Below are 230,686 nucleotides of genomic sequence, written 5' to 3' on the forward strand. Positions count from 1 at the left end.
CAGCACGTTGTCTCCCCTGTCCTTATCCTGAGAGGATGTTCCCTCGATTCCGAGGTCAGGGAACCTCCTGCGCAGCAATTGTACGACGGGTTCGATATGCCGGATCCGGGAAACGAAAACAAAAATCTGGGCATCCCTCCGGGCTGATTTTTCAAGTGAAGCAAGAAGGGGCGCAGGGAAAGTCTGCCGGCGGAGGCATACCTCTACCGGCTTCATGCTGATTCGCTTAGGCACCGGAAGCGGGTGGCCATGAAAACGCGCCGGAACTTTGGCATACGGCAATTTGCCGGCCTTTGCTTCGCGCTGCAAGCCGGCCGGCGGCGTGGCGGAGAGAAAAATAAACCGGCCGCCAGGCTTGCAGCAGGATTCCGCGGCAAAGGCCAGCATCGGGTCATTATGATAGGGAAAGGCGTCCAGTTCATCGATGATGACGAGGTCGAAAGCATGATAGAAACGCATTAGCTGATGGGTTGTCGAAAGATAAAGCCGGCCCTCTTCCCAGCGCTGAGGGCTGCCGCCGTACAGGACGACCGGTTGATTTTCCGGGAAGGCCGCACCGATTCTCGGAGCCAACTCCAGCACGACGTCGCGCCTCGGCGTCGCGACCAGCGCTTTGCCTCCGCGATCCAGCACGAATTGAAGCAGCGGAAAGATCATTTCCGTTTTGCCTGCGCCGGTAACGGCCCAGAGCAGGAAGCGCGCCGGGCGGGCATCGGCGCGTTTGGGCTGCGCAGCCTGCGGCAGCGGCTGCGCCAGAAACTGCAGCGCGGCACTCGCCGCCTCGCGCTGCGCGGGGCTGAGCCCCCACCGGTCCGTGAGGGACGCGGTGGGGGCTTGCGCGATGCCGCCCTCCGGGCGCGGCATCGCGGGGGTGGCGCTGCTGCCGCGCAGCAGCAGCGCGCAGGAGCGGCTGCGCCCGAGCGCGAGGCAGGCCTCGCAGTAGGCGCAGCCGCCGGAACCACACGACCCGCAGGGCGTGCGGTGGTGCACCCCGCTGCCGCAGCGGCGGCAGCGGAGCCGGGCGCCCCGCCGCGCGAGCGGGCGGGGCCGCGCCGGGGCGTCGTCCGCAGGACCGACGCCCGCGGTGAGCTGCACGCGCCCTTGCAGGTGCGCGAGCTGAACGGCGGAGCGCCAGGCCGGGCCCAGCTCCGGCAGGCGCTCCGCGAGCAGCTGCTGCAGCTCCGCCTCCAGCAGCGACCTTCCCTCAAGCGCGTCGGCCACTCGCGCTGCCAGCTCCCAAAGCGCCGGCGATTCCATGCCCCCGCCCTCCTTCATCCTCGCATTCGGGTCAACTCTGCAAGGTACCTCTCTCCACGAATTTTCCGCAGCTCCTCCTTGTGCCGACCTTTTTTCATCGTTGAGCTCATCATTTAACACTTCCGCTATGTACTTCATCCAATCCCCGGGCTGCCAATGGTCGATATCCCGTTTACTTCTGAAGCTGTCCCTGACCCGCACCGCCCATCCCAACGGCATCGAACTCGACAACAGTAAAACCTCGATTTTCCGGAATGACCTTGCCTCACCCTCTACACGAATATCTTCCCGCGATAAACTAGCGGATCCTTTGAATCCACCAAGGTCCGGTCCACGGTCGAAGCCGCCATCATGCACTTTTGCTTTCCTTCCCCACCACCATATGTCTACTCCGAAATCCAGACTGACCGTTACCTTCCAATCCCCATCCAGTCTGATCGCGTATAGAGCCGCCTTCAAATTCGCTCCTCCTTTCGTATCCGATTATTGAGTAATCATCCCATCTTTCGTGTTTCAAACTTCCAAGTTCCCACCCAGCCTTTCTCTGCAATAATTCGCCGATTCCCTATCTCCCACTAAACCAACGTCCTCTAACCCTCCAAAGGCCCAATCCCATTATGGTCGACAGCCATCCAAGCATGCCCTGGCCACGCACCGTGCTTCCCATTAGTCACCTATCACCTCCAACTACTCGTTACCTGCTTCATTTTAAATAAGGACCAATTTTGTTCTTATTTCCTCAAAATGATCTTCGTCTCCAAAAATAGCGCCATTTTATGACTTTATTTCAAGCTGGATATCATATTTTCCTTGATATTCCACCCGAAATTAAGGAATAGAGGACTTTTTTGTCGTTATTTTCACGAAATTAACAAATTTTGCTGATATAAGAACCTATTTGGGCCCTATTTCTTTCTTCTCACCTTGCAAGGACATTCTCCATATCCGGTCCCCTGGACAGCGCCTCCCCTCTCCGGACAACAAAAAAAGCACACTCCTGGCCCTCGCCATAAAAGAGTGTGCTTCACACTATATATCTTCGCCGTCTATGAACTTTTTTCCTTCCCGCAGAGGAATTAAACATGTACATATGGAATTTTGGCAGCCTCCTGCGGTATTCGGAGATCGACATGGACTTTGATCTCTTCCTCCGTTAAAGCGTCAGAGTTATGGGCCACTTCATCTTCTGAAGCCGTCATCAGGCCGATCACGGTCAACTCAATGCCCGACTGATTCTGGAGCCGTCTGATAATTTCCAGCGTGTCATCCTGGGATGCTTCGTCCAGCACGGTAACCTTTACGGTTTCCCCTTGCAACCTGGCATACCAGGATAAAGCCCTTAACACCCATTCCATCCGGTTTTCATAGTTATGAGTCACCAAAACATAATGCAATCGCTTGCCGTTCTTCGGTTGCCTCCGCCGGAGTACTCCATGCAGTAAATGCACGAGCATCGCTGCCAATCCGTATCCGAGCAAGACCCAACCCATGTAAGTAACCATGGATCTCCCTCCCTTATAGGGGCTGCTCAAAAGGTCATCTATGGCTCGGCTTCCTTGATATCGCAAGAAAAACTTACGCAAATGCGGCAATTGTTTTTCTGATCACGAAGCAGCTCCGGAGCCTACTCGACATCGAATCTTGTAATTCAGCCGGTCCTTCGGTACTGACGTAGGTTTGGCCTACGCTCCGCCCTTCAGTCCAGCCTTCATCCAATCTTCTCCGTGCCGAAAAGATGACAGATTGATCACCCGCTTATAGCGACAATATATGCCGCCGAAGGGAAGTCGGTTCCTTGGCCGATGATATGTACGCGGCTCGAATGTCCGCCGCAGTCGGATTTATAGGGTAACCCATCCGAATTTGATCGCGTTGATGACCGCCTGGGTCCGGTCGTCCACATCCATTTTTTGCAGGATGCTGCTGACGTGGTTCTTGACCGTCTTCTCGCTGATGAACAAATGCTCGCCGATCATCTTATTGCTGCGGCCTTCAGCCATCAGACGAAGTACTTCCGCTTCGCGCCGGGTCAGAGGATTGTCATCGCCCGCCACAAATTTCACGCCGGCTTCACGGATTGCGCTGTCTTCGGCAATCGCGCCCGTTTCGCTCAAATACTCCATACGACGTAATTGCTGGATCAGCTTCCCTGTCACTTTCGGATGAATAAAAGCGTGTCCTTCCGCAACCGTACGAATAGCGTTAATCAAGGATTCGGCTTCCATATCCTTCAGCAAATAACCTGTCGCCCCTTTGCGAAGCGTCTCGAACACATAACTCTCGTCGTCATGAATCGATAAAATGATAACCTTCACTTCAGGCAACATGTCGCGAAGCTGGGCCGTAGCATCAACCCCGTTCAGAATCGGCATATTGATGTCCATCAGGACGATTTCCGGGTTAAACTGCTGGCAGCACTCCAATACATGGGAGCCGTCGGCGCATTCCCCGACTACATCAATGTCCTCCTCCATATTCAAAATCCGCTTGAGACCCTCGCGGAACAACTGGTGGTCGTCCGCCAGAAGTACTTTAATCGCTTGCTTGTTGTTCGTAATGAGGTTATCCATCCTGGTGCTCCTTTCTCTTTTCTGCGTTTGTCGGAATGTGGATAATAATTTTCGTGCCTATGTTTGCTGCTGATTCGATTTCCATTCTTCCTTCAAGCAATTCCACCCGTTCTCGCATCCCGATCAGTCCGAAATGGGTATGCCCCTTCGACCTCGTGTCCAGTTGGTCCACCTTGAATCCAAGTCCGTTGTCCTGAATAACGATTCTTACCATTTGGGCCTGGTAGGTGATATCTACAGCGACATAAGTAGGGTAGGCGTGCTTGGCTGCATTCGTGAGAGCTTCCTGAACCAGTCTGAATATTGCCGCCTCCATTGCGGAGGACATCCGGTGCTCTTTTCCCCTCGTTTCGAAAGTCGCCCGGATCTTCGTTTTTTCTTCAAAATCATGCACGTATTTGCGCAAGGTTGGAATCAACCCAAGATCATCCAATGCCATCGGACGTAAATTAAAAATTACTTTTCTCATTTCTTCCAGACTGGATCGGACCTGACTCTTCAAGTCTACTATTTCGTTCTGCACCATTGTAAATTCCTGCTTGGCAAGCATTCTTTCAACAATTTCCGTCCTAAGTACTAGATTTGCCAGTAATTGTGCAGGACCATCATGAATTTCCCGCGATATCCGCTTTCGTTCTTCTTCTTGCGCCAAAATGATTTTCAGGCCGATCATCTGCCTGTTTTTCGCGGACTCCAGAATTCGGCTCACTTGGCCCAATTCACCCGACAAATACTCTAGTACAACGCTCATTTGCGAGCTGACGGTTTCGGCGCGTTCCACCGATTGCTCGACATTCCGCGCTCTTTTCTGCAATTCGTCGCGCCGGGCTTTGAGGTACATTTCCTTCTCCCGGTATATCATAAGATCCAGTTGCAGTTGGGTGGCCTTCTCGTATGCCTGTTTGATGTCTTCTTCCTTATAGCGCACAAAATCCCGGCTGACTTCCGTCAGCCGGATACGTGATCGCCGATAATTCACTTCAAGCTGATCGACCTTTTCAACGGTCTCCGCGGTCTCTTTAATGACCTGCTGCAATTCATTGTTCAATGTTTTAAGCTCGTTACGTGCAGCATCCAAAATCTCGATGATCTGCAGCTTGCTGTTCTCCATAACACCGACCGCGTTTTTTATGACGCGATCTATTGCATCAGCTTGATAATCAGCCACTTCAACCTTCTCCATTTCCCAATATGCCTGTATTCAACCTAATCATATCATGATTCGAGAGTAATGGATTTGGTATTCTGTTCCCAATTTACGCGAATGCCCAATTGTTCGGAGACCAAACGTAATGGGACTAAAGTCCTGCCGTCCACAATCAACGGAGAGACCGAGGCCTTTTGAGTCGCCCCGTTCAAACTGAACTCCTTCTTGCCTACGGTCAACTCAAGCACAGTCGTGCCGCGGGTTACGGTAATTTTTTTCGCCGTTTGGTTCCAGCCGGCCTGTCCGCCGAAATTGTCGACTACATACTTGATAGGAATATAGGTCGTTCCGTCTTTGATCAGAGGAGCAACATCCATATTTTGTTTCTTGCCGTTAACGGTAATGCCCTTTTGCCCGGCAACCATCACGACCTTTGCGCTTGGAAGACCCGTATCTCCTCCGGTAGCAGGCGCAGTAAAGCGGATATTATCGAAGGACACGCTGCCCGTCAGAGCCCGCTCGTCCTGTCCATCCTCCAAATTAACGAGGTACAGCCGTTTCAATTTCGCCGGGTGCTTGATGGCACTTCCGGTAAGATCGGCGGTAATGGTTTTCCATCCGGTAAAATCAAGCGGCCGCGCGAGATCGACATAGACGCTCTTACCGTCCGCATCCGTAAACTCGGCCCGCAACCAGTTCAAGCTGGCATCGCCGAGAACGTCGATCGCCATTTGAGTAGCCCCTTCCGGAATGGCTTTTCCGGTCGTTCCGTTCAACTGGGCATACGCGAATTTATTTCCCGTTCCCCCGGTAAGGTCATAATCCAGCTGCAGCACTTTGGAATTCGCCCGTTCGCCGGATCCTTGCACGATCGACGCTTTCCCTACAGCCTCCGTTGGCAGACCGGTAAACGAAACCGGATAGGAGACATTCTCGAAGTTCTCCCATACCTGCTCCGACGAAGCCGAGAAGACGATCGGCGTTCCGCTGAATCCATCGTATTTCGGAGTTGCATAAGCTACCTTCGCGCCGTTATTTACGGACTGAACCGTCAATACGCCGCCCTGCACAGTGGCCTTCATACCGGTGAACTCCCATTTCAGCGATTCATCCGGAACGTTAACCGTACTGCCGTTTTTCAATTTGGCGGTAACCGGTACGGATACGGAAGCTCCCGCCTCCAAGGAAGCGAACGTCGTCACCGGCGTCAGGCTGCTCAGATCGGAGCCTCCCAATACGGTAACGGTCATGCTGCTCTTGGCATCACCGCTGACCGCCGTAACTGTCGCCGTCCCTGCCTTGACGCCTTTAAAGCCAGATCCCGTCCAAGTGACATTGCCATTATCCGATTTCCAGGTTGCCTGGATACCGGACGTGTCGATCGGGTTGAAATACGTATCGTAGCCTTTCATGGCATAGGATTCCGTCTGGCCGATCAGCAGGGTTTCAGGCCCACTCACGATCAAGCCCTTCAGGGATCCCTGAGGTGCCGTGGTATACACGCCAAGGCCGTTGGCCACCGCACGCTGTCCGGCAGAGCCGTTGGAGGTCGTAAACGTGAGCTCCGCTTCGGTTTCCGCCAGCGGTCTTGTCACCATCGTCGTGGAACCGCCGCCGTCCAGGTTGAGTCCTTTCCATACGCCGATCGAAGTCATGAACTTCTGCAATTCGGCTAAGGTCATGCCTGAGCTGGAGTCATTCTTTTCGACGGTTATGATGTACGCCTTCTTCCCGTCCTGGGAATAACCGACCGCCGTCCGAGCTACCGCACTGCTGCCGCTGATCGAGGTCGTGGAACGCGTAAACGAGGAAGCTTTGCCCCCTTCAACCAGCAGCGTATGTCCGCCGATCATCATTTTGAGGTCGGATGGATAGAGTTCCTGCCCGCTCGTTTGGGATACCAAACGGTAGGAGGTATCCACCCGCTGTCCGACCTGCATATGTGTATTAATAAATTCCGCGGCCTGTCCGTGCGCCCGCAAAATATACCCGTCTGCAGGCACGGTTCCCGGAATGGCCGATTTATACGAGATCTGTTGAATGACGCCCCCTTGCACAAGGACCTCCGTCGGTGTCGTACTGCTCGTTTTCGGGCGGTCTTCGGACTTCCATGCGCTCGTGTAAATAAACATGCTGTTGACATGGCTGTTCGACTTATCCGGCTCGGTCGTGTAAGACTCCTGGTTGATCCCGCTTAATGGGAAAGTAGAGCCGTCCTCCGCCAATACGGTCCCGCTGAAATCGAAGCGGTCGATCAGCGGCGTGTTGTCGTTTTTGACAGCAAACGCAAACATACCTTGAAGCTGCGACGGACTTGTAATGAGCTCGCCTTTGGAAACGGCGGCCCCCATCGGAACTCCTTGTCCGGCTGTGGCAAAAAAGTCCCCGTTCACTCCCGCTACCGCCCCGGTTTCATGGGCCATGCCTTCGACGGATTGTCTGGTCGTTACTTGTCCGCCCTTACCCGTCATGACATCCAAATGGACATAAGGATTGCTTAAATCTACTTCAATCACGTCTGCGAGCACGTTTACCTGCTTGCCCGAGCGTGTCGTCGTGTATCGATATTTTACGAGTTTTGCACCTGACGTAATATCTTTATCGCCTAGCCGGACCGTCTGACTCTCCGCTGCATACGCGGTCAAAGCCGAACCTCCAAAAGGCTCCATCAAACCTAGCGGCTGAATCCAAATCAGGCCCGCCAGCGAAACAAGAATCAGTTTTTTTCCGTGTTCTGCCGCCAAACGTACAACTTTTGCCTTTTTCCCGGCTCCCTCTTTTCTAGCAACCATGTTCGTTCGCTACTCTCCCATCTGTAATCTAGTACATAAATAATAGACTACAAAAAGATCGAAAAGTTACGAAAAAAAGCAATTCTCATGAAAAATGGCAAGTTTTTGGGCAGGTTTCCCTAAATATTGCAAAAAGGCCCACCCCTTACGGAGTGGACCTTGTACTCTATTTCACGGCAATCTTATTTAAAGCTCTTACCTTACAAATAATTCAGCTTATCCAATACGCGTTTCAGCATGACCGCAGCTTGGGCGCGCGTGGCGTTACCGGCCGGCTGGAATTGGGTGGTGCTTACGCCTTGAATGATGCCTTCCTTGACGGCCTTGGCAACCGTGTCTTTGGACTGGATTTTGGCACTGTCTTTAAATTTGCCCAGTACCTGAGCCGATGTGCTCCCCAAGGAAATGTTATGGCCCGCATATTCCATCGCCCGTACCATCATCAAAGCCATTTGCTCACGGGTAATGGAATTGCCCGGCTTAAACGTGCCGTCCGTATTCCCGTTAATGATTCCCGCCTTCGCGGCGGCCCCGATATATGCGGCGTTTGCACTTCCGCCCTGTACATCGGAGAACCGGCTTGCGTTGGCCGCATCGCCTTCCAAACCAAGGCCCTTCGCAACAAACACGGCGAACTCGGCACGCGTAATGTTCTTGTTAGGCTCGAATTTGGCGCCTGAACGAGGCTCAACAATCAGCTTGCTCGTCAGCTCCGTAATCTCTTTGTTCGCCCAGTGAGACGACGTGTCCGTCAAATAACTGGTTCCGATAGCCGGCCCAAGCACGGAGTTTCCGTTCACCTGTCCGACAAAAACCAAATTGCTCCCGGTTCCCTGTATATCCGACGGCTGGAACGCAACCGTTCCTGCGCTCAAATTGTAACGGGCCAGGTAAGTCAGATTACTCATTGTCGAATTGGCCAATTTCATATAGATTTGCCCTTTATGTGCCACATCCACCGACGATTGCGGCGTAGCTCCATTGTAAGCATAGACATAAATCTGGACCGGATTCATCAGCGTCGTTGTGGTTACGACATTGCTATTGTTTCGAGTCGGCGCTTGACCCGTCAATAACGGATCCAACTGCACCGTCACATAAGAGTTCGTCAACGATCCGGCATTCAAAGCTCTGGAAATATCGACGAAAGGAATTTTTTCAATCGGGAGATCGTACATGACCTTGTTGTGCTTCACGGCAAAGGACCCGGTTTTCCCCGAACTGTAGAACTCCATAAGGGGAGCCAGCGGGAATGCGACCTCGGCCGCTTTTTCCGTTGCAGGGACTTCAAATACGACTCTCTTCGTTCCCGCATTCGTATCGCTTAAGTATTTGTACGAAGCTTGCAGCTTATCAGTATCGATCGTGTATTTTTTGATAGGCTGACCGGATTTCGATTGGCTTGAAGAAGCTTGCGCGGCACTCGTATCCAGCATGTATCCTACCACGCCAAAATCGATGGCCGACATTACCGTCAGATAGCTTGGTTGAACCCCGTTAGGAGTCTGTGTACCTTGACCGCCTGTCAAATTTTGAACCGCCACGTCATTAAAGCTTTTTAGTTGATTCCCTTGAGTATCATATAGCGGGGATGCACCAACCAAATAAGACAATTTCACGATTTGACCGGCTTTGACCGGCGAAGTCAGCTTCAAGGTTACCGTGTTGCCGCTGATTGTCGCCGACTGAATTCCTGCGCTAACCTTGTCCACCACGACACTGAACTGGTTTACCGGCAAAAAGGACATGCTCTTCAATGTCGTGTTATACGTAATGGTCAATGTATCGCCATTCACGGTCGCGGACTGTACTCCATTTGCCACTGCTCCATAGGTTACCGGCTGCAGATTGATATACCCGGCCAGGTTCCCGTTCAGGTCGGCGATTCCATTGCTGCCTGCGACATAAGATACGGTCACGTTTTGAGACTCGGTAAATGACGATGCCAATGTCAGAATAACCTTGTCCGATACAATTTCCACGGCGTTCACATAGACCGGCGAGTTGTTGACAAGCACGGAGAACTGGCTTTTTAAAGGAGTCACGCTCGTTCTCAGCGGTTCGTTATAAGTCAGAACGATGGTTCTGTCCGATCCTTGGGCCCCCACAAGTACAGGGGGGACATTATCGTTATAGTTGCGCACATAGTAGTCGGTGAACGCCGCAATATCCCATCCACGGTAATCCTGAAGCGGATACGATCCAGGGACGTAGGACACCTTTACGACTTCGCCGTTGGAGATCGAGCTGGTTAAATACAAAGTAACCGTCGACCCGCTTTGCGTCATGCTGCTGATCCCTTTCGACGTACCGTTCGCCGTTACCGTAAATTGCTGGTAAGCATAGCTGGACGGACTTTTCAAAGAGTCTGTAAAATACAATGTGACCTTGTTGCCCGACGCGTATCCGTCTCGTGGTTTCGGACTGACCGAATCGACTCCGTTTGTAACAGCTTTGCCACTGAAAGTAGGAGCCGAGTTTCCAGCCAGATCCTTCACCGTCTGACCCGAATAGCTGATGCTTACATTCTGGCCTACGGCTACACCGAGCTCCAGGTTGACATACACGCTGCTCCCGGAAACACTCACATAACTTACCCGTCTGCTCTCCCCGTTTACGGTCACCGTATAACTCGACGTCGGTACATAAGCCGAATAATCCAAGGTTTCATTATATGTCAGTATAATGGCCGTGTTGTTGTACATCGTTGCACTTTGCAGAACAGGAGCGGTTTTGTCGGAGGATGCCGTCGTGAACGACCAACCGCCGCTTCCGCTCAACCCCGCATAATAAGTGCCGTACTGTTCGTCATAGATTCCGTTGCTTGCAATTTCTACGTAATATTTCGTGCCGGCTTCCAAACTATTTACCGGATCAATCGTCACCTGATTGGAGCTGAAAGCCACCGTGATCGGAACACTCGAGGAATTCGAGGCTTTTCTCAGGACAATTCCTGCATTGGATACGGCATAGTTGTATTTCACATTCCGGTTAAAAGTAATTCTTAAATTGTCGTTGACGCCTACATTCGTGCTCCCGTTCGTCGGATAAAAAGAAGTGGCCGTTAGGGCATTCGAGGAGGAAGTTGTTGTAAACGTCCATTTCAGTTCAGGCGACTTAACGCCACTTGTCTCTCCTACAATAAAAGCTCCGGCCGGGAAAGATATCTCGTAACGCGACCCACTTTGCAAACTGGCTGGTGGCGTCAAAACAAGCGTGCTGACATAAGTCGACTGCGTTACTGTAACATCCATTTTTTCTGTGTAGCTTGATGAAACATTTCTAGCAATTACATAGGTCTGTTTCCCGTTAGTTCTTAATTTCGATCCGGAAAAGCTTACTTGGAGTTTAGTGTTTAACGGTACGTTTACACTCCCGTTGCTTGGACTCACTACTGGAGACAGACTAATTGCCTTCGCTGTTTGTTGGCCTCCAAAGCCAAGTAATGTATTCATTACTAACAGTAAGGCAAAGACCAATGAAACTTTCCTCTTCACTTCAAGTTCCCCTTTCATACTCACTATCTCATCTGTATTATTCAAAACATATTAGAGATTAAGTTTACATACTTATAACTATTAACGGCAAAAAGGGGTGCTAAATTAATAACTGGCAAAAACAAATTTCAAACGCATTTTTTGAAATATTTTATTTTTATGTAGTCAATTGCTTGCTCGCTGGGTAATATCAATTGTGTACTTTATTCTTAGGGGGAGATAATATATGAAAAGAGTCATCGCTTCATTAGCAATTGGTATGCTGATTGGCTCAGCCACCGTAGCTGCTGCTGCGCCAAACACCATTCAAGCAACGATCGCTAAATTTAAAATTTTGGTGGACGGAGAAATAAAAACTGGAACGTCAAACCAGTTGGTCTACAATGGAACTACATATGTACCTATTCGCGAAGTTGCGACAATGTTCGGTTATGATACCAAATATGACGGACCTGGAAAAACTATTGAATTTGCTTCTAAAAGCGAAACCGTTGCAGAATGGATATCTCTAGCAAATTTTGCCGCACTCAATGAAGTCCAAATTGGCCAACCTGAAGATCCGGAAGATATCATTACGATTGCAAGAAGCGGTATTCGACTTTTCGGTATTAATAAAGCCGGTTTAACTGAGGGCTTCGAAACGAAGGTTGTCACAGAAGATGGAAAAACCATCCGCGTACTTAAGCTCAAGGATTCGTTCATGTTAAATAAAGAAGACTTGAAAGCAGCCGGTTTTAAAATTTAAACAAAAAGAAAGTCTCATCATGATTGAATGATGAGACTTTCTTTTTTAGATGCCAGCCTGTGCTTTTAGAGCCTCAGCCTTGTCCACCCGTTCCCAAGGGAGATCGATGTCCGTCCGGCCAAAGTGCCCGTAGGCAGCTGTTTGGCGATAAATCGGGCGACGGAGATCCAGCATACGAATAATACCTGCCGGGCGTAAGTCAAAGTTCTCGCGAACGAGCTCAACTAACTTCTCTTCAGGCACTTTGCCTGTTCCGTAAGTATCCACATTGATGGAGACGGGATTCGCTACACCGATCGCATATGCCAACTGAATTTCTACCTTGTCCGCCAGACCGGCTGCAACAAGGTTCTTGGCCACATAACGTGCCGCGTAAGCTGCGGAACGGTCAACTTTTGTCGGATCCTTACCCGAGAAAGCACCTCCGCCGTGACGAGCATAGCCACCGTAAGTATCGACGATAATTTTACGTCCGGTAAGACCGGCATCCCCTTGAGGGCCGCCAATAACAAAACGGCCAGTAGGGTTAATGAAATATTTGGTTTCTCCATCCAGTAGTTCCTCAGGGACGACTGGAAGAATAACATGTTCCTTAATATCCTTCTGGATTTGCTCCAGTGTAATATCCTCAGCATGCTGCGTGGATACGACAATTGTGTCGACGCGTTTTGGCTTGCCGTCCACATATTCAATCGTAACCTGGGTCTTTCCGTCGGGACGAAGGTAATCCAATGTACCATTCTTACGGACTTCCGACAAACGACGGGCAATCCGGTGGGATAGTGCGATCGGAAGCGGCATTAATTCCGGTGTTTCGTTCGTGGCAAAACCGAACATCAAGCCTTGATCACCTGCACCGATATTTTCCGTTTCCTTATCCATTTGAGCCGGATCGCGGTTTTCCAATGCCGCGTTTACGCCCTGTGCGATGTCCGCGGATTGTTCATTCAGCGAAGTCAGCACTGCGCATGTGTTGGAGTCGAAGCCGTATTTTGCACGGGTATAGCCGATATCTTGTACCGTTTTACGCACGATGGCCGGAATATCGACATATTCCGATTTGGTGCTGATTTCACCGATGACGAGGACAAGTCCTGTCGCCACGGAAACTTCGCAAGCCACCCGAGCGTATGGATCATTTGTTAAAAATGCGTCAAGAACCGCATCAGAAATCTGGTCGCAAATCTTATCCGGGTGCCCTTCGGTTACGGACTCGGAAGTAAACAGGTGTCGCCCTTGAATGGACATGAAAATTCAACCTCCCCTATGGATAGTATGGCAAAAGCCCAAGTATCCAATACTAAAAATAAGATGAGGGCCGCTAATCAAAAAATGAACCTTTCCCTTAGCGGAAAAGGCCTGAGTCGACAATCCTCAAAAGTCATATTATCGTATTTGCCAAGTCATGTCAAAATATTTGGAATATTTTATAATAACAGATTCCGCTGTGCCTCAGCTACCAAGCGTTTGGTAATCTCCCCGCCGACAGAACCGTTTTCCCGGGATGTTAAATGCCCCCAACTTTCGCTTCTTCCAGATCCTCTACCGATTGCCCCTAGTTCACCGGCAAACTCAGTGTCGGCTCCTCCTGACAGACCAGTGTTCACCGGAAGACCGAACTCGGCAGCAATTTCATATTTCCACTGGTTGATGACTTGACGGCTTTCAGGTACGATTTTTCGGTTACTTCTAGCCATACTTGCAGCACCTCCAGAAATTTAATTTCTCGAGAATAGTATGTGCTGCATGACCATGTCTAACCTACAGAATGTTTGTTATTTTTGGAAATTTCTATTTAATCTTATATCCACCGCGAACCATAACGGTCAGATTATACTTATTACCTTCTTGGACCTGGATTCCTCTTCCATCCCTCGGAAAAGAAAGCAAGTGGTTGTTTGCTACCGCCCCACCATTAGTAATGTCCTTACCATCCGTTAAATCAGCAACGCCATTGGCATCTTCACTGTATATAACCGCTTTCCCAGCCCGTACGACAAATTCTGCTCCAGCGGATGCGATCAAAATCTGGCCTGGTTTTACGTCCACTATGGAAATCGTATCGGACGAACTGCTGCCTCCATCACTCGGTTGTGATGTTCCACCGTCGGACGGGGTAGTTACTACTCCACCCTTAATCGCTTGTTGAATTGCCTGATCCACGTAGCTCTTGGTTACTACCGGGTCATCCACTGTACCCGGCTGATTTGTAACACCTGCACCTTTGGCTGTTAAATTCAAAATTGAACCGGCCCAAATTCCTCCACCGAGCAATACCGTGGCTGCCGCAATTTTCCATGCTGTCTTCATCATGTTCCTCCTCTATCGACTCTATTACTTTCATGATAGTTGTTTTAATAGATACGGACAAGCAAAAATCCCCGCAAGGGGGATTTTTGTCGGTATTTACTGCAATTCAGTTGAAGTATAATAGAAACCTTGACTTCCCAGCTTTAATTTCTGACCTTGGAACAAATCATACACATTTAACTGGAGAGAACCAGCCTTTCTACCTTCGAAAATAGAATCGTCAAAGCTAAAGCTTATGCTACCGCCGCTTGTGATTTTCAAATCTGTTTCTGGCGCCAATTCCTTCTCGAATACTCGGCCGGAAGAGTCCACAATTTCAAATAAAAACTTATGGGAGAACTCTCCAATAGTGTAATCCATATTCCGCTTTAAATTATAGTCAAATGCAATATTCAAGGAAGTGGAACCATTTAATTTCGCTCGGGCATTCTTGACGGTTAGTGTATAAGGGAATACTTCCAAGTCGGTTAGCGTCGTCTTCACTGTGGGTTGAATAACGCTAAGTTCCATTGCGGCTGCATTTACATAACCGGTTGATTCACCTTTTACAGGCGTGAGTTTATTATCAGCGATCCCTTCACCAACTACGAGCTTTAGATCACTTGTAGTTATGCTTTTCGGGATCTTGGCCCAAAGTGCGATAATGCTTTTCTCATCCGGTGCCGACGATGTATCCACTTGGCTGACAGTTGCTTTGTAGGTTTTCCCCCCCGAACTTTGGAAAGCCCCGGCAAATTGGGACAAGTCGATTTGGTGATCTTCCAGATTGGTTGCTTCAAGCTCCGTATAGATCAAATCCGATGATGTTCCGGCGTAAACATAAGATCTAGCCACTTTCAATTCTTCCTGACGGCCTGGAGTTTCAAGCTTGTATGTGTCGCCGTACTTAATTGTTTGAAGGTCCGGTACCTTGCCAGCATTAATAAATTGTACCCATTCAGAGGTTCCCTCTCCAACCTTTTCAAGTAAAGAGATTTGTAATTGGCTAAAATCCAAGTAATTCGGCACTTTAGCAATAACGTATACATCTGTTGACATATTTGCACCTAGTAGCCCAACAGCTTGACTTGTTACCAATTTTGTATCAGTCGTTAATTTTGCCGAATCAACTTTCAATAAACCTGCCATTTCCGGAAGCATGACTGTTTTATATCCTGTGTTGTTTATGTTGATTTTAGCCGACACTAAATCTCCATCGCTCCAAGGCAACCTTTGAATCGACTCTAAGGTAAAACCAAGTATACCGTTCGTCGTTTGGACAAATTGCGATTGGCCGATCATATTTTGAACCGACTGTACCTCCGGTACGGCAAAAATGCCTACAGGGTAACTAAAAGCATCCTTCGAATCTTCCGCTGCCGGGAGATTCATGAATAGTTGTGGCTTCGTTGCGTTCACATTTGCCGGTATCGTAACGCTTAAATTAATAACCCTCTCTTCAAGAGGCTGAAGCGTAACGTTTTCAGTGGCTTGAGTACTTATCGGCAAACGGTATCCGTCCGATGTATGAACCTCAAATTGATATTTCGGTATTGTTATTGTTGAACCACTCGTATTTCTCAGATTAAGCCTCATGGATAAGGCATGCTCTTCAAAACTTTGAAGCATTGTTGCTCCAGTAAAGCTGACTGCTATTTTTCCGCTGCCGATTTGAATATATTTCTCGATATTCGGTTCAATAGCCAATGACTTTTTAGATACATCCGGCATTTGCATCGTCGCAATCGGCAAACTTAATTTCGATGTTTCATCGTCTTGAACTAATTGAAGTTCCATTTTGGATAAATTTATGGATTTTGGAATCGCCGTCATCAAGTTGAGTGTCTTTGAATCTTGAGGTTGAATTTTGTAGTCCACGCTTGTGGAGTCGGCAGACAACGGATAACTTGCACCGTTAGCTGTTTTAATTACAAATTTGATCTTTGGATCTTCGAAAATTTTGTAGCCGATATTTTTCAAATCAAGACTTACGTTAACGTAATTATAATCCCCTGATGCAAAAGTGGCCGCTTGGCTTATTTGGGCTTTTATCGGGGTATCAAATACCTTCAGTGTTTTTGATTGGTTAGACGGTGTAGAAGTTAAATAAGATGCCGGGATTTTAAATTGACCCTTTAAGCTCTCGTATCCAGGTTGACTAAAATCCCATTTAATGATTTGAAATACAAGATCGCTGAACTTTACGTTTTTTCCAATCTTAGCAACATAAGTCAGTGTGGTCGAAGAACCCGCAGAAAGCTTCTTTTTTTCCTTATCCTTCGTAATAAGTGATGTACTGTAGATCGTTCCGCTCGTTGTCTTTACTTTCGACCAGTAATCCAATAAGTCCAATGTTTTTGAATCCCCGTTCTTGATCACAAGCGTATAGGTAAGTATATTTTCTTCATCTAAGGTAAGAATATTAACATCCGTCAATTGGACCGTGCTTTTTGCAGAGATTTTTACCGGCGACAAGTTCGCCAGTGTATGTACTACTGTTTTCGTCTGCTTCGTTGTTGAATTCGTATTAGTGGACTTTGTTTTATTTGCAGCAAAAACAACACCATTCGCACTACTCAATAATAGTGATAGTCCCAATACTGCAGCCGTTACAGGTCTTTTATTCAACGTGTTATCCCCCAGTCAAAAGTGTTCTATATATTTATAACGTATTTGAATGGAAAATGTTTCGCAAATCAAAAGAAAACTCCCTTCTGGATATCCAGAAGGGAGTGAAACATTAACCTAAAATTTAATTAGTCAATGTTTTGGTATACTGCGGAACGAGTTACAGCTGCTGCTGCATTATCGTTAACGTCAGTTACTACTTTGGAGTCAGCGTTTGCTGCCAAGATTTCAACAGTGATTACAGACTCTGGTTGCAGCGCTTTGTTAGTTGTGAAGTTCACCAACAATTGTTTATGATTGTTTTGGTTTCTTTCATAAGTAACGTTGCTGATTTCCAGATTCGATCCTGTCGCAGACAATTTAACAACGTTTGTTCCAGGAACAACTTTGATATCTTCGTTGAATTCAACGATTGCTTGATATTGGTTAGTTCCTGTTGTTACCACGTCAAGTTCTTCACCATTAATCTTAACGGCTTCTGGCTTAATTTCTTCCTTCAGTGTTACAGGGGCGAAGGCAACTTTTACGCCAAATGTGTCTTGAGTGTTAACAGTTTTGCCATTTACCAATTTTGCAGATTTAGTACGGAACACTGCATCAGTTGCGTTAGGAGCCAATTTTTCTCCTGCCTTGATAGTAAAGGTTGCAATGGTATTTCCGCCTTCGTAAACGTAGTTGTCAAGTGTCAAGTCATAAGTCGCATCTGTTGCAGATACGCTGTTGCTGAACACTTCAAATTCACTTGCGTCAACGTTAGTCAATTTACCATCGAATTTAACCTTAACTTTGTCCTTGGCGATTGCAGTAGCATTTCCTGTAGCAACAGCGATATCGTTGGTGTAATCTTCAGCAAATGCATATCCTACAAACCCTGCAGTTTCATAAGCAAATTTGCCGTCTTGGTCAGCTACCAAAGAAACACGCAGATCAACAGCATTTTTATCAACAACTTTGTCAGTATACGGAACAATGACCTTCACTGTTTCCGGAGTCACCAATTCAACATAAGAATCAGCTGGCAAAGCTTCATAGTTAGTTCCAGCGGCATTTGCTCCCTGCCAAGCAACGTTGTATTTAGCAGCTACAGTCGCATCACCAGTACCGCTTGTTGCTACCGGCTTAGTGAATGTTACATAGAAGTAAATATCACGTTTGTTGTTGGAGTTAGTTGTCGGTTGAACTTCAGCCCAGAATCTAGAAACTTTGAATTCAGAAGTATCTCCTACTTCAAAGGATTTGGATACTGGAAGAATTGTGTTCGGTACATAAGCGTTATCTTGAATTCCGGATACTTCCAAAGTATAGGTGCCTTTGTCAAGTGTGCCGGACAATTCGATAGTAGCTTCGTTGTTATCGCTGTTAAATACGATAGCCTTAACAGGGTGACCACTTCCATCCAAACCTTTACCTACAACAACCTTGCCGTCTTTATCCTTGATTGTGTAGTTAGATTTGTTCTTACCAGTAGTATTGTCATCACTGTTTACTGCTTCGCTGAATTTAACCTTGATGATATGATCACCATCAGTTTGAGTATCAACGTTAATTTCAGTTACCTCTGGACGTGTAGTGTCCAAAGTTGGAGTAACTTTTACTTCACGAGTAGCGGAGTTACCGCTGTAATCTGTAGCACCTTCGATAACAATAGTATTCTCGGTTACACTCAAAGCATTTGCTTTGGAGAATTTAACCTTAATTTTATTGCTTGCTCTATCAAAGGAAACAGTACCTGTTTTGGAGGAAATGCCGTTGTAAGCTTTCGAAACAGATTTCAAAGGCTCATTGAATTCCACTTCCACCTCAAACAGATCATCAGCAGTAGCTTTAACAACAGTCGGAGCTTCTGTATCAACTGCTACAGTGAAGTCATTGTCAACAGGAACAACTTTAAGACCGGAGAAGTCTTGAACGTTGCTAACTGTCAATTTGTGATCACCAGTAGCCAGTTCTGTGGACAAAATCACCGAGTTAGGGAATGCATAATCGATGTAGCCCGCAACCGGTTTTCCATCAATTTTATAGTTAGAAGTAGAAATTGCAGACGCGCGATCTACCGGTTCGGAGAACACAACTTTGATCGCTTTAGTACCAAGACCAACAACTTCTTTGATTGCAGGAGTTGTCACGTCAACTGGAGTGAATTTAACTTCTTGCTTGAGAGTTCTAGCCAAGTCAGAGCTCTTCACTCCATCAACCGTAAGTTTTGTTTCTCTTTGGTTTTCCAGTTTGTTTCCGTCTGTGTAGTTTTCGCCTTTCAACGTAAGTACTACGCTTCTCTTATCAGCAGAAAGTACAGCAGAATCAATTTCTCTGGTGATTTTATAATTGGAAACAGTTTCTGCGGATTTCTTATCAACTTCACCGTCAAACTTCACAGTGATTTGTTTCAAGTTATCTGCAGATACGCTATCTACTTTAGTTGCTGCAGTCAGAACATAAGTAACAGTGTACTTCAGGACTTTACCGTCCTTAGTAGTGTACTCAAGTTCAGTAGCTTTGTTAGGCTCAAGAGCTTTTTCCAAAGTTACGTCTACAACTTCGCCAGTGGAAAGAGTCAATTTAACGTGAGTAGCGTCGATTGCTTCCGCTTTAGTCACTTTGAATTGAGCTGCTTCGTAGATTGCATAAGCTGCAACTACAGCCTGGGAACGAGTAGCGTTAGCTTGGTAGTTGATACCTTCTTGCAAGAAACCAGCTTTAACCGCTGCTGCTACATAACCTTTAGCCCATTCGCTAGCAGTGTTGTTAGCGTCAGTTGGAACTTCCAGTTTCAGAGCAGTAACCAGAACTTTTGCAAGCTCTTGTACAGTTACGTTGCCGTTAGGATCAAACAATTTCTTAGTTGCGTCTTTACCATTGAGGATGCCAGCTTGTGTAGCAGCTTCAATGTAAGTACGGCCCCAGTGGTTAGCATAGTTCTTATCTTTGTAAGAAGTAGCGTCAACCGGAGTCAGGTTCAGGGAAAGAACGATGATTTTAGCAAGTTCAGCACGAGTAAGTGCTTTTTCCAAGTGTGCTTGACCGTCTGGGAAGCCGTTAACGATACCAGCTTGTTTCAGAGCGTCAAATTGTTGTTGATCAGTAAGTTTAGCATCTGCACCGAATGCTACGGAAGCAAACATGGAGAATGCCATTGCTGTAGACAGAGCTACGGACAAAATTTTCTTCATAACCTTTTTTTCTCCTCCTTGATTAACTATCACATGAGAATTTTCTTTAAATGAATAGCTCGTGTTACTCATTAGCCATTGCACCCCCTTTCCAGAGTCTGAGCAGATTTCCTATAAATTAGGTCTGCGATTTGACTCGCAGAAACTTGTAAACACTGCCATGCAAATAGAATGTAGAAATAGACTAGTTTCCTAATCCTACCTAAACATTATACAATGAGTCTCTGGTGCCGTAAAGCTAATTTTTCTAATAGATAGACAAGTTTCACCATAACCGGCACGCTAATTGTCTAATCAGGTCATCATTGTCAATGCTCTACATCTTAAACGCATGAGGATTCAAAAAGTTGCGGAGGTTTTAAAAAAAATTTCAAGTTTGTTACCTTGCTATAAACAACCTTTTCTTCAACTTTTTGTAACTTGTTCCGCCTTACGGAAATTAGTATATCACCCCTGAATATGCCAGTCACTAATCAAGATTTTCCAATGCTAATCCCAATATTTATATGACATATAAAAGAAAATAAGACGTCCAAATCGGACGCCTTATCGATTTATTCATGAATATTATCTTACCCGCATGGCCAATTGAATGATTCGGCTACGCATTTGCGGATCCGTATTCAGTTTGGCATACATATCATCAATAGCTTGTTTATTATCTTTATACGTCTTCTCATGTTTCATGGTCATGTGCGACCACTCGATCAGCTCGTTCTCTGCCTCGCGCAAAATATTGAACGCATCGTGGAAACCGGTCTCAATAACCAATTCTTCCATGACCTCTTGAGTCACTTCCTGCAGCTTAGCAGTTTCCTCGATTCGCTTCTCTAGTACTCTTGATTTCTCCTCGAATTTTCTCTTGGCTTTCGAGTAACCGAGCTGCGGTTTCGATAAAATCGGTTTCATCTGTATAATTCACCCTTTTGCGAAAATATCATTACTTTTGCTATTGTATCCTAATCTCCAGCAAATTACAAAAAGATGTATCTGGAAAAAGGCCCCCTTGTCGCAATCACCTCGCGAACAAGGGGGTCCGTTTAGCTATTAGCTAAAGTTTTTAGGGAAGATCCCTGTACTTTGTTTGAGCAGCTCGACCGTGATTTTGGCCGCTTCTGCCCGAGTCATATTGCTGTCCGGATTAAAATTATACGATGCTTTCTTCGCTCCCGGCAAAGTCACCGGGTTCCCGGACATGATTTTTGCTTTGGTCACGGCAGAAATCGAAGGAAGCGCGTAATAATCCATCTTGCCCGAATCGAGGAACGACTTGGCGAGATTATCTTTGAGTTTCTGATCATTCGCCGGTAGTTTCAGCTTGGACTTCATAGCCCGAGCAATCATGACCGCAGCCTCTTCGCGTGTAATCGGCATGTTCGGATAGAAGAAGCCTTCCGTCCGGCCGGTAATAATCCCCGCTCTAGCCGCTGTTTCAAGATGTTCAAAATCCCAGGTTGCCGTTTTCGTTTCAAACTGAACATCGAAGAAGGTTTGTTGGCTTTCATCCGCGTTAATCGGAATATTCAAGCCTTTAACAAGCAACGTGGCAAATTCTCCGCGCGTCGTTTGGTCATCCGCACCAAAAGCGTCGGTACGGAGCGGCTGCATGATCCCTTTCGAATACAGTCCGTTCAGAATGTTTCTGGCCCAAGGATGGTTCGTAATATCCGTATAGCTACGGCTTAACTTCATTACTGTATAATAACCGAACTTATCAAATGGAACCGTGATGGTGTGAGCCTTCGTATTAATTTCGCCCGGCACAGGCTCCCATTTTCCGTAACCGCCCATATCTACGAATCTGAATACGGTCACAAGCGATCCCGCTTCATCTACGACATTCGAATCATAGGTAAGCTTCAGAGTTCCGCGTTGGGAAGGTACAATCTCACGTTCTTTTTCAAAGGCTGTGAAGATCCCCTCCGTGGAGTAAGGAGCCAGACCGTTGGTCGCTGGCTTGTATCCTGATTCACCTTTGTCTCCGAGCTCGCCGACGCCGCCGCTAATCCAATAGATATCGGAAACACGGATAAAGTTATAAGTTTCGTCTTTTGCGGCAAAACGGCTAGGGTAAATCGCCGGAATATGATACCCATTGTTGATATCGGAGTTATTTCCGATCAGGACGCCATAATCGTTACGACGTTCCACGACACCGTCTTTCGGATCCGCAATACCGAACAAAAGTTTAGTATCCGGATAGAACTTAGTGATGCGGTCGTTGTTCATGACTGCCGATTGCATGACCGTTCCTTTCGGGAACGAAAGCTCTACCTTCTTATTAAAGATGGAATATTTCGTTGCAGGCTTTTCTGCCATGAATTGCGAATCCACGGTAACTGTTCCTGTGTAATAGACGCTAATCTCATCATTCAGAGTCGTAGTGCCACGAACGATTTGGATTTTGATTTTGTTGTCCTTATCTGGTTTGAGGCCGACATAGTCCAAAGTAAAGCGATTGCTCATATCCGGTTCGGTACGGCGTACTGCCTCTTCCTTACCGATGATCACCTTGGTGGCCCCTTCAGCTTCAATATCGAAACGAACAAAGTTCTTGTTGACGATGTACTGTCCGCCGACTGTCGGCTGCGGTGCAAGCAAACGGTATGGTGCCACTTCGCGCGTAATTTCGAGACGCTGGTTGGTCCGGGCCCCAGTAGGATTGATCATTTCAAGGTTATAAACATGAGTTCCTGGAGTTTCAAATTTAAAGTTAAGAACTCTGATAATGAAGTCCTTCTCGTTCCCAATAATGTTGTAATAGTACGAGCCGGCTTGAATAAGTCCTTCCGAATAAGCGGGATCCTGAGGAATATTTATAGTAACGATTTTATCGGATCCTTGATACAGGTTTACAATACGGGCACCGTTACCACGGATGACTAGATCATATTCCTGTTCGCTTGTTGTAAATTTCTCATCCTTATAAGTAAACTCCGTAGGGAGCTCCAGAATTTTTCGGATTGTTTCCTCTGTTGCTGCAGTTCTTGGGTTAATATTGAAATCTGTCCAGAGTGGGAAATCCACACGAGATTGGCCCAAAGCCGGTACCTTGCCAGGCTTGAATTCAGTTACTGTCGCAACATTCTCATCAATAATATAGAAGCGAATCATTTTGCTGACAACTTGTCTGTTCCCGGAAGCGTCAAGAGAAACCCCTCTGAATTCAATGCGGTTTTCACCTGTAACCAATGGCCCGCTTGTAGAAATATTCAGTTTCAGGTCAAAACGGGTATTGTTGATGTCCACACCCAATGTCGTATCTGAACCCTGGGCTAATGTCAAAGTTGATCCTTCAATTCCATTGACAAAATATTGGGCGCTCTCAATATTCGTAAAGCCGATGTATTCCCCTGTAATCGGGAATTCCTGAACCGTTTGCTTTGCAGAATTGTACGGATAGGTTTGTCCGTCAACCAAATTATCTACGTTAATATAGCTCTTAGATGCATAAGAAATTTGAACGGTATATGGCGTAGAATTATCGAATTTAAATTGTACGCTTTGCTGACCATTCGCAAAATTCGTGATTTGGTAAATATACGTGTTTGGAATGTCAACTAAAGTTCCAGGGTTTCTGCTATCTTCCTTCTTGGCTTGAATAGGTGTTGTTTTCGAAATTTGCAAATCTGCACTGCCCAATGGCATATAGGTACCTTTAAGAGTATTCCAAAGCGTTGAGGCATTATTCGTTTCAACCATGATGTAGAAATCACTAGTACCTACTTGAGACCCGCTCAAGTTTACCTGACTCACATTTGTGACATTGCCGGCATTGCTGCTCTGATAATCAGGCAAATACTTGATGCTCTTGATCGTCACATCGTTGCTCAGGAAATATTTCCGCTGAATGCTTGCCGTATAAGGTGCCGTGCCTGCCGAAGGGTAGGTGTACTTGATATCGACCTTCGGGTTTTGGGTTTTTGCGGTTACCGCAGGATTGGCAGGATCCATCGTCAAATTATACGGGTCCAATTTTAGTGTAATCAAACGATATGCAGGACCTGTAGCGTCTTCAATGATTACTTCTTCGTTCGAGGTAACTTGCTGGAATACGCCACCTGTCGTATACAAGTTAGGTCCCAGTTGCGTATAGTTAACAACATTTCCGTCTACCGTCACTTCCAGGTTGGAAAGAGAAAACGGATCCGAAGTATAAGGAATCAAAAACTGCGTGGTTAACACAGCCGTGGTTTGAGCGGTATCCTTAATAGATGGAGCGCTGTTCAAAATGTCATACTCCTGATTGGACGCATCCTGAACATACAATCCGATGAACGGATCCTGATCCGTAAAGTAATAAATATCCCGCAACACTTCAATGGAGTCGGATGCGTTTGTGAACGTGATTTTCACCTTGTTCAAACCCGGCGTCAATGTGAGCGGCGGGGTCGCAAGCTGGTTATTGTACACGTTCGTGTGCTGTTCTGTACCGCCGTTTACGGAAACCGTAGCTTTCGTGGTGTTGAATACTTCACCCATCAGGGACACGCGGGAGTTCTTAACGACGACACGAGAGCCTTCATTTAAATTGATATCCCCGAGCAGCCCTGTTCCCGAAACAACCAATTTCGTGACGTAAGGAACCTTATCGTACAACACGTAAAAGGTTTCCAACCCTTCGGCATTACCGAACTTACCTGAGAGGGTAATTCGGTTGAGACCCGGGAACAACGTCAAGTTGTTTGCGTTAAAACGGTTTGTATCGATCGGATCTTTTTGAACCGTACCCGGCGCGGTGTGGAGTTTGTCTTCTTCCCACTTATTTGTCGTTACATTCCACACCAACAAGTCAATCTGTGCTTTAAGCGAATCCCCGGACACTTTGGAGTAGGATCCGCTGATATCCAATACGTTGCTGTTTGTAACATAAACCATATCGCGCAGAGCTTGGCCCGGCTGAGCCAAGGAGTTGATGTCCATATTAGCCGTATTTCGGATCCCCATGATATCCGGGCTAAAATAGGTTGTCCCGTTAGCAGCATTCGCTGTTGGAGCCAAACCAGCTGGAATCAGCGCAATGATTAACGACATGAGTACGAGCCATAGAAACGGCTTCTTTAAACGCTGCATGATTTTAATCTCTCCTTATTGATTTTGTAGTAGTCCCCGCCTACGGAAACCGCTCAAAAAGTCGTATAGTGTAGTTATCGGACGTTGGATGGCGTTATTTTAGAAAAAAGGTAAAATTGATCAGTGATTTTATTTGGAGGTATAGATGGACTACGTAAAAAAAGCCGATCTTCTACCGCAGAGTAGAGGATCGGCTTGAATGTTATTTGGCCAACTTTAGTTCGTGTATATCCGCTTCTTGCTCGATTGAACGAAGCGATAATTTTTCAAGAATTTTTTCGTGACGTTCCTGGCCTTCCTTAATCGAGGCAACTTCACCATGCAGCTTATGAACATCCATGCTGAGTGCATCCAGCTTCGCATCCGTTTCCTCCTGCCGGTCCCGGATCGCCCGAACGATGACATTTGTCTCGTTCAGTTGGATTTGCATCAGGCCTTGGGATTCCTTAAGATCCAAGATGTCCGACTTCACGGTTCCCATGTCTGACTTCATAATTTCTATGTCCGACTTCATGGTCTGCATATCCGTCTTCATGGTCTGCATATCCGTCTTCATGGTCTGCATGTCCGTCTTCATGGATGCCTGTTCAACCTCAATATGATCCAGCTTCTGCAATATCTGATGGAGTAGTTGTTCGCTCATTCGAATAACTCCTTCCACTTTATAAACTTCTGAGTTTATTATAACCGATCTTGTCGGGTGGAGTCGAGAAACATAAAACCCCCGCCGCTCCAAAGAGCCAAGGCGGGGGTTGTCCAACAAACGAACGTATAATTCCGGTTATTCAAGGAATATTATCACTTGTTATTTCGAGCCGCGTTCGGCACCGGCCTTCATGCGGATCCGTGCGAAGAAGTCGAGCACCGGGCGTTTCGTCTTACCGATCAGGCCGATGACTTCGGCACCGATTTGCAGGAAGAACACCATGACGCAGATGACGACGAAGGTGACCCAGTTGGCATTATACATCGCCGCCGACGACTGAATGACGGCCAGTACGCCGAAGAAGGCGGCAATGCCGTAAATGATCAGCACGGTCTGGCGATGGCTGAAGCCGAGCTCGCGCAGGCAATGATGCAGATGCCCTTTGTCCGGCGAGAAGATCGGTTTCTTCTGCATCCAGCGGCGCACGATCGCGAACATCGTATCCGAAAGCGGTACGCCGATCAGAATGAGCGGTGTCAGGAACGACACGATCGCCACCTGTTTAAAACCGAGCAACGACAGGAGCGCCAAACTGAACCCGAGAAATAAAGCGCCGGAGTCGCCCATGAATATTTTGGCCGGATGGAAGTTAAAGTACAGGAATCCGATAATACCGCCAAGCAGCATCAAGCTGATCAAGGCTACGACAACATTGCCCATCAGGAAAGCCATGACGGTAATCGTACCGATCGCGATGGCGGATACTCCTGCAGCGAGGCCATCCAGACCGTCGATCAGGTTGATCGCATTCGTCACCCCGACGATCCACAAGATCGTGAAAGGAATCGCGACCCAGCTTTCGACCGAAGCATACGAATGAAATGGTATATTGGCAAATTCAATCCGAATATCAAAACCGAAAACGACGACGCAAGCCGTGGCAATTTGTACGAGAAATTTCAGCTTGGCCGGCAAATCAAAGCGGTCATCGAACGCGCCTAACAAAATCGTCATCGTTCCGCCGACGAGAAAAGCTTTGACAAAATTCACTTCACGAACCGTAAGGTTATGAGGTATAAACGGAAGAACCAGGAAGAACGTGATTACAAAAGCCAGGAATATAGCCAATCCGCCGAGTCTCGGCATCACTCTCGTATGCACCTTGCGTGCATTCGGAACGTCTATGGCACCCACTTTAAAAGCAAACTTCTTTACCAGCGGCGTTAACCCCAGTGCCAGACCGAGCGATACGATAAACCCGATGGTATAAATCATCCACATGTCTTTTTCAACCCCCATTTGTTCTGCCGGATTGAATTATACTCCGTTTCGAGAGAAACACAAACCCCGTATTTGTGCAATAATACGCCGTTTTGCACTAAATTTCAATGATTTAGCCCATTTTTGTGAGGTTTTCTCCTTCGCGCAGTACACGCATTACGAATTTCGGCAGCACAAGCATTCTTTTGAACCGGGTCGGTTCCGACAGCAGGCGGTAAAGCCATTCCAGCCGCAGCTTTTGGAAGCTTTTTGGCGCACGTTTGGTTTTTCCGGAAATAATATCAAAGCTTCCGCCTACCCCCATCATGATCGGTACGCCAAGCTCTTGTTTGTATTTGCCAATCCACGGCTCCTGGGTATCGGCGCCGCGCGCGACGAACAACAAGTGAGGTTTTGCGGCCTTAATGGCGGCGATCACTTCCTGATCCTGATCGGGTCCGAAGTACCCGTCCCGGAAACCGACAATTTCCGTGCCCGGATATTGCAAGCTTAACCGCTTGGCCGTTTCCTGAATCACTTCGCTCGTTGATCCGAGCAGGTACGCTTTCCATCGGTAGCGCTCCCCTGCCTTCATTAATTCATGCAAAAGTTCGATGCCCGGAACCCTTTCATCGACCGGATCGCCGCCCTTTTGCGCGGCCCAGACAAGGCCGGTGCCGTCGGGAATGACCAGTTCGGCTTCCTGCATGATCTTTTTGTAAGCGGGATCCTCCATCGCGGCCATCAACATGATCGGGTTGGCGGTGATGACTTGGTGAGGCGTCCCCGCATCCTGTTCCACCAGGTCCGTCAGGTAGGCGACCGTGTCCTTCATCCCCCATTTGCAAACCGAAATGCCGAACACGGAAACGGTCGGTATATTCTGATTAAGCTTCTCCAACTTGCTCATCCTTTGCTCCGTAAAATTCAACAATTCGCCGCGCAGGGATGCGGGCTTCGCGCTTCAGCTCCGATATTCTCGAAGCGTGGGCCGAGCGCCAGGCCTCGCCATCAAGGAGCAGGCGCTCGGCTTGCGAGGCGACGATCCGGGGATCGAGCTCCTCGGTCGTGCCGACAGGCACGCCGGCGAGGCGGCCGAGGAACTGGTCGATCTTCGGATCGTACGAAATGCCGAGCAGCGGCACTTCCTGCGAAGCCGCATAGATGAGGCTGTGCAGCCTCATCCCGACAAGCAGGCGGCAGCGGGTTACTTCGCGGAGCATCTCGTAAGGATGCTCCGTCTCCGCCGCGATGCTGACGGCGCTCCCGTGTTCTGCCACATTTCCCAACCGCTCCATGACGAAGCGCGAAGCTTCGTCATCGCCCGGGGTATGGAACGGCAGAAAACGGATGTGCACCGGAACGCGGCGGCTCAGCGAAGCAAGGCCTTCGGCCAGCTTCGCCAGCTCGGTCCGCTCGGGATTCCAGAAGCGGACCGACACCCCGACCACCGGCAGCGTGGATTCCTCCGCAGCAGCGGTGGTCATCACCCCGGCCTCGCCGCCGGCTTCCGGCAGCGTCAGGCCCATCACGGGATCCGGGACGACCTGAACGGCGTCCTTAAGGATCCCCATGCTGCGCAGCAGCTCCGCCGACTCCCCGTCGCGGACGGAGATGTACTCGCAGCGGCGGAAAACCGCGGCGATCAAAGGCCGGAACAGCTTCCGGCGTACCGGGCCGATCCCTTGCGCATACACGAAGGTCGGCTTGCCGAGCCACTGGGCGATTTTGATGATTCCGAGATAATAAGGAATCGATCCAAGCCCGGTCGCATCCTGGAGGAGGCTCCCTCCTCCGCTGATCAGACCGTCGCTATTTTTAATAGCGTGTCTTACCTCCGCAAGTTTCATCCGGTGTACCGCCTTCACGCCATAGGTCTTGCTCGTCCATTCCGGATCGATGGACAGCACGACGGGGGTAATGTCGATCCCGGAGGTCCTGCTTTCTTCTTGAAGTGCCGTAAGAATCGACTGCAGCACGGCTTCATCCCCGCTGTTGCGGTATCCGTAATAGCCGGAGAGGACTATGGTTTTAGAAGACGCGGTGACCATTTATCCCAGCACCTTTCAATAATATGCCAGACCAGAACGGCGATCAGACCGACGATTAAGCCGAGTCCAAGACCGAGCACGCCGCGGATCAGCGAAAGAACGGCCGGCGTATGGATATGGGCAAACGTATCGACCATCGACAACTGTCCCATCACCGCGATAATCATGGCATACAACGCCCAACGGTAACGGAAGGCCGCAAAAATGCCTACGATAAACAACGGATGCGCAAGTAAAAACTCCTTATTGCGCGGACGTACGCCGAATGTATTTTCCAGGAACGAACGGAACGTTGCCTCACCCGGAAGAAGCGTTCCGGCATTGCCTGTTCTCGACAAGTAGTAAAGCGCCATGACGCCGAGAACAGCGGCCACGACGACCCATAGGAGCGTGATCGGCGTCCGCAACCAATTGCGAAGCTCCTCCCATACCGAATTGCCTTGATACAGGAACACATAAACCGCAATCAGGAAAATCGGCCCCAGATGCAGCAGGCTTACCCCGCGGAACTGGTCCAGCACAAGACTGTACGTAATGTTGTTCAAAAGCGAGATCACGAACGGAACGGCCGCCAGTGAAATAACCGCCGTTTTGACATACAGCACAAGCGTATGGGTCAATCTGCGTCCGGCGGACATCAGCTTGTTCGAATCGGCCTTTTCCTTCACCTTGCGGATCGCAAGGATCATGGAAATCGTCGGCGCGCTAATCGCAACGCCCAACGCCAATGCTTGCTCAAGCAGCGTCGGCTTCAACACGTAAAGTCCGGCGGAGCCGACCAGCCCCAGCAAAAATACGATTAACGTCAATGGTGCGATAAAACAGGACACGAGCAATGCGCAGAATGCCACGCCGCCGAGAACGACGAGCGCCTTCAAATATTTTTGCCACGATGCATCGTGAATTTGGAAAGCTTCCGCATTTCCGAACTCAAAACCGTTATCCTGGATGCGCTGGATCGCGCCATCCGGACCTTGCAGCGAATCGATCAGATTGTCGATCGGGCTTGTGATCGCCGCCTTGGCCGCATCCTTGGACGGGGAAGCATTCAAATAAATCATGCGGATATTCCGGTCCTTCGTCGCCAGAACGAAACGATCGGCCAAGGTGTTCTTGTCCTGTCCCGCTTCCGTATCCGCAAGCGAGTGCAGTCGCACGATATTATAGTCCGTTAAATAGGCCAGCTTATTCAGCCCTTTTTGCGGGGCTTTCAAATTTTCAATCGTGACTAGCCCGATTTGATGGTTCTTCAATAATTCCGCAAATCCGTTCAAGTTTTCGGACGCGAATCCTTTTACGGCCTCCCCGTCAAAAAGAATCCGCTTTACGCCGTTCTCCTGAAAGAAGCCTAGCTCTTCATCGAGCGCCTGTTGATCGTACGGAATGTTATCCGACAATCGGGGCAGAATCGTGAAGCCCTTTCCGAGCAGCTTTTCGAAAGCGATCGGATCCAGCGGCATCGGTTTCATGACCGCTTCTTCCATTCCCATTTCAATCACGAGGCCGGCATGATCCTGATATTGCCATGGAGCAACCGCCACGCCCAGATTTTCGAACGTCTCCTCGATCATCGGCCGCAACCGTTCTTCATTTTCCGGACTTGTAAAAGCGATATACGTGTAATTACCGTCCGGCAAAACGACGGACCCGGTCATTTTTGCCGCATCCAGCGAACTGAACACCATGACCTTCCGCGTTTTAGACAACTCGTCCAGCGTGCTCTCAAACATCGCCATCGTCGTTACGCCGGCTTCCTTCAGCCGGTCCAGCTGCTCATCCAGATAAGCCTCCGGATTGGCTTGATAGGAAGCGACGTCCATAAGCCCGCGATAATTGAAAACAATCTCCACTTTGTTTGCCGACGACTCCGTTTGTACCCGCTGCACAATCACAGGCACGGAAGCGACCAGACCGATAATGACCAGGATCCACAATAATTTGCGGGAAGCGTCATTCCACCGCTGCCAACTTCGAATCACAAAGGTACCTCCTCAAAATAAAAAAGTTATGCGTCCACTCGTGCCAACACTTCATCCTGCAGACGGGCAAGGATAGCCTTGGCGTCCTCATTCGAAGTGCCGCGCACCGCGAAGTAGAATTTGATTTTCGGCTCGGTTCCCGACGGTCGCAGGCAGAACCATGATCCTTCACCCAACATGAATTTCAGTACATTTTCTTTAGGCAGACCGTCCAAGCCTTGCGAATAGTCCAAAACCTTCGTAACTTCCAACCCTGCGACACTCTTCGGCGGATTTTGACGGAAGTCGTCCATGAGCGCCCCGATTTGGGCCAACCCGTCCTTGCCTTTCAATGTCCGGGAAGCGAGCGTTTCACGATAATAACCGAATGATTGATACAGTTCTTCAAGTACGTCGATCAGCGTTTTCCCTTGACGCTTGTAATAAGCCGCCGCTTCACAGATCAGCGTCGATGCCACGATCGCATCCTTGTCGCGGGCATAATTGCCGGCCAGGTAACCATAGCTTTCTTCATAACCGAACAAATAGGTATGCTCGCCCGACGCCTCGAATTGGTTCATTTTCTCGCCGATGTATTTAAAGCCGGTCAATGTATTGAATACGGTTGCTCCGAAGTGGCGGGCAATCGTTGCCCCCAATTCGCTCGTCACGATCGTTTTAACGACCGCCCCGTTCGCCGGAAGCGTCCCGTTTGCTTTCATTTGGCTCAAAACATAATGCACGAGAATCGATCCGGATTGGTTCCCGGTCAAAATCTCATATTCGCCGGCCGCATTTCTCACAACGGCCCCCATCCGGTCCGCATCGGGGTCGGTGCCGATCAATATGTCCGCGCCTACTTGTTTGCCAAGCTCGATCGCCATCGCAAACGCTTCGCGCTCCTCGGGGTTCGGCGACTTCACCGTGGAGAAATCCCCGTCGGGCTGTTCTTGTTCTTTCACAATATGGAGCTGGGTGAATCCGAGCTTTTCCAGCGCCCGGCGTACCGGAATATTCCCGGTACCGTGAAGAGGCGTGAAAACGACGACGGTATCCTTTGCCGCGCCGGCGGCCAAAAGATCGCGGTTTACGCTCGTTTCAACGACCGTATTGATGAACGCCTCGTCCTCCGGCTCTCCCAGCCAGACCAACAGGCCTTTGGCTTCCGCTTCGTCACGGCTTAACCGCTTCACTTCGCTAAGCGAGTTTAGCGCCTGAATATTGGCAATGACCCGTTCGGCTTCATGAGGGACAAGTTGTCCGCCGGAAGCATTGTACACTTTGTATCCGTTGTACTCCGGCGGGTTGTGGCTTGCCGTAATCACGATGCCGCCTGTGGCGTGCAAGCTGCGCACGGAAAAAGACAATTGCGGCGTCGGGCGCAGCGAAGGAAACAGCTTGGCCGTAATGCCGTTGCCGGCCAGTACGAGCGCCGCCTCCAGCGCAAACTCCGGCGAAAAATGGCGGCAGTCATGCGCGATAACCACGGAAGGCGTGCCTTCCTTGCCGGCATGCTCCTCAAGAATATACTTGGCGAAGCCCTGCGTCGCCCGGGCCACGGTGTAACGGTTCATCCGGTTGCTGCCCGCACCGATAACGCCGCGAAGTCCGCCTGTCCCGAACTCCAGATCCCGGTAGAAACGGTCTTCCAGTTCGGTCGGGTTGCTTTCCAACCCCTTCAATTCCTGTTTGGTTGCTTCATCTATAGACGGATCATTTAACCAACTGTTTAACTTTTCTCTAATTTGTGCGTTCAATTCAGTCATGGTTTCTGAAAGCCTCCTTAAGATAGTGCAAACATGATTTCGCCCTCGGCGACAACCTTGTCACCGACTTTTGCGACTGCCTGGCCTTTTCCGATGGAGCCCTTCAAACGGGTGATTTCCACTTCCAGATGCAGCGTATCTCCCGGGAAGACCTGATTGCGGAAACGGAAGCCGTCCAATCCGGCAAGAAAGCCGATCTTGCCCCGGTTGCTCTCGACGTCGAGAATCGCCGCGGCGCCGACTTGAGCCAAAGCCTCGGTAATGAGCACCCCCGGCATCACCGGATATCCCGGGAAATGCCCGGCGAAGAACGGTTCGTTTACAGTCACATTTTTAATACCCACAGCTCTCTTTCCTGGTTCCATTTCAATGATTCGATCCACCAGCAAAAAAGGCGGGCGGTGAGGGATAATCTCCTGAATTTGTTTGGAATCGAGCACTATGTACTACCTCCTATTCCGTATAAAAGCTTCACCCGGCGGTCAAACTGTATTTATCCTTCGCGTTCTGCAGAAGCGGAGGTTAAGATAAGGGGCTTATCCGCAGGCGGCGTCAGTGCCGCGTACGGATCAGCCCTTTTGTTCGCCATCCGTGTGTATAGTCCTTCATCATTATACATTTTATGCCCATAAAAAGAAAACACTGCTTTGTTACCGATGGTTACGGTGCCGTTGCTTTTTTGTGCCTCGTCGGCGCTATGATCCGCGGCCTGCCGCAGGTATAATACGCTTCATGGATGAAGGACCTCGTCATGCCTGATTCAGGTCATTTTATATAATAAATGGGCAGACCATTGGTTCTTTTATCGAAATAATTCTTGTACGCAGATCAATATAAATGAAATTTAGACATCGTCACGCAAATCATGCGTCAATTTTGCTAATTCTGTATCCCCGCCGAAAAACACAAAAAGACCTGGCCGATGGCCAGGTCTCTCTTCAACAATCTTGTTCAAGACGAAAAAACAAGATCAAATACATGCTGCCAGGTGCTCCATTCCCATACATCGCCAAGCTCCTGCTTGCCTAAAACCGTATACCCCACGGCCATGCCGGCGATGACCGCCAAAGCAAGAAAAAGAATAACCAGTACGATGCGCAAAAGGGTGATCCACCCGGATCGTTTGTCCTCCGCCGGGCTGTTCGTTTGGGTCATGTTCCCACCTACCCGCGCAGGGTGTTGGCCAGACCCGCCATCGTTTCGCTGGAAGTCAGCGCCCGAGCCATGAGCTGATATGCGCGCTGCACCTGCAGCAGCTCAGCCATTTCATCCGTCAGATTCACATTGGAGCCTTCCAGTGCGCCCTGGCGGATTTGGGCTTGCTGCTCCAAAGGAAGCGCCCAAGTGTCAGCCATCACGTCCGTCTCCAAGGCTCCGGCGGCCAGCCGGTACAAATTTCCGTCAATCGCTTCAAGCGCGTCCGGACGAATCGGAGTTAACATTTGCAGTTGACCGAGGTCTTCCGGCACGCCTCCAACCACAGCCTGGATGCGCCCTTGCGGATCGATCTTCAGTTCGGCTCCGGAAGGAATCGCCACAGGCTCACCGTCCGTATTCAACACGAAATGTCCCGAGCCCGTCACCAGGTATGAGGAATCCGCATCGGCCGGATCAGGTTGAACGTGAAAATCGCCGGCACGCGTATAAGCTCTCCCGTCTTCCGTCAACACCGCGAACAGAGCGTTGCCCTCGATCGCCAAATCGGTTGCGCTGCCGGTTTCTTTGATCGCCCCTTGGGTGAAGCTGCTCGTAATCGAGGTCATCCTGGAACCGAAACCGAGGTTAAAACCTAGCGGCGTCGCCCGGCCGGCCAGTTCCATTTTGGATACTTGCTCTTTCACACGAGTCAGCGTGTCCTCGAAGCTTCCTTCCTTGCGTTTATATCCGGCCGTATTCAAATTGGCAATATTCTCGGACAGCAGATCCAGGCGCTGCTGGATACCGCTCATGGAAACGCTGGCACTAATCATGGAGTTATTCATAAGGCACCCCCTTCAGTTCATTCAGTCTAGACGCGCCCAATCTCGTTGACGGCCTTGTCCAAGCTTCTATCGTAATATTGAACGATCTTTTGATTCGATTCATACGCCCGTTGTGCCGCAAGCAAGTCCACCATCGACTGGGCGGAGTCCACATTGGACACTTCCAGATAACCTTGTCGCACTTCGGCGCCATCGGCCGGATCCAATGCGCGAATGTCGGCTTTCTCCGGATCCTGAGGACGATATACTCCGTTGCCGTCCCGGACAAGCTCTTGCGGCCGGTTTACGACGGCAATGCCAAGCTGAGCCACCACAACGGGCGTGCCGGTGTCATAAGAAATCAATTGCCCCTGGGCATTGCTCTTCAGACTTCCGAACGATTGTCCGGGCGGCATCACGATCGGATTTCCGTCCGTATCCAACACCCGTTGTCCCTGCGAGGTCAGCAACTCACCCGCTGCATTTACGGTAAAGTGCCCATCCCGAGTATAACGGACTTCATCATTATTATCCATTACGGTAAAAAAAGCTTCCGGACGGAAAATGACTTCGCCGTCTTCGCCAACGAATTTGCCCGATGCGTCAAAAGCAATCGGAAGGCCGGTCGCCGGATCATTCAACCCGATGCTCGACAGAAGTCCGAAGTCGGAGGCTTTACCCGTTTCCCGCAAGTCGCCCTGTACGAACGAAGGAAAGCTTTCTTCCGCAAACACACCGGTATTCAATTTGCCGATCCGTTTGGCGTTCCCGTTTTCCTTGTCACCCATCAGCGAAACCAACATATCCGGAAAAGAGTGCACCACCGCGTTGACCTGCTTGTACCCCGGGGTATTCAAATTCGATATATTTTGCGTGACCGTGTCATGACGCCGCTGCTGCGTAACCATTCCCGATGCCGCTGTATATAGGCCTCTTAGCATGCTCTAACCTCCCAATATTCCCTACCTATTTATATCGGCCAATTAGAATTTTTTCTTAATAACCCGTTCCAGATTATCGAGCATGATTCCCGTTCCCTTAACGACGCAATGCATCGGATCCTCGGCGATCAGCACCGGTACGCGCAATTCATCGATCAACAGCTCGTCCAATCCGTGCAGCAGGGCTCCTCCCCCTGTCAAAATAACGCCCCGATCGATAATATCCGCCGACAGTTCCGGCGGCGTACGTTCCAATACCGACTTGGCCGCAGTAACGATGGAAGATACCGGTTCAATGAGGGCCTCTTGAATTTCCGCGGAGGTAATCGTAACGGTGAGCGGCAGTCCCGACACCATGTCTCTCCCCCGGATATCCATTTCCGCCGGTTTCCCGGAAGGATGCACCGTACCGATGTTGACTTTAATATCTTCCGCTGTCCGTTCCCCGATCAACAGCTTGTACTTCGATTTAATATATTTAATAATGGCGGCGTCAAACTTGTCTCCGGCGATTTTAATGGACGAAGCCGTGACGATATCCCCCATCGAGAGTACCGCCACGTCCGTCGTTCCTCCGCCGATGTCGACAACCATGTTGCCGCTCGGTTCGAATATGTCCATTCCCGCGCCAATCGCCGCCGCTTTCGGTTCCGCTTCCATAAATACTTCCTTTGCACCGCTATGTTCGGCGGCTTCACGGATCGACTTTTGTTCCACGGACGTGATGTTCGTAGGCGCGCAGATCAAAATACGGGGGTGGCTGTACCAGCTTCTGCCTCCAACCCGGTCAATAAAATACTTCAGCATCGTTTCCGTAATGTCAAAATCGGCAATAACGCCGTCGCGCAGAGGGCGAATCGCAATGATATTACCCGGCGTACGGCCAACCATTTTCCGTGCCTCTTCACCAACGGCAAGCACCCGTTTCGCGTCGCTGTCGATCGCCACCACGGACGGCTCGTCGAGGACAACTCCCTTTCCTTTGACATGAATCAGCACATTGGCTGTACCTAAATCGATACCAATATCCTTGCTCATCATTACGATGCTCCCCCAAAACGTATTTTGTGACAATTTATGGTAAAAGTTTCCCCAGAACCAAGGAGACGTTATTCGGCAAATGGATGCAAAATTCGCTAAAAATCCGGGAAATCGGATAGAAACCCGCAATCTTATACCATATTTTAAAATACCATACTTTGGGGGAGGTGTTCAATGAAATTCCATCCAATGACAAATTAATTATTTACCCGCTAGTGGGCCGAGCTAATCACCTCCCGTTTGGGCGGGCTTTTTTTCTTATACTTGATTTTCGTCGCTTCCCCTCCCCGAAGGTGTCTGATCGACTTATGGTATTCGAGAATGTGCTTGACCTGGTCCGCAAGCTCCGGATTGATCTCCGGCAGACGCTCGGTTAAATCCTTGTGCACCGTACTTTTCGATACGCCGAATTCCTTGGCTATGGTCCGAACCGTATGCCGAGTTTCCACGATGCATCGACCAATTTTTATCGTCCGTTCCTTGATGTAATCGTGCACGCTCCCGCCTCCCTACTCGAGATAGTTTGGTACATTATATGAGGGGCGTGCCCATATATTCTTTGTTTCCAAGCCTGACAAGCCCGGGCGCGGCCAATTATTTTCCGTTTTATGAAAAAAGGACCGCCCAAGTCTTGTCAGACTTGAAGCGGCCCCATTTTCGGATCGGCCTATTCTTGTTTCGGAAGAACCGTGACCGGATTGATCAGTTCGCCGTTTTCGTACACCGCGAAGTGAACGTGGTTGCCGAGATCCTTTTCCATCTCATTGCGTCCGGCGGAGCCGATCACATCGCCTTGTTTCACTTCGGCATTCATTTTGACCTTCACGTCGGCCAAACTTTCGTAAACCGTCTTCAGGTTGTTGGCATGGGTAATTTCCACGACAGAACCGAACAGCGGAACTTCATCGACCCGGGTTACTTTACCGGCCATCGCGGCTGTTACTTCAAACGACTCGCTGTCCTTCCGGGCCAGGTCGATGCCTGTATTCGGATAGTACGTGTCGTTGTGTACCACCAACGCGGCTTCATGATCCTCCGCGCTCGCCTCGTTATCATAGAAAGGCTTGACGACGGAAACATCGGCCATTTTGGCGACCGGCCATGCGAGATCTTCCGCGACAGCGACGGTTTCGGCACCCTTGTCCTTGCCGTTTTCCTTCGCCGCATCCGTACCCGGCTGCTCGGTACCAGACACCTCAACGGATTCCGATACACTGGCAGGCGTGGAATCCATCGGCTTTTTGCTGGCATCCTGGTAGACCCACACCAAGGTTAGTATAATTGCCGCTGCTGCCATGTAAACCGCCGGATAGACCCATCTCTTGGACAATAGTTTCTTCCATGCGGATACCGGAACGGCCGGCTCTCCCATTGCAATTTTAGGAGATTCCTCATGGTGGTTTTGCTTGTTGTTATTCTGATCTTTCATTTGCTCATCACCTCAGTAACCAGTGTTACCGGGGTTTAAGCTTTTATACTTCGGGTATATCATTTTTTCAAAAAAATAAAGAGAGGCTATCTCAATATCTTCGACGCTTGTTGGAAGGAGATTCCCGTATAATAGTGTTTAAGAATTTGCGTGGTCGTGTACCCTTGCTTCGCCATCCCGTTCGCCCCCCACTGGCTCATCCCGACGCCGTGACCAAAGCCGTAAGTAGTGATTTTAACCTGATCTCCAATCCTTTCGATCGTAAACTGGCTTGAACGGAGCCCTAGCTTTTCTCTGATTTCCCTGCCGGTGTATGTTTTACTGCCGATCTCTATCTCTTTCACCCGCCCTCCCGTCGTCCTGGAAAGAATGCGGAAGTTGCCGTTTTCGTCTTCGCCTGCACGTTTCCTTCCGCCTTGCGCCGATACGGGCGTAGCCTGCAGCTTTTGACCGATCCTATCGAATACTTCATTTATAGAAAGAGTCACGGTCTCTTTATTTTTCGGATTGATATCGCTCTCCCAAGGACTGGGAACACTGCGAAGATAGGGAATGCTCAACGACCAGTATTCCTCCGAATTTTCGGTATATCCCCCGCTTGCGGAAAAGAAAGCCGCCGTGATCGGCTTCCCATGATAAGTCATCACGATCCCCTGCGTTTCCCGGACCGCCCGCTCCAGCTTGGAGAGCTGGTCCGTTTTGCCGTTGTCGGCCCACCCGGCCAACGTTTGCCTGGACAGGTAGACCTGGTGCTCTACCGTATCCAATACGTCCGCCTTGCCGCCGGGGATCCCGCTCGTATCGCCCGCCGCCAGACGGCGGACGATAAAGGTGCGGGCCGCGATCGCTTGCGCTTTGAGCGCCTCAAGCTCAAAATCCGCCGGCATCTCGGCGGCAACCACGCCGGTCACGTACTGCTCGAGCGGCACGGTCTCGACGGCCCCGGTGCGCGACAGGTAAACGCGCACCTTGGGCTCGGGCTCGTTCTCCGCGGGAACGAGCCGCTCTTTCGCGCCCGCGGCGGCCCCGGGGGCCGCGGGCTGCTGCAGCTGCGCCGCCGGCACGGCGGGCGGCGCAGGCTGCGGGCCCGCGCGCTGCGCGAGCAGCGCGGGCAGCAGCACCGCGAGCGCCGCCAAGGCCGCCAGGCCGGCGGCGAGCGCCACGCCCCTCCTTCCGCCTCCGCGATGCTTGCGGAAGGAGGGGCGGCCGTAAGCGCCGGGGGCGATGCGCACGCGCACGGGCGCATCGCCCCCGGCTTTGCTCGCTTCCCCCGCACCGCTCACTTTGCCGCCTATAGCTCCGTTTGAAGCTTCCAGGTCGGAGCCATTGCCTTTCCCGACACCCACGCTCACTCTCGCGCTTTCCTTAACCCCAGGTTTTTGCTGCATCCGCGGGATTGCATTCTCTTTTTCCGTCCGCAGCCCGGCCCTATGAACTCCTTGAGTTCCTGAATCTCCGGGGGCTCCTGAAACTCCCGAGGTTCCTGCCGCTCCCCCTTGATTGCCTTCATGCCGCTCCACTCCGCCCGGGCCTACTTTTACCGTAATCCTGCTTTTTGTGCTATCGCGCGCCCCAGCCTCTTTTCCCGGGCTCCATTTCTCGGACATCCGCCATTAACCCCCATCCGGATTCATGCTGCATGACTCTCTACATCCTCTTGCCGACCATTCGAGTCCCTAGCTTCACTGTCAATATATTTAATGCTCGATATACTTATAGATATGAGTTTTGTCCGGCTGGTAGAACCTCCGTTAAATGCCGTCTATCTACCCTAGTCTCCCGAATTTTTTTATCCTTTGATTGAAAGCCTTATATATACGAACAACGTTTGGCCGCATCAAAAAAGCCGCCCCCGGAAATCCGGGACTGACCCCAAAGCGTGAGACAAATTAAAACACCTTCAAGAGAATTAAACCATGTCGTAAGATATGGGGATAACCTTGGAGGTGTTTTTGCATTGGCAACAAGAGTCAGCTACCCATTCGAACTTAAATTGAAAGCCATTGAAATGAGATTAGAAGGAGTTCCGGTTCGTGAGGTCATGGAGCAACTCGGGATACGGAATAAGACACAGCTGAAGGTGTGGATGAAGTGGTACCGGGAAGGTGACGTGCATCGGCTGGAGCAGCCTGTGGGTAAGCAATATAGCTATGGAAAGGGGCCAGAACACTCTTCAGAGTTAGAAAAGCTACAGGCAGAAAACCGATTTTTAAAGCAGCAGTTGGACCTGCTAAAAAAGTACATGGAGTTGGAAAGGAGGTGGAACCAGAAGTCGTTGTTGCTTGGATCGAGTCTATTCGAGAAGAAGTCACGGTGACGCAGGCTTGTGCGTGGCTTGGCATTGCAAGAGCCACCTATTATCGCTGGAAAGCAACTATGGAGGCAAAATGTCCAGAACCAACGGTGGAGAAAATCCGGGAACTTTGCATTCAACATAAATTTCGATATGGTTACCGGAAGATTACGGCATTACTTCGGATGGAATGTAAGATTAACCATAAACGCGTGCAGCGGATTATGCAGCGAGAGGGGCTCCAATGTCGTGTCAAAGTGAAGAAACGCAAACCTACAGGGCAGCCAGCTTACATCGCAGAACACTTGTTAAAGCGTCAGTTTCAGGCCGATGTCCCCATGCAAAAACTCGTAACAGACATTACGTATTTGCCGTTTGGCGGAAAAACATTGTACCTGTCGAGTATTTTGGACTTGTTTAATGGAGAGATTGTGGCTTACAGTATAGCAGACAAGCAAGACACGACTCTTGTTCTAGACACGTTAAACCAATTACCAGCTGTACCGGGTATGATGCTCCATAGCGATCAAGGCAGCGTTTATACGTCTCAGGCTTATCAGGCGGCTATAAAAGGAAAAGGCATTACCATGAGCATGTCCCGCAAGGGAACGCCCGCTGATAATGCCCCCATCGAATCGTTTCATTCCACACTAAAGTCTGAAACGTTCTATCTCGAAGGTTTAACCTGTACGACGACGGCAATCGTCGAACAGACCGTTCGAGACTACATTACTTACTATAACTCAATTCGCATTCAAACAAAACTAAACAACCAGTCACCGGTTCATTTCCGGCAACTGGCTGCTTAGACTTGTAAGGTGTTTTGATCCCTGTCTCACAAACGGGGGTCAGTCCCATCCGGGTAACGGCTTCTTTGTGTTGCTTATTCGTCATTCTATTTCCGCGCTAGGACAATTTCACCAGGCTGTAGTTTTTCTTACCTTTACGGATAATGATGAAACGTCCTCCGATCGCTTGATCGGCGTTGATCTCGAATTCCAACTCGTTGATACGTTCGCCGTTTACCGAGATCGCGCCTTTCGTAATATCCTCGCGCGCCTGGCGTTTGGACGGCTCGATGCCCAGCTCGACCAGCCAATCCACGATGTTCTTCGCTTCCGACGTGGCTTCGAAGGTCGGCATTTCTTTAAAGCCCTGCTCGATCTCCTCGGCGGTCAACGATTTGATATCGCCGGTGAACAAGGCAGCCGTAATCCGCTTCGCCTGTTCCAGCAACTCCTCGCTATGAACGAACCGGGTCATTTCCTCGGCAAGCTTCTTTTGCGCTTCGCGTTTATGCGGCTCGGTCTCTACCTTTTCCGCGAGTTCTTCAATTTCCTCTTTGGACAGGAACGTGAAGTATTTCAAGTATTTGACGACATCGCGATCATCGGTATTGGCCCAGAACTGGTAAAATTCGAACGGCGTCGTTTTGTTCGGATCCAACCAGATGGCTCCCCCAGCCGTTTTGCCGAATTTCGTACCGTCGGCTTTCAGCATCAGCGGAATGGTGAGGCCAAACGCTTTCGCCTCCGACCCTTCCTTCTTACGGATAAGATCCAAGCCGCTCGTAATATTGCCCCATTGATCCGAGCCCCCGATTTGCAGCTGCACATCCTCATGCTGATATAAATGAAGGAAGTCGAGAGACTGAAGGATTTGGTACGAAAATTCCGTGAACGAAATTCCCGTTTCAAGCCTGCTGGACACGACATCCTTGGCAAGCATCGCATTGATGCTGAAGTTTTTCCCGTAATCCCGCAAGAACTCGATCACATTGATTTTGTGCGTCCAGTCGTAGTTGTTTACAAGCCGGACCTGGTTGTCGCCTTCCGTGACGAACAGCTTTTTCATTTGCGCCGTCAACGCTTCGACGTTGGCCTGAACCTGCTCCAGCGTTTGCAGCGAACGCTCGGTTTGGCGGCCGCTCGGATCGCCGATCGTGCCGGTAGCCCCGCCGATCAAAATAACCGGGCGATGGCCGGCAAGCTGAAACCGTTTCAGCACCATGAAAGGAATCAAGTGCCCGATATGCATGCTGTCGCCGGTCGGATCGACGCCGCAGTATAAAGAGACGGATTTCTGATTGGTCAGCTCGCGAAGGCCCTCGGCGTCCGTTTGCTGGTTAATGGCTTCCCGCCATTCGAGTTCATCGATAATATTCATTTTTTGCATGGTGTTCCACTCCTTCAAATCATGGTTTGAACCTCGGTATTTTTTAAGCGGATAACAAAAAAGTCCCCAGTCTAATGACTAGGGACGATTATTCACCGCGTTACCACCCAAGTTGCACCGAATCAAGCTTCCATACTCCGCTCTATCCGATACCTCTCCCGGCGATTATCGTTCACCGTTACCGCCCGGCATTACCCGGGATACTCCAGAGTGTAATTCGCATGCTTATTGTGTATCGGGTTTCATCACCCCCGACTTTCTGGAACAGGGAATAAGCCGCTACTGATCTCCTTCAACGTATATCATTTATGAAATTAACGACAGTATATTGAAAAACAGGAGCAAAGTCAACCGTGAAGATAAGGCAATCTTCTCGGTGTATGTACATAGCCCTACAAGCTGTACGTTCTACAACATTTTTCCCATCTATGAACTACCTTGCTCCACGATGCTGTAGTTTATACAACATTTTAGAACAGAATAAACCGAAATAAGGATGAAATGGGCTCAAATGCTGGACACAGTACAATATATTCAGCCTTCACTCTTCTTCCATAACCAAAATGTTGTATAAAATGCACCCTTAGACTCCCCGACCCCTCCTCCCATGAAAAAGAGATCTCATCCCGTTTACAGCAAAAAAGCCACACCCCAAAGGACGTAGCCATTTTTTTCGAATTTATGGGTCGGTATTACTTTACGCCAAGGAAGGCTGAATTTTAAGAATCGGCCGATCCCCTTGAATCGCCGCAGGCGCTTTACCCGCCTGAGGAGCCGCTTCCTTGTTCTCGGTAATACGCCAGATGTCGGCGCCCAGTCCGGCCAGCTTTTCGGCCAGATTGACATAGCCGCGATCGATATGATGCGTACCGCTTACCTCAGTCGTACCGTCCGCAACGAGACCCGCAATAATCAGCGCGGCACCCGCTCTCAAATCGGTCGCACACACTTTGGCTCCGCTCAATTTGGTTCCGCCGGTCACGATCGATGTCCGGCCTTCGACTTTGATTTCCGCATTCATCAGGCGGAATTGGTCGACATGCATAAAGCGATTTTCAAAAATCGTTTCCGTCACAACGCTGGTGCCTTCCGATACGAGCAGGAGAGCCATCATTTGCGATTGCATGTCTGTCGGGAATCCTGGATACGGCAATGTTTTGACATCAACCGCCTTTAACGGTTTATCCGCGATAACCCGCACTCCGTTTTCATGTACTTCCACCTGTACGCCCATCTCTTCCAGCTTGGAAATGATCGGGCCCAAATGATCGGCAATAGCCCCTTCCACGAATACGTTGCCGCCGGTCATGGCTGCAGCGATCATGAAAGTCCCGGCTTCGATACGGTCCGGAATTACGGTATGTTCCACTCCGTGGAGCTTCTCTACGCCTTCGATGCGAATGATGCCTGTTCCCGCTCCCCGGACAATCGCTCCCATCCCGTTGAGGAAATTGGCCAAATCCACGATTTCCGGCTCTTTGGCCGCATTCTCAATGATTGTCGTCCCTTCGGCCAAGGTGGCGGCCATCATAATATTTTCCGTTGCCCCTACACTCGCTACGTCCAAATAGACTTTTGCTCCGCGTAGGCGGCCTTGTGATTTGGCTTCGATGAAGCCTTGACCCAAATTGATTTCCGCCCCCATCGCCTCAAAACCTTTAAGATGCTGATCGATCGGTCTTGTACCAATCGCGCAGCCTCCCGGCAACGAGATCCGTGTATATCCCGTTCGGGTCAACAAAGGACCCATGACAAGAAAAGACGCCCGCATTTTCCGTACCCATTCGTACGGCGCTTCACAGGAAGCGATGGTCCGCGCATCGACCGTAATCGTTTCACGGTCATATGTAACTGCCGCTCCCAGCGATTCCAAAACTTTATTAATAGTCATTACATCATCCAATGGAGGTGCGTCATGAATAACGCTTACGCCTTCCTCTCCCAATAAGGATGCTGCAATGATTGGCAGCACTGAATTTTTAGCTCCGCTCACTTTAACGTTCCCGGCCAAAACATTGCCACCGCGGACGATAAATTTGCTCATCTTGGTTCCCTCCGCGCGTTCATTTTCACCATTTCCCCCAAATTTCATCATATCATCGGTCATTTATGGCGCACAAGGCTCTAAACATGTCGAAATGTCGAGGAATAACGAGGAAACGGCGCTCTTTTCAAGCCAGGGCCTTCCTAACGTAGCATAGTCCTTATCCAACATTGTTGACACTTGTGTTTGATGTTATTCGACATTTTCCTTGTCCGCTTAGCCTAAAACACTTATAACCAAAGACTTATTAATTAAAACAATCAGAACATGTACCGCAGCATTTGCGTGTATCCCCAATACTCCAGGATAAAGGCCGCAACAAACCTTCCAAGAACAACAGCGAGCAGCAGTTGAAGCAGCTTGCCCTGAGGTCCTTTTGGATGACGGATAAACAAATCCAGCTTGAGGTTTTGCAGCGCCCACCAGGATAAGGCGATACATGCCAGCGATACGAGAATCGATGCAAGGCCGTTCACCCCGATCGATGAAGATACCGACTCGACCGAATTCACATGAACTTCCTCCCTGTCACGTTATATTTATGCTAACGACTCGCAATCGGTTAATATAACGTCCATAAATATATCGGTTCATTTTAGGAAAAAATAAAGCCTTATATATCATACTTGCCAGCGTGAGAATAATCCAGTCCTTCTTTCGCCTGCAAGGGTTTCCATTATTAACAAGTTCGACATTTCCAAATTCATCTATTGTAAAATTCATGTTAAATCGTCTTTAATATGTTCTTTGCGGGTTTCCGTAATTCCTGCCAAAGATTTTTGTCGAAATTAGTCGGGTGAACAAGTGGTATATTTTGTAATAAATTAAGTTTTTGACACTTCAAATCGTTACCGAAATTCTCCTAAAAAAGCAATTTTGCAACTATTGATTCAGGAGCCGGGACCTATGTTCTTTCTTCATCCCTGTTCCACTTTCAATGGTATGCGGGACCTCTGACCTCTGGTCAGCCATCGCATCCACTCGGGTGTTCACCGAACAAATAAAAACCGGCACCCACAAAGGATGCCGGTCTGCTTATTGATGTGCTACTCCTTAGAGCGGCTCGAAACATTAATACGCGTAATGGCTCTTTGCAGCGCCAATTCCGCGCGGCGATGGTCGATCCGGTCCTGACCGGATGCGGACAATCTGCGTTCGGCACGTTCCCGGGCCGCGATTGCACGTTCTACGTCGATCTCCTGCGGAAGCTCGGCACTTTCCGCGAGGACGATCACTTTATCGCCTTGAACCTCGACAAATCCGCCGTGAACGGCTATCGTCTGCGACTTGCCGCCGGATTTGACCACAAGCGGAGCGACCTGCAAAGGGGTCACGAACGGAATATGGCCCGGCAGGATACCGAGGTCACCCTCCAATCCGCGAACGCTCAGGCCCTCTACCTCCTGAGAAAATACGACATGCTCCGGTGTGACGATTTCCAATAAAAAGGTGCTCACTTTCATCCCTCCTGTTCGCGGCACGTTCATTTCTGAAGCAACCGCATTAACGGCGCGGTATTACAGCGTCTTAGCCTTTTCCACGGCTTCTTCGATCGTGCCGACAAAAAGGAATGCCGCTTCCGGAAGATCATCGTGTTTACCATCAAGGATTTCCTTGAAGCTGCGAACCGTTTCGGCAATCGGTACGAACTTGCCTTGAATGCCGGTGAACTGCTCGGCCACGAAGAACGGCTGCGACAGGAAGCGTTCAATCTTCCGGGCGCGGGCCACGAGCAGCTTGTCATCTTCGGACAATTCGTCCATACCGAGGATGGCGATAATATCCTGAAGCTCTTTATAACGAGCCAAAAGTTGTTTTACGCCTTGAGCAACATTGTAATGTTCCTCACCGACGATTTCCGGTGTCAAAATCCGGGAGCTGGATGCCAACGGATCCACCGCAGGGAAAATCCCCTTCTCGGAAATTTTACGTTCCAGGTTCGTCGTTGCGTCAAGGTGAGCAAACGTCGTGGCAGGAGCCGGGTCGGTATAGTCATCCGCAGGCACGTAAATGGCCTGGATCGACGTAACGGAACCTTTTTTCGTCGACGTAATCCGTTCTTGAAGCTGACCCATTTCCGTAGCAAGCGTCGGCTGGTAACCTACCGCGGACGGCATACGTCCGAGCAAGGCCGATACTTCCGAACCCGCTTGAGTAAAGCGGAAAATGTTATCGATAAACAAAAGTACGTCGCGGCCTTCTTGATCGCGGAAATATTCCGCCATCGTCAGACCCGTCAAAGCTACACGCAAACGAGCACCCGGAGGTTCGTTCATTTGTCCGAACACCATCGCCGTCTTTTCGATAACGCCGGATTCGGTCATTTCCATGTACAAGTCGTTACCTTCACGGGTACGTTCACCGACACCCGCAAATACGGAAATACCGCCGTGTTCTTGAGCGATGTTACGAATCAATTCCTGGATCGTAACGGTTTTACCTACGCCGGCACCGCCAAACAGACCGATTTTGCCGCCCTTGGCATACGGAGCCAGCAAATCGATAACCTTGATCCCGGTTTCGAGAATTTCCGATTGTGTCGACAAATCCTCGAATTTCGGCGGTTCGCGGTGGATCGGATTGCGAAGGCCTCCCTCAATTTGGCCCTTATTGTCGATAGCTTCACCAAGCACGTTAAATACGCGGCTAAGTGTCGCTTCCCCTACCGGTACGGAAATCGGAGCGCCCAAATCCACGGCTTCCGTTCCGCGTACCAAACCGTCCGTCGAGGACATGGCGATACAGCGAACCATGTTGTCGCCCAGATGATTGGACGCTTCCAGCATCAGCTCTCCCGAACCATCCTGCGCGTCTTGTTTCACAATTTTAATAGCGTTAAAAATTTCCGGGAGCTGACCGCGGTCAAACTCGATATCAACAACCGGACCCATTACGCTAACAACGCGTCCCTTGCTCATCTATGTTCCCTCCTAAAACTGTCATCTTAACCCGTTTCCTGATTAGCCTTGCGCATTCGCTCCGGCGACAATTTCCGTAATTTCCTGGGTAATAGCCGCCTGACGCGCACGGTTGTAAGTCAGGGTCAGTTCATTGATCATTTTCGTCGCATTTTTCGTCGCGCTGCCCATTGCCGTCATTTTTGCCCCGAGTTCACTCGCTTTTCCTTCCAAAAGCGCGCTAAAAATCAAGGTTTCCGCATATTTCGGCAGCAACACTTCCAGTACGCCTTCCGGAGAAGGCTCATACTCATACTCGGCAGTTACGCCATGATGCTCCACATTGTCGAATGGAAGCAGGCGTTCGACTGTCGGTCTCTGGGTAATCGCGTTAATGAATTTACTGTAGCAAACGTAAATTTCATCGAACTGTTCCGATTCGAAGCCTTGCACAGCGGCATAAGTCAGCGATTTAATATCGGCGAATTTGGGTGTGTCGGACAAATCGGTGACGGCTTGAACGACCGGAAGCCCGCGGCGGGTAAAATAGTCGCGGCCTTTGCGGCCGATCACGAACAAACCGTACTCTTCCGCGGAAGCATGCTTTTCTTTGATCGTATCCATCACGCTACGGAGCATGTTCGCGTTATAGCCGCCCACGAGACCGCCGTCGGAAGTAATCACGATATACGCAGTACGTTTCACCGGGCGCGAGACCAACATCGGGTGGGAGACATCGTTCGAACCGGCCGCAATGCTGGAAACCACTTCCTTCAGCTTTTCCACATAAGGACGTGACGCCTGCGCCTTCTCCTGCGCCTTTCTCAGCTTGGCCGAAGCCACCATCTCCATCGCTTTCGTGATTTGACGGGTATTCTGAACGCTTTTGATCTGGCGCTTAATTTCGCGCATCCCTTTTGCCATGATTTCACCACCTTCAAGTTTTGGCGAAGCCAAAACTACTTCGTAAGCAATCAGCTTAACTTTGGCAAGGCCAAAGTTACTTCATTAAGCATATTCAATCACAAACCGGCGTTCCGGCGGTAAGCCAGAGCCGGTTTATGAATCCATTCCACAAGGTTAATTAATATTATACGGAAGCCGCAAAGCCCTTTTTGAACTTTTCGATGACTTCTTTGAGTTTCGTCTCGTTGTCCGAGGTCAGATCCTTCGTATCGCGGATCGACTGCAGCACGTCATCATGATTATTCTTCACGAAAGACAGGAACTCGGATTCGAAACGGCGCACGTCGCCAAGCGCGATATCGTCGAGGTAACCTTTGACCGCCGTATAAAGGCTGACAACTTGTTCCTCAACCGCAAGCGGCTGGTTAACGCCTTGCTTCAGAATTTCCATCATCCGGGAACCGCGGGTCAGACGGGCTTGCGTCGACTTGTCGAGGTCGGAACCGAATTGGGAGAACGCTTGAAGCTCACGATATTGGGCAAGGTCCAGACGGAGTGTACCGGCAACCTTTTTCATCGCCTTGATTTGGGCGGAGCCCCCTACCCGGGATACGGAAATACCGACGTTGACCGCCGGACGTTGGCCGGAGTAGAAAAGATCGGATTCAAGGAAAATCTGACCGTCCGTAATCGAAATTACGTTGGTCGGAATATATGCGGATACGTCCGATGCTTGAGTCTCGATAAACGGAAGCGCGGTAATGGATCCGCCGCCGAGTTCATCGCTCAGCTTCGCTGCACGTTCCAAAAGGCGGGAGTGCAGATAGAATACGTCACCCGGATATGCTTCGCGGCCCGGAGGACGGCGGAGCAGCAAGGACAATTCGCGGTAAGCCGCCGCTTGTTTGGACAAATCGTCATAAATAATAAGGACGTGCTCGCCTTTGTACATGAAGTACTCGGCCATGGCAACACCGGCATAAGGCGCGATGTAAAGAAGCGGCGACGGTTCCGAAGCGGATGCCGTCACGACGATCGTGTAATCCAGCGCTCCGTGGCGACGCAGCGTTTCCACCACGTTAACGACCGTGGATTGCTTTTGGCCGATCGCGACGTAAATACATTTCACGCCATTTCCTTTTTGGTTGATGATCGTGTCGATCGCGATCGCCGTTTTACCGGTTTGGCGGTCGCCAATGATAAGTTCCCGTTGGCCGCGGCCGATCGGAACCATCGAGTCGATGGCCTTGATCCCGGTTTGCATCGGTTCATGAACCGATTTCCGGTCGATAACGCCTGGAGCATTGTTTTCAACCGGACGGAATTCCGTCGTGGCGATAGGGCCTTTGCCGTCGACCGGTTGGCCGAGCGGATTGACTACGCGGCCCAGCAGCGCTTCGCCTACCGGTACCTGCATAATTTGCCCCGTACGTTTCACTTGGTTTCCTTCGCGAATTTCACTGTATGGCCCCAGAATAACGACACCGACGTTGCTTTCTTCCAGGTTCAGCGCAAGACCAAATACGCCATTTTCAAACTCGAGCAGTTCGTTAGCCATGGCGTTCTCAAGTCCGTGGACACGGGCGATACCGTCGCCAACTTGAATAACGGTGCCGACTTCGGCCACTTCAATTTCCGATTTATATTGTTCGATCTGACTTTTAATCAGTGAACTGATTTCCTCAGGTCTGATACTCAAGTGTTTCACCCCTATCTACAGTGCTTGTCTTCGAAAAGACTTTTCAAGACGTTCCAGCTTGCCGGACAAACTTCCGTCATACAGCGTATCGCCGATTCTGACTTTCATTCCGCCTAACAGGCTTTTGTCGACCACATTTTGAACGCGGATCTTCTTGTTTACCAGCTGACCGAACTCGGCCTCGACCTGCTGCTTTTCGCTGTCGCTAAGCGGGTAAGTCGAGTATACGGTTGCGTTTGCAAGTCCAAGAGCTTCCCCGGAAATGCGGATATATCCTTCCAACAGTTCCGGCAGCAATTCCGTACGTCCCCGTTCCACGAGCAGTTTCATCAGGGAAACGACGGGTTTGGACAATTTGCCTTCAATCGCACGGGAAATGAGCTCCCATTTCTTTTCCGCCGAAATTTTCGGAGAAGCGATAAACGCGGCGACTTCATCGCCGGCTTTAAACGCCTCGGACAATGCGGACAGCTCATTTTCCACTTCCAGCGTACGGCCTTCCTGGGCGGCAATTTCATACAGCGCTTTGGCGTACCGTTTGGCTGCTACGATCTCGCGACTCATGAGCGGCCACCGACCTCTTTAAGATACTGGTCAACCAGTTCGCCTTGGACCTTGTCTTCGCCGACTTCTTTCTCGATCAGCTTGGAAGCGATCTTCACGGACACGGCGCCAACTTCGCTGCGAAGCTGTTCCACTGCTCTGTTTTTCTCGCTTTGGATGTCGCGGACCGCTTCGTCTTTCATGCGAGTCGCTTCGTCCTTCGCTTGTTGAAGCAATTGCGCAGCTTGCTTGCTGCTCGTTTGCTTGGATTGCTCGATAATTTCATAGGCTTCTTTGCGCGCTTCCTGCAGAGCCGATCTTTGCTCTTCTACGAAAGCTGCAGCCTGTTCACGGGTTTGAGCGGCTTCGCTAAGCTGCTGCTGCACAAGCTCCCGGCGCTTTTCCATCACGTTGAACAACGGACCGAAAGCGTATTTATTCAGCAAAAAGTATAAAATCCCGATCGCGATCAACGCGATGACGGTGTTTTCCCATACGATTTCCAAAACTTGGTCACTCCTTTCCGAAGCCTTTCCTCATATGCGTTCTTCGCCCGCAAGGGCTAAAAAGAAGGCGCGGACGGCTGTGGCCTTCCCCGCCAGATCTCTTGAAAAATGAATTAAGCTTTACCAAAGAACATGAACGCAAGAACGACACCGATAATCGGAAGTACTTCGATCAAACCTACGCCGATAAACATTGTAGTTTGCAGAGTGGATTTTGCTTCAGGCTGACGAGCCATCCCTTCAACCGTTTTGCTGATAACCATACCGTTACCCAGCGCTGCGCCGAATGCGCCCAAACCTGCTACGATAGCTGCTGCCAATAATGCCATTGCTCCCATTTGTATATCCTCCTTAAAATTAAAAATTCATTTTGTATGTTCAATCATGGTGAAGCTTTGACTTCACTCTTTGATTGGAAACTAATGCTCGTGTTCATCATGAGTTTCAAGGTTTTGCGAGATGTATACCATCATCAAGATAACGAATACGAATGCCTGGATCGCACCGACGAAAATACTGAAACCATCCCAAACCATCAGCAGCGGCACCGAGAAAATAGCTCCCACAACGCTTGCTTTCGCTAATGTCATAATGGTAGAGATCAACACTTCGCCCGCGAAAATATTCGCATAAAGACGAACGCCGTGCGTGAGCAGCTTGGAAAGCTGTTCGATAATGTTAATCGGTAAGAAGAACGGGTAAGGCTGGACGTAATGCTTGAGATAGTTCTTCGTATTTTTGAAGAGTCCCAGTCCATGGGACAACAAGAATACGAGAAGTGCCAATCCCATCGTTACGCTAAGGTCAGCCGTCGGCGATTTCCACCAAGCCACCTCGGCGTGCGCTTCCTCTCCCGGGTGCTTCTCATGCTGCTCGTGCAAAACTTCGGTGACCGTGATAATTTCTTTACCGAAAATTTTGGCTTTCTCAGGGTCATGATACTCGGTGACAACCCCGAAAAGAAGGCCGAGCATGTTCGCGACGAAGATGAACATAATCATCGTCATGGCGAGAGAAAGAAACGGCTTCCCTTTTTTCCAATCCATCGTGCTGGAGATCAAGTTCCGGACAAATTCCGTCGCCCACTCCATGAAATTCTGGAGCTTCCCTGGATTTTCCACCGATAGATTCCGAGTAGCCAGCTTGGCGACGATGAAGACGATCGCGCAGGTGACCACCAGCATCAGGATGATGGATAAATCGAGACGAAAACCGCCCAGATCAATGATCGGAGCTTCATGCATATGTTCTCACCCCCATTCTCAAGTTGAATGTCCTACTCTTGTTTGCGAGAAAGCCGAATGCCAGTAAACAGTAGATAAAATTGCGCAAAAACGAGACCTCCAGCAACCGCATACATATTTAAAAATTGCGGGTTTTTCATGGCGGCGAAGACCGCCAGAATCGCTAGAGCCGTACGGGTCAAAAACCCCAGGTTTAATCGTTTGGAGCTGCCGTTCAGGGCCGCATCCGACACTTGTTGCACTTTCCGGCCCAAGTATAGCGCATTCACCGTGCTTACCGCGGAGCCAAACGCGACACCCAGAAAGATGCTTTGATATTCCTGCAGCAAAGCACCGCCCAGAAAACAGAGCATCAGGAAAACCAGGGTTCCGACTGTCAAAGCACGGCGGTATTTCGACAGTTCATCCATCTTTTCCCCCCATGACTGACTTAATCAGAGCGATAATACCGAGTATTCCGGCGGCGAGGCCGACCAGGACGCCAAGGCCGATGCCAAGGCCGTTCCCGAACCATTGCCGGTCCAGCCAGGAACCAAGATAAAACCCTCCGACTGCGCATACGGCGAGGTTTGTCCCCAGAGCCGTCACCAATGCGACCGCTCTCAAGGCATTGCCATTCTTGTCAGGCTTTGTCGGATCATCCATTCCTATCACCCTAATAATCCCAATTTATTGTACTAATTGTGAAGAGTTTTTGTCAATTGAGGTTTTTTAGTGATTTAAAGTTGTGAAATGTTAAATTCGACCTTGAATATCCTGATGTTAATGTATACACCGTACAGTAATACTGTATACTTTTTCGGGCTCTGGAGCAAAACCTATTTTGCCTACTTTGTGAACTTTCTGTGAAATTGCTCAGGACGAGCAGAAATAATTCCGAAATGGTGACGTAATGCATTGACAATTCTTTCCGATGCCCTTCCATCTCCGTACGGGTTAGCGGCCCGACTCATAGAATTATAAAGCTCTTTGTCACTGAGCAGCGCCTTTGTCCGCTCATATACCATCTCCTCATCCGTGCCGACGAGTTCCAGCGTTCCCGCTTCGATGCCTTCCGGACGCTCCGTGGTATCACGCAGCACAAGGACCGGTACGCCAAAAGATGGCGCCTCTTCCTGTAATCCTCCGGAATCGGTGAGAATCAGATGCGTATGCGGATAAAAATTGTGCAAATCCACCACATCCAACGGCTCGATCAATTTAATACGGGGATGATTTCCCAAAGTTTCATACGCCGGTTCTTTTACCGCCGGGCTTGGGTGAACAGGGTAAACAATAGCCACATCCTCAAATTCATCCGCGATTCTTCTGACGGCGCGGAAGATGTTCATATGAGGCTCTCCTTGCGATTCCCGGCGGTGCGCGGTCATAAGAATAAGCCGCTTTCCGGCGGCCCATTCCAGCACGGAATTGTTGTAATTCGGCTGTACAGTATATTGAAACACATCCGTAACCGTATTGCCTGTGATATATATACTAGACTCGGACTTGTTCTCCTTGCGCAAATTGCCCGCCGACCATTCCGTAGGCGCAAAATGCAGATCCGCAAGCACGCCGGTCAACTGCCGGTTCATCTCTTCCGGATAAGGGGACATTTTATTCCATGTACGCAATCCCGCTTCCACATGACCGACCTTGATCTGCTGCAGGAAAGCGGCGTAACTGGCGAGGAAAGTCGTCAGGGTATCCCCGTGCACAAGCACGATGTCCGGCTTTGCTTCCTTTAGCACCTTTTCCAAGCCTTCAAGCACGCGGATCGTAATTTCATTCAGACTTTGGCTTGGCTTCATCACATTGAGATCATAGTCCGGCACGATCTTGAACACGTCCAGCACCTGATCCAGCATCTCGCGATGCTGGGCGGTCACGCAGACCACGGATTCAATGTCCTCAGGGTGCTTTTGGAGTTCCAGAATGAGCGGTGCCATCTTGATCGCTTCCGGTCTGACGCCGAAAACCGTCATCACCTTAATTTTTGACATGGATGAACTCCTCTCTTCCTGTATGGGATCCTATTTCGTACCGTATAACCGGTCACCGGCGTCGCCAAGGCCCGGAATGATGTACCCATGTTCATCCAAGCGCTCGTCCAAAGCGGCGACATAAATATCCACATCCGGATGGGCGTCTTGAACCGCTTTAACGCCTTCCGGAGCCGCGATCAGATTCATCATTTTGATTTGCGTACAGCCGCGTTTCTTCAACGCTTCGATTGCGGCGATGGCGGATCCGCCGGTCGCCAGCATCGGATCGATGACGATCAGCTCGCGCTCCTGCACGTCCGTAGGCAATTTGATATAGTATTCGACAGGCTGAAGGGTATTCGGGTCACGGAACAGGCCCACATGCCCTACCTTCGCGGCTGGAAGCAGTTTAAGAACGCCGTCCAGCATTCCAAGCCCGGCCCGCAGGATCGGAATCAATCCCAACATGCGTCCGGAAATGACCTTGGATTCCGCCTCGGCCACCGGCGTTTGCACCGTGATCGATTCGAGAGGCACTTCCCTTGTAATCTCATAAGCCATCAGCGTAGCCACTTCATCCACCAGCTCGCGAAAATCTTTCGTGTTTGTCCGCATATCGCGAATAAATGTCAGTTTGTGTTGAATTAAAGGGTGATCACATATCACCAATTTTCCCATGGTTCGTCCCTCCGGTATTATTGCACTCAGTCTTCACTTGCGGCGGCATTCTCATTCCTGATTGTCCCACAAATCTCGTTTATTATATCACTGTCTTTTTCCAATTACCACGAACCATATCCCGGTAGCGCCCTTGTTCCGCTGGACGACACAATTGCCTACAATTGAATAATGTTGATGCTTTGCGACACATCTTTTCACATTTCTTTAAAAAAAGCGCTTCTTCCTTAAAGAAGCGCCTTCATCTTTTAATTTCAGGCCTTTGGGCCCAATACTATTTGTTCAATTTCGCTCAGTCCCCACCCTTGAATGCCGTCAATCGCTTTAACCAGCATTTGGAATCACCTCAGAACTCGCCGTTTCTTCTCCATTTACGAGTTTGACGAGTTTTCAGGCCTCCTGAATTCATTTCTTCTCCTGTCCCTTAGAGAGTTCCACCTGCCCGCGCTGCTCTATGGAGGCCATCACCTCGTCCACGGTTTTCACGCCTGCGATCAGCGAAGCCACTTCCTGATTAATGATATTCCTTAAACTAAACCCTTTCGGAACTTTGGTGTAGTCGATCGTACTCCGGTCCAAGTTTGGTTTCTGGTTGTAAAAGGCTTCGATCCGCTTGCCTTCCGGGTTGTAGTTATAGTCTGTACGCGTCTGCAGGCTCAGTCCGGCCGTCTTCGATTTCACCTTGGCCAATTCCTCGCTGTTCATGAACTTAACCAACTCCCAGGCCGCTTGTTTTTGGTCCGAGTCTGCGCTAACGGTGAGAATGTCCGTGAAAAAATAAGTGGATGAAAGCTCGCGATTGGCCGAATCCGAAGGGGCCGAAGCCAATTCCCAATCCAATTGAAACTGACTGCCCAGATCTTCCTTGGCCCAATTGATTTCATTATTTATGTAGTAAGAGTAATCATAGGCCATGGCACTGGTCTTATTAATGAACGGATCGTATTGTTGCGAACCTGCCGAAGGTGACACGACCGCCCCTGACTTATATGCATCAAGCACCGTCTCAAATACGTCCTTGTACGCTTCCGTATTGATCGTCATCTGCAATTTAGCGGTATTATAAGCGCTCAAGTTACGGCTCGAGGCGAGTTCGCTTACCAGAAACTCATAGTCGCGAATATATAAGCCGTGTATGCCTTCATCTGCCGGAAAACGTTTGGCCAATTCAAGGATCTCTTCCCATGTCATCTGATCCTTCGGATAAGGGATATTGAAGCGGTCGAACAACTCCTTGTTGTAATAAATCGCCTTATTATAAAAGGTCGGAGGTAAACCATACAGCTTGCCTCCGCCCCTTTGCCTGATAAAATCGATGATTCCGGAATGCATCCCATCCAAATGAAATGCGTCATTGGTAATGACGGTGTTCAGATCATACAGCTTGTCGTCCGCGATCAATTGTTCATAGACCGGAAGATCGAGCGCCAAAACATCGGGTTTCTCGCTTTCCCACCACGACTCATCTATTCCCCCTTGGGGCGACGGGATGACGGTGATTTCAATATTGGGATATTTGGCGTTAAACAAGTCACCGTAATCCTTTCTGAACCACTCTTCCCCGGCGGGATACATCACTCGAAGCATAGCCTTCATTTCAGGATCCGCCTGAAATTGTATGGTTTCCTGGCTTTTTGAACAGGCCGCGACGAAGGACGTAACAAAAAGGAACAGTATGACAGCAACCCCTAACTTCATTCTATATTGCACCTGATCACCCCCCTTCTTTTATATTCATTTTTCATCCAGTAACTTCTGTCCCCGTTCCTGCATTGAGGCAATCGCCTCGTCCAAGGTCTTTGCGCCGACCATTACGGCTTTAGCTTCGGAACTTATGATTTCCTTCATACGGGTATGGAAGCCCTCTGGGCCGTTATCATAATCGATTCGAGTGGGATTCACATCTGGTTTTAGGCTATAGAATGCTTCCATATGCCTTCCTTCAGGGTTGTAGATGTAGTCTGTTCTCGTAGGTAGAGCAAATCCATTTGTTTTTGATTTGGCTTTTGCGAATTGTTCGCTATTAACAAACTTAACGAATTCCCATGCCGCTTGCTTTTGCGACGAATCTGCATGAATCGAAAAAATAGCGACAATGTTAAAATAAGGCGATGTTTCGCGGTTGGCCACATTCACCGGAGCCGTTGCTACATCCCAGTTTAAGTGAAGCTTTTCTCCATTTCCCGATTTGGCAGAATTTATGTTGTGGTTAATGTAATAGTAATAGTCCACAGTCATTGCACTAGCGCCTGTTATAAAAGGATCGTAGACTTCAAAAAGATCAACTTCAGGCAGCACAACTGCCTTTGCTTCGTACGCATCGAGAATGGACTGAAATATATTTTTATAGGAAGCCGTATTTAATGTTACCTTCTGATCTTTGACATTGACCTTATTTAACCCGTAACAGCGAGCCATATCTTCGGATAATGAGTAAAAATCTCACATAAACAATCCGCTAACTCCGTCACCTGTCGGAAAACGTGCAGCTAATTGAAAAACCTCTTCCCATGTCATTCGATCCGGAGGATATGGAATGCCGTATTTGTCGAACAAGTCTTTATTGTAAAATAAAGCTTTCGTGAGGAACACGGAAGGGAGCCCGTATAATTTCCCGTTGCCAATGTTTCTAAGGGAGTCGACAATTCCCTGATGAACTCCCTCGAGGTTAAAGGCATCTGTGTTCATTAATGCATCTAGGTCATATAGCTTGCTCTCATGTAGAAGTTCTTCATATACATTCTGCGAGGTGAGGAAGATATCGGGCTTTTCTTGTTTTAATACATCCTGGAGATTGTTTTCTTGAAAAGAAACTACATCTAGTTCAATATTCGGGTACTTCGCGTTAAACAAGTCGCCGTAATCCCGCATGAAATCGTCTTTACTATCGACCGTCATGATTTTCAGATTGGCATGAATCTGCGGGTCGCCTTCGTACTCGATAGTTTCTTTGCCAGATGAGCAGGATATAAGCTGAGATAAAACGATCATTCCTGCCAACACGGCTGTTACTCGAGTTTTCATTCCTAGCCCCCTATCACTTCTGCTCCAGCAGCCGCTGCCCCCGCTCCTCCATGGAAGCCATCGCTTCTTCAAGAGTTTTGGCGCCGACCATTACGGCTTTAACTTCGGAACTAATGATCCCTTTCAAATTCGAATAAGTTCTTGGTGGAAGCAGATCATAATCTACAAAACTATACGGATTTACGTCGGGCTTCAAGTTATAAAAAGCTTCCATTCGTTTACCCTCCGGGTTGGGAATGGCATTCGTCCGCGTAAACAAAGCGAGGTAAGAGAGGGATTTTGAATTCACCCTGGCCAACTCTTCACTGCTGGCGAATTTAATGTATTCCCATGCCGCTTGTTTGTGCTCCGAATCCGCATTGATTGCTAAAATACCGCTGATTAGAAAATAAGGGGACGTATCACGGCTTGATTCCTCGACCGGTCCTGAGGCTAAATCCCAGTTCAATTTAAACTTGCTCCCCTGCTCCGCTTTGGCCCAATTGATATTGTTTTTAATGTAATAGTTATAATCCATGGTCATGGCACTTTTACCTGTAACAAAGGGATCATAGACTTCAAATGGATCCAGTTCCGGAAATGTGGCAGCCTTCGATTCATGAGCATCCAAAATCAATTCAAATATCTCTTTGTAGGATGCCGTGTTCAACGTTACCTTCATTTCTTTCGTATTAATGGGGTTTACTCCCCGGCTCCAGGCCAAATCTTCTACCATAGAAGACAAAGTCTTATAAAACCCGTACACTCCGTCTTCTGCCGGAAACCGCTCCGCCAGTTGAAAGAGCTCCTCCCATGTCATACCATCTTGTGGATAGGGAATGCCGTACTTATCAAACAAATCCTTATTATAATAAACCGCCTTATTCATGAATTCAGTGGGGAGTCCGTATAGTTTCCCGTTTCCGATTTGTCGTAAATAATTGACGATTTCCGGGTGGATTCCCTCAAGTTGGAACGCATCATTAGTAAACAGGGCATCCAGGTCATAAACTTGGTTCTTTTGCAAATATTCCTTGTACTCCTCAAGTGAAAGCATAAAAAGATCCGGTTTTTCTTCCTTAATGACCTTGTCGACATTGTCTGGTGTATACCGGACTAATTGAATTTCAATATTCGGATATTTTACTTTGAATAAATCCCCATACTTCTCCATGAAATATCGTTCATCGGTAATCGTCAGCACTTTCAAGGTAGAAGTCATTTCCGGGTCGCCTTCATATTTAATCGTTTCTTTATTAGGCGAACAGGCTACGAAAACTAGAGACCATACCATAACAGCCAATATCACTTTTATTCTTAACTTCATAAAAATCCCCCCATGACGATTCACTGCCGATGTTAATTAGCTGTTCACATGGTGTTTTTGCAGTAGATCGAATTTATTTTTCGACTTCAATTGATTTACCATCTGTTCAATAGAAGCAACCAAGTATCCAGCCTCCTCCAGCGTAATCGTCTCATGGAAGCTGAGTCTGATACTGCCGGAAGAAATCATCTCATCCTGCGTCATGGCCATGAGTACCCGGCTTTGCTTGGCCTTTGAAGAACAAGCGGATTGTGACGAGACGATGATTCCTTGTTTGGCAAGCATGCTGATCATCATCGCCGAGGTGATCCCTCTCCCCTGATATGAAAAATTAATGATATGCGGGGAAGAGAGTGGGGGAACCGGGCTATTTATGACTACCTCGGGAATCGCCGCCAATCTGGAATAGACCAGATCATGCAGCGTCATCAGAACCTTGAACTTGTCTTGCTGTTCCTCAAGCGAGGCCGCGATGGCTTCGGCAAAACTTAACACGGCGGGAACGTTTGTAGTCCCCGGTCTTAATCCCTGTTCCTGCTCCCCGCCGTACATCAGCGGGTCCATCTCAATATGCTCTTTGGCGACAAGCAATCCAATGCCTTTGGGTCCCCCGATTTTATGTCCAGACACGGTATATAAGTCGATATGCTCTAATTCAACTTGTAATTTGCCAAACCCCTGCACCCCATCCACATGAAAAAGAATATGCGGCTCCGACTTCAGCACCCCCGCAATTTCATCAATCGGCTGCACGGCTCCTGTTTCATTATTTACATGCATCACGCTCACCAGGATCGTGTTGTCTTGCAGTAACGCCCTCACGGAAGCCGAACTTACGATCCCGCTCCGATTGACGGGTAAGAAGGACACCTCCACCCCTTCCATCGCCAGTTGTTTGCCGCATTGGTAAACGGAAGAATGCTCGATTTCGGATAAAATAATATGGGGAGTCCGCCCCGTCCGCTTCATCCAGGCCCTGACCACGCCTAAAATCGCAAGGTTATTGCTCTCCGTGGCCCCGGACGTGAAAATAACTTCCGTAGCTTTGACTTGGAGCAGGCGGGCTATTTGCTCTCTGGAGTCCTCCACCCGGAGACTGGCCTCAAACCCCATTTCATGCATGGATGACGGATTGGCATAACATTGCTTTGCCGAGTCCAACAACGTCTGAAACGCCCGGGGATGCAGAGGCGTGGATGCGCAATAATCGAAATATAGGAAGTTCATCATTTCCTCCTGACAACATTTCTTAAGACATTTAAGAGAGTGCCCCCTGCACGCTTTCCGGCCAATTCCAGCAACTCGGTCGAGGTATAAACCGGCCCTTTGCCGAAAATCCGCTGATTCTCATCAACGACCAAACCAAAGGGGTGGGAACGAATGAGAAAGTCCTGTTCCATTTGCTCCGGAGAGAGCGAAACGATCGGCCACTTCCGCTGAAAGAATTCATCCAGCTCTTTATGATCCTCATCGCTCCCCGCCGAAAATAGAATCAAGCGGGCATGGGCATGCGGCAGTTGTATTTGCTGAATTTCGGGCACCAACTCCATGCACCGGACGCAGTGCATTGAAATAAACAGCAATACTTTCCTCTCCGGAATGGAATGCAAATTCAAAGTATGACCGCTCTGATCTATATACATTTTATCCGGGAGAAAGCTCCCGAGGTCCGGACCATTTTCCGTAATCATGTCCCTTATCCTCCTTGTTTGACAGCCGGTATGGGATCCTTTTGCATGTTCACTACGGATTCAAGCTCCTTTGCATCCTTAACGGTCCCCTTCGATAAGACGTAGCCGTCCCCGAAAAGAAGATAAAAATAAGGAAAGACCGATGTTCTAAACGTTTCCCTTTGATCAGGACCGTATAGTAAAAACGGAAGAGTGATCCTGGATTCCTCCAGAAGCTTTTTCACTTTGGACTCTTCGCCTTGAATGAATAGAATCGTTCTTTTACCGGGCCATGTTTCAATGAGCGAATTTAGCTTGGAGAGAATGTCCAAGCACGACAAACAATCCGTAGACAGGAACAGAACGACGGCCCCTTTCTCGTCAACCGCCTCTGCATCGTCGCCCGCATTGTATGCAAATCCCGGAAACAGGCTTCCCAAAGGCAACCCCTGATCCCGTTTAGGCCATGTCGGCGAGGATGGCTCCAAACAAGAGCCCAACTGCCCGGGATCGGCCAACTCGTCAACTCGTTCAATTCTTCCCTCTTCAGTTACAGTGACAACGGTCGGTACCCGCTGAATACCGAACATCTCCACAACCTTGGAAGACCTCAAGATGGGAAAATCATATGAAATATCCCCCAGGTCGGCATCCGAATAAGGTTCAGGATCACTTTTTAAAACCAAAAAATCATTTCTTTGGGAATGGCTCTCCAATTGCTTCAGCACTTCGATACAGGATCCGCAGCTGTCGCTTAAAAAAATCAATTTCGAAACACGCCCCGGAAGTAACTCTGACCTCACCTTTCTTCCCATTTGGTCTCGCGCTTTAAATAGAGGAAGAAAGTCACCGGCATTCCCGCCTCGGGGTAGATCCCCCTCCGAGAGCGGCTTATTTTGTGTCTTAGCTTTCGAGGAGATGAATAACTTTTTTATGGAATCAAGCACTCTTTTCATGCGATCACTCCGTTCATGTCATACCATTGGGACTGGGCTTCGTACATGCGCGCATACTCCCCTTGGTGCCGGAGCAATTGTTCATGGGTCCCCTGCTCGACAAGACGTCCGTCTTTTAGCACCAGAATCAAATCCGCATTGCGGCAACTACCCAGCCGATGGGATATCATGATACTCGTTTTCCCCTCCACCAATTCGGAAAATCGTTCGAACAAGGCGGCTTCGGCAATCGGGTCTAGTGCGGATGTGGGTTCGTCATAAATCACCAACTCGGCATCGATATTAAAGTAGGAACGGCTTAACGCTACCTTCTGCCATTGCCCCTGGGACAATTCCTTGCCTCCTTCATATTCATGGCCCAGTAGCGTATCATACCCATGCGGAAGCGAACGTGAAATGAAGTCCACCCCTGTCTTGACCGCCGCCATATTCAACTGCTCCCTATTGTCCAGGGCCGAGATCTGTCCGAATCCGATATTCTCCTTTAACGTTAATTGATATTGCATAAAGTCTTGGAAAACGGCACTAACCGAAGTACGGTCTTCGTCCGAGAAAATATCCTTCCCGTTCCACAGCACACTTCCGTATTGAGGTCTGTAAAGACCGAGCAGGCATTTGGCCAACGTACTCTTACCGGCCCCGTTATGACCGACGATCGCCACCCGCTGTCCGGGCTTAATGTGGAACCCGACATCTCTCAAAGCCGCTACACTCTGATGGGGGTAGGTAAAATCCTGCCCCTTTACCCAAAGCCCCTCCCTGGATTCTTCCGGAGGCCCCGGTATCAGAACAGGGCTTACCGATCGTTCGTCTGATTTTTTATCCGGAAGATTCATAAATCGAATCAGTTCGCTTGTAAACAGAGCATTTTCGTAAATACCCGACAAATTGGCGGCTATCAACATCACGCTGTCTTTGGCTGTCGTCACCGTCTGGATCATCGCCACAAAAACCCCGATCGTAAGGCTGCCCGTAAAACTAGTCAAAAGAACAACCACGGTAGCAAGGGCCGTAAACGCATAAGAGAAGATCTCGGAGAAACCGCCCAGCCATTGGCCCGACTTTTCCAGCGCGGCCTTTTCCTTCGCATTTTTCCAGTACAACTCGCCCCATCGCCCTAGGATGTATGGATATAGCTTGAACAGCTTCATTTCTTTGGCGGACTCCCTGCCGGTCATCAATCTCATAAGATATTGAACTTTACGGCTGGAAGGGGTTTGGGCGATCATCTGTTTATATCTTTTCTGGCCAAGCTTCATGTTGATCAGAAAGGAAGGGATGATTAAACACAGCACTCCGACGGACAGCATCCAATGAAACCCGGCCAGAACAAAAAGCAGTGAAGTTAACGTAATGAAGCTTTGCAGCACCAGAAAAAAATGATCCAACACGGAAAGCCCGCGATAAGCAAGTCCTTGGGTGACTCTTTGCAGGCGGTCGTAGTATTCGGATTGCTCGAAATAGATATAGTCCAGTCTTGAGCATTTTTCGGCGATCTCGCGGTCCATTTGAAACTGCGCCTTTTGCTTGATCACCAGAAGGAGCATATGGGCCAGCGACCTTAATACCAGGGCGGCCAGAAAAAATAGGGCTTGCCAGCCGATCGTCGTCAGCGCGGTCAGGAACATTTCCCTATTCCCTTGAAACAAGATGGTGGCTTGCTCTACCAGCCGCTTGGTCAAATAGATTTGAACGGCCGGCTGCAGGGCCTCCACGATCCGAATGACCATCATTACAGCCAATCGGACAGGCGCTGATTTCCATATGAACGGAACGATTTCAAACAACAATCCTCGAAGGACTCCCTTATGGTTCACTTCGGCTACACTCTTTCTCTTTATTTTGCATCTGGGTGAATACCCCGGCTATCTCCAGAAGCTACTTCTTATCCAGCAACCGCTGCCCCCGCTCCTCCATGGAAGCCATGGCCTCGTCTAGGGTTTTGGCGCCAGCGGTTACGGCCTTTAGTTCTGAGTTAATAATACCTTCCATACCTGCAAAGAAGCCCTTTGGCGGGGCACTGTAGTATTCATAAGGCATCCATTTGTCCCTCGGCTTTAAAACATAAAAAGCCTCCATCCTTTTCCCTTCAGGATTATAGATAAAATCCGTTCTTGTAGAAGGAACGAAACCAGACGTTTTTGACTTCATTTTTGCAAACTCTTCTCCATTCACGAACTTTATAAGTTCCCAAGCTGCCTGTTTTTGTTCAGAATCAACATTTATACTTGTAATTCCACCAAAGTAATAGTAGGGTGAGGTGTCCCGACTTTTCTCATCAACTGGAGCAGATACTACATCCCAATTTAATTGGAACTTATCCCCCTTTTCCGCTTTGGCCCAGTTAATCTTGTTATTAATGTAATAATAATAATCCACAGTCATAGCACTAGTGCCGCTGATAAAAGGATCATATACTTCAAACTGGTCCATTTCGGGAATTACTACTGTTTTCGACATGTATGCATCCACTATAGTTTCAAATATCTTCTTATATGATGCCGAATTAATGGTCAGCTTCATATCTTTGATATTGATCATGCTTACGTCGCGGCTCCATGCCATATCATCAACGAAGGCAGAAAAATTCAACATGTATAAACCGCTCACCCCATCACCTGAAGGAAATCGTTTGGCCAATTGAATCATTTCCTCCCATGTCATTCGATCCTGTGGATAGGGTATTTTGTATTTATCAAACAAGTCTTTGTTATAGTAGATCGCTTTAGTTTGGAATTCTGGAGGAAGTCCATAGAGCTTGCCGCCCCCTATCAATCTAAGATAATCAACAAACTCCTGATGAACCCCATCAAGGTTAAATTTATCATTGGAAAGCAAATTACTTAAATCATAGAGTTTATCTTGTTGAATAAGTTGTTCGTAATCTTGAACGGAATGTATGACTACATCCGGCTTTTCCTCATTCATTGCCTTCTCTAAGTTATCTCCAAAATAATTAATCACACTTATTTCAATATTCGGATACTTGGCCTTAAAGAAATCCCCGACTTCCGCCATAAATTGATCTTCACTTTCAATTGTCATAACTTTTAAAGTTGCCTTCATCTCCGGATCACTGGTATAGCTTATTTGTTCTTTAGTATTTGAACATGCTGTAATGAGTAATAAATTACCTAAAAATAAAACAATTATATATATTTTCGCAAATTTCAACCCTTCCATCCCCCTTTACATAGATTAAAGAAGTCTACCGTCTAAACGGCTGACGGTAGACTTCTTTAATTTAACAAGTTGTAGTACAATTGCAGATTGAGCAGCCGCTAGAATAATAAGAACAACGTTGTTTTCCACCTGCACAATTATCAGAAGACTGACAATAAGTATATAAATAAGCTCCAGAACACATATTTTTTCACCTCCTTTCAAGAGATTCATTTTTTATAGATAAGACAAAATCGCCCTAACTAACTTAATTAAAAGCCTCTAAAGATTCCACTTATTGATGAACAGCAGATTCAGCTAATCTTAGACCCTACGCCGAAACCCGTTCTTCTCCATACCTGACCAACGCTTGAAGGTGTTCCTCGTTGTTAATAATCCCCTTGGCTCTTATCAAGCCATCAGGAGAGACATAGTATCCGAACGGAACGAAGGGGGTCTGCAGATCCTTAAAATTGTCCACATGAATAATCGGAACTTGAAGCTCGTATTGCTTTATGGTTGCGTTTACTTCGTCCTCCGGGCCGGACATCAAGAAGAGATATTGGTACACCGGCATTTTCCTCTGCACATCATTGATGACCGAGTATAGCTTTTTGCAAGCCAGGCATTGGGATGAGGTTAAAAATATAAGCGTGCCAAGTTTGCCGTGCTCCGTTAGGCTAAGGGCTTTTCCATCCATGGGAATACGCTCGTTAAGTGGAAACTCTACCCCCTCAGGCAGTCCCTCCTGTTGTTCATAGAGCATGCTTCTGGTTGTGATGGCACTCTTTAAAATGACGATCACACCGTAAGAGATCAAAATAACGATGACCCATAAGAGCAAATACGAAATATTAAACATGTCCGGCATGCGCTTTCACTTCCTTTAGTCATATAGTGTTGTTATTCCTGATAGAGCTTGTGATATTGTCTCAGCGTTAGACCTAAGGCGTAGATGACCAGAATCCCTAAGGAGGAAAAGACCGCCGTGCATATTTCTATTATGGAAACCCCCAGGATTGGCAAGGCCGGTGCAAGAAGCAGATAAATGCTTAGAAGAAAGAGGACTAGATGTCTTGTATGCAGCCCTATACCAAGCTTTTCTGATATAAGTCCGCCAAACCAATGGTAGGTTACCATTCTGCCTTTGGCTCTCCAGGCCGCCCATGCAAAAGAGCTAAGCAAAAGCAGAGCAAGCACTGCGCCATAACGCGATGTAACAGGGAACAGCAGCAGCACGCAAACGGCCAATTCAAGCAGTGGAATGGCTACCTTGGCATACCTCGCCCACAAAGGCGTAATTCTTAGCTGCCTCAGCGTGTCTCGGAATGATGACAATTTGCTAAGCTTTGCCACCGAAGATACTGCGAATAGAACGCTTACAAACAATTGGATAAAAACAGATAGCTCCATCTTTTTATCATCTCCCAATCTTGTAATAGCATGACTATCAATAGAATCTCTCATGTGCAATCGTTTGCATTTTTAACAGTAAAAGATGTCTCATATGAATTTTTTTAGAACCAGCCAGGTGATAAATCTAAGATAGGAAAATAGAGGGTACATTCTAATTGGTAAATTAGAAGTGCAAGCGTTTGCTCAAACGAGCGAAATGAACTTAGTTAATATGTATTTAGAGGAGTTACGATCCTTAGATGTTATATGTTACCATTTGCCTTAATTATATCCTCCTTTCTATTGGTGTCAATTACTTTTTTTTGAAGTATTGACACGAATCCCAAAACAAAACGCTGACTCCCTACAAAAATAAGCCAACCAGCAAAGCTGGTCGGCCTTCCAAAGGGCTTGTCGCATCTCTTCTAATTCACCGCAACGGCAAATAGCCAAGGCGATCCAGCCTCTGCGCAATAATTCGGTAACCGCGGCTGTTCGGATGGATCCGGTCAAGAAAGAGCAACTCGCGCTCATTTCCCTCAAATACCGGATATACGTCCGCCACCCGGTAATTTCCTCCTCCCAGGGAAGCAAGAAACGAATTGTACTGGCGTGCATATAGCCCTGCTTCCCTGTTCGGAAACGGATTGTACACTCCCACCATCCGGATGATGAATGGCGTTCGCTGCGAGATTTTGATCTGATACAAATGATTGACGATTTCCCGCACATTCCCTTTTGTCCGGGCCAGCACTTGCGGAATTTGGGCAGCGCGCGATGCCGAGCCGTCGGCGATGGCTCTGGCGTAGGGCTGGAGATCGTTCGCGCCGATGGATACGGTGATGATGTCCGCTCGCTGAAGCGCCGCACGCATTCGCGGATCCCCTTGGATCCTAGACAGCAATTTTTGCGAAGTCAACCCGTTGACCCCTAAATTCTCATAAGTGACCCGTGTTCGAAGGCGGCTTTCCGCCATCCGCCGGTAAAGAGGCGCAAATCCGCCGCTCAGCCACGCCCCGGCGCCCGTCGTCAACGAATCCCCTATGGCCGTATAATGGTAACCCATTTTGAAAACCTCCCCTCTTCTAACTTCGCCTGCCGTCGATAGCATACAGGCCGAAAGCTTGTCGAGTGCCGTCTACACAATATCTTATGATCGAATTGGAGAGGGGGATTGAGAGGTTCGCATATTCTTGACCGGGACGGCAAAATAAAAAAGCCCGCAGACACGCTGCGGGCTCTTCATAACTTGAATCTTATTCGTAGCTAAGCTCCGGATAGATCGGGAACCGATCCGTCAATTCGACGACCTGTTTGCGGGCTTTCTCCAAAGTCGCTTCGTCTTTCGAGTTTTTCAGGACCGATCCGATAATTTGGCCGATCGTCTTCATCGCTTCCTGATCCATACCGCGGGACGTTACGGCCGGCGTGCCGATACGGATACCGCTGGTCACGAACGGACTGGTCGGATCGAACGGAATCGCGTTCTTGTTTACGGTAATGCCGATGGAATCGAGCACATGCTCCGCATCTTTACCGGTGATGTTCAGATTGCGGGTATCGATCAGCATCAAATGGTTGTCCGTACCGCCGGATACGAGGTTCAAGCCTTCGGCGACAAGCGTATCAGCCAGCACCTTGGCGTTTTTCACGACGTTCTCGGCATACGTTTTAAAAGACGGCTGCAGCGCTTCGCCCAAAGCGACCGCTTTGGAAGCGATCACGTGCATCAAAGGACCGCCTTGCGTACCAGGGAAAACGGCTTTGTCGATCGCCGCCGCCCAGGATTGACGGCAAAGGATCATGCCGCCGCGCGGTCCGCGCAGCGTTTTGTGCGTCGTCGTCGTTACGAAGTGCGCGTGCGGCACCGGATTCGGGTGCAAGCCTGCAGCAACAAGACCGGCGATATGAGCCATGTCGACCATGAACAGCGCACCTACATCGTTAGCGATGGAAGCAAGCTTCTCGAAATCGATGATACGCGGGTAAGCACTTGCGCCGGCAACGATCATTTTAGGGCGATGCTTGAAGGCGGCTTTGCGCACTTCGTCATAATCGATCAGGAAGCTGTCTTCCTGCACACCGTAAGCCACGAAGTTATAGAACAGACCCGAAGCGTTAACCGGACTTCCGTGCGTCAAATGGCCGCCGTGGGCCAGGTTCATGCCGAGCACCGTGTCGCCGGGCTTGAGGGCCGTCAAATAAACGGCCAGGTTCGCTTGAGCGCCGGAATGGGGCTGTACGTTGGCATGTTCGGCACCGAAAAGCTCCTTGGCACGGTCGCGGGCGATGTTTTCAACGATATCGACATGCTCGCAACCGCCGTAGTAGCGTTTGCCCGGATACCCTTCCGCATATTTATTCGTCAACACGGAGCCCATGGCTTCCATCACCGCTTCGCTGACGATATTTTCCGAAGCGATCAACTCAATGTTGTTGCGTTGGCGCTTAAGCTCCAGATTCATGGCTTCCAGCACCGCCGGATCTTGCTTTCTCAATTGTTCCATTTCATTGTCCTCCTATGCAAAATTATTTGATCACATCAGTCACATGAACCGGAGTCCTGCTCTTGCGGCAGAACGTATACCGCGCGTTCGCCGCCGATCAGTTTCGGACGGGTTCGGGCCGCGGTGACCCTGGCTTTACCGACATACCGCAATGCCGGCCGGAACGGAACGGCAACGCGGCGCAGATGCATGCCGATCAGCGTTTCGCCGATATCGACGCCCGCATCGGCTTCCAGGCTTTCGGCCAGACACGGTTCAGACAGCCGTTTGAATGCGACAGCCGCCATGGAACCGCCTGCGTTCCGTACGGGAACGGCGGCCACTTCCGTAAGCCTTAGCCTGTCGAGCACCGTCCGTTCCACCACGAGCGCGCGGTTTAAGTGCTCGCAGCACTGGAACGCGACGTCAAAGCCGTATTTTTGCCGGACCCGGTCAATCCCGGCATACAGCTCTTCGGCAATCCGCTCCGCGCCCCCCGTACCGATCCGCACTCCCGCCACCTCGCTCGTACTGGCTCCGATGACGACAAGTTTCCCGGGTCCCAGTCCCGCGGCAGCGGCCAACTCCTCCAATATCTCCGCGACCTGTTCCCGGATATCTCCGAGTTTCGCCATGTCCATGTCCAAACGCTCCTTTCGCCAAAACACTATCCTTATTATACCTAAAAGTACAGGCAGATTAACGACAATCTTCGAGACGGTCCGGCAAAGCGGCTTGAACTTGGCGGCAGGGCCGCATGGAAAACGAAAAAAGAGCATGACGCGATAGCAGCGTCGTGCTCTTTGCCCAGGCGACCGGCCGTATATTCCGATGCTCCATCGTGGTTGGATCCACTTTCGTCGCCAGTCACATCGGATCTTCTTTATAGCTTAAGAATAAAGCATAAACCGGACAAATGCAACCGGGTTTTCACCCGGAAGCCGCATCCTCGTTCCGGTCCCGCTCCAGCTTGTCCAAAACCCGTTCCAGCGCGTCCCGGATCTCCGCAGCCGTTCGATCGTAATCTTCGCGCGAGCCTCCGAAAGGATCCGTAATATCGTATACGGGCATCCGCTGCAACAGCTCGGTCAAGCGCCGACGTGCCGCTTCATCCGGCTGCTTGCCAAGGGAAAGATCAAGTTCGATCCCCGCGGCGAGCCGCTGGAGTTCCTCCCTGTCCGCCAACGATTCCGTTTCATGATCCGCATATTCTTTAAGCGTGTATATTTTATCCGCCGCCTCCGGAAAGGAGTACAAAATCTGGCGCTTATGCCCTTCGGTCAAGGAGAGGATCAAATCCGACCATTCGACCAGCTCCGCGTGCAGCGGCGTCGACAGGAAGCGATCTCCGATTCCTTGCTCCCTCAATACCGCTTCCGCATGGCGGGAAATCGGGACACCCGGGGCCGCAGCGACGCCTGCCGAACGGACCGTGATATCGAGCCCGCGTTCCTTCGCCATTTTGCGCATCATTCCTTCCGCCATCGGACTACGGCAAGTATTGCCCGTACAGACAAACAAAATTCGCATTCGCATCACCTCCGCAAGGATCGGATTTCCCGTAAATTCATAATCATTCTATTCCAAATTAATTGTATCAAAAGATGAACACGAGTCCAAACGCCAACAAGATGGCCCCACCGGCCGCTTCGCCGTATTCGCCCAGCCCCCGGCTTACGCTTCGGCCCAGAGCCAGCCCCGTCACGCACATCAATCCGCCAATGAAACCGAAGGCGAGCACGGTAAGCAGCAGATCTCCGTGAAACATGCCGAGAGACACACCTACGGAAAACGAATCGATGCTGACGCTAAGCGAAAACAGAATTACTCCCCAGATCGTGCGGTGGTTGATCGATTGGAAATCATCGCCCTTGAGCGAACTGATCATCATATGAATTCCCAAGAGCACCAGCAGGCCGCCGGAAACATAACGGGCAAAAACACCGAGGAGTTCACCGACATACTGCCCGGCGACGATGCCGAGAAGAGGCATGAGCAAATGAAAAAGGGCTACGGCGGCGCCGATGCGCAGAGTGTCGCTTCGCCGTACCCCCTTCATTCCGATCCCGACCCCGAGTGAAAATGCATCCATTCCCAGGGCAACCGCCATCAGCAATATCGTTGTAAGTTCACCCAAACGTGCAATTGCTTCCGTCATGCCGCCACGCTCCCATATCCGATTCCTACTTGTACCACCTTATGCGGACAAGAAGTAAATCATGACATGACACCGGCTATTCTTCGTCGTCCGGTTCCAATATCCCGGCCTCCAAATAATTGATGTATTGTCTGAGCTTATTGGCCGACGCCCAGCTGATATCCCCCCGCTCGAACATCGCCTGCACCTCGTTTCGCTGAGCCTGAATTCCTTTGATGCGCAGCTCGCTTTTATATTGGTTGAACATATCCTCGTCTTCCATGCTGTTCGTCCCTGTGCCTTGGGATTTCTGCAGCCTTTCGATCATCTCATTGTATTGAGTCATGACAAACATGGAAGCCTCCCGGTTGCCGTCGTTCATCTGGTTTTTCACCGCTTTAATGGCCGCTTTCGAGGTCCGCAGCTTTACCGCCTTGATCTGCGCCATCGCTTCCTCCGGAAGCTCCCCTGCCGTCTTCTTCAAAAACTGCTTCGAGAACAACCGGCGAAGGCGGAACAATGACACGAGCACCTGCATTTTAAATCGGTTCGACATGACCATTTCCATCTGGTTCATGACTTCCTCGATGCCGGATGCCATCTCTCCGGTAATCTCGCCGTGATCCAGCATGCTTTGAATCTCCCGGCGTTCCGCCTGAAGCCCGGCAAGCCTTACGTTGATGAAGGTCTTGTTTCTTTTCCGGTCGGACCACTCCTGACTCTGGCCGTTTTGCAATTGAAGGAGCTGACGATGATAAAAAGCCAGAACCTTTCTGGCCGCCGCTTCGTTCTCCTCATCGGTCGCCTCCCGAATCGCCGCGATCCCGGCCCGAAGCATAGCGACACGTGCCTCATATTCGCTGTGCTCCACTTCGTCCGCGCCGCCTTCAGGCCGCCTGGAAAGCAGCGGCAATACGACGCTCGCAATGAGCAGCGAACACAAAATCACGCCGGCCGCCAAAAAAATGATCAGGTCCCGCTCGGGAAAAGGACTGCCGTCCTGAAGAACAAACGGAATGGAGAACGCCGCCGCCAGCGTCACCGCTCCCCTCACGCCGGACAAGGAGATCAGAATCGACGACATCAGCTTCGGCCTGCCCATATTTTCCGCGCTTCCGAGGAGCCAAGAACCTTCCCAAAATATATAAACCCAAATAAACCGCAGCACAATCAGACTGATCGTGATCAGGCCGATAAAACCAAGCACCTGCCAGTTGCTGTAATGCGGACTTTGAAAGATCGTTTCCGTCGCGCCGGGAATTTGTAAACCGAGGATGACGAAAACGAGGCCGTTGAGTATGAACAGAATCACGGACCATGTATTTTGCGAGACGACCCGAAGCTCCGGCAATACCGACTCGCTCCGGTCCCGTTCAATCGCGTGCACGATCCCTCCGGCCACGACGGCAAGGATGCCGGAAAATCCGAGCTCCTCGGTGACCAGATAAATGACGAACGGGGTCAAAATCTGGATCAGCATATGGATGGTTACGTCCTCCATCCCCAAGCGGCGGATCAGCATCCGCAGCCAAACGATCGCAAAGGCGACGACGGCCCCGCAAACAAGTCCGCCGACGGCAATCCAAATAAAGCTTAGCGCCGCATCCGTAATGGAAAATACGCCGGTTACCGTCGCCGCCACGGCAAACTTAAACGCGACGAGGCCCGATGCATCGTTCATCAGGGACTCGCCCTCGAGCAGACGCATAATGCCTTTCGGCAAATGGATTCTGCCCGCCAAGGCACTCACCGCGACGGCATCCGTCGGGGACAGGATCGCGGCAAGCGCGAAGGAGGCCGGCAGCGGAATGCTCGGAATCAGCCAGTGGATGAAGTAACCGCCCGCAAAAACAGTGACGAAAACAAGCCCGAGCGCCAGCAGAAGAATCGGTGCCCGCAGGTTCCAAAGCTCTTCGCGAGGGGTTCTTTTGCCGTCATTGTAGAGCAAAGGGGCGATAAACAGCAGCAGGAACAGCTCCGAATTCAACGGCAAATGGATGCCGACCGGCAGCAGGGCAACCGCTGTCCCCAGAATGATTTGCAGAACGGGAATCGGAACGAACGGAATGAACCGGTTAATCACGTTCGATACCCCGATAAGAACAAGCATCAAAAGTACGATTTCAAAAATCTCCAAGTTGAATCCCCCAAATCCCGGTGTCTAGCTATAGGTTTTCCCCGAATAAATCGATTTGCTGCGGCGGCAGGCCTTTTGCTTCGAGCCCGAGGATCTCCATCATCTCCAAAGCGTTCGGAGCCGCGTCCCCGCCGGAATTATTGTTGAATATCATGCAAATTTCCTTCGTGTTCTTTGCAGCCAGCTTCGTCAAGTTATCCCGCCATTCCAAAAGTTCCTCCCGGTTGTACCGGTACAAGGTGCGGACCTCCCGCCAATTGGGCGCTCCTCCCTGCAGCCAGCCGCCGGCATTCCGCCCGTGAAGACGGACGATCGTCAGCTCGGGATCGGTGGGCTCAAGCACCGCCGGAACGGATCCCTCCCCGACCTGAGGCTCATCGCAAATAATATGAATCCAGCCCTCGTCCCTCATAAAAGAGAGTGTTTCCTCCCGCACATCCTCCGCATACCAGCTTTGGTTCCGGAACTCGAGCGCAAGCGGCAGGGAACCCATCCACTTCCTGACGGCGCGTAGCCGCCTGACATTGTCCGGGGTGCAGTCAAACCAAGGCGGAAATTGAAACATGACGGCTTTCAGCCTGCCCGCTTCCACGACAGGGCGGATGGAATCCAAATAAGCCTGAAACATCTCGCCCGGTCCGCCGAACCCGGGATTTTTGCCCCGATTGTGTCCGGTCATCCCCCGGTAGGCCTTTATGATAAAAGTAAAGTCCGGAGGCGTCTCCTCCAGCCAACGCCGGTAATTGGCTTCTCCCAGCACGGCGTAAAAGGAGCTGTCCACCTCCACGACCGAAAAGTACTCGGCATACTTCGCCAGCTTCGCTTTGGCCGGCGTCCCCGGGGGATAAAGCTTATCGTGGTCTCCCCAAGAAGACAAGCCGACCCGGATCATGCGCGGATCACCTGCCGGCCCGCCGCTTTCAGCAGGCGGTTCATGACGGCAGCGCCGAGTCCGTCCTCGGAACAGGACTCGGACAAAATATACGTGACGCCGCCGTCATCGAAGCGGCGGAGCGCCGCGTAAAGACGATGCGCCGCCGTCTCCAGCGCGCGGATGCTGCCGAGCGAAAGCACGCAGTCGGCGCGGCCTTCGTAGTACGGGAGATGCTCGTCGAAGGCGAGCACGCCCGTAACCTCCCCGCGCGCCTTGGCCGAGTCGAGCTCGGCCCGGATCGCGGCCGCCACCCGTTCCGGGGCGGCCCCGGTCACGACGCGCAGCGCCCCGCGGGGCGCGTAGTGCGTGTATTTCATGCCCGGCGAGCGCGGCGCGGGCATGTCTTGAGCGGCGCCGCCCTCGCTTTGCAGGGCGGCGTCCAGCTCTACGCCCGCAGCGAAGCGGGCGAGCTGCTCGGACGTGACCCCGCCGGGGCGGAGCACGGTCACGGTGCCGTCATCGCCGGCCAGGACGACCGTCGATTCGAGGCCCACCCCGGTGGGCCCGCCGTCGACGATGCCGTCGATGCGGCCGGCGAGGTCGTCGCCCACGTGGCTTGCCAGCGTGGGGCTCGGCCGCCCGGACCGGTTGGCGCTCGGCGCCGCCACCGGGCAGCCCGCTGCGGCGATGAGCCGCAGCGCGATGTCGTGGGCCGGCATGCGCACGGCCACGGTGTCAAGCCCCGCCGTCACGCGCGGCGAGACGGCGCCGGCGGCCACGGGCAGCACCAGCGTCAGCGGCCCGGGCCAGAACGCCTCCATGAGCCGCCGCGCCGTCTCGTTCACCTTCGTGACGAGTCCGTCCAACTGGCTCATGTCGGCGATGTGCACGATCAGCGGGTTGTCGGACGGCCGCCCCTTGGCGGCAAAGATCGACTCCACCGCCGTCGTGTTGCGGGCGTCCGCGCCGAGTCCGTACACCGTCTCGGTCGGAAACGCCACGGTCCCGCCCGCGGCCAGCACAGCCCCCGCCTCGGCCAAGGACTCCAGTTCCTTTACCGCCGCATGATTACTCTCGGCGGCAGCTAACCCCGTCACGTCCCACTTCCGGGTGTTCTTACGGATATCCTTTTCCATATGTATCGGATTCAAATTCGTCTCTTCCATCGTTGTCGACCCTTCCAAATCTTAAAAATAGTTACCTTTTATTATACCCCAACCCCAAACGATAACCTAACATTCCGGCATGAAAACCGCGCATGGACGGCGGCAAGCAAAGCAAAAACCGTGCAGCATCTCTATCCGCACGGCTCTCTTATATCCTCTTTACGAAAACAATCCGGCAATCCAATCCCACAACCGGACGAGCATATCCCACAGGAAGAACCTCACTTCGGTCTCTTCAGGATTAACGACTTGCTTTGCGTCGGTTGCTGCGTCGGTTGCTGCGTCCGTTGCCGCGGCCGCCTTCGCTTTGGCGGGCGAAACATCGATGTTTTCCGCCTGTAAGGCGTCTCCGCTTCCCGCATCCACAAAGCAAAGCGGCGGGAACAGCACGCACCACCAGTTCTTGCCCCGGCCTTCGCCGAGCGTAACGCGCAGCGCTTCGTAGTCGCCCGCAGGATATACCGCGCCTCCATACATCTTCGTCGGAAAAGGAACCTTGCCGAGTTCCACCTGGAACTCGTAATCCTTCCCGTTACGGGCCAGCGTTTTACCGACCAATGCCTCGATCTCCCCCAAATGATCCCGAATGATGCGGCGCGCTTCCTCAAGGCTTTGCGGATTCTCAAGCTCGGCGACCCAGCCGTTCATTTGTTCCACCACCGCATCGCGGACGCGCCGCTTGACGATTTGGTCTCCGGCCCCGTCCGAGTTGGCCAAAATCCGCAGCCGGATCGACTCCTGCGGAATCAACCCGTCCGCGGCGGCCGTATCTATTTTTTGCCCTTCCCAGGACATCAGAAGAATCAGCATACTAAAAACAATAAGTGCATAAACCCGCGTTTTGCCGCTAACCTTTGGACGTCCCCCGCCCGTCTTTGCCTTTCCCATCGTTCCCTCTCCCCCCGGCGAATCTCTCATGTCTATCAGTATGTCCGTTTAAGAGGGAGGTATACCTTTCGAATCTATAATTCTATGAATCTGTCCAAAGCTGACGTAATCCAATAATTTAACCGGAAAAACTCCCGTTATTCACTGCTTGAATCTCTCATTTTTCAAAATAGAAGGATAAGCTCCCGTTGTTTAAGGTTTTTTTACCCAAAACTACGCAAAAGGCTCCAATTAACAGGAGGGTTTCCCGCAATTTCGTAACAATGACTCGATAAGCGGAAGTTAGCAGGAGTTTTTCCCGTTAAGTGTAACCGTACCCGCCGCGCTTGATTCACCAATCATAACCACCCGTCCAACGGGTGGTTTGCTCTTGGGGTATAACCCCCTGTTGCCAAACTGCGCCTAAAGACGCTAGCCTGACAATAAAATTGTTCAGGCTCAGTGTTATTTGTCACTTTCACTTACCAGTTAAACTGGTTTACTTCTTCTTGCTGCTGTTCCTGCTGAAGGGATCTTCATACTCTTTCACGCTCAGTTTATCAATTGCTTGATCATGTGCTTCTTGCTCACGTATATATTTTGCGACGGTGGCCTCATTTAAGCCAACAGTACTGACGTAATATCCTTCCGCCCAAAATTTCCGATTCCCATACTTATACTTTAAGCTCGCGTGTTTCTCGAATATCATCAACGAGCTTTTTCCCTTCAGATATCCCATAAATGATGATACTGAGATTTTTGGGGGAATTGCTACTAACATATGTACATGATCCGGCATCATGTGGCCCTCTATTATCTCCACTCCCTTGTATTTACACAAACGCTTGAAAATCTCGATCAAGTCTTTTCTCACTTGATTATAAATTTCTTTCCGTCTATACTTCGGGGTGAACACAATGTGGTATTTGCACATCCACTTCGTGTGAGCTAGACTATAGCTCTTGTTTGCCATCTAAGACCATTCCTTTCATTATTGAGCCTGAACATCTCAATTTTATTGGAATGGTCTTGTTGGTCAAACCCTTGATCCCTCCACCCGCATAGCGGGTGGTTTTTTGTTTCGCACGCTTCGCGAGCTCAACTGGCTAAAGCCGCAATAAAAAACGACGGCTCCATATGGAGCCGCCGCATCATTATTTTCCCCGTTACCGGTTTTGCGCCTTAAGCCGGGAATACGTCGAAGAGGGAACTGCGTGCTCCTCGTCGATTTCTTCCCCATAAATCCGGATGCTCATCGCAAGGCCGATGGAAGCCATATTGATCAGCAGCGAGGTCCCTCCGTAACTGATGAACGGAAGCGTGATCCCGGTGAGCGGCATCAACCCGATGAACATTCCGACATTTTCAAAGATTTGATACAAAAACATGGCGACAATGCCTACGATCAGAAACGGCCCCGCCCTGTCCTTGGATTCCAGCGATATGAGAATCAGCCGATGAATCAGGACAAAATATAGCAGCAACAGCACGGAGCTTCCCAGGAAACCAAACTCTTCGGCAACGACGACAAAAATGGAGTCCGAGTACGTGAACGGAACCCGCTCCGACTGAACGGTTTCCCCTTTCATGTAGCCTTCGCCGGTCATGCCGCCCGAGGCGATCGCCAGCTTGGCGTTTTTGGTGTGGTAAGCCGCATCTTTGGACGCTTTTTCCGGAAGCAGCCAGGGGTCAAGCCGGTTAATCCAGTGCTCCCGCCCGATATCGACCAGAAAGGTGTAGATCTTGTCATGATATATTTTGTAGGCGCTGATTCCGCCGATCACGGCACTGGAAAAAATTACGACGGCAATCAAAGCGTGCGTATATTTGACGTTACCGATCCACAGCATCCCCGCTAAAATAACGAGATAGCTGAGCGCGTTGCCAAGGTCGTTCTGCGCGATGACCAGGACAAACGGGACGAATGTCACTGCGCAAACGGGAACGACGTCCCGCCAGAACAATAGTCCGGTCTTCCGTTTCCGGTACAGCAAAAAGCCCAGAAACAAAATAAGCGGCAATTTGAAAAATTCCGCCGGCTGAAAGCTTTGGTTGATGATCGGAATCGTCATCCAGCCCGTGGCGTTGTGGTAGGTGTTACCGATGAACATGACCAGGATGAGCAGGCCCAACCCGGCCAAATAAATATACAACGAATATTTGATAAACACCCGGAAATCAACGATGGAAACCGCAAAAAACGCGGCGAAACCCAAAACGTAATACATGAGCATTCGCAGATGGTAGCCATGGTATTGGGTATTGGACGTGGCGCTATATAGCACCGCGATGCTGATACCCATCAGGAGCAGCAGGATCATGACGATCGTGTAGTCGATTTTTTTGAGTTTCATCAGCATAATTGGTCACCCGCCTTTCCTGTAAAAAAATAACCGCCCATACTTTATCCACTATCCATTGTAAAGGAATTGACGGACCAAAGTCCATTGGACGTTATCCCCATGCAACCATGTAAAAAATCAGGCGATGCCGATGACATGCCGGTCGATCCCGGCAAGATCCGGAATGGTCACGATCTCGCGCCAACAGCCGGAACGCCGTAGCAGCTCCGCCACCTCCGGGGCCTGCCCCTGGCCCAGCTCGAAGCCGATCAGGCGCGGCGGCCGGGGCAATAGCGTAAGCTGCGCGAGCATGACGCGGTACGGCGCCAGCCCGTCCGGGCCGCCGTCGAGCGCGCCGCGCGGCTCGAAGTCGCGCACCTCGGGCTGGAGGTGCGCGATATCGTCCGCCGGAATATACGGCGGATTGCTGACCACAATGTCCAGCGGCTCGCCCGCAAAGGGTTCAAGCAGGTTCCCCTGCTTGAACTCCACGGAAAGTCCAAGCCGCCGGACATTGTCCTTCGCCACGTCCAGCGCGTCCGGCGAGATATCGCTCGCCGCCACGCGCCACGACGGGCGCAAATGCTTCAGGGCAGCGGCGATCGCGCCGCTGCCGGTGCCGATGTCGGCGGCGTAAGGACCGCCGTCGGCGCCGCCCCATAGGCGATCCCCCTCCCGAACGATCGCCTCGACGAGCAGCTCCGTTTCGGGGCGGGGAATCAGCACGCTCGGATTGACCTTGAAGGTCAATCCGTAGAAATCCTGTTCCCCGATAATGTACTGCGCCGGCTCGCCCGCCGCTTTGCGGCGGATGACCTCTTCCCAGGCTTCGCGACGCTCGGCCGGAAACGGATCCCTCAGCGCGACCAAATAAGCCGCGCCCTCAAGGCCGAGCACATGGCGAAGCAGCAGCTCGGCATTCGACTCCGGCTCGCGCACCCCGTTCGCCGCCAAAAAAGAGGCAGCCTCTCTGCGGGCTGCCGAAATATTGAGCGACTCAGACTCGGATAGCTTAAATCCGTGCTCGTTCAACATCTTATTTATTCTCCTCGATCCATAATTTCGGCCTGTTCCGCAATCGTCAATGCCGAAACGATTTCCTCGATTTCTCCGTTCATCACTTGATCCAGCTTGTGCAGAGTCAATCCGATCCGGTGATCGGTGACGCGGCTTTGCGGGAAGTTGTAGGTACGGATTCGTTCACTGCGATCCCCGGTGCCTACTTTGCTTTTACGCTCTCCGGCGTACTTCGCTTCCTCTTCCTGGCGCATCATATCCGAAATCCGCGCACGCAGCACTTGCAACGCCTTTTCTTTATTCGAGTTCTGCGATTTGCCGTCTTGGCAAGTCGCCACGATGCCTGTCGGGATATGCGTAACCCGTACGGCGGATTTCGTCGTGTTGACGGACTGTCCGCCCGCGCCGCTGGAACAGAACGTATCGACACGGATATCCTTGTCGAGGATTTCCACGTCGACTTCCTCGGCTTCCGGCATGACGGCCACCGTCGATGTCGACGTATGGATCCGCCCGCCCGATTCCGTCGCCGGAATCCGCTGAACGCGGTGGGCGCCGCTTTCGTACTTCATTTTGCTGTAGGCGCCGCGACCGTTGATCATGAAAATGACTTCCTTAAATCCGCCGAGATCGCTCTCGTTCACGTCCATCACTTCCACTTTCCACCCTTGCGTATCGGCATAACGGGTGTACATGCGGTACAGATCGGCCGCAAACAAGGCCGCCTCGTCTCCGCCCGCCGCGCCGCGGATTTCCACGATCACGTTTTTATCATCATTCGGATCTTTCGGCAGCAGCAGGATCCGGATTTTTTCCTCCAGCTCCTGATGACGTGCGGAAAGATCTTCGATTTCCATTTTCACCATTTCGCGCATTTCATCGTCCAGCTTTTCCGCCTGCATCGCTTTCGCGGCTTCAAGCTCTTCAACAACTTGCTTGTATTCAGTGTACGCCTCATAAGCCGGCTGTAAATCCGATTGTTCTTTAGAATAATCCCGCAGCTTCTTGGTATCACTCGCCACGTCGGGATCGCAGAGCAGCTCGCTCAGCTTCTCGTAACGGTCAGCCAGAGATTGAAGTCGGTCCAACAAGGAAAGTCACCTCTTTATAATGAAGTAATTTTAGGTATCCAATATAGCAAATTTCTCTAAGAAAAAATCGCCTCGCCTTATTCGAAAACCATAAGGTATACGACGACATTTTATTATATCACAGAAGATTCGCAATGAACATCATCCATATTTTTAAAACGAGCAGCGTATACGTATATTTTAACTTCGTTTGTCTCGAAGACGGAACTTATGTACTCGAAGGCGTCAAGCTTTCCTAAAATCTGGACCTCGAACAAACACCCCAACCTTTTTGGTCGGGGTGTTTGGCTTTGCGGATTCATATGCCATGATGTCGAAAAAATCAATACTGGCCGTTATTATTCATACCGGGCTGCTGCGGGTTTCGATATTGTATGATCTCCCGGATGATGGATTGCTCCAGCTCCGCATTCCATCTTTTCACCATGCCGGTAAGCAGGCAGGCATCCACGACGACCCAAACGGTCAAGCCTAGAGCCGCCATAATGAATAGCCCCAAAGTCAATAAGCCGGGAACCGCATAAGCATCCACACTCATTTCACTATCCAGGCCCAATAAAACCGTAAACCCTATATAGCTGATAAAGACCAGCAGGAACAATCCCAGCTGAACCGCTCCGGAGACGTATCTTTTCAAATAGAAGCGGTGTACTCCCAAATGCCCGAGCAAAAGCATCAAAAAAGCCATCGGCAGCGATTTCTCCCGTTTGTTCATCTCCGAGCTTAAAATAAGCAGTTCATTGGTCGACAACATTTGCTTGTTCACGGACATATTCATCGCCATGTTCATCCACCTAAATCGGGTACGATTCCGACAAGCCTCTGTTGTACATGATCTGGTCGATCAAGGAGTTCTCGATGACGGCATTGTGTTGCTTCACCCAATTGTGCAAGATGCAAGCGTCGACGATCCACCAAACAAAAGTAGCAATCATGCCGATAAAGGTAAGCGACAAAATGAGCTGCGTGACCGCAGTCCCGATTTTGCCCATGTAAAAGCGATGGCCGCCGAAAATACCGAGAAAATACCAAAGGATATAAGCAACCACCATGCTTTTCCCTCTGTTCTTCAGTTCGGATTCGAGCAGAAGCAATTCGCGCGAGTCCAGCTGGCTCTTTCTGCTGATGACATAATTCATTGACTGTCCCTCCAAAGTAAAAAATGACAAATGATGGCCTAAGTATACTAAACGATCCAAGAATCCAGCAACACTAAATATTTCCAAAACGCTCGGCTATTCTGGAGCCTTAAAAAGCAAGCAAGCCCGCAAAGACGGGTGCTCAGGCCATCTTCGCGGGCTTGCCAAAAAATATATAATTTTTACACGTTAAACCGGAAATGCATAACATCCCCGTCCTGAACGACGTATTCCTTGCCTTCCAGGCGAAGCTGTCCGCGCTCTTTAGCCACGTTCATGGAGCCGGCGGCGACCAGATCGTCGTAAGATACCACTTCCGCGCGGATAAAGCCGCGTTCGAAATCCGAGTGGATAACGCCTGCCGCTTGCGGCGCTTTCGTTCCTTTGCGGATCGTCCAGGCACGTACTTCCTGAACGCCGGCCGTAAAATACGTATACAACCCAAGCAGCCGGTAGGCCGCCTGGATCAAACGGTCAAGACCCGAGGCCGAGAGGCCCAGCTCTTCAAGGAACATCGCCTTGTCTTCGCCTTCCAGCTCGGCGATTTCCGCCTCCACCTTGGCGCTGATCGGCACGACTTCGGCGTTTTCGTTAGCCGCAAATTCGCGGACTTGCTGGACGAACGGATTGCTTTCCGCATCGGCAACGCCGTCCTCGCTCACGTTGGCCGCATAAAGCACCGGCTTCAAGGTCAGCAAGTGCAGATCGCGCACGATCTGCTTCTCGTCTTCCGACAGCTCTACGCTGCGTGCCGGCTGATCGTTATAGAGGGCTTCCTTGATGCGTTCCAGCACTTCCACCTCCTGAGCGTACTGCTTATTGCCGCCCTTCATATTTTTACGGGAACGCTCGATCCGTTTTTCCACGCTGTCCAGATCCGCCAAGATCAGTTCCAAATTGATGGTCTGGATATCGCTGATCGGGTTGATCTTGCCGTCGACATGCGTGATATTCTCGTCTTCAAAGCAGCGGACCACATGAACGATGGCATCCACTTCCCGAATATGGGCCAAAAACTTGTTGCCCAGCCCTTCACCTTTGCTGGCGCCGCGCACGAGGCCGGCAATATCGACGAATTCGAATGCGGTAGGGACAGTACGGTTAGGCACGACCAACTCGGTCAATTTGTCCAGGCGCTCGTCCGGGACTTCGACCACCCCGACGTTCGGGTCGATCGTACAGAAGGGATAATTGGCGGATTCGGCACCCGCCTGGGTAATCGCGTTAAACAACGTGGATTTCCCGACATTCGGAAGGCCCACGATTCCTGCCTTTAAAGCCATATCTATGACAACTCCTCATTAATATTGATTGCTCGTCTTCTTCAACCATAGTACCTATCCCCCGCCCAGATTTCAAGAACATCTCCAAATTCGCCGGGATGCCCGGGCCGGGGTTATAGCTTTTTCACCATCTGAATATCCGTAGTCTCGTAGCCCATTTTCTGATAAAGCTGAAAGGCGCGTTGGTTATGACCGAATACATGGAGGCCGATCCTGACGGCCCCTTGTTTCCGAGCTTCCTCGTCCAGCGCCATCATCGTCTGCTTGCCGTAGCCCTTTCCCTGGTAAGCTTCATAGATGAGAATATCCAGGATAAAAGCTTCCCGGCCGAATTTTCCGTCCCGAAATTGCACCCAAAGGATGCCGACCGGAGTCTCCTTTTCTTCCGTCGTGTCGACAACCATGTAAAGACAGGCATCCTTCGTGCTTCTCCCGTCCGGCAGTAAAGCCGCAATCGCCTTCTCCGAAAGATCGAGCGCTTCTTCTTCCCTCCATGCGCCGGCCGCCGTTTTTTCCAGGGCATAATCCTTCACCGTGCGGATCCGAAACTCTTGAAATTCGCTGTCATTCATTTCTCTCAATTTAATCACAACGATACATTCCTTCCCGTGATTTTAACTAAAATGGATACCAAAACGCTTTGAAACTCCAACCCTTCACCAAGATCGCCAAGATCAGCAGCAGCACGCACAGGCATAACACCAGTTTGTCGCTTCGCGACATCGCCGAGCCCATATACCAAGTTCGCTTCGCACCGGTACCGAAGCCGCGCAAGTCCATGGCGTTCGATACGGACTCGATATGCTGAAGCGAGGATTGGAGCAAAGGCACAACGACGAGCGAAAGGTTTTTGATTCTGCGCCATAAGGTACCGTCCCCGCGCGAAATGCCGAGCCCTCGCATTTGCATCGCGTTGAGAATGCCCCGGAATTCCTGGGTTAAATCAGGGATATAACGGAAAGCGATGCTGACCGCGTAGGACAGCTTGTAAGAAACGCCAAGTTTGTTCAGACTGGCGGCGAACCGGCTCGGGTGCGTCGTAAAAACAAACAGCATCGTGACCGGCAGCAGCGTCAAATATTTGGCGGACAACGTCAGCACATAAAAAAGCGTCTCCGCATTGACCGTATCGTACCCGAGCGGAATCGCCGGCGTGTCACTCCCGGTCAGCTCCGTTCCGTAACGCGGTGTGACGAGCAGTATAAAAATGCTGTTTACGACGGTAAATACCATCAGAACCCAGAACAGAAGCGCCATCTTCCTTGCCGGTATGCGAGCAGAAACCAGCATGGCGATCCCGGCGGCCAGCATGACGGCAAATACCCGCAGATCCAAAAACAAAAAGGTGACGACCGTCCACACGAGCAAAAGAATCAGCTTGACCGCCCCGTCCATCCGGTGGAACAGCGACTCTCCATCGACATATAGGCTACCGGTTTTATTCATCGCCCGATTTCACCTTCTTCTCGGTTACGATAAACGCCTCCACGAAACGGGATGGCGAAGGTAAGCTCCAGGATTTCGCAAACCGGGACAGGCTCGTTTCCCGCAAATGGGCCTGGCGCGCCACTTCGCTGTCGGACAAAACCTTTGCCACCTTGTCCGAGGCAATGATCCGCCCATCCGCCATAACTACGGCACGATCCGCGTATTCCAACGCCAGATGCATATCATGCGTGATAAACAAAAACGCCATCCCCCGTTCCGATAGGCCGTTTATAAAGTCCATAAACTCGGTATAATGACGGTAATCCTGGCCGGCGGTAGGTTCATCCAGAATCATCAGCTTCGGCTTGAGCGCCAAGATAGCCGCGATCGTTAAACGTTTTTTCTGTCCAAAGCTTAACCCGGACACGGGCCAATTCCGATAAGGATAAAGGCCGCAAATCCTCAGGGCCTCTTCGATTCGGCGCTCCCGTTCGGATGCCGTAATCCCCCTCGCCGCAAGGCCGAGTTCAATTTCGTCGCGGATCATATGCTGCGTAATCATATGATTCGGATTTTGCAAAACATAGCCGATGTGCTCGCCTCTTTGACGGATGGACCAGCCGGACAGGTTCTCGCCCATCAGCGATATAGAGCCGGACCTCGGCTTTAGAATACCGGTGATCAATCCGGACAACGTAGATTTGCCCGCCCCGTTGCTCCCGAGCAGGGCAACCCGTTCCCCTTCCGCGATATCAAAGGAGACGTCCCGTATGACATTCGGGCCTCGCCGGCCGTATCCGAAAGAGATATCGTTCAGTTCAAGCAACGGCTTTTCCGGATCTTGCCGTTGTGGGGACGGAAACAGGGCTGCATCCGTTACCGCAGGTTCGGCTGTCCGCTCCATCCAGGCCTCCAGACGCTGCCGGATTTGCATTTCTCCATCAATGCTTTCCCCGTCCTCCGCGTCTTCGGTGATACGGGGCTTCACTCCTTCCGGCGTCCTCAAGTCCGACAAGCCGTCCGCCCGAATGCCCGCATACCGGAGCGCATCCAAATAGAGCGGTTGGCGTAAGCCGTAGCGGGGTAAAACCCCTTGCCGGAGCAACGCCTCAGGCGGGCCGACCGCGACGATTTCCCCTTCGCTCATGACGACGATCCGGTCGATCGGCTGGGCGAGCACATCCTCGACCCGATGCTCGATAATGATCACCGTCTTTTTCCCGGCGCGGTGAATATCTTCAATCAGTTGCATCGCCCGTGCGCCGCTAGCCGGATCAAGATTGGCGAGCGGTTCGTCGAAGAGCAAAATATCCGCTTGCGTGCTCAAAACTCCGGCCAGCGAGACCCGCTGCTTTTGCCCGCCGGATAAATCATGCGGTCCTTGTCCCTCATAAGCCAGCATGCCGACCAAATCCAGCGCGGAGATCACCTTCGCTTTCATTTCCGGCTGCGGAACTTGCGCATTCTCCATTTGAAACGCCACGTCTTCCCCAACCGTTTGCCCGACGAACTGGGCATCCGGGTTTTGCAAAATCGTGCCGACGCTGCGGCTGCGGGAAAAAATGCCGATTTCCGATGCTTCCTGCCCGTTTATGTACAATTCTCCCGTGATTTCTCCGCCGTAGGAAAAGGGAATAAGCCCATTTATGCAATGGGCCAGGGTGGATTTTCCGGACCCGCTGGGCCCGGCGATCCAGACTTTTTCCCCGGGTACGATATCCAGATTGATCGCCTTAAGCGTCGGGCCGGATTGGCTTTTGTAACGAAAACTGAAATTTCGGAACGAGATAACCGGTTGCTTGTGATCTGGCTGCATAATGTCGTCTGCTCCTATCGCTCAACCGTCAGATTCGTATTGTTCCGGTTTCGCTTGGCATACGCCCACACGGCAGGAAGGCCGAGCACGACGAAAACGAACGTATTCGCCAACCCGGCGGCCACCGTTTGAATGACGATCTTGTTATTCGGCTCGCCCATGATATAAATATCGAACAGCCCCGAAAATGCCAAAGAGGCGAAAATGCCGACCAGACCGAAAATCAAAAGCCGGAAAACATGGCTTTTCCGGATCTCTCCATCCTGGGGATTAAAATCCCGGGCGAGATAAATGAGGCCCATAAAAATGGCCGTAATTCCCGAACCGAGCGCCCAGCCCCACCACACCGTGCCGCTGGTCAGAAAGTCGTTGATCACATGGCCGATAAATCCGACGGCAAAGCCGACAACCGGTCCGAACAGCGCTCCGAATATCGCCAGCAGCGCGATCGCCGGCCGGAGTTGGGTATCCGCCGCAATCGGAATGCCGATCCACGATGTCGCACCGTACAGCGCCGCTCCGATTCCGATCGTAACCACAGAGCGCGTGCTTAGTTTCCAAATCGATGATTTCATTGCAAATCCCCCTTTTAACGGTTGTTTTGAACACCTGTAATTGAATGATTAAATTCAATATAAATGGTAGGATTCGGAAAAGCAATGAAAAAATCTATCTAATCTTGTCGGATTAGTTTGTTTAATTTTCCGTTGTGATCAGCCGCTCCATGTCGCTAACGGAATCCAGCGCCGTTATTACGACGCAAAGCTGCGGTTCTCAAAATCTAACGGAACTGAAAGCCGCTATTTGCCTTCTAACTCAGGTATTCTTCGCGAAATCCGCCTAATAAGAGCTTACAGTTCCGTTAGTATCGGAAATGAAGCTGAAAACGCCAAATAAAGGCGGCGTGTTCCGTTAGCTGTCCATTCAGGGCTGTCATTCTCAGCCCTGGGTATCCCGCCGCACGAGTCGCGGCGTATTCCGCAGCGCCGGCACCGTTCCGGCGCCGATCCCGAACATGGCGGTGCGAAGCTCCAGCTCGACGCGCTCCAGGAGCGCGTCGAGCCGTTCTTCGGAGTGCACCGCCGGTTCGAGCAGCGCCCGGCCGAACCCGGCCAGGTCCGCGCCGAGCGCCAGCGCTTTGGCGGCGTCCACGCCGGTGTGCAGGCCGCCGCTGCCGATCAGGGCGGCGTCCGGCAGCGCCGCCCGCACTTCGCGGATGCATTCGGCGGTCGGGATGCCCCAGTCCGCGAATGCTTCCGCTGCCGCACGCCGCACCGGGTCGGCGCTGCGGAACTTTTCGACCTGGCTCCAGGACGTGCCTCCGGCGCCGGCCACATCGATAAAGGCGACGCCGGCCTCGATGAGCCGTTTCGCCGTCTCCCCGTCGATGCCCCAGCCGACCTCCTTGACGCCGACCGGGACGGGCAGCGAACGGCAGACGTCTTCGATCCGGGCGAGCAAGCCGCCGAAAGCGGTGTTCCCTTCAGGTTGGAACACTTCCTGCAAGCTGTTCAAGTGAAGCACCAGCATGTCCGCTTCGGCAATGTCCACCGCGCGCTGGCATTCCGCCGCGCCGAAGCCGTAACGCAGCTGGACCGCGCCAAGATTGGCGATGACGGGTATCGTCGGCGCCTTTCTCCGGACGGCGAACGTGGCCGCAAGCTCCCCGCGTTCGACCGCCGCCCGGACCGAGCCGACCCCCATCGCCCAGCCCCGTCGCTCCGCCGCTTCCGCCAGGCGGGCGTTGATATTTCCGGCGAGCTCGCTGCCGCCGGTCATCGAACTGATCAGCAGCGGCGTCCGTACCGGCGCACCGAGGAACGCCGTCTTCAAGCTGATCTCGTCAAAATCGATCTCCGGCAACGCATTATGGCGAAACCGGTAACGTTCAAACCCCGTGGTAATTCCTTCTCCGCCCACCTGTTCTTCCAGGCAAAGACGAATATGCTCCGCTTTGCGGCCGGATGTATCTCCCATCCTACTTCCTCCTTCAGCTAAAACTTTCCGAAATATAACCGGCAACCAGTTGGCCGGATACTGTTACAAAAGGAACGCCTCCGCCCGGATACGTCGAACCTCCCGCATACCAAAGTCCGCGTACATCCCGACTACGGTTGCTGGGCCTGCGAATCAACTGTTTTAAGCCGTGTTCCGTGATGCCGAACATAGCCCCGCGATAAGCGCAGGTGTCCCGGGCCAAATCCTGGGGCGTGTACCTGGCCAGCTCATGCTTCGAATCCAGATCGTGCAGTCCGTAATCACGCAGCGTTTTAATCACCTTCCGGGCATACGGCTCCGCTTCCGAATCCCAATCCCACGCTTCCGATAAATACGGGGAATGGGTCATGATGAACAGATTGCTGCATCCGGGAGGGGCCGCTTCCTGTTCCGAAAAGGAAGAGTTGCATATATAAACGGACGGCTTGGCCGGAGGGCGGCGTCTGACAAAAATATCATGGAACTCTTCTTCATAATTTTCAGAATAAAACACGGTATGATGCAAAAGCCTGTCCATCCGGACCGGCACCCCGGCAAGCTGAACGAAAGCCCCTAGCGACGGTTCAAAGGATGAGATTTGGCGGTCCGTCAGCGATGGGCGGTCCTTCTCCTCCAACAGCCTTTGGCTTGAGGAAAGGGCGTCTCCGTTCACGACGACCAGGGATGTGGCGTATTCACCCTTCGTCGTTTCGACCCCTTGAACTCTGCGGTCATGAACCCGAATCCGGGTCACCTCCACATCGGTCTCCACGAAAACGCCCAGCTCCCCGGCCAGCTTAAGCAACGCTTCCACGAGGGCGTAAGTCCCGCCCTGCACCGCAAAAACGCCTTGGTCCGCTTCGCTGCTTGCCAGTAAACCGCACAGCGAAGATATTTTAAATGGAGAAGACCCCATACGCGCCGCATATCTTCCAAACATCGCCAAGGTATTCGGATGGCTGAAATGTCGCCGCAATTGCCGATGCAGGGAACGATGAAAGGAAGGGCCCGCCGCACCCATGAAAACCGCGGGCTTCCACTTTTCCAGAACGTTCAAAGGAAGCCGGCTTAGCAAGTGGTCGCTCGCAAACCTCAGCATCCGGCGCGATTCCTGAATAAATGCGGGATAATGCAGCGCATCGACAGGACTGTAAGTCCCGATTTGATGCTGCATCAGCTCCACGTTTCCCGTCAGGTCGACGACGTTGCCGTCGGCAAACACGTTGCGGCTCCTTGGCTCCAGCGGAATCAACCGCACATATTCGTGCAAATTCCGGCCGGCCCTGCGAAACAAATTTTGAAAAACATGCGCCATTTCAATCGTCGTCGGCCCTCTGTCGAACCGGTATCCGTCAATGACAACCTGCTGCAGCTTTCCGCCAACCTTGGGCTGCCGCTCCAGCACGGTCACCTCGAACCCGCGAACCGCGAGCTCGATCGCGCAGGCCAAACCGCCGAATCCCGCGCCAATGATCAGTGCCTTTCCTTTCATATTTGCACAACGCCCGCCTTCCTTCATCATAAAAGGCTATTTTTACAATAACGGTGAAAGCAATCTCGCGGCCGATTCCATGAAGCGAAGGATGATCTTCTTTTGCATATAATTTTTTTTCTTGATCTTCTTGGTGGACAGCAAGTCGCGCTCGAAATCCTTGACGATTTTGGAGATGCTGTCGCTTTGAACCAACAAAATGTTGACCTCGAAGTTCAGGTGGAAGCTGCGCATGTCCATATTTGTCGTGCCCACCGTAGCGACCTCGCCGTCCGCGATAAGCAGTTTGGAATGAAGAAACCCTTTTTCGTATTCGTAAATCTTGACTCCCGCTTCAAGCAGCGACGGGAAATAGGAGTGCGAGGCCAGGAATGGCAGCCTTTTGTCCGGCTTCGCCGGGAACAGGATTCTTACGTCGATCCCCGACATCGCTGCTACCCGGAGGGCGGTCAATATGTCCTCATCCGGGATAAAGTATGGAGTGGCCATCCACACCGACTTTTTGGCCGACGTAATCATGGCGAAGAAAATGCTTTTCATCGTCTTGCTTTCGTTATCCGGCCCGCTCGGTATGATTTGAACGGCTCCGCTGCAGCCCTGTTCCAGTTCCGGCGACAAATACTCGAGATCCATAATCCGCTCGCCGGTCACATACTGCCAGTCCTGCAAAAATATAATTTGCATCGAACGCACAGCCTCTCCCTTGACAAGCATATGCGTGTCCCGCCAAAAGCCATAGGTTTTGCTGCGGCTCAAATATTCGTCACCCACGTTAAGCCCGCCGATAAATCCGGTATTGCCGTCGATGACAACGATTTTCCGGTGGTTCCGGTAGTTTACCCGGCTGGATAGCGCCAAAAAGCGAACCTCCCCGTAGATCCCGACCTTCACCCCGGCCTCCCGCAGCTCCTTAATAAACGATTTCGGCAGCCCGAGGCTTCCGACAGCATCATACATGAACCGGACTTCAACCCCTGCTTTCGCCCGTTCGATCAGCGTCTTTTGAATCTCCCTGCCGATTGCGTCCGCCCGGTATATGTAATACTCCATATGAATGTGATGCTTGGCCTTCTTCAATTCCTTGAGCAGGGTCGAAAACGTTTCCTCCCCGTTGGTAAGCACGCGGGTGCGCGAAGCCATGGAAAACGGGGTGCGGGCAATCCGCTGCGACAATTGAAGCAGCCGCTGCTGTCCCGGCGTGAAGTGCGACAGGTCGCGGGGCAGCATCATATTGCCGTTATGGTCGATACGCTCAAAGCTTTTCCGGTCCTCCTCCGCCTTCTTGTTGAATTTGCGCCGCTTAAAATAGTTTTGCCCCAGCAAGAAGTAAAGCGGCAGACCTACGACCGGCAACAGCACCAAAACCAGTATCCAAGCCATCGTGCTGGAAGGGTTCCGGTTTTCCATAAAAATAGCCAGTCCGATCGTCAAGACCGTCAATACCTGAAAAATACTGACCAGAGTTCCCCCGAAATGGCCGAAAACCCCGAATCCAAAAAAGTAAAATGCAACCAGGATGGCCGCGATTAAAATAATTTGCAGTCCGCGTCTCATGAATATACCCCTCTTATCTGTCTCTGCTTATCTATAGCTGCTGCGTATTCCTATCTCCATTCTACATGAAGCTCGCTGACTCCGGTATATTTGTTTCGCATTTCGATTTGTAATATAATCAGTTTTGACCGACGGGTCAGTTTGAGAACTTACGGGTCAGAAAGGAGGGTGAATCGTTATGTCCGTAAAATCCGGTGATAAGAGAACGCTTATTCTGCGAACCGCCATGCAGCTTTTTGCGGCCAAAGGCACCGCGGCCACCTCGATGCAGGAAATCGCGGATGCGTGCGGCGTATCCAAAGGAAGCCTCTATCTCCATTTCAAATCAAAGGAAGAGCTTGAGCAGAATTTGTTCGAATACTGCTATCAAATGCTGCAAGACCATTTGCTCCAGGTCGAGAACGAACCGTCGCTTAGTCCGCGGGACCGCATGATCAGGCAAGTCGAGGTCATGCTCGATTTGGTGCTGGAGCTTCGCGAATTTTTGCTTATGCAGTTCAGGGATTGGATCCGTGGCGGGACTTTGCACCATGAGCCCGAAGTCATTCGAACCAATAACGGCAGGCTGCTTCGTTACAGCAAAAAGGTGATGGAAAACGTCTATGGCAAGGAAATCGCTCCTTACTCCGCGGATTTGATCTTGCTTGTTCACGGAATGCTCGGTACGTACATAAGGATTTTGTTCGATCCCGGTATGAACGTCAGCACCCATCGAATGGCCATCCACCTGATCGATCTGCTGGACGTCGCGGCCGAGCGGATGTTGAGCCGCCGCCCGGAACCGCTGATCAGCGAAGAAGCGCTGAACCGCTGGGGTGCGGGTAACGACTGTTTGAGTTCGCTCGAGCGTCATCCCCTCCTGACCATCAGGGAGTTGAAGGAACTGCTCGAATCCCGGGTCGATGATCCGGAAATTCGCCGTCAGGGGATCGAAGCTCTGGAGATCATGGAGGAAGAAATTTTGGAACTCCGGCCGCGCCGGGTCATTTTGCTTGGGATGCTTGCCATCGTGAAAACCATTCCCGAGCTTGAGGACCGGGCGGAAGAAATGGAAAAAGTGTTAAAAATATTTTTGAATCATTCGTAAACTTTGGAGAGGAGAAGTAACCAGACAGATGAAAAGTCTAATTCAATTTTCCCTGCGCAATAAATTTGCGATCTGGCTCCTGACCATCATCGTCACCGTTGTCGGCTTATACAGCGGCTTGACGATGAAACAGGAGACCATCCCGAATATCAATGTCCCTTATCTCAGCGTCACTGCGGTTTATCCGGGAGCCGCGCCGGAAGGCGTCGTTCAGGATATCACCAAACCGTTGGAAACGCGGCTGCACAACGTAGACGGAGTGAAGACCATTACCTCCACTTCCATGGAGAATGCCGCATCGCTGTTTATCGAGTTTGATTACGGCACCAATTTGGACAACGCTACCGCGGCCGTGCGGGAGGCGTTGAATGATGTGGCGCTGCCGGAGGATGCTCAGAAACCGCAAATCACCCGGTTTAGCCTGAACTCGATGCCGGTCATCTCGCTCAGTATGTCCCAAGAGGGCGATGATCTCGAAGCATTGACCCGGACCGTCGAGAACAGTGTCATTCCCGAGCTGGAAGACATTGAAGGCGTAGCGTCGGTACAGGCTTCCGGCCAATACGTCAAAGAAGTTCAATTGAATTTCGACGAAGCGAAGATGCAGCAACTCGGACTTACCGAAGAGACGGTCCAAGGCATCGTCCAAGCCTCGGCTTTGCGCGTTCCACTCGGCCTGTTTGATATGGAAAAGGCCCAAAAGGCTGTCGTCGTCGACGGCAATGTCACGACGGTTGACGACCTGAAAAACCTCGCGATTCCGGTTACCGGCGGTGCAGGCGCCCAAGGTGCAACTGGCGCGGCAGGTGCCGCGGGTACCGCGGGTGCTCAAGGAGCCGCAGGCGCGGCCCAAGGCGGCATGGCCGCCATGCCGACCGGTCTTCCGACCGTGAAGCTCGGCGATATCGCCAAAATTGAAGTCGTCGGTAAAGCGGAATCGATTTCCCGTACCAACGGCGAGGAATCGATCGGCATCCAAATCGTTAAGGACAACGACGCCAACACGGTTGACGTCACCAATCTCGTTAAAGACAAGATCAAAGAGCTGGAAAAGGAATACGGCAACATTCATATGACGGTCATGCTTGATCAAGGCAAGCCGATCACCGCATCCGTTCATACCATGCTGTCCAAAGCATTGTTCGGCGCGTTGTTCGCCATCCTGATCATTCTGCTGTTCCTGCGGAATATCCGCTCTACCATTATTTCCATCATTTCCATTCCGCTTTCGCTTCTGATTGCCATTCTGATTTTGAATCAAATGGACATCACCCTGAACATGATGACGCTCGGCGCCTTGACCGTTGCGATCGGGCGGGTCGTCGACGACTCGATCGTCGTTATCGAGAACATTTACCGCCGCTTGTCGCTAACCGGCGAGAAATTGAAAGGCGGTAAGCTGATCATTGAGGCAACGCGGGAAATGTTCATCCCGATCATGTCTTCGACGATCGTCACGATTGCGGTCTTCCTGCCGCTTGCGTTCGTCAGCGGCATGGTGGGAGAACTGTTTAAACCGTTCGCTTACACTATGGTTTTCGCCCTGCTCGCCTCCTTGCTCGTCGCCGTCACTCTGGTGCCGGCATTGGCTCACACGTTGTTCCGTAAAAGTCTGGGCAAGAAGCACGACCATGACAGCAAGCCCAAAGGGATGGCCCGCGGCTATCAGCGCGTGCTGAACTGGACGCTGTCCCATAAATTAATTACTTTCGGTTTGGCGATTTTGCTGCTCGTCGGAAGCGTGGGATTATATCCGCTCGTCGGCGTCAGCTTCCTGTCGGAGGACCAGCAAGAGAAATATGTGATGGTTACTTATTCTCCTGAACCTGGGGACCGCATGGAAGACGTTCAAGAAAAAATGGCAAAAGCCGAATCTTTCATTTTAGGTCAAAAAGACATTGAAAGCATTCAATACTCCGTCGGCGGCGGCGGCCCTCTAAGCGGTATGGGCTCTTCCAACTCCGCCCTGTTCTACGTCATGTACGATGAAGATACGAAAAATTTCAGCCAGGTGAAGGAAGATCTGCTCACCGGGTTGGAAGAACAGGTTCCCGAAGGGGAATGGGGAGATATGAGTGCGCTGATGACCGGCGGCTTGGGCGGCTCCACGCTTAGCGTCAACGTCTTCGGCGACGATCTGGAAACGATCAAACCGGTATCCGAACAGATTCTGACTTGGGTGCAGGAAGATACGAAAAACTTTGAAGAGGGAGAGACCTCGCTATCCACGGCTTACGATCAGTATACATTGGTAGCGGATCAGCAAAAGCTGAGTTCCCTGGGTCTTACGCCGGGACAGCTTGTCATGGCGTTAAGCCCTGCGCGGGAGCGCCCGGTTCTTACCGAGGTGAAAGTCGACGGCAAGACCTACAAAGTTTATATCGAAACGGAAAAGAACACTTACTCCAGCATTCAGGACATCGAAAACGAAACGCTGACTTCCCCGCTCGGCCTGCAAGTGCCGATTAAAGACATTGCCAAGGTGGAAGAAGGCACTTCGCCGAACTCCATTATGCGGATCGACGGCAAGATGGTTGTTGAGGTGAGCGCAAACATTCTCGGTAACGACGTTCAAAAAGCGTCCAACTCCATCCAGGACAAAATCGACGGAATGGACTTGCCGGAAGGCGTGACCGTTAAATTCGGCGGCGTCACCGAGCAAATCAACGAAACGTTCGGCCAGTTGTTCCTGGCGATGGCCGCGGCCGTCGCGATCGTTTACTTCGTGCTCGTCGTTACGTTCGGCGGCGGTCTTGCACCGTTTGCGATCCTGTTCTCCTTGCCGTTTATCATCATCGGAGCGATGGTCGGCCTTCTCATCGGAGGACAGCCGTTGGATGTTTCGGCCCTGATGGGTATTCTCATGTTGATCGGGATCGTCGTCACCAACGCGATCGTGCTTATCGACCGGGTCATTCACAAGGAACGCGAAGGCTTATCTACGCGTGAAGCCCTGCTTGAAGCCGGCGCAACGCGGCTACGTCCGATCCTGATGACGGCGATCGCAACGATCGGCGCCCTGCTGCCTCTCGTCATGGGTTGGGAGCAAAGCTCGGGGATGATCTCCAAGGGTCTCGGGATTACCGTAATCGGCGGCTTGATCAGCTCCACCTTGCTGACGCTGGTCATCGTACCGATCGTATACGAATTCCTGGCGAAATTCCGCCGTCGCGATCTTCAGGCTCACGACGCGGAATTCTAAGAAAATTCCTTCTAAAATCAAAACGCGAGATGCCAAGGGCAAGCCAAGCCCCGGCACTCGCGTTTTTTCATGATATCAGCTTACTCAGCTCCCGGAGATGCTCCAGGTCCATGGCAAGGAACTCCACAAGCAGCTCCGCAAGTCCGGCGTAAAGCGGACTTGATGTCGCATCGGCCAGTTCGGAAGCAAAACGGGGAGCCCATTGCATGAGATGGGATTCCAGGAACCTGATCTGTGCTTCCGCCAGCTCCATGCAGCTATCCGGCAGTCCGGCTTTGCATAACGTTTCCTCGCCCAGCACTGCCATAAACTCCAGCTCCAGTGCAATATGATCGTCGCACTCGCCGGAGATCTTATTGAAAACCACGCCTCGTTCCATATAGGTCTGACGGATGTCCGATAGGCAGGAGAATGCATCCACACCCTCGTCCTTGGCACGGAACAAGCTTTCGCAGGACGTAAGCACCCTGCTTTGCCCCGAAAATAAACGGCGGTATTCTTCGGCTTCCCCAAGGCACACGCGCCGGAAATCCGCTTCGGGAATCGTCTCCAAATAACTTTTTATTTTCTTGCCGCCTTCACTTACCGGAATGATTTGTTTCAGTTCCACTTGTCTACGCCAATGCGCAATCAGCGACACCCGCGGCGGACGGCTAAAAAATTCCGCCAGCAGCTGGTAAACCCATCCTCTCGTCTCCATCCAGCGCGCCTGTTGACCCGATATCCGAACAGGCTCCTTAAACAGCATAGTCATAAAGGTCATCTCCCTATCTGACTGGTAGTACACATGTGTATTCGTCCTTTAAAAAAAGATGACTTCCTTCAACGCGGAAATCATCCATATCATATATACCGACACATGATTAAGGGGGATCATGTATCTTCACTTCCCATTATATACTAAAATGAAAGCGCTTAACGTCGAGTTTTTGACAAATTGGCAAACCTTGACTATTGCCTTTAAAGGGGCGGCTTAAGCCATGCCTCCGCCTGTTCGACATCTCCCGGCCGATTCATGTTGAAGGGGAGCCGCTCCGGCGGCATGCCGGCGGCTTCCGCCAACTCTGCGCCATCCACGTATTCCGCCTTGAGGCCTTCCACCCAGCGGGTCATCTTCAGGTTGCCGCCCGCAAGCTCCCGCTCCAGGCCGGGAAGCACGCTCCGGCGGTAAGCGGCCAACAGCGGTTGAACGCGACCTTCGAGGGATGGGATGACTGCTTCAAGGTCGGCAACCGGATCGCCGATTGAACCGGCGACCTCCATAAGCCGCGTCCGCTCGGCCAACCAACGGAACGCGCCCCGGCTCACAAACGGCATGTCGCAAGCCACCGCAAGCACCCACGGCGTTCTCGCGGCGGCCAGGCCGGCGTGAAGCCCCGCCAGCGGTCCGGAATTCGGAAACGCATCTTGCACCGTCTCCAGCCCCAGGTAGCGGTATGCTTCGGCGTGGCCGCCCCCGGCAATCAGAATCCGGTCGGCGACGCCGTCCAGCTCCCGCACCAAACGTTCAATGACCGGTACTCCCCCTACCGGCAGCAGCGCCTTGTTGCGCCCCATCCGGGTCGACCGCCCTCCGGCGAGTATGATTGCTGTTATTTTCATCGAATACACATCCTCATATACAAACAATGGAAAATCAATAAGAAGCTGGTTTGTATCCCTTTTCATTAATGTGTTACATTGAGAACGTAGTCAACCCCATTGAAAGGAATGGCGAGCTTGCCTGACAAATCCCAATCCTCTTTTGATTATAAATGGCCCCTGGGGCTGCTTAACTTTTTGATTTACGGAACCTTGGTGATCTTTTCCGCCTTTTTTCAATTATACTTGCAAGATATCGGTATGGACAAACTCGAAATCGGCAGTCTGATGGCGATCGGGCCCCTGATTTCCTTACTCGCTCACCCGTTATGGAGACATCTGGGCGACCGGGGGCAAAACTCCCGCACCGTGCTTCTTGCCATGATGATCGGACTTCTGGTCATGGGCCATCTCGTGTTTAAGGTAAATACCTTCCACATGCTGTATTTGTCGATGATTCTGCTGTTCTTTTTCCAGAGCCCGTTGCTGGCTCAGACCAATACGCTCACGCTGGGCTACCTGGAAAATAACGGCCGGAAATTCCGCGCGTACCGGTTCTGGGGTTCTCTGGGCTGGACGTTCGTCGCCCTCGCCGCAGGGCCGATCATCGACCATGTCGGGGAGAACGGAATCTCGCTCGTCTTCAGCATCATGCTGATGTTCGGCATCGGCTGCGCCCTGCTTCTGCCACCGGTGAATTTTACGACGAGTACGCCCTGGATCACGGGTCAGGAAATTCGCAGAACGCTGCAAAATAAATATTTTATTGCGTTTGTCCTGTTTGGTGCATTGGTGTCCATCCCAAACTCCATTAACGGGATATTTATGCCGCTATTTATTACCGACTTGGGCGGATCGCGACTGCAGGTCGGCGGCGCGGTATTTCTTTCGACCATTTTTGAAGTGCTTGCCTTTATGCTGCTTAATCGATTTTTAAAACGGAAAATGTCCTATTTGATGGGATGCCTTACCATAGTGAGCCTGTTGTTTGCCCTGCGTTGGTATTTGATGGCCGAGGCGACTTCCCCGCTTCAGGTTATACTGATCCAGGTGCTTCACGCCGTCACCTTCGGCGGCTTCTTCTTCGTCGGCACCCGGCTGACCACCCTGTTTCTGCCTAGGCCGCTCCGGTCTTCCGGACAGGCCGTGTTCACCTTCATGCTTAGCGGGGCGGCAGGCGTTATCGCAGGTTTTTTCGGGGGATGGATCTTCCATAACTTCGGCCCTGTCGCGATGTACAAGACGGGGGTCACCCTCACCTTTGCCGGTGCATTCGGCTTCGCCCTCATGTGGCATTTCTTCCGCAAGCACGGTTATTCGCCGGCTATGGCAATCAAAGAAGAGCCTTAATTGTCTTTTAAAAAACAAATAAGAACCCGGGCGGCGTCACGCCCATTCGCTTTACGCGAGTGGTAACGCCGCCGCTGCCGGGCTCTCGTGTGGCGATTCAACGAATCAACGTGGCGACTTGTTGAACGCTCTCCTTCAGTTTACACTATGAAATGCATTACAGAGCAAGCTTTTCAAAAAGTTTTGTATTTTTTTGGAGGAGGGCTTGTGATTGGCGAACATCAAAGAGATTGCCAGGGCCGCCGGCGTATCCGTCGCGACCGTTTCCCGGGTGCTGAACGGACATCCTTACGTCAGCGAAGCCAAGCGGCGAGCCGTTGAAAAAGCAATGGAGCAATTGCAGTACGCCCGCAATATGAACGCCGTTCATCTGATCAAAGGAACAACGGAAACGGTGGGGGTGATCCTCCCGCAAATCAACTACGCCTATTTCGCCCAGCTGATGGAAGGAATCGCCGAGGGAGCGCTTCGGCACAATTATCAGCTCATGCTTTGCCAGACCGGGTATCGCCCCGAAGAGGAAATGAAGGTTCTGAGGATGCTCCGCAATAAGCAGATCGACGGGGTTATTATTTGTTCCCGTTCCCTGCCGCTAAATCAGATCGGGTCCTATGCGGAATATGGGCCTATCGTCTTGTGCGAAGATGCGGGGGATCTTCCGTTGTCGTCAGTGTTTTTTGATCATTATGCCGCCTTCCGAAAAGCAATCCTTTATTTGTGGAAAAAGGGACACCGGGATATCGGTTTCACGCTAAACCGCAAGAACAGCCAGAACAGCCTCAGGCGAAGGAATGCATACAAGGACACGCTTCGAGAGTTGGGAGGACGGGGACGCGAGGAATGGATGCTTGACGGGTGCACCGAAATCCGTGACGGCAGGGTCATCGCCGACTGGCTGCTCGGGATGAACGAACGGCCCAGCGCGCTCCTGATCAACGGCGACGAAGTCGCTGCGGGATGTCTGGTCGCCGCCCGCGAACGAGGTCTTCGCATCCCCGACGATATTGCCATCGTCGGCTTTGACAATCAGCCGATTTCCGAAATGTTCGGCATCACGACGATCGATAATCGGCTGTCCGATATCGGAATCCGGGCATTCGAGGCCGTTTATGAACAAATCCGCGATCCCGGAAAAGGCCGGAGGAGGGAGGAGCTCCCTTTTCGGCTGATCGAGCGGAGTACGGTATAAGAAGAATGCTGGCCTATACATTAAAAAAAGCCATACTCAGCCTCGGCTGAATATGGCTTTTTTGCATAACATTAAACTTACTTCGGCAACTGGAAAGAGCTTTTCAGCGAAACGATCAGATTGAACACCGGATGGCCCGGTTTCGAATATTTCGGATCGACATTGAAATAACCGTGGCGGAAAAACTGGAATTTGTCCTGCGGCTTCGCATCCTTCATCCCAGGCTCCACATAACCGTGCATGACCGTCAGCGAGTTCGGATTGACCCGTTCGAGGAACGTCTTTTCTTCTCCGTTTTCCTCTTCGTCTTCATCCAGAATCAGCGGCTCGTACAGCCGGAATTCGGCCGGTACCGCCTGGCTCGCTTCGACCCAATGAATCGTTCCCTTCACCTTACGGCCCGTAAACCCGCTGCCGCTCTTGGTTTCGGGATCATAGGTGCAGTGAATCTCCACCACATTGCCGTTTTCGTCCTTGATTACATCGTTGCATTTAATGAAATATGCATGTTTAAGCCGGACTTCGTTGCCCGGGAACAAGCGGAAATACTTGCTCGGCGGGTTCTCCATAAAGTCATCCCGCTCGATGTAGATTTCGCGCGAAAACGGAATTTGACGGCTGCCCATCTCCTCGTTCTCACTGTTGTTTTCGGCCTCCAACAACTCGGTCTGCCCTTCCGGATAGTTCGTGATGACCACCTTCAGCGGGTCGACGACCGCCATCGTGCGCGGTGCCTTCAGCTTGAGGTCCTCGCGGATAAAATGCTCCAGCATTTTCACGTCGATGGAACCGTAAGCCTTGGAAATCCCCGTCTCGTACACGAACGCCTTGATCGCTTCCGGTGTATACCCCCGGCGGCGAAGGCCGGAAATCGTCGGCATGCGCGGATCGTCCCAGCCGTCCACAACGCCTTCGTCGACGAGCATTTTCAGCTTCCGCTTGCTCGTCACGGTTTGCTCCAGGTTTAGACGGCCGAATTCATACTGATGCGGTACGGAAGGCATTTCCGTCTCGGCAATGACCCAGTCATAGAACGGTCGTTGATCTTCGAACTCCGTGGAGCAAAGCGAGTGGGTTACGCCCTCGATGGCGTCCTCCAACGGATGGGCGAACGTGTACATCGGGTAGATGCACCACTTGTCCCCCGTGTTGTGATGAGTTGCATGCACGATGCGGTAAATAACCGGGTCGCGCAAGTTGATGTTCGGAGACGCCATGTCGATTTTGGCGCGAAGCACCTTCTCGCCGTCCTTGAATTCCCCTGCGCGCATTCTTGCGAACAGGTCCAGGTTCTCTTCTACCGAACGGTCCCGGTACGGGCTGTTTTGGCCCGGCTCGGTCAGGGTTCCCCGCGTTTCGCGAATTTGGTCGGCGCTGAGATCATCCACATACGCTTTTCCTTTTTTAATTAGGATCAGGGCACGCTCATACATTTCCTCAAAATAATCGGAAGCGAAACGGAGCTCCTCCCATTCGAATCCGAGCCATTTCACGTCCTCCTTGATGGAGTTGACGTATTCGACATCCTCTTTTACCGGGTTCGTGTCGTCGAACCGCAGGTTCGTCCGTCCGCCAAACTCGTCGGCCAGAGTGAAATTGATCCAGATGGCCTTGGCATGGCCGATATGCAAATATCCGTTCGGTTCCGGCGGGAACCGGGTTACGACCTTATCTACTTTACCGCTCTGCAGATCTTCGTTGATAATGTTTTTGATAAAATTGGGTGGGGTACTGCTTTGGTTATGGTTCTCCACGATGATCAACCTTTCCGTTCAGGATCTCGGTCTGTACTATATAAGTTGAACCTTGAATCAGATAAGTCGAGCAATTGAAATGGATATGTGGGCAAGTACGTAAAATATGCCTACGATCGCTGGGAATCATTTTACTCCCTTGCCTGCATCTCATTATTTAGCTTTACTTATATAAATGCGGGTCATCTTATATAATCCCTTTTTTCTTCTTCTAAATATACCGATATCTCGTTAAATGTTCAATGGCGCGTCCACCGGACACCACATCAGAATATCGTCCACATAAACGCCGTTCAACAAAAATTCTTCAACCAGCCGCCCCTGCTCCTCAAACCCGCAGCTTCTGTAAAATGCGATCGCCGACGGATTGCTTGCCAGCACGCGCAAAGACAGCTTGCGGACTCCGTGTTCCGCGGCAAGCTGCTTGACGGCCTCCATCAGCCTGCGTCCGATGCCTCGTCTCTGATATGCCGGATGAATGGCGATGTTAATCTCATATACATGCCTGTTGCTGTCCAGCGGAGTCGGATGGCCAAAACCCAAATATCCGCACACTGTTTCGCCGATGACCGCTACAAGCTGGCTTCCCGGCGGGCATTTCTGCAAATACTGTTCACGGGATTCCCAGTGCAGCAGCCCTGCGGGGGTCGTAAGCTCATCCCATGCGAGAGCATCCAGCTCCATCAACTCTCCCGCATCCCGCATTTGCGACAATCTGACCAATACCGAATCTGTCATAACAAACCCGCTTCCTTTCCTAAAACCCAAAATTAATGGATCTGATCCGCCTCCACCAGTCCCCGTACGTTCTCCCGGTTAAGCCGGGCATGAATGATAAAAGAGATCACCGACAGAAGAGCGATTCCTACCGCCAGCCAAGCAACCGGAGTCAGTCCGTTCCAGTCGAAAAGGACACCCATCGCATACGGGCCGACCACTCTTCCCGCGGCTCCCATACCGCCGACTACGCCCAAATAGAAGGGGGCCGACTTGCCTGTCCGTTCCGAAATAAACGAAGGAATCGCCGGCGAAATCAGCATTTCGCCGAATGTAATGAGCACCATGGCAAGCACCATGCTCGGATAATTGTGGAACCCGAGAATCATAATATAGCCGAGCATATAAAATACCGCGCTGGCCGTCAACTGCGCCTCCTCCGATTTTGCGAACATCCGCTTGATCCAGAGAATAAACGGCTGGCCCACAAAGATCAGAACTCCGTTGAGCGTCCACAATATGCTATAGTTCCATTCCGGCATCCCTTTGGAAATGGTATAAGGCGAAACCCCGTTATTCCAGATGCAATTGCCGAGCCAGAGAAAAAACGAACCGACTCCCATGAACAGATACACTTTATATCTTCCAAGCAATTTCCAACTTTGCTGTTTTTCCGTATCGTTTTTCGGTTTCCCCAGCTTAAAGTCGCCTTCGCTTTTTTGAACTTTGTTCAAATAAATCCAGAAAAAAACGGCAAATCCCGCCGAAACCAATCCGTTTAAAATAAAGCTCATATCATAGGAAATACGGGCGAGGAATCCGCTGAGACCCGTCCCGAGCGCCACGCCGATGTTGTTCGCGACGTAAATGACATTAAACAGTTCCCCGCGCCGCTCGGCAAAACGAAAGCCGATAAACGCCTGAATGGCAGGCATGGAAAGGGCGTTAAAAAAGCCGATCACGCCCATCAGCGCCATAAACACCGGCCAGTTTCCGCTGCCGTAGGGCAGCAATAACAGGAACAGCGCATTCAGGCCAACGCCGCCGACGATAAGCTTTTTAACCCCGAGCTTATGATACAACGAGCCACCGAGGACTTGTCCGACAATGCCGCCGACCGACATGATCAAAATCACGAGACCGGCATCCGTCACGTTCCGGCCCAGTACCTTGAACACGAACATCGTGATCAACGGCCACATTAACGACCCTCCCGCCGAACTGATCAAGCTGGCGACAAGAAACACTTTCACTTCCCGCGGATAGGACTGCAACCATTTCATCCCAGATCTCTCCCCCTCTGCAAGCCCTATTTTTATTATTCCGATATGTACACTGTGCATCTAAAATACAAAGAGAGCCCCGAGGGGCTCCCTACATCACCAAAAAAACGCACTGTCGCATCAGCAAATATTTGTGGCCCAGATTACAATAGTATTACTCAAAAAGTCCGCTTTCGGCAAGTACATTTATTGACGCTTTACCTCGACGACGGTGGAGAAAAAGACCGCGCCGCCGCCCATATCCGCCAACCGGTCGGAGGTCAGGGCATTGGCCCGGCGGCGCTTGCCGCCCTTCTCCCACCAGAGCCCTTGGCTGACGACCGTGCCCGGCAGCATTTTATCGGTAACGTTCGCTTTGAGCCGGTAGCTTCCCCGATCATTCCGGACGACGACCTCGTCTCCGTCCTGGATGTTGCGTACCATGGCGTCCTCCGGATGAATTTGCAGCAGAGGCTCCTTCTCCAAGGCCGTCAATTTCTCCACATTGGCAAAAGTCGAATTCAGGAAGCTGTGATTCGGCGGCGAAATGAACATCAGCGGATAAGCGGCGTCCCCCGCCGGCCGATTCTCTCCGTCATAGCCTTCTTGCAGCGGCATAAACGTCGGAAGCGGCGGAAGCCCCGCCTCGGCCATACGCGCCGAGTACAGTTCGATTTTGCCCGAAGGCGTGGTCAATCTCTCCAGATATTCCCGCTTATGGCTCATATCCAGCTTGAGAAAACGGTGCTCCTTCAATCCCTCCAGGGTAATTCCGTTCAAATACGGGTTGTCAGGGTAGTTCAGCCCTTGCCGGATCATGTCTTCTTCCGTATCGCGGAACGCCTCTTCCTCAAAGCCCATCGCCTCCGCGAGCAGGCGGAATACTTCCACATTGCTTTTGCTTTCGCCCCGCCGCGGAATGACCGGTTCCTGCAATTGGACGTAATGATGCCAATAGGATGCATAGATATCCGTATTTTCAAATGTTGAGGTCGCCGGAAGCACGATATCCGCATATTTCGCCGTATCGGTGATAAAAAGATCATGCACGACCGTAAACAAGTCTTCCCGGGCCAGCCCTTGTTCGACCTTGTTCGTATCCGGAGCCACGACGGCCGGATTCGCGCAATAGACGAACATCGCGCGGATTTTCGGCTCCAGGCTCGTCAGCGCCTCGCCGATCCGGTTCATGTTGATCGTCCGGATGTTCGGATTGGCTCTTAACTCCGGACGTTCCAGTGCGTCCGTATTCATCTCGCCGTAGGCGCCGTTCGACTTGAACGCCCCGCCGCCCGGTACGAGCCACTGGCCCGTCAAGGCGGGCAGGCAGCTGATCGTGCGGATCGCCATTCCCCCGTTGTCATGGTGCTGCAGCCCGTTCCCCATGTGGATATAAGCCGGGGACGTTTCCCCGTACATGACGGCCAGGTTCACGATGTCATCCGCAGGTACGCCGGTAATCTTCGATACCCGCTCCGGCGTATATTCCTTCACGTGCTCGCGCAGTTCCTCATGGCCGACCGTATAGCGTTCCAAGAAGGCTTCGTCCGCCAGCCCGCGCTCGAACAGCACATGCATCATCCCAAGCGCGAGCGCCGCATCCGTTCCCGGGTACAGCGGAATGAACCAGTCGGCCCGCTGCCCGGTCCGGTTGCGATGAACGTCGATGACGACCAGCTTCGTGCCCTGTTTTCTCGCTTGCTCGATCAAGGCGATCTGGTGCATGTTCGTGCTGACCAGGTTGCCGCCCCACACGATGATGAGCTTGGCATTCACCGTCTCTTCCGGACTTGTGCCGCCGCCGAAGCCCATCGTATAACTCCAGCCGACATTCCCCGCCGCGGTGCAAATGGACCGCTGCAGCTTGGACGCCCCGAGCCGGTTGAAAAAGCGCCGGTCCATCCCTTCGACGCTGAGAATTCCCATGTTGCCGTAAAAATTATAAGGCAGAATGCTTTCCGGCCCATGTTCCTGAATCAACGAACGATACCGTCCGGAAATTTCCGCAATCGCCTCGTCCCAGCTGATTCGTTCGAATTTCCCCTCGCCCTTGGCTCCGACACGCCGCATCGGGTACAGCACCCGTTCCGGGTGGTACACCCGCTCGGCCATATTTCGCACCTTATTGCAGATTGCGCCTTTCGTAATCGGATGATCCGGGTTTCCGGTCACCTTGACGATTTTTCCGTTTTCTTTATGCAAGAGCAAACCGCACGTATCCGGACAATCCAGCGGACAGACCGCGGGGAAGACGCCGTTTTGCTCGTCGATCATGTTTTTGTTCACAGTACTCCACCCACTCTCGTAAACATCCGGTTCTTTAATCTTAGGAAAAAGGCGGGGCGGTGTCTACTAGAAAACATGAAGCTGGAACCCTCCGTTGCAAAAAAAAACGGCCAATCCCCCGGCACGGAAGGACTGACCGATTTTCTTTACTACTCCATATTAAGCATGCTTACCGGCCGCTACGGAGGAAGCTTCCGTCGTAGACTGCCCTTTTTTTATCCCGTCATCGGCCGCCTGAGGCTTAACTCCGCCGTCTTTCAAATAAGCGGTCCAGTAGGCTCCGGCCACGAACAGCGCGCCGCCCGCCAAGTTACCCAGCCAGACCGGCACGAAATTTCGCAGGTATTCGCCCCAAGAATAATAACCTTCAAAGATGGCTGCCGGAATCAAAAACATATTGGCCACCACGTGCTGGAATCCGATCGCGACAAATGCCATCGTCGGGAACCAGATGCCGAGTATTTTTCCGCTCATATTATCCGCCCCGTAGGAGAGCCAAACGGCCAGTGCCACCAGCCAGTTGCAGCCGATCCCCGAAACGAACGCCTGCACGAAGCCGTCATCCAGCTTGTGTCCCGCCATATCGACCAGCTTCTCGAGGTAAACCCCGCTTGAGGTCAAACCGGCGACATGGCCGAAAAAATACGCGACAAACAGTGCGCCGATAAAGTTGCTGAGCGTAATAAGCACCAAATTTTTGCACATCTCGCCGGTGGTAATTTTCTTGGCCATCCGGGATAGCGGCACCGCCATCATGTTCCCGGTGAGCAGTTCCCCTCCCGCGAGCAGCACGAGAATCAGCCCGATCGGGAACACCGCCGCGCCGATAAAATTCGCGAAGCTGCCCCATTCCTTGGGCGCGCCGGCAATGACCCGAATATCCAGCAAAAAGCCGAGGGCGATGAACGCCCCGCCCAAAAAACCGAGCACCAGCACCGTAAGCAAAGGATTATGCGCCTTTTTGATCCCCATTTCGACCGTCACTTTAGCAATTTGATCCGGTTTATTGTAAGCCATCGAACATTTCCCCTTTTGACTTGTTGATGATCATGAGGTTTCCGACCCTTATTGTACCTGGCCCCGGAGGATCGTTAAGTAACATTCGTCACGAAATGGATGGATAATCGTGAATTCATTCACAAAAAAAGATTCCATGGCTACATCATGATGCCCCGACAGATCCGAGAATCCGCGGGGCTTATCATGACCTGCATTCTTTTCGCTTTTTAAGCGTTCACCGTTTCCCGTGCCGGAACTTCCGGGAGTGCACCGAGACCGGCGCTGTTCAGGAAGTTCCACGGCTTGTTGTAGTGCGGTTGGAAGAAGAAGTCGACAAACGCCAGTTCCTCCATCTTCATGCCGTTTTGAATGCACACCGAAATCGTGTTGATCGACTGGGTCAAGTCGACCTTCGACATGATTTGAGCGCCGAGAATACGGCGGGTCGCTTTTTCATATACGACCTTCAGCATCACGGGTTCATGCGTCGGCATAAATTCGGGACGATAGTTGTCCGTGATCATCACGGCTTCGGCTTCGATGCCCGCGTCCTTGGCCGCAACTTCGGTCATGCCCGTTCCGGCAATATTGTCCTCGTAAATTTTGATTCCCGATGTGCCTTGCGTCCCCATATATCTCACCGTTGGCGCGACCAGGTTGCGGGCAACCAGGGTGCCCATCCGAACCGCGTTGGTTGCGAGCGGAATGTAGGCATGCTTTTTCGTCGGGTTGTAAAATACCGCGCAGCTGTCGCCTGCCGCATACACGTCCGGCGTGCTGGTCCGCATGTATTCATCTACGATGATCGCGCCGTTATCCAACATGTCGACTTGCCCCTTCAACAGACCGGTGTTCGGACGGAAGCCGATGCACATGATCACCAGATCCGCATCGTATTGGCCGCGGTCGGTGACGACTTGGCGCACTTTGCCCTCCTCGCCTGTGAATTTTGTAACTTTCTCGCCCAAGGCGAGCCGGATTCCGTGGTCTTTCAACGATTCTTCGATTTTATCGGTATACTCGGCATCGAGATATTTGCTCAAAATGCGGTCCTCCGCGTCGATCAGCGTCACCTGCTTGCCGTTCAGCTGGAAGGCTTCGACCAATTCTACGCCGATGTAACCGGCGCCCACGACCACGATGTTTTTGGCCTGCTCCGCTTTTTCGATGATCGTGTTCGAATGGTTGAAGTTTTTCGAAAGCAAAATATTATCCAGCTCGATGCCTTCGAATTTCGGAACGATCGGCCACGAGCCCGTCGTTACGACCAGCTTGTCGAACGTATCGCCAAACTCCTCTCCGGTCTCCAGGTTGCGGGCCCGCAATGTTTTGGCCTTGGTGTCCACCGCGGTCACCTCATGCCGCATCTTGGTGTTGACGCCGAGCTCGGCAAGCTGCGCGGGCGACGAATAGAACAAACCTTGGGGATCCTTCACCATGCCGCCAACGTAAAGGGCGATCCCGCACGACAGAAAAGAGATATTGTCATTGCGCTCATAAACCGTAATTTCCGCTTCGGGGTAAAGCTTTGCTGTATTAACAATGGCTGCCGTTCCTGCATGGGTACATCCGATAACTGCTACTTTCATGATTTCTTCCTCCTCATATCCCCTTGTACTGTATCTGTAACAATTCGGGGTATTATTTGTGAAATTAGTCACTTTATAAACGATGTGTTTGTGAATTTGTTCACCTTATGATCTTATTATAGTGTGACATTTTTCACATTGCAAGAGGTAAATCCGTCGTTCTTAAATTATTCACAATTTTAAGTATTTCTCGAGGTTGATGATGATCCCCCTTTATTGTCTCGTACTGCCTGAAAAATAACCGCGATTCTAAAAAACGCCGTCGGTCTCTGTCTTCCTTTTTGCCCGTTGGAAAATATCCAACCAAATGCCGATTTAACCCACCGGATGAGACGTTGATTGGACAATTTCCAACCTAAAGGCGTGCAGAGTCAATCATTCGGGATGAATCCTGCAATTTCATTGGATAATTTCCAACCAAGCGCTTTAAAACAAGCCATATCCCCCTGCTTCGTTGGATAAAATCCAACCGCCACCAAGGTTTGAATGCTGTTCAACGCAAAAAAAAAAAAAAAAACGGCCCGACACCGAATCCAACTCGGGTCAAGCCGGTTTTGCGTTTTATTTCAAGGATGGAGGATGGTCTCGCACCGCTGTAATTTATGTAAAAAAAAATCGCTATCTCTTCCCCGCCTGGGCGGCAGCGATGATTTCACGGCGCTTCTCTTCCCGTTCCGCCTTCGATAGCTTCGGACAGCCATAGCAATATCCGTGTCCGGTATCGGTCCGGTAGGCCAGGCAACAAGTCGGTTTCATCCGCGTCTGTTCGCCCGGACGGTACGGGTCGTCGAGCCAAATCTTTTTGACGTTGAAAGGATTCCGTTTCAATCCGAACCATTCTGGCTCCAGAATCGCGGAGAAATATTCGAACTGCTCCCTCATCGGTTCCTTAAGGTCCGGCATCCCCAGCTGATCGGCGATGTAATCGAGATAAAATTCCACGCCCAGCGGCATTTGCCCCCACAGCTGCCCAACCGGCAAACCGGAAATTTCCGAGGCCGTCTCCATGACGGGCCGGAGCGTATCCCGTACGAGACCGCCCAGCACTTCACGCCGCCAAACGGGAAGTCCGGCCTTCTCGGGCCATGGCTTCACAAAAGAGTCGTTCAGCACAAAGTAAAAGCGCGGATAGTCATTAACAACATCGATCTGAACCGTAAGATTGGCAAGCGAAAAGTCCGCGCCTCCTTCGCAACTCGCCACCATATAAAGCAAGGCGGCAGGAATCACGCGCCAGCAAGCCGCGTAATACGTGGCCGCCACCTGGATGTCCTGCCCCTTAATTTGTTCCTGGTAGACGGTGAGGAGCCGTTCCGCAGGTTCACGATCCGGCAGCTGATCCGCCTGGATCGTGAACATCGCGTTCGATCTGGGTTCCGTTACAATCGAAAGCGCTCTGTCAAGCACATCAAAATCTAAATGCATTCCTGTCCCCTCCTGATGCCTTCCTTGTATTCCCGGTAAACCGTTTTACAGGAGCGAAGCCAGTTTCTGCGCTTGGTCACCCTTTTTGACGGGGCGAACCTTGCCCTCGGTGGCAGCCCGGTAAAGCTCATACGGGAGGCAAAGCGGCACTCCGCTGCGCGGATCGGTCACGATATCGGCTTCGATGCCGAATACTTCCCGAAGCACTTCGGAGGTAACGACTTCTTCCGGCGCTCCGACAGCCACTGCCTGCCCCTTCTTGATAGCGATCATATGGTGCGCATATCTGGCGGCATGGTTCAAGTCATGAACGACCATGACGATCGTCCGCCCGGATTCGGCGTTCAGTTCCTCCAAGAGTTGCAATACTTCCAATTGGTGGGCCATATCAAGGAACGTCGTCGGTTCGTCAAGGAACAAAATGTCCGTTTCCTGGGCCAGAGCCATCGCGATCCAGGCACGTTGGCGTTGTCCTCCGGAAAGCTGCTCGAGCGCGCGATCGCTGAATTCGCCCATCCGGGTAGCCTCAATCGCCCATTCGACGATCTTGCGATCCTCCGCTTTCAGCCCGCCAAAACCTTTCTGATGCGGAAAACGGCCATAGGACACCAGCTCGTACACGGTCAATCCTTCCGGCGCGGTCGGATTCTGCGGCAAAATCGCGAGCTGTTTGGCGACTTCCCGGGTGGACTGCTTATGGATCGACTTGCCGTCGAGGAGCACGGTTCCCTCTTTTGGCTGCAATATCCGGGACATCGTTTTCAAAATGGTCGATTTCCCACAACCGTTTGCGCCCACAAGAGCGGTAATTTTTCCTTGCGGTATCGAAATATTCAGATCCTGGACAATCAGCCGATCCTCGTAAGCGATATCTAAATGGGATGTCTTCAATGAGGCCATAGCCATCTTCCTTTCCTTCTATCTCATTGGCTTGCTATCTCCAAGTTCTGTCATCTTCATCTCTTCTTCATTAAAGATACTGATAATCATTATCACTTGTCAACAAGAACTTCTCTCCAAACCAAGCAAAGAGCGCCTCATTTGGGCGCTCTTCATAAAAATAACACGTCTATTCGATTAATTTCCGCCCTTTACTACGCGAACCAGCATATGGGCCAGCGCGTGGCGCTGCTCCTGGTTCCCGGCAAGCCACAATTCTTGAAGCAGCTTTTCCTCGGGGCCCCGGGGCTCTTCCTTGGCTGCCAGGTAACCGGCGATTTTTTCGGCGGCCTTCGCCATCAGTTCCTCGCTCATTCCGATACTCTCGGCAAGCTCGATCCGCTCGGCGAGATACTTTTTAAAATGGCCAAAGCTGCTCAAAATCTCCGCCTTCCGTTCGTCGTCGATCCGGTTCAAGGCGTCTTCCACTTTGCCCAACGACATTTCTCCATCCTTGTTCACCACATGATTATGTTCCGACATGTCGGTTCCACCTTCCTTCAGGTCGTTATGGAGTTCGTTACTACATAACCCGTCCGGAAGTGCCATGAATCAGCTGAAGGAGGAGTAGCCTGTTTATGGGGTGTTTACCGAAACCGGAACCGCATCATAATATTCTTCCAGCGTAATCCCGCGCTCGGCGATATCCGCCGCAATCGCCTTACCTACGTAACGCAGATGCCAAGGCTCGTATTTGTATCCGGTAATGTCTTCCTTCCCATCCGGGTAGCGAATAATAAAGCCGTAGTCCGAAGCGTGATCCGCGAGCCACTCCGCCTCCGGAGTCCCTCCGAAGCAGTCCTCGGCCGCGCATTTTCCGTCGCTGCCCGATACGTCGATCGCAAGCCCGGTTTCATGCTCGCTATGGCCAGGTTCGGCACTGTAGGTTTTTGCCTTTTCCAGGCCGTCCCTTTCCACGTACCGGTTAAAAAGCGAAGTCTGCGTGCTGTGCGAACGGTATGCGGACACGCCGGCAAGGTAGATTCCGTCCTTCTCCGCCCCCGCAAACAACTGTTCCAGGGCCTCGGCCGCCTCCTTACGCATTTTACGCTTATCGATTTTATCCTTAAAGGTGAAACGAACATCCGGATATACCAGGTCGTCCGGTTCATAATCGTCCGGCAAAGCGAATTCCTTATTGACCAGAACCGCTACGCTCTCCGCATTTTGGGCTGCCGTCCGGTCCGGCTGATCCGTGGAGGCGCTATTGTTGCCATTGCCGCCGCTTGTTCCGTCCGGATTCTGATTCGTTCCGTTATTATCGTCGCTGGCCGAACCGGTATTCCCGCCGGTCTCCGCTCCGGCATTCGAACCGGAATCCGTTCCGGCCCCGGCATTCGTTTCGACCGCCGTTTCGTTACCCGCCGTTCCTGTCTGGTCGGGCGCCTGCGTCTCATTCGCCTTGTTGCCGCCGCAAGCGGTGAATAAAAAGACTGACATAAGCAGGATAACCGCAACCGGCAAAACCCGCCGCCCTTTCCGTTGTTTCATGTCGATTCCTCCAGTTGAATGATCTTCCGCGAATTGCTATCGGTTAACCGTTGCGGCCGTCCGTCAGGAACGGCCGCGCCCGCGTCTGCCTCCCTGCCCGCGGCCTTGGCCCTTACCGCCGCCGCGGCCGGATGCACCGCTGCCTTGGCCGCCGCGAGAATTGCCCGCCGGGCCGGGCTTCCGCCGGCCTGCCGCAGCGTCCTCGCCGCGGCGCTTCCCGGGCCGGGCAGCGCCGCTGCCGCTCCGCGCCCGGCCGTGCTCGCGCTCCGCCGCCCCCGCGGCGGAGCGGTCCCGTCCGGCGCCGGCGGAAGCCTTGGCGCCGCCCCCAGCACCAATGGCGGTCACATCGCCATTGTCGTACCGCCGGCGTTCCAGCCGGCGGGAAATGCCGCGCTCGATATTGCGGAGCGCGTCCATGTCCTTCTGCGCCGCAAACGTCACGGCGACGCCTTTTTCCCCGGCCCGGCCCGTCCGGCCGATCCGGTGGATGTAACTATCGACATCCTGCGGAATGTCGTAGTTGAACACGTGCGTGACGCCCTCCACGTCGATGCCGCGGGCGGCGACATCCGTCGCCACCAGCAGCTCCAGCTTCGCGTCACGGAAAGCCCGCATCACCTGCTCGCGCTTCGACTGCGACAGGTCGCCGTGCAGTTCGTCGGAAGCGAAGCCCGCCGATTGCAACGCCTCGTTCAGCATGCTGGCGCGCCGCTTCGTGCGGCAAAAGATCACTGCCAGATACGGCCGATGCTGGCGGATCATCGTGATGAGCGCGCTCTGCTTGGTCCGGTCCGTGCATTCCACGACGATTTGCCGGATCGCGTCCAGCGTGACGCGCGAGTCTCCCGCCGCGATGCGGATATCGCGCGGCTGCTGCATATAGGCTTTGGCCAGCCGCTTCACATTATCGGGCATCGTTGCCGAAAACAGCATCGTCTGGCGGCTGCGCGGCACGAGGGAGATAATCTCCTCCACCTCGGCCAGAAAGCCCATATGCAGCATTTGATCCGCTTCGTCCAGCACCAGCATACGGACGGAGCCGAGCGTCAGCGACCCCCGGCGCAAATGGTCGAGCAGCCGGCCCGGCGTACCGATCACGAGCTGCGCGCCATTTTGCAGCTTGCGAAGCTGGCGCTCCACGTCCTGTCCGCCGTAGGCGGCCAACACGGAAATCCCTTCGCGCGCCGCCGCCAATTTACGGGCTTCCGCCGTAATCTGGATCGCCAGCTCCCGCGTCGGGGTAATGATCAGCGCCTGTGCTTCCGGGCGTCCCTCACGGATTTTTTCGATAATCGGCAGCAAAAACGCAAGCGTCTTCCCGGTCCCTGTCTGCGCCTGGACGATGACATCCTCGCCGGCAAGAAGCTCGGGGATCGCTCTTTCCTGCACCGGAGTAGGGTTTACGATCCCTTGTCCCTGCAATATTTGCAAAACGGCTTTGGACAAGCCCATTTTTTGAAAATTTGTCAATACATTCACCTCGTTAGTTGTAGGAGCATTAGGGAGTTATCCCTAAAATCTTTGAATCCTTGGCGCCGCACCGTAAGTTTCCACTTTAATTAAGACACCCGTCTTCGGCAGGCTTTCTTATTGTACCAGAGATTGTCCCGAAATACCGCACCTCAAACATTTGCCGTAAACTCTATCCACTTGAATAGATGTCAAACGAACGGTAATTGTTGCATAGGGATCCCGAACTTTTGCGAATCGGGCTATCCAACAGCAAAAAGCCGGCAGCCTTCAGGCATACCGGCGATTTAAAACCTTCCCGAACGGAAGATCGAGTAAAGCAGCCAAATGACCATCAAAGCAGCGACAATAAAGCCGATTTCGATTGCGGGAATGTTCCAGAGGACGGTCGGCATCCGGGTGAGCGACGAGCCGATGATGAGACCGACCATGATAATGCTGAAGGCGAGCAACACGATGCTGAAAGACAGGCGGTTGCCGATTTGATCGAGCTTTTTCAGAATGTGCTCCGTTTCCGGTACGCTCATCTCCAATTTGAGCTTGCCCTTGCCGAGCAGGGTCAGCAAGCGGTTCACTTCTTTCGGGAGTCCGGTCAGGGCGTCAGCCAGATCGAAGACGCCGCCGACGAACCGTTTGCCGAGCCGCCGGGCCTCGAATTTCTCGAAAAGCAGCTTTTTGCCGAATGGCTCGGCCAAGTCGAGAATGCTCAGCTGAGGATCAAGGCTGATCGCCACGCCTTCCACCGTTAGCAGCGCCTTGCCGAGCAGAAGCAGATCCGGCGGTAAAATGATATGGTGCCGCTGGGCGGTCGCAAACAGGTCCGTCAACGCCTCGCCGATGCTGATCTCCGAGAACGGGATGTCGTAATACCGGTCATGCAGCCGCTGCAAATCGCGCCGCAGCATATCCAAATCGGCGTTGTCCTCCAGGAGCCCCATCCGCAAGATGGCCCGCAGCATCCCTTCGTTGCTGCGCCGCATCAAGGAAATAACCAAAGAAGACAGATGATCCCGCATTTCCGAGTTCAACCGGCCGACCATCCCGAAATCGATGAAGACGAGCCTGCCGTCAGGCAGCGCAAGCAAGTTTCCGGGGTGCGGGTCCGCATGAAAAACCCCGCCCGAAAAAATTTGCCGCAGCATCGCGTTCACGAGACGTTCGGCGATCTCGCCGGTGTCGAACCCGTTACGTTTCAGGTCGGCGATCCGGTTCAAATGGATCCCGTCCACAAAATCCATCGTCAACACTTTGGACGTTGAACAATGCCAATAGACCTCGGGGATGTAGACATCCTCGTCCTCCGCAAATTGCCTGCGGATCTTCTCCATATTCCGCCCTTCGATGCTGTAATCCAGCTCGGCCGTGATCGATCTGGAGAATTCCTCGACCATCTGAGGTATTTGGTAGCGGGTCACCCAGGCCCAATGCTTTTGGGCAATCGCCGTCAACTGCTTAAGAATGTCCAAATCCCTTTCCACCTGGGGGACGACGCCGGGACGCTGTATTTTGATCGCCACCGGTTCGCCGGTGACCAGCACCCCTTTGTGAACTTGCCCGATCGAAGCCGCGGCGAGCGGTTCCTCATCGAATTCGGAGAGGAGCTCGGAAACGGGCATGCCGAATTCCTGTTCCATAATCGCGAGCGCCTCGCTGGCCGGAAACGGGGGAACCTGGTCCTGCAGCTTGACGAGTTCATCGATAATCGGCCCGGGCAGCAAATCCGAGCGCGTGCTGGCCAACTGGCCCAGCTTGACGAATGTGGGACCCAGCTCTTCCATCACGAGCCGGATACGTTCGCCTAAGGTCAGGATTTCAGGCTCCGATTTGTGGATCCAACCGAGCGGTACGGCGACCAGGCGGGCCAACCCGATCTCCTCGGCCATATAGCCGAAGCCATGGCGCCCAAGCGCCATGGCGATTTCCCGGTATCGGCCGGTATGACGGACACGAAGTCTCATCGCTTCGTTTACGGCTGTTCAAGCTCGGCGAGCTTAATCTCCAGCTCGGCTACTCTGCGTGCCAGCTCCTCCACCTCTTTGGCCGAGGCGAGACCCATGGACTGAAGCACGGATTGTACCTGTTCGTTCACCAGTTCCTTGAGGCGGGATTGTTCCTCCGCCCCCCTATCGATCAGACGTTCCACAAGCTGTTTAGACTCCGAAGGGGCGAGCTCGCCGCGCTTCACCAAATCGTCGACAAAGCTTTCGACCTTCTCTTTGCTGACAATCGTAAGTCCCCATCCCAGCGAGATGGCCTTCTTTAGCAAATCGCTCATGTTTTAACATCCTTTCTCGAACTTTAATGGGACGCCTATAAAATGATCCTCTCCTTAGTAATACCCATGCTGCAGACAATTCCTACCTGGTTTCAATCCTGACGTCCGTCTTTGCCGAGAGGAACGGCCTCTCCGGCGTAATACCGGGCCAGTTCAATCATCATGCTGCCCATTCGTTCCTCCCGGGGAGCAATGACGCGGGGTACCCCCGCCTCAATCAACCCTTGGGCCGTCACCTTGCCGACCGCGACCGCAATGACCGGCCCGCGCAGCGCTTCCATCAGTTCGTCGCGCTTCCCCCGGGCTTTGGCGTGCTCGAACAAAAATCGAACCTGCGGACCGCTGGTGAAGGTTACCGCATCCGCCCCGCCTCCGATCAAGTCTTCAAGCAGGCGGTCCAATTCCTCCTCCGGCGGAGCGATATGCCGATATGGAAGCAGCTCCCGAAGCGTGGCCCCTTGCTCTTCAAGCCAGGCAGCCAGCCGGGGAGCCGGATCGCCGTGAAGCTGTAAAATGACGCTCTTGCCCTTAAAATCATATTCGGATAGCCCGCGGATCAACCCTTCCGTGCTGCCGTCATCATCTCTGACGAGCGTTGCCAGCTGGCGCTTTTTCAAGACATTCGCCGTTTTGTACCCTCTGGCCGCAAGCTGCCCGTTCCGCAAAAGCTCCCACCAGTCCGCCGCGATCCCCATATCCTCGGCCAAATCGAACAAAGCGTCGATCCCCATCCCTGTCGTAAATATCGCCCAATCGGGGGGATCGGCCACCCAGGAAACAAGGCCGTTTCGCAAATCAAGATCATTCAGCAGCACCGTTCCTTGCGCCGGTCTGAATAAAGGAATGCCCCCCAGGTTCTCGACCAGTTTGCCGAGCTCTTCGGCACGTCGCGGCCCGGTGAGCGCAATTCTTTTTCCTTCGAGTCTCCGTGCCATGGTTACCCCTCCTTTTTGGCCGCCAGCGGCCAATCTCTGTTATTAACAAGATTATACAATGAAACGATCGAAGTAAGTGAATGTTTCACGAACTTTGAGGAAGGGCTATTCCCACAGGCACAAAAAAAGAACCGTCCCGGCAAACCGGAACGATCCTTATTTATGTTCAATATATTCGATTTAATCGGCCAACCGGTATCCTACGCCTCTGACCGTGGCGATATACATGGAGTTTACGGCGCGATCGCCGAGCTTCTTGCGAAGACTCTTGATATGCACGTCCACGATGTTGCTGCCTCCCATGAATGAGGTGCCCCAAACCTCCGTCAGCAAATCCTCCCGGGACAACACCGCGCCTTCCCGCTCCAGCAGCTTGACCAGCAATTCATATTCGGTCTTGGTCAGGCTGATTTTGCTTCCGCTGCGGTAAACGGCCATCTTGCTCCGGTCGATCCAAAGGTCTTTGAAAATGGCCGGCGAAGAACCTGTCAGCAGTCTCGATCCCGGCGCACGTTTGCTGCCGGTACTGATAATCCGCTGAGCGCGGTACACGATTTCGCCCGAGCGGGCCGGGTATACGAGCAATTCGTGATTCAGCAGCCCTTGGTCGAGACGAGGCAGGAGATCTTCATTCACCAGAATCAGGGACGGCGTATCCCCCGTTTCCTGAATCAGCGTGTTTATCTGGGCCACTTCCTCAGGGTCGCGGAACGGAGTCAAATCCAGCACAAGCAAGTCTGCTGCCTGAGCATTCCGGATGCCTTGCTCCCAATGGTGAAAAACAAGAACATCGAAGCAGCCGTCCGACAAATCCGAGACCAGCTCATGAATTCCTCGGGGATAAGGGCTGACGAGAATAACGCGCTGCGTTACGGGGCACATCATCACTCCGTCGAACGGATCGTAATTCTGGGACGCCTGCTCATTTTTTTCCGGCCTCCGGAACGGGGTTACCGAACCGGTTTGCAACCGTGCGATGGTCTTCACTTCTTCTGCTGACATGTTGGACACACCCCTCCAAATACGACATGCGCATGATGGACGTCATACCCCGTCTCCTTGGCCACGGCTCCGCTCCATTCTTCGGGAACCTGGGTCATCACCTCGTCGACGCGCCCGCACACCTCGCACAAAATATGTTGATGATCATCCAGCTTGGCGTCGTATCGGCTCGCGGCTTCCCCGAGCTTCAATTCCCGGATCAACTCTTTGTCCGCCAAATAACGCAGCGAGTTATACACTGTTCCGTATGCAAAGTTGTAGCCTTGTTCCACCAGACGATTCATCACGTCCGCCGCAGTAGGATGATCATCGGCATTGCGGACGACATCGTATACAGCCTTGCGCTGGGTAGTCAGATTTAATGACTTCATCTATATCATCTTCCTTTTAAACCTCATTTTAGACTTAGTATAAGTCTTAATATATAAAAAGTCAATGCCCCGGAATGCTCCTAATACCCTTGAAGGTCGCCCGCTAGCACCTTGTTTCCCGCATGGTTGTTTGGCTGGTGAGGCCGGAGCCGCTTGGGAACGATGACGTCATCCGTTTGCTGCAATACTCACGTCTTTTGCCTCGCAATACCCCAGTATCTGCTTTTCATTCCGTTTCCATGCGGTTTCTTATCTCCTTACAGTGGTAATAATGAAACAATAAACCAAACAAGGAGGATCTCCTCATGAACAGCAGCTCGTTCATCTCTCCGGGGCTTCCCAAATATCCTCAGTCCATGTGGAGGGAGACTGTATCCGCCCCGTCTTTTCCCATTTTGAAGCAAGATATTGAAACGGACGTTCTCATTGTGGGAGCCGGTATTACCGGGATCACCTCCGCCTATGAGCTCACGAAAGCCGGGCTAAAGGTAGCGGTTGTGGATGCCGGCGAGATATTGAGCGGAACGACGGGCCACACGACCGCCAAAGTCACGTCCCAGCACGGATTAATTTACGATAGCCTGCTCAGCCATTTCGGCGAGGACGAGGCAAGGCTGTATTACGAGGCAAACGAAGAAGCCCTTGCTTATATCGATAAAAAAATCCGCGAGCACCAAATCGAATGCCAATTCAAACGGGAGGACGCGTATTTGTACGCCGATTCCGACGACCAGTTGAAACAGTTGAAGAAAGAATGGGACGCTTACTTAAAGCTCGGCCTTCCGGGGGAATGGCATGATACCATTCCGCTTCCGTTCGCCGTTCAGGGAGCGATCAAACTTCCGGATCAAGCCCGCTTCCACCCGCTTCAGTATTTGCTTACGCTGCTGGATTCGTCGATCAAACGCGGTGCCGAATTCTATGAAAATTCCTGTCTGACGGATTCCGTCGAACAAACCGAAGACGGAAGACTCAAGCTGAAGACGGAATCAGGGATTCAGATTACGTGCAAGTATGCCGTATCGGCTTCTCATTACCCTTTTTATGACGGAGGCGGACTGTACTTTACCCGTTTGCATGCGGACCGTTCCTATGCCGTTGCCATAGAACCGGAAACGCCGTACGCCGGCGGAATGTACATCAATTGCGGGAATCCGAAGCGCTCGCTTCGGGCCGCGGAATTGGACGGCAAGGAAGTCATTATCGTCGGCGGAGAATCCCATAAAACCGGGCAGAGCGACTGTACGATCAAGCATTATGAGGAACTGGAAGCCTTCGGAGGCAAAACGTTCGGCGCAAAAAGCATTCCGTTCCGCTGGTCCGCCCAAGACCTTGCGACGATCGATCAGGTGCCTTATATCGGGCCGGTCACGTCGGGTCATCCGCATATCCTCATAGCTACCGGTTTCGCAAAATGGGGAATGTCGACCGGAACCTTGGCGGCTTTGATCATATCGGACCTCATTCTCGATAAGGCCAACCGGTATGCTTACCTGTTTACGCCGTCCCGCTTTAAACTCAATCCCGGCCTCAAGAACCTTACGATGCAAAACGCCAATGTCGCCAAGGAGTTGGTCGCTGGAAAGGTTGACCTGGTTCATAGAAAGGTCGAGGATCTGATGCCGGACGAAGGCGCGGCCGTCAAACACCTCGGCAAAAAGGCCGGCGCTTACCGGGACCCGGAAGGCAACATCCACCTCGTCGATACGACCTGCACGCATATGGGGTGCGAAGTCAAGTGGAATGAGGCTGAACGAACCTGGGACTGCCCGTGCCACGGATCCCGCTTCGGTTATGACGGGTCCGTGATCGAGGGCCCCGCTACGGAAAACCTGCCCCGGCTCAGCCCGCAGTACGGCTCTAGAGAGTAGTCCGATAAGACGGCTTGGATCCATGCACATCGGTCCGGCCGTCTATTTTCGTTCCGCTATGTTGCATTGATCAGTACTGTATGATATTATTTATTCCATAACTATTGATCAATATTCAGTACTTGCAATTAACAAACAGCAAAAGGGGCGATGTCATTTGGATATCAGTATCCAATTCAAGAAAGGCGCCCTGGAATTATGCGTGCTTGTGCTTATCCACGAGCGTGACCGCTACGGATATGAGCTGGCCCAGTCCGTATCCCGGCATATCGAAGTCGCGGAAGGCGCGCTATATCCCCTGCTCCGCAGGCTTGTCAACGAGGGCTATTGCACGACTTATCTCCAGGAATCTTCGGAAGGACCCCCACGTAAGTATTACAAGCTGACGCCCGAGGGGGAAGCATACATGCACAAGCTGGTCGTCGAGTGGAAGAAATTCGTGAGCAGCGTATCCAACTTAATCGAGAAAGGAAGCCGTTTATGAATAAGTATCAATTTATGGCGCAGCTTCACGATCATTTATCGGCCTTGCCCCCTGAAGAGCGCAACGAGCTGATGGAGGATTACGAAGCCCATTTCACCTTTGCCTTGCAAAACGGCAAAACGGAGGAGGAAATCGCGCTGGAGCTGGGGGATCCTGCCGAACTGGCCAGGGAAGCCATCGGAAACCGCTTTATCCCCAAAGAACCTGTCTATTGGTTCAATCCGGTTTCCGACGTCTCCCCGGGCGAAGAATTCAGGCCGCAACCGCCGGCCAAGCGCCGAGGCGGATTCGCGACCGCCATGGTTTACACCGGTCTCTTTTTTCTGAATTTGATCGCCGTTCCCTTGCTTCTGTCGGTTTGGTCCGTCGGAGTCGGCATAGCTGCCGGCGCCCTTGGGGGAATCATCAGTCCGCTTGCCCTAGGCTTGGAATATATCGCCGGAAACGGTTTTTTCCCTGCCAAAGGATATGCCGTCATCGCTTTGGTCGGCATCGGGATTCTGCTTGCGCTTGCCTCGCGCTACATGTTCAAGGGGCTGGTACGGCTTAGCAAAGGTTACTGGGCCTGGAATGTCCGGGCCGCCAAAGGAGGGGTATAATGAACACCAAGAAATGGTCTTTACTCGCGGTGATCCTGATTGCGATCGGGGTGGCCGGAATGGCATACCAGCAGTTTAAGTTCGGCGATGAAGAGCCGTATTTTCAGCAAAAATGGACGCTGGATTCTCTGGCATCGCTGGAAGTTAAAAGCAGCTACGACATGGACGTCGAATTTATCAAAAGCCCGGACGGGTCGAATTACATCGAAATCAGCGGAAATATGGCTGAGGATACGATCAAGAAGCTGAAGAAGTCCTCTTTCACCGGCCCTAAAGTCAACATCGACCTGACGGAAAACTTCGAGATCAGCTTTCTGAGCATTAATTTTCAATCGACCAAGCAGCATATGACCGTTGCGCTTGCGGATCCCGAAAAGGCGCTGGATCAAATCAAGTTCGAATTGCGCTCCAATAGCGGTAATTTCTCGGGAATCCATGCCAAGGATATTGAACTCAGCACTACTTCGGGGAATTTGACCGCATCCTCCATCATCGGCGAATCCCTGGAAATCGAAGCGACGTCGGGCAATATCAAAGCCTCCGATGTCCAAGGGGAAACCGAGATCGAAATCGGCTCCGGCAACATTAACGTGGAGCAGCTTAAAGGCAATCTTGATGCCAAAGGAACCTCCGGCAAAATTACCGTCAACGGCATCGAGGGATCGTTGAAAGCGGTCCTGACCTCTGGAGACACCAAGATTGACGGACTTGTGGGTCCCGCTACCCTTAAGACCACCTCCGGGAATGTAACGCTGAACGGGCAGCGCTCGGATTCGCTGGATATTTCGGTCGGATCCGGAAACGTCGATCTGTCCGCGGACGCCGAGTTTAAAGGCATTTACGATCTAAAAGCCTCCTCCGGCGATATTAAGGCTCCCGATTCTCCGCTGATCACCAAGGATGTCATCAAAGTTCGCACCACATCGGGGAACATCCGGGTCCGTTAAACCGGACTCGATTCAAGGCATCAAAAAAGGCTGAACCCACGTTTTCGAGAAAACGGTGTTCAGCCTTGATTTATATTAGGATGCGATAACCTGCGTCGTTTCTTGCGCGATGGCTTCGCGATAGGCTAGCAGTGAATGATAGATTACGGTATCCATCATCTGTGTGTCGGTGTCCGGTACCAGACGACGGGCAAAGTCCCATGCGTTCTCTTCAATCTGTAAGGCGATTTGCTTGCGTGCAAGCTCGCTCCCGCACGTGTCCAGCCGTTCGGATAAAGCGGGCAACTCGGTATCCTCCGCATGGCCCAGCTCATGGGCAAAAACGATGCGCAGCATTTGCTCGTATCCTTCAAGAGAGCCGAATAACGCGATGCACTGCTTCTTGATCTCGCCGAGATACATCGTGACCGTATGATCGGAAATGCTGTATTTTCCACCTACATTGCGGCCGCCGGGAAAACGCGACTTCATCGCGACGGAGACCTCGCTGCCTGACTTCTTCAGCAACTCGTCAAAGATTTGCTTCGCTGTTGTTCTTTCCAATTAAGTTCCCTTTCTTTGTCTTGAATTGACCTTCCGCGAGGAGCCATGACCAGATCCCGGCAGATGAGCCTAACGACGATTATAAAGGAAAACGTACTGGAAATAAACAACAAACCAACCATTACCCGAAAAAAAAGGGGCTGAAACATTACATTTTTTTGAACGATCGGGCGTAATGCCGAGATCCATGGCGTGCATTGTCAAATACTTGATTTTTCCATTCTTAGCGCATATACTGTCATTATCTTGTTTTATGTAAAGGAGGTGGGTAGAAGTGGATCGCAAGTTTGCTTGGAGTCGAATTAGCCAACTGCCTTTGGCAATGTTTGGCAATGTTCATGCTGTATCCGTTAACGGGATCAGTCTGTCCATTTTTAACAATTCGATATCCAAATCAAATTGCGAAATACCGCTCCTACCCTAACCTCACGGATCTATAAAAACGTGATGATTGAAGGCTGCAGGTTTTTCCTGCGGCCTTTTTTTGTTCTCTTGGAGCGGCATCGCCGAAGGAGTTAATTATAATGATGATTCAATGTGCTCAAATTCAAAAATATTACGGCGCCGAACTGGTGCTTAGCGATGTATCGTTCGAAATCAAGGAAGGCGAAACCGTCGGATTGATCGGCAGAAACGGGACCGGCAAAACAACGCTGATGCGTCTGTTGACGGGCAGCGAGGCCCCGGACCGGGGACAGTTGATGATCCGCAAGGATGCGGTCATCGGTTCGCTAGCGCAAATCCCGGATTACGGACGGGAGGAAACGGTTTACGACGTGCTGCGGTCGGCTTTTCGGCTGCTGCTCGAGGCCAAGGCGGAAATGGAGCGTTTGGAGGGCGAAATGTCCGCGGTTTCCGCAGACGAAAACATGGTCGCGATGGAACAGCTGCTCCGGCAATACGGAACCTTGCAGGAGGCTTTCGAACGGGGCGGCGGTTATGAAATCGAATCCGAGATCGACCGGATCGCGGGCGGGATCGGCATCCCGGCGAACCAGTATGACCGCCCCTTCTCTTCCCTGTCCGGCGGAGAAAAAACGAAGGTCGGCCTCGCCGTGATCCTGCTGCAAAAGCCGGATATATTGCTGCTCGACGAGCCGACCAACCATCTCGACATGGCTGCGATCGAATGGCTGGAGGGCTTCCTTCGCGCGTTCGACGGCACGGTCGTCGTCATTTCCCATGACCGCTATTTCCTGGACGCCGTCGCCGAAAAGATCATCGAAATCGAGGATGGCGAGGCGTTCACGTACCACTGCAACTACAGCAAATACAAGGAGGAGAAGGAAACCCGGCTGCTCCAACAGTTCGCCGATTATCAGGAGCAGCAAAAGAAAATCAAAAAGATGCAGGAAACGATCAAGCAGTTGATCGAATGGGGCAATCGTTCCAATCCGCCGAACCCGGGCTTCCACCGTCGCGCGGCCTCGATGCAGAAAGCGCTGGACCGCATGGTGAAGCTGAAAAGGCCGATTTTGGAGCGCAAACGGATCGATCTTCAATTGGAGCAATCGGACCGGTCCGGCAACGATGCGCTGGTCTTGACGGACGTCGGACAATCGGCCGGCGGCCGGAGGCTGTACGGCGGAGTGAGCCGCACGCTCCGCTATGGAGAAGCCGCCGCGCTGATCGGCGGCAACGGGGCCGGAAAGAGCACGCTGCTTAAGAGCATTCTCGGCCAAACCGTCCCCGATGAGGGGGAAATCCGCCTCGGCTCGCGGGTCGAGGTCGGCTATCTGGCCCAGGAGTCGGCTCCTGCGGATGAGGAAGGAACGGTCCTGCAGTATTTCCGCGACGAGCTGGGCATGGAGACGGGAGAAGCAAGGAACCAGCTGGCCCGGTTTCTTTTCTACGGCAGCGATGTGTTCAAGAAGGTACGCAGCTTGTCCGGCGGGGAATGGACGCGTCTTCGTCTGGCGATTCTGATGTATAGGAAGCCGAACCTGCTGCTGCTCGATGAACCGACGAACCATCTGGACATCGATTCCCGGGAAGCGTTGGAGGAAGCGCTGGAAGACTACCCCGGCTCCCTTTTGGCCGTCTCGCACGACCGCTATTTCATCAACAAAATCGCCGGGCAGGTCTGGCTGCTCGAAAGTGAGCGGCTGACCGTCACGCTGGGCAACTTCGACGATTTCCGGGCGGAGCGGCTGAAGCGCGGCGGACCGGTTACGTCCGGCGGTTCCGAAGCTTCGCGTCCGGCCGGGACCGCAGAGCGGAACGCTGCGGCCAAAGGGCCCGCGGCACACAAGGGCACGCCTACGGCTGTACCGGAGGCGGCTGGAGATGTCCGCCGCAAGCCGAAAGCGGCCAATCCGGCGGCGGTCGCCAAGCTGGAGCGCGACATCGCCGCCGCGGAGGCCGAGCTGGCGGCGCTGGACGCGGCTATGCTTGAGCCGGAGACGGCCTGCGACGCGGTACGGCTCGGCGAATTGATGGCCGCCCGCGAGGAATGCCAGCAGCGGATCGATGAAATGCTTGAACATTACATCGGGTTGGCCGATGCGTAACTTTACCATAAAGGAGAAGGATCCAGGGAACACGCAAACGACGCCGTATTTCACTTGCACCCCAAGGAGCCTCGCGTAAGGCTGCTCGCTGAGGCGGACCCGCGCATGGGCCGGCTCAGCGCGTTAACCGGCGAGCTCCGCACAAGTCCGCAGGGACCTCATTTTTCGGCGTTGGCGCGCTTTTCCGGAGAAACCCTGGATCAGAGGTATCTTAGCTTTATGTAACTTGAACCGTTCATTCTGCGTTTAATGATTGCACGGTCCTTAACATGGATATAAACTGATATAATGGGCTGAAAGGAAATGAAAGAGAATTTCAAGAGATAAGGAGTGGAGCAAAATTGTTCTCGCCAACAGGAATCAGCCGCAGGTCCAGGATGCTTTTGATCGGATCGATTGCCTTTGTCGGCATTCTTTCCTGCATCATCGTTCTTGCGTATAACAACTACTTTCTGCTGGGAGACCCGGTGAAACCGAACAATGATGACGTAAAATATATTCAAAGCGCACGGCTGCTCTTGAATGAAGGCGTACTGGCTTACAACACGAAGGAAAGACCTTCCGCTTTCATCATGCCGGGCATGCCGATGATGCTGGCCGGTTTCATGGCGGTCTTCGGCCAGGACCAGGGTGGCGTGATCGCGTTCCGGATTTTCCAATGTCTGCTGCAGGCGTTTTCCGTTTATCTGATCTTCTGGATCGGCAGGCGCATCTTCAATACGAGGGTCGGACTTATCGCCGCTGTTATAAGCGCGCTCTACTTGCCGGACTATTTTTCATCGGGGGTCATCCTATCCGAAACGACGTTCCGGACGATACTGCTCCTGATGGTTTGCGTCACCATACTGGCGCTTGAGCGAAACCGGACAAGCCTGTATATCCTGCTTGCCGTTTTGACTGCCGCCGCGGCCTACTTCAAGCCGCACGCTTCGCTTTATCCGGCGGTCTTCCTCGTCCTGTGGTGGAGAGAAAAGCTGCCTTGGCGGCTGATGCTGAAATATATGTCGCTGATGATCGTCGTTTACGCGGCATTGCTGACGCCTTGGTGGATCCGCAATTGGATCACGTTTCACGAGTTCATTCTTTTTACCAATTCGGGAGGCAGTCCTTTCCTGTTGGGAACGCGGATTCACGGGCAGCTGCCGCCGGCGGGATTTTTCGAGGAATACCCGCAATACGATCCGAAAACGCTGTTTCAAGGAGCGGACAGTACGGCGATTCAAAAAGGCAAAGATATTATCGCATACGGCTTCAAACACGAACCGCTAAAATACCTGTACTGGTTCACGCTCGGGAGATGGGTGGAGCTGTATTTCCATCCTTTCTATTCGCGCCCGATCTGGCCGGTCACCCGGCCTGTCATGAATGTGCTGCAAATCGCGCTCATGATCGTGAATATGGCCGGTATCGTTTGGGCTCTGATCAAATACCGCTGGTCCCGGCTGCTTCCGCTTGTGCTCGCGCTCGGATATTTTACGGTGATCTATCTGCCTTTCGTCGCCTTTAACCGCTACGGTTACCCGAACATGGCGATGCTTATTCTATTCGGCTCCTGTCTGATCGACGGGATCCTGCCGCGCGGAAGCAAGGTGTCCCTGCCACTTGAATCAAGGAGGTGATCCGTCACATGAAAACGCTGATTATTATTCCGGCATATAATGAGGAAGGCAGCATCGCGGCCGTGATCCGCGATATTCGCCGCCATGCGCCGGAGGCCGACATTATTGTGGTGAACGACGGGTCGACCGACCGGACGAAGCAGACGGCGGAAAATGCGGGCGCCAAGGTGCTGACGCTCCCTTACAATGTCGGCATCGGCGGCGGCATGCAGACAGGTTATTTGTATGCCCAACGGATGGGCTATGATATCGCGGTTCAGATGGATGCCGACGGACAGCACCCGGCTGAAGAGCTGCCGAAGCTGATTGCACTGGCGAAAGATTACGATCTGGTGATCGGTTCGAGATATGTGGAGGAGACCTCTTACCGTTCCTCAGCCATGCGGCGAGCGGGGATGGTCTTCTTTTCCGGCCTCGTTTCTCTGGTGACAAGGCAGCGCTTCACCGATACGACGAGCGGATTCCGGGCGGCCGGCCGGAAGGTGATCGATCTTTACGCCGAATATTACCCGACCGATTATCCCGAGGTGGAATCGATCGTTTATTTGAAGCGCAAAGGCTGCCGAATCGCCGAAGTCGCGACGGAAATGCATGACCGCCAAGCCGGAAAGTCCTCGATCACTCCATGGAAATCGGTATATTATATGGTTAAAGTAACGTTAGCCGTCCTGATGAGCGCGATCCGGCATGGCCATGCGGCGGTGTCCAAGCCATGACGATTTATATCCTCTCGGTTGGCATCGCCTTTCTGTTCCTGCTGCTCGTCCTCGAATTGGTCCGGAGACAAAAGCTAAGGGAACAGTATTCCCTGCTGTGGATTTTGTTCAGCGTAGGTCTGTTCATCGTGTCGTTTAACGTCTCTTTTATCGAATGGATTGCGGATCGGCTTGGGGTTAAATATGCCCCCGCCGTCCTGTTTCTGTTCGGATTGTTGTTTTGCTTTGCTTTCATACTTCATTTGACGATCGTCGTTACAAGGCTTACGTCCCAAGTGCTGCGTCTGACCCAGGAACTGACGATATTGAAAGAACGGGAGGGTCCTCATGGACAAAACGATTAGCTATCTTCTCTTGCTTGGCAACATTGTACTGCTGGTAACCGGCCAAATGCTGTTTAAAATCGGGCTGGGCCGTTCGGGAGGACTGCACTGGGGAAAACTCATCACCTCCCCTTCCGTCATCGGCGGCGTGGCCCTCTATGGCATCGCCACCCTGCTGTGGTTCGCGGTACTGACCCGGATGCCGTTGAGCGTGGCGTACCCGATGCAGGCTTTTGCTTACGTCCTGGCGATGATTCCCGCCTATTTCATGTTCAATGAGACGATTACGCCGACTAAGCTGGCCGGGGTCGCCGTCATTATGTTCGGCGTGTATTTATTGGCCAGATCTTGAATTGCACGGATGGGACCGGACTGGGTTGCGGCTTACCTGACCCAATCTGTTCTGCGAGGAAAGTTCAGGGTCCTGTGTATGAAATATCAACCATAATTAATGAAAAATAGGCGGTTTTGCTGATTGTATACGAAAAATCATACAGAAACGCCCCGTTATTCGATATAACATCATTTTGTGTACGAAATATCGTACAGAACCGCTCTTTTTAGGTCGGAACGCAAATTTATGTATGATTAATCATACAGGATAAAAAAAACCGTCGGAACCCATCGCTGTTCCGGCGGTTTTCGTTTATTTTTTCATATCGATCAGCTGTTTGACGGCTTTGTCGGTCTCTTCGATCCGGATCACCATCGGCTCGTTCTGGGCCGTTAGGGTATCGACCGTAGCGAGAAGCTCTTCCAGCGTTGCCGAAGATTGCTCGATCACCGCCACAAAATCGTTCACCGCATGCTCGATCTCCGAACTCGTTCCCTTCACCGTGTCGGCCAAAGCAGAGATTCCGGAAGCCCCTTCGGACAATTCGCCGACGCTTCGGTCGATCGTACCGAATGCCTGCTTGGTCTGATCGACAAGCTCCAGGCTGCGTTTCATGTTGTCCACGTTCTCGCTCAACCGGAGATGGGACAAGTCCGCCTGCCTTGTCGCTTGTCCGACATTATCGGTAATTTCCTTGGCCGAAGCATTCGTCATGTCCGCCAGCTTGCGGATTTCATGGGCCACCACTTCAAAGCCCCGTCCCTGTTCCCCGGCGCGGGCCGCCTCAATGCTCGCGTTCAGCGCCAGCAAACTCGTCTGGCCGGCGATTTCCTGAATGGAAGAAGTCAGCTCCGAAATGTGATGTATATTTGCGATAAGAGCACTGATGTCATTTTTCATGTCTTCCATATTGAGATGGAACCGGTCGATCGTTTCGGTTAATTGAGTGATGACCTCCGATCCATCGGTTGAAGCGTTGCGTGTCTTTTGGACGGCTTCCACCAATGTGGTAAGCGAAGCTAGCATCTCGTTGACCTTTTGATTGGATACAAAAATATTGTTCGAAATTGCGCCGATCGTTTCCGTTTGCACCGCCGATCCCGCTCGCCATTTCCTGAAACGCCCTATTCATTTCCCGGAACGAATGCTGGTTGTCGTGGCTGTTGTTTCGGATCTCGCTGATACTATTGGAGATGGTCAGCGTGGCTTCGGAAGTGATCTTTTCCCGTTCCAGCTCTTTGGCAAGCATTTCGGATGCGTTCTTGCTAAGCGTGTTCGCCTGGTTCAACATTCTCCGGCTTAAATTGGACTGAACCAAGAGGATGATGGATGTCAATACAAAGTAAAACAGGAAAATCGAAAAATCCGGGGAAAAGCCCTTCGCGTTACTGATGACGAGCAGAAGCAACCCGCCGCCAAAAGCGCTCCAGACGACTAAAGGCGTATTGTACATTAATCCGATACTCAGGACAAAAAAGGCCGAAACCTGCGTCGAACCGCTCGGTCCCCCTTGCAGCACCGGAATGATCGAGATGACGAACATGCCAAGGACCGAAATCATGGAAATCCAGTTTTCCTTTTTCTTGAGTAGATGAAGGAACCAGATCACTGCCACCAAAATCAAGCCGGGGGCCAGGATTTCGAGAGCGGTCCAGCCTCCCACATGAAGTCCCATGAGCATAAAGATAGTCAGACCTACCGTAAGAGAAACCATAAAACAAATCATTTGATTTCTTTTCCGTAAATCCTTGTAGATAAATTGATCTTTTATTGGCTGTTCTTCCATACACATTCCTCCCGCACAGATGAAAAAAAGATAATAAGATATTATCGGAGACTTCTGTCGAAATGTGTAGATTCTGCTCGAATAAATGTAAATTAATAACGTATTTTAAAAACAATTCTCAAACATGCCAGCGAATTTCATATTCGCAGTGGTCATCCCCGCAAACATTGCATTTCGTTTCCCTTACGCTCACCCTCCGGTTCATGATTTTACCTAAGGCCCCTTCGAGAATCGCTCCCTCCAAATCGCACACTTTCTTCTCTTCCATGATCGGCAGCCCTTTGCAGAAACAATCCTCTACAACCACTTTCATCATCTTCCCGTCCCGGGTTGTCACCTTCGGCAGCCCGATGCGAAGCAATGCAAACATCTCGAGCAGCTCCTCCTCGGTGGAAACGGGCAGACTTTCCCCGATCTTTCTTCCGATCGACGCGGTGGTCCCTCTCCCTTCCAGCGGGAGACCCTCCCGCATTCCGATCAACCGGATCGCCCGGAACAATTCCAGCGGCACCTCGTTACCGAGCCTGCTGCGCTCAATTCTTTTTAAATCCTCAAATGAAAAGTTACCCATGTCGTAGACCTCCGTTTTATGCGGCAAAGTAAGTGAATAATGAAAATTTAACGCGTTTCCCCCTTAGGGTCCTTGATCTGCGTCAAGTTTCGGTATAAACCGCGGTCCTAGGTATTCGGCTACAAAAAAAAGACCGTGCTCCGGTTTCCCGGGGAACGGTCTTTTTGTTATTTCGATCCGGATTTGGTCAGTTCGTCAAGGCTTCGGAATTCATAGCCCTGACGCCGGGCCTCGTCGATAATCGATCCGAGCGCGGCTGCGTTATCTTTGGAAACGGAATGCAGCAGGATCACTGCCCCGGGGTGAAGCTGGGAAACGACCTTTTGATAGGCGTAATCGGCTCCCTTCTGATCCTTCACGTCCCAGTCCTTGTATGCAATGGACCAGAATACGTTCGTATAGCCGAGTTCCTTCGTTACCTGCAGCACCCGATCGCTGAAAATCCCCCGCGGAGGCCGCAAATAACGCATTTTATCCGTCCCCGTCAGCGGGGCCGCCGCCTGTTTGACCCGGTCAAGCTCCTCCTTGATGCGGGTATCCGGTATCGTCGTCATATCCGGGTGGCTCCAGGAATGATTGCCGACCAGATGGCCTTCCGCCGCCATCCGTTTGACGAGATCAGGCTGATCCTTCACATAGTGCCCGGTAATAAAAAAGATCGCGGGGACCTTTTTGGCCTTCAACGTATCGAGAATCGGCGCCGTGAACCCGTTCTCGTACCCGTTGTCAAAGGTAAGGAACAAATCTTTCCGGGACGTATCTCCGAGAAAAATGGCCCCATGCTTGTCCACGATCCCTTTGAAGCCTTCCTCGTTGATGGAGGGAAGCTGTCCGCCCGTACTTCTTTTAAAACCGAAGTGGTACGGTGTGTCCACTGCTACGGCGGCTGAGGCGGCATTCCCCGCAGATGCAGGATTCAAAAGCATGCTTGCCAGAAGCCCGGCGATTAAGGCAACCTTCATTACGAAAGCTCTCTCCTTTTTCACATGGATTGCACAGTTTGGGTTCTTGGTGCTTTCCTTAATTTTCGCCTGGGGTGCCGGGAATATGCACGTTTCCTCTCGAGTTTCTTCGATTTGCTTCCGCCAAACCGCTAACGCTTCTCACGGCCGCTATATCGCCTCAATTACTCCTTTTACACTTTTAACGCTTGCCACGATCTCTATTTGGCCAATCCCAGTGCGCTAACCTACCCTTTTAGCCAAATAAGCGCATCAGCAAGCGTTAAACATTGCAAAATCGCAAATTTGTCCCGATTAGCGTCCCTGATAAGCTTTACAATCCACAGCCGCAACTTGTCGAGCCGCATGAGTCCTCACAATCTTGCTTCCCCAAACCGCTAACGCTTCTCACAGCCGCTAAATCGCCTCAATTACTCCTTTTTGCATGTTCATTATCTGCCAAGTGACTGTGCTTGCGGCCGTAAGAGAAATAGACGCACAAGCCGATGGCCATCCAAACGAGAAATGCGATCCACGTAATCCCCGGAAGGCTGATCAGCAGATATCCGCAAGTGGCTACCGCGATTAGCGGAACCAGCGGCACGAAAGGAACTTTGAACGAACGATTCAGGTCCGGGCGAGTTTTCCGAAGAATGATCACCCCCATCGATACGGAAATAAAGGCGAACAGCGTTCCGATACTGACGAGATCGGCCAGCCGGTTGAGCGGAATCAATCCGGCAAAGACGGCGACGATAATCCCCGTCACCCAGGTACTGAAGACAGGCGCTCCCGTTTTAGAATGAAGCCGGGCCAATTTATCGGGGAGAAGTCCGTCGCGCCCGATCGCGTAAAAGAGCCGGGTTTGCCCGAACAACAAGACGAACAGCACCGTCGTGATGCCGACGATGGCTCCCAGCGAAATAAAGCCCGCCACCCAATTCTGGTGGATGAACTGCAGCGCGAAGGCAACCGGGTTTTTCACGTCCAGCAGGTGGTAGGGTACGATTCCCGTAAGTACGGCAGTCACCAATATATACAGCAATGAGCATACCGCCAAGGACCATAAGATGCCTTTCGGCAAATCCTTCTGCGGGTTTCTGACCTCCTCCGCGGCGGTAGCCACCACATCGAAGCCGATATAAGCCAAAAACGCGGTGGCTGCCCCCGTAACCACGCCGCTAAATCCGAACGGCATAAACGGCGTCCAGTTCGACGGCTTGACGTAGAATACGCCGACAATGACGAACAGAGCGATAACGGCAATTTTAATGATAACCATAATGGAGTTGAGCCTGGTCGATTCTTTCGCCCCGCGCGAGACGATCCAGGTCAGAAACAGGACGATCAGTACGGCAGGCAAATCAAAATACGTGCCGCCCGCCGGATTAAAGGCGCTGCTGAGCGCTTTGGGAATCTCCAGGCCGAAGCCGGACAGCAGGCCCTGAAAATATCCGGACCATCCGCTGGCAACCATGGATGCGGCAAAACCATATTCCAGGATTAAGTCCCATCCGAGAATCCAGGCAATGATCTCACCGAATGTCGCGTAACTGTACGTATAAGCACTCCCCGAAACGGGAACCATCGAGGCGAATTCGGCATAGCACAAAGCGCAGAAGGCGCATACGATTCCGGCCAAAAGAAAGGACAGCACCAGTCCGGGCCCGGCATGATTCGCGGCGGCCACCCCGGTCAGCACGAAGATCCCCGTACCCACCACGCAGCCGATGCCGAGCATCGTCAAATCGAACGCGCCAAGCTCCTTCTTTAATCCTGCCTGGCTGGCGGCCGCCTTTTCCTGAAGCATGGAAGTGATTGATTTTCTTCTGAACACACTCATCTAAGTTATCCCCTGTCTGTCGCACTTTGAAGTATTAAAGTTTAAAGTCACAATTGAATATTATATATAAACCGCCCCTGCCTGGAAAGTATCTAGTAAACGTTAGTTTAGCCGATCGGTGAACGTTTTATGGATAATGCTTCTTGCGCAAACCGGATCCATTCCCGGGAGGCAAATGACAGATAACGATCCTCGCGCCAAACGATGCCCAGCTTCCATGGTATGGACGGATTGACCAATTGCAAAATCCTCACCCGTTCTTGGTCCACCTCGCGGCAGATCGTTTCCGGCAGCAGTGTAATCCCCAGGCCGACGGCAACCATTTCGCTGATGAGATCCCATTGGGAGCTTTCGTAAATGATTCGGGGTTGAAAGCCCGCTTTGGCGCACTCGGCAATGATCCGGTCATGCAGCGTAAAGTCTTCCCGGAACAAAACGAACCCTTCCTCGGCGAGCTCGGCCAAATCCGCCTTCTGCCGCATGGCCAAACGATGGTTTAAAGGAACGACGAGATTCAGCTTTTCCTCGACAAACGGAAAACTGTTCAACCCCTCCTGAACGGTCGGCAAGACGACAACCCCCACGTCCAGAAGACCGGCCGCCACGTCGGATTCCACTTTTTTGGCGCCGTCTTCAAACAGTTGGATCGTGATCTCCGGGTAACGTTCGTGAAATCCCCCGATCACCCTCGGAAAAAAGCTGACCCCCACCATCGGCGGCAAGCCGATCCGAATATGTCCTTTCTTCAGATTCCGCAAATCGTCGAGCTCGGCCATCAGGTTCTGAAAAGAAGCTACAATCTGCTGCGCTTGCTGGACGATCAGCTGCCCCGCATCCGTCAACTCGATCGTTTTGCCGATCCGGTCGAACAGAACCACGCCTAGATCCTCTTCCATGCTTTTGATCGTTTTGCTGATCGTGGGCTGCGTAATATAGAGCGCCTCCGCGGCTTTGGTGAAGCTTTTCAAACGCGCGACTTCAAGCAGATACTGCATTTGGCGGATATCCATGACGGTGGTCGGTCCCTTCTTTGCCGTTTCCATAGACAAACGGAATGTTATTCATTCAGTATATTCATTTTACCCATGAAAATATATGATGTATCATTTCATTATCAACTTTCAGAAAGGAGCGGAAAACCGTGAAACATTTTCAAATCATTTGCAAGATTGTTCTTCAAGTAGCGCTTCTGCTCCTGTTTTCGCTAGCCATGAATTTCCTGGCAAAGGCGCTGCACCTGCCGATTCCCGGCTCGATCCTGGGAATTATCGTGCTGTTCGCCTTGTTGAAAATGAACATCATTAAGCTGTCATGGATTGAAGCGGGAGCCAACTGGCTGCTTGCCGAACTGCTTTTGTTTTTTATTCCCGCCGCTGTCGGCGTCATGAAATATTTCCCCTTGCTGGAGCATGACGGGGTGCGCATTATGATCGTGGTCATTGCCAGCACCGTGGCCGTGATGGCCAGTTCTGGCCTGGTCGCTTCGCGTATCGCCAAAAGAAAGGAGCATAAGCTGACATGATCGCCGGATGGATTTGCCTTATCATTACGCTGGTCGTTTACGGCCTGTCCAAGCAGCTTTATCGGATACGGCCTCGGGTCTATCTCTCTCCGCTGTTGATTACCCCGCTAGTGCTGGTTATCGGCTTAGTTTGGACCCAGGTTCCTTATGAAACCTACGAGTCCGGGGGCAAATGGCTCAGCGCCATGCTGCAGCCGGCAACGATCGCTTTTGCGGTGCCGCTTTATAAATATTACAACGTGCTGAAAAAACATGCGCTGGAAATTCTCGTCAGCGTGCTAAGCGGTTCTGTCATCGCCATGCTTTCCTCCGCGATTCTGGCGGAATGGATGCATCTGGACAGCAAGCTGGTTACGAGTCTGATCCCCCGTTCGGTAACTACACCGATCGCGATGAGCGTTTCGCAAGTGATTGGCGGGGTGCCCAATATCACGGCCGTTTTCGTGATTATTACCGGTCTCCTCGGGGCGATGCTCGGTCCGCTCATTATGAAGCTGTTCCGGATCGAGGGCGAAGTGGCCCGCGGCGTCTTGTTCGGCACCAGCGCTCACGGCACCGGGACTTCAAAAGCGTTCGAGCTCAGCTCGCTGACGGGCACGATCTCCAGCATCTCGATGATTGTGGCGGCGCTGTTTACGCTGGGCGTGGCTCCAATGCTGATATCGGTGTTATTCCGCTAATATGGTTTCCTCCTAATTTTCTATATATAGATTCTCTTCTTGGACCTCGCCTTACGGCGGGGTCGTTTTTTTATGCGCGGTCAATGATCCTCTTGACGATGCCGATAAATGTATGGAGGGCGTAACATCTTCAATAGCTTGCGCGCTCCTCACCTTTTCACACGAATAGATGGAAAACTTCCCGCTAATTTCACTAGTTCTTGCGATCCCTCATGAATAGCAGGAAAACCTCCCTCTAATTCGTCGAAAAGCGTGCCTTAACTGCCAAAACCATCTAATTAACAGGCGTTTTTCCCGTTATTACAGGCCATCATGCTTTATTAACCAAATTAGAGGGAGAAATTCCGGCTATTTATTTTGAAAAAGGAAAGGTGAAAATATGAAGAGAAGGCTAGTTGGGTTCATTCTATCTTTCGCGCTGTTGGGAGGGACCATTGGATGCTCCACGGATTCAAACCGTCCTGGCCAAGGCTCCGGCAACGACTCTCTGGGACAATGGATCCGGCAAATCCCCCAGGCGGAAGCCGGCGAGTTCCCGACTCCCGAGGCCGTCATCCATGCTTTTATCGAGGCCGTGAATGACAATGATTACGACAACGCGTTGAAGTGCTTTCCAATCGCCCAATACGTGGAGGCTTATACATTGGAGGTTCACTACAAATCCAGGCTTTCTTATTCGCCCGAAGACCCATCGGATCCGCTACCGTTAAATGACGCGCAGAATTTCTTGCTGCTGTTTACGGGTTATCATGCGATTTGGAATCAATTCTTCAACACATTATTAATGGATTCCCATCCAGAGCTTGAAGGGTTTGAAATTGTAAAGGATGACCCCGAAGCGCAAAATAAATTGGATCAGTTAGAAACTCAACTTTCGCACCTTGAAAATTAGTGTTAAGCCTTGATATGACTAGGATTTCTTATTGAAAAATCTCGTTCTTGACAGAAAAACACCTTTCCGTTTGGTAAAATGGAAGTAGCTAAACAAACCATTCCAAACAGAAAGGTGCGTAACTCTATGGTACAACACAACTTCCTGTCTGAAAAGGGCCAAGAACGAATCTCGACTTTATTTTCCGCTTTGCAAATCGGACAACTGTTGCGCAAAGCCGGCATTTCCAAGTCGTTCGGATTGTCCAGTCTTGCCATCTTTCAGCTGATCTTTACGCTCGTGTTTGAAGGGCGCAATTGGTTTCGTCTTCTGCATAGCGACCGCCGCCAGTCGTTGCCTGGCAAAGATGTAGTCTATCGATTCTTAAACCATCCACGCTTTGCCTGGCGACGATTTTTGCATGCCTTGAGTCTGAAGGTCGTTCAGCATTTTGATTCCTTAACCTCTTCGTCCCGCGTTCGGACGTTCATCATTGATGATTCGGTTCTTCGCAGGGATCGCAGCAAGAAAGCCGAGTTGCTTGCCCGCATCTTCGATCATACGACGGGGAGATATGCTCGCGGCTACAACATGCTCACGCTCGGATGGTCGGATGGCTTCAGCTTTGCGCCCATCGATTTTGTCATGCTCAGCTCGGCCAAGCTGACGAATCGCTTTTGCGAGATGAAGGAACGTCTGTCCAAGCGTACCCAAGGCTACAAACGCCGCATCGAGGCGCTTTCACGCAAACCGGATGCCGTGGCGGCTCTGCTTGATCGAGCGATTCAGGCTGGATTTAGCGCTGACTTTGTCCTGATGGACAGTTGGTTTACCCAAGCGCCTCTGTTGCGTGAACTGATGGCGAAAGGTCTGCATGTCATTGGGATGGTCAAGGCGATGAAACAACGATACCGGTTCGACGGAAAAAGCCTGACGCTCCATGAACTGTATGCCCTGTTGCCAAAGCAGAAAAACAAAGAAATCCTTGGCTCGGTCATCGTTCAAACCGCCTGCGGTTTGCCGATCAAATTGGTCTTTGTGCAAAACCGCCATCGGCGGCGGGATTGGCTGGTTCTGCTCAGCACCGATTTGGCGTTGGAAGAGGCTGAAATCGTTCGCATCTACGGCATGCGTTGGAGCATTGAGACGTTCTTCAAATTTGCCAAATCGTACCTGAAGCTGGGAACGGAGTTTCAAGGTCGTTCGTTTGATATGCTCATCAGCCACACCACGATCGTGTTTACCCGTTATCTCGTAATGGAATGGGAACGCCGTCACAACAACGACGCGCGGTCGTTGGGCGGTCTGTTTTTCCTGTTTTCCGACGAAGTTCGAGACCTGGATCTCAAAACGGCTTTGCAGCATCTGATCGCATTTTTCATGGCGTTCACGGAAGCGAAATCCAAACGGGATCAGTCTGCCGTTGTATGTCAACTCCAGCAATGGATTGCGAGTTTGCCCAATTATATCAAGGCTTTGTTCGGAAAATTAAGCTGCGAAAGTTGAGTTAGAAAGTATGGAGCTCACAAGCAAATTCTCCGTATTGAACACAAAGGAAGTTGAAGGAATGCAAATGGGAGAAGTCCATAAAGCGATGCATATCGAGGAACGGAAGACGCTGGAAACCCAACTGAAAATCGGCGATGAACGGACTGCCGTCGTTTATTTCTTTGTGGACAGGATCGGATCGAACTGGTTTATCACTAATGCACTTGTTTCCGGTCAGCGATTTGACGAAAGGTACGTGTTCTAAAGATTTAACCACAGCTTAACCCCCCGTTGACTCCCCGATAATCCCTCTTTCCTAAACTGGGAGAGATTGCGAATAGGCGGTTCGTTCGATGAGCCGCCTGCTTATTTAGCATCTTTCGAACATAGGGAGGAGACATTTCGTGAATACCACCGTTCAAAATCCGCCGACTCCTGCGATATCCTCTGCTCCCGGGCAGACGGCGCGCCGAAAAACCTGGAAGCTTTCCCGCTTGAAGGAGCCCGCGCTGGCTTATCTGTTTCTGGCCCCGTCGCTGCTTCTGTTCGGCCTGTTCCTGTTGTATCCGCTGATCCGCTCCGTCTACCTCAGCCTCTTTCTCACCGATCCGCGGGGAAATATCGCCGTTTTCGTAGGTTTCGATAATTTCCGGCAGCTTCTGACCTCATCCCGGTTTTGGGACAGCCTGGCCGTGACCGGCAAATTCGCGCTGTTTACCGTTCCCGGCGGGATCGTACTCGGCCTGGTAATGGCCGCTCTTGCGGGTTCCAGACTCAAAGGCATGCGCGTGTTCCAGTTTATCTACTCATTGCCTCTGGCGCTTTCGGTAAGTACGTCCGCCGTGATCTGGATGATGCTGTTTCATCCCACGCTCGGCATGTTCAATTACTTTCTCGATCTGCTCGGCCTCCCGGCCGTACAATGGCTGACCGACCCGAAGTGGGCCCTGCTCTCCATATCCGTCATGACGATCTGGATGAATTCCGGCTTTAACTTTATCGTGCTGCTCAGCGGGCTACAGGGCGTTCCCGACGAAATGTACGACAGCGCCAAAATCGACGGCGCCGGTCCTGTGCGTACCTTCGTGCAAATCGTTCTGCCGCTCCTGTCGCCGGTTATCTTTTTCCTTCTGGTCGTGTCCCTGATCGGGTCCTTCCAGGCCTTCGGGCAGATGCACATCCTCACGAAAGGCGGTCCGGCAGGGGCCACCGAGGTGCTCGTCTTTTCCATCTATAAAGAAGCGTTCGTCAACTACCAATTCGGCACGGGGAGCGCCATCGCGATTCTGCTGTTCCTGCTCATTCTGGCGCTGACGCTGATTCAGTTCAAGTTTGTGGAAAAGAAGGTGCATTACCAATGATGACCGTCATGTCCCGTCCGCTGAAAAGCGGCATCGTCTATGTGGTTTTGGTTCTGTTGGCGGCGTTTATCGTTTACCCGATCTTTTACACGTTTCTGTCCGTCTTCATGACTCCTGAGGAAGCGAATCTGTTTCCGCCCAGACTATGGCCGTCTAGCTTGTATCTCGGCAACCTTGAAACGGTGATTGACCTGATCCCGGTCGGCCGCTTCATCCTGAACAGCTTCCTCGTTTCCGGTCTGGTCATGATCGGGCAGCTGATTACGGCCAGCCTGGCTGCGTACGCTTTTGCGTTTATCTCCTTTCGCGGCAAAGCGTTATGGTTTGCATTGTTCCTGTCGACCATGATGATTCCTTGGGAAGTGACGATGATCCCGAACTTCCTGCTGATCAAGTCCTGGAATTGGCTGGACACGTATCAGGGGATGGTTTTCCCGTTCCTGGCTTCGGCGTTCGGCGTATTCCTGCTGCGGCAGTTCTTCCTGCAGTTGCCCAAAGAACTGTTCGAAGCGGCCCGGATCGACGGTTGCGGCCATTTTCGCTATTTTGCCAGCATCATTGTGCCGCTGTCCCGTCCCGGACTGGCTACGCTGGCCGTCTATGCCTTCCTGAATACATGGAATATGTATTTATGGCCGCTTCTGATCACGAACACGCCGCAAATGCGCACGGTGCAAATCGGGGTGAGCATGCTCCAGTTCGAGGAATTTACCGCCTGGAATCTCGTATTGACCGGGGTGGCTCTCGTGCTTCTGCCGTCCTTGCTGCTCATCGCCCTCGGCCTGAAGCAGCTGGTCCGCGGCCTGACGGCCGGAGCGGTTAAGGGATAAATTCCCGCCCTCGGCGGCGGTTTTACATATATGCACGTTAAAATTCAATAATCCAATATCGATCAAGGGAGAGTAGAAAACGAGATGAAACCATTCAAGCTAAAAAGTTCACTTTTGCTGATCACCATCCTGCTGATGTCCATGCTGGCCACGGCTTGCGGAGGGGGAACCAATACGAATACCGCCTCGAACGCGGAAGCGGCGAACAAGCAAGGGGCCCAGGCGGAGAATACCGGAAGCGCGCCGGCCGATACTTCCTCCGGCAAAACTAAAGTCGTTTGGTGGCACTCCATGGGCGGCGAACTTGGCAAAGCCGCGGACGAACTCGTTGCCGATTTCAATGCTTCCCAAGATGGCGTCGAGGTTGAAGCGATCTATCAAGGGACTTATGACGAAAGCCTCAACAAGATGAAAGCTTCGATGGATTCCAAAACCGGCCCATCCCTGATCCAGGTGTACGAAATCGGCTCCCGGTTCATGATCGATTCCGGCGCGATCACGCCGGTGCAAGACTTTATCGATGCGGAAGGGTATGACGTCAGTCAACTGGAGGAAAATATCGCGAGTTACTACACGTTTGACGGAAAGCAGTATTCGATGCCGTTCAACACGTCCAACCCGATCCTTTACTATAACAAGGACCTGTTTAAAGCGGCAGGTCTTGACCCTGAAAAAGCCCCGGCTACCTATGAAGAAGTAAAACAGGCCGCCGAAAAGCTGGCTAAAAACGGAGCTCCCGCTTCGTTCGCCATCTATGGCTGGTTCATGGAGCAGTTTTTTGCCAACCAAGGCGCGGAATACGTCAACAATGGCAACGGACGCACCGCTCCCGCCGACGCCTCGATCGTTAACGGCGAAGCCGGCGTGAAGACGCTGGACTGGTGGAAGGAAATGATCGACAGCAAGGCGGCCATCAACCTCGGCCGGAAAACCGATGACACGAAAAAGGCGTTCGCCGCAGGACAAATCAGCATGACGCTCGATTCCACGGCAAGCCTGCGCGGGATCGTGGACGGCGTTGCCGGCAAATTCGAAGTCGGCACCGCGTTTCTGCCTAAGCCGGACGGCGCTTCGGACGGCGGGGTGGTCGTCGGCGGCGCGAGCTTGTGGATTTTGAACAACAAGCCGGAAGCCGAGCAAAAAGCGGCATGGGAGTTCATCAAGTATTTGGCGAAACCGGAAACCCAAGCAAAATGGCATATTGCCACCGGTTACTTCCCGATTACGAAAAAAGCGTACGACGAACAAATCGTCAAGGATAACCTGGCGAAATACCCGCAGTTCCAAACCGCCGTTGACCAGCTTCATGCGAGCAAGCCAAGCCAAGCGACCCAAGGCGCGGTAATGGGCGTGTTCCCGGAAGCGCGGCAAATCGTCGAAGGAGCGATCGAGGAAGCGCTCGGCGGCTCGAAATCGACGCAGCAGGCGCTCGATGACGCGGCCAAAGCGATCACCGAGAAGATCGAGATTTATAATAAGACGGTGCAAAAATAGCAGAGTATACCGGTTACGATGACGTGGCCCATTCGGGGCTCCTTCCGCTTCGCTGAAGTTCGCTAACGGAAGTCACTGACGTTATTCCGGTGAAAACGGCGTTTCAAACAAATTAACGGAACTGGGAGCCGTTATTTCTCTCCCAGAGCGGAATTTCCCCTTGAAATACGCCCCATAAGAGCGCCTGGTTCCGTTAGATTTGAAAATAACGCTGGAACGGGCGAATAAGGGCTGTGTGTTCCGTAAGGTAGCTTCGCACCAACAAGGCAGCCTCCCAACACGGAAGGCTGCCTTGTTCTATCTCCCCTGTCCTGCAGCGGAAGCCAACTCCCTCTCCCTCTCGCGCTCCCCCGCTTCCCTGCAATGCGGACAGTTCTCTTTGACGCACACTTTTGTTTTCAACGCCTGCAAGTTTTTCACGACAAAGCCTTTGCGGTTGAAAACGATCATCTCTTCCTTCCGGAGACTGGTCAGCAGCCGGCTGACCGATTCCCTGGTAAAGCCGATGGTGCTCGCCATTTCCTGATGTGTCATCGGGACCGGAATCCAGACCTCGCCCTCCCGCTCCACTCCGAAATGCTCCGCCAGCTGAATGAGATAAGAAATTCCGCGGTCTTCGACGCTCCGTTGGGAAAAATGAAGCAGCTTATCCTGCAGTTCACGGATTTTCCCGCTCATCAAACCCATTAAACGATAGGCGAAGTCCGGCGCCGACAGCAATATTTGTTCCAGGTCTTTGACGGGCACGGCAAGCAGTTCGGTTTCAACGACCGTAACGGCGGTGGCGGGATGCGTACCGGCATCAAACCGCCCGGTGAGCGGGAACATATCCCCTGCTTTCAAAAAAGAGTAGATTTGCTCGTTTCCCTTTTCGTCGGTCCGGATTGTTTTGACGAGCCCTTGCAGAATGAAGTATACGGCTTCGACCTCCTCCCCTTCGCGGATCACCGGCGATCGTTTCGGCAGCATGCGAGGAATGGAGACTTTGCACAACCTCTCGGCGACGGAATCGTCCAAATCACGAAACAGCGGTACGGAGCGGCGCAGCATCGGAACGGTTACTTTCTCCATCATATCGAGCTCTCCTTTCGGCGGCCTTATTCAAACGGCTTTTCATCCTCGACATTCGGCTTGCGCAAATGGAACATGGAGCGAACGACGGCGTAAACGAGCGGCAAAATCCCGAGCACGATGAACACGGTATCCGGAATCATCCGCAGCCACAGCAGCGTATGCGCCGCATCCCCCTGATAGAAGGAGTAATCTCGTGCCGACCAAAAGCCGAAGTCGAACGCATGCTTCAGCTGCATAAACCCGACGGGCAGCAGCGTGACGACGATCATGCCGGTCAAGCCGATATTAAGCCCCCAGCAGGACAAGCGCAGCAGTTTGTCGTTCCATTTGTCCGGCTCAACGATATTCCGCAAACTGTAAAGCAGCACCGCAATCGCAAACATGCCGTAAACGCCCATCATAGATCCGTGCGCATGGGCCGTCGTCAAGGTGGAGCCATGCTCGAAATAGCTGACCGCCGGGAGATTGATCAGGAAGCCGAGGACGCCCGCCCCGACCAAATTCCAAATCGCCGTCGAAATCAAGAACCGGAACGAGGAGGCATATGGGAAAGCGTGCCCGCCTTCTCTCATCATTTTATATTGATCGTAAGCTTCCAAAATCAGCAAGGTGAGCGGGATAACTTCAAGCGCCGAGAACACGGCCCCGAAGGCAATCCAGATTTCCGCCGATCCGTTGTAATAATAATGATGCCCGATCCCGATCACCCCGCTGCCAAGCAGCAGGATCAGCTGGAATAACAATGAACGCACGGTGGACTCTTTCGTGACGAGCTTCATCCGCACCATCAGGAACCCGATAACGACGACGGCAAATACCTCGAAAATGCCCTCCACCCACAGGTGAATGATCCACCATCTCCAGTAATCCGAATAGGTGAATGAAGTCGACGGATTAAAGAAGAATGCGAAAATATAGAAGAACGGTACCGCAATTGCCGAGTAAAAGAGCAGATGCGTCAGACCGCCCCGGTCCGTTTCCTTTCGCAGGGCCGAGCGAATCGCCCGGAACACGATATACAGCCAGATGACCATGCCCGCCACAAGGAGTACCTGCCAGAACCGGCCAAGCTCAAGGTATTCCCAGCCCTGATGGCCGAGCCAGAACCAGAGGTTGCCGAGGTATCCTTTAACCCCGAGCCATTCTCCGACCGTGCTTCCTACAGTAAGCACCACCAGCGCCCAGAACAGGATATCGACAAGCAGCCCCTGGCGCTTCGGTTCCTTGCCGCCGACCAGCGGCGCCACATAAATCCCCATCCCGAGCCAGGCTGTCGCCACCCAAAGGATGACCAGCTGCAAGTGGTACGACTTGGCGATATTGAACGGAATCAGTTCAAGCACCCAATCCATGCCGAAGAAGCTGTCAGGCTCGACGTAGTAGTGGGCCAGCAACCCGCCTAGGGCGGATTGGATCAGGAATAACAGGACGACGATCAGGAAGTACTTCCCGGTTTTAACCTGACTCTTCGTCACCGGCATTCGGCTGAGGTCCAGCACCGGAAATTTCCCGGGCTCATAAGCTTCTTGCATATGCAATCTATAGCGGTTGTAGAAATACAGAATCAATCCCAGAAAAAGAATCAACAGCGTGACGCTCACCCCGCTCCAAAGCATGGCGGAATAAGACATCGTATTGCCCGCATCCTCGAAATAAGGCCAGTTGTTCGTGTACGTAATCGTATCGCCGGGGCGCTCCGTGGCGGACAGCCAGGCCGTCCAGAAGAAAAAGTCCGCGATTTGCCGGCGCATATCCCCCGGAGCGACGTAAGCCCGGTCATTTTCCGGCATCGAGTCGTTGTCGATCAGATTCGGTCCGATTCCGTGACCGTCGCCTTCCGTGAACACTTTATCGTAGAAATCCCGCACCCGGTTCAGGCCTTCTGCCTGGCCATCCGTAAGCACAAGGGTTTTCGTCCCCTTTTCATACCTGTTCTGTTTCATTTCCTCTTTGACTTGCTCAAAAATGACTGTTTGCTGTTCTTTCGCCAGTTCAGCGTAAGGTTTCCCGTAATCCCGCATGGCGTTCACGTCATGCATGGCGTCGGTCACGATTTTCAACGACTGGGCGGTATAATCGGGCCCTAAATAGGAACCATGCCCGAGTACGGTCGCATAGTCCATCAATCCGTATTTTTGAAAGACCGCCTGCCCGCCGCTGATCTGCTCCTTTGTCGTGAGCACGTTCCCCCGGCTATCGACGACCTGAAGCGGATTCGGGGCCTGGGTCTTGAAAATCCAGAAGCCTCCGGCGATCAGGACGGTGAAACTAATCAGAAGAGTGAAGATCAGTACACCCTTCAAAAATGAGTTTTGAGCCTTATTCCCTTTCATAACGGAATCTCTCCCTTCCTTTCGGTATCGCATACCCCAAGGATAAAATTCCGGGAAGCCGGGTTTTGTGATTTCAATTACAAATTTAAAGAAACTTTTGTTGCTCTTCTTGCGTGCGAAAAAATAAATCCGTCATACTATTCCTAGGACAAGGACAACAAGCGAATGGAGGCATGAACGACAATGAACAGTTATTCCGTGTTGGACATGGAGTTTGATAAGAATGGCCGGAAGCAGGTGATCCATCCTGTTCTTCTGCATGACGCCCGGGAGCTCATTTTGGTTGACTGCGGTTATCCCCGCTCTGTTCCTCAAATCGAGAAAGCAGTCGAAAAGCAGGGATTCCGTCTTGAGGCCATCACGAAAATCATCGTGACCCACCATGATGTGGACCATATCGGAGCGCTTGCGGAATTGAAAAAAAGGCTGCCCCGCGTCGAGATTATCGCGTACGAACTGGACAAGCCTTATATCGAGGGCTCGAAGAAGCTGCTCCGGCTACAACAAGCCGAAGCCGATTTTGAAGCATTACCTGAAGAAGCCAAGCCGGAACGGAAACAATTTATCGATAATCTGCGCATGATCGAACCGGTTTCCGTCGATCGGACCGTAGCGGACAACGAAAGGCTGCCTTGGTGCGGGGGCATTCAAATTGTGCATACTCCCGGCCATTTGCCAAGCCATATGTCTTTATATCTGGCTTCAAGCAAAACCTTGATCGCGGGAGACGCCGTCGTTCTCCTGGATGGAAGGCTTGACTTGGCCGATCCCCGCTTCACGATGGATCGGGAGCAGGCGGTTCGTTCCGTACAGCGGCTGACGGATTATGACATTGACGAAATCGTTTGCTTTCATGGGGGAGTCTGGAAAGGGGACGTAGTGCGGGAACTTCGGAACCTTGTCGGCAGATATACGGCTTGAAAAAAACAGGAAGCGGGAGATGAATCTATCCCGCTTCCTGTCGTTCTTAATGCTTTATGACGACCGCTTTCCCGCTCGCAGCGGATTCCAGTGCCGCGCATGTCACACGCTGGGTCTTCACGGCATCGGCGTAGTCGGACAAAATACCCGACGTATCGCCGGTGCGCAGCGCGTGGATAAAGGCTTCGCTTTCTTTTTCATAAGGATTGTCACTGATCATATAGGTGCATTTCTCCCCGGTCCCCGCGATTTCCAAACGGTCCGGATTCCAATCAAGAATGCCTTCGTCCGTGTACAGCCGGAGACCGACCTCCCCTACGCCGCCCGGCAAAACGCAGGTATTGGAAATATTCGCGATGGCCCCGCTGCTTAATTTCATGGTGACGGTACCTACGTCCGCCACGCTTACATTTTCATAACGGTTATGTACGACACGGTTGGCATAAGTCGCATACACCTCCTCTACTTCACCGGCCGTATATCGGAGCAGATCCACGATATGCGTTGTCTGTTCGATAAACTGACCGCCCGACCCCTCCTGCCTTCTCCACCAATCTACTTGCGGCATATCGCCCATCCACGCGCCAAGCGCCATTCCGACCGTCCGGCCTTCCAGATTGCCCTTCAGTTTCTGAATCGTATCTTTATAGCGGAAATGATACCCGACCGAATGTATCAATGGCTTTCTGTTCAGCATGTCCAAAATGCGCTTCGGAGTTTCCAGTTCCGCGCCGAGCGGTTTTTCGACCAAGAACGGAGTCCCTCTGTTGATGAGTTCCTCCTCAATGTCGCCATGAGCATGAGGCGGGATGCAAATATAGACCCCGTCGAGTTCGCACTCGTCAAGCATTTCGGTGACGTCAGCAAAGCCTTTAGCCTCCGGATAACGCGTTGCCAACGAGTCCGCTTTGGCTTGGCTCGTACCGCAGACCGCCGCAATCCGGACCCCGTCCATCGCGGTTAAAATATCGCCATGAACTTTGCTGAACCAGCCTGTACCCACGATTCCAATGTTCAGATCCATAATGATGCCTCCTGTAAAAAATTTGCATTCTTTTGCTTAACTGTACTTGAAAAATTTACAGTTCGAGAATATACTGTGACTACAAGAAAATCCCCAAGGGAGGATGTAAAAAAATGAGTGTGAAAGAAACCGTAAACTTGAATGATTTCTCTACCGTGCTTCGAGAAAGACACTCCGTTCGCGCCTACGACCCGAGCGTCAAAATTTCCCGGGAAGAACTCACTGAGATGCTCAAGCTGGCGACTACCGCTCCTTCCTCGTCCAACTTGCAGCCTTGGCGCTTTTTGATCATCGACGATCAAAAGCTGAAAGAAGAACTGTACCCGATCGCCAATAACCAGCAGCAAGTCATCGACGCCGCTGCCGTGATTGCGGTTCTGGGCGATCTGAGATCTTACGAGCAGGCGGAAGCGATCTATTCCAAAGCCGTCGAAAACGGTTTTATGGACGAGACGACCAAAACGGCTTTCGTTTCGCGGCTGGTTCAAATGTATGGCGGCATCGGTCCGGAAAAGCTGCACCAGATCAACCTGCTGGATGCGGGCCTCGTATCCATGCAGCTGATGCTTGTCGCCAAAGCCAAAGGTTACGATACGGTTCCGATGGGCGGTTTCAACGCCGAGAAATTCGCGGAGGCCTATGCCCTGCCGGAAACGCTAAAACCGATATTGCTTATCGCGGTCGGCAAAGCCGCCAAGGAGGCGCACGGCACGGCACGTCTTCCCTTGGAGCAGATCACTCATTGGAATCAAGTATAATCGAAGTTTCGTCTAACGCATAATAAAGATCGGCCCTCCGGGCCGGTCTTTTATTTTTACCCCTTTTTGCACTTATTGATTAATTATTTGTACATTGAATTCCCTATTTTTGCACTTAATGATTATTTTTTTGCACACTTCATCTATTTAAGTCATGAAGTTCATCTAAATAAAGTTTTGTTTATCTCTTTCGTAGATATTACAATCAATGTAAGAAACATATCGTGAAATTTGGAACAAAATCCTATGTGGACAACAGGAAAGGTGGAGAAATCATGGCGATCACTACACAAACCACTCCGGAGCTGCAAGCGGCTCAAGCTTATGTTAACGAGGTTTATGAAACCGTCAAGAAACGCAACCCGGGAGAAAGCGAGTTTCATCAAGCCGTAAAAGAAATCCTGGATTCCCTCGTACCGGTATTTGCCAAAAACTCGAAATACAAAGAGCATGGCATTCTGGAAAGAATCGTGGAGCCGGAAAGACTGATTACATTCCGCGTACCTTGGGTGGACGATCAAGGCAAAGTTCAAGTGAACCGCGGCTTCCGCGTACAATTCAACAGCGCCATCGGTCCTTACAAAGGCGGCCTTCGTTTCCATCCGTCCGTCAATGCCAGCATCATCAAATTCCTCGGCTTCGAGCAAATTTTCAAAAACTCCCTGACCGGCCAGCCGATCGGCGGCGGCAAAGGCGGTTCCGACTTCGATCCGAAGGGAAAATCCGATAACGAAATCATGAAATTCACGCAAAGCTTCATGACCGAGCTGTCCAAATATATCGGTCCGGATACTGACGTACCTGCCGGCGATATCGGTGTGGGCGCAAGAGAAATCGGCTACATGTTCGGCCAATACAAACGCCTTCGCGGCGGCAATGAAGCAGGCGTCCTGACCGGCAAAGGCCTGACTTACGGCGGCAGCTTGACGCGTACTGAAGCTACCGGCTATGGCCTCGTGTACTTTACCGACGAAATGCTGAAGAGCAAAGGCGAAAGCTTTGCGGGCAAAACGGTCGTTATTTCCGGATCCGGTAACGTATCGATCTACGCGATCGAGAAAGCTCAACAGCTTGGCGCAAAAGTCGTAGCGTGCAGCGATTCCAACGGATATGTTTACGACAAGAACGGAATCGACCTCGCTACAGTGAAACGCCTGAAAGAAGTGGAAAGAAAACGGATCAAGGAGTATGTCAACGAACACCCTTCCGCGGAATACCATGAAGGCTGCGACAAGATTTGGACGATTCCTTGCGATATCGCACTGCCTTGCGCAACGCAAAACGAAATCAACGAAGAATCCGCTAAAACGCTCGTTGCCAACGGCGTAAAATTCGTAGCCGAAGGCGCCAACATGCCTTCCACTTTGGAAGCTATCGAAGTGTACCTGAATAACGACGTATACTTTGGACCGGCCAAAGCCGCCAATGCAGGCGGGGTTGCGGTTTCCGCTCTGGAAATGGCGCAAAACAGCGCAAGACTGGCCTGGACGTTCGAAGAAGTCGACGCCAAACTGAAGGACATCATGAAAAACATCTACAACAACAGCGTTAAAGCCGCTGAAGATTACGGTTATGCCGGCAACCTGGTCGTCGGCTCCAACATCGCCGGCTTCCTGAAAGTGGCCGACACCATGGTCGCTCACGGCGTAGTGTAAATTTGAAATACAATAAGAGTGCAAACCGATTCCGGTTTGCACTTTTTTTTTGCGATATGGCTGGCTCAGCTTATTCCGTCCGGAAAGCGAACATAGTAGACACCGTATTGCATCAGATTTTTACCTAATGGCCGGTATCCCTTTTGCAGAAGCGAAGCGATTCTTTCGGAAGCTTCCCGGAATGATAATTCATGAATTGGAAAGCGCAAAAGCCACCTGTTGCCCGAAAAAGGGGCAAAAGATGGCTTTCTTTATAGCTAGGGATTAATATGCCAGCGCGTCGAGCGCTTTAATATGCGACAAGTAGCGGATGTTGCTCGCTTCCTTCATCAAGGTTGCAGGCAAGCCTTTCAGCTGGGTATTGCTTGCGCCGATGGTGGCTACCGCATCCTTGCGGCCAAGGCTCGCCAGCGTACCGGAGTTCACCGGGGTGAACGATTCCAGATGACCGCCTGTCAGATATGCATACAGGTTGTAACCGGTCAACTCGCCCATTTGCCATGCGATCTGTGCGGTTGGAGGATATGGACGGCCGTCCTCTCCAAAATAAACGGCACTGTCGCCGACAACGAATACATCATTGTGCGATGTGGACTGCAGGAACTCGTTGACGGTTGCGCGTCCGCGGTTCACTTCCAGGCCCGATTCGCCGACGAGAGGGTTACCCTGAACGCCGCCGGTCCATACGAATGTATTCGCGACGATTTTTTGTCCGTCTTTCAAATCGATCGTATTGCCTTCTACGTTCGTAACAGGCAACCCGGTCAGGAATTTGACGCCGCGTTTTTCCAGGCTTGCCGTCGCGCGTTCGATCAATACGTCCGGCAAAACCGGCAGGATCTTCGGTCCGGCTTCGACGAGCATCAACTGGATTTCGGATTGGCTCACGCCGTGTTTTTTGCTCAATTCAGGAAGCTTATCCGCGATTTCGCCGACAAGCTCAACCCCGGTCAAACCGCCGCCGCCGATCAGGATCGTAGCGTCGGCAGGATTTTTCGATTTGGCGTATTCCGCGATCCGATCTTCGATATGACGATGGATGTGGTTCGCATCATTCGCCGATTTCAGCACCATGCTGTACTGCTCAAGCCCCGGGATCCCGAAGTAAGCCGTAACGCTTCCGAGTCCGACAACCAGCGCGTCGTAGGACAGAACCGTACCGTCGGACAACTTCACTTGCTTGTCGTTGACCGAAAACTTCTCTACCTTGGTGATGCGAAGATCGATATCTTTTCCTTTGAAAAGCTTCTCCAGCGGCAATGCTACCGCACGTTCGGCAATGCTGCCCGCCGCGAGACGGTGCAGTTCCGTAATGATCTGATGGGTCGGGAATTGGTTAACCACGGTTACCCGTGCTTCTTCCTTGGTCATATACTTACGAATATTTAAAGCGCTCAGTACGCCGCCGTAACCGGCACCTAGAATAACAATATGCTTAGACATGTAGTTCTCCGTCCTCCGTTCTTACAAAATAAGTTCCTTATTTGTTTTTGGCTTCTTTTTCGCCGGCAACTTGAAGATAGGCATTCACGAAACGGAACAGTTTCTGCGCTTGCGGATCTTTCAGCATTTTAAGCAACCCGAAAAGGCCGATAACCTCGTTGCTTGCTTCGGCACGATCTTTGGCCTCGATGACAGTCGCAGCCAGGTTTTTCGCTTTTTCCGTAACCGGTCCGGCAATTTCCGCAATCGCTCCGACCGTGTCGCTCTTCAATGTTTCATCCGTCGCTACGGTTTTGGCGAAATCGTAAGATTTCGTCAGCACGTCAACCAGCTCGGTCAATTTGGGCAGCTGCTGCACCAGAACCGTCAGGGATTCCTGTACTTCCGGCTTGAGCAGTTGATCGACGATGTCGCGTCCCGCATTTTCGCCGGCCGTAACAGCTGTTTCTTGTACTTGTGTTTCAGTAGTCGATTCTGACATTCCAATTCTCCTTTACAATAAGCCTTCGATGGACTAAAAGTTGGGGTTCAAAGGGTCCCAAGCCCCCACTAACCTACCGAGTTAGTGAAAATTTGAACAATTAAATTGTGAACAACCCGATATTGATTGTATCATACTTTTAATAAAAATAGTCACTAAGTATTAAACTTAATGACTTTATCATGTGAATTTGCTCATAGTTTGTCCTATTAGGCTGACAATATAACTCATTATTTGTCGGGAAACCCCAAATCAGGTGCCAATTTTTGCAAAAACTCGTAAAACAGCTTTTCCGTTGGCGGAAGTTCCCGATTGGCGGGGATGATCACGCCCACGTCCCTCGTTACGCGAGGTTCCGTGATCGGCAGGATGACAATGGATGAGGCGATATGTTCGCTGAGCGCGATCTCCGGCAACACCGTCAAGCCGAGTCCGGCGGAAACAAGCCCCTTAATCGCATCCAGATCATCCCCTTCAAAAGTCACTTTGGGCTGGAACCCGATATTGGCGCACGCCTTGACCACGATATCCCTGAGCACAAAGCCTTCGGGAAACAACACGAATAGATCATCCTTCAATTCGCCCAGCTTGACCGAGGTTTGTCCTGCCAGCGGATGGCTTGCCGGGAGCAAAGCGACGAACTTTTCCTGAAACAAAACGTCCCCTTTGATTTGCGGTTCGTTTTGCGGTACGGGTCCCATGATCGCCAAATTCATGTCCCCCTTGGCCACCCAGTCGACCAGTTCTTTATAGGAACCATGCTGCAGTTGAAAATGAACCAGCGGATAGCGCTCCCGAAACGCGGAAACGACTTGCGGGATCATATGTGCGGCCATACTGCTCGGAAACCCGATTCTGACCGTCCCCCGCTCAGGATCCAAGTACTCGCTGATTTCCTGCTGCGCATTTTCTATGACTTTCATTAAATGTTCCATATGCCCCAAAAACAAACGTCCAATCGGCGTGAGTTTTACCTTGCGGCCTTCGTGGATGAACAGATCCACCCCCAACTCCGATTCCAATTTGAAAATTTGCCGGCTGACCGCCGACTGCGAAACATGCAGCGCGTATGACGCTTCAGTAACGTGCTCCAGCTTTGCGACCTCGATGAAGTATTGAATCTGCCTCAGTTCCACGTTCACACCTCCGATGCCCCCATTATATAAGGTTAACCGCTTTAACGGAAGTGTTGGCTATTGACGAAGCCCATCGTTTGAGATAGTCTAGAGACAAGCATTTCTGGAACATAATTACATTTCATCCTCTAATATCTTCTTTCTCTCAATGAATTCCTCTACGATCTATGATGATACCCATCCTGCCGAATGGAAAAAACTCAAAAATTAAAGATATGACCCGTTTTTATGAATGCGTTTTCATAATATAGCTTTTAAGGAGGTGATGGCGGTAACGAGCATAGACGTTCCAAATCGATGTGCCTAATTTATTTTTGCCGAAAACCCGCACTACCGAGTCTTGACCCATTACTCTATCGTAGGGAGGTTTTTTTGCATGGCAAGAAAAAAGATTCTCAAAGGACTTCATCTCCTGCTTCTTACCGTACTTGTTACTGGAACCGCGTTTACAGGGTTACCCGGCCAGGCCGGAGCCGCCCCGAGCGAAAACTATGAATGGAAAAAAGCCGTCACCGGCGGCGGGGGCGGATTCGTTCCCGGGATTATTTTCAACGAGTCGGAACCCAATCTGATTTATGCGCGGACGGACATCGGCGGCGCCTATCGCTGGAATCCCGCCAACAACAGCTGGGTTCAATTGCTGGATTGGGTCGGCTTCGAGGAATGGAGCAAAACCGGCGTCGACGCGCTGGCTACCGATCCGGTCGACCCGGACAGGCTCTACCTGGCCGTCGGCACATATACGAACAGTTGGGATCCCAACAACGGATTTATTTTGAGATCCACCGACCGGGGCGAAACGTGGGCGGAATCCCCGCTGCCGTTCAAAGTGGGCGGCAATATGCCGGGCCGGTCCATGGGCGAGCGTCTGGCAATCGACCCGAACAAGAACAGCATTCTGTATTTCGGGGCTCGCAGCGGCAACGGCCTGTGGCGGAGCACCGATTATGGGGCGACCTGGAGCAAAGTGACAAGCTTTCCGAATGCGGGAACCTATGTGGAAAATCCCGACTACGAATATCAGAGCGATATCGTAGGTTTGGCCTGGATCACCTTTGATCCCTCCACCGGTTCGGCCGGACAAGCTACTCAAACCATTTACGTCGGTGTCGCCGACAAAAATGAAAGCGTATACCGGAGCACGGACGGAGGTGCCACCTGGTCCGCCGTACCGGGACAACCGACCGGATATTTGCCGCATCACGGCGTTCTTGATTCGAACGGGAATCTCTACATTTCTTACAGCGACGGAGCCGGTCCTTACGACGGAACCAAGGGAGATGTGTGGAGATATAACACCAACACGGGCGCCTGGACCAATATCAGCCCCGTGCCATCCGGCAGTAGCGATAACTATTACGGATATGGCGGACTTGCGGTGGACGCCCAAAATCCGGGAACGATCATGGTCGCCACGCTAAACTCCTGGTGGCCGGACGCGATCATTTTCCGCAGCACCGACAGTGGAGCGACCTGGAGCCGGATCTGGGATTGGAACGGTTACCCGGACCGGACGCTGCGGTACAACCTGGACATTTCCAAGGCCCCTTGGCTGGACTTTGAAAACCAGCCTTCGCCTCCGGAAGTTTCCCCCAAGCTGGGCTGGATGATCGGCGACCTGGAAATCGACCCGTTCAATTCGGACCGGATGATGTACGGGACCGGGGCGACGATTTACGGCACCAACAATTTGACCGATTGGGACCAAGGCGGGGAAATCGACCTTTCCGTCATGGCGACCGGAATCGAGGAAACGGCGGTCATCGATTTGATCAGCCCTCCTTCGGGCGCTCATCTCATTAGCGGTCTCGGCGACGTTACCGGATTCGTGCATGACGATTTGACGCAGGCTCCGGCAAAAATGATGACCAATCCGAACAGCACCACGGATATGGACTATGCCGAACTGGACCCTAGCTTCATCGTCCGGGTGGGGACCGTGGACAAATCGGTGAACCCGAACGCCAAAGCGATCGGATTTTCCCGGGACGGCGGAGGCAACTGGTATTTCGGGAACGGAGAGCCTTCCGGTACGCAGGGCGGGGGCAAGGTAGCCCTGTCCGCCAGCGGAGATGCCATCGTCTGGAGCACCCCGGACGTCGGCGTATTCTATTCCAAAAACGGCGGCAACTCCTGGACCGCAAGCAGCGGCGTTCCCGCCGGGGCCAAAATCGCTTCGGACCGGGTAAATGCAAGTAAGTTCTATGCCTGGTCGGCCGGGAAGTTTTATGTGAGCACGAACGGCGGGATTTCTTTCACGCAAACGGCTGCTACAGGGCTCCCTGCCGAAGGGGATCTCGACTTTAAGGCGGTTCCTGGGCGGGAAGGCGACATCTGGCTTGCGGGCGGCAACAAGACAAGCGGGGTGTACGGTCTCTGGCATTCGACGGATTCCGGGGCCACCTTCACGCGTCTTGCCAATGTTCAGGAAGCCAACGTGATCGGCTTCGGCAAAGCCGCTCCGGGACGCGATTACATGGCGCTTTACACGAGCGCGAAAATCGACGGCGTGAGGGGTATCTTCCGCTCGGACGATGCCGGAGCAAGCTGGATCCGCATCAATGACGACCAGCATCAATACGCTTCCACCAACTCCGCCATTACGGGAGATCCAAGAATTTTCGGCCGCGTCTACATCGGCACGAACGGCCTTGGCATCGTATACGGCGATACGCTGGCGGAGCCGGTGCCGAGCAGCTCCATTTCGCCGACGACGGCGGCGTTTGACAAGAAGGCCGGCAGCCAGGCCGATATTCCGGTGGCGTTGACCCTGAACGGCAACACGTTGCTGGCCGTTTCGAACGGCGGAGTGCCGTTGACGCAAGGCACGGATTATACGGTCAACGGGTCCGGAACGCAGGTTACGATCCTGAGCAGCTATCTTGCTGCGCAGCCGAACGGCCCGCTGCAGTTGACTTTCCAATTCAGCGCGGGGGCGAATGCGGTGTTGACCGTTACGGTTAACGACAGTACCGGGGTTGCCGAATCGGAAATTTCGCCGACGACGGCGGTGTTTGACAAGAAGGCGGGCAGCCAGGCCGACATTCCGGTGGCGCTGACGCTGAACGGCAACACGTTGTCGGCCGTTTCGAACAGCGGAGTGCCGTTGACCGAAGGAACCGATTATACGGTGTCCGGGTCCGGGGATGCAGTCACGGTTTTGAGCAGTTACCTCGCGGCACAGCCGGTCGGCCAACTGGATCTGACCTTCCAGTTCAGCTCGGGGCCTTCGAAGGTCCTTCATCTGACGATCAAGGATACGACCTCGGCACCGGCAGGGGATCTCAAGGTCCAAATGTTTAACGGGACGCTGCAATCCGCGTCCAATACGATCAGCCCGCGCATCAAGCTGACCAACACCGGAACGGAAGCGATCTCCCTCAGCGACGTGAAACTGCGTTATTACTACACGATCGACGGGGACAAAGCGCAAAGCTTCTTCTGCGACTGGACGCAGGTCGGAAGCGCGAATGTGACCGGCACCTTCGTCAAGCTGCCCGCGGCCGTGAACGGAGCGGACTATTACGCAGAAATCGGCTTCAAACCGGAAGCCGGCAGCCTCGCGGCAGGGCAAAGCATCGACATCCAGATCCGGATTTCCAAGACGGACTGGACCAACTACTCGCAAAGCGACGATTATTCGTTCGATTCCGTCTCCACGTCTTATACGGACGCTCCGAAGCTGACCGGGTACGTGGGCGGCTCGCTGGTATGGGGGGTTGAACCATAATAGCTGTGTAATGGATGATATCCGCAACGCCTGACTCTGTTTAGGTGCCCGGCCTCATCGGCCGGGCACTTTTTAATGGCTATTGGTAGTTAATTGATCGCCAGTTTCCGATATCCGAGGAGTAGGCCTTATGTAGAAATCCTTTTATCGGAGCTCCGGTGCGGCTTTACATTGTCTTCTCAATTTTTGAAAGGATGTTCTTCTCGGTGAAGTAAGTTCCGTAGGGTTTATACCAACGTTCCATGAGTGCTTGCGCTTGCTGCAGGTGTTGCCTGGCTTCGGTAAAATTTCTTTTGGCGGACAAATAAGCTGCCCATGCTTTGTGGTAACTATACGGCTCTTGTTTGCTCATATTTTTCACGATTCGTTCTAGCATACTATGTTTTTCTTCCGCATCCGGAGAGTAAAGAAAGAGGTGTGATATATAAAAACCGTCTATAAAAATACGGCTGTTCGGGAGACTTTTTGTCGGTTTTTCCGATAAAGCAACGGGCTCAATGATTTGCAAGGCAAGATTCGGTTTTCCAGTATCGAACAAGTAATAATAAAGCAGCATACGAATTTCGGTCTCATGCGCCAGTTCCTCAGCCGTTGTAGAATTCATTAAGTAGATGCTGCTGATCGCCTCTTCGACCACGATTTCGTTCCACTCCGCGGGACGTTTCGCGGACAGATACTCTTTTTGAAGAAGTACAGTGGCCATAAGTATAACCGCTTTATGCCCCTCTTTTGTCAGTATCGAGAAATTGTAGCCATCGGATTGAAGGCCCCCTGGTATCGAGAATGGGATTAAGGTTGTTACCCCTAGTGCCAAACTGATCAAAGCAACCATTTCAAAAAACAAGTTCGGTTCAAAGAAGATCATAAAAATGAATAGCCCTAGACTTAGAACAAGGCTTGCAACAGGTCCGGCTAAAAAAGTTAAAGCATACTTTTTGGTTAACTCAGACACTCGGCATTCAGGGGGAGAGAACCGAACGACCCCGCCAAAAAACATCCAGGATTCATTAGCTCGTAATCGAACCAAACCCTTTTGGAATGTTAATTTAAGCGGGCCCACTCTCATTTCCTCCGGATTCAATCCTTTTAGCCAGCCAATCGCAAGATGGCCTAATTCATGAAACAGAACGACAATCATAACTGCGGAAAAACCGCCCCAAACCACAATAATCGAATGCTTGGCGGCAGGTAATAAAATGAGGATAATCATGGATATCAAACCAAGCAGCAATACGAATGGAAGAGGCGCATTCCATTTTCGCGCATTCATTCTGAAATAACCCCCTATCAACTCACTTCCAATTTATTACACTAAAAGAGTAGCAAATTCCGCAAAAAAAAGCGATCAGGTCCAAAAGAGAAACTTCTTGGCCTTATCGCTTTTCGGTTTGTTTTATTCCTCCGGCCGATCCAACCGGTAGAGGTTTCGGTAACGCGGCTCCCTTTCCATCAGCTCGGCATGGGTGCCGCGCATCAGAATGCGGCCGTGCTCCATGAAGACGATCTCATCCATCTCTTCCGCAAAGGCGAGATGGTGAGTCACCCAGACGAGCGTCTTGCCCTCGGTCGACCGGAAAATGGTCGACAACAGCTCACGCTCGGTCCGCGGGTCGAGCCCGACCGTGGGCTCGTCAAGCACCAGCACCGGCGTATTCTGCAGCAGCACACGCGCCAGGGCGACGCGCTGCCGCTCCCCGCCGGAGAAGCGCTGTCCGGTCTCCCGCATCGGCGTATCCAGCCCTAGCGGGAGACCGGACAGCAGCCCGCCGAGCTGCGCCCGCTCCGCGGCGGCGGCAATGTCCTCCATCTCCGCGTCCGGACGCCCGAGCCGGATATTGTTCGCCACCGTCGTGTCGAACAAATGCGGGCTCTGGTTCAGCACGGAGATGATCCGCGGGATGCCCGCATCGCCGTCAAACGCGGCGGCCGGCACCCCGTTGATCGTAACCGCGCCCTCCGTCGGCGCGATGGCCCCCTGGATCAACTTCAGCAGCGTCGACTTTCCCGCTCCGCTGCGGCCGATCAGCATCACGCGCTTCCCTTGCGGGATGTCCAGCGTCACGCCGTCGACGGAAGGCGCTTCGCCGGCGCCGTAGGCGAACCGCACCTGCGTAAGCCGCAGGTGAGCGCTCCGTGCGGCCGCGTCGACCGTCTCCGCCGGCACGGTCACCTGCGCCGTGCCGCTGGCCCCGCCGCCCTCCGCGCCGCCGCCCGCGATCCGATCCAGCCGGCTGAGCGATTCGCGGTACTCGGGAAGCCGCTGGACGGCTTCGGATACCGGCAAAAACGCATCGGCCAGCGGGAATACAACCAGCACGAACGCGGCAATCAGCGTCGGGTCAATCTGTCCGGAAGCCGCTTGCCCTCCGGACCACCAGATCATCGAAACCACCGCAATCCCTACCACCAGTTGACCGATCAGCATCCGCCAGCGAGCCCAGGTTCTCAGCTTCCGTTCCTTGCGCGTGACGGTCTCTAAGTCGCGTCCGTAATCGCGCAGGAAGTCTCCCGACCGGCCGCTGATCATCCATTCGCCGATGCCCATGACGGCGTCGGTCAGCTTTTGGTACAAACCGTTCCGCTCCCGCTTGATCTCGGCGTCCGTCTTCCGCGTCAGCATCAGCGAGATATAAGGAAGCACCGCAACCAGAACAAAAATGTATGCAGCGACAAGAAGCGCAAAAACCACATCAAAAGCGCCCAGCGCGATTACCGCCCCCGCATACAGCACTAACGCGATCAAACTCGGAAATACGGTGCGGATATAAACGTTCTGCAGCTGCTCGATATCGTCGGCAAGTGCGCCGAGGATGTCTCCGGTCCGAAAACGGGAACGGATGAACAACGCCTGCGGCTCCAATATCCGATAGAGACGGACGCGCATTTTGGACAGGATCCGCAGTACCGCGTCATGGCCGACCAACCGTTCCACGTAATGGATGACGGCCCGGCCGATCCCGAACGCGCGGACGCCGACGATCGGCACATACACCAGCAGCACGTTGTAAGGCATCGTCGCCGATTTGGAGATCAGAAATCCCGAGGTGAACATAAGCATCGACGCGGTTAACAGCGTTAAAATGCCAAGGATCAGATAAAGCGCGAACCGGCCGCTGTACATCCGAAAATAAGGGGCGATCCATTCCGACCGCAGCAGGCTTTCGCCTTGCCGCTCCTGCCCTTGCTCCCGCACCTGTCCGTTCATTCGATCTCCTCCTTCAGCGAAGCCGCCAGTTGATAATAAGCCCCCCGGCGCGCCATAAGCTCCTCATGCGTGCCGGTCTCGGCCACCTGCCCCCGCTCCATCACCACGATGCGGTCCATATTCCGCATCCAATGAAGCCGGTGGGTGGCCAAAATGACGAGCTTGCCTTCAAACAACGGCAGCATCGTTTCTTTCAATTCATACTCGGTCTCGATATCGAGATGGGCCGTCGGCTCGTCGAGCAGAATGACCGGCCGTTCGCTGACCAGCGCCCGGGCCAGCGCCACGCGCTGCTCCTGCCCTCCGCTGAGCGGCCGCCCCCCGCCGCCGATCTGCTCGTCCAGTCCGCCCGGCAGCCCGGCGATCAGCGCGCCCAACCCGGCCGCCTCGGCGGCCCGCTTCACTTCGTCCAACGAGGCATCCGGCTTGTGAAACCGGATATTGTCCGCCAGCGTTCCGCTGAAAATGTAAGGCTTTTGAGGGATGTACGTAATCTGTCTGCGCCAGTCCTCCGCGGACAAATCGCCCAGTTCGGGGCCCCCGTTCAGCGTAATGGCACCCGAGGTCGGCCGCAAAAATCCGCCAAGCACATCGATCAGCGTCGATTTGCCGGCACCGCTCTCCCCGATAATGCCTATTTTCATCATTCCTTGGATGGATAAGTCCACTTCTGTCAGCGAAGGGCTTGCTTCCATATCCCCTTCCGCCTCATGCGTCACGCCGATACCCCGCAGCACCATCGAACTGCCCGGCGTCCAGGACATATCCGCTCCGGACGGTACCGGCGCGGCCTTGCCGGCCTCTTCCTCCGCCGCACCGATCACAGCCTCCATCGCCTCGGCGGCTTCCTTGCCGTCCAGCGTCGCGTGATAATCGGCGCCGACCATGCGGACCGGCAGAAAATACTCCGGTGCCAGAATCAGCACCGTCAACGCGGGCAGCAGCTCAATCCGTCCTTGCACCAGAGGCAAACCAAGGCTGACCGCGACCGAGGCCACAGACAGCATCGTGAAGAAATCGAGCGCAAACGAGGACAGAAACGCCACGCGAAGCGTTCGCATCGTTGCTCCCCTGTACGAGTCGCTGACCCGTTCGATCGAATCGATGTGTTTTTTGCTGCGCCCCAGAAACTTCAGCGTCTCCAAGCCCCGCAGCGAGTCGACGAAATGGTTGGACAGCGTCCGGTAGGTCTGCCACTGCCGTTCCGTCTGCCTTTTCGCGGCGAGCCCCACCAGAATCATGAAGATGATCAGGATGGGCATCGTCACAACGAGAATCACGGCGGACGTCCGGTTCAGCGTAAATACGTACACGAGCACCAGCACCGGCGTAATTCCCGTCGCCAGCATGCGCGGCAGAAACAGCTCCAGATAGTTCCGGAATTTCGTCACGCCCTCCAAAACGAGCGTAACGAGGTTTCCCGTTCCTTCCTTGCCGGCAAACCTCGGTCCTAGCTCAAACAGCTTGGACAACACCTGCTCCCGCAGGGACTCCGACGTCCGCTCCGCAAAGCGATACGCCGTTCTCTGCATCAGCAATCCGCATGCCTGGCGCGCCATAAAAGCAATCAGGAACAAGCCGATTCTGCCGGCCTGTTCCTGAAGCTTGGCGCCGGCAAACAGGGCGGAGACGACCTCCGCCAACCATTTTGCCTGCAAGATGATAGCAATGGTTTGTATGAGGGTCAGGCCAGCCATGACCGCCATTACCGGCTTGATCCCCTTGTACTTCATTAGTCCGCGACCCATCAGTACTCCAGATGCTCCTTTTCATGAACCCTTTTATGGAAAACAAAATAGCTCCAAATCTGGTATCCCAACACGAACGGAAGCAGCGTCAAGGCCACGATCGTCATTACCTTCAACGAATACTGCCCGGAAGCCGCGTTATCGATCGTCAGCGAGAACGCTTCGCTGATCGAGCTGATCATGACCCGCGGGAAGAGGCCGACAAACACCGAGGATACCGCCAGGATGATCGTAGCCCCGGTCATTCCGAACGCCCAGCCATCTCTCTTCTTCGACATGAACCAGCCTGCCAGCAGGAAGCAGATCAGGCCGACCACGGCGATCATTCCGATGAGCAGACCGCGCACTTCAAACACGTCCGTCTGGAAGTAAGTCATGACGCCGAAAATAACCAGCAAAGCGGCAAGCGGAATCATCAGCTTGTGGGCCAGCTTGCGGGCCCGGTCACGCAAAGAGCCGGTCGTCCGCAAGGAAGCGAACATCAGACCATGCACGAGACACAGCACGACGACGGTAATTCCGCCCACCAATGTATATATATTAACCATATCGAACAGGCCCGCCTTCATTTCCATGTCGCCGTCGATCGGCAAGCCTTTCAGCAAACCGGAAAACACGACCCCAAGCAGGAACGGAGGCAGCAAGCTGCCGATGAAAATCGCAAGATCCCAAGTGGTCTTCCATTTCCCGCTGTCTACCTTGCCACGGAATTCAAACGCTACCCCGCGGGCGATCAACGCGAATAAAAGAACGACAAGCGGCGTATAGTATCCGCTGAACAGCGTGGCATACCAGTTCGGAAAAGCCGCGAACATCGCGCCCCCCGCCGTCAGCAGCCAAACTTCGTTCGCATCCCAGAACGGGCCGATCGAATTGATCAGAACGCGGCGTTCCATATCATTTTTGGCGAGAAAACGGGTACTCATACCAATCCCGAAGTCAAAGCCTTCCAGGAAAAAGAACCCGATGAACAGTACGGCTACCAGCACGAACCAAAGTTCATTAAGAGACATGGTATCCCTCCTTCGCAAACGGATCGGCCGAGTGATCGTCAGAAGCACTCTCGTAATAAGGCCCTTTCTTGATGGTCTTCACGAACAAGAAGATCATTACGGCCGCCAAGGCGGTGAAAATCGCCAGATAAGCAATCAGCGAGAACAGCAGCTGTCCCGAGGTGACGCTCGGCGATACGCTGTCCTTCGTCTGCATCAGACCGAATACGGTCCAAGGCTGACGCCCGAATTCCGTCATGACCCAACCCGCCGTATTGGCGATAAACGGAAGCGAAATACCCCAAAGCATAAAACGATAAAACCATTTATTCGGCCGATCGAGCTTTTTGCGCCATGCCAGATAAGCGCCGTACATGCCGAGCACGATCATTAAGCAGCCGGCCGCGATCATGATCCGGAAACTCCAGAACGTGGTGCGAACCGGAGGAATGTAGTTGCCTGGTCCATAAGTCTGCTCATACTCCGCCTGCAGTTCATGCATCCCTTTCACTTCGCCGGAGAACTTGCTGTAGGATAGGAAGCTGAGCAAATAAGGAATTTTAATCTCGAAATTGTTTTGTTGATTTTCCGAATCGATATGAGCATAGACCGTCCACGGCGCAGGATCGCCGCTCTTGCCCCAGAGCCCTTCGGAAGCGGCCATTTTCATCGGCTGCGTTTCAACCAGGTATTGTGCCTGCTGATGACCGAACAACGCTGTCGAAAAAGAAGCGATCAAACCGACGATCACGGCGATCGTAAACGATTTTTTGAAAAATTGGACATCCTGCTTGCGCAGAAGCTTGTACGCGCTGATCCCGGTAATCATGAATGCGCCTGTCGCAAAAGCACCGAGCACCGTGTGCGGGAATTCGACCCACAGCTGGCCGTTTCCGATCAGAGCAAAGAAATCGTTCATTTCCGCGCGTCCGTTGTTGATCGTAAAGCCGACCGGTCTTTGCATGAACGAGTTGGCCGTCAAAATCCAAAAAGCCGACATCGTCGTTCCAAGCGCTACCAGCCAGATGCAGAGCAGGTGAACCTTTTTGGACAACCGCTCCCAGCCAAAAATCCATAGACCGATAAAGGTTGACTCCATAAAGAAAGCAAACAGAGCTTCCACCGCCAAAGGCGCGCCAAACACGTCACCCACAAAGCGGGAATAGTCCGACCAGTTCATCCCGAACTGGAATTCCTGAATGATCCCTGTCACTACCCCGACCGCAAAGTTAATGAGGAACAGCTTCCCCCAAAACTTCGCCATTCTTTTGTATTCTTCTTTCCCCTTGACGACATACATGGTTTCCATGATCGCGATCAGGAGCACCAGGCCGATCGAGAGAGGCACGAAGAAGAAGTGAAAAATCGTCGTCGCCGCAAACTGTAATCTTGCCAGCACTAACGGATCCATAGCTTTCTTCCCTCTTTCCGCAATAATAATTCTTAACTAATGTGAATTCTATCACGGAATTATGAAGATACACGGGGTAAAAGTAATAATTTTGTGACAAGAATCACAAGTTAGTTGTCGTATGTGTGAAAAATGCTTAAAAACCCAGATATATTGCGGGTTTGGCCCCTATTTTCGACTGTGAAAAAATTGTGTCTTCTTCAGTTTGTCCTCCGGTTCCGGGCTCGTCCATCCCACATATGGCGAATGGTCAATACCGGGTGGACCCACAACATCCGCGGCCCCGCATATCTCATCACCCGCTTCACCGCCTCCCGCTGCGGCGGGGCATAACAATGGACTGGGCAATCCACGCATGTCGTCTTATCCTCTCCGAACTGGCAAAACGTCAAGCGCTTCATCGCGTAGCTTTCCAACTTCAGGCATTCGGGGCATAGCCCGTCATCCGTACGTAAATCCCGATGCAGCCTCTTGCAATAAATATGAATCATATGCTTGATCGTCGCCTTCTCCCGGCTGATTCTCGGTCCGTCCTGCGAAGGCTGCCGCTTGGATGCATTCGACAATGGTGTTTTGTTCATTCCGATCCCTCCGAAACTTGAATGATATAAACATCTACGAATCAGTCTCTCCCCCGGCCTCTATACTACACTCCCGCCAAAGTCAAAATAGAAAAAAACTTGTCGAATTCATGAACTAGGGATGATATACTGATTTAAGTCTTATTACCTATAAAACATACTATTTTTATAGTCTTTTGGGAGGGTTGTCATTTCCATGTACTGTATTCATTGCGGGACTGCTCTCTCAGCGGGCCTGTCGTTCTGCACAAGTTGCGGAGAGCCGATCGGAAAGGAATCGCCGGACAACACGGGGATCACCGCCAAAGGAGACGACGTCCAGGCAGAAAAGCGGCCCGGGACTTCCGTTGAACCGCCCACGGAGAATTCAAGTTCACCATCGGACCCTGCGGTCATCGGGACAGCGGAACCCGTCGTGAACCAATCTCCCCCGAAACCGGGGAAGCGCGGAGCGATCCTTTTTACGGCTTTGACCGCAGCCCTTCTGGTAGTCTTGGCGGGCGGATATTTTCTTTTTTCATCCATTTTTCCCGGAAAGCAGGAAGCTCGAAATTCGGACGCTTCGCTTTCTAGCAACTCGGCACGGAACGGTTCCGGAGAGAACGCGAACGAGACCGGGATTAGCGATGTCCTTGAAATCCGCGATGTCGATACCTCCGGTTTTCCCGTGGTCACATTATCGGTCGATATCGGAAACGGAAACAGGGACTTATACGCCAAGGAGGACTTCTCCATCACGGAGGAGGGAGCACCTCAAACCATCACGGAGGTAACGCCTTCCGCAGATCAGGATGAACGGCTGATCATTACATATCAAGCGGCAAACTTACATAAACAACCGGGCACGACAGACAAAAGAAAACTGATGATCGCCTTCCGCGGCAAACAGTCCGAATCCGGCTACGAGGTGCCTCAGCCTTTATCGCTGCGAATGAGTGAAGTCAGCTACAACACGGACCAGTATCCCGAGATCCGCGTCTATTTCTCCCTTTACGACTCTTTTGGAAATCTAATGGAGAACTTGGATCCTGAAGCCGGTTTGTTCCGTCTTACGGAAAACGACAAGCCGGTCGCCATTACCGAAGCTGCCAAAATGGGAGAGGTGAACGAATCCCTCAGCATCAATGTCGTGATGGACAACAGCAACAGCATGGCGGACAGGATGGACCTCGTCAAACAGCAGGCGCGGCAATTCGTCGGCAACATTTCGATGACCGAAAACGACTTGATCGGATTTATGAGCTTTGCGGGGGCTTCGGAGATGATGCAGTCCGATTTCACGAGCAACCCGGAAGAGATCGAGCCTCAAATCAATGCGTTGAATGCCGAAGGGCAATGTACGGCCCTGTACCGGGCGATCGACGAAGCCGTCCACAACACCGCCTACAACGGGAAGACCGGCTCCAAATATGTCGTCGTATTTACGGACGGCCAGGAAAATTGCAGCAACGAGAATATCGAAAACCGGGATTACCTGAATCCGCAGACGGTCATTCATAACGCCAACCAATTGGGCGTTCCGGTGTACGCGGTCGGCATTGAGCAGGATGACCAGCTTGAAGCCATTACGAAAGGAACGAACGGCGATTATATTTCGATCGGCTCCGATATCGGGCAGCTCGGCCAATTCTATCAGTCTATTTTTAAAAAGAAAAAGGCGCAGTATATCGTCAAGTACCGTTCCGACATCGACAAGAAGGAACCGCGCACCGCAGCGCTGTCTCTTTTAAACGGCAAATACTTCGCCAAAGCCGGCGTCACCGTAACTCCAAAGCTGATCGATGATCCCGAAGTGGCGCGCGCGATGGAAAACTATCAAATCAACTGGTCGGCGTCGATGAGCTCGGGAGATATAAGCTATCTCCAACCATACGTCACCTATGACACGACTTCGAAAAATGCCGTGTACAAAATCGTAAACGACCAGCTGATCGCACTGAATCAGGCAAAGGCAAACGGTTCGGAAACGACGTTCAGCATACCGATCTACAAGCTGCTGGATGCCAAAAAAGTTTCGGACGACCTATACCAGCTTCAGGTCACTAAATATTTCAAACGTACGATCTATAAAAATGGAGCCCTGTCCGATACGGCATACAAGAGCACTTCTTACACCTATAATGTCGTCAAACAAAACGGAGTTTGGCTTGTCGATTCCACCGAGGAAACGAAGGTTCCGGAGACGTGCTATATCGATGAAACTTACACCAAGACCACGGCCTGCAAATAGTTTTAGGGAACATTGCCACACCACATAAAATTTCTGAACATTTTCAAGGAGGAGAATTATTTTGCATTGTTCGAATTGTAATTCACCCGTTCCATCCGAAGCCAAGTTCTGCGGGAGCTGCGGAGCAAAGATCGAGCAGCCCGTCGCGCAGGAACAGCCGATCGAAGCAACGGCGGCTCCGGAAACCGGGGTTCCGCATAGCGCCCCTCAGGAGACCGCGGAATCGGCGGCATCTGTTCAAGGGATGCCTTTACAAGAAGCAGCTGTTGAGACGGCTGCCAGCGCCGCCGCTCCGCTCGGTGATTCCCAGGAGGGAGATGGTTCCGAAGCCGTTTTCGAGACAGCTTCCGCTCCCGTTTTGGAGCCCGTGACTGAACAGACCGCCGCTGCAATCCCGGCCGCGCCATCGGCGGTTCCCGTCGTGGCGCCTCCCGTGGTACCCGTCATGGTTGCCGAGAATGGAAGCTTTTCCGGACAGCCGGCCATGCCGTCGGAGACCGCAAACGTCTCCAAGTTTAATTTCCTTCAATTTCTGAACCGCTACAAGCTGATCATCGGCGGCGTTCTCGGAGCTGCGGTCGTGGCTCTCGCGGTCGTCTTCATTCTGCTTCCGATGCTGTCCTCCAAGGATAAACAGGACCCGGTGGTCTTTTTCGGGAAAAATGAGATCCTGATGAAACTGGAAAATGAAAAGGAACCGATCGAGCTCACCAGCAAGCTTGTGGAAGGCTCGGGCGACGAGGAGGATTGGGGTTCGGAATCCATTTTCGATAAACGCTTCCTCATGCAAGGCCTTGTTCAGCTGAATGACGCCAAGGACAAGATGTTCTTCATCAAACGGATCAAGGATGACGATACGGCTACGCTGTATTATCGCGATTTGAACAAGAAGGCGTCCAGCTTTGACGAAGACGAACAAGGAATCAAACTCGCTTCAAATATCACCGGCATGAATTATAAAGCCTTTATCATCAGCGGTGACGGAAAGACCGTCCTGTACGCGAAAGGAAACGGCGATAACGAGAGCGGCAAATTGTACGTCCACAACCTCAGCGAGGAAACCCTCGTGGATAACGATGTCACCAATTACTGGTACTCGGACGACAAATCCGCGATCTTTTACACCAAAGTGAACGACGGCGAAACGGATTTATATGTCGTGGAAAAGTCCACGCTGGAAAACAAAACGAAAATCGACTCCGACATCTCTGATGTCGAGCAGTTTGACGGAGACAGCGGGGATATTTATTACACCAAGCAAGTTGAAGACGAAGAAAAGAACGCCCTTACGCTCTACGCGAAAAAATATGGCAAGGACAAAGAAAAGCTTGTTTCCGATATCGACAGCATCGAATCCGGTATTATCGACAATTCCTTCTATTACAAAGTAGCCGTTGAAAAGGAAGTAGCCCTTTCCAGCCTGGTCGAGGACGATATGGCCGCAGGGGATGCCAATCTTGCCGAGCCTGTGATGGAGGACTTCCAGACCATTGAGCAAATGCCGTACACGGACTGGTGGACCGGAGAAACCTATTACGAGGACGTTGTAAACACGGACTACGACGCTTATTATGACGCCAGCGACCGGTATTACGAAAAGCAGCAGCGCGATCAAATGCGTCAAGAATTAAGCGAAGCCAAATACACGGATGTTTCCTACTCGCTGTACCTGTTCACGGACGGTAAGGGCAACAAAATTACGGACGATTATTCGTACGCTACTTTCGTGGATGTAGGTAAACAAACGATTTTCTATAACAAAAATGACCGTAAGGAAATGAAAAAGGTCCTGCTGTCGGAGATCGACTATGTGGATGAGGTCTCGTACGCTTATAGCGACAACATCTCCGCATCCAGCCTGACTTATCTCGCCAAGGACCTGAAAGGCGACATCACGTTCCTGAAAGATGATGTATCCCTTTATTCCCCGGTTCTGTCTTCGGACAACAAAACGCTTTATGCCATTGAGATGAACGAAGAGGAAGACCGTGAGCTGGTCTCCTTCGAGATGGTTGACGGCAAACCGGCCAATCGGAAAAGCTTGGACGAGGACGTAGATTCGTTTACGTACATTTCCGATAAATCCCTGCTCTTCTACTATAAAGAAGTCAACGATAACGGCATCGGAGAGCTTTACCAGTTGGCGGACGGCAAAAAGAGCCGGATTGCGATCGACGTGAAACAAGGCTATTCCAGTTATTTTAAAGAGGACGGCACGCTGCTCTATATTATCGACTACGACAAGGACAACGCCAGCGGAACCCTCGTTAAATCCAAAGACGGAAAAGCCGATAAAATTGCGAATGAAGTCGGCGATTACTATTACCTCGGCCCTTCCGCGCTTTACTATCTGGGCAACTACGAATATAAACGCGGATATGGAGAGCTGATGAAGGCCGCTAACAAAGAAAAAGAAGAAGATACCCTGATTCACGACCGTGTGTACACGATGTATCAATCGGACTGGGGGTATCAATTCTAAAAAAGATAAGGGCTGTACCGGAGGCAAGCTCGCTTCCGGGACAGCCCTCTTTTGTTCAGTTTACTTTCCCGTACGAAACCCACGCTGCCACAAAAACCAGTTTGTAGCAAGCAGCACCGCTACATAGACATAAATTCCGATGCCGATGAATGTCACTGCAAAATGGACCAGGGACATTCCCCCAAGCAGAATTAACAACGGAATCGTGCGTAATCCGTTGTTCTGCCGAGCCGAATCAAACGGTTCGGAGAAGGGGAACGACATCACTAAATGACGATATGAGATGACCGCATAACCCAGGATAGCCAATCCGGCCGCAATCAAATCCGGAAGGATCCCGATACCGAACAGCCCTCCAAAAATGAAAGCCTCCAGGACAAATAGAGGGACAATCAGACGGACAACCGCAGCAATCAGCGTTCCCCGATGGATGGAAACCGGATCCTCCAGCGGCATCACCCGGTAGATCCATGCGCCTTTGTAGCTGCTTGAATATTCAAGCATGAGAATCACGGTCGGCACCAGCAAGGCGCAGCTATAAATGGCCAAATACAGCTTCGTCCCCGCAAGACCCGAAAGCCCGGTATCTCCTATATTCGTAAACAGGAATATGAAAGGAAAGATGATCGAAAAGCCGAGCGACGGATACACTTTCAATTTAAATTCCCGTTCATTTCCGATCACCGTCCATGCGAAGCGGAAAAAGGCCTGTTCCCGGGGACTTGAACAAAGAATGCGCGACGAACGTTTCAGCCATCGACCGGATCCTGCCTTTTTGCGACTGCCGGGGTCCGCTAATTTTTGCAGGTTTTTCTCAAAGGACGGCATTAATTTAAGATATATGAAAAAGGCAATCATCGGAACGATGACGGTTAGCAGTGCGAAAAGGATATACAACGATTGCCCGTCTCCATGCAAGAGCAGTTCATAGGGTGCGCCGAACCACACGGGCGGGACCGCAAACTGCCACCATCTCGGTTGAAACACCACATCCAGGTTCACAAAATCAAACAGGCGGACCGTCAACTGATATCCTACGGCCAGGACGATCGTCAACCCGATTTGAACATAATTGATGAAGTCCTTCAGCTTCTCGCCGTCAAAAAATTTCAATACGCCCCAATAAATCAACGCCGTAATGACCATGATCAGCAAGTCCATCAATATCAGTTCCACCAGAAAGATGGCAGCAAAACCGCCTCCATGCCTTAGAAGCCCGACGATCAACGGAACGGCCGCAAGCGCGCCGGTCAGGAAAAACATATAAAAGAAAATATGCATCATCTTGGCCGCGGCAATCGTTTTCCGGTTCACCGGTTTTGTGGAGAGGATGTTGCGGTCCCGAATATCAAGCAGTACCGAAGAGAAGTCGGAAATCAACGATGTAGCGATCATGAACATCAAAATGCCCATAACCAGGCTCATTTGAAAAATAAAATTGTCCCCCAACCCGACGAACAGGGAAGAGATTCCCCCCATGATCAGATAGAGCCAAAGTGAGCCGAAGAAATAATTCTTGTCCTTTTCCGGCCGGTTCGACCAGCTATCATTCTTGTTATTTGGCCTGGACGAGCCGATAATGGTCGGAACTCTTCTTCCGTCCATCGTCAGTTTAAGCTGGAGAATGCGGCGCATGACGGGATAATCGACGCCCCCCATTTCGAAAAGTCTACGAAAAACGTCCAACAGCCGAAGCGACTTCATCTCTTTCATCGGCTACACCTCTTGCACGATCGCCGCGACTTGTTTGGCAATATCCCGGTGCTCATGAAAGCCGGTCAGTTCGTTGAAAATTTGTTCAAGCGATCCTTCCTCGCTTTGGCCTTTTAACTGCTCGAAGCTGCCGTCGGCCACGATGCGCCCGCCGTCCAGCAAAATGATGCGGTCGCTGATCTTCTCCACCACATCCATAATGTGAGAGGAATAAAAGACCGTTTTGCCCTGGGCAGCCAACAAGGCCAGGATTTCCTTGACGACCATAACGCTGTTGGCGTCCAATCCGCTGAGCGGCTCATCGAGAAACAAGATATCCGGGTTATGAAGCAGGCTCGAAATAAGCAAAACCTTTTGCCTCATCCCTTTGGAAAACGTGGCGATGCGCACATCGAACACATGTTTAAGCCCGAACAGTTCCGCAAGCTGCCGGGCCTTCCTCTCCGCATCCTCTGCGGCCAGCCCGTACAGCTCCCCGATAAAAGTCAAATACTCCCGCGCCGTCAGCGAGTCGTACATATCCGCGATCTCCGGCACATAACCGATTCTCCGCTTATATTCCACGCCGCCATCTTGCGGATTCTCTCCAAAAATACGCACATCCCCGGTGTAGCCCTGAACCAGGCCGAGCATGATTTTTACGGTCGTGCTTTTACCGGCACCGTTAGGTCCGATATAACCGATAATTTGCCCGGGATGCACGTCCAGATCAATGCCGTTCAGCACGTATCTGTCATTATATTTCTTCCTTAAATCTCTGATCGTAATGACAGGATCACTCCCGTTCTTTCCGTCATTCCAATTCATTCCCATTCCCCCTCCGCATTCCTACTGCTATTATACTTCAAAGGAAAATTCCGGCAATTGATGCGGCTATAAGATAAACTTCCTGTAACGATGCCGAAACAACATACGTAATACATCCTAAAAGATTGGAAAATGGGAGGGCTGTCATGCTGGTTGCAATTCTCATCGTCATATCCGTGATCCTAGCCGTGGCATTCATATTTCTTTTGATGGTGCATGTTGCCAAACGAGCGGATGACCGAAAAAAGGAACAGGATGTACTTCAATTTCTATCCGACCATCCGGAGAAAGCTTCCATGTTTGCGATGGTTAACGGAGAAGTGACCGTGAATGCGGGAGGATCCGTCAAGCGTCCGCTCGCCAGCGTGGTCAAAATCGTCATCGCGGCGGAGTTTGCCGAACAGGCCGCAGCCGGAGAAATCGATGTCGGCGAGCGGATTTCTTTAAACGAACTTAAACGCTTCTACCTTCCGAATCGGGACGGAAATGCCCATCCGGAGTGGCTCAAAAGCTTGGCCACGAACGCGAAGGAGCATGGGGTGACATGGCTTGAGGTCGCCAATGGAATGCTCAAATACAGTTCCAATGCCAACACGGATTTTTTGATCGATCGGTTGGGCATGGACCGGATTAATAAACGGATTACGGTTCTTGGCTTAAGGAGCCATGACCCTGTCTATCCCCTTTCTGCCTCCATGTTGATTTACGGCAGCCTTCGGAATAACCACGGCCTCTCTCATCGGAAAGCCCCAGGTGCCATGGAGTCATTCAATGATGAGGAATACGCCGGTAAAGCGAAGGATCTGATGGACAACATGAATCAGGATCCCGCCACCGTTGACCGTCTGAACCGGCACAGAATTCCGCCGGACGCTCAGCGGATCTGGTCCGCCAAATTGCCCGCGGCTTCGGCGGAAGATTACGCGCGGCTGCTGGAACGGATTCAGAATGAAAGAGAGGGCTTGTCCGATGGCGCAAGTTCCATCATGAAGGGGCTGCTGGAACGCGATCTTCCTCCGGAATCGCCCTACAAAGTCATCGGCGGCAAAGGCGGATCGAGCATCTCCATTCTCAATCAGGCCGTATACTGCGAGGACCGTGAAGGCAACCGTTATCAAACGGTTGTATTTATCCATGACCCCTCCGGCCTGGATCTTTTATGGTTGAATAAGAAGCTGGACTTGTTCCTGCGCAAATATATCGTCGATGCTTCCTTCCGGGAGCTGGCGAACCGGATGTTGGCCCGCGATGTGTTACACAGTTAATTTGCGAGTTGGCTGGAAAGCCCGCTTTTACATACAGAAAGTTCCACTCATGCGGAAAAGAGGCCCGACGCTATATATTAGCATCGGGCCTCGCTATACTGCTATCAAATTATTGAATTCCTTCTTGGACTTCCTTCAACATTTCCGGTACGGACAGAAGGCCGCCGCCGGAGAGGTACCAGTAGTTGGCGTCAAGATAAACGATATGGCCGTCTTTGTAGGCGTTCGTTTTCTTCACGAGGTCGTTCTCCACGATTTCGGCTGCAGGCGTAGCCTGCTTGCCCTCTTCGGTTACGACGGCGTCGCGGTCAACGACGAACAGGTAATCCGGATTTTTCTCGGCTACGAATTCGAAGGAAATCGAGTTGCCGTGAGTATCGACTTTAATGCTTTCATCAACAGGAGTTACGCCGAATACGTCATGGATAATGCCGAAACGCGAACCTGGGCCGAAGGCGCTCACTTTGCCGCCGGTCGTCAAAATGATCAGGCCTTTTTTGCCGCTCGTGGACACTTGGTCATGCAAAGCTTTAATCGAATCGTTGATCGCTGCAATTTCTTTCTCGGCTTCCGCTTCCTTGCTGAAAATTTGGCCGAGTGTTTTTACGTTCTCCGTGAAAGACTCCATGTAATTCTTTGTATCTACTCCCATGAAGATCGTAGGCGCAATTTTGTTCAGTTCCTCGTAAGCTTCGGACGAACGGCCGGAAATGAAGATCACGTCAGGCTTAAGGGCGTTCAGTCCCTCAAAGTCCGGTTCAAACAGCGTACCCGCATTTTTGTACTTGCTGTCTTCGTATTTCTTCAAATGGCCCGGCAAGCTGCCTTGAGGGACGGCCGTAACTTCAACGCCGAGCTTGTCGAGCGTTTCAAGCGTGCCGTAGTCGAATACAACGACCTTCGCCGGATTCTTCTTCAATTTGGCTTCGCCCAATTGGTGCTTGATCGTCAGTTCCTCATTTTCGGCTGGCGTAGCTGCAGCCTGTTGCGCCGTATTGGTGCTGCCGGTGTTAGCGCCGGTACTCTCATTGCCGGATCCGCTGTTTCCGCTGTTATTGCCCTTCGAGCCGCAAGCGGCCAGGACGAGAACCATCAACAGCGTCGTAAACATCAACAAAAGCTTTTTGCTCTTCACTTTAAAAATCCCCCTCATATCTTCGTTATTATTTGAAATAGACGCATATTTTGTTGCCGCCGATCTCCTGGACCGGGATGTCCATGTCGTAAACCTCGCGAAGCACGGACGTTTCGATAATTTCATCCGTCGGTCCTTCCTTGACGACCCTGCCGTCCTTCAACGCCACGATATAATCGGAGTAGCAGGAGGCAAAATTGATGTCATGAATGACCAGAATGACCGTTTTCCCCAATTCGTCGACCAGTCTGCGCAATACTTTCATAATTTGCACCGAATGGTTCATATCCAGATTGTTCAGCGGCTCGTCGAGCAGCACGTACTCGGTATTCTGCGCGATGACCATGGCGATGAATGCCCGCTGCTTTTGTCCCCCACTCAGTTCGTCGAGGAACTTGTTCTGCATGGACTCCAGGTGCATATAGCGGATCGCTTCGTCCACATGAGCCTCGTCTTCCTTCGTAAGACGTCCCTGCGAGTAAGGAAAACGCCCGAAATTGACGAGATCTCTTACCGTAAGGCGAATGTTGATGTGATTGGACTGCTTGAGAATCGATATTTTTTTCGCGAGATCCCCGCTTTTCCACTTCCCGATCTCCCGGTCCTCAATCAGGATTTCTCCCGTGTCCTTGGCAATCAGCCGGCTGATCATGGACATCAATGTGCTCTTTCCCGCCCCGTTCGGTCCGATAAAGGAAGTGATTTTCCCTTTCGCAATCTCCAGCGAGACGTTGTCGACCACCTTTTTGCCGCCGTATTGTTTGGAAACTCCTCTGACCTTTACCACGATTTATTCTCCTTTAACAGCAGATAGATGAAGTACACCCCGCCGATAAAGTTGATGATGACACTTAGCGAAGTGGAGAAGGTGAACACTCTCTCGATGATCAGCTGTCCGCCGACCAGGGCGATAAAACTGATCAAGGAAGCGCCGAAGATCAACGTTTTGTGACGGTAGGTGTTCAGGAACTGATAAGCCACATTGGCCACGAGCAGTCCGAGAAACGTAATCGGCCCCACCAGCGCGGTTGAAATCGAGATCAGCACCGCCACGACGATCAACATCCGTTTCACGACGTATTCGTAGCTGACGCCGAGGTTGACCGCATGATCCCGGCCGAGCGCAAGCACGTCCAGGTACTTGGCGAATTTCGCAAAATAAATTGCGACGCCCAGGACCCCGGCGAGTGAAATCCAAAGCAGATCGGAATTGACATTATTGAAGCTCGCGAACATTTTGTCCTGGATCACCAGGAATTCGTTCGGATCAATCAATTTCTGCAGGAACGAAGTCACGCTCGAGAAAAAGGTTCCGAAAATGAGTCCGATCAGCAGCAAGTGATAAATATTTCGCCCTTCCCTGCGGAACAGCATCCTGTAAAGCAGCATGGCGAACACGACCATCAATGCGACCGCCATGACAAAGCGCAGGTTTTTGCTCATCATGGTCAGGGCCGTACCCCCGATAAAAAAGACGATGACCGTCTGAAGCAGCATATACAGCGAATCCAGGCCGATGATGCTCGGCGTCAGGATCCGGTTGTTCGTGATCGTTTGAAACACGACTGTCGAAAAGGCGATGGCCGTGCCGGTGAGGAGGATCGCGATCAATTTTCTGCCCCGTCTCGGCAATATGTAATCCCACTGCCCTCCCGCCTGAATCGTCATAAAGACGACCGCGAGCAGAACGGCGATGCCGGCAAGGATCCAAAGTTTTGTTTTATTGCTCATATGTCTTTCTCCTCATCAGCAGATACAGGAAGATACCGCTTCCGATCACCCCGACAGTCAGTCCGATCGATACTTCGTATGGGTAGATGATGACCCGGCCCAGGATGTCGCAGGCAAGCACGAACACCGCGCCCAGCATGGCCGTATGGGTCAAGTTTCCTTTCAGATTGTCGCCGCGGTAAATCGTGACCAGATTCGGAATGATCAAGCCGAGAAAAGGAATCGATCCGACCGTCAGCACGACCACCGCCGTTACAAGCGCTACCAAGCCCAGCCCGATATTCACGACCTGCTTGTAGTTCAAACCGAGGTTAACGGAAAATTCCTCGCCCATGCCCGCGACCGTAAATTTATTCGCATAGATGTAAGAGACCACCACAAGCGGGACGCTGATGTACAGCAGTTCGTAGCGCCCTTGCATGATCATGGAAAAATCCCCGTACAGCCAGGCGGACATGCTCTGAATCAGATTGTATTTATACGCAAAAAAAGTGGTTGCCGATTGCACGATACCGCCGAACATCAGCCCGACAAGCGGGATGAAAATGGCGTCCTTGTATTTCACCCGGTTCAAGATTGCCATAAAGATATATGTTCCGAGCAGGGCGAATACAAAGGCTACGGACATTTTCACAAGCGGTCCGGCGGATGTGAATACGAGCAGGGACACCATTATGCCGAAGCTGGCTGAATCCATCGTGCCCGCCGTCGTCGGCGAGACGAATTTGTTCCGGGTCAGCTGCTGCATGATCAAGCCGACGATGCTCATGCTGACGCCGGCGATGATGATGCTGATCAACCGGGGTATCCGGCTGATCCACAGCAGTTCCCAGGCTTCTCCGCTACCGGGTCCGAATAAATCGGCTGGCGAAATGCTCTGGGCTCCGATAAACACGGAGACGAAGGATAAAACAATTAAGAGTGCTATTAAAATGGTGAGTGATTTCTTCTTCATGAGATCGTCCTTACTTTGCTCCCTCTGGCCTGGAGGAAGCTTAAGTGATTCGCTGCCGGCAGGACAGACGACTTTGCATTTATTAATAATGATATTCATTATCAATTAGCTAGAATTATACCTTCCCGTTTTTCGAAAAGTCAACCATTTTAAATTTGATATTCCTGTGAATTTTCTTCTAGAGAACTATTGTACGAACATACGTTTTCTAATAGAATAATTGAAGCTAACAGAAACGGTACCAAAATTTAGGGAAGGAGCATGGAGAAATTGGCTGATCAAACCGAAAACTCTACGAAGCAAGACAACGCGCGAAGGACGCGCTCTCTGGCCCATTATCGCGACATGCTGGGAAGGTATGTCTTTACCGAGCGAAGGCTGCTCGGATGGCTCGCCTTCATGCTGCTAGCTTCTATCGCGCTGCAGCTCGCCAATCCGCAAATCATCCGCTACTTTATCGATACGGCACAAGGAGAAGGCAGCATGCGGCCGCTCTATATTGCCGCGGCGGTATTTATCGGCTTCTCCCTGATGCAGCAGCTTGTCTCCATATGGGCGGCCTACTACAGCGAAAACCTCGGCTGGAAGACAACGAACCGGCTGCGCACAGACTTAGTGAAACATTGCCTCTCTCTCGATATGTCCTTCCACAAAAACAACACCTCAGGCACCTTGATCGAGCGCGTCGACGGCGACGTGAACGCATTGGCCAACTTTTTTTCAAGCTTCCTCATCCATCTGCTCGGCAACGTGTTGCTCATGTTCGGCATCCTTCTTCTTTTGTTCCGGGAAAACTTGTGGATCGGCATGGTCATGTCCCTATTTGTAGTCGTTGCGATGCTTATTCTCAAGGAGATCCGGAAGCGTATCGTTCCCGTCTGGACAAAATGGCGGGCCCAGAACGCGGAGCTATACGGTTTTATCGGCGAGCATCTTGAGGGTACCGAGGATACTCGCGCAAACGGGGCTGCGGGATACGTCATGAACCGGTTCTATGAGCTTTCGCGCCGGATGCTGCCGGTGAGAATCCGGGCTTTTCAAGGCTTCGGGATGATGTGGGGGACGACGATTCTCGTCTTCGCTCTAGGCAACGCCGCCGCCTTTATCGTCTGCGCCTGGCTTTGGAAACGCGGCGATATGACGATCGGGTCCATTTATCTTGTTTTCTATTATACGGAGCTGCTGGCCAAGCCGATCGAGAAAATCCGCACCCAGCTGGAGGATCTGCAAAAGGCCGACGCCAGCCTGATTCGCGTCCGGGATTTGCTGGCGACGAAGCCGAAGATTACGGACGGACCGGGTGCGGAACTGCCGAAGGGTCCCCTCTCCGTGACGTTTCGCAATCTGACCTTTGCGTATGAAGAAGATGGCGAACCTACGCTGCATGGCATCAACTTGAGTTTGAAGCAGGGGCAAACGCTCGGGCTGCTGGGCCGGACCGGGAGCGGCAAATCCACGCTCGCGCGGCTGCTGCTCCGGTTCTACGATCCGAAGGAAGGCTGCATTGAGCTTTCCGGCGTCGATATCAGGGAATGCATGCTGCAGGAACTGCGGGGTAAAGTAGCAATGGTCACGCAAAATATCGAAATCCTGGAAGGCACCGTCCGCGACAACCTCTCCCTCTTCAACGAGAAGGTCGACGATGGCGAGATCTTGGCCGTACTCGGGGAACTGGGCCTTGAGGAATGGTACGGTTCCCTTCCGGACGGACTGGATACCTTACTTTCCTCCGGGGGAGGCAGTCTGTCGGCCGGTGAAGCCCAGCTGCTGGCTTTCGCCAGAGTGTTTCTGACCGATCCCGGTTTGGTCATCTTGGACGAAGCCTCCTCGCGGCTTGATCCGCTTACGGAGAGCCGGATCGAACAGGCGATCAACAGGCTTCTGAAGGACAGAACCTGCATTATGATCGCCCACCGGCTGTCCACGGTGCAGCGGGCGGACGAGATCATGATTCTGGAGAACGGACGCGTGATCGAGAACGGGCCTCGGGCGGAGCTCGCCTCAAACCCCCAATCGAGGTTCAGCCGGATGCTTGCCGTTGGGCTTGAGGAGGTGCTTGCATGAGCACGAGACAATTTTTCTGGAAGCTGTTGACGTATCGGCCGGTCTTCTATTTTGCCAACCTGTTCGCCTGGATGGTCATCCATATGGCCCCGCTGGTGCCCGGACTGATCACAAAAGCGTTTTTCGACAGCCTTGAAGGAAGTTACGATTTCCCGTACGGCGTTTGGGGTATTGCCGCCCTGCTCGCGGGAGCCGCGCTGGCACGGATCGCGTTGATCGCGTGCGGCTTCTGGACCGATGCCAGCTACCGGTTCCGGATCAGTACGCTGCTCAGACGAAATATGCTGGCGCATGTGCTCAGGGAGCCCGGAGCCAAGGCAATCCCGTTCTCCCCTGGGGAAGGCCTCAGCAATTTCCGCGACGACGTCGACCAGACGGAGGAAGCGATGAGCTGGTCCGTCGATACGTTTGGCTTGGTCGGCTTTGTGATCGTGTCAGGTTATATCCTGGTTTCCATCGACGCGCAGATGACGCTCTTTGTGTTCGTCCCGCTGATCCTGGTGGTGACGGCGGCCCAGATCGCCACGTCGCGCATTCAGAAATACCGCGCGGCCAGCCGGGCCGCGACGGCCAAGGTGACCAGCTCGATCGGGGAAATGTTCTCCAACGTGCAGGCGATTCAGGTCTTCGGAGCGGAGGACCGCATCGCACGTCGTTTCGAACGGCTTAGCGACGAGCGGAGAGCGACGATGGTCAAAGACAAGCTGGTCACCGAGACGCTGTCTTCGATTTTCACGAATTCCGTCAACCTCGGGACGGGACTCATTCTCGTTCTCGCGGGTTACAAAATGCGCAGCGGTTCTTTTTCGGTCGGAGACTTGTCCTTGTTCATTTATTATTTGACCTTCGTGACCCAGCTCATCTCCAACGTCGGTAACTTTATGACCTATTACAAGCAGATGGCGGTGAGCTTCGGTCGCTTGAAAGCGATGCTGCAAGGGGCCTCCGCCCGGATATTGACGATTCCCGCGTATATCGGCATCGGTAAACGAAGGGCATCGGAAGATGCGGCGGATGGTTCGGAAGTTCGCGCCGAACCGCTGCAGATGCTGGAGGCTCGCGGGCTGACTTACCGCTATCCGGAGACGGGCCGGGGCATCCAGGATATCGATTTGCGCCTTCCACGCGGATCGTTCACCGTGGTCACCGGCATGATCGGGTCGGGTAAAACGACCCTGCTGCGGACACTGCTGGGCCTCTTGCCGGCGGAGTCCGGCGAGATTGCCTGGAACGGCCGCCGGGTGGCGTCGCCGGCCGACTTTTTCGTGCCTCCGCAGAGTGCCTACACGGCGCAGATTCCGCGCCTGTTTAGCGACAAGCTGCGGAGCAACATCCTGCTCGGGCTGCCCGGGGACAGGGAAGAGGACGGGCAAAGCCTCGAGCAGGCGCTCCACGCCGCCGTCATGGAGGACGACGTGGCGCATCTTTCGGACGGCCTCGACACGAAGGTCGGGCCGCGCGGGGTGAAGCTGTCCGGTGGCCAGGTCCAGCGGACCGCGGCCGCGCGGATGCTCGTGCGCGATGCACAGCTGTACGTGTTCGACGACTTGTCGAGCGCGCTCGACGTCGAAACCGAACGCAAGCTGTGGGAGCGGCTCTTTGCGAGCCGGGGCGAGGCCACCTGCCTCGTGGTGTCGCACCGCAAGGCCGCGCTCTCGCACGCGGACCACATCATCGTGCTGAAGGACGGCACGATCGAGGCCGAAGGCACGGCCGAGCAGCTGCTGGCCGTGAGCGACAGCTTCCGCCGCCTCTGGTACGGCGAAGAAACCGACGCCGCGGCTTCGCAGGCATGAATCCGCGCCGGTTGTGGCATAGTAACGCAAGCGGTACTATTTTTAAGCTTGCGAAGGAGGATGCCCGGTGGAAAATACGCACGAATTCGTCGAGAAAATTCACGACAAACAGGAAAAGGACGAAAGCAACCGGAAACGCGGCAAGGGAACGCCATCCGACCGCCTGCCGACCAAACAGCACGGCACCAAAAGTTAACGAAAGCCGTCTCCCTATGGGAGGCGGCTTCTTATTGCGGACTTGGCATTACGTATGATCGTAACTGTCTCTTCCGGAGATGAACTCGTTGGGAACCTCGCTCCCCGGGGACGGGTTATTTTTAATTTGACTCAGACGTCCCGCCCGGCCTTCTCCCCCGTTGCCTGTTGCCGCGTTCTGGGCGTTACTGCTGCCGTTGCCGAGCTGCCGGTTATGCTTCTCTTGTTTTCTGTCCATGTTATTGTTCATGTTGGTTATCGGAAACCTCCCGCTATTTTGTTCTGAAGGGGCCGTCTACTTTCGCAGCCCGTGTTCAGTAGCGTTTGATTTCCGTTTCCTTTTTATTCGCCTGGCTGCCCCAGATGAGGTGCACTTCACGGCTGATCGGCCGCGGGAGATGAGGGAACGGTTCGTTGAAACGAGCAAAAATAAGTACATAAATAGGCGTTATTTGCTCGTTTTAGGCCCGGCTAAGCAAAATAAGGACCCTTTTTAGGCGCTATTTATCCTGGCAAGACCCGAATCGAGCGAGTTTCGGCTAGTCTGAGCAAAATAAGGACCATAAAGGGCGCTATTTGCTGGTTTTAGGCCCGGCTAAGCAAAATAAGGACCCTTTTGGGCGCTATTTATCCTGGCAAGACCCGAATCAAGCGAGTTTCGGCTAGCCTGAGCAAAATAAGGACCATAAAGGGCACTATTTGCTGATTTGTAGCCCGGTTGAGCAAAATAAGGACCTTTTTGGGCGCTATTTACCCTGGTAAGACCTGAATCGAGCGAGTTTCGGCACGTCTGAGCAAAATAAGGACCATAAAGGGCGCTATTTGCTGGTTCAAGGCTAGGTTGGGCTAATTAAGGACCATTTTAGGCGCTATTTACTCTCAAACGGCGCGAACCGGCTGGATTTCCGCAAAAAAAGACGCTACTTCCCCCGGAACTACTCCTAAAGGCAAAATAGCGTCAAAATGTTCCGTAGCGTACGCCAGGCCCTACTCCTTGATCGTCACCGTCACCGGCGAGTACTCGGCAATGACGGTTTGCCCGTGCACCGACACGCTGCCTTCCGGGGTCAGGTCTTTTTCGGTCATGATGCCGAGCGCGATGGTGAACCGGTTGAACTTGATCGGAACGCCCGTCTCCCGGCGGATTTCCTTCCCGTTCACGTAAAACACGACTTCATCCTCGGCGCGGTTGTACGTGATTTTATACGTGTTGAATTCACGGGCGTTAAAGTCCGTATCTTCTTTGAACACGCAGAAATATTTCGTCTTGTCGCTATCCGGCACCTGAACGCCCGGGAACGGGAGAACGGCATAGACGCTGGCATATTTATCGTTGCCCGCGAAGAAATCGAGCGCCGCACCGGTCGTGAAGTCGAGCAGGTTGAGCGAAACGTAGCCGTCGTACAGATCCCCGGGGATCGTGTTTTGCGTGCGGGCGCGGATTTGCAGCTCGAAGCTGACTTCGCCCTCTTCCGGTACGACAACGTCCTCCACGGAATAGTACATATGCTTCGCATTATCCAAAATTTGAATTTGGTTATTTTGACGGCTGAGCGGAGCACGTACGTAAAGAATGCCGTTGCGGACGATAACGACGGCCTCCGGCTCGCGATATTCCCAGAAAGAGCCGTCCGGAAGCGGGAATCCGCCTATTTTCCAAACTTGTCCTTCGTTTAAGATCGTGTGAAAGTCGCCGAATATTTTTTGTTGTTCCATCATTAAGCCCTCGCTTTTTTCTTTGTTGAGTTTTACAGTTTTACAACTGAATAAGTCCCTGAAGCAGCAACGCCGCCGTCATAATCAACCCGCACCGGATGGAGGCTTGCACGGAAGCGCCCATCAGCGGCAAATAGGCCGTGGAAGGGTTATGCTCCTTAAGCCGTCCGTACACGCGGTACAAAGGAATGGCGGTCAGCAGCCCGACCAGGGCATACCATGGCACAATCCCCGTGACGACGCACAAAATCAGAAAAATATAAGCCAAATAGAGCAGCATCCGGGAAAAATACAATGCCCGCTTTTCTCCCCAGACGACGACCAGCGTATTTTTGCCGGCCTGCTTGTCCGCCTGCCAATGCAAAAAATGATGGTTGAACAGCACGAGCGTCGTGAGAAGTCCGACCGGCATCGAAAGCAGCACGGATTTCAGGCTGATTTCCGAGGTCTGCACAAAATAGGCGCCCATGACCGGCAAAACGCCGAACGACAGCAGGATCGCCACTTCGCTGAGCCCCTTGCCCCGGTATCCGAACCGGATCGGAGGCGCCACGTAAAAATAAGCGATCAGGCCGCCCAGACCGCCGAACACAAGCACCGGCCAACCGCTGAACAGGCTGAGCACCACGCCGCACAGTACGGCGAGCGCAAGCAGAGACCATGTGATCGCGGCAAATGTTTTTTCGGACATGATGCCACCGGATAAAAAACCGGAATTCGTCGTGACGACTTCGGGCGTCTCCTTGGCTACCACATCCGCTCCGTTACGGTAATCCCATAAATCATTGATCATATTCGAGAACAGATGCGCCGCTCCCGCACCGATCAAAGTAATGACAAACAGCACCGGGTGAAATACGCCCTTCCACCAAAAAGCACCCAGCGCGCCAAGAAATACAGGAACCAGCATCACGGGAATGACCTGAAACCGGGATGCCTTCCTAAAGGTTGTCCAAATGTTCTGCACCGGCATTTTTCACGCTCCCATGTAAAGAGGCAGTTCAAAAAGTCATCCATCCCTCTCGGTGCTGAACACCTGACTTTTTGACTACTCCCTTATAGTGTGTTAAAAATATCACTTTTAATTATACATGATCTTTTTCATAGAGGGGCGGAATTTTGCCGTAAGGGATGAACTGGACTAAGGTCCAGGTTTTTACTTCCCCAGAGACCGAAGATATGCGCGCCATAGTTATAGTATGCTGTATGAAGATGAATACATAGTCGAAGGAGATTGATGACCGTGAAAAAAAAATCATGGATCGGTCCGATACTGATCCTGCTTGGCCTTTACTTGTTCTTCTTCCGCAAGGAGGCGATCAGCACAGGTTCGCTTTTCGGGAATTTCTGGCCCACCCTGTTCATTATCCCGCTGGGGCTGTTCTTCCACTGGCTGTACTTCTCCCTGACGGAGCGAAGAGCCATCGGGCTGCTCATACCGGGCGGGGTCCTGTTTACCGTCGGGCTGGTCTGCCAGCTTGCCACGCTGTTCGACAGCTGGCAATACCTGTGGCCAGGGTTTATTTTGGCCCCTGCCGTCGGCTTGTTCGAATTTTACTGGTTCGGAAACCGGAACAAATGGCTACTCATTCCGATCAATATTTTGGGGGCGCTGTCGCTTTTGTTTTTCGCCGTATTTTCGCTCGGATCGTTGTACAACCGGATGATTTTCGGCCAGCCGCTGCTGGCGATTGCCCTGATCGTCATCGGGGCGGGCGTGATGCTCGCGCCGAAAAAGCGGATTTAACGCCGCGTTCGTTCATATCGAAGCCGAAGCCGGTCATGTCTGCATGGGACTTCCTTGCGATGACCGGTTTTTTTGCGATCAAATGACTCCCCCCTTGACGTCGCGTCCTTCCTTTTCTATAATCGAAATCATAATAGCCAACGTTGGATATTCAATGCAAATAATTTTTGAAGGAGATTCGGTATATCGTGACCAACCTGATCATACTAGCCCTGCTCCGCGACCGCCCCATGCACGGATACGAGATTCAGCAGCTGATTCAAACCAGCCGGGTGGATACCTGGGCGAACCTGCTTTCCGGGTCCATTTACTACGCCTTGAACAAAATGGAGCAGGAAGGCCTGATCCGCACGGAAGCGGAGGAGCGCACGGGCGCGCGGCTGCGCAAAATATACGCCATCACGGACTCCGGCGAAGAGATGTTCCAACGGATGGTCCGCGAATCGCTGACCTTGAATCCGCACTCCGTGAAATCCGATTTTTCGCTCGCTTTAAGCTGGGTGGAAACCGTGCCGAAGGAAGAGGCGATTCCTCTGCTGCGTCAAAACCTGCAACAAGTGGAAGAAACGCTGGCGCTGTGGAAGGTAGGCCGGGAGATCAAGGGCAATCATGGCGTGCTGAATGCATTTGCAGAGGCCTCTTTTGACAATGCCATGGCCTTGCTGCAGTTGGATATCGATTATTTAAACCGGGTCATCCGATTGCTGGAGCAATCGTAACCGCAATAATGGGCAAAGCAGATGCAGACACGGACCTCGCCCCCAAACGGAACGGGAAACCGAGGTCTGTATTTTTAGCCCAATACCCAACATTGGATAAATAACATTGCTCAAGGAGGATGTTTATTGACATGTCCCTGTTTATCGAAGCAAAGCAACTTGTGAAAAAATACGGCCAGAAGCAAGCCGTAGCCGGGATCGATCTGGACGTTCGGCAAGGAGAGGTGCTGGCCATCATCGGCCCGAACGGCGCGGGAAAATCCACGACGCTGGATCTGCTGCTCGGCCTTCGGCGGCCTGACGGGGGCACCGTCAGCTATTGGTGCGCCGAGCCCCGCCGCCATATCGGCGTCCAGCTGCAATCGACGCCGTTCTTCTCCGGCTTTACCGCCCGGGAGAACATGGCCATGTTCTCCGCGTTTTACGGAATCAAACTGAATGACCGGGAGATCACCGGCCTCCTTAACCGTTGTGGGCTTGCCGACGCGGCAAAAACGCCTGCTCAGCGATTATCCGGCGGCCAGCAAAAGCGTCTTGCCATCGCGATGGCGATGGCACACGATCCCCGGCTCCTGTTCCTGGACGAACCGACCGCCGCGCTCGACCCAAGGGCCCGCCGCGAAGTCCGCGAGCTGATCCAATCGCTGGCCGCGGCGGGCACCTCCGTCGTGTTTACGTCCCATGACATGGAGGAAGTCCACAAACTCGCCACGCGCATCATCATGATCTGCGGCGGTACCATCATCGCCGAAGGCACGCCGGAAAGCCTGCTGACCTCATACGGAGCAGGCGATCTGGAAGAACTATATATCCGGTTATCCGGCGAATAGGAGGTTTACCGACATGTTTACGATTTTCAAAACGATGCTGGCCGGGATGTTGAGGGATACCCATACCTTATTCTGGACCATCCTTTTCCCGGTCGCCATGCTTATCGGACTCGGACTATATCTGGATAACCCGGGCTATTCCGAACGGCTTCTTGCCGGAGTGCTGGCCATGAACGTCTTGTTCGGGTCGACCATGGTCACGGCTTTCAATGTCATGGCCCATCGGAACCGGGGCGTTTACAAACTGCTTCGCGCCACCCCGTTCCCGACGTCGGCGTTCATCTCGGCCATGACGGGAGCCCGCACCGTACTTGCCCTGATCGTGAGCGCCTGCATTATTGTTACGGCGGTGCTGATGTTTGGAGTCCGGGCCGGACTTACGGATCTGTTGGCGATCCTGATCGTCCTGCTCGTCGGGACGGTGTGCTTCACGGCCCTCGGTTTTCTCGCCGCCAATCTGTCCCGGGACGAGAGCAATGTAAACATGATTTCGAACCTGATCAGTTTCCCGTTGCTGTTCACGAGCGAAGCTTTCTACAGCCTGCAGAACGCTCCGGATTGGGTTCGGTTCATCGGATCGATCCAGCCTTTCCACTATTTCGTCAAAGCGCTCCAAAAGGCGATTGCAAACGGGCTCTCCTCCGCGGATATGTGGATCCCGGTCGGCATCTTGGCAGGCTTCGCCGTCCTCCTGCTCGCCGCCGCGACGCTCACTTTCCGCTGGGATTCCGAGCGGACGGCCCGCCGGGGATTGGCCGGGAACGCGAAACGTCACCCTGCCGCATAAATTTACTCCCGCTCCGGCGGAACTGCCCATGGCTGCCGGACGGAGCTGACGGTCTGCCCGGTCTCGATCGCTTCCGTCATCAGCAGGCTTAAATACTGGTCCTGGCAGGCTTCGGCGAGATTGTAGAAGGACGGCCCGCCGTTAACGTACCGCCCCATCTTTTGCAGACAAACGGCCATGGCGATCTCTTCATCGCTCAGGCGGGCGCCCGGAAACGGATTCCGGTATACCCAATCGGCTCCCGCGAGGATCCCTTCGTGGTAATAACCTTCAAGGTTACCGTCCTGCCCGGCGTCCATTCTGCGGAGCTCCAGCGTCACCGGCGTTCGGTAATCCCGGAGATAGCGCAATGTCTTTCCTTCCAGTTCGCCCCGGTGCCCGCGGACGAGTACCCGATGACCCCGAATCCAGGAAAAGTACTGGTCATACGTAAAATCGAACAGGGCGCTACGGCCGCCAAACCGCAGCAGAACCAGGTCCTGTTTTGAATCCGCCAGCACCTCTTTTTCCGGTAACCCGCTGCGTCCCGGCCCTTGGAGTAACGGGGTTACGATCCGCATGCCGCTGATTTCGGCATCCTCAAAACCGATTCCAAGCAGATGCCGGATCAGACTGATTCCGTGATAGCCGTGTCCCGCGGACACCTGCACGTGCGATATGCCGCCAAGCCGCCCCGAGCGAACGACCGCCAGCCTTGCGGCATGCATCGGCTGATGGATGAATTGTTCCGCCACCTGAACGCGTCCGTTTTTTCCGACACGGTCATAGAGGCGGAGCAGCTCCTCCAGGCTAACGCCGGGGGGCGTCTCCGTCAGCACGGGAATCCCGCGAACAGCGACTTTTTCTATATATTCGGCGGCTGAATTCCGGGACAAGGACAAAACGACAAAAGAATCGCTTTGCCGCTCCAAAAAACCGTCCAGATCGGAGGTCGTCCTAACGCCCCAGCGCCTCTCCATCTCGCGCCCTTTGACTTCATCCCGCATCCAGATTTCACTCACTTCAAACTCATCCGGAAGCGCCTGCGCGATTCTAAAGTAAAATTCCGCACGCCACCCCCCGCCCATGAGGCCGAACTTGATTTTATGTCTTTCCTGAGTCATTTGCGGTTCGCCAGACATAACTTCCATCTCCTTCATCTAAACGTACGAACTATTCCTGCTCCCCATTCTACATCAAAAAGCCGGAAAGCCGCATCCCTCGCGGCCTTTCGGCTTTGTCTTCAGGCAACTACATCGCGATCAATACGGCAATTCCCAATACCGCGATCCGTGCCAGATTCGTGATTATAAAGTTTTGCACCGACAATCCGAAGGTGAATTGCTTGGACGGATTGACCATGAACTTGCGAATATTTTTGCTCACCGGAATCAGGGTCAAAAGCGCGAGCACGACTAGAAGCGGCGAAACGCCCATGAACAGCAGCACGATGAGATCGGCATAAGCGGCGTAATACAAAATCCGGAACAACAGCAGTGCGTGCCCGAGACCGATATAAGTCGGCAACGTGTACCGCCGGTTTTCCAGGTCCTCTTCCAGGTCGCAAATATTGTTCGCCAGCATAATGTTCGCGATGCCTAGGATGGCCGGAACGGAAACAAGAAAAACGTACAGGACTTCCAGCAAATGAACCTGAACAACGACAGTCCCCCCATCGAGGGTTAGAGAGGCGAGACGATCCCCCGCGTGAATGTAAACGGAGATGAAGGTGATGACGAACCCCATGAACAAGCCGGAAAAAATTTCGCCCAGCGGCATGCGGGATATCGGAATCGGACCGAAGGAGTACAGGATCCCGACCGCAAACGACAACCCGCCGAGCAGCAGAATCAGCCATCCGGTCTCCAGGAACAGCACGATACCCGTTCCGACGGCGATGGCCAGCAGCGTCAAGATGAGCATAAGCACGCGGTTCGGATGCATCCCGTATTTGACGATGGCATTGTGAACTTCATAGCCGTAGCCTTGTTTTTTGGACGCTTTCCGGTAGTCGTAATAGTTGTTGATCGCGGTCGTCGCCATATCGAAACTGAGCAGAGAAAGAAGCATCAGGACAAAATGCCATATCCGAAATTCATCAAACCGATACAAGGTATAGACGGTACCGAGCAAAAAGGGGATCATGCTCGCGGCTTTGGTCTGGATCTCCACCAGTTTTAAAAATTTTCGCAGCGCCATCTCGGGGACACCTTCCTTTTAAATCTAGCTTTTTAAAAAGATGATATCCCGTTTTTAAAATAATCTCTGTTTTAAAAGTCCTTGACAGCGCTGGACTGCTACAAAATATCTCATTTGCCGCCATGCCCCCTATCGGTTACAATGCATACATCAAGCAAATTCATCGCAAAGCGGGGTCAATCGAAGGTGAATTCATTTCAAAGAGAAGACCTGATCGGTTCGCTGATATTTCTGATTATTTTGGCAGCGGTAGCTTGGATTAATCTTCGAAAAATGAGAACGGGCGACTATGATTATAAAGCGCTCCGCAAGCGCGGGCTGATGTGGATGCAAATTTCCGTGATCCTGTTTTTGATGCAGTTTTTATTGCCGAAGGCCGATCACCGGTTTTCTCTCGTGCTCGGTTTGGTTGTCCTGTTTACGGCCAGCCAGTGGCTTGGGGCGGTATACTACGACCGGCGGAATAAACAATAATTCAAGATTTCCGGTATGAAGAAAGGGTGACCCCTCCACGGGATCACCCTGTTTTATTTGTTTAAAGCCCTACAGCGTCAAGATTGCACAAAATACTGATTGCGCCCTTCCCGCTTCGCCTCATACATCGCTTCGTCCGCCTTATGGATCAACACATCCAGATCGCACGGCCCTCCTTCATGCACGCAAACGCCTATGCTCGGGGTCACGATGAGCTGCCTTCCCCGATATTCTACGGGTTGCGAAAGGTTGGACAGGATTCGCTCCGCCACGACCGAAGCGCGCTTGGCATCGCTGCCGGCCAGCATCAGCAGGAATTCGTCCCCCCCGATACGGCAAGCGATGTCCTCATTCCGGATTTGCCCTGACAATCTGCCGGCGATTTCACGGAGCAAATAGTCGCCCGCGCTATGGCCGAATTCATCGTTGACTTCCTTGAAATTGTCCAAATCGATAAACATGATCGCCAGCAATTGCGCACCTTCGCTCAAGTATCGGTCAAACTGCTTTTTAAACATCGTCCGGTTCGGCAGTTCGGTCAATTCGTCGTGATATGCCAGAAATTCAACTTGTTCTTCCAGCCTTTTTCGTTCGGAAATATCCAATATGACGCCTTCGAGGCGCTCCAGATTTCCCCGCGGATTAAAGATCGGAGTCCCCCGAATTTGGACCCATCGGGACTCGCCGTCCTTTCGAAAAATACGGCATTCCGTTCTCACGCTTTTCCGCTCGAGCATCATTTCCTTTTGAATTTGCGTGATGATGTGCTGGTCTTCGGGAAAGACGATATCGCTCAAGATGCGGTAATCGCCGGCGAATTGCGATTTCGGCCAACCGCTGATGTGAACGATCCCCTCCGAAAGCTCCATATGTCCGCCGCTCAAATCATAGGACCAGGCAGCGATCTCGACGTTTTCCAGAATGCTGTTGAGCCGGCTTCCGCTTTGCTCCACTTTTACCCATAGCTTCTTGATATATTTGGTTAACACCAACGAAAACAGCGTCATAAACAAACCCCAGACCATGATGTAGACCTGATCGCTGGAATCCACACCGGGGAACATTTCCTTGTGAAACTTTTGAAACATAAAAACCGCCGTGATCATGTACAGGACTCCGGTAAGCAGAACGGCATAATAATTCAGGTATAGTAGTGTAAAAAGAGGCAAGAGGCCCAAAAACAAAAAATTGACCAGATACGGATTTTCGAGACTTAGCATCAGCAAAAACACATAGGGCGAGGCTATGATCAAGCACATGGTCAAGTCCGGCAGACGGCGGCTGGCCACCATCAATACCAGAACCATACCCAGCACCGGAGCAATGGGCGGGTTTAAAACATATATGGTTTTGTCCACGACGAGATTTACGGCGAGTGAAACGAGAAAAAAACATATGAGCAGCCTTATCATCAATACATTACGCCGATGCGTTTCTTGCAACCTGTCCATAATCTATTTCACGCTCTCTAAAAAATAGTAATAAAGAACTATAATTATAATCTCTTTCCATATTACACCTTTAGGAATATTATGGGTACATGTTGTCGAAAAATTATTTTTTCAAAGAACGAAAAAAAGACCGGAATATTCTCCGGCCTTTCGGTTTCAAGTTTAGGGGACGTACTGTTGAACGATACGAACCACCCGTCCGTTTTCAATCGTCAGATGATAAGGGAACTGGCTAAGGTCCAGCACGTCTCTGCGCTGAAACATTGCTATCAATTCAGGTAGTTCTATGGACTCATTCCAAGAAATGTCGAGATCCTCCGGATTTCCGGTACGATCATAGATTTGCAATCGAACTTCGGCATCCTTCGCGACCGGAAGAAGCTCACGCTCCTCCTTCTCGTTCACGATATAGTAGCCGTCCGGCGGTCCGTCGATCCCGGCATCCGGCTCGTATTTGGCGAATACATCCGCTGCCTCTTTGCCGGTATACCATTCGATCGGATCGACCGTCATTTCCGCGCCGTTCCCTGTCAGATTCAAACGGTCCATATATACGGTGATTTCCCTGGATTCCCGGTCGGCCGGTTTGGCTTCGGGCCCGGCGGCTCCGGAACTGGATGCGGATAAAGAAGACATAACGACAATCAGGAATAGTGGGAGCAATACGGTCAACATTTTTTTCATTACGGGTCCCGCCTTTCCGGTCTTCGATATAATGAGGGCTCTAACAATAAATAACCTGATTTCCAATTTTCAAACACGCCAGGTGACGTTATTCTCATTATATGACTTGAAGACCGGAAAAGGGTCACAGCCAGGTAAAATCCGGTAACAAAATCTTCGTTATTGGAAGCGCCTTAATGCGCCGGAAAAAATGTGAGTTGGATGATAAAAATCAAACCGAACACATAAAGCAGCGGATGCACCTCGCGCCCTCTTCCGCTCACCAGCTTCATCACGGGGTAGGTGATGAAGCCGACGGCGATCCCCGTTGCGATACTTGCTGTAAGGGGCATCATGAGCAGAATGGCGAAAGCCGGGAAAGCCTCGTCAAACTGTTTCCACTTGATGCGCGCCAGTCCTTCCATCATAAAGCATCCGACAATAATCAGCGCCGGAGCCGTAATGGCCGAGAGCGAGGAAATGGTGCTGACGAGCGGCGAGAAGAAGATCGACAACAGGAATAAAGCCGCCACTACCAATGAGGTGAGGCCCGTCCGCCCCCCTGCGGCAACCCCGGTCGTCGATTCGACGAAAGCCGTTGTCGGGCTTGTCCCGAACAATGAACCTACCGTCGTCGCGGTCGCATCGGCCAGCAAGGCGGATTTGGCGCGGGGGAACTCCCCGTTTTTCATCGCGCCCGTCTGCTCGGCTACTCCGATGAGCGTACCGGTGGTATCGAACAGAGTTACCAGAAGGAAGGCGAACACGGTCGTATATAACCCCTGGGTAAAGACCCCCGAAAGGTTCATGTCCATAAAGACCGGAGCGGGCGGAGCGGAAACGATTCCCTCAAAATGAAGCTGCCCCGTAAAATACCCGATCAATGCGGTCACCGCCATGCCGATAAAGAGCGCGCCCGGTACCCTTCTTGCCATGAGGATCAGCGTGACGAAGATCCCGATAACCGTCAGCAGCGTTACCGAACGGTGCAGATCGCCGAAGGTGACGAGATTGCTGGGATTGGCCACGACGATCCCGGACATTTTCAGGCCGAGAAAAGCGATAAACAACCCGATTCCAGCGGTGATGCCGAATTTCAGCGAATCGGGAATCGCCTTGATTAAAGCTTCCCGAAGCCGGGTTAAACTCAGAAGCAAAAACAGCACCCCGGCGATAAAAACCGTTCCAAGCACGGTCTGGTAAGTTAAGCCGGTAGATGCGACAACGCTGGTGAAATAAGCGTTAAGCCCCATGCCCGGCGCGATGGCGATCGGGTGATTGGCGAACAAGGCCATAAACAGCGTGCCGACTACCGCGGAAATGACCGTTGCCATAAATACCTGGTCGAACGGGATGCCGGCAGCATGCAATACGGCCGGGTTAACGACCAGAATGTAAGACATGGCGAGGAACGTGGTGAACCCGGCCAGCAGCTCGGTTTTGACGCTCGTTCCATGTTCCGCAAGCTTAAAAAATTTAAACATACGTCTCTTCCTTCCTAAGGAACATTAAAAAGGCTATTATTTAAAACTTTAAGAAAAATGCGCTCTTCTGAAGCAATAACTGATATATTTGTTTTTATGGCAATGAAAAACATCGTACAGAAATGCAGAGGAGGCAATTTTTCATGTTAAGCAACAGCAATACGGCACCGGCGGTTGCCTTGGTTACCGGCGCAAGCCGGGGAATCGGCAAAGCCGTCGCGCTAGAGTTGGCTAAAGCAGGCCACCACTTGATTATCAATTATTTCGGAGACGACAAGGAAGCCGCCGATGTCCTGCGTCAGGCCGAGTCTCATGGCATTCGCGCGGAATTGTGCCACGCCGACGTCAGCGATCCGGAACAGGTCCGGCATATGTTCGAAATGATTGACCGGGAGTTTGGCCGGCTGGATGTTTTAGTCAACAATGCAGGGATCGGCGAAACCGCCAAGCTGACGGAAATGAGTAACGACCAGTGGGACCGGATGATCAAAATCCACCTTTACGGCGCATTTTATACTTCACGCGAAGCCGCACGCCGGATGCTGGAACAAAAGTCCGGGAAAATCATCAATATGACTTCGGATCTCGCCAGTCAAGGCGCGGCGGAGCTATCCCATTACGCCGCGGCGAAAGGCGGGGTTACCGCCCTCACAAAATCGCTTGCCCGGGAGCTTGCTCCCCACGTACTCGTGAACGCCGTAGCACCAGGAGGCACGTTTACCGATGTCCGTTCTTCCCTGGAGGATAGCGATCGAAACGATAACCGTTATTTACTCGGAAGACTTGCATTTCCGCAGGAAATTGCAAAATCGGTACTTTTCCTCGCTTCGAATGACGGGAATATATACACAGGACAGGTCCTCGGCGCCAACGGGGGCAGCGTGATGAACGGGTAGGATGCACCGATTCCAGGTATCCGAATGGATCACGGAAGGTCGGGTTTCTCCAAGGCTGTCCCCGTTTCGGCCCGGACAAGCGTGATCCCTGCCGGATCCGCGCCCTCCGAGTCATCGGACTCTACATAGTGCTTCAGCTGAGAAAGCTTGTTTTCCCAGAACCGGTCAAAGTAAGCCAGCCAACGCTTCATCTCAAGAAGCGGGTCGGCATCCAAGCGGTATCGCGTTTCCCTGCCCACTTTCCGTTCCCGGACCAGCCCCGCTTCTCCAAGGACCCGCAAATGCTTTGAAACGGCGGTGCGGCTTATCGGAAAATGACCGGAAAGGTCTTTTAACGCCAGCTCCTTGTCGCCAAGCAGGCTCAGCAGTTCCCGGCGGGTCGGGTCGGCAACCGCTTGGAACACGTCCTGCTTCGGCGCAGTTGCCGAGGACATCGTCAGCCTCCGACGTAGGCGGACAGCTTGCCGACGAGGCCTGCCCAGCCTTGGTCCATTCGATCGCGTACAATGGCGTGCGGTTCGCCGAATTCCGTAACCTGCTCCGCGGTCCATCCCCCGTGAATGAGGGTGAACTCGGTTTGTCCTTCTTTCTCATTCAGTTCGAAGGTCAACGTCCAGTCTTTGCCCCAACGGAAAGAAAGACGGTGCGGCGGATCGACCAATGTCACTTTGCAAGGGGATTCTCCAAAAGGGCCCGCCTGCAAATGGAATTCATGTCCTTCCACCGGCTGTAGATCGTTCGGCATAAACCAGGCGGATAAGCCATCCGCGGTAGCTACCGCATCCCAAACTTTTTGAACCGGCGCTTTTAACATCACGGTGTGGCGTATATCGGGCAAGGCCCCATTCATTTCTTTTTCCATGTTCTAAACTCCTCTCAAAATAGAAACCTTATGGTTTCGCTTTTTTTGCGACAAGCATCATTATATGAAACCAAAAGGTTTCCTGTCAAGTGAAAAAGAAAGGCCATGATCACTCCCATGCATTCCATAGGATGTGATTATGGCCCTTTCTTCATTCCGTATTAAACAACCCTTTGATGCTTACATTCGAATCTCGAATAATCTGGCTGTCTTTTCAGCCGGGAGAACCACTTTCAACTCTCCGGCCTCGGCATTCCACTCGCAGCTTCCGGCAAAACCGCCCGGATAGGCACAGCGCACTTCCAGCGGTTTGCCTTGCAGCCATCCCAGAGGGATCGTCTTCTCCGCCGGCTTGCCGCCATCCTCATTCTCAGCCGCCCGCACCCTCCATACGGCCAGGTACAAACGGTCATTCTTGCGGAGACCGAGGCTCACCCATTCATCCTGCTGCGTCGGCAACCCGAGCGGCCAAAACGGAAGCGCCTCGGGAATATCCGCCCGAATCGCCTTGTAATAATCGAGCGCTTCTTTGACGAGCTCCCGCCTGCGCGGACTGAGCTCAGCCAAATGCCCGCTTTGATGCACGCGGAGCAGCAGCGCGTTGACCATGTTGAACACGACTTCCTCGTCGTCGCCCTCCCGCAGCGGGTAGGACCAGACCGCCGATTGCTCCGGCGTCAGCGCCGACGGCGATGCCGCGGCGATCGCCGCATAGTTGACGTAGTCCTCCTGATCGCTGGTGGACTGGATACTATGCCGGCTGAGCATGGCATAGTCCATGCGCATCCCGCCGCTGGAACAATTCTCGATCACGAGGTCCGGGTAGCGGGCAAAAATCCCGTCCAACCAGTCAAGGTAAGCCCGGTTGTGCTGAAGGAGTCCGTCCCCGAAGCTGTCCGCATCCGTTTCCGTCCCGATTCCCGCATTGATGTTATAGTCCATTTTGATATAGCCGACGCCGTAATCTTCAACCAACCGCCGGATAACCTCCGTCGCGTGTTCGACGACTTTCGGGTTTCGGTAATCCAGCTGATACCGGCTGCGGTCCTTGACCCGTTTGCCGTGCCGCATGAAGAACCAGCTATCGTCCGTGTCTTTCAGCTTCGGACTATTGATCCCCATCACTTCCAGCTCCAGCCACAGTCCAGGGATCATTCCTTTGCCGCGGATATAGTCGAGGACATACTTGATCCCTTCCGGAAAGCGCTCGTCGGACGGAAGCCATTCCCCGACGCCGTCCCACCATTCCCCGGGAGCATACCAGCCCGCATCGATGCAGAAATATTCGCACCCGGTCTCGGCCGCCGCATCGATGAGCGGCAACAGCTTTTCCGTAGTCGGGCTTCCCCATAGACAGTTCATATAGTCATTGAAAATCACTTTCAAGGTCCGGTTATCTTCGTTCGGACGGCGGATCGTCCGCCGGTACCGGGTCAACGCTCCGATCGACGACTCAAAGCCGCCTTGAACCGAACCGACCGCCACCGGGACGCTCACGAACTTTTCTCCCGGCCCAAGCTGATCCCACCAGTGATTGTCATGCTCGGTCGGCCCGCTCACCAGCAAGGTCAAATGGTCGTATTGGTCCACGATCTCCCAATGCCAGGAGCCGTTGTGCTCAATTTGCCAAAACAAGCTTTGGCCGGCTTCTTCGTTTTCCAGCACGGCCATCGGAATATGCTCGGCCGCGGACCAGGATCCGGTGTTGCTGCAGGAGATCCGCTTGGAGGTCCGGTCGATCAAATGGGACAGGCCGAGCTCCGGCAGCCGATAGCTTCTCCATTGCAGCTCGCTTTGCCAGCCGGTATGCGGGATGTACAGCTTCATTTTCTCGTCCCGGGACGCACTACCTTCTTTGTCGATTCCCGTCAGCGCGAATGAAGATACATATTCGACGCCCAAGGGGGCGGAGCCGCCGTTGATCAATTCAACCCAAACGCGGGCCACCGGAATTCCGTCGTAAAATTGGACATGCTGGATGGCCCAAAGCGAATTGACGGGATCGAGCAATCCGATTTGCAGTTTACGCCCAAGTTCGTTCCGGCTGTCCGAATGGCACTCGTACCGCATGCGCAGTCCGGGGTACGACGCCCTGTGCGACCTGCCGTGGTATTCCGCCCGGTCTTCACCGGTCAGCTGCAATTCCATCAGGCGAAATCCCGGTTTCTGCGCCTCGTTCACCGTTTGTTTTCGATAGGGTGCCGATCCGAAATGAAGCAGTCTGACATCCTTTTCCTCTGTCACCTCAATAAACAGATAAAGTCCATTTTCCGCGATTTCAATCACTTGCGCCATCGTCGTCCCACCTTTCTTTTAAGACCATTCTAAAAATAAACGCCGCCTAAAACAATCGACGCAGGCACCACTAGGTGCTGCGTCGATGTTGAAGTTCATGATATTATTGTGCGGATCCGAGTTGTACCCAAGCTTGCTCGATTTCCGTTACAGCCTGGTCCTTCTTCTTGCTGCCGCCGATGTAGGCTTGCATAATCTCGCCGAATTTTTGATGGAACGTATCCAGCGAGTAGTTGACGGACAGATCGGCAGTGCCTTCCGTTTTCGTCAATTCTTCCATTTGCTTCGGCATATCCAGATCCGGAATCGGAGCGTCCTTGATCGGAGGAATAACCTTCGCTACGCCGGAGAACCAGTTCTTGCCGTAGTCGGAAGTGTACAGCCAGTTGAAAAATTCGATCGTTTCATTGACCACTTTGGAATCTTTGTTGATCCGCAGCGCCTGGTCGGCACCGGTAATGATTTGGGACTGCTCGGCTTTGTCGCTGACAGGATAGCCTGCGATGCCGATTTGAATGTCCGGCGTGATTTTCTTGATCGCTTCTTCATCCCATGCGCCCTTACCGGTCATGATCGCAGCTTTGCCTGCCGCAAAGTCGCTCACTTGCGCGTTGCTGTCGCGTTCAAGCGGTTTGTCCGTACCGTGCTTCACCGTCGTGTCGATGAAATTGAAGAAGTTGTTGTACAGTACCGGGTAATCTTTGATTTTAGCTTCGCCGGCGATGAACTTGTTGACAAGATCCTTAGGTTCTACGCCCGCATCCTGTGCCGCCGCATCCACGAAATGTTGGAAAATATGCTTCCATACCCACCACTCTTTATAAGCGTTAGCGAAAGGCGTGATGCCTTTGGCTTCCAGCTTGGCAATGGCGTCGTCCATTTCGGCCGTCGTTTTCGGGAAGCTCGTAATTCCCGCTTCCTCAAACAATTTCTTGTTGTAAATGATAGAGAACAGGTTGCCTTTCACCGGCAGACCGAGCACCTTACCGTCGGAGGAGGACATATTCGCCTTCACCGCATCGGTCATTGCCGCAGCAAGCGGTTCATTGGTCAAGTCCGCGCTGTATTCTGCAAAAGTGTCGATATCTCCGCCCGCGGTCGTCTGGAATACGTCAGGCGTGCTGCCCGATGCGATTCTCGACTTCAGGACCGTATTGTAGTCCGCCTGCATAATTTCCAGGTTGATCGTTACGTTAGGCTTTACCTTTTTGTATTCCGCAATATACGCGTTAAAAGCATCGGTGTATTCCGGAGAGGCCGTGAACATGTTGATCGTAACCGGCTTAGCCGCGCCGCCGTTCGTACCGGCATTGCCCGCGTTCCCGCCGTTATTGGCCGCGTTGTTGCCGCCGCAGGCGGACAGCAGGCCCATAATGAGCGTCAAACTAAAGGAAAGCGCTAAAATCTTCTTTTTCATTAAGTGATACCCCCACTTTCCGAGTGTGATTGTCTAGAGGTTATACCTTCTATGGTTCCTATTCTAAAGAAAAGGATTCATGTTAAAAATGTAGATAAGTGGTGAGTTTAGGGTAAAAAAGTGAAGTGCTCGTCCTGTTCACTTTTTGGCACTATCGGCTCCCCGGCTGCGGTATTCGGAAGGCGAAACGGAATAGTAATTACGGAAAGCCTTGCTGAAATAATTTTTGTCCTTATAGCCGAGCATCTCCGAGATCTCCTGGATTTTGAGCGACGAATCGTCCAGCAGCTGCTGGGCCTTGTCCATCCTCACCTTTTGAACATACTCATGGATACCGTACCCGAACTGCTGCTTGAACAGCTTCATCAAATATTCCCGGCTGAGAAAATACTTCTCTGTGAACATGGAGATCTTGATGTCTTCGAAATAGTGGTTATCGATATACTCCTTGATATCCTCCACATTGAACGGACGGCTTCCCGATAAAGACTGCCGAATCTGCTCGCTGTAATACTCCAGAATCCGGATCAGTACTTGTTCGAACTGATCGAACATAGCAAAATCCGTCTCGATTCCGAAGGATCGGAGCTCCCGCTCTCCGCCCGAAGAAGGCGTGCGGTCGGCCGGTACGCCCAGTTCCAGCGCCATGTCGTTCAGCAGGACCACGATTTCGCGGATGACCCGGTCGGCGTCCCCTAAGGAGAATCCGTCCGACGACCGGATCTTGCCCGAAAACTCGCCCAGCACGGTTTTTGCCTGATTCAGGTTGCCGGCTTCGAGTGCCGTGCGGAGAAACGGCATTCTCCCCGTCAACGAATGGATCTCCTTCTGCGTCGGCTTATCCGGTTGGCCGATGACCGCCTTACCGGTCAAGCGCAGCAAATCGATCTGCCGCACGGAACCCACGGCGGCTTCATAGGAGTCGGCAAGGTCCAGCGGTTCCGTTCCGACGGGTCCGAAGCCGCCCGCGGCGATAATTCCGAACAAGGAGCTCAAATGATTGACGATGCTTTTCAGAACCTGCTCCGCCCGGAACATCAATTCTTTCGGATAACCTCCCCGCGAAGTGAAAACGGCGATAATTTCCCGCTCCTGCTTTGGGTTGGCAAAGCTGAAGTACGTTAGCCCATCGTTCGACATTTCGTTAATGACGTTGGCCACGGCGAAATAGAGCAGCTCCGTATCGGCATGAAAACGGCTGTCCCGGATCGCCTCCATATTGAGGATCCGCAGGACCAGCACGCCATAGCGCAAATTCGGATCCTCCGCCCCGATGAGGGATAGAAACGCCCCGTTGTTCCGCTTTTTGAAGCTGCGCTCGATAATGGAGAAATAAATTTTCTCCTTCAGCTTCGGCAGGGACATATTATAGGCAATATTTTTGGTGATCGATTCGCTGCGGACTCGATGTTTGGCCTCAAGCAGGCCGACCGCCTTGCCCAGCGCCTGGTTCAGATCCTGGCGGTTGATCGGCTTGAGCAAATAATCCACGACCTTGGAGTGGATCGCCTGGCGGGTATACTCGAAATCGTTATATCCGCTCACCACGATGGTCAGGAGTTCAGGAAATTCCGTTTCCACCGCCCGCAGAAACTCGGCCCCGTTCATTTCAGGCATTTTCATATCGACCATCACGATATCGGGCCGGTATTCTCTCAGCATGTCCAGGCCGGCTTTCCCGTCATTCGCTTCAAGCACATCCTCGATCTGCAAGCCTTCCCAATCCCCCAAAATTCGGATCGCCTCGCGAACGGGTTCCTCATCATCGATAATTAGCGCCCTATACATGACTCTGACCTCCCCGCGGGATCAGCATCGTCATTTTCGTTCCGTTATCCCCGCTTTGAATGTCTAACCCGGCCTCTTCCCCATATAAAAGCTTAAGGCGAGTGTTGAGATTTTTAAGTCCGATATTGTCCCCCTCCTGCTCTTCCCATTCCGTACGGAACGACTCCAAAATTTCCTCCATGCGGGCAGGAGGGATGCCCGGACCGTTATCCTCGACCGTAATCACTGCCTGCTTCTCTTCGAGCTCCGCGCGGATGGTGATCCAAACCTCTCCGGATATTTTTTCCACGGCATGTTTAATCGAATTTTCCACAAGGGAAGTAACGGACAGCTTCGGAATTTGAAAATCCATCAACGAATCTTCCCAATCGATGACCACGTTCAGGCGGCTGCCGAATCTCGCTTTTTGCAGCGCCAAGTAACGGTCAATATGCTTAAGCTCCTCCTTAGCGTACACGATGTCTTTCCCGCTTATGCAATACCTGAGCGTTAATGCCAGCGCATCCACCATATCGGCAACCTCAAATTCTCCGCTTTTCAGCGCTTTCGTGGAAATCGCCTGCAGCGCGTTGTATAGAAAATGCGGGTTGATTTCCGCTTCCAGCGCCTTCAGGATGGCGTTTTTCTCGACCAGTTTCATTTTGTACCGCTCGTTGATCAGGTCGTTGGTCCGGCTCACCATCCGGTTGAAGTGGCGGGTCAGATAGGCGATTTCATCCCGGCCCTTGACCTGCGCCTCCGCGTCGAACGTCCCTTCGCTGAATCTTTTCATTTGATGGGACAGCTTCTTCAGCGGTTGCGTAATCGCATTGGAGATCAAGGTCACCAGAATCACCGAAGCGATCAGGAACAGCAAGCCGATCAAATAGCTCAAATTCCGCGTCTTTCGGGCAGCTTCGTATATACTGCTGTAGGGAATCGGCTTGACCAGCTTCCAGCCTTCCTGCGGTCCGATGTCGTAAACCATCAAATACTTGTTGTCATCCATTTTCAATGTCACCGGCGACTCCTCCCCTTCCGGTCCTTTCAACTGTTCCAGCCACCCCTCATCCTTCATCCGTTCATAAAAATCCAGGTCGTCGGCATGAAACGGCACGTTATCCGGATCGAGAAAAAGCAAATGCTCTCCATCTTGAAAGGGAATGTCCTTCATGATTTCATCCTTGACCGACGGCTTCAGGTAAAAAGAAATGACCGCTCTCGGTTCCCGGGAGGCAATCGAACGCAGCACCCGGTGATACGCCATAAAGCCCGGATCGGAAACGGTATCGTACACCGGAACGGAACCCGGTTCCAAAAACGATTGATAGGACCGGTTGGACGGGCTCTTCATCGCTTGCTGGTACCAGTCCTCATAGGGAACTTGACCTTCATAACCAATTTTCAGCTTGATATCGTAGGCTTCCTGGGTGATCGAATAAAATTTGCCTTGGCCGATAAGGTACAAGCAGATCCCGCTCAAATCGCTGCGCCGGGAGTAAAACAAATTGCGCAAATAATCCTCCAGGTACATCTTCGAGGCATAGTCGTCCGCCTCATTGACCACCGCCCGGATCAAATCGTCGTAATTGATTTGGGGCAGCGACAGCTGTTCGATCCCCTCAAGGTAATCCTCCAACTTCTGATTGACCAGCAACAAATTGTTGGATGTGCTCGACATCCGATGCGTGACGGATTCCTTCTGGATCATTTGATAAGAAATCACCGTAAGGGATCCTACGACGAGAATAATAATGGTGGAAAAAAACAAAATAAGCTTATTGACCAGCCTTCGCGACATGCGGTCGGCCAAATTGTTGAACGCTCGCTTGATCATGGACAGTTCACCTTTTTACCCTTAACTGTTTATTTAAATCCATTTAGGGCGGCTCAGGCCCTGCTCTATAATTACAGTAAAGGTTGTTCAAAAAGTCAACTTGGCGGGCGCTTACGCTCTGCCGCGAAAAAGAGGTGCATGAAATGAAACTGGGAAGAAAATGGTCGGAGAAACTGGAGTTCGGCGCTTTTACGCTGCCGATCCTCATCTGTGTTCTTGCGGTGTTCTATTACCCTTTCGTAATGACGATTCGCTATTCCCTGACCAAGTGGAACGGGATCTCCAAGCATCCGGCATACGTCGGATTCGATAACTTCAAGCAAATTTTTATGGGGGACGCCAATTTTACGCATGCCGCCTGGTTTACCGTAAAATACGCGATCCTGTACATCGTTCTGGTCAATGTGCTCGCCATTCTCTTGGCGCTGGTGCTGGACATGAAGCTGAAAACGACCAATTGGCTAAGAGCGGCGTTCTTTATTCCTTACATTCTTAGTTTGGTTATCGTCGGCTTCATCTGGAAATTTATTTTCATGCAAGGCTTCGAATCTTTGGGAGAAAGCACAGGCTGGGGAATCTTCTCGCTCAGCTGGCTCGGGGAACCGGGTCTTGCGTTCATTTCGATTTTGTTCGTTTCGCTGTGGCAATCGATCGGTTTTTACATGGTGATCTACATCGCGGGCTTGCAATCGGTTCCGGACGACTTGAAGGAAGCCGCTACCGTGGACGGTGCCGGACCGGTCCGCCGCTTCTTTAACGTCACCTTGCCGCTTTTGGCCCCGTCGATTACGATTTCCGTCTTCATGGCGCTGACGAACTCGATCAAAGTATTCGACGTCATCCTGTCGCTGACCGGAGGCGGTCCCGGCGGGACGACTTATTCCGTCGCTTACGACATTTACCGCGACACGTTCCAGAATAACCTGTACGGTTACGGGACGGCGAAAGCCCTTATTCTGTTCGTGGCCGTGCTGATCATTACGATCATTCAATTGACGATCTTCAAACGCAGGGAGGTTGAGGCTTAATGAAAACGAGAAGCAGAGGCGGACGGATTGTCCTGGAAGTGATTATGGTCATCCTGTCCTTGTTATTCCTGTATCCGTTGTTTCTGACCATCATCAACTCCCTGAAAAGCTTCCAGGAGGTCATGACCGACGTCATCGCCCTCCCGAAGGCGCTCGCTTTTGAAAATTACAGCTACGTATGGGAATTCATCAACTACCCGCGTCTGTTCCTGAACAATGCGGTCATTACGATTCTGGGCTTGGCCGGGATCATTCTCGTGTCCTCCATCGCTTCTTACAAGCTGGCCCGGACGAAATCCAAAGCAAGCTCGATCATTTATTTCCTGTGCATTATGCCGATGCTGATTCCGTTTCAGTCGATCATGCTGACCGTACTGCAAATGGCCAAAAGCTTGCATCTGTCCGAAAGCACATGGGGACTCGGCCTCCTGTACTGGGGCTTCGGGGCTCCGCTGGCCGTCTTCATCTACCACGGCTTCGTGAAGGGGATTCCGAAGGAAATCGACGAAAGCGCGACGATCGACGGAGCTTCCGGATTCCGGCTCTTCTTCAGCGTGATCTTCCCGCTTTTGAAGTCCGTGACGACGACGATCATCATCATCGACGTGATGTGGATCTGGAACGACTTCCTGCTCCCATTGCTCATGGTCAACGGGTCGCCGTCCACCAAGACGTTGACGCTGGCCGCCTATACCTTCGTCGGACAATATACCTCCGACTGGCAGTATGCAATGACCGCCATGGTCATGGCCGTACTCCCGTCCATCATCGTCTTTATCTTCTTGCAAAAATACATCGTCAAAGGCGTCGTTGCCGGTGCGGTGAAAGGTTAAGCTATGTAAGTAAAACGCCGGATCGCGGTGCTGTGCCGCGGTGCCGGCGTTTTTTGCACCCACTTTGGCAAATCACGGACGGGCGTAAGGGCCCTATTTGCTGAATTTGGATAAAACATACCCCGATACAGGAATATAAGCACCACGATATTCGTTAAAAATATAAGGAAGGCGATTTCGAGCGTTAGTCCCCATTTATGTACACCGGCCCCCTTCACTTTCATTTTTCTAGTAGCTTTTGGTATGATATTAAGTTGAAACAACAAAACTACTTTGAACCAGGAGGTATCGAACCGATGTCCGATTTAAATTACGGTCTTCATCCCAACACAGGTTCTACCCAGTCCGATAAAAATCTTTCCACGATTCCGCTGTCCATTTTGGATTTGGCGCAGATCACGGCAGACAGCACGGCCAGAGAATCGCTGCACCATTCGCTGGATCTTGCCCGGCACGCCGAAAAGTGGGGGTACCGCCGGTTCTGGCTGGCCGAGCATCACGGCATGCCCGGGATTGCCAGCTCGGCCACTTCCGTCGTTATCGGCTATATCGCCGGAGGTACGGAGACGATCCGTGTCGGCTCCGGCGGCATCATGCTGCCGAACCACTCGCCCCTCGTGATTGCCGAGCAGTTCGGCACGCTGGAATCGCTGTATCCGGGCCGGATCGATCTCGGCCTCGGCCGCGCCCCCGGCTCCGACCCGCTTACGTCGCATGCCTTGCGGCGCGGTCCGGGCAGCGACGGGCAGGATTTCCCCGAGCGGCTTCGCGAGCTGCGCGATTACTTCCATCCGGTATCGGGATCTTCGATGCGCGTCCGCGCCATTCCGGGCGAAGGGATGAATATCCCGATCTGGCTGCTCGGCTCCAGCGGCTTCAGCGCTCAGCTTTCCGCCGCGCTGGGTCTTCCGTTCTCCTTCGCGAGCCATTTTGCGCCTGATTATTTAATGCCTGCGCTTGATTTGTACCGCAGCCATTTCCAGCCTTCCGCCTATCTGGAGAAGCCGTACGCTATGGTTGCGGTCAACGCGATCGTCGCCGATACGGACGCCGAAGCCCAAAAGCTGGCCACTTCCCATCAGCAGCAGTTCCTGAATTTGATCCGTCGCCGCCCAGGTCAGCTTAGCGCCCCGGTCGACAATATGGATGAGCTGTGGAACGCGCAGGAAAAGGCCATAGTCCAAAGCCAGCTCAGCTACTCCGCCATCGGATCCCCCGCCACGGTTCGGGAACGGCTCGAGCAAATCATCCGGCAGACCGGAGCCGATGAGCTCATTGTGGCGACGGCGGTATACGACCATGCGGCGCGTCTGCGGTCATATGAGCTGCTGGCCGAAATCAAAAACGGGTAAATCCGGTGTGACCCGGTTATGCAATGCCGTCCTGAGCTCGTTTTGTTCGAGATAAGGGCATTAAAGGCCTTATGCCGATATAAGGACGTTTTCTGCCGCTATTTAAAAAGAGGTTGGTCCCAGTCGCTTTTCACGACTGACGACCAACCTCTTTTTATATGTTTATATGAAATGTTTTAATTGATTGCTAAATAAACATAGATTATGCTGGTATAAACTGGGTTTTGCCAAGGGAGAGGATATGAATGAAACTTCGTCTTGGAACCGCAGAAGAAGCGGGAATGAGTAAGGAAGGCGTCGAGAGGGTGAACCGCCTGGCCGAACGGATGGTCACCGAGCATATTACCCCGGCGGAAGTGATCTTGGCCGCAAGAAAAGGCATCGTCGTCACCCATCGGGCATACGGGAAGTTGACCCCCGAAGCGGATGCACCGGAGCTGACGGTCGACGCCCTATTCCCCCTCTGTTCCATCACAAAAGTTTTTACCGCCGCGTGCATCATGATTTTGGTAGAAGAGGGCCTGGTCGGACTCAACCGTCCGGTCTCCGATTATATCCCGGAATTTCAAGGGGAAGGGAAACATGAGGTTCGCATATACCACTTGTTGACCCATACTTCAGGCATCCGGGATGATGATTTGTACGAGTATGCGGAGCGGGAGGGCGATCAGGCTGATATTCCTCCCTGCGAGCCGACGCAAGACGAGTGGACGCACCGCTGGCTCCACCAAGGTTATGGGGTACCGTTATGGGCCAAACCGGGTACGGTGATGTCTTATTTTGGATACGGTTACCAAATGCTTGGGGAAATTATTCGACGGGTTAGCGGGGTTTCGTATCCGGACTTTGTCCGGCAGCGTATTTTGGAACCGCTCGGGATGAACAATTCGTATTTCAACGTCCCGTTGTCCGAACGTCACCGGATTGTTAAACGGTCGCCGGAGGATCCGTGTGCCGAATGGCTGGAGCGGGAATCCGCTATCGAATCCGCCTCCGCGTCCGGGGGCATGTACTCGACGGCGATGGATTTGGCGGTTTTCGCGCAAATGTTCTTGAACGGCGGGACTTATGACGGACGTCGTATTCTAAGTCCGGTGTCCGTTAGGGAGATGACGAAAAATCATATTCCCGGCGTATCCGCGGAATACCGGGACGAGGTTTTTCCGGAAGCGTCCTGGGGCTACGGCTGGTCCGTCAACGGCAGCAAAAAGGACGGCGGAGACTTATTCTCGCCCGAAGCTTACTCCCACTGGGGCGCGGCCGGAGTGTTCGTCGCGGTCGACCCGGTTTACGATGTCGTCGCCATCCACTTTACGGTCGAACGCGATCTGCAAAAACCGTTTAAAAATATGTATACGGATTATTTCAACAATGCCGTTTTGGCGGCGGTGGAGGAGATCTAAATGCGATGCGACCGCCCGATAATAAGCGGAAAATCTCCCTCTAATCAGGTTTGATCGGAATAATTGAAGAAAATAGCAGGAAAACCTCCTGCTATTTTCTGTGTTTTGGACGAGTTGGTGCCGAGAGCATGGAATTAGCAGGAGAAAATCCCGCTAAATGATCTAACAGGCTCAATTCGAGCAAATTAGCGGGAGATTTTCCTGTTAAATTGGGCATAGACTGCAATCTGCAAGGCAAACTTCACAGCTTCACATCAAGCAAGCCTCCTGCTCCAGCTGACTGAGCTGCTCGCGGACCCGCACGGCTTCGCCGATCACGATGAGCGCGGGATTGCCGGGGCGCAGGGCGGCACCGAGCTTGTGCATATCGGCCAGCGTGCCGATGAAGGTGCGCTGCCGGACGGTCGTGCCGCTTTCGATCAGCGCGACCGGGGTCGAGCCCGGCTTGCCGTGCAGCAGCAGCTGGCCGCGGATCTCGCCGATCTGGCCCGCGCCCATGTAAATCACCAGCGTATCCACCGCATGGGCCAGCAATCCCCAGCGGACGGGCGGGCCGCTGCCGTCCGCCCCGGCAACGGCGTGGCACCGGCTGCCCGTCACGCAGGCGAAGGAGGCGGCCACGCCCCGCTGCGTGAGCGGAATGCCGCTCGCGGCGGACGCCCCGATCGCGGAAGTGATGCCCGGGATCACCTCGTAAGGGATCCCGCGCGCCGCGAGTGCGAGCGCTTCTTCCCCGCCGCGCCCGAAGACGAACGGGTCCCCGCCCTTCAGGCGGACGACCCGTTTCCCCTCCAGCGCGGAATCGATCAGGCGCCGGTGGATCTCCTCCTGCGACATCGCATGACGTCCCGGCGCCTTGCCGCAGTAGACGGTCTCCGCGCCGGGGCGGGCATGGCGGAGCAGCTCCTTGTTCACGAGGCGGTCATAGTAAATGATATCTGCCGTCGCGATCGCTTTCAGCGCCTTAACCGTGATCAGTTCCGGGTCGCCCGGTCCGGCCCCGACGATGCTGACCAAGCCCGGCCGGATCATGGCCGTTCACCCGACAGCGAGGCCGTCTTCGCGGCAACCCGGATCCCTGAAGCAACCGCCGGTTCGGGTCGCAATGCAGGCTCCTCAGGCACGACCGCGGATTTCCTTTTCCCCGAGACGTACAAAGCAAGTCCCGTGAACACCACTCCGCCCGCAAAATTGCCGAGGAGCACCGGAAGCTGGTTCCACAGCCACCAGTCCGCCATACTTACGTTAGCCCCAAGCATCATCCCCGCCGGAATGACGAACATATTAACGACCGCATGTTCGAAGCCTTGCCCGAAAAAGATCAGAATCGGCAGCCACATCGCCGCGATTTTCCCCACGGTCGAGCGCGAAGTGAAGGCCATAACCGCCCCCAGCGTCACCATCCAGTTGCACAGCACAGCTTTGATCAGAACCAGCCCCATGCCGGACCCGCCCATAGCTTTGTAAGCAAGCGTTTTGCTTTCGGCCGTTTGGATCAGCGTTTGCACCATCGGGTGGCTCATGTCCGTGCCCATTTTTGTGATCGTCAACCCGTACAATACCGCATACACTGCGCATCCGAGCAAATGGCCGGCGATGACCCAGCCGAAATTCGCCAGCATCCGGGCGACGGACGTTTTTCGCTCCAATACCGCCAGCGGTATTAACGCAAAGCTGCCGGTGACGAGCTCCAGCCCGAGCAAAATAATGATGACGAAACCGACGGGAAATATCAGTGCGCCTACAATGCCGAGTGAGGTCTGATTCGTGGCGGTAAAGGCCAGAGTCGTGGCAAAAGCCAGAATCGCGCCCGCCAAAAATCCTTTGACCAGCATCTGAAATGCCGTCAATTTCGCCTTGTTTGCCCCCGTATCGATCATGGATTCAAGTACCTCGTCCGGTTTTACGTAATCCATCGGTTTATCCCCCTTTCTTACGCGATCGTGATGTAGATGGAGCCGCTCTCGGCATCCACTTCCGTTTCGTAGACGTTGACGGTGCCGTGATCCGGCTCCTGCACGCGCCCGCTGTGCAAATCGATCTTCCAGTCGTGGAGCGGACAGTGTATGTTGGAACCGCACACCATCCCTTCCGACAAACGACCTCCCTTATGGGGACAGCGGTTCTCAATCGCCCGGATACTGCCGTCGCTTAGCCTGAACAGCGCAACCTCCGTATCCCCGACCATGAAGGTCCGGGATCCGAGTACATCGATGTCTTGGATTTGAGCCACTTTCATTTTCGTCAACATAACCGGTTCCTCCCTATCCCGAAAAAAGTAATTAGCCGACAACCGGCTGAGCTCCCTTCAGGGGCTCGAAGTTTTTCCGCAAATGTTCGTTCTCGACGATTTCCTTCCACGGATCGGTCGTCCGGCTCAGCGTCTCGTCGATCCGCGCCGCCAGCGCCTTGCGTTCCTCCTCGTTTTCCAGAACCTCGCGAATCGGTTCAAGCCCGACGCGTTCGATCCATTGCGCGGTCCGCTCGTTCCAGATGGCCTGCTCGCGGTAATGCTGCAGGAAGGCGGCGGACCATTCCAGGACCTCATCCTCCGTCTTTACCGTGCAGAGCAGGTCGGCGGCTCTCACCTTGACGCCCCCGTTTCCGCCGACGTAGAGCTCCCATCCGCCGTCGATGGCGACAATGCCGAGATCCTTGATCCCCGACTCCGCGCAGTTCCGCGGGCATCCGGAAACGGCCAGCTTCACCTTCGACGGGGTATTTAACCGTTCGAACTTCTTCTCGAGGACAATGCCCATGCCCATGGAATCCTGGGTGCCGAAGCGGCAAAATGTCGAGCCTACGCAGGTCTTCACCGTACGCAGCGTTTTCCCGTAGGCATGCCCTGACGGCATATCGAGATCCGCCCACATCTTCGGGAGATCCTCTTTTTTTACGCCGAGCAAATCGAGCCGCTGACCGCCGGTGAACTTTACCAACGGAACATCGTATTTTTCCGCGACCTCCGCGATCTTCTTCAAGTCCGACGGAGAGGTGACCCCGCCGTAAATCCGCGGTACCACGGAGAAGGTTCCGTCCTTCTGAATATTGGCATGGTAGCGCTCGTTGGTAATCCGCGACTCCTTCTCGTCCCTGTATTCGGCCGGCCATAGCATGCCTAGATAGTAGTTCAGGGCCGGACGGCACTTCGAGCAGCCTTCGGGCTGGCGCCATTCCAGGACGTTCATCACTTCCTTCACGCTCTTGAGCGACATCGCCTTGATGCTTTCCACGATTTCATCCCGGCTTAACGTCGTGCATCCGCAGATCCCTTCCTTCACTGGCTCGCGAGCTACGCCGTCCCCGTACAAATCGAGCAGGCCTTGCACCAGCGGCTTACAGCCGCCGCAGGAACCGGAGGCCTGCGTGCACGCTTTGATTTCGCCGACCGAGCCGCAGCCGTCCTTGATGGCGTCCACGATCGTTCCCTTCGATACTCCGTTGCAGCCGCAAATAATTTCATCCGCCGCCATCGCCGCGAGCTTATCCGCTTGGGAAACGGACTTTCCTCCACCGCCCGGCGCAAACCCGAGCAGCAGCTCTTTTTCTTTTCCCGCCACGCTCTCCCCGCTCTTGATGATGGAGAACAATGACGCTCCGTCCGTCGTATCGCCGAACAGCACCGCGCCGACGAGCTTATCGTCCCGCAATACGATTTTTTTGTACGTTCCTTCCAAATCGTCCTGAATCCGCATCGATCTTGTATCCGGGCTATCCTGGAAAGACCCGGCGGAGAACACATCCACGCCAGAAACCTTTAGCTTGGTGGAAGTGACCGAGCCTGCGTATCCCGCAGTCTCCGCTCCGGCCAACCGCTTAGCCAATACGCTGCCTTGCTCATATAGTGGGGCCACCAGCCCGTAGGCGATCCCCCGATGCTCCGCGCACTCGCCGACCGCGTAAATGCCAGGAACGCTCGTCTCCAAAAAATCGTTGACGACAATTCCTCGCCCTACCTGGAGTCCGGCCGATTTGGCGAGGTCCACGTTCGGCTTGATCCCGACCGCCATAACGACCAAATTCGCTTCCAGGAAGCTGCCGTCGGCAAACTCCAGTCCTTCCACGCGCCGGTTTCCGCGAACCCCGGAGGTTTGTTTTTGCATCAGGAACTTCATGCCTTGGGCTTCAAGCTCCCGCTTCAGCATGTTGGCGGCCGGCTCGTCGAGCTGCCTTTCCATCAAATAATGGTGCAAATGCACAACGGTAACGTCCATGCCGAGATGAAGCAATCCTCTGGCCGCCTCCAAACCAAGCAGCCCGCCGCCGATGACCGCGGCTTTTTTGTATTTTTTCGAAGCGTCAAGCATCTTATTGCAATCCGCAATATCCCGGAAGCCGATCACATCCTCCTTGTTCGCACCCGGGAGCGGGATCATGAACGGATTGGATCCGGTCGCCAGAATTAAGGTATCGTACGGGGCCTGAACGCCCCCTTTGGAAACGACCCTTTTGTTCGCCGTATCGATTTGTACGACCTCGTCCCCGGCATGGAGCTTGATCCGGTTTTCCGCATACCAGTCCCAATCGTTGATAATGATGTCCTTCATATCGGATCCTCCCGCCAATACGGAAGACAACATGATCCGGTTGTAGTTCGGATGGGGTTCCGCCCCGAATACGGTAATTTCATAGGCATCCGGCGCCAATTTCAGCAAATGCTCAATCGCGCGCACACCCGCCATTCCGTTGCCCACCAGCACCAATCTCTTTTTTTCGCCCATGCCCGTTTCTCTCCTTCCAATCTTTCGATCTGAGTTACAGTAACAAAAAAAGCCCGCTTCACCCGGAAAATAGATAGACGCAAGATATGCGCTCATGCTATTTCAGGCGAAGACAGGCTTCGTTGCCGCTTCTTGGGGACACGCCATTGTGCCCTGAATCAATATGGAATTGCGATGGTTTGAGGCTACTATAACCAACAATTTCATTCATGTCAACATATATAACATAAATTTTAATTGTTATGTAATGTTATTTATCGTAATGGATAGATTATATGGATTTTATGACATAACCCGATTGATTTTTCTGAAAATCCAAGCGAAAATGAAACCGTAATTACTTTCAAAAGTGTGATATGTTAGGTTTTGTGACGATGAATCATTCGTGGATAGGAGGGAACTCCCGATGCGCTTTCTTCTGGTCATTCGCGAGCCTGCTGCTAAAGCGGAAGCACCGTCGGTCCAACCGAAGGCGAAAACCGGAACCGGAGATGAACCGGATGATATGTTGAAATGTCACGGATACCGGGCGTTCGCCTCCAATCATGAACGGGAGATCCGCCAAAGGATTGCAAATGCGGATGCGGCCATCCTGAAGTTGCCGTTATCAAGCATCCCCTCCTGGTCGGCAAGGCTGTCCGAATGGAAGGCATTGCCCCTGTTTTGGTGGTGCGACGCCCAGGCGGCGGCCACTTCGTTGGAATCGTGCGAAGACGATATCCCGGTAGACGGGATCCTCGCCCCGTCCATGTCCGCGCATGAGCTTCACTGGGCGCTTCATCTAGGCGCCAAGCATTTCTTCGAACGGCGGCAGTGGCTGGATGAGCGCGCTCAGCTCGTATCCCGGCTGGAGGAGCGGAAATGGATCGATCTTGCCAAAGGGATTTTGTGCAGGATTAACGGGATCTCCGAAGCCGAAGCTTATGAGGCATTGCGCAAGCGTGCGATGAACGAGCGCAAACGGATCGCGGATATCGCGGTCTCTATCGTCAAAGCGCATCAGCAATTAAAAATGTGAACCCCTTCTATATGCCACCCATATAAGAGGAACGGAGGAACTTGTCATGCGTATGACCGAGATATTAAAAGAAGTGGGCCGCGGCAAACGCGGGGCCCGGGATCTGAGTTACGAAGAGGCTCTCGCCGCAGCGGAGCTGATTTTTGGTCAAACGGCGTCCCCTGCGCAAATCGGCGCTTTCTTCCTGGCGGAGCGAATCAAAATGGAAAGCGTGGATGAGCTTTTGGCCTTCGTGGAGGTTTGCCGCCGGTACGCCTCGCGTTCGAACCGTCCCAGCGGTTTGGACTGCGCCGGTCCTTACGACGGCAGAACAGCTTCCTTTATAGCGACGTTCGCCACGGCCTTCGTGCTGGCCTCCGTCGGCTTGCCCGTGACCTTGCACGGAACGGCGTCCCTTCCGCCCAAATGGGGGATGACCTTGACGGACCTGCTTCAGGAAATGGGCGTAAGAGAAGGAGTACCTATGAAGGAGCATTCGCTTCATGCCTACGAACAGTCCGGCGTCCTGTTCGTTCCCGCCGAAACCTGGTGCCCGCCCCTCGGAAAGCTGCGGGAAATCCGCGAGGAGCTTGGCCTTCGGACGATTCTCAACACGGTAGAAAAGCTCGTCGATTACAGCTACTCTCCTTACCTTGTCTTTGGCGTCTTCCACAATACCGTATTCGACCGGTCCGCCCGGCTCCTCCAGCGTTTGAACTACCGGAAAGCACTGATTGTACAAGGCTCGGAGGGATCGGAGGATGTCTATATCGACCGCCCTACCCGCACCTACTTCGTCGAACAAGGAGAGGCCAGCATGCAGATCGTCGATCCCGAAACCTACGGCCTGGAGGCGGACCTGCCCGAGGTGGCGTGGAGTCCTGCCGAGCAGCTGCGCGTTTCGGAAGGGGTGTTGAACGGAGAGGCACATATCGCCTTCGTAAACCAGGTGGTCCTGAACGGCGCGCTGCGCCTCCATCTCGCCGGAATGGCCGGCTCCGTCGAAGAAGGGATCTATACCTGCAAATCCATGCTGGATAATGGAGCCGCCTGGCAAGCCTATTCCCGTTGGAAGGAAGGAATCCTGGGCGAACGGCTTGTGCCCCATACCCGATAATCTGCGGTGTTAGGGTTTCCTGCTGATACCTCCCCTTAGGATAGGTTACCTGGAGCTATCCGGCATCCAAATCCGGTAATTGCCGCTTAACGCCAGCAAGGTAAACAAGTAAAGGCAATTATCATAATATCTCCGGTTTCCTGTGCGCAGCGGCGTATTCCAGAACAGCTCCACGCTGGCGCGGGCATCGGGGCCGTCCGCCGCCAGCGAAGCCATCGCATTCGTCGCCAGCAAGCCGACCGGATGGAGCGCCTTCTCCTCGAACGGCTCGCCAGCGATCGTGTACCTCCGATAGTCCTCCGGCTGCTTGTCGGCAAAGAAGGCCTGGATTTTCTCCGCAATGTCTTTTTCCCTTTCATCCGCACCGAACCATTCCCAGTCCAGGCCCAAATTGGCGGCCACGCGGTATGAATCGCTGAAGAAATGGCCGAAGCCCCGTACGTTATTCGGCGTTCCGTCATAGTGGGCGTATTCCGGAGCCAAGCCCGTGACCGGATGGCAAGCAATTTGCAAATAATCTCGGCTTGCCTTGGCCGCCTCCCGCCAAAACGGGCGGTCCTCCGGGTAAGCCCACAAAGCGAAAAGTTCGTAAAAATGCGGCAGATGGTAGGACGGATCCGAAAAATCGCAATTCGGAATGAATTTGATCAGCTTGTTATCCGGGTTCCACATAGGATAACCCGAACCGTCTTCTCCTTTATGAATGCAGGTGCGAAGCAATTCGCGCGCCTGTGTTCCGTAATTGAACGGCGCTTCCCGGTCGCCCCAACGGTGGGAGGCGAAAAATAAGGCCATCGCAAAATACTCCTCGCCGTCCGGCGCGGGCCCGTCCGACAGCCTTGACCCGTCCGTCGCGCAGGACCAGGCGAAATAACCGGCATTTTCCCCGGTCGACATATACATGTAGGTCATCGTCCACTTCCACAACCGGTCGAAAATGTCCTGGCGGTCCATCTGGACGGCCATCATCATGCCGTAGGACATCCCTTCCGTTCGCGCATCAAAATTCCCCGTGTCCATCATGTATCCCATATCTTCCCCTGCCGGATGATAGATTCGGGTTTCTTGATCCCCTTCGAACATATCCCGCCATGTCTGTTGCAGCCGCTCCCGGATTACCTCGTTGGAATAGCCGTATTCCTCAAGCAGATTCCGGTACTTCCCGGTATAAAAAGCCCCTCTTTTCTCACTCGTAACCATGTTTCGATTCATCCTCTCATCCATATGATAGCGCTATCACAATTCTCTCTTCCATACTACCATACAAGTGTGGTAGTATGGAACCAAATTGGAGGTGATCGTTTGAAAGAAATGATGGGTTCGCCGGCCGGCGGTTCGGGTTCGGCAGGGAACCAGGTTTATGCCCGGTTAAAACAGCAAATCGTGAATTTCGAACTTCCTCCGGGAACCGCCCTTTCGGAAAAGGAGACATCCGTCCTGTTCCAGGTCAGCCGGACTCCCGTACGGGAGAGCTTCGTTCGGCTCGCCCAGGAAGGTCTCGTCCTCGTGCTTCCGCAGCGGGGCACGCGGGTTTCGCTCATCGATCCCGATCTGGTCGAGGAAGCGCGGTTTATGCGGGAACAACTGGAACGGGCGGTGATCCGGCTCGCCTGCCGCAATTTTCCGGAAGAACGGCTGGAGGCTTTGGACCGCAACCTGGCGGAGCAGCAAAAGAGTCTGAAGCTCCACGATAAGCGGGCCATGTTTGAACTGGACGAGGAGTTTCACCGGATTCTGTTCGACGGCTGCCGCAAACACGGCACTTGGGAAGTCATCCAGCAAATGAACGCCCATCTGAACCGCACCCGGGTGCTCTGGCTCGAGACGGATCCGCATTGGAATCACCTGTACGAGCAGCACCGCGATATGGCGGAGGCCATTCGCCGCCATGACGAGGAAGGTGCCGACCGACTGATGCACGAGCATTTAACGTTGAGCATCGCAAATCTCGGCGTACTGCAAGAGAAATACCCGAATTATTTTCTAAGTAAATAAAGTTGGAGTAAAGATGAGATGAAGGCATGGGAGTAAAATGATTTTCCGGTCCGGGAACAACAGCGATCGGAGGAACAGTTTACGTACTTGCCGTTACATCCATTTCAAAGGAGGAATCGGTATGCGCATGGTATTTCGCTGGTACGGCGAAGGCAACGACACGGTGACGCTGGACCAGATCAAGCAGATTCCCGGAGTGGAAGGGATCGTATGGTCCTTGCACGACCTTCCCGCCGGAGTAGAATGGCCGATGGAGCGAATCGAGGAAGTCCGCGACCAGGCCGCAAAGTACGGGATGAATATTGACGTGGTGGAAAGCGTAAACGTTCATGAAGATATCAAGCTCGGGCTACCAACGCGCGACTTGTATATCGAGAACTATATCCGCACGATCGAAAAGCTCGGCAAAGTCGGCGTGAAAGTCATTTGCTACAACTTCATGCCGGTATTCGACTGGGCCCGGACCGAAATGTTCAGGCCGCTTCCGGACGGTTCGACAGCGCTGTTTTTTGAGCAGGCGAAAATCCGTGACGTCGACCCGTTCGAGCTGGTAAACATTATTACCGGGGACAGCACGCTCACTATGCCTGGCTGGGAGCCGGAACGCCTTGCGCAGCTCACGACTTTGTTCGAAGCCTACCGCGGCGTGACGGCGGAGGATCTGTGGCAGAACCTCGGCTATTTTTTGAATGTGGTCGTGCCTGTGGCGGAAAAAAACGGCATCAAGCTGGCTATCCACCCGGACGATCCGCCTTGGCCGATCTTCGGTCTGCCGCGGATTATGACCGGACGGGACAGTTTCCGCAGATTGCTTAGCCTGCATGACAGCCCGTCGAACGGGATTACGCTGTGCAGCGGCTCTCTCGGCGCAAACCCCGAGAATGATATCGTGGCCATGGTCCATGAATTCCACGACCGGATCCCGTTCGCGCATATCCGCAATGTCCGAGTGTTCGATAACGGGGACTTTATTGAAACGTCCCATAAGACTTCGGACGGAACGGTCGATATCGCCGGAATCGTTAAGGCGTATCATGATAACGGTTTCAATGGTTACTGCCGTCCAGACCACGGGCGTCATCTGTGGGGCGAGCAGTGCCGGCCGGGTTACGGTCTTTATGACCGGGCGCTTGGCATCATGTACTTATGGGGACTGTGGGACGCATATACCCGGCAATCCGCGGAAGCGTCAGCGTCGAAGGAGGAAAATGTCCAATGAGTCATTTGCCGAAACATACGTCATTGGCCGGCAAAACGGCGGTCATCACCGGCGGCGCGGGCATCCTGTGCCGGGCGATGGCACAGGAACTGGCCCGTCAGGGCGTGAATGTAGCCATTTTGAATCGTACGCTTTCGCGGGGTGAGGAAGTCGCCGAACAGATACGGAAAGACGGAGGAACGGCCATCGCCGTCGCCTGTGACGTTACGAATGCGGAGAGCGTACAGGAAGCGGAGCGTCAGGTCCGCGAAGCGTTCGGGGAGTACGATATTTTGATCAACGGTGCCGGGGGCAATCAGCCGAGCGCCAACACGACGAACGAAATATTCCGGGATGAGGATCTGGCGGACCCGGAAGTGACCTCCTTTTTCGACTTGAGCCTAACCGGAGTCCGCAACGTCATGGACCTCAACTTTGTCGGAAGTCTACTGCCGACTCAAGTGTTTGCCAAGCAAATGATCGGTCGGCCCGGCGCCACCGTCATTAATATTTCTTCCATGAGCGCGCCGTGCCCGATGACCAAGGTGCCGGCCTACAGCGCGGCCAAAGCGGCGATCAACAACTTCACGCAATGGTTGGCCGTACATATGGCCGAAGCCGGGATTCGGGTAAACGCGATTGCCCCGGGATTTTTCCTGACCGAACAGAACCGCAACCTGCTTACGAATGAGGACGGCTCGCTTACGGAACGGTCCCGCAAAATCATCACGCATACGCCGATGCGCCGCTTTGGCGTACCCGAGGATCTGCTCGGCACGCTGCTGTGGCTGGCTGACGCGGAGACGTCGGGATTCGTCACCGGCACCGTCATTCCGGTGGACGGCGGATTTATGGCTTACTCCGGCGTGTAGCCCGAACACAGCGATACAACACGGGCGGTCACGAATTTGCGATTAGTAGCTTTAAAGTTTGCGCATGTTGCACTTTTTACAACAATTCCTCTCCAAACTGAATCGAATCGATCCCAAAGTTGCACAATTTACAGGATTTTACCGCAATGAGGTCTAATGGATGGAGAATTAGCGCAAAAATGCTGTATGAAAAACAACATTTTCACTCATCCTCCTCGTTTTCGCTGATATTGTTGCAAAAAATACAGCATTAAGCAACTCGGCCCGAAGGGTAACCTCCCTTCGGGCCGCTTGCTTATTAATATATCTTTCTTCCCCGCTCATCCGGTATGCCGGATTTACGGTAGAAGTAGGTATTTATGACATCCCGCCAATGCTTGGCGTGTTCGGCTTGCTCCGCGAACCGGTCCGCCGCCGTTTTGTGGAGTCCCGCATCGATGCGTCCCTCCAGGGATGTCCAGATCTGTTTCAAGCCGTCCGCGGCTTCGGCCCCGTCAAAATGCGTGTCATAAATATGCTGAATCACAGTCCTGCCGGAATGCAGTACGTGCGTGTATGGAACATGGTGAAAGAAAAGCAGCAGTTCGTCAGGGCAGCTTTCAAGCGACCCGTACCGCTCCCGGTTCGGGCCAAAGTATTGTCCGGCGTACCCCGTCCCTGTAGCCATCGTCCGGTCCACCCCGATTCCGTCGCGGTCCGCAAAATGATAAGTCCCCCATCGGGAGTACTCGTATCCGTCCACATCCGGACCGTAATGGTAATGAGGCACGACCATCCAGCCGACCCCGAGCGGTGCCGTATAGCTTTCGTAAATCGGCCAGGAGGCCATCAGCATTTCCGTCACTTTGTCGGTGACGCTGCCGTCGGTGCTAATGGTAAGCTGTACCCATTCCCGGGCGATCTCTTCGGCTGTAAGGTCGGGATTCCAGGTTAAGCGACCGTAACCGTATAGATTCGCCTGTGCCAGCGGATGTCCGGTCCAGCATTCATCGTCTCCGATGTTGGACACCGCGGCCACGCCGCTGTACTTCATACCGAACAACGCACCCTCAACGATCTTTTTCACTTGCCCCTTGCCGTCTTCCGCCACATGCGTATCAAAATCCAGCACTTGTTTCCACTGCGGAACAAGATAGCATAAGTGCCGCTGTTGCCCGGTATACTCCTGCGCAATCTGGAACTCAATGACTTGGTTGGTGCTGCTCATAGCCCCGAATAACGGCGACACCGGCTCCCGTACCTGGAAATCCATCGGCCCGTTTTTGATCTGCAAGAGTACATTGTCCCGGAACTTGCCGTCCAAGGGCTTGAAATGATCATAAGCCGCTCGCGCCCGATCCGTGGATCGATCCCGCCAATCCTGCATGCAATTGTAGACAAAGCAGCGCCAGATCACGAGGCCGCCGTACGGAGCCAGCGCATCCGCCAGCATGTTGGCCCCGTCGGCATGGTCGCGCCCGTAGGCGAACGGCCCGGGACGATGCTCCGAATCGGCTTTGACGACAAATCCGCCGAAATCGGGGATATGCCGGTAAATCCGCTCTGCCGTCTCCGACCACCATCCCTGTACTCCCTCATCCAGCGGATCGGCCGTATCGAGTCCTCCTACCGCCATAGGAGCCGCAAAATTGATGCTGAGAAACAGCCCGATCCCATAGTCCCGGAACACGTCCGCTACCCGGGCCACCTCGGAAAGCCCCTCCCCGGTGATAAAACGGGTTTCTTTCTCGTGGACATTTACATTATTGATGGAAATGGCATTGATCCCCACCGAAGATAGCAGGCGCGCATAATCCCGGACCCGGCTTAAATCCCCGACGATCTCCCCGTTCGCATAAAAAATGGAATTCCCAGCGTATCCCCGTTCAATCGACCCGTCCGCATTATCCCATTGATTCACCATCCGCAGCTGATTGGCCGGGCGCTCGGAGGCTTCCAGCTGTTCCGGCCCTTGGCCCAAGGATATTCCGCGAAGCAAATGGAAAATGCCGTATGTAAAGCCCGTTTTGGAAGCGCCGGTTAATTCCAGCCGCCCCCCTTCAGCGTTTGGCAAGTATTTTAGCGAGTAAGCATCCTGCCGGGTATCCCATCTACGCCCCCCGGATGGTAGCTCTCCCTCTTCAACCCGAATCAGAAGATAGGACCCTTCAGCATCATCCGGGATTGTAGCCAGAATCTCCGGAATTACTCCCAGCATTGCGTCTATGCCTGTTGTCAGCTCCCGAACCGCCGCTGCGGGAACATCGGAAGTTTCCCCCACAATCACGACGCGCTGAAGCAGCCCTTTGTACAATTTACGAAGTTCCGGGACTCTAAGCTCGTTATACTGCAGCCATGCCCTATACATTGCACTCTCCGTTCCCAACTCAAAACCCTCCCGTTACATCCTTATTAAAAAAAGGAAGAAACACTCCTCGGACGGAGGAGCGCTTCTTATAAAGATCATTTTCCCTCAAGGCTAGCCACCCGATAATAGGCAGGCTTCGGACGGTGCTGTTCATCAAACAGAAAGGGCCAATTTTTGCGCCCGCGTACCGGGAAATCGTCGAGCCAGGTGTAATCGTCGGCGGCCCCCCAGAACGTGACCGAGCTTATACAATCGCGGTATTCCTTCAGCAACCGAAAGACCGCTTCATAAACTTCCGCCTGCCGTTCCAGCATGCCGGGAGCCGGTTCGGTCAAATCGGTCCGCTCATCTTCAAAGCGGAATACCGATAAATCCAGTTCCGTCAGTTGAAGCTGCAAACCCAAAGAAGCATATTTCTCGATCGCAGCCCGGATGTCATCGAGCGACGGGTCATACAGATTCCAGTGGGCCTGCAGCCCGATGCCGTGAATCGGTACTCCCTGATCCAGCAGCGACTTGACCAAAGCGTAAATTTTATCGCGTTTATGAGGATGGGACTCGTTGTAATCGTTGTAGAACAGCAAGGCATTCGGGTCCGCTTCATGCGCGTATTCGAACGCTTTGGCGATAAAGTCGCCGCCTGCAATATCCGTCCACTTCGAGGTGCGGAGCAGCTGATCGCCTTCGTCGGCGATCACCTCATTTACTACGTCCCAAGCGTAAATATCGCCCTTATAGCGGCCGACGACGGTTTGGATGTGCGAGCGGAGTCGTTCAAGCAGCACTTCCTTGCTTACCTGTCCGCCCTGGCGATCACGGAACAGCCAATCGGTAGTCTGGTTATGCCAAACCAGTGTATGGCCGCGCATCGCCAATCCGTGTTTGCGGGCGAAATTTACGAGCGCGTCGGCTTCCTCGAAGGTGTATTCGTCTTCCGACGGATGCACGCTTTCAAACTTCATCTCGTTCTCCGCCGTAATGCTGTTGAAATGGTACGCCAGTAGCTTCTCCTGCGTTTGGATGGTGCGGGGGTTAACCGCTGCGCCGATCCGGAAGTCCTCCGCAAACAAATCCTTAAGTGCGGATACCACAAATTCCGTTGGACTCACTTCAGTTACCTCCTCCAGTCTGCCGGGTCACGAACCAGTCGAAATGAGCCTCACCCGATGCCGTTTTCCCGTTTCCTGTAGCGTAGAGGCCGATGACGACACCGGTAAAACACATTTTCTCCACAAAATCTTCCGGCGATAGTGCCCGGGCAGGTCCCCCGCCCAGTCTGATCCATTCCTGACCGTCCAGCGAGTAGTACATCGAATATTCGGTGACATCGGAGCGAATTTTTAAATATACCCCATCCAAGTCCATCGGTACCTCGGCAACCACCAGCCATTCGCCCCTCACGGTCAACCTGGCGCCGATCGTTCTCCGCCCGGCCTCCTGCTTCATAAAGATTTCGTAATGGGCGTCCTCATCCCTTCTGGCGCACAACCCGGCTTCTTCGCCATCCCCGATCGAACCGTATTCCAGATAGGTGCTCCATTCCGCTTGCAAGTGCTGCTGCCGCCTGCCGACAAAAGTGACCTGGCCCACTTCATTCAGCCCTGCGGACTGTCCGCGCAGAGTGAGCCAACCGGCCCGCTCATTCAAAGACCAGCTCCCTTCCGCAGGGTTGCGCAAGAACGTCCACATATGCGAAAGCTCGCGTTTGTCAAAATCGTCGCTGCCCTCCGAAAACGCCGTCGTCTTCGGCATTCCGGCCGGCGATCCTCCCGGCAACCGCGGCACGCTCATCTCAAGGTTAACCGTGCCTTCATTATTGTCGATCATCGGCCAGCCGTCCTCGTTCCAGGTCACCGGCGCCAGAAAAGTTTCCCTGCCGAGCACGCTATAGCCGGAGTCCACGAGACGGACGCCGAGGAATACGGCCCACCAGTCGCCATTGGAGTCGCAGGTCAGATCCGCATGCCCCAAATACTGTATCGGATGATCGATGTCCCGATGCGTCAGGATCGGGTGAGGATACAGCTCGAACGGCCCGTATGGGGTCGCGCCCCGGCCGATAATTTCCCGGTGTTCCTTCGCGGTGCCGCCCGAGGCGGTCATGATGTAGTACATGCCATTGATTTTGTACAAGTGGGGCCCTTCCGTCCAGGGACCGCCGTCCCCCCTCCATATGACCACCGGATCGGATAATGCTTTCCCCGTAGCAATATCGATCTCGTACTGAATGGCATGCGAGTCGTAATCCGCCCCCTGTTGCGCGGTTACATAAACCTTGCCGTCATCGTCAAAGAACAGGGACGGATCAATCCCTCCGTAAGGAACAAGGATCGGATCGGACCAAGGTCCCGCCGGATCTTTCGCCGTTACATAAAAGTTCCCAATTCCGCGTACATCCGTCGTAATCATATAAAATGTGCCATCATGGTAGCGGAGCGTCGGCGCATAGATCCCGTCCGAACTGCGCTGCGCCCGCAAATCCAGCTGGCTATCCCGGTCAAGCACATGCCCGATTTGCTCCCAGTGCACCAAATCCCGGCTGTGAAAGATCGGCACGGCCGGGAAATATTCGAAAGAACTGCAAATTAAATAAAAGTCATCCCCGGCCCGAGCAATGCTCGGGTCGGGGTAGAATCCCGGAAGAACCGGGTTAGAGTAACCAAGTGAGTTTTTCTTCATGTCTTACTCCTTCACGCTGCCCACATTCAGTCCGACAACAAAGTATTTTTGCATGAACGGATATACCAGCAGGATCGGCACAGAGGCTACAACAGTTACCGCGGCACGGATCGAAATCGGTGTGACCATGTCGACTGAACCCTGTGTCATTCCGACACCGTTAGAAACGGCCGGGTTGCTGTTCGCGTTCATACTGGATGATAACAGCTTCATCAATTCATATTGCAAAGTACTCAGTTCTTGATGCGACGAAGTATAAATGAATGCATCGAACCAGGAGTTCCAGGCACCCACGGCTACGAACAACGCAATGGTAGCCAATACCGGTTTACAAAGCGGGAAGATGATCCGCACGAAGATTTTAAAATCTCCGGCTCCATCGATTCTTGCCGATTCGACCAGGCTTTCCGGAATCGTTCCGATATACGTCCGGATGACGATCATATTAAATGCGCTAATCATCGATGGAATGACATATACCCAGAACGTATTAAGCAAATGCAAGTCTTTCATCAGGAAGTATCCCGGAATCAGACCGGCGTTGAAGTACATCGTCAGGATGAAAACCAGGGTAATCGGTTTGCGGAACACATATTCTCTCCGGCTCAGCGTATAAGCCAGCATGGTGGTCAGACCCAGATTCAGCAGCGTCGAAAGCACCGTTCTTGCCACGGAAATCCAGAATGCGTCATAAATCGTTCCAGAAGCGAATACCGCCTTGTAGTTCTGCCAAGTAAATTCTCGCGGCCAGAGATATATGCCGCCGCGGATCGTATCATTCCCCGCATTCAGGGAAACGACGATCGTATTCAAGAAAGGATATAAGGTGACAATCACAAGGCCTATCATAAACAGAGTGTTAAATGTATTAAAAAGAATCGGCTCAAGTCTTCTTCTTCCGACAGGTCTTTTAGTCACTGCGGCAGCTGATGCTGGCCCAGGGCTGATGGTTTGATTTGCCATAACTATAACAGCCTCTCTTCCCCGAGTCGTTTGGAGATTCCGTTTGCAATCAGGAGCAACGTCACGCTAACGACCGTTTTAAATATACCGGCAGCAGTTGCTAAGGAATAGTTGCCTTGAGCGAGCCCGTATTTCAGTACGAAAATGTCAATCGTTTGCGACCAGTCGACAACAAGACCGTTGCCAAGCAGGTATTGGATTTCAAAACCCGCCTCCAGAATGTGGCCGACCTGCATAATCAAAAGAATAATAATCGTAGGCTTGATACCCGGCAAAGTGACATGGAACATTTTCCGGTAGCGGCTTGCTCCGTCAATATCCGCGGCTTCATAAAGCGCCGGATCAATGGATGACATCGCAGCCAAATATATAATCGTACTCCAGCCGACTTCTTTCCAAACATTCGAAGCTCCGACGATTCCCCAGAAGTATTTGCCTTCACTGAGCCATTGGATCGGCTCTTTTATCAAGTGCAGTTTCACCAGGATATCATTGATGATTCCATCCGAAGCCAAGCTTGTCGCCACAATCCCGGTAACGATAATCCAGGACAAAAAGTGCGGAAGATAGGAAATCGTCTGTACGGTTCTTTTCCAAAATATTTTTTTGATTTCATTCAACAGTAACGCCAATATAATGGCTGTTACAAAACCCAGAATCAGGTTAATGATACTCATCGCCAACGTATTCCGCAGCACTTGCAAGAAATTGTCGTCTTTAAAAAGGAACTCGAAATGCTTAAACCCTACCCATTTCTGTTCGCTAAAATCTCTGGCAGGTTTGTAGTCCTGAAAAGCCATTGTCCAGCCCCAAATCGGGTAATAGGCGAACAACAGGATGTACGCCAATAAAGGCACGGACATATAAATCAACTGGCTCTGATCCTTGATGAGGGACCAGGTGATTTTCTTTTCTTTTTTCGGCTTCCGGACGGCTCGATCTTTCTTCAAGGTCTGATCCATAGTTTTTTTCTCCCCAAAACCTATTATTTCGGAAAATGGAAGGCTCATAAACGCCTTCCATTTTCCGATTCAACACCTTATTTCACTGTCCAGGTATCTCTTCTCCATTGCAGCACTTCGTTAATACGATCTTCGTAAGCCTTGATATTGAGTTTGCCGATTTCTTTGACATAATCAGCCCAGACGCTGTCGAATTCTTCTGGTTTTGCCAGGATCGCTTTCGGCAAGTACTTCGTGGACAACTCATTTTGCTTCGTATTCACGATTTTCGCTTCGGAACCGTCTACCAGGTCAACAGACCATGCAGGGTAAGCAATGTCGTTTTCAGGAGCCGGACTGAAGAAGTCAACATACGTGCTGAATCCGTATTGGGCAAGGAAATTCTTGTCATACTCTCTCAAAGCAGCCTGCATTTCCTCAGGCTGAGCTGCGCCGTCCGTGGCGTTGCCGTCCGAGAACAAACCTTCCATTTTTGGAGCTTGACCGAAGAAGGAATCGGCTTTATTTGCGAGTTTCCAGGTTGCATCAGTAAACTGATCGCGTTGCTCTTGCGTTTTCATGAAGCGGCCGTCTTTGACAATGTAATCTTCCCCTTCGATACCCCAGGACAAGATTTTTTGCCAATCTTCTTGAATCAACGTATCCAACAGCTTGATGATTCTAATCTGTTGTTCTTTGGATGCGTTAACCGTGATCCCGAAACCGTTATTGAGGTTCAGAGCCGGACGATCCTTGTAATGATCCTTGACGCCTTCATCAAATACAAGCGGAAGGCCGACATAGGTTCTATTATCTTTCTTCTGCGTGATCAGCGCGTTCTCTGCGCTTTGGAAGTTCCAGTGTTGGTCAAACATGCCCAGAACCGCACCGCTCGAAATTTTGGCCATGTATTGGTCAAAGTTTTGGGTGAACGTTTCTTTGTCGATGATACCCAGGGCATTCATTTCGTTCAGCTTTTGATAATAACGTTTTGCATAGTCCTTGTCGGCAAAAATTTCCGCTTTGCCGTCTTTAACGACTACGCCGCCATCATTCGGATGACCGATCAAATGCTGCGGAGGGTTGAACAGACCCCAGTTTTTCCAGTCATAGTTCAAAATTTCGAAGCCAATCGTCGGAGTACCGTCGATGGTCGGATACTTTTCCTTGTATTTTTTAATCAAGTCAAAATATTGATCCAATGTTTTAACTTGCGGATATCCTGCGTCTGCCAATACGTCCTTCTGGATCCAGAAGGCTGGGCCTGAATACCAAGACGAGTTAACGTCAGCATTAGTAACGCCGTAGTTCGGAAGATTGTAAATATGACCGTCATTCGGGTCCTTCATCATGTTCCAGTACTTCTCGTAATGCTTCTTCAAGTTCGGAGCATGTTCTTCAATCAAGTCTTCGAGCGGGATGAATGCACCGGCAGCCGTCAGCTTTTGATTCGCTGTCATCATGTCCGGATAGTCGCCGCCTGCGATCATAACGCCAAGCTTTTGGTCAATGTCGCCTGCCAGGAACTCGAATTTGAAGGATGCGCCCGTCTTTTCTTTAATTAATTTGTAAATCTTGTTGTCAGGTGTTGGTTGCTGGTCGGCTTGACCGATAAAAACCGAAATTTCAAACGGTTCTACCCCATTCGCGGTATTTTCTCCAGTCGCCTGTCCGTTGTTTCCGTTCTTAGCGGCTTCCTTGTTATTACCGCCGCAAGCCGAAAGGACGAGGCCGAGCGAAAGCAGCAGCATCATGCTGAACCGGAGTACCGATTTTTTCTTGCCCCCCATTTAAAGCACCTCCGTAATAATATGGTTACTCCCAGGACTGAAAGCCCTTTCAGTAACTTATCTTTATTGTAAAAGCGCTGCCAAAAGCGAACTATGCCACAATTAAAGCATTACCCCTAAAAACTTTAGTTCCTGTTTTTATACTCATTGGGGGACATCCCCAAACGTTTTTCGAACTGTTTCAGGAATTGGCTGTAATTTACATAGCCTACCCGTTCCGCGATTTCGCTGTTTTTATACTTGTTTTGCCGAAGCAGCCGCACGGCTTCCTCAATCCGTAAATTATGCACCAGCTCATTAAAACCGACCCCGTTTTTCTTCATTAACAGTTGACCCAAATAAACCGGATGCAGATAAAATACTTCAGCCAGTTTTTTGATCGTTAAGCCTTCCCGGTAGTGCTCGCGGATGTAGTCGTTGATTTTCTGGACGACTCCCTGGGATTTACGGGCCTGATCTTCGCTTAATCCGTCGATGCATTCCCGTCCGAAGGCGAGAAGATGATGTATCAAATCGTTCAAATTCATGACCGTATCGGAAAGCGCGGGAATATCGTATTTGCCCAGCAACGCCTTGGCGGATACACCGCCGGCTTCCTCCATGTAATCCTTCATTTTGTACATCAGATGAACGATGATCTTCTTAACGATTTCGGGGGCAAGCAGCATTTCGCGGAACGTCCCGGCCGCGTCGGCGACCGTTTCCTGAAAGGCGGTAACATTCAGCAGGTCCATCGATTCGATCAGCCTATCCATCAAACGGATTTGGTCGTAATGGTATTGAAGCCGTCGGCCTTGAACCTCTTTGTAAGAAATGACCCCGTTATAATCGGGGTCATAAAATTTATAGGCGATCGCCTCGATCGCGGTACGGTAACAGCCTGCAAGACGAAGCAGCGACGATTCCCCGGCACCGGTGGCCATAAACACCCGTTGACCGCCGTATAGCGTGGACAATTCGGCAAGCGTCCGACAGGCGCCGTCCGCCTCTCCCTTGTCCGGAGCATATCCGTACACGAGAACGAAACGGCTTAAATCCAGGCCGATCAGAAACATGGCCTGTTTCTCCGAAACCAAGGCTTCAGCCATCTTTCTCAATTCCGTATACATCGCCGGCTCGGTTTGAACCAGGCAGATATTCCATTTTTCCCTGCTGTCTGACAGGGTTTCAAGACTCCCTAGTCCCCCCTCGGTGACAGGGCGGCCTTCAAGCAAATCCCTGATCCGGGAAACGCGTTCCTCCCTGGTGGCAATCTCGCTGCATCTTTGCTCCTCCGTTTCCTGCAATAACTCCCGGTAAACCGCACGCAATTCCTTTTCGGCTTCCTCGGTTTCCACCGGTTTTAACAGATAATGCGTGATTCCGTACCTCATCGCCTTTCGCGCATATTCGAATTCGCTGTATCCGCTGATAATCATAAAGCTGACTTTTTTGTTTCCGTTCTTCTGCCATTCCCCGATCATCTCCAGACCGTCCATGAGCGGCATATTCACATCGGTCACAACCAGATCCGGCCCCAGCTCCGACATCATCCGGATCCCTTCGGCGCCGTTGCCGCAGGTTCCGCATATTTCAAAGCCGAGCTCCTCCCAAGGGATCCACAGCTGCATGCCTTCCAGCGCGCCGGGCTCATCATCAATCAAGAGCACTTTAAATCTCACTTCTATTCCTCCCTGTTCGTGTAATCCTGATGATCAAGCAATCTGATAGGGATTTCGAAAGACACGATCGTTCCCTGATTCGGCTTGCTGGCAATGTCGAAGCGCACCAAATCGTCGTAATACAATTCCAACCTGCGGTACACGTTGCGGATACCGATGCTATTGCCGGAAGTACTTTCGCTGCGCACGGCCAGAATCATTTCGCGAAGCTTCTCGGGCTCGATTCCTATGCCGTTATCGGACACCGAGACACGAAGGCGGCCGTCCGATACGGACGCGCTGATTTTGGCGATACCCTTTCCATCCATGGCCTGGATTCCATGCTTGCAGGCATTTTCCACCAACGGCTGGATGCTCATTTTCGGAATTTTGTAATGCACCGCTTCCGGGGCGATTTCCAGCTCATAATCAAACTTGTCCCGGAACCTGAACTTTTCTATTTTTAGATACATTTCGATAAACAGAATCTCTTCTTCCAGCGTCACGATATCCTCCTTCCAGCTGAGCAACCTGCGGAGGAGCCTGGACAAGCTTTTAATAATATCCGTGACGTCGGAATAGTTATTTTTCGTGCACACGACCAGAATCGCATTGAGCGTATTGAACAGGAAATGCGGATTCATCTGACTCTGCAAAAAGTTCAGCTCCGCCCGTACCCGCTCCATCTCCAAGTCCTTCTTCTGGATCTCGAGCTTATACACGTTATTAATCAAAGAGTTAATCCGGGCCGTCATCATATTGAAGTTTTGAATCAAACCGCCGATTTCGTCCCGGCCCTCGTCGATTTTGATCAAGTCGAATTTCTCGTTCGTCACCTTCTGCATATGGCGGGACAGTCGTTTCACCCGATAATTGTAAGAACGAAGCATAATATAAATAAAAATCAACGCGAACAAGGTAATGACCGTGGCTATAATTCCGACAAAAACCTGCATCTCGAGAATGGCCGCGGACAAACGGGTCCCCTGCGTTACGCCGACCAGCTTCCATCCCTTGACGTAACGGGCCGTGCCGATCGAAACGACGTGAACGTCTTTATTTTTTTCGCTGTCGGAAAGTTCAAATACCGGATAAGCGTCGGTAACTCCCCGCTGGTATCCGGTATCCGCGGACATAATGATTTCGTTATGCTCATTGACGAGATAGAGATTCAAGTAATCCTGTTCGCGCACGATGACATCATAAATTTTGTTCAGATCGATGTCGATCCGGAGCAGCTTATCGTATTTGCCGTAGGTATCGAAATAATTCATTTTCTCGATGACGCTTAAATAGGGGACCGTAACCGTACGATTGTTCACTTCGGTCGCCCGGTAGGCAGCTACCAATACGGGATCCGTAGACTGTTTCCATAATCTGTACCAATCGCTGTTGATCACGCCCGAATCGATGGTCTGGTAATTCCCTCCGGGAACGATGGTTGGATTATCCGTATAGATACTGATCCGCAAAATCTGGTTATTGACCGGAATATAGCTGGTGACCCGGTGGCGCAGCTGCTCGTCGAACATCTCGTAAAACTCGATCGCATTTTCGTAAGTGTGGTCCAAATTTTCATACAACGTCTTGTCCGTATTCAGCGCGTGGCTGACCGCCACCCCGCCCTCGATGAAATCATGAATATCTTTTCTGGCCCGCTCGAGCGATATTTCAAGGTTCTGTTCCTCCCGCTCCTTGATGAGCCCGGTCATTCTGTCCAGAAACATGATGTTGATGGCCACGATCGGCAGCAATACGCCAATGATATAGATCAGCAAAAATTTATAATTTAACGGAATATCGTTAACGATCTTTCTGAATCTGAAGCGTCTTCTCATGATTTATGCACCATCCCGCTGTTCAATCCGCCATCTGCTTCCTCTCGGATTCCTGTTTGTAAACCGAGGGGAGTACCCCCGTTTTGCATTTAAATTTGCTGATAAAATAGTCCGTATTCGGATATCCGACTTGCAGGGCGATTTCTGATATTTTCATCTGGGACCTCTTCAACAACCGCTTCGCCTCTTCGATTCTTTTCTCATTCAAATAGTCGTTAAACGGCTTGCCCGTTTCTTTCTTGAACAACTGCCCCAAATAGGTGGAGTTCATATGAAACCTTTTGGCCAGATCCTGTAATTGGAGCTTGCCGTGATATTCCCGGTCCACATATTGAATCACATGGAAAATCGTATTGTTCTCGTTCCGCGCCTCCAGGTCGGAAAGCACGTCCGACGCTCCCATACACAGGGCAAGGACATATTTATGCATTGAAGGATAGGTTGCAAAGCTGCCTGCGCTTCCGTGCTCCGCTTGGATCGATTTCATGAATGCATCCGGATCTCCGTTCATCTCCGCGATCCGTCTGCAAAGATTGACCTCCAGATCGGCGATATAAACGAGCGCATGTTCCAAGCCGGGCACTTCCTCCGTTACGGAAGCCAACGCGGCCTCGACGGCGGCCATGATCTTGTCCGTCCCGCCAACCGCCACGATGTCCGGGAGCTGTTTGAATTTCTCTTTGCCGTCATCCCGGGCAAATACGGGCTGGCAGGAGTTTCTGTAACTAAACACGCCTTCCTTGCCTTGGCAGCGTTTGCATCCGTTCACTTCAAGCGCTTGCAAATAAAGGTCCCGAATGGACCGGATTCCCCTTTGGGAACTGCTGATCGTTACGATCACCGGTTGGTTCAGTTCGCCCGAAAGCTCCCTGTGAAGCTGGATTCCGATCTCCTCCAACTGAGAAGCGGAGAATTCATCCGCCGGCACGATCGCCCCCCATTTTCCTGTGCTGTCTTGGAATAACCGGTCTGGACTCTGCGAAAAATACCTTTTTATCCGTTCTTGCAAATAAGAAGGGTCTGCGGACGCTTCGATCACCATGCAGCGCAATTCCGCATCCGCCGAAAGATGGAGCGTCCGGACGATCTGCTGTTCCAGCAGTTCGCCATCATCTCCCTGAATCAAACGGTTCAGCAAGCTATTAACGAGCAAAGACTGGATACGCGTCTGATTCCGCTCTGCCGCAAGGTCGTCTTGAATCCTTTTGCCTATACGCGCCAACACGGCCTCGATCTCT

Annotated in this window: 194 protein-coding genes, 1 pseudogene, 1 riboswitch and 1 other annotated feature (2 of these 197 running past the window's edge); of the genes and pseudogenes, 49 read left to right on the forward strand and 146 right to left on the reverse strand. The window is 52.2% G+C overall.

What is annotated here, in order from left to right; all coding sequences use genetic code 11:
• The 6 genes from ACSFXJ_RS23515 to ACSFXJ_RS23540 all read right to left on the reverse strand — a co-directional run.
• On the reverse strand, window positions 1–1,716 hold the 5' portion of the coding sequence (locus tag ACSFXJ_RS23515) for a DEAD/DEAH box helicase (protein ID WP_435922730.1). 291 nt of this gene lie to the left of the window's left edge; the window shows 1,716 of its 2,007 coding nt (coding positions 1–1,716); it begins with the start codon at window positions 1,714–1,716; its stop codon lies beyond the left edge, outside the window.
• 617 nt (window positions 1,717–2,333) lie between these two features.
• The gene (locus tag ACSFXJ_RS23520; RefSeq protein WP_435922731.1) at window positions 2,334–2,759 is read right to left on the reverse strand and encodes a hypothetical protein; all 426 of its coding nucleotides are present in this window, start codon (window positions 2,757–2,759) and stop codon (window positions 2,334–2,336) included.
• A 339-nt stretch (window positions 2,760–3,098) separates the two neighbouring features.
• Window positions 3,099–3,827, reverse strand: coding sequence for a response regulator (locus tag ACSFXJ_RS23525; protein WP_435922732.1), 729 nt, complete (start codon window positions 3,825–3,827; stop codon window positions 3,099–3,101).
• On the reverse strand, window positions 3,820–4,995 hold the full coding sequence (locus ACSFXJ_RS23530; protein ID WP_435922733.1) for a sensor histidine kinase: 1,176 nt from the start codon (window positions 4,993–4,995) through the stop codon (window positions 3,820–3,822). The genes ACSFXJ_RS23525 and ACSFXJ_RS23530 overlap by 8 nt, the downstream gene beginning before the upstream one ends.
• Window positions 4,996–5,042: 47 nt before the next feature.
• Window positions 5,043–7,766 carry a stalk domain-containing protein gene (locus tag ACSFXJ_RS23535; RefSeq protein WP_435922734.1) on the reverse strand — a complete coding sequence of 908 codons (2,724 nt, stop codon included), beginning with the start codon at window positions 7,764–7,766 and terminating at the stop codon, window positions 5,043–5,045.
• A 200-nt stretch (window positions 7,767–7,966) separates the two neighbouring features.
• Window positions 7,967–11,281, reverse strand: a complete 3,315-nt coding sequence (locus tag ACSFXJ_RS23540) for a SwmB domain-containing protein (protein WP_435922735.1) — start codon at window positions 11,279–11,281, stop codon at window positions 7,967–7,969.
• 208 nt (window positions 11,282–11,489) lie between these two features.
• Between ACSFXJ_RS23540 and ACSFXJ_RS23545 the strand changes: the two genes are divergently transcribed.
• Window positions 11,490–12,008, forward strand: a complete 519-nt coding sequence (locus ACSFXJ_RS23545) for a stalk domain-containing protein (RefSeq protein WP_435922736.1) — start codon at window positions 11,490–11,492, stop codon at window positions 12,006–12,008.
• Between the two features lie 45 nt (window positions 12,009–12,053).
• Here the strand turns inward: ACSFXJ_RS23545 and metK are convergent, their stop codons facing one another.
• From metK to spoIID, 21 genes are all read right to left on the reverse strand, one after another.
• Window positions 12,054–13,256 carry a methionine adenosyltransferase gene (gene metK, locus ACSFXJ_RS23550; RefSeq protein ID WP_435922737.1) on the reverse strand — a complete coding sequence of 401 codons (1,203 nt, stop codon included), beginning with the start codon at window positions 13,254–13,256 and terminating at the stop codon, window positions 12,054–12,056.
• 179 nt (window positions 13,257–13,435) lie between these two features.
• Window positions 13,436–13,705: a small, acid-soluble spore protein, alpha/beta type gene (locus ACSFXJ_RS23555; protein ID WP_435922738.1), complete on the reverse strand. Its 270-nt coding sequence runs from the start codon at window positions 13,703–13,705 to the stop codon at window positions 13,436–13,438.
• A 94-nt stretch (window positions 13,706–13,799) separates the two neighbouring features.
• Window positions 13,800–14,318, reverse strand: coding sequence for a hypothetical protein (locus ACSFXJ_RS23560; protein WP_435925841.1), 519 nt, complete (start codon window positions 14,316–14,318; stop codon window positions 13,800–13,802).
• A 96-nt stretch (window positions 14,319–14,414) separates the two neighbouring features.
• Window positions 14,415–16,925 (reverse strand): hypothetical protein, encoded by a 2,511-nt coding sequence (locus ACSFXJ_RS23565; RefSeq protein WP_435922739.1) that lies wholly within the window; start codon window positions 16,923–16,925, stop codon window positions 14,415–14,417.
• Window positions 16,926–17,053: 128 nt separating this feature from the next.
• Complete coding sequence (locus ACSFXJ_RS23570) at window positions 17,054–20,167, reverse strand: S-layer homology domain-containing protein (protein ID WP_435922740.1); 3,114 nt, start codon at window positions 20,165–20,167, stop codon at window positions 17,054–17,056.
• Between the two features lie 495 nt (window positions 20,168–20,662).
• On the reverse strand, window positions 20,663–21,004 hold the full coding sequence (locus tag ACSFXJ_RS23575) for a hypothetical protein (RefSeq protein WP_435922741.1): 342 nt from the start codon (window positions 21,002–21,004) through the stop codon (window positions 20,663–20,665).
• A gap of 138 nt (window positions 21,005–21,142) precedes the next feature.
• On the reverse strand, window positions 21,143–25,168 hold the full coding sequence (locus tag ACSFXJ_RS23580) for an S-layer homology domain-containing protein (protein WP_435922742.1): 4,026 nt from the start codon (window positions 25,166–25,168) through the stop codon (window positions 21,143–21,145).
• Window positions 25,169–25,370: 202 nt separating this feature from the next.
• Window positions 25,371–25,811, reverse strand: a complete 441-nt coding sequence (locus ACSFXJ_RS23585) for a hypothetical protein (RefSeq protein WP_435922743.1) — start codon at window positions 25,809–25,811, stop codon at window positions 25,371–25,373.
• Between the two features lie 162 nt (window positions 25,812–25,973).
• Window positions 25,974–27,095: a glycosyltransferase family 4 protein gene (locus tag ACSFXJ_RS23590; protein WP_435922744.1), complete on the reverse strand. Its 1,122-nt coding sequence runs from the start codon at window positions 27,093–27,095 to the stop codon at window positions 25,974–25,976.
• 112 nt (window positions 27,096–27,207) lie between these two features.
• Window positions 27,208–27,984, reverse strand: a complete 777-nt coding sequence (locus ACSFXJ_RS23595; protein ID WP_435922745.1) for a WecB/TagA/CpsF family glycosyltransferase — start codon at window positions 27,982–27,984, stop codon at window positions 27,208–27,210.
• The gene (gene csaB, locus ACSFXJ_RS23600) at window positions 27,962–29,125 is read right to left on the reverse strand and encodes a polysaccharide pyruvyl transferase CsaB (protein ID WP_435922746.1); all 1,164 of its coding nucleotides are present in this window, start codon (window positions 29,123–29,125) and stop codon (window positions 27,962–27,964) included. The genes ACSFXJ_RS23595 and csaB overlap by 23 nt, the downstream gene beginning before the upstream one ends.
• Window positions 29,098–31,104 (reverse strand): DUF5693 family protein, encoded by a 2,007-nt coding sequence (locus tag ACSFXJ_RS23605; RefSeq protein WP_435922747.1) that lies wholly within the window; start codon window positions 31,102–31,104, stop codon window positions 29,098–29,100. The genes csaB and ACSFXJ_RS23605 overlap by 28 nt, the downstream gene beginning before the upstream one ends.
• 26 nt (window positions 31,105–31,130) lie before the next feature.
• Window positions 31,131–32,849 (reverse strand): phospho-sugar mutase, encoded by a 1,719-nt coding sequence (locus tag ACSFXJ_RS23610; protein ID WP_435922748.1) that lies wholly within the window; start codon window positions 32,847–32,849, stop codon window positions 31,131–31,133.
• 17 nt (window positions 32,850–32,866) lie between these two features.
• The gene (gene fabZ / locus ACSFXJ_RS23615) at window positions 32,867–33,289 is read right to left on the reverse strand and encodes a 3-hydroxyacyl-ACP dehydratase FabZ (RefSeq protein ID WP_435922749.1); all 423 of its coding nucleotides are present in this window, start codon (window positions 33,287–33,289) and stop codon (window positions 32,867–32,869) included.
• A gap of 511 nt (window positions 33,290–33,800) precedes the next feature.
• Window positions 33,801–34,004 carry a DNA-directed RNA polymerase subunit beta gene (locus tag ACSFXJ_RS23620; RefSeq protein ID WP_435922750.1) on the reverse strand — a complete coding sequence of 68 codons (204 nt, stop codon included), beginning with the start codon at window positions 34,002–34,004 and terminating at the stop codon, window positions 33,801–33,803.
• 8 nt (window positions 34,005–34,012) lie between these two features.
• Window positions 34,013–34,831, reverse strand: coding sequence for a flagellar hook-basal body protein (locus ACSFXJ_RS23625; RefSeq protein ID WP_435922751.1), 819 nt, complete (start codon window positions 34,829–34,831; stop codon window positions 34,013–34,015).
• Window positions 34,832–34,857: 26 nt separating this feature from the next.
• Window positions 34,858–35,751 (reverse strand): flagellar hook-basal body protein, encoded by an 894-nt coding sequence (locus tag ACSFXJ_RS23630; protein ID WP_435922752.1) that lies wholly within the window; start codon window positions 35,749–35,751, stop codon window positions 34,858–34,860.
• A 42-nt stretch (window positions 35,752–35,793) separates the two neighbouring features.
• The gene (locus ACSFXJ_RS23635; RefSeq protein ID WP_435922753.1) at window positions 35,794–36,792 is read right to left on the reverse strand and encodes a rod shape-determining protein; all 999 of its coding nucleotides are present in this window, start codon (window positions 36,790–36,792) and stop codon (window positions 35,794–35,796) included.
• 212 nt (window positions 36,793–37,004) lie between these two features.
• Complete coding sequence (gene spoIIID, locus ACSFXJ_RS23640; RefSeq protein ID WP_435922754.1) at window positions 37,005–37,289, reverse strand: sporulation transcriptional regulator SpoIIID; 285 nt, start codon at window positions 37,287–37,289, stop codon at window positions 37,005–37,007.
• A gap of 170 nt (window positions 37,290–37,459) precedes the next feature.
• Window positions 37,460–38,221 carry a peptidoglycan DD-metalloendopeptidase family protein gene (locus tag ACSFXJ_RS23645; protein WP_435922755.1) on the reverse strand — a complete coding sequence of 254 codons (762 nt, stop codon included), beginning with the start codon at window positions 38,219–38,221 and terminating at the stop codon, window positions 37,460–37,462.
• 86 nt (window positions 38,222–38,307) lie between these two features.
• Window positions 38,308–39,828: a stage II sporulation protein D gene (gene spoIID / locus ACSFXJ_RS23650; protein ID WP_435922756.1), complete on the reverse strand. Its 1,521-nt coding sequence runs from the start codon at window positions 39,826–39,828 to the stop codon at window positions 38,308–38,310.
• 350 nt (window positions 39,829–40,178) lie between these two features.
• Between spoIID and ACSFXJ_RS23655 the strand changes: the two genes are divergently transcribed.
• Window positions 40,179–41,323 (forward strand): IS3 family transposase gene (locus ACSFXJ_RS23655; protein ID WP_435921293.1). Its coding sequence is split into 2 segments (ribosomal slippage): window positions 40,179–40,452 and window positions 40,452–41,323, totalling 1,146 coding nucleotides; the frame shifts between segments, so codons are not numbered across the junction.
• A gap of 97 nt (window positions 41,324–41,420) precedes the next feature.
• On the opposite strand, the gene tyrS is transcribed toward ACSFXJ_RS23655, so the two are convergent.
• The 48 genes and pseudogenes from tyrS to cls form a co-directional block, all read right to left on the reverse strand.
• Window positions 41,421–42,680: a tyrosine--tRNA ligase gene (gene tyrS, locus ACSFXJ_RS23660; RefSeq protein WP_435925842.1), complete on the reverse strand. Its 1,260-nt coding sequence runs from the start codon at window positions 42,678–42,680 to the stop codon at window positions 41,421–41,423.
• 86 nt (window positions 42,681–42,766) lie between these two features.
• Window positions 42,767–42,994, reverse strand: a binding site (T-box leader).
• A 392-nt stretch (window positions 42,995–43,386) separates the two neighbouring features.
• Complete coding sequence (murA, locus tag ACSFXJ_RS23665; protein WP_435922757.1) at window positions 43,387–44,733, reverse strand: UDP-N-acetylglucosamine 1-carboxyvinyltransferase; 1,347 nt, start codon at window positions 44,731–44,733, stop codon at window positions 43,387–43,389.
• A 260-nt stretch (window positions 44,734–44,993) separates the two neighbouring features.
• Window positions 44,994–45,245 carry a DUF1146 family protein gene (locus ACSFXJ_RS23670; RefSeq protein WP_435922758.1) on the reverse strand — a complete coding sequence of 84 codons (252 nt, stop codon included), beginning with the start codon at window positions 45,243–45,245 and terminating at the stop codon, window positions 44,994–44,996.
• A gap of 534 nt (window positions 45,246–45,779) precedes the next feature.
• Window positions 45,780–46,190 (reverse strand): F0F1 ATP synthase subunit epsilon, encoded by a 411-nt coding sequence (locus ACSFXJ_RS23675; protein WP_435922759.1) that lies wholly within the window; start codon window positions 46,188–46,190, stop codon window positions 45,780–45,782.
• A 60-nt stretch (window positions 46,191–46,250) separates the two neighbouring features.
• Window positions 46,251–47,651, reverse strand: a complete 1,401-nt coding sequence (gene atpD, locus ACSFXJ_RS23680; protein ID WP_435922760.1) for a F0F1 ATP synthase subunit beta — start codon at window positions 47,649–47,651, stop codon at window positions 46,251–46,253.
• Window positions 47,652–47,693: 42 nt separating this feature from the next.
• Entirely contained in the window at window positions 47,694–48,554 is an 861-nt protein-coding gene (atpG, locus tag ACSFXJ_RS23685; RefSeq protein ID WP_435922761.1) for an ATP synthase F1 subunit gamma, read from the reverse strand.
• 166 nt (window positions 48,555–48,720) lie between these two features.
• Entirely contained in the window at window positions 48,721–50,235 is a 1,515-nt protein-coding gene (gene atpA / locus ACSFXJ_RS23690) for a F0F1 ATP synthase subunit alpha (RefSeq protein ID WP_435922762.1), read from the reverse strand.
• A 15-nt stretch (window positions 50,236–50,250) separates the two neighbouring features.
• Window positions 50,251–50,799: a F0F1 ATP synthase subunit delta gene (locus tag ACSFXJ_RS23695; RefSeq protein ID WP_435922763.1), complete on the reverse strand. Its 549-nt coding sequence runs from the start codon at window positions 50,797–50,799 to the stop codon at window positions 50,251–50,253.
• Window positions 50,796–51,284 carry a F0F1 ATP synthase subunit B gene (gene atpF / locus ACSFXJ_RS23700; RefSeq protein ID WP_435922764.1) on the reverse strand — a complete coding sequence of 163 codons (489 nt, stop codon included), beginning with the start codon at window positions 51,282–51,284 and terminating at the stop codon, window positions 50,796–50,798. Before atpF ends, ACSFXJ_RS23695 begins: the two co-directional genes overlap by 4 nt.
• A 113-nt stretch (window positions 51,285–51,397) precedes the next feature.
• The gene (gene atpE, locus ACSFXJ_RS23705) at window positions 51,398–51,622 is read right to left on the reverse strand and encodes a F0F1 ATP synthase subunit C (RefSeq protein ID WP_148452992.1); all 225 of its coding nucleotides are present in this window, start codon (window positions 51,620–51,622) and stop codon (window positions 51,398–51,400) included.
• Window positions 51,623–51,703: 81 nt separating this feature from the next.
• Complete coding sequence (gene atpB, locus ACSFXJ_RS23710; RefSeq protein WP_435922765.1) at window positions 51,704–52,528, reverse strand: F0F1 ATP synthase subunit A; 825 nt, start codon at window positions 52,526–52,528, stop codon at window positions 51,704–51,706.
• Between the two features lie 32 nt (window positions 52,529–52,560).
• Window positions 52,561–52,938: an ATP synthase subunit I gene (locus ACSFXJ_RS23715; RefSeq protein WP_435922766.1), complete on the reverse strand. Its 378-nt coding sequence runs from the start codon at window positions 52,936–52,938 to the stop codon at window positions 52,561–52,563.
• Complete coding sequence (locus ACSFXJ_RS23720) at window positions 52,931–53,173, reverse strand: AtpZ/AtpI family protein (protein WP_435922767.1); 243 nt, start codon at window positions 53,171–53,173, stop codon at window positions 52,931–52,933. The genes ACSFXJ_RS23715 and ACSFXJ_RS23720 overlap by 8 nt, the downstream gene beginning before the upstream one ends.
• A 182-nt stretch (window positions 53,174–53,355) precedes the next feature.
• Entirely contained in the window at window positions 53,356–54,510 is a 1,155-nt protein-coding gene (wecB, locus tag ACSFXJ_RS23725) for a non-hydrolyzing UDP-N-acetylglucosamine 2-epimerase (protein WP_435922768.1), read from the reverse strand.
• Between the two features lie 30 nt (window positions 54,511–54,540).
• Window positions 54,541–55,170, reverse strand: a complete 630-nt coding sequence (gene upp / locus ACSFXJ_RS23730) for a uracil phosphoribosyltransferase (RefSeq protein ID WP_435922769.1) — start codon at window positions 55,168–55,170, stop codon at window positions 54,541–54,543.
• A gap of 405 nt (window positions 55,171–55,575) precedes the next feature.
• On the reverse strand, window positions 55,576–56,766 hold the full coding sequence (locus tag ACSFXJ_RS23735) for an ABC transporter substrate-binding protein (RefSeq protein WP_435922770.1): 1,191 nt from the start codon (window positions 56,764–56,766) through the stop codon (window positions 55,576–55,578).
• Window positions 56,767–56,904: 138 nt separating this feature from the next.
• A pseudogene (locus ACSFXJ_RS23740) lies at window positions 56,905–58,194 on the reverse strand (ABC transporter substrate-binding protein).
• A gap of 13 nt (window positions 58,195–58,207) precedes the next feature.
• Window positions 58,208–59,500, reverse strand: a complete 1,293-nt coding sequence (locus tag ACSFXJ_RS23745) for an ABC transporter substrate-binding protein (RefSeq protein ID WP_435922771.1) — start codon at window positions 59,498–59,500, stop codon at window positions 58,208–58,210.
• A gap of 36 nt (window positions 59,501–59,536) precedes the next feature.
• Window positions 59,537–60,730 carry a cysteine desulfurase family protein gene (locus ACSFXJ_RS23750; RefSeq protein WP_435922772.1) on the reverse strand — a complete coding sequence of 398 codons (1,194 nt, stop codon included), beginning with the start codon at window positions 60,728–60,730 and terminating at the stop codon, window positions 59,537–59,539.
• Window positions 60,727–61,191 carry a peroxiredoxin family protein gene (locus tag ACSFXJ_RS23755; RefSeq protein WP_435922773.1) on the reverse strand — a complete coding sequence of 155 codons (465 nt, stop codon included), beginning with the start codon at window positions 61,189–61,191 and terminating at the stop codon, window positions 60,727–60,729. Before ACSFXJ_RS23755 ends, ACSFXJ_RS23750 begins: the two co-directional genes overlap by 4 nt.
• Before the next feature lie 5 nt (window positions 61,192–61,196).
• Window positions 61,197–61,937 carry a hypothetical protein gene (locus ACSFXJ_RS23760; RefSeq protein ID WP_435922774.1) on the reverse strand — a complete coding sequence of 247 codons (741 nt, stop codon included), beginning with the start codon at window positions 61,935–61,937 and terminating at the stop codon, window positions 61,197–61,199.
• A gap of 185 nt (window positions 61,938–62,122) precedes the next feature.
• The gene (locus ACSFXJ_RS23765; protein WP_435922775.1) at window positions 62,123–63,916 is read right to left on the reverse strand and encodes an ABC transporter ATP-binding protein; all 1,794 of its coding nucleotides are present in this window, start codon (window positions 63,914–63,916) and stop codon (window positions 62,123–62,125) included.
• Between the two features lie 88 nt (window positions 63,917–64,004).
• Window positions 64,005–65,300, reverse strand: a complete 1,296-nt coding sequence (locus tag ACSFXJ_RS23770; RefSeq protein ID WP_435922776.1) for an ABC transporter substrate-binding protein — start codon at window positions 65,298–65,300, stop codon at window positions 64,005–64,007.
• A gap of 319 nt (window positions 65,301–65,619) precedes the next feature.
• Window positions 65,620–66,159: a hypothetical protein gene (locus tag ACSFXJ_RS23775; RefSeq protein ID WP_435922777.1), complete on the reverse strand. Its 540-nt coding sequence runs from the start codon at window positions 66,157–66,159 to the stop codon at window positions 65,620–65,622.
• 32 nt (window positions 66,160–66,191) lie between these two features.
• Window positions 66,192–66,701: a MauE/DoxX family redox-associated membrane protein gene (locus ACSFXJ_RS23780; RefSeq protein WP_435922778.1), complete on the reverse strand. Its 510-nt coding sequence runs from the start codon at window positions 66,699–66,701 to the stop codon at window positions 66,192–66,194.
• A gap of 412 nt (window positions 66,702–67,113) precedes the next feature.
• On the reverse strand, window positions 67,114–67,749 hold the full coding sequence (locus ACSFXJ_RS23785) for a GDSL-type esterase/lipase family protein (protein ID WP_435922779.1): 636 nt from the start codon (window positions 67,747–67,749) through the stop codon (window positions 67,114–67,116).
• A gap of 190 nt (window positions 67,750–67,939) precedes the next feature.
• Window positions 67,940–69,190, reverse strand: a complete 1,251-nt coding sequence (gene glyA, locus ACSFXJ_RS23790) for a serine hydroxymethyltransferase (RefSeq protein ID WP_435922780.1) — start codon at window positions 69,188–69,190, stop codon at window positions 67,940–67,942.
• Between the two features lie 35 nt (window positions 69,191–69,225).
• On the reverse strand, window positions 69,226–69,810 hold the full coding sequence (locus tag ACSFXJ_RS23795) for a TIGR01440 family protein (RefSeq protein WP_435922781.1): 585 nt from the start codon (window positions 69,808–69,810) through the stop codon (window positions 69,226–69,228).
• A 157-nt stretch (window positions 69,811–69,967) separates the two neighbouring features.
• A riboswitch (ZMP/ZTP riboswitch) is annotated at window positions 69,968–70,050 on the reverse strand.
• A 49-nt stretch (window positions 70,051–70,099) separates the two neighbouring features.
• The gene (locus tag ACSFXJ_RS23800) at window positions 70,100–70,699 is read right to left on the reverse strand and encodes a low molecular weight protein arginine phosphatase (protein ID WP_435922782.1); all 600 of its coding nucleotides are present in this window, start codon (window positions 70,697–70,699) and stop codon (window positions 70,100–70,102) included.
• Between the two features lie 67 nt (window positions 70,700–70,766).
• Window positions 70,767–71,327: a manganese efflux pump MntP gene (locus ACSFXJ_RS23805; protein ID WP_435922783.1), complete on the reverse strand. Its 561-nt coding sequence runs from the start codon at window positions 71,325–71,327 to the stop codon at window positions 70,767–70,769.
• A 76-nt stretch (window positions 71,328–71,403) separates the two neighbouring features.
• Window positions 71,404–73,443: a Na+/H+ antiporter gene (locus ACSFXJ_RS23810; protein ID WP_435922784.1), complete on the reverse strand. Its 2,040-nt coding sequence runs from the start codon at window positions 73,441–73,443 to the stop codon at window positions 71,404–71,406.
• Between the two features lie 28 nt (window positions 73,444–73,471).
• Window positions 73,472–74,335, reverse strand: a complete 864-nt coding sequence (locus ACSFXJ_RS23815; RefSeq protein WP_435922786.1) for a DUF72 domain-containing protein — start codon at window positions 74,333–74,335, stop codon at window positions 73,472–73,474.
• Entirely contained in the window at window positions 74,332–75,453 is a 1,122-nt protein-coding gene (locus tag ACSFXJ_RS23820) for an L-threonylcarbamoyladenylate synthase (RefSeq protein ID WP_435925843.1), read from the reverse strand. The genes ACSFXJ_RS23815 and ACSFXJ_RS23820 overlap by 4 nt, the downstream gene beginning before the upstream one ends.
• A gap of 189 nt (window positions 75,454–75,642) precedes the next feature.
• Window positions 75,643–76,293: a stage II sporulation protein R gene (spoIIR, locus tag ACSFXJ_RS23825; RefSeq protein ID WP_435925844.1), complete on the reverse strand. Its 651-nt coding sequence runs from the start codon at window positions 76,291–76,293 to the stop codon at window positions 75,643–75,645.
• A 556-nt stretch (window positions 76,294–76,849) separates the two neighbouring features.
• Window positions 76,850–77,323, reverse strand: a complete 474-nt coding sequence (tnpA, locus tag ACSFXJ_RS23830) for an IS200/IS605 family transposase (RefSeq protein ID WP_148450401.1) — start codon at window positions 77,321–77,323, stop codon at window positions 76,850–76,852.
• Between the two features lie 193 nt (window positions 77,324–77,516).
• A complete protein-coding gene (locus tag ACSFXJ_RS23835; RefSeq protein WP_435922787.1) occupies window positions 77,517–78,710 on the reverse strand; it encodes an FtsW/RodA/SpoVE family cell cycle protein in 1,194 nt (397 codons plus the stop codon).
• Between the two features lie 120 nt (window positions 78,711–78,830).
• Window positions 78,831–79,727, reverse strand: a complete 897-nt coding sequence (prmC, locus tag ACSFXJ_RS23840; protein WP_435922788.1) for a peptide chain release factor N(5)-glutamine methyltransferase — start codon at window positions 79,725–79,727, stop codon at window positions 78,831–78,833.
• A 5-nt stretch (window positions 79,728–79,732) separates the two neighbouring features.
• Window positions 79,733–80,800, reverse strand: coding sequence for a peptide chain release factor 1 (gene prfA / locus ACSFXJ_RS23845; RefSeq protein ID WP_435922789.1), 1,068 nt, complete (start codon window positions 80,798–80,800; stop codon window positions 79,733–79,735).
• A 322-nt stretch (window positions 80,801–81,122) separates the two neighbouring features.
• A complete protein-coding gene (locus tag ACSFXJ_RS23850; RefSeq protein WP_435922790.1) occupies window positions 81,123–81,584 on the reverse strand; it encodes an NINE protein in 462 nt (153 codons plus the stop codon).
• Window positions 81,585–81,594: 10 nt separating this feature from the next.
• A complete protein-coding gene (locus ACSFXJ_RS23855; protein ID WP_435922791.1) occupies window positions 81,595–81,939 on the reverse strand; it encodes a TM2 domain-containing protein in 345 nt (114 codons plus the stop codon).
• A gap of 182 nt (window positions 81,940–82,121) precedes the next feature.
• A complete protein-coding gene (gene ychF, locus ACSFXJ_RS23860) occupies window positions 82,122–83,222 on the reverse strand; it encodes a redox-regulated ATPase YchF (RefSeq protein WP_435922792.1) in 1,101 nt (366 codons plus the stop codon).
• A 113-nt stretch (window positions 83,223–83,335) separates the two neighbouring features.
• A complete protein-coding gene (locus ACSFXJ_RS23865; RefSeq protein ID WP_435922793.1) occupies window positions 83,336–83,812 on the reverse strand; it encodes a GNAT family N-acetyltransferase in 477 nt (158 codons plus the stop codon).
• A gap of 28 nt (window positions 83,813–83,840) precedes the next feature.
• The gene (locus tag ACSFXJ_RS23870) at window positions 83,841–84,668 is read right to left on the reverse strand and encodes an energy-coupling factor transporter transmembrane component T family protein (protein WP_435922794.1); all 828 of its coding nucleotides are present in this window, start codon (window positions 84,666–84,668) and stop codon (window positions 83,841–83,843) included.
• Window positions 84,661–86,466 (reverse strand): DUF3744 domain-containing protein, encoded by a 1,806-nt coding sequence (locus ACSFXJ_RS23875; protein ID WP_435922795.1) that lies wholly within the window; start codon window positions 86,464–86,466, stop codon window positions 84,661–84,663. Before ACSFXJ_RS23875 ends, ACSFXJ_RS23870 begins: the two co-directional genes overlap by 8 nt.
• A gap of 14 nt (window positions 86,467–86,480) precedes the next feature.
• Window positions 86,481–87,041 (reverse strand): ECF-type riboflavin transporter substrate-binding protein, encoded by a 561-nt coding sequence (locus ACSFXJ_RS23880; RefSeq protein WP_435922796.1) that lies wholly within the window; start codon window positions 87,039–87,041, stop codon window positions 86,481–86,483.
• Window positions 87,042–87,405: 364 nt separating this feature from the next.
• The gene (fni, locus tag ACSFXJ_RS23885; protein WP_435922797.1) at window positions 87,406–88,443 is read right to left on the reverse strand and encodes a type 2 isopentenyl-diphosphate Delta-isomerase; all 1,038 of its coding nucleotides are present in this window, start codon (window positions 88,441–88,443) and stop codon (window positions 87,406–87,408) included.
• Between the two features lie 13 nt (window positions 88,444–88,456).
• Complete coding sequence (locus ACSFXJ_RS23890; RefSeq protein ID WP_435922798.1) at window positions 88,457–89,935, reverse strand: phytoene desaturase family protein; 1,479 nt, start codon at window positions 89,933–89,935, stop codon at window positions 88,457–88,459.
• 42 nt (window positions 89,936–89,977) lie between these two features.
• A complete protein-coding gene (gene cls, locus ACSFXJ_RS23895; RefSeq protein WP_435922799.1) occupies window positions 89,978–91,489 on the reverse strand; it encodes a cardiolipin synthase in 1,512 nt (503 codons plus the stop codon).
• 178 nt (window positions 91,490–91,667) lie between these two features.
• Here cls and ACSFXJ_RS23900 point away from each other — a divergent pair, with 178 nt between their 5' ends.
• Together ACSFXJ_RS23900 and ACSFXJ_RS23905 are read left to right on the forward strand one after the other, a co-directional pair.
• Complete coding sequence (locus tag ACSFXJ_RS23900; protein ID WP_435922800.1) at window positions 91,668–92,576, forward strand: TetR/AcrR family transcriptional regulator; 909 nt, start codon at window positions 91,668–91,670, stop codon at window positions 92,574–92,576.
• A 28-nt stretch (window positions 92,577–92,604) separates the two neighbouring features.
• Window positions 92,605–95,778: an efflux RND transporter permease subunit gene (locus ACSFXJ_RS23905; protein ID WP_435922801.1), complete on the forward strand. Its 3,174-nt coding sequence runs from the start codon at window positions 92,605–92,607 to the stop codon at window positions 95,776–95,778.
• Between the two features lie 67 nt (window positions 95,779–95,845).
• Here the strand turns inward: ACSFXJ_RS23905 and ACSFXJ_RS23910 are convergent, their stop codons facing one another.
• The gene (locus tag ACSFXJ_RS23910; protein ID WP_435922802.1) at window positions 95,846–96,532 is read right to left on the reverse strand and encodes a TorD/DmsD family molecular chaperone; all 687 of its coding nucleotides are present in this window, start codon (window positions 96,530–96,532) and stop codon (window positions 95,846–95,848) included.
• Window positions 96,533–96,738: 206 nt separating this feature from the next.
• Window positions 96,739–97,380 (reverse strand): molybdenum cofactor guanylyltransferase, encoded by a 642-nt coding sequence (mobA, locus tag ACSFXJ_RS23915; RefSeq protein ID WP_435922803.1) that lies wholly within the window; start codon window positions 97,378–97,380, stop codon window positions 96,739–96,741.
• A 108-nt stretch (window positions 97,381–97,488) separates the two neighbouring features.
• On the opposite strand from mobA, the gene ACSFXJ_RS23920 reads away from it, so the two are divergent.
• Both ACSFXJ_RS23920 and ACSFXJ_RS23925 read left to right on the forward strand, forming a co-directional pair.
• A complete protein-coding gene (locus ACSFXJ_RS23920) occupies window positions 97,489–98,709 on the forward strand; it encodes an MFS transporter (protein ID WP_435925845.1) in 1,221 nt (406 codons plus the stop codon).
• 211 nt (window positions 98,710–98,920) lie between these two features.
• Window positions 98,921–99,898: a LacI family DNA-binding transcriptional regulator gene (locus tag ACSFXJ_RS23925; protein WP_435922804.1), complete on the forward strand. Its 978-nt coding sequence runs from the start codon at window positions 98,921–98,923 to the stop codon at window positions 99,896–99,898.
• 77 nt (window positions 99,899–99,975) lie between these two features.
• Here the strand turns inward: ACSFXJ_RS23925 and ACSFXJ_RS23930 are convergent, their stop codons facing one another.
• From ACSFXJ_RS23930 to ACSFXJ_RS24005, 16 genes are all read right to left on the reverse strand, one after another.
• Window positions 99,976–101,661: a glutamine--tRNA ligase/YqeY domain fusion protein gene (locus ACSFXJ_RS23930; protein WP_435922806.1), complete on the reverse strand. Its 1,686-nt coding sequence runs from the start codon at window positions 101,659–101,661 to the stop codon at window positions 99,976–99,978.
• Window positions 101,662–101,883: 222 nt separating this feature from the next.
• Window positions 101,884–102,390, reverse strand: coding sequence for an N-acetyltransferase family protein (locus ACSFXJ_RS23935; protein ID WP_435922807.1), 507 nt, complete (start codon window positions 102,388–102,390; stop codon window positions 101,884–101,886).
• Between the two features lie 32 nt (window positions 102,391–102,422).
• Window positions 102,423–103,652 carry an MFS transporter gene (locus tag ACSFXJ_RS23940; protein ID WP_435922808.1) on the reverse strand — a complete coding sequence of 410 codons (1,230 nt, stop codon included), beginning with the start codon at window positions 103,650–103,652 and terminating at the stop codon, window positions 102,423–102,425.
• 186 nt (window positions 103,653–103,838) lie between these two features.
• On the reverse strand, window positions 103,839–105,905 hold the full coding sequence (locus ACSFXJ_RS23945; RefSeq protein ID WP_435925846.1) for a molybdopterin-containing oxidoreductase family protein: 2,067 nt from the start codon (window positions 105,903–105,905) through the stop codon (window positions 103,839–103,841).
• A 171-nt stretch (window positions 105,906–106,076) separates the two neighbouring features.
• Window positions 106,077–106,934 carry a formate/nitrite transporter family protein gene (locus ACSFXJ_RS23950; RefSeq protein WP_435922810.1) on the reverse strand — a complete coding sequence of 286 codons (858 nt, stop codon included), beginning with the start codon at window positions 106,932–106,934 and terminating at the stop codon, window positions 106,077–106,079.
• A gap of 209 nt (window positions 106,935–107,143) precedes the next feature.
• Window positions 107,144–108,505, reverse strand: coding sequence for an FAD-dependent oxidoreductase (locus ACSFXJ_RS23955; protein ID WP_435922811.1), 1,362 nt, complete (start codon window positions 108,503–108,505; stop codon window positions 107,144–107,146).
• 618 nt (window positions 108,506–109,123) lie between these two features.
• Entirely contained in the window at window positions 109,124–109,930 is an 807-nt protein-coding gene (locus ACSFXJ_RS23960; RefSeq protein ID WP_435922812.1) for a hypothetical protein, read from the reverse strand.
• Between the two features lie 45 nt (window positions 109,931–109,975).
• Complete coding sequence (locus tag ACSFXJ_RS23965) at window positions 109,976–110,830, reverse strand: ABC transporter ATP-binding protein (protein WP_435925847.1); 855 nt, start codon at window positions 110,828–110,830, stop codon at window positions 109,976–109,978.
• 177 nt (window positions 110,831–111,007) lie between these two features.
• The gene (locus ACSFXJ_RS23970) at window positions 111,008–111,352 is read right to left on the reverse strand and encodes a DUF3243 domain-containing protein (protein ID WP_435922813.1); all 345 of its coding nucleotides are present in this window, start codon (window positions 111,350–111,352) and stop codon (window positions 111,008–111,010) included.
• A 93-nt stretch (window positions 111,353–111,445) separates the two neighbouring features.
• A complete protein-coding gene (locus tag ACSFXJ_RS23975) occupies window positions 111,446–112,360 on the reverse strand; it encodes a D-alanyl-D-alanine carboxypeptidase family protein (RefSeq protein ID WP_435922814.1) in 915 nt (304 codons plus the stop codon).
• 63 nt (window positions 112,361–112,423) lie between these two features.
• A complete protein-coding gene (locus ACSFXJ_RS23980) occupies window positions 112,424–113,812 on the reverse strand; it encodes a DEAD/DEAH box helicase (RefSeq protein ID WP_435925848.1) in 1,389 nt (462 codons plus the stop codon).
• 305 nt (window positions 113,813–114,117) lie between these two features.
• Window positions 114,118–115,788 carry an ABC1 kinase family protein gene (locus ACSFXJ_RS23985; protein ID WP_435922815.1) on the reverse strand — a complete coding sequence of 557 codons (1,671 nt, stop codon included), beginning with the start codon at window positions 115,786–115,788 and terminating at the stop codon, window positions 114,118–114,120.
• 8 nt (window positions 115,789–115,796) lie between these two features.
• The gene (locus ACSFXJ_RS23990; protein ID WP_435922816.1) at window positions 115,797–116,105 is read right to left on the reverse strand and encodes a phasin family protein; all 309 of its coding nucleotides are present in this window, start codon (window positions 116,103–116,105) and stop codon (window positions 115,797–115,799) included.
• A 92-nt stretch (window positions 116,106–116,197) separates the two neighbouring features.
• Window positions 116,198–117,040, reverse strand: a complete 843-nt coding sequence (locus ACSFXJ_RS23995) for a uroporphyrinogen-III synthase (protein WP_435922817.1) — start codon at window positions 117,038–117,040, stop codon at window positions 116,198–116,200.
• A gap of 180 nt (window positions 117,041–117,220) precedes the next feature.
• Window positions 117,221–118,042 carry a winged helix-turn-helix transcriptional regulator gene (locus ACSFXJ_RS24000; RefSeq protein ID WP_435922818.1) on the reverse strand — a complete coding sequence of 274 codons (822 nt, stop codon included), beginning with the start codon at window positions 118,040–118,042 and terminating at the stop codon, window positions 117,221–117,223.
• On the reverse strand, window positions 118,024–118,413 hold the full coding sequence (locus ACSFXJ_RS24005) for a Fur family transcriptional regulator (protein WP_435922819.1): 390 nt from the start codon (window positions 118,411–118,413) through the stop codon (window positions 118,024–118,026). The genes ACSFXJ_RS24000 and ACSFXJ_RS24005 overlap by 19 nt, the downstream gene beginning before the upstream one ends.
• 305 nt (window positions 118,414–118,718) lie before the next feature.
• Between ACSFXJ_RS24005 and ACSFXJ_RS24010 the strand changes: the two genes are divergently transcribed.
• From ACSFXJ_RS24010 to ACSFXJ_RS24025, 4 genes are all read left to right on the forward strand, one after another.
• Complete coding sequence (locus ACSFXJ_RS24010) at window positions 118,719–120,284, forward strand: FAD-dependent oxidoreductase (RefSeq protein ID WP_435922820.1); 1,566 nt, start codon at window positions 118,719–118,721, stop codon at window positions 120,282–120,284.
• A gap of 157 nt (window positions 120,285–120,441) precedes the next feature.
• Window positions 120,442–120,768: a PadR family transcriptional regulator gene (locus ACSFXJ_RS24015; RefSeq protein ID WP_435922821.1), complete on the forward strand. Its 327-nt coding sequence runs from the start codon at window positions 120,442–120,444 to the stop codon at window positions 120,766–120,768.
• Window positions 120,765–121,367, forward strand: coding sequence for a DUF1700 domain-containing protein (locus ACSFXJ_RS24020; RefSeq protein ID WP_435922822.1), 603 nt, complete (start codon window positions 120,765–120,767; stop codon window positions 121,365–121,367). The genes ACSFXJ_RS24015 and ACSFXJ_RS24020 overlap by 4 nt, the downstream gene beginning before the upstream one ends.
• Complete coding sequence (locus tag ACSFXJ_RS24025; RefSeq protein WP_435922823.1) at window positions 121,367–122,314, forward strand: DUF4097 family beta strand repeat-containing protein; 948 nt, start codon at window positions 121,367–121,369, stop codon at window positions 122,312–122,314. The genes ACSFXJ_RS24020 and ACSFXJ_RS24025 overlap by 1 nt, the downstream gene beginning before the upstream one ends.
• A gap of 75 nt (window positions 122,315–122,389) precedes the next feature.
• Here ACSFXJ_RS24025 and ACSFXJ_RS24030 read toward each other — a convergent pair whose 3' ends face one another.
• Window positions 122,390–122,857 carry a hypothetical protein gene (locus ACSFXJ_RS24030; protein WP_435922824.1) on the reverse strand — a complete coding sequence of 156 codons (468 nt, stop codon included), beginning with the start codon at window positions 122,855–122,857 and terminating at the stop codon, window positions 122,390–122,392.
• A gap of 322 nt (window positions 122,858–123,179) precedes the next feature.
• On the opposite strand from ACSFXJ_RS24030, the gene ACSFXJ_RS24035 reads away from it, so the two are divergent.
• The 6 genes from ACSFXJ_RS24035 to ACSFXJ_RS24060 all read left to right on the forward strand — a co-directional run bounded on the left by ACSFXJ_RS24035 (window position 123,180) and on the right by ACSFXJ_RS24060 (window position 128,377).
• Complete coding sequence (locus ACSFXJ_RS24035; protein ID WP_435925849.1) at window positions 123,180–123,281, forward strand: RAxF-45 family protein; 102 nt, start codon at window positions 123,180–123,182, stop codon at window positions 123,279–123,281.
• Window positions 123,282–123,381: 100 nt separating this feature from the next.
• Window positions 123,382–125,367, forward strand: a complete 1,986-nt coding sequence (abc-f, locus tag ACSFXJ_RS24040) for a ribosomal protection-like ABC-F family protein (protein WP_435922825.1) — start codon at window positions 123,382–123,384, stop codon at window positions 125,365–125,367.
• Window positions 125,368–125,708: 341 nt separating this feature from the next.
• Window positions 125,709–126,986 (forward strand): ArnT family glycosyltransferase, encoded by a 1,278-nt coding sequence (locus ACSFXJ_RS24045; RefSeq protein ID WP_435922826.1) that lies wholly within the window; start codon window positions 125,709–125,711, stop codon window positions 126,984–126,986.
• A gap of 8 nt (window positions 126,987–126,994) precedes the next feature.
• Window positions 126,995–127,702, forward strand: coding sequence for a glycosyltransferase family 2 protein (locus tag ACSFXJ_RS24050; RefSeq protein ID WP_435922827.1), 708 nt, complete (start codon window positions 126,995–126,997; stop codon window positions 127,700–127,702).
• Complete coding sequence (locus ACSFXJ_RS24055; RefSeq protein ID WP_435922828.1) at window positions 127,699–128,046, forward strand: DUF2304 domain-containing protein; 348 nt, start codon at window positions 127,699–127,701, stop codon at window positions 128,044–128,046. Before ACSFXJ_RS24050 ends, ACSFXJ_RS24055 begins: the two co-directional genes overlap by 4 nt.
• Entirely contained in the window at window positions 128,030–128,377 is a 348-nt protein-coding gene (locus tag ACSFXJ_RS24060) for an EamA family transporter (protein WP_435922829.1), read from the forward strand. Before ACSFXJ_RS24055 ends, ACSFXJ_RS24060 begins: the two co-directional genes overlap by 17 nt.
• 294 nt (window positions 128,378–128,671) lie before the next feature.
• Here ACSFXJ_RS24060 and ACSFXJ_RS24065 read toward each other — a convergent pair whose 3' ends face one another.
• The 6 genes from ACSFXJ_RS24065 to cidR all read right to left on the reverse strand — a co-directional run bounded on the left by ACSFXJ_RS24065 (window position 128,672) and on the right by cidR (window position 134,510).
• Window positions 128,672–129,259 carry a methyl-accepting chemotaxis protein gene (locus ACSFXJ_RS24065; RefSeq protein WP_435922830.1) on the reverse strand — a complete coding sequence of 196 codons (588 nt, stop codon included), beginning with the start codon at window positions 129,257–129,259 and terminating at the stop codon, window positions 128,672–128,674.
• A complete protein-coding gene (locus tag ACSFXJ_RS24070) occupies window positions 129,249–130,145 on the reverse strand; it encodes a hypothetical protein (protein WP_435922831.1) in 897 nt (298 codons plus the stop codon). Before ACSFXJ_RS24070 ends, ACSFXJ_RS24065 begins: the two co-directional genes overlap by 11 nt.
• Before the next feature lie 118 nt (window positions 130,146–130,263).
• The gene (locus tag ACSFXJ_RS24075; protein ID WP_435922832.1) at window positions 130,264–130,716 is read right to left on the reverse strand and encodes a V4R domain-containing protein; all 453 of its coding nucleotides are present in this window, start codon (window positions 130,714–130,716) and stop codon (window positions 130,264–130,266) included.
• Window positions 130,717–130,883: 167 nt separating this feature from the next.
• Window positions 130,884–131,678, reverse strand: a complete 795-nt coding sequence (gene pdaA / locus ACSFXJ_RS24080) for a delta-lactam-biosynthetic de-N-acetylase (protein ID WP_435922833.1) — start codon at window positions 131,676–131,678, stop codon at window positions 130,884–130,886.
• A gap of 406 nt (window positions 131,679–132,084) precedes the next feature.
• Window positions 132,085–133,500, reverse strand: a complete 1,416-nt coding sequence (locus ACSFXJ_RS24085) for an amino acid permease (protein WP_435922834.1) — start codon at window positions 133,498–133,500, stop codon at window positions 132,085–132,087.
• 107 nt (window positions 133,501–133,607) lie between these two features.
• A complete protein-coding gene (cidR, locus tag ACSFXJ_RS24090) occupies window positions 133,608–134,510 on the reverse strand; it encodes a cidABC operon transcriptional activator CidR (RefSeq protein WP_435925850.1) in 903 nt (300 codons plus the stop codon).
• Between the two features lie 200 nt (window positions 134,511–134,710).
• Here cidR and ACSFXJ_RS24095 point away from each other — a divergent pair, with 200 nt between their 5' ends.
• The 8 genes from ACSFXJ_RS24095 (at window position 134,711) to ACSFXJ_RS24130 (ending at window position 141,746) form a co-directional block, all read left to right on the forward strand.
• The gene (locus ACSFXJ_RS24095; RefSeq protein WP_435925851.1) at window positions 134,711–135,022 is read left to right on the forward strand and encodes a CidA/LrgA family protein; all 312 of its coding nucleotides are present in this window, start codon (window positions 134,711–134,713) and stop codon (window positions 135,020–135,022) included.
• The gene (locus ACSFXJ_RS24100) at window positions 135,019–135,702 is read left to right on the forward strand and encodes a CidB/LrgB family autolysis modulator (protein ID WP_435922835.1); all 684 of its coding nucleotides are present in this window, start codon (window positions 135,019–135,021) and stop codon (window positions 135,700–135,702) included. The genes ACSFXJ_RS24095 and ACSFXJ_RS24100 overlap by 4 nt, the downstream gene beginning before the upstream one ends.
• 379 nt (window positions 135,703–136,081) lie before the next feature.
• The gene (locus ACSFXJ_RS24105; protein ID WP_435922836.1) at window positions 136,082–136,594 is read left to right on the forward strand and encodes a hypothetical protein; all 513 of its coding nucleotides are present in this window, start codon (window positions 136,082–136,084) and stop codon (window positions 136,592–136,594) included.
• Between the two features lie 126 nt (window positions 136,595–136,720).
• A complete protein-coding gene (locus tag ACSFXJ_RS24110; RefSeq protein WP_435922015.1) occupies window positions 136,721–138,079 on the forward strand; it encodes an IS4 family transposase in 1,359 nt (452 codons plus the stop codon).
• Between the two features lie 61 nt (window positions 138,080–138,140).
• On the forward strand, window positions 138,141–138,326 hold the full coding sequence (locus ACSFXJ_RS24115) for a hypothetical protein (protein WP_435922837.1): 186 nt from the start codon (window positions 138,141–138,143) through the stop codon (window positions 138,324–138,326).
• A gap of 175 nt (window positions 138,327–138,501) precedes the next feature.
• Entirely contained in the window at window positions 138,502–139,422 is a 921-nt protein-coding gene (locus tag ACSFXJ_RS24120) for a carbohydrate ABC transporter permease (RefSeq protein WP_435925852.1), read from the forward strand.
• An 8-nt stretch (window positions 139,423–139,430) separates the two neighbouring features.
• Complete coding sequence (locus ACSFXJ_RS24125; RefSeq protein WP_435925853.1) at window positions 139,431–140,252, forward strand: carbohydrate ABC transporter permease; 822 nt, start codon at window positions 139,431–139,433, stop codon at window positions 140,250–140,252.
• 84 nt (window positions 140,253–140,336) lie between these two features.
• On the forward strand, window positions 140,337–141,746 hold the full coding sequence (locus ACSFXJ_RS24130) for an ABC transporter substrate-binding protein (RefSeq protein ID WP_435922838.1): 1,410 nt from the start codon (window positions 140,337–140,339) through the stop codon (window positions 141,744–141,746).
• Window positions 141,747–142,043: 297 nt separating this feature from the next.
• Here the strand turns inward: ACSFXJ_RS24130 and ACSFXJ_RS24135 are convergent, their stop codons facing one another.
• Window positions 142,044–142,820 (reverse strand): Crp/Fnr family transcriptional regulator, encoded by a 777-nt coding sequence (locus ACSFXJ_RS24135; RefSeq protein WP_435922839.1) that lies wholly within the window; start codon window positions 142,818–142,820, stop codon window positions 142,044–142,046.
• Window positions 142,821–142,843: 23 nt separating this feature from the next.
• Window positions 142,844–145,186 carry a nitric-oxide reductase large subunit gene (locus ACSFXJ_RS24140; RefSeq protein WP_435922840.1) on the reverse strand — a complete coding sequence of 781 codons (2,343 nt, stop codon included), beginning with the start codon at window positions 145,184–145,186 and terminating at the stop codon, window positions 142,844–142,846.
• A 150-nt stretch (window positions 145,187–145,336) separates the two neighbouring features.
• On the opposite strand from ACSFXJ_RS24140, the gene ACSFXJ_RS24145 reads away from it, so the two are divergent.
• A complete protein-coding gene (locus tag ACSFXJ_RS24145) occupies window positions 145,337–146,074 on the forward strand; it encodes an MBL fold metallo-hydrolase (RefSeq protein ID WP_435922841.1) in 738 nt (245 codons plus the stop codon).
• 46 nt (window positions 146,075–146,120) lie between these two features.
• Here the strand turns inward: ACSFXJ_RS24145 and ACSFXJ_RS24150 are convergent, their stop codons facing one another.
• A complete protein-coding gene (locus tag ACSFXJ_RS24150) occupies window positions 146,121–147,098 on the reverse strand; it encodes a Gfo/Idh/MocA family protein (protein ID WP_435922842.1) in 978 nt (325 codons plus the stop codon).
• Window positions 147,099–147,211: 113 nt separating this feature from the next.
• Between ACSFXJ_RS24150 and ACSFXJ_RS24155 the strand changes: the two genes are divergently transcribed.
• Together ACSFXJ_RS24155 and gdhA are read left to right on the forward strand one after the other, a co-directional pair.
• Window positions 147,212–147,856 (forward strand): nitroreductase family protein, encoded by a 645-nt coding sequence (locus tag ACSFXJ_RS24155; protein ID WP_435922843.1) that lies wholly within the window; start codon window positions 147,212–147,214, stop codon window positions 147,854–147,856.
• A 275-nt stretch (window positions 147,857–148,131) separates the two neighbouring features.
• Window positions 148,132–149,511 (forward strand): NADP-specific glutamate dehydrogenase, encoded by a 1,380-nt coding sequence (gdhA, locus tag ACSFXJ_RS24160; protein ID WP_435922844.1) that lies wholly within the window; start codon window positions 148,132–148,134, stop codon window positions 149,509–149,511.
• A 264-nt stretch (window positions 149,512–149,775) separates the two neighbouring features.
• On the opposite strand, the gene ACSFXJ_RS24165 is transcribed toward gdhA, so the two are convergent.
• The 3 genes from ACSFXJ_RS24165 to ACSFXJ_RS24175 form a co-directional block, all read right to left on the reverse strand.
• Window positions 149,776–150,954, reverse strand: coding sequence for an NAD(P)/FAD-dependent oxidoreductase (locus ACSFXJ_RS24165; protein ID WP_435922845.1), 1,179 nt, complete (start codon window positions 150,952–150,954; stop codon window positions 149,776–149,778).
• Window positions 150,955–150,991: 37 nt separating this feature from the next.
• The gene (locus ACSFXJ_RS24170; RefSeq protein ID WP_435922846.1) at window positions 150,992–151,435 is read right to left on the reverse strand and encodes a DUF1641 domain-containing protein; all 444 of its coding nucleotides are present in this window, start codon (window positions 151,433–151,435) and stop codon (window positions 150,992–150,994) included.
• Between the two features lie 230 nt (window positions 151,436–151,665).
• Complete coding sequence (locus tag ACSFXJ_RS24175) at window positions 151,666–152,571, reverse strand: LysR family transcriptional regulator (protein WP_435922847.1); 906 nt, start codon at window positions 152,569–152,571, stop codon at window positions 151,666–151,668.
• A 376-nt stretch (window positions 152,572–152,947) separates the two neighbouring features.
• Between ACSFXJ_RS24175 and ACSFXJ_RS24180 the strand changes: the two genes are divergently transcribed.
• A complete protein-coding gene (locus ACSFXJ_RS24180; RefSeq protein ID WP_435922848.1) occupies window positions 152,948–156,301 on the forward strand; it encodes a X2-like carbohydrate binding domain-containing protein in 3,354 nt (1,117 codons plus the stop codon).
• A gap of 166 nt (window positions 156,302–156,467) precedes the next feature.
• On the opposite strand, the gene ACSFXJ_RS24185 is transcribed toward ACSFXJ_RS24180, so the two are convergent.
• The 6 genes from ACSFXJ_RS24185 to ACSFXJ_RS24210 all read right to left on the reverse strand — a co-directional run bounded on the left by ACSFXJ_RS24185 (window position 156,468) and on the right by ACSFXJ_RS24210 (window position 164,238).
• Window positions 156,468–157,571, reverse strand: a complete 1,104-nt coding sequence (locus ACSFXJ_RS24185; protein WP_435922849.1) for a M50 family metallopeptidase — start codon at window positions 157,569–157,571, stop codon at window positions 156,468–156,470.
• A gap of 123 nt (window positions 157,572–157,694) precedes the next feature.
• Entirely contained in the window at window positions 157,695–159,506 is a 1,812-nt protein-coding gene (gene cydC / locus ACSFXJ_RS24190; protein WP_435922850.1) for a thiol reductant ABC exporter subunit CydC, read from the reverse strand.
• Window positions 159,503–161,254: a thiol reductant ABC exporter subunit CydD gene (cydD, locus tag ACSFXJ_RS24195; protein ID WP_435922851.1), complete on the reverse strand. Its 1,752-nt coding sequence runs from the start codon at window positions 161,252–161,254 to the stop codon at window positions 159,503–159,505. Before cydD ends, cydC begins: the two co-directional genes overlap by 4 nt.
• A complete protein-coding gene (gene cydB, locus ACSFXJ_RS24200) occupies window positions 161,254–162,267 on the reverse strand; it encodes a cytochrome d ubiquinol oxidase subunit II (protein ID WP_435922852.1) in 1,014 nt (337 codons plus the stop codon). The genes cydD and cydB overlap by 1 nt, the downstream gene beginning before the upstream one ends.
• A complete protein-coding gene (locus ACSFXJ_RS24205; protein WP_435922853.1) occupies window positions 162,257–163,657 on the reverse strand; it encodes a cytochrome ubiquinol oxidase subunit I in 1,401 nt (466 codons plus the stop codon). The genes cydB and ACSFXJ_RS24205 overlap by 11 nt, the downstream gene beginning before the upstream one ends.
• 200 nt (window positions 163,658–163,857) lie before the next feature.
• Entirely contained in the window at window positions 163,858–164,238 is a 381-nt protein-coding gene (locus ACSFXJ_RS24210) for a nitrous oxide-stimulated promoter family protein (RefSeq protein WP_435922854.1), read from the reverse strand.
• A 196-nt stretch (window positions 164,239–164,434) separates the two neighbouring features.
• On the opposite strand from ACSFXJ_RS24210, the gene ACSFXJ_RS24215 reads away from it, so the two are divergent.
• Both ACSFXJ_RS24215 and ACSFXJ_RS24220 read left to right on the forward strand, forming a co-directional pair.
• Window positions 164,435–166,468, forward strand: coding sequence for a VWA domain-containing protein (locus ACSFXJ_RS24215; RefSeq protein WP_435922855.1), 2,034 nt, complete (start codon window positions 164,435–164,437; stop codon window positions 166,466–166,468).
• A 61-nt stretch (window positions 166,469–166,529) separates the two neighbouring features.
• Window positions 166,530–168,950, forward strand: coding sequence for a zinc ribbon domain-containing protein (locus ACSFXJ_RS24220; RefSeq protein WP_435922856.1), 2,421 nt, complete (start codon window positions 166,530–166,532; stop codon window positions 168,948–168,950).
• Between the two features lie 60 nt (window positions 168,951–169,010).
• On the opposite strand, the gene ACSFXJ_RS24225 is transcribed toward ACSFXJ_RS24220, so the two are convergent.
• Together ACSFXJ_RS24225 and ACSFXJ_RS24230 are read right to left on the reverse strand one after the other, a co-directional pair.
• Window positions 169,011–170,663 carry a hypothetical protein gene (locus ACSFXJ_RS24225; protein WP_435922857.1) on the reverse strand — a complete coding sequence of 551 codons (1,653 nt, stop codon included), beginning with the start codon at window positions 170,661–170,663 and terminating at the stop codon, window positions 169,011–169,013.
• A 3-nt stretch (window positions 170,664–170,666) separates the two neighbouring features.
• A complete protein-coding gene (locus tag ACSFXJ_RS24230) occupies window positions 170,667–171,470 on the reverse strand; it encodes an ABC transporter ATP-binding protein (protein ID WP_435922858.1) in 804 nt (267 codons plus the stop codon).
• Between the two features lie 146 nt (window positions 171,471–171,616).
• On the opposite strand from ACSFXJ_RS24230, the gene ACSFXJ_RS24235 reads away from it, so the two are divergent.
• On the forward strand, window positions 171,617–172,735 hold the full coding sequence (locus tag ACSFXJ_RS24235) for a serine hydrolase (protein WP_435922859.1): 1,119 nt from the start codon (window positions 171,617–171,619) through the stop codon (window positions 172,733–172,735).
• Window positions 172,736–172,844: 109 nt separating this feature from the next.
• Here the strand turns inward: ACSFXJ_RS24235 and ACSFXJ_RS24240 are convergent, their stop codons facing one another.
• The 4 genes from ACSFXJ_RS24240 to ACSFXJ_RS24255 are packed head-to-tail and all read right to left on the reverse strand — an operon-like array spanning window position 172,845 to window position 176,556.
• Window positions 172,845–173,846 (reverse strand): siderophore ABC transporter substrate-binding protein, encoded by a 1,002-nt coding sequence (locus ACSFXJ_RS24240; protein ID WP_435925854.1) that lies wholly within the window; start codon window positions 173,844–173,846, stop codon window positions 172,845–172,847.
• 52 nt (window positions 173,847–173,898) lie between these two features.
• Window positions 173,899–174,657: an iron ABC transporter ATP-binding protein gene (locus tag ACSFXJ_RS24245; protein ID WP_435922860.1), complete on the reverse strand. Its 759-nt coding sequence runs from the start codon at window positions 174,655–174,657 to the stop codon at window positions 173,899–173,901.
• Window positions 174,651–175,601, reverse strand: coding sequence for an iron chelate uptake ABC transporter family permease subunit (locus tag ACSFXJ_RS24250; RefSeq protein ID WP_435922861.1), 951 nt, complete (start codon window positions 175,599–175,601; stop codon window positions 174,651–174,653). The genes ACSFXJ_RS24245 and ACSFXJ_RS24250 overlap by 7 nt, the downstream gene beginning before the upstream one ends.
• Window positions 175,591–176,556, reverse strand: a complete 966-nt coding sequence (locus tag ACSFXJ_RS24255) for an ABC transporter permease (RefSeq protein WP_435922862.1) — start codon at window positions 176,554–176,556, stop codon at window positions 175,591–175,593. Before ACSFXJ_RS24255 ends, ACSFXJ_RS24250 begins: the two co-directional genes overlap by 11 nt.
• Window positions 176,557–176,901: 345 nt before the next feature.
• Here ACSFXJ_RS24255 and ACSFXJ_RS24260 point away from each other — a divergent pair, with 345 nt between their 5' ends.
• From ACSFXJ_RS24260 to ACSFXJ_RS24270, 3 genes are all read left to right on the forward strand, one after another.
• Complete coding sequence (locus ACSFXJ_RS24260) at window positions 176,902–178,620, forward strand: ABC transporter ATP-binding protein (protein ID WP_435925855.1); 1,719 nt, start codon at window positions 176,902–176,904, stop codon at window positions 178,618–178,620.
• Window positions 178,617–180,416: an ABC transporter ATP-binding protein gene (locus ACSFXJ_RS24265; protein WP_435922863.1), complete on the forward strand. Its 1,800-nt coding sequence runs from the start codon at window positions 178,617–178,619 to the stop codon at window positions 180,414–180,416. Before ACSFXJ_RS24260 ends, ACSFXJ_RS24265 begins: the two co-directional genes overlap by 4 nt.
• A 67-nt stretch (window positions 180,417–180,483) precedes the next feature.
• Entirely contained in the window at window positions 180,484–180,612 is a 129-nt protein-coding gene (locus tag ACSFXJ_RS24270) for a DUF4023 domain-containing protein (protein ID WP_435922864.1), read from the forward strand.
• A 48-nt stretch (window positions 180,613–180,660) separates the two neighbouring features.
• Here the strand turns inward: ACSFXJ_RS24270 and ACSFXJ_RS24275 are convergent, their stop codons facing one another.
• The 3 genes from ACSFXJ_RS24275 to ACSFXJ_RS24285 all read right to left on the reverse strand — a co-directional run bounded on the left by ACSFXJ_RS24275 (window position 180,661) and on the right by ACSFXJ_RS24285 (window position 183,300).
• Complete coding sequence (locus ACSFXJ_RS24275; protein WP_435922865.1) at window positions 180,661–180,849, reverse strand: hypothetical protein; 189 nt, start codon at window positions 180,847–180,849, stop codon at window positions 180,661–180,663.
• A 749-nt stretch (window positions 180,850–181,598) separates the two neighbouring features.
• Entirely contained in the window at window positions 181,599–182,327 is a 729-nt protein-coding gene (locus tag ACSFXJ_RS24280; RefSeq protein WP_435925856.1) for a DUF6081 family protein, read from the reverse strand.
• Between the two features lie 40 nt (window positions 182,328–182,367).
• Window positions 182,368–183,300: a prenyltransferase gene (locus ACSFXJ_RS24285; protein ID WP_435922866.1), complete on the reverse strand. Its 933-nt coding sequence runs from the start codon at window positions 183,298–183,300 to the stop codon at window positions 182,368–182,370.
• Window positions 183,301–183,564: 264 nt separating this feature from the next.
• Between ACSFXJ_RS24285 and ACSFXJ_RS24290 the strand changes: the two genes are divergently transcribed.
• The 4 genes from ACSFXJ_RS24290 to ACSFXJ_RS24305 all read left to right on the forward strand — a co-directional run bounded on the left by ACSFXJ_RS24290 (window position 183,565) and on the right by ACSFXJ_RS24305 (window position 186,410).
• Entirely contained in the window at window positions 183,565–184,074 is a 510-nt protein-coding gene (locus ACSFXJ_RS24290) for a hypothetical protein (RefSeq protein ID WP_435922868.1), read from the forward strand.
• Between the two features lie 188 nt (window positions 184,075–184,262).
• A complete protein-coding gene (locus ACSFXJ_RS24295) occupies window positions 184,263–184,793 on the forward strand; it encodes a PadR family transcriptional regulator (protein ID WP_435922869.1) in 531 nt (176 codons plus the stop codon).
• Window positions 184,794–184,924: 131 nt separating this feature from the next.
• A complete protein-coding gene (locus tag ACSFXJ_RS24300) occupies window positions 184,925–185,623 on the forward strand; it encodes an ABC transporter ATP-binding protein (RefSeq protein WP_435922870.1) in 699 nt (232 codons plus the stop codon).
• A 13-nt stretch (window positions 185,624–185,636) separates the two neighbouring features.
• Window positions 185,637–186,410 (forward strand): ABC transporter permease, encoded by a 774-nt coding sequence (locus ACSFXJ_RS24305; RefSeq protein WP_435922872.1) that lies wholly within the window; start codon window positions 185,637–185,639, stop codon window positions 186,408–186,410.
• Between the two features lie 2 nt (window positions 186,411–186,412).
• On the opposite strand, the gene ACSFXJ_RS24310 is transcribed toward ACSFXJ_RS24305, so the two are convergent.
• The gene (locus tag ACSFXJ_RS24310; RefSeq protein WP_435922873.1) at window positions 186,413–187,531 is read right to left on the reverse strand and encodes a Gfo/Idh/MocA family protein; all 1,119 of its coding nucleotides are present in this window, start codon (window positions 187,529–187,531) and stop codon (window positions 186,413–186,415) included.
• A gap of 109 nt (window positions 187,532–187,640) precedes the next feature.
• A complete protein-coding gene (locus tag ACSFXJ_RS24315) occupies window positions 187,641–188,588 on the reverse strand; it encodes a 1,4-dihydroxy-2-naphthoate polyprenyltransferase (RefSeq protein ID WP_435922874.1) in 948 nt (315 codons plus the stop codon).
• 186 nt (window positions 188,589–188,774) lie between these two features.
• On the opposite strand from ACSFXJ_RS24315, the gene ACSFXJ_RS24320 reads away from it, so the two are divergent.
• The gene (locus ACSFXJ_RS24320) at window positions 188,775–189,062 is read left to right on the forward strand and encodes a hypothetical protein (RefSeq protein ID WP_435922875.1); all 288 of its coding nucleotides are present in this window, start codon (window positions 188,775–188,777) and stop codon (window positions 189,060–189,062) included.
• Between the two features lie 77 nt (window positions 189,063–189,139).
• On the opposite strand, the gene ACSFXJ_RS24325 is transcribed toward ACSFXJ_RS24320, so the two are convergent.
• The 3 genes from ACSFXJ_RS24325 to ACSFXJ_RS24335 form a co-directional block, all read right to left on the reverse strand.
• Window positions 189,140–190,513 (reverse strand): diguanylate cyclase domain-containing protein, encoded by a 1,374-nt coding sequence (locus tag ACSFXJ_RS24325; RefSeq protein ID WP_435922876.1) that lies wholly within the window; start codon window positions 190,511–190,513, stop codon window positions 189,140–189,142.
• A 162-nt stretch (window positions 190,514–190,675) separates the two neighbouring features.
• Entirely contained in the window at window positions 190,676–191,197 is a 522-nt protein-coding gene (locus ACSFXJ_RS24330) for a hypothetical protein (protein WP_435922877.1), read from the reverse strand.
• 173 nt (window positions 191,198–191,370) lie between these two features.
• Window positions 191,371–192,660, reverse strand: a complete 1,290-nt coding sequence (locus ACSFXJ_RS24335; protein WP_435922878.1) for an NCS2 family permease — start codon at window positions 192,658–192,660, stop codon at window positions 191,371–191,373.
• A 143-nt stretch (window positions 192,661–192,803) separates the two neighbouring features.
• Between ACSFXJ_RS24335 and ACSFXJ_RS24340 the strand changes: the two genes are divergently transcribed.
• Entirely contained in the window at window positions 192,804–193,556 is a 753-nt protein-coding gene (locus tag ACSFXJ_RS24340; RefSeq protein ID WP_435922879.1) for an SDR family NAD(P)-dependent oxidoreductase, read from the forward strand.
• 29 nt (window positions 193,557–193,585) lie between these two features.
• Here ACSFXJ_RS24340 and ACSFXJ_RS24345 read toward each other — a convergent pair whose 3' ends face one another.
• The 6 genes from ACSFXJ_RS24345 to ACSFXJ_RS24370 all read right to left on the reverse strand — a co-directional run bounded on the left by ACSFXJ_RS24345 (window position 193,586) and on the right by ACSFXJ_RS24370 (window position 201,734).
• Window positions 193,586–193,990 carry an ArsR/SmtB family transcription factor gene (locus ACSFXJ_RS24345; protein ID WP_435922880.1) on the reverse strand — a complete coding sequence of 135 codons (405 nt, stop codon included), beginning with the start codon at window positions 193,988–193,990 and terminating at the stop codon, window positions 193,586–193,588.
• A 2-nt stretch (window positions 193,991–193,992) separates the two neighbouring features.
• Complete coding sequence (locus ACSFXJ_RS24350) at window positions 193,993–194,418, reverse strand: SRPBCC family protein (RefSeq protein ID WP_435922881.1); 426 nt, start codon at window positions 194,416–194,418, stop codon at window positions 193,993–193,995.
• A gap of 180 nt (window positions 194,419–194,598) precedes the next feature.
• Entirely contained in the window at window positions 194,599–196,713 is a 2,115-nt protein-coding gene (locus ACSFXJ_RS24355; protein ID WP_435922882.1) for a glycoside hydrolase family 36 protein, read from the reverse strand.
• A 103-nt stretch (window positions 196,714–196,816) separates the two neighbouring features.
• On the reverse strand, window positions 196,817–198,130 hold the full coding sequence (locus ACSFXJ_RS24360) for an ABC transporter substrate-binding protein (RefSeq protein WP_435922883.1): 1,314 nt from the start codon (window positions 198,128–198,130) through the stop codon (window positions 196,817–196,819).
• 138 nt (window positions 198,131–198,268) lie between these two features.
• The gene (locus ACSFXJ_RS24365; RefSeq protein ID WP_435922884.1) at window positions 198,269–199,918 is read right to left on the reverse strand and encodes a response regulator transcription factor; all 1,650 of its coding nucleotides are present in this window, start codon (window positions 199,916–199,918) and stop codon (window positions 198,269–198,271) included.
• Window positions 199,911–201,734, reverse strand: coding sequence for a sensor histidine kinase (locus tag ACSFXJ_RS24370; protein ID WP_435922885.1), 1,824 nt, complete (start codon window positions 201,732–201,734; stop codon window positions 199,911–199,913). The genes ACSFXJ_RS24365 and ACSFXJ_RS24370 overlap by 8 nt, the downstream gene beginning before the upstream one ends.
• A 143-nt stretch (window positions 201,735–201,877) precedes the next feature.
• Here ACSFXJ_RS24370 and ACSFXJ_RS24375 point away from each other — a divergent pair, with 143 nt between their 5' ends.
• The 4 genes from ACSFXJ_RS24375 (at window position 201,878) to ACSFXJ_RS24390 (ending at window position 206,350) form a co-directional block, all read left to right on the forward strand.
• The gene (locus tag ACSFXJ_RS24375) at window positions 201,878–202,762 is read left to right on the forward strand and encodes a carbohydrate ABC transporter permease (RefSeq protein WP_435922886.1); all 885 of its coding nucleotides are present in this window, start codon (window positions 201,878–201,880) and stop codon (window positions 202,760–202,762) included.
• Window positions 202,762–203,595 carry a carbohydrate ABC transporter permease gene (locus ACSFXJ_RS24380; RefSeq protein WP_435922888.1) on the forward strand — a complete coding sequence of 278 codons (834 nt, stop codon included), beginning with the start codon at window positions 202,762–202,764 and terminating at the stop codon, window positions 203,593–203,595. The genes ACSFXJ_RS24375 and ACSFXJ_RS24380 overlap by 1 nt, the downstream gene beginning before the upstream one ends.
• Window positions 203,596–203,891: 296 nt before the next feature.
• The gene (locus tag ACSFXJ_RS24385) at window positions 203,892–204,947 is read left to right on the forward strand and encodes an LLM class flavin-dependent oxidoreductase (protein ID WP_435922889.1); all 1,056 of its coding nucleotides are present in this window, start codon (window positions 203,892–203,894) and stop codon (window positions 204,945–204,947) included.
• 245 nt (window positions 204,948–205,192) lie between these two features.
• Complete coding sequence (locus ACSFXJ_RS24390) at window positions 205,193–206,350, forward strand: serine hydrolase domain-containing protein (protein WP_435922891.1); 1,158 nt, start codon at window positions 205,193–205,195, stop codon at window positions 206,348–206,350.
• 249 nt (window positions 206,351–206,599) lie between these two features.
• On the opposite strand, the gene cobA is transcribed toward ACSFXJ_RS24390, so the two are convergent.
• From cobA to nirB, 4 genes are read right to left on the reverse strand one after another with little or no spacing between them, the layout of a single operon-like run.
• Window positions 206,600–207,382: a uroporphyrinogen-III C-methyltransferase gene (cobA, locus tag ACSFXJ_RS24395; RefSeq protein ID WP_435922892.1), complete on the reverse strand. Its 783-nt coding sequence runs from the start codon at window positions 207,380–207,382 to the stop codon at window positions 206,600–206,602.
• Window positions 207,379–208,266 (reverse strand): formate/nitrite transporter family protein, encoded by an 888-nt coding sequence (locus ACSFXJ_RS24400; RefSeq protein ID WP_435922893.1) that lies wholly within the window; start codon window positions 208,264–208,266, stop codon window positions 207,379–207,381. The genes cobA and ACSFXJ_RS24400 overlap by 4 nt, the downstream gene beginning before the upstream one ends.
• Window positions 208,267–208,283: 17 nt before the next feature.
• Window positions 208,284–208,601 carry a nitrite reductase small subunit NirD gene (gene nirD, locus ACSFXJ_RS24405; protein WP_435922894.1) on the reverse strand — a complete coding sequence of 106 codons (318 nt, stop codon included), beginning with the start codon at window positions 208,599–208,601 and terminating at the stop codon, window positions 208,284–208,286.
• 31 nt (window positions 208,602–208,632) lie between these two features.
• Complete coding sequence (nirB, locus tag ACSFXJ_RS24410; RefSeq protein ID WP_435922895.1) at window positions 208,633–211,071, reverse strand: nitrite reductase large subunit NirB; 2,439 nt, start codon at window positions 211,069–211,071, stop codon at window positions 208,633–208,635.
• A gap of 406 nt (window positions 211,072–211,477) precedes the next feature.
• Here nirB and ACSFXJ_RS24415 point away from each other — a divergent pair, with 406 nt between their 5' ends.
• Window positions 211,478–212,089 (forward strand): ANTAR domain-containing response regulator, encoded by a 612-nt coding sequence (locus ACSFXJ_RS24415; protein WP_435922896.1) that lies wholly within the window; start codon window positions 211,478–211,480, stop codon window positions 212,087–212,089.
• Window positions 212,090–212,135: 46 nt separating this feature from the next.
• Window positions 212,136–213,185: an anthranilate phosphoribosyltransferase gene (locus tag ACSFXJ_RS24420; RefSeq protein WP_435922897.1), complete on the forward strand. Its 1,050-nt coding sequence runs from the start codon at window positions 212,136–212,138 to the stop codon at window positions 213,183–213,185.
• A 45-nt stretch (window positions 213,186–213,230) separates the two neighbouring features.
• On the opposite strand, the gene ACSFXJ_RS24425 is transcribed toward ACSFXJ_RS24420, so the two are convergent.
• The gene (locus ACSFXJ_RS24425) at window positions 213,231–214,385 is read right to left on the reverse strand and encodes a glycosyl hydrolase family 8 (RefSeq protein ID WP_435922898.1); all 1,155 of its coding nucleotides are present in this window, start codon (window positions 214,383–214,385) and stop codon (window positions 213,231–213,233) included.
• A gap of 111 nt (window positions 214,386–214,496) precedes the next feature.
• Between ACSFXJ_RS24425 and ACSFXJ_RS24430 the strand changes: the two genes are divergently transcribed.
• From ACSFXJ_RS24430 to ACSFXJ_RS24440, 3 genes are all read left to right on the forward strand, one after another.
• Window positions 214,497–215,180 (forward strand): GntR family transcriptional regulator, encoded by a 684-nt coding sequence (locus ACSFXJ_RS24430; protein ID WP_435925857.1) that lies wholly within the window; start codon window positions 214,497–214,499, stop codon window positions 215,178–215,180.
• 121 nt (window positions 215,181–215,301) lie between these two features.
• Window positions 215,302–216,399, forward strand: a complete 1,098-nt coding sequence (uxuA, locus tag ACSFXJ_RS24435; protein WP_435922899.1) for a mannonate dehydratase — start codon at window positions 215,302–215,304, stop codon at window positions 216,397–216,399.
• Window positions 216,396–217,250, forward strand: a complete 855-nt coding sequence (locus tag ACSFXJ_RS24440) for an SDR family oxidoreductase (protein ID WP_435922900.1) — start codon at window positions 216,396–216,398, stop codon at window positions 217,248–217,250. Before uxuA ends, ACSFXJ_RS24440 begins: the two co-directional genes overlap by 4 nt.
• Window positions 217,251–217,548: 298 nt before the next feature.
• On the opposite strand, the gene ACSFXJ_RS24445 is transcribed toward ACSFXJ_RS24440, so the two are convergent.
• The 9 genes from ACSFXJ_RS24445 to ACSFXJ_RS24485 form a co-directional block, all read right to left on the reverse strand.
• The gene (locus ACSFXJ_RS24445) at window positions 217,549–219,597 is read right to left on the reverse strand and encodes an alpha-glucuronidase family glycosyl hydrolase (protein WP_435925858.1); all 2,049 of its coding nucleotides are present in this window, start codon (window positions 219,595–219,597) and stop codon (window positions 217,549–217,551) included.
• Window positions 219,598–219,692: 95 nt separating this feature from the next.
• Complete coding sequence (locus tag ACSFXJ_RS24450; protein WP_435922901.1) at window positions 219,693–220,706, reverse strand: endo-1,4-beta-xylanase; 1,014 nt, start codon at window positions 220,704–220,706, stop codon at window positions 219,693–219,695.
• A gap of 1 nt (window position 220,707) precedes the next feature.
• Window positions 220,708–222,276: a glycoside hydrolase family 43 protein gene (locus tag ACSFXJ_RS24455; RefSeq protein ID WP_435922902.1), complete on the reverse strand. Its 1,569-nt coding sequence runs from the start codon at window positions 222,274–222,276 to the stop codon at window positions 220,708–220,710.
• A gap of 3 nt (window positions 222,277–222,279) precedes the next feature.
• The gene (locus ACSFXJ_RS24460; RefSeq protein ID WP_435922903.1) at window positions 222,280–223,239 is read right to left on the reverse strand and encodes a carbohydrate ABC transporter permease; all 960 of its coding nucleotides are present in this window, start codon (window positions 223,237–223,239) and stop codon (window positions 222,280–222,282) included.
• A gap of 2 nt (window positions 223,240–223,241) precedes the next feature.
• Window positions 223,242–224,201, reverse strand: a complete 960-nt coding sequence (locus ACSFXJ_RS24465; protein WP_435922904.1) for an ABC transporter permease — start codon at window positions 224,199–224,201, stop codon at window positions 223,242–223,244.
• Window positions 224,202–224,278: 77 nt separating this feature from the next.
• Complete coding sequence (locus tag ACSFXJ_RS24470) at window positions 224,279–225,970, reverse strand: sugar ABC transporter substrate-binding protein (protein WP_435922905.1); 1,692 nt, start codon at window positions 225,968–225,970, stop codon at window positions 224,279–224,281.
• 125 nt (window positions 225,971–226,095) lie between these two features.
• Window positions 226,096–227,631, reverse strand: a complete 1,536-nt coding sequence (locus ACSFXJ_RS24475; protein ID WP_435922906.1) for a response regulator transcription factor — start codon at window positions 227,629–227,631, stop codon at window positions 226,096–226,098.
• A 2-nt stretch (window positions 227,632–227,633) separates the two neighbouring features.
• Window positions 227,634–229,448 carry a sensor histidine kinase gene (locus ACSFXJ_RS24480; RefSeq protein WP_435922907.1) on the reverse strand — a complete coding sequence of 605 codons (1,815 nt, stop codon included), beginning with the start codon at window positions 229,446–229,448 and terminating at the stop codon, window positions 227,634–227,636.
• Window positions 229,449–229,470: 22 nt separating this feature from the next.
• Window positions 229,471–230,686: the 3' portion of a helix-turn-helix domain-containing protein gene (locus ACSFXJ_RS24485; RefSeq protein ID WP_435922909.1), read on the reverse strand. The gene runs 332 nt beyond the window's last position; only the last 1,216 of its 1,548 coding nucleotides appear in the window; the start codon falls outside the window, past its right edge; it ends in the stop codon at window positions 229,471–229,473.

Source organism: Paenibacillus salivarius (assembly GCF_051307165.1).
Lineage (GTDB): Bacteria > Bacillota > Bacilli > Paenibacillales > Paenibacillaceae > Fontibacillus.

Bases quoted from the DNA above. Each gene is read 5' to 3' on its own strand.
- ACSFXJ_RS23520 (WP_435922731.1), bottom strand. From the start codon at position 2,759: ATGGTTACTTACATGGGTTGGGTCTTGCTCGGATACGGATTGGCAGCG.
- ACSFXJ_RS23525 (WP_435922732.1), bottom strand. From the start codon at position 3,827: ATGGATAACCTCATTACGAACAACAAGCAAGCGATTAAAGTACTTCTG.
- ACSFXJ_RS23535 (WP_435922734.1), bottom strand. From the start codon at position 7,766: ATGGTTGCTAGAAAAGAGGGAGCCGGGAAAAAGGCAAAAGTTGTACGT.
- ACSFXJ_RS23540 (WP_435922735.1), bottom strand. From the start codon at position 11,281: ATGAAAGGGGAACTTGAAGTGAAGAGGAAAGTTTCATTGGTCTTTGCC.
- ACSFXJ_RS23545 (WP_435922736.1), top strand. From the start codon at position 11,490: ATGAAAAGAGTCATCGCTTCATTAGCAATTGGTATGCTGATTGGCTCA.
- metK (WP_435922737.1), bottom strand. From the start codon at position 13,256: ATGTCCATTCAAGGGCGACACCTGTTTACTTCCGAGTCCGTAACCGAA.
- ACSFXJ_RS23555 (WP_435922738.1), bottom strand. From the start codon at position 13,705: ATGGCTAGAAGTAACCGAAAAATCGTACCTGAAAGCCGTCAAGTCATC.
- ACSFXJ_RS23560 (WP_435925841.1), bottom strand. From the start codon at position 14,318: ATGAAGACAGCATGGAAAATTGCGGCAGCCACGGTATTGCTCGGTGGA.
- ACSFXJ_RS23570 (WP_435922740.1), bottom strand. From the start codon at position 20,167: ATGAGTAACACGAGCTATTCATTTAAAGAAAATTCTCATGTGATAGTT.
- ACSFXJ_RS23575 (WP_435922741.1), bottom strand. From the start codon at position 21,004: ATGAAACCGATTTTATCGAAACCGCAGCTCGGTTACTCGAAAGCCAAG.
- ACSFXJ_RS23580 (WP_435922742.1), bottom strand. From the start codon at position 25,168: ATGCAGCGTTTAAAGAAGCCGTTTCTATGGCTCGTACTCATGTCGTTA.
- ACSFXJ_RS23585 (WP_435922743.1), bottom strand. From the start codon at position 25,811: ATGAGCGAACAACTACTCCATCAGATATTGCAGAAGCTGGATCATATT.
- ACSFXJ_RS23590 (WP_435922744.1), bottom strand. From the start codon at position 27,095: ATGTGGATGATTTATACCATCGGGTTTATCGTATCGCTCGGTCTGGCA.
- ACSFXJ_RS23595 (WP_435922745.1), bottom strand. From the start codon at position 27,984: ATGAGCAAGTTGGAGAAGCTTAATCAGAATATACCGACCGTTTCCGTG.
- csaB (WP_435922746.1), bottom strand. From the start codon at position 29,125: ATGGTCACCGCGTCTTCTAAAACCATAGTCCTCTCCGGCTATTACGGA.
- ACSFXJ_RS23610 (WP_435922748.1), bottom strand. From the start codon at position 32,849: ATGACTGAATTGAACGCACAAATTAGAGAAAAGTTAAACAGTTGGTTA.
- ACSFXJ_RS23620 (WP_435922750.1), bottom strand. From the start codon at position 34,004: ATGACCCAAACGAACAGCCCGGCGGAGGACAAACGATCCGGGTGGATC.
- ACSFXJ_RS23625 (WP_435922751.1), bottom strand. From the start codon at position 34,831: ATGAATAACTCCATGATTAGTGCCAGCGTTTCCATGAGCGGTATCCAG.
- ACSFXJ_RS23630 (WP_435922752.1), bottom strand. From the start codon at position 35,751: ATGCTAAGAGGCCTATATACAGCGGCATCGGGAATGGTTACGCAGCAG.
- ACSFXJ_RS23635 (WP_435922753.1), bottom strand. From the start codon at position 36,792: ATGATGAGCAAGGATATTGGTATCGATTTAGGTACAGCCAATGTGCTG.
- ACSFXJ_RS23645 (WP_435922755.1), bottom strand. From the start codon at position 38,221: ATGAAAGATCAGAATAACAACAAGCAAAACCACCATGAGGAATCTCCT.
- spoIID (WP_435922756.1), bottom strand. From the start codon at position 39,828: ATGTCCGAGAAATGGAGCCCGGGAAAAGAGGCTGGGGCGCGCGATAGC.
- tyrS (WP_435925842.1), bottom strand. From the start codon at position 42,680: ATGAATATTATCGATGAACTCGAATGGCGGGAAGCCATTAACCAGCAA.
- murA (WP_435922757.1), bottom strand. From the start codon at position 44,733: ATGAGCAAATTTATCGTCCGCGGTGGCAATGTTTTGGCCGGGAACGTT.
- atpD (WP_435922760.1), bottom strand. From the start codon at position 47,651: ATGAGCAAGGGACGCGTTGTTAGCGTAATGGGTCCGGTTGTTGATATC.
- atpG (WP_435922761.1), bottom strand. From the start codon at position 48,554: ATGGCAAAAGGGATGCGCGAAATTAAGCGCCAGATCAAAAGCGTTCAG.
- ACSFXJ_RS23695 (WP_435922763.1), bottom strand. From the start codon at position 50,799: ATGAGTCGCGAGATCGTAGCAGCCAAACGGTACGCCAAAGCGCTGTAT.
- atpE (WP_148452992.1), bottom strand. From the start codon at position 51,622: ATGGGAGCAATGGCATTATTGGCAGCAGCTATCGTAGCAGGTTTGGGC.
- atpB (WP_435922765.1), bottom strand. From the start codon at position 52,528: ATGCATGAAGCTCCGATCATTGATCTGGGCGGTTTTCGTCTCGATTTA.
- ACSFXJ_RS23715 (WP_435922766.1), bottom strand. From the start codon at position 52,938: ATGGATGAACTGTCGAAATACCGCCGTGCTTTGACAGTCGGAACCCTG.
- ACSFXJ_RS23720 (WP_435922767.1), bottom strand. From the start codon at position 53,173: ATGGATGATCCGACAAAGCCTGACAAGAATGGCAATGCCTTGAGAGCG.
- wecB (WP_435922768.1), bottom strand. From the start codon at position 54,510: ATGTCAAAAATTAAGGTGATGACGGTTTTCGGCGTCAGACCGGAAGCG.
- upp (WP_435922769.1), bottom strand. From the start codon at position 55,170: ATGGGAAAATTGGTGATATGTGATCACCCTTTAATTCAACACAAACTG.
- ACSFXJ_RS23735 (WP_435922770.1), bottom strand. From the start codon at position 56,766: ATGAAGGCTATGCTTCGAGTGATGTATCCCGCCGGGGAAGAGTGGTTC.
- ACSFXJ_RS23745 (WP_435922771.1), bottom strand. From the start codon at position 59,500: ATGAAGTTAAGAATAAAAGTGATATTGGCTGTTATGGTATGGTCTCTA.
- ACSFXJ_RS23750 (WP_435922772.1), bottom strand. From the start codon at position 60,730: ATGATGAACTTCCTATATTTCGATTATTGCGCATCCACGCCTCTGCAT.
- ACSFXJ_RS23755 (WP_435922773.1), bottom strand. From the start codon at position 61,191: ATGATTACGGAAAATGGTCCGGACCTCGGGAGCTTTCTCCCGGATAAA.
- ACSFXJ_RS23775 (WP_435922777.1), bottom strand. From the start codon at position 66,159: ATGCCGGACATGTTTAATATTTCGTATTTGCTCTTATGGGTCATCGTT.
- ACSFXJ_RS23780 (WP_435922778.1), bottom strand. From the start codon at position 66,701: ATGGAGCTATCTGTTTTTATCCAATTGTTTGTAAGCGTTCTATTCGCA.
- ACSFXJ_RS23785 (WP_435922779.1), bottom strand. From the start codon at position 67,749: ATGGGTTACCATTATACGGCCATAGGGGATTCGTTGACGACGGGCGCC.
- glyA (WP_435922780.1), bottom strand. From the start codon at position 69,190: ATGGAACAATTGAGAAAGCAAGATCCGGCGGTGCTGGAAGCCATGAAT.
- ACSFXJ_RS23795 (WP_435922781.1), bottom strand. From the start codon at position 69,810: ATGGACATGGCGAAACTCGGAGATATCCGGGAACAGGTCGCGGAGATA.
- ACSFXJ_RS23800 (WP_435922782.1), bottom strand. From the start codon at position 70,699: ATGCGAATTTTGTTTGTCTGTACGGGCAATACTTGCCGTAGTCCGATG.
- ACSFXJ_RS23805 (WP_435922783.1), bottom strand. From the start codon at position 71,327: ATGACGGAAGCAATTGCACGTTTGGGTGAACTTACAACGATATTGCTG.
- ACSFXJ_RS23815 (WP_435922786.1), bottom strand. From the start codon at position 74,335: ATGATCCGGGTCGGCTTGTCTTCTTGGGGAGACCACGATAAGCTTTAT.
- ACSFXJ_RS23820 (WP_435925843.1), bottom strand. From the start codon at position 75,453: ATGGAAAAGGATATCCGTAAGAACACCCGGAAGTGGGACGTGACGGGG.
- spoIIR (WP_435925844.1), bottom strand. From the start codon at position 76,293: ATGCTGATTCTTCTGATGTCCTGGGAAGGGCAAAAAATAGATACGGCC.
- tnpA (WP_148450401.1), bottom strand. From the start codon at position 77,323: ATGGCAAACAAGAGCTATAGTCTAGCTCACACGAAGTGGATGTGCAAA.
- ACSFXJ_RS23835 (WP_435922787.1), bottom strand. From the start codon at position 78,710: ATGCTGATGAAACTCAAAAAAATCGACTACACGATCGTCATGATCCTG.
- prmC (WP_435922788.1), bottom strand. From the start codon at position 79,727: ATGTTGAACGAGCACGGATTTAAGCTATCCGAGTCTGAGTCGCTCAAT.
- ACSFXJ_RS23850 (WP_435922790.1), bottom strand. From the start codon at position 81,584: ATGGCGATGAATATGTCCGTGAACAAGCAAATGTTGTCGACCAATGAA.
- ACSFXJ_RS23855 (WP_435922791.1), bottom strand. From the start codon at position 81,939: ATGAATTATGTCATCAGCAGAAAGAGCCAGCTGGACTCGCGCGAATTG.
- ychF (WP_435922792.1), bottom strand. From the start codon at position 83,222: ATGGCTTTAAAGGCAGGAATCGTGGGCCTTCCGAATGTCGGGAAATCC.
- ACSFXJ_RS23870 (WP_435922794.1), bottom strand. From the start codon at position 84,668: ATGAATAAAACCGGTAGCCTATATGTCGATGGAGAGTCGCTGTTCCAC.
- ACSFXJ_RS23875 (WP_435922795.1), bottom strand. From the start codon at position 86,466: ATGCAGCCAGATCACAAGCAACCGGTTATCTCGTTCCGAAATTTCAGT.
- ACSFXJ_RS23880 (WP_435922796.1), bottom strand. From the start codon at position 87,041: ATGAAATCATCGATTTGGAAACTAAGCACGCGCTCTGTGGTTACGATC.
- fni (WP_435922797.1), bottom strand. From the start codon at position 88,443: ATGGGAGATACATCCGGCCGCAAAGCGGAGCATATTCGTCTTTGCCTG.
- ACSFXJ_RS23890 (WP_435922798.1), bottom strand. From the start codon at position 89,935: ATGAAAGGAAAGGCACTGATCATTGGCGCGGGATTCGGCGGTTTGGCC.
- cls (WP_435922799.1), bottom strand. From the start codon at position 91,489: ATGAGACGCGGACTGCAAATTATTTTAATCGCGGCCATCCTGGTTGCA.
- ACSFXJ_RS23900 (WP_435922800.1), top strand. From the start codon at position 91,668: ATGTCCGTAAAATCCGGTGATAAGAGAACGCTTATTCTGCGAACCGCC.
- ACSFXJ_RS23905 (WP_435922801.1), top strand. From the start codon at position 92,605: ATGAAAAGTCTAATTCAATTTTCCCTGCGCAATAAATTTGCGATCTGG.
- ACSFXJ_RS23910 (WP_435922802.1), bottom strand. From the start codon at position 96,532: ATGACTATGCTGTTTAAGGAGCCTGTTCGGATATCGGGTCAACAGGCG.
- mobA (WP_435922803.1), bottom strand. From the start codon at position 97,380: ATGAAAATAACAGCAATCATACTCGCCGGAGGGCGGTCGACCCGGATG.
- ACSFXJ_RS23920 (WP_435925845.1), top strand. From the start codon at position 97,489: ATGGCGAGCTTGCCTGACAAATCCCAATCCTCTTTTGATTATAAATGG.
- ACSFXJ_RS23935 (WP_435922807.1), bottom strand. From the start codon at position 102,390: ATGACAGATTCGGTATTGGTCAGATTGTCGCAAATGCGGGATGCGGGA.
- ACSFXJ_RS23940 (WP_435922808.1), bottom strand. From the start codon at position 103,652: ATGAAATGGTTGCAGTCCTATCCGCGGGAAGTGAAAGTGTTTCTTGTC.
- ACSFXJ_RS23945 (WP_435925846.1), bottom strand. From the start codon at position 105,905: ATGATCGACGAGCAAAACGGCGTCTTCCCCGCGGTCTGTCCGCTGGAT.
- ACSFXJ_RS23950 (WP_435922810.1), bottom strand. From the start codon at position 106,934: ATGGCTTACAATAAACCGGATCAAATTGCTAAAGTGACGGTCGAAATG.
- ACSFXJ_RS23955 (WP_435922811.1), bottom strand. From the start codon at position 108,505: ATGAAAGTAGCAGTTATCGGATGTACCCATGCAGGAACGGCAGCCATT.
- ACSFXJ_RS23960 (WP_435922812.1), bottom strand. From the start codon at position 109,930: ATGCATTTAGATTTTGATGTGCTTGACAGAGCGCTTTCGATTGTAACG.
- ACSFXJ_RS23965 (WP_435925847.1), bottom strand. From the start codon at position 110,830: ATGGCCTCATTGAAGACATCCCATTTAGATATCGCTTACGAGGATCGG.
- ACSFXJ_RS23970 (WP_435922813.1), bottom strand. From the start codon at position 111,352: ATGTCGGAACATAATCATGTGGTGAACAAGGATGGAGAAATGTCGTTG.
- ACSFXJ_RS23975 (WP_435922814.1), bottom strand. From the start codon at position 112,360: ATGAAACAACGGAAAGGGCGGCGGGTTTTGCCGGTTGCGGTTATCCTG.
- ACSFXJ_RS23980 (WP_435925848.1), bottom strand. From the start codon at position 113,812: ATGGGCTTGTCCAAAGCCGTTTTGCAAATATTGCAGGGACAAGGGATC.
- ACSFXJ_RS23985 (WP_435922815.1), bottom strand. From the start codon at position 115,788: ATGAGACTTCGTGTCCGTCATACCGGCCGATACCGGGAAATCGCCATG.
- ACSFXJ_RS23990 (WP_435922816.1), bottom strand. From the start codon at position 116,105: ATGAGCGATTTGCTAAAGAAGGCCATCTCGCTGGGATGGGGACTTACG.
- ACSFXJ_RS23995 (WP_435922817.1), bottom strand. From the start codon at position 117,040: ATGGCACGGAGACTCGAAGGAAAAAGAATTGCGCTCACCGGGCCGCGA.
- ACSFXJ_RS24000 (WP_435922818.1), bottom strand. From the start codon at position 118,042: ATGTCAGCAGAAGAAGTGAAGACCATCGCACGGTTGCAAACCGGTTCG.
- ACSFXJ_RS24005 (WP_435922819.1), bottom strand. From the start codon at position 118,413: ATGAAGTCATTAAATCTGACTACCCAGCGCAAGGCTGTATACGATGTC.
- ACSFXJ_RS24010 (WP_435922820.1), top strand. From the start codon at position 118,719: ATGAACAGCAGCTCGTTCATCTCTCCGGGGCTTCCCAAATATCCTCAG.
- ACSFXJ_RS24020 (WP_435922822.1), top strand. From the start codon at position 120,765: ATGAATAAGTATCAATTTATGGCGCAGCTTCACGATCATTTATCGGCC.
- ACSFXJ_RS24025 (WP_435922823.1), top strand. From the start codon at position 121,367: ATGAACACCAAGAAATGGTCTTTACTCGCGGTGATCCTGATTGCGATC.
- ACSFXJ_RS24035 (WP_435925849.1), top strand. From the start codon at position 123,180: ATGTTTGGCAATGTTCATGCTGTATCCGTTAACGGGATCAGTCTGTCC.
- abc-f (WP_435922825.1), top strand. From the start codon at position 123,382: ATGATGATTCAATGTGCTCAAATTCAAAAATATTACGGCGCCGAACTG.
- ACSFXJ_RS24050 (WP_435922827.1), top strand. From the start codon at position 126,995: ATGAAAACGCTGATTATTATTCCGGCATATAATGAGGAAGGCAGCATC.
- ACSFXJ_RS24055 (WP_435922828.1), top strand. From the start codon at position 127,699: ATGACGATTTATATCCTCTCGGTTGGCATCGCCTTTCTGTTCCTGCTG.
- ACSFXJ_RS24060 (WP_435922829.1), top strand. From the start codon at position 128,030: ATGGACAAAACGATTAGCTATCTTCTCTTGCTTGGCAACATTGTACTG.
- ACSFXJ_RS24065 (WP_435922830.1), bottom strand. From the start codon at position 129,259: ATGAAAAATGACATCAGTGCTCTTATCGCAAATATACATCACATTTCG.
- ACSFXJ_RS24070 (WP_435922831.1), bottom strand. From the start codon at position 130,145: ATGGAAGAACAGCCAATAAAAGATCAATTTATCTACAAGGATTTACGG.
- ACSFXJ_RS24075 (WP_435922832.1), bottom strand. From the start codon at position 130,716: ATGGGTAACTTTTCATTTGAGGATTTAAAAAGAATTGAGCGCAGCAGG.
- pdaA (WP_435922833.1), bottom strand. From the start codon at position 131,678: ATGAAGGTTGCCTTAATCGCCGGGCTTCTGGCAAGCATGCTTTTGAAT.
- ACSFXJ_RS24085 (WP_435922834.1), bottom strand. From the start codon at position 133,500: ATGAGTGTGTTCAGAAGAAAATCAATCACTTCCATGCTTCAGGAAAAG.
- cidR (WP_435925850.1), bottom strand. From the start codon at position 134,510: ATGGATATCCGCCAAATGCAGTATCTGCTTGAAGTCGCGCGTTTGAAA.
- ACSFXJ_RS24095 (WP_435925851.1), top strand. From the start codon at position 134,711: ATGAATTTCCTGGCAAAGGCGCTGCACCTGCCGATTCCCGGCTCGATC.
- ACSFXJ_RS24100 (WP_435922835.1), top strand. From the start codon at position 135,019: ATGATCGCCGGATGGATTTGCCTTATCATTACGCTGGTCGTTTACGGC.
- ACSFXJ_RS24105 (WP_435922836.1), top strand. From the start codon at position 136,082: ATGAAGAGAAGGCTAGTTGGGTTCATTCTATCTTTCGCGCTGTTGGGA.
- ACSFXJ_RS24110 (WP_435922015.1), top strand. From the start codon at position 136,721: ATGGTACAACACAACTTCCTGTCTGAAAAGGGCCAAGAACGAATCTCG.
- ACSFXJ_RS24115 (WP_435922837.1), top strand. From the start codon at position 138,141: ATGCAAATGGGAGAAGTCCATAAAGCGATGCATATCGAGGAACGGAAG.
- ACSFXJ_RS24125 (WP_435925853.1), top strand. From the start codon at position 139,431: ATGTCCCGTCCGCTGAAAAGCGGCATCGTCTATGTGGTTTTGGTTCTG.
- ACSFXJ_RS24130 (WP_435922838.1), top strand. From the start codon at position 140,337: ATGAAACCATTCAAGCTAAAAAGTTCACTTTTGCTGATCACCATCCTG.
- ACSFXJ_RS24135 (WP_435922839.1), bottom strand. From the start codon at position 142,820: ATGATGGAGAAAGTAACCGTTCCGATGCTGCGCCGCTCCGTACCGCTG.
- ACSFXJ_RS24140 (WP_435922840.1), bottom strand. From the start codon at position 145,186: ATGCGATACCGAAAGGAAGGGAGAGATTCCGTTATGAAAGGGAATAAG.
- ACSFXJ_RS24145 (WP_435922841.1), top strand. From the start codon at position 145,337: ATGAACAGTTATTCCGTGTTGGACATGGAGTTTGATAAGAATGGCCGG.
- ACSFXJ_RS24150 (WP_435922842.1), bottom strand. From the start codon at position 147,098: ATGGATCTGAACATTGGAATCGTGGGTACAGGCTGGTTCAGCAAAGTT.
- ACSFXJ_RS24155 (WP_435922843.1), top strand. From the start codon at position 147,212: ATGAGTGTGAAAGAAACCGTAAACTTGAATGATTTCTCTACCGTGCTT.
- gdhA (WP_435922844.1), top strand. From the start codon at position 148,132: ATGGCGATCACTACACAAACCACTCCGGAGCTGCAAGCGGCTCAAGCT.
- ACSFXJ_RS24165 (WP_435922845.1), bottom strand. From the start codon at position 150,954: ATGTCTAAGCATATTGTTATTCTAGGTGCCGGTTACGGCGGCGTACTG.
- ACSFXJ_RS24170 (WP_435922846.1), bottom strand. From the start codon at position 151,435: ATGTCAGAATCGACTACTGAAACACAAGTACAAGAAACAGCTGTTACG.
- ACSFXJ_RS24180 (WP_435922848.1), top strand. From the start codon at position 152,948: ATGGCAAGAAAAAAGATTCTCAAAGGACTTCATCTCCTGCTTCTTACC.
- ACSFXJ_RS24185 (WP_435922849.1), bottom strand. From the start codon at position 157,571: ATGAATGCGCGAAAATGGAATGCGCCTCTTCCATTCGTATTGCTGCTT.
- cydC (WP_435922850.1), bottom strand. From the start codon at position 159,506: ATGAACGGACAGGTGCGGGAGCAAGGGCAGGAGCGGCAAGGCGAAAGC.
- cydD (WP_435922851.1), bottom strand. From the start codon at position 161,254: ATGGGTCGCGGACTAATGAAGTACAAGGGGATCAAGCCGGTAATGGCG.
- cydB (WP_435922852.1), bottom strand. From the start codon at position 162,267: ATGTCTCTTAATGAACTTTGGTTCGTGCTGGTAGCCGTACTGTTCATC.
- ACSFXJ_RS24205 (WP_435922853.1), bottom strand. From the start codon at position 163,657: ATGGATCCGTTAGTGCTGGCAAGATTACAGTTTGCGGCGACGACGATT.
- ACSFXJ_RS24210 (WP_435922854.1), bottom strand. From the start codon at position 164,238: ATGAACAAAACACCATTGTCGAATGCATCCAAGCGGCAGCCTTCGCAG.
- ACSFXJ_RS24215 (WP_435922855.1), top strand. From the start codon at position 164,435: ATGTACTGTATTCATTGCGGGACTGCTCTCTCAGCGGGCCTGTCGTTC.
- ACSFXJ_RS24225 (WP_435922857.1), bottom strand. From the start codon at position 170,663: ATGAAAGAGATGAAGTCGCTTCGGCTGTTGGACGTTTTTCGTAGACTT.
- ACSFXJ_RS24230 (WP_435922858.1), bottom strand. From the start codon at position 171,470: ATGAATTGGAATGACGGAAAGAACGGGAGTGATCCTGTCATTACGATC.
- ACSFXJ_RS24235 (WP_435922859.1), top strand. From the start codon at position 171,617: ATGCTGGTTGCAATTCTCATCGTCATATCCGTGATCCTAGCCGTGGCA.
- ACSFXJ_RS24240 (WP_435925854.1), bottom strand. From the start codon at position 173,846: ATGTTTACGACGCTGTTGATGGTTCTCGTCCTGGCCGCTTGCGGCTCG.
- ACSFXJ_RS24250 (WP_435922861.1), bottom strand. From the start codon at position 175,601: ATGAGCAATAAAACAAAACTTTGGATCCTTGCCGGCATCGCCGTTCTG.
- ACSFXJ_RS24255 (WP_435922862.1), bottom strand. From the start codon at position 176,556: ATGAAGAAGAAATCACTCACCATTTTAATAGCACTCTTAATTGTTTTA.
- ACSFXJ_RS24260 (WP_435925855.1), top strand. From the start codon at position 176,902: ATGCTGGGAAGGTATGTCTTTACCGAGCGAAGGCTGCTCGGATGGCTC.
- ACSFXJ_RS24265 (WP_435922863.1), top strand. From the start codon at position 178,617: ATGAGCACGAGACAATTTTTCTGGAAGCTGTTGACGTATCGGCCGGTC.
- ACSFXJ_RS24275 (WP_435922865.1), bottom strand. From the start codon at position 180,849: ATGGACAGAAAACAAGAGAAGCATAACCGGCAGCTCGGCAACGGCAGC.
- ACSFXJ_RS24280 (WP_435925856.1), bottom strand. From the start codon at position 182,327: ATGGAACAACAAAAAATATTCGGCGACTTTCACACGATCTTAAACGAA.
- ACSFXJ_RS24285 (WP_435922866.1), bottom strand. From the start codon at position 183,300: ATGCCGGTGCAGAACATTTGGACAACCTTTAGGAAGGCATCCCGGTTT.
- ACSFXJ_RS24290 (WP_435922868.1), top strand. From the start codon at position 183,565: ATGACCGTGAAAAAAAAATCATGGATCGGTCCGATACTGATCCTGCTT.
- ACSFXJ_RS24300 (WP_435922870.1), top strand. From the start codon at position 184,925: ATGTCCCTGTTTATCGAAGCAAAGCAACTTGTGAAAAAATACGGCCAG.
- ACSFXJ_RS24305 (WP_435922872.1), top strand. From the start codon at position 185,637: ATGTTTACGATTTTCAAAACGATGCTGGCCGGGATGTTGAGGGATACC.
- ACSFXJ_RS24310 (WP_435922873.1), bottom strand. From the start codon at position 187,531: ATGTCTGGCGAACCGCAAATGACTCAGGAAAGACATAAAATCAAGTTC.
- ACSFXJ_RS24315 (WP_435922874.1), bottom strand. From the start codon at position 188,588: ATGGCGCTGCGAAAATTTTTAAAACTGGTGGAGATCCAGACCAAAGCC.
- ACSFXJ_RS24325 (WP_435922876.1), bottom strand. From the start codon at position 190,513: ATGGACAGGTTGCAAGAAACGCATCGGCGTAATGTATTGATGATAAGG.
- ACSFXJ_RS24330 (WP_435922877.1), bottom strand. From the start codon at position 191,197: ATGAAAAAAATGTTGACCGTATTGCTCCCACTATTCCTGATTGTCGTT.
- ACSFXJ_RS24335 (WP_435922878.1), bottom strand. From the start codon at position 192,660: ATGTTTAAATTTTTTAAGCTTGCGGAACATGGAACGAGCGTCAAAACC.
- ACSFXJ_RS24340 (WP_435922879.1), top strand. From the start codon at position 192,804: ATGTTAAGCAACAGCAATACGGCACCGGCGGTTGCCTTGGTTACCGGC.
- ACSFXJ_RS24345 (WP_435922880.1), bottom strand. From the start codon at position 193,990: ATGTCCTCGGCAACTGCGCCGAAGCAGGACGTGTTCCAAGCGGTTGCC.
- ACSFXJ_RS24350 (WP_435922881.1), bottom strand. From the start codon at position 194,418: ATGGAAAAAGAAATGAATGGGGCCTTGCCCGATATACGCCACACCGTG.
- ACSFXJ_RS24355 (WP_435922882.1), bottom strand. From the start codon at position 196,713: ATGGCGCAAGTGATTGAAATCGCGGAAAATGGACTTTATCTGTTTATT.
- ACSFXJ_RS24360 (WP_435922883.1), bottom strand. From the start codon at position 198,130: ATGAAAAAGAAGATTTTAGCGCTTTCCTTTAGTTTGACGCTCATTATG.
- ACSFXJ_RS24365 (WP_435922884.1), bottom strand. From the start codon at position 199,918: ATGTATAGGGCGCTAATTATCGATGATGAGGAACCCGTTCGCGAGGCG.
- ACSFXJ_RS24370 (WP_435922885.1), bottom strand. From the start codon at position 201,734: ATGATCAAGCGAGCGTTCAACAATTTGGCCGACCGCATGTCGCGAAGG.
- ACSFXJ_RS24375 (WP_435922886.1), top strand. From the start codon at position 201,878: ATGAAACTGGGAAGAAAATGGTCGGAGAAACTGGAGTTCGGCGCTTTT.
- ACSFXJ_RS24380 (WP_435922888.1), top strand. From the start codon at position 202,762: ATGAAAACGAGAAGCAGAGGCGGACGGATTGTCCTGGAAGTGATTATG.
- ACSFXJ_RS24385 (WP_435922889.1), top strand. From the start codon at position 203,892: ATGTCCGATTTAAATTACGGTCTTCATCCCAACACAGGTTCTACCCAG.
- ACSFXJ_RS24390 (WP_435922891.1), top strand. From the start codon at position 205,193: ATGAAACTTCGTCTTGGAACCGCAGAAGAAGCGGGAATGAGTAAGGAA.
- cobA (WP_435922892.1), bottom strand. From the start codon at position 207,382: ATGATCCGGCCGGGCTTGGTCAGCATCGTCGGGGCCGGACCGGGCGAC.
- ACSFXJ_RS24400 (WP_435922893.1), bottom strand. From the start codon at position 208,266: ATGGATTACGTAAAACCGGACGAGGTACTTGAATCCATGATCGATACG.
- nirD (WP_435922894.1), bottom strand. From the start codon at position 208,601: ATGTTGACGAAAATGAAAGTGGCTCAAATCCAAGACATCGATGTACTC.
- nirB (WP_435922895.1), bottom strand. From the start codon at position 211,071: ATGGGCGAAAAAAAGAGATTGGTGCTGGTGGGCAACGGAATGGCGGGT.
- ACSFXJ_RS24415 (WP_435922896.1), top strand. From the start codon at position 211,478: ATGCGCTTTCTTCTGGTCATTCGCGAGCCTGCTGCTAAAGCGGAAGCA.
- ACSFXJ_RS24420 (WP_435922897.1), top strand. From the start codon at position 212,136: ATGCGTATGACCGAGATATTAAAAGAAGTGGGCCGCGGCAAACGCGGG.
- ACSFXJ_RS24425 (WP_435922898.1), bottom strand. From the start codon at position 214,385: ATGGTTACGAGTGAGAAAAGAGGGGCTTTTTATACCGGGAAGTACCGG.
- ACSFXJ_RS24430 (WP_435925857.1), top strand. From the start codon at position 214,497: ATGATGGGTTCGCCGGCCGGCGGTTCGGGTTCGGCAGGGAACCAGGTT.
- uxuA (WP_435922899.1), top strand. From the start codon at position 215,302: ATGCGCATGGTATTTCGCTGGTACGGCGAAGGCAACGACACGGTGACG.
- ACSFXJ_RS24440 (WP_435922900.1), top strand. From the start codon at position 216,396: ATGAGTCATTTGCCGAAACATACGTCATTGGCCGGCAAAACGGCGGTC.
- ACSFXJ_RS24445 (WP_435925858.1), bottom strand. From the start codon at position 219,597: ATGTATAGGGCATGGCTGCAGTATAACGAGCTTAGAGTCCCGGAACTT.
- ACSFXJ_RS24455 (WP_435922902.1), bottom strand. From the start codon at position 222,276: ATGAAGAAAAACTCACTTGGTTACTCTAACCCGGTTCTTCCGGGATTC.
- ACSFXJ_RS24460 (WP_435922903.1), bottom strand. From the start codon at position 223,239: ATGGCAAATCAAACCATCAGCCCTGGGCCAGCATCAGCTGCCGCAGTG.
- ACSFXJ_RS24465 (WP_435922904.1), bottom strand. From the start codon at position 224,201: ATGGATCAGACCTTGAAGAAAGATCGAGCCGTCCGGAAGCCGAAAAAA.
- ACSFXJ_RS24470 (WP_435922905.1), bottom strand. From the start codon at position 225,970: ATGGGGGGCAAGAAAAAATCGGTACTCCGGTTCAGCATGATGCTGCTG.
- ACSFXJ_RS24480 (WP_435922907.1), bottom strand. From the start codon at position 229,448: ATGAGAAGACGCTTCAGATTCAGAAAGATCGTTAACGATATTCCGTTA.